Origin of the sequence: Streptomyces sp. NPDC012466, from assembly GCF_042955215.1 — a bacterium.
In the GTDB taxonomy this organism is placed as follows: Bacteria; Actinomycetota; Actinomycetes; order Streptomycetales; family Streptomycetaceae; genus Streptomyces.
Genome location: NZ_JBIBEQ010000003.1, coordinates 34,442 through 261,309 on the forward strand (window position 1 = coordinate 34,442; position 226,868 = coordinate 261,309).

A 226,868-nucleotide genomic window follows, 5' to 3' on the forward strand; every position below is an offset into this window, starting at 1 on the left:
GGTCGTCACGACGCTCGAAGGAACGGCCACCACCACGGTTGTCATCACGACGGTCGTCCCGGCGGAAACCGCCACCACGACTGTCGTCACGACGCTCGTACGAACGCCCACCACGGTCGTCCCGGTCCGCCCGGTCGACGTCCTGCGCCACCGGCTGCTCCGGCACGGACACCTCGGCCGCCGCGGCCACCACCGCCGCCTGCGCCTCGGCCACCGCGGCCTCCGGGTCCTCACCCTGCTCGCGGGCGACCCGGGCGACCAGACGGTCGGCCTCCTCGCGCAGCTCGTTCGCACGCCGCTGCGCCCGCTCCAGCTCCTTGGCGAGCTGGGCGACCTCACGCTCGGCCTGCTGCGCGGCATTGCCCACCGACTCGGCCTGAACCTCGGTCATCGAACGGGCACCGGTGATCTCGGCGACCTCCGGGTCGAACGCGCCGGCACCCTGAATGATGTGACGCGAGGCGTCGACGCCCGCGTCCTCCATCAGCCGGAAGATCTGACGCCGCTGGTGCGGCAGCGACAGGGACACGACCGTGCCCGTACGCCCGGCACGCGCGGTGCGGCCCGCCCGGTGCAGGTAGTCCTTGTGGTCACCGGCCGGGTCCACGTTCAGGACCAGGTCGATGCCGTCGACGTGGATACCGCGCGCGGCGACGTCCGTCGCGACGAGCGCGTTGACGTAACCCTTCTTGAAGTCCTCCAGCACACGGGTACGCGCGCCCTGCGTCATACCGCCGTGCAACGCGTCGGCCTTCACACCGGAGTCGCACAACTGCTCGGCGATACGGTCGGCGCCCAGCTGGGTGCGGACGAAGATGATCGTGCGGCCCTTGCGGGAGGCGATCGCGGCAGTGACCGGCGCCTTGTCCTTGGGCTTCACGATGAGGATGTGGTGCGACATGGTCGTCACGTTGCCCTGGGCGCTGTCGACCTCGTGCGTGACCGGGTCGGTCAGGTAGCGCTTGACCAGCGTGGAGATCTCGTTCTCCATCGTGGCCGAGAACAGCATGCGCTGGCCACCGGCCGGAATCTGGTCGAGCAGCTCGGTGACCTCGGGCAGGAAGCCCAGGTCCGACATCTGGTCGGCCTCGTCCAGAACGGCGATCTGCACGTTCTCCAGCGAACAGGCACCACGGTTGATGATGTCCCGCAGCCGGCCCGGAGTGGCGACCAGCACGTCGACACCACGCTCCAGGGCGTAGATCTGGTTGCCCATCGACGTACCGCCGCAGACGACCTTCATCTTCAGGCCGAGGACGTCGCCGTAGGGCTGCAACGCGTCGGCGACCTGCATGGCCAGCTCACGCGTCGGCGTCAGGATGACGGCACGCGGCTTGTGCTTCTCGGTACGGCCACCGGCCAGCGTGGCCAGAGTCGGCAGACCGAACGACAGGGTCTTGCCGGAGCCCGTGCGGCCACGGCCGAGGATGTCCTTGCCGGCCAGGGCGTCCGGGATGGTGGCGGCCTGGATGGGGAAGGGGGTGGTCACGCCGTTCTGCGCGAGCTTGCGCACAACGCCTTCGGGAAGGCCGAGGTCCGCGAACGTGGCCTCGGGGGCGTCCTCGATTGCCTCGTTCTCGGGCACGACGACGTGATCAGTACTGGCGATGGACATGCGAATGCGAAACCTTCCGGAGTCTCAAGTCGGCACGCGCCCGTCAACTCCGTGATTCGCGATTCGCAATACGACCGCCTCAATGCGGTCCACCACGGCAAGGGAGAGTACGCGCCACACGGCGCGCTCTGCAGTGGCGCCGGGCAAGATGGGATCAAACGATCTGCCACCATACGCACTCCGGGCCCCGTAAGGCAAACCGGACCGCGCAGGAGACAGCGGGCCACCCTCCGTCGACCGAACGGCCACCCGAAAGCTCCAACCACCCCCCAGCCGGAAATGTTCCCGCCCCGGCCCACCGACTTCCCGCCCCCTCAGCACACCCCCGCCTCACGCCGGTGACCCCGCCTCCGGCGCCGGCTCCCGCTGCGCCAGCTGCGGCCCCGGCGGCTCATGCGCCGACGAGGACGGCTCCGGCGTCGGCTCCGGCGAAACCGTCGGCTCCGGCGGCGTCGGCGTCGGCTCCGGCTCGACCGTCCGCGTGGGCGTCGGCGGCACCGGCGGCCTCGGCGTCGGCCGCGACGGCTTCCCCGGCCTGTCGCGCCCCGGCACGGACGGACTCGCATCAGCGCTCGGCGACGCCCCGGGGGACGCCGACCCCCGCACCCCGCCCCCCTTGCCCTTCCCGTCCTTCTTCCCCTTGCCACGCCCCCGCTCGCCCTCGGCACCCGCCGCGCCGAACCCACCGCCACCCGAAACCGCCGGCCCACCGTCGGGCGCCTCACCACCCCGCCGACCGGCGGAATGCGACGGCTTCACGCTCCCGCCCGCGTCATCGTCGCCGACACTCATACAGCCGGCGGCAGCGGCGACCGCCACGACCGTGACGGCCAGTCGGACGGGTACGTACAAGGGGCGCACGGGGCCACCTCCGGAAGGGGCGATGGAGTCAACACCTCCAACTCCCCCCGCCCACAAGAGGACACGCGCCCCGCATTCACAACCCGGTCAGCCGTAGCCCAGAGCGTGAAGACGCGCGTCGTCGATCCCGAAGTGATGCGCGATCTCATGCACCACGGTGATCTCCGTCTCCGCGACGACGTCCTCCCGCGACTCACACATCCGCAACGTCGGATTCCGGTAGATCGTGATCCGGTCCGGCAACACACCGGCGTACCACTCCCCCCGATCAGTCAACGGAGTCCCCTCGTACAACCCGAGCAGCTCGGGATCATCCGCCGGCGGCTCGTCCTCGACGAACACCGCGACGTTGTCCATCAACCGCATCAACTCCGGCGGAATCCGGTCCAGCGCCTCGGCGACCAGCTCCTCGAACTCCTCACGCGTCATCTCCAGCACACGCCCATTGTCGGCCACCACCCCGCCACACGAGAGCCCTCCGGCCCCGCATATCCACCCGCACACTTGGGCATACGCGACCAATGGCCCGCGTCCCCGCCGCAGTCCGGAGCGTCCTGAACCCGATCCTCAAGGGCCCGCGCGCCCTGACCCGCCACTACCGCTCACGCCAGGCACCCGCCACCATCGAGCTCGTGGCACAGCCACACCCCTGGACCCGCGCAGCAGGACTCGTGACCGTCGTCCTCCTCGGCGCCTGGCTGGGACTCCTCGCCGTCGGCAACGTCCGCGTCCCGGTCGGCCCCATGAACACCACCATGACCCTCCGCCCCTCCTTCACCGGCGGCACCAAAATCAACATTTCGCCCCTCGGCGCCCTCGAGCTCGACAGCCACATCGCCCCCGTCCGCCTCGACGTCAACGTCGACCAGCTCGACCCCGACCGCTCCCAAGCCCTCGTCGACCACCCCGAACGCCTCTCCGGCCTCCAGAACGAGGTCACCCAGGACGTCGGCCACGGCACCCTCGACCTCGCCCTCCGCTCCAGCGTCGCCGTCGTCGCCGGAGCCACCGCCCTCGGCCTCGCCGTCTACCGCCGCCCCCGCCGCGCCCTCGCCGCCGGCGGCCTCGCCCTCACCCTCCTCGCCGCCTCGGGCGCCACCGCCTACGCCACCTGGCGCCCCGACTCCGTCCTGGAACCCAAGTTCTCCGGCCTGCTCACCTCCGCCCCCTCCCTGGTCGGCAACGCCCGCAACATCGTCACCGAATTCGACGTCTACCAGAAGGAATTGGCCCGCCTGGTCACCAACGTGACCAAGCTCTACGACGCCACCTCGACACTCCCCGCCTACGCGCCCGACCCCTCCACCATCCGGGTCCTGCACGTCTCCGACATCCACCTCAACCCGGCGAGCTGGAAGATCATCGCCTCGCTCGTGGAGCAGTACAAGGTCGACGTCATCGTCGACTCCGGCGACACGATGGACCACGGCACAGCCGCCGAGAACGGCTTCCTGGACCCCATCGAAGACCTCGGCGCCCCCTACGTCTGGGTCCGCGGCAACCACGACTCGATGACCACCCAGCGCTACATGCAGAAGCTGAAGAACGTCCACGTCCTGGACGACGCCAAAGCCAAGACGATCAAGGGCCTGCGCTTCGCGGGCATCGGCGACCCCCAGTTCACCCCCGACCGCACGCAGCAGACAGGCGCCGAACAATCCCAGGAACTCGCCGGCGCCCGCCTGGCCACAGCCCTCCGTGACCAGAGCGCAGCCGGCACCCCGGTCGACATCGCCATCGCCCACGAACCCTCCGCCGCCCGCGAGGTCGACGGCGAGGTCCCCCTGGTCCTGGCAGGCCACCTCCACCACGACGAGATGGAGGTCCTGCCCTACGGCACCCGCCTCCGCATCGAAGGCTCCACAGGCGGCAGCGGCCTGCGCGCCATCGAGGGCAAACACCCCGACCCCATCGAGGCGTCGATCCTCTATTTCGACCGGGGCACCCGCCATCTCCAGGCCTGGGACGAGATCGAACTGGGCGGCCTCGGCCTCACGACAGCCGAGGTCAGCCGCCACCTCCCGAAGGAGAACCAGCCCGGCGCGAGCCAGTCCCCCAGCACCCCGCCGGAGGGCACGCCGTCGGCCTCCCCCTAAACCGTTTTGGCGATAGCTCCCGCCATCCCATATGCTTCTCACGTCCCCGACGCGCTGAGAAGCGCCCAGGCGGGCCGATAGCCCTCATCGTCTAGCGGCCTAGGACGCCGCCCTTTCAAGGCGGTAGCACGGGTTCGAATCCCGTTGGGGGCACGCACCACCCTGTGCGACACTGTCGTACGAAGCTTGGTCCTGTGGAGCAGTTTGGAGTGCTCGCCACCCTGTCAAGGTGGAGGCCGCGGGTTCAAATCCCGTCAGGACCGCTGAGGTTTCACGTGAAACCTCGTGGCTGGGTAGCTCAGTTGGTACGAGCGATCGCCTGAAAAGCGATAGGTCGCCGGTTCGACCCCGGCCCCAGCCACAGCTAAGGCCCCGATCCCCGGATCGGGGCCTTGTTGTATGTGGACCCAGGCCCACCAGCCGCGGCCGGCGATGACGTGGGAGGCGTTCAGGTCCGCGTGCTCAACGAAGCCGCAGTTCCCGCACGACACGGCCTGTGTCGGCCGGTTCCGCGAAAGTGTTTGGGCCGGGCCTGCCGAGGTTTCCGGCTTGACGTTGCCGACGTGGGCTTCGCAGGCGTCGCTGGTCTGGTGACCGATCTCCGATCACTCGATCGAATGACTGCTCGGTCGTGCGCGCGAAGATCGTCTTCCTGCCGGTCGAAATCCGTTCGCCTCTGTTTTGCGGGGGATGAGATCCTGGATCGCGTATGTCTACGCACCCTGCCCCCGCCCTCGGCGCCCTCGCCCCCCGCCTGACCGAGCTGTCCCTGCGCGACGCGCACCGGCTCGGGCGCAGGCTCGAAGGTGCGCGCAAGATCCGTAAGCCGGAGGCGCGGGCCGCCGTGCTCGCCGAGATCGAGGCGGAGGTGGGCAGGGCCGAGGAGCGGATGGCCGGGCGGCGTGCCCTCGTGCCGGAGGTCACGTATCCCGAGCAGCTGCCGGTCAGCCAGAAGAAGGACGACATCGCGGCGGCGATTCGCGACCATCAGGTCGTGATCGTCGCCGGTGAGACCGGCTCGGGCAAGACCACGCAGATCCCCAAGATCTGCATGGAGCTCGGCCGGGGCGTACGCGGCATGATCGGCCACACGCAGCCGCGAAGGATCGCCGCCCGCACCGTCGCCGAGCGTGTGGCCGAGGAGCTGGACACTCCGCTCGGCGGGGCCGTCGGCTGGAAGGTCCGTTTCACCGACCAGGTCGATCCGGACGCCACGTTCGTCAAGCTGATGACGGACGGCATCCTGCTTGCCGAGATCCAGACCGACCGCGAGCTGCGCGCGTACGACACGATCATCATCGACGAGGCCCACGAGCGGTCTCTCAACATCGACTTCCTGTTGGGCTATCTCGCTCAGCTGTTGCCGAAGCGGCCTGACCTCAAGGTCGTCATCACCTCGGCGACGATCGATCCCGAGCGCTTCTCGCGGCATTTCGGTGACGCGCCGATCATCGAGGTCAGTGGCCGTACGTACCCCGTGGAGGTTCGTTACCGGCCGCTTCTGGAGGAGGACGGTGACGACGCCGACCGGGACCAGATCACCGCGATCACCGATGCCGTGGAGGAGCTCCAGAGGGAGGGGAAGGGCGACATCCTGGTCTTCCTCTCGGGTGAGCGGGAGATCAGGGACACGGCGGACGCGCTGACCAAGAAGAACTACCGGTTCACGGAGATCCTGCCGCTGTATGCCCGGCTGTCCCATGCGGAGCAGCATCGTGTCTTCCAGCCGCACACGGGCCGCAGGATCGTTCTGGCCACGAACGTGGCGGAGACGTCGCTGACGGTTCCGGGCATCAAGTACGTCATCGATCCGGGTTTCGCCCGGATCTCCCGTTACAGTCACCGCACGAAGGTGCAGCGGCTGCCCATCGAGCCGGTCTCGCAGGCCAGTGCCAACCAGCGAAAGGGCCGTTGCGGCCGTACATCGGACGGTATCTGCATCCGGCTGTACAGCGAGGACGATTTCAACGCCCGTCCGGAGTTCACGGATGCGGAGATCCTCCGGACGAATCTCGCCTCCGTGATTCTGCAGATGACGGCGGCCGGCCTGGGTGACATCGAGAAGTTTCCCTTCATCGATCCGCCGGACCATCGCAACATCCGTGATGGTGTTCAGCTGCTTCAGGAGCTGAACGCTCTCGATCCGGCGCAGAAGGACCCGCGCAAGCGGCTCACGGAGACCGGTCGCAAGCTGGCTCAGCTGCCCGTCGACCCGCGGTTGGCCCGGATGGTGCTGGAGGCGGACAGGAACGGCTGTGCGCGTGAGGTGATGGTCATAGCGGCCGCGCTGTCGATTCAGGATCCGCGTGAGCGGCCCGCCGACAAGCAGACCCAGGCCGATCAGCAGCATGCCCGCTTCAGGGACGAGACCAGTGATTTCCTGGCCTATCTGAACCTGTGGCGTTACATCCGTGAGCAGCAGAAGGAGCGGGGTTCGTCGTCCTTCCGCCGGATGTGCAAGCAGGAGTACCTGAATTTCCTTCGCATCCGCGAATGGCAGGACATCTATACGCAGTTGCGCACGGTCGCGAAGCAGATGGGCATCCACCTCAACGAGGACGACGCCCCGGCCGACCGCATCCATCTCTCCCTTCTGGCCGGCCTGTTGTCGCACATCGGCATGAAGGACGTGAAGGACGCCGGGGGAGAGGGTGGGAGAAGCACCGGGAAGAACGAGTATCTGGGTGCGCGGAACGCCAAGTTCGCGATCTTCCCCGGCTCGGCCCTCTTCAAGAAGCCGCCGCGTTTCGTGATGTCCGCCGAGCTGGTCGAGACCTCCCGTCTGTGGGCGCGCGTCAACGCCAGGATCGAGCCCGAGTGGGTCGAGCCGCTCGCCGCCCACCTCGTCAAGCGCACCTACAGTGAGCCGCACTGGGAGAAGGACCAGGCCGCGGTGATGGCGTACGAGAAGGTGACGCTGTACGGCGTGCCGATCGTGGCGCAGCGGAAGGTCAACTACGGGCGGATCGATGCGGAGATCAGCCGTGAGCTGTTCATCCGGAACGCGCTGGTCGAGGGTGACTGGCGCACGCACCACAAGTTCTTCTCGGACAACCGGCGTCTTCTGACGGAGGTCGAGGAGCTGGAGCACCGGGCCCGGCGCCGGGACATCCTGGTCGATGACGAGACGCTGTTCGACTTCTACGACCAGCGGATCCCCGAACATGTCGTCTCGGGTGCGCATTTCGACTCCTGGTGGAAGCACAAGCGGCATGAGCGGCCCGACTTCCTCGATTTCGAGCGCGAGATGCTCATCAACGAGAAGGCGGGTGAGGTCACCAAGGCCGACTATCCGGACTCGTGGCGTCAGGGGAACTTGAAGTTCCGGGTGACGTACCAGTTCGAGCCGGGTGCGGATGCCGACGGTGTGACGGTGCACATCCCGTTGCAGGTGCTCAACCAGGTGACGGACGAGGGTTTCGACTGGCAGATCCCGGGTCTCAGGGAGGAGCTGGTCACGGAGTTGATCCGGTCCCTGCCCAAGCCGATCCGCCGGAACTACGTCCCGGCGCCCAACTTCGCGAGGGCGTTCCTGGACAGGTCCGTTCCGCTTCAGGAGCCTCTGACCACGACCATGACCCGCGAGCTGAGGCTCATGGTGGGTGTGCCCTTCGAGGCGGACGATTTCGATCTGTCCAAGGTCCCCGACCATCTGAAGGTCACGTTCCGGATCGTTGACGAGCGGCGTCGCAAGCTGGCCGAGGACAAGGATCTGGAGGCGCTGAAGCTGAGGTTGCGCCCGAAGGCCCGTAAGGCTCTCTCGCAGGCGGCCGCGGCGACGGCCGAGCGCTCCGGGGGCGAGTCCTTGGAGCGTTCGGGTCTGACGGACTGGACGATCGGTGCTCTGACCCGTGTCTTCGAGACGCGCCGGGCCGGTCAGCCGGTGAAGGCGTTTCCGGCGCTGGTCGACGACGGTGACACGGTGTCCGTGCGGCTGTTCGACACGGAGGCGGAGCAGGCGCTGGCCATGTGGAAGGGCACGCGGCGGCTCATCCTGCGCAACATTCCGGTGAATCCGGCGAAGTTCGCCTCGCAGAAGCTGACGAACGCGCAGAAGCTGGCGCTGTCCGCGAATCCGCACGGTTCCATCCAGGGTCTGTTCGACGACTGTGCGATGGCCGCCGCGGACAAGCTGATCGGGGACTTCGGGGGGCCGGCGTGGGACGAGGAGTCGTACCGGAAGCTGTATGACAAGGTGCGTGCCGAGATCGTCGACACGACCGTGCGTACGGTGGGGCAGGTGCAGCAGGTGCTGGCCGCTTGGCAGGCGTGTGAGCGGCGTCTGAAGGCCGTGCGCAGCCCCGCGCTGCTGCCGAATCTCCAGGACGTGCGGGGGCAGCTGGACGCCCTCGTGAAGCCGGGTTTCGTGACGGAGGCGGGGGTGCGGCGCATGCCGGATCTGATGCGCTATCTGGTGGCGGCCGACCGGCGTCTGCAGCAGATGCCGACGAACGTCCAGCGGGACACGACGCGGATGCAGAAGGTCCACGAGATGCAGGACGAGTACGCCTGGCTCCTGGAGCAGATGCCGCAGGGCCGGCCGGTGCCGTCGTCGGTCCGGGACATCCGCTGGATGATCGAGGAGCTCCGGGTCAGCTATTTCGCCCACGCGCTGGGCACGGCGTACCCGGTCTCCGACAAGCGGATCGTGAAGGCGATCGACGCGGCGGCGCCGTAACGGCACGGGCACGCAGGGTGAGTTCGCGCCCGGGGCTCACCCTCCTGTAGAGTCTCTTCTCGCAGCGCAACGCACGAATGGCGCCGCGAAACCTGGTCCTGTGGAGCAGTTTGGAGTGCTCGCCACCCTGTCAAGGTGGAGGCCGCGGGTTCAAATCCCGTCAGGACCGCGTGACAAGAGCCCGGATCTTCGGATCCGGGCTCTTTTGCATGCCCTGACCCTCGGGTCAGCCCTCTGGGCCGCCAACGCCGTCTTGACGCCCCCTCATTCCGTCGGTACCCCAGAACCAGGGCCGTTCCCTGTGCGGCCTTCTGGAGGTGGCGTATGGCGGCAGCGGTCAGGCACGAGACGCGGGCTCTGCTTCGCGCGCACCTGTCGGCCGCGTCGTCGTACCGGCACCTCACGCGGCACTGCCCGATCTGCCACCATCTGCTGCGGCTGGCGATGGAGTCCGCGCCGCGCGCCGTTCAGGCCCCGGCTCCGGCCCGGGAGGACGAGAGCCCGGCTCCCGCTTGATCGACGTGCTGTCCCAACACCCGCTGGGGCAGGGGCCGCTGAGGCGGGAGGCTTCTCTACCGCACCTGCGGCAGGGCTAACAAGCCGCTTGGTATGTGACGGGTGTCACTGCATGAGTTTTGGAAAGTGCGGTACTTACGCCCCGCCTACAAAGGGTCAATTTAATATGTGCAATTGCACCCTGACCGGGGCGTCCCGCACAGGGGATCCGACACCCCTCCCCAGGCCCCTACAAGGCCGCTCACAGCAGCGCCGGCGGACCGACCGGGGGCGCACAAAAAAGATCGCGCTGGACCCGGCGGAGTCCAGCGCGATCGACGACGCACCCTGTTATATGCCTGGAAAGCTCTGACTGGCTTGGGCGTGGGGCCTGTTGGGGCAGGTCCCGCGTCGTGTGGAGCTGTGGTTCCGGACGTCGCGGCCAGTTGGGGGAACCAGCCGGTTTGCCCGGTTATTCAGTTGTTCAGGCCTCGCTGCGCTGCTGCGGGATGCCCGCGAGCAGAGCGCGGACCTCGGCCTCGCGGTAGCGCCGATGCCCGCCGAGCGTGCGGATCGACGTGAGCTTGCCGGCCTTCGCCCACCGCGTGACCGTCTTGGGGTCGACGCGGAACATCGTGGCGACCTCAGCCGGGGTCAGCAGCGGCTCGGCATCAGGGGTGCGAGCGGTCATGAGCGGCCTCCTCGGGAGAACCGAACCTTCTCGGTTCTTTCCTCTAAATTCTGCACCTTGACCCGCGTTGCCCGAAATGGCGGACGCGAGTCGAGTCGGTTATAGGACGAACGGCTTGTCCTCGGCACTACAACTACACCATCTGTCCAGCCGCGTCGGCCAAACCGATGGAATTGCCCCTCCAGGTGTTCATCAGCGACGGAAGCCGATGGACCATGCCATAGCGGACAGTCACACCGCTGTGACGATCAGTCACAGGGTGATCAGGAAGTCACCAGACCCCCCAAAGCGTGCAATGCTGAGATTCCGCCCATAGTGCAGCACCACGGGACGGAAGGAGCCCTCCCCGGACTCCTTGTCCTATTTTGGCATGAGGAGGGGCAAGGGACGCAAGAGCCTCGTACGTGTAGTCCGTCACGCTTGGCCTGCTTGAGAGGTCTGCCCGGATCGGTCCCTACGTCCCTTGTTTGACGACGCCTCAGAAGACGCACAGCCCGCTTCAGGAACTCGGTGCGAGGACGAAACCCCAAATCGGGCGGTTCGTCAAACGTCAGTTCGTTACCGACGGCGAGCGGTCCGCACGGACATCAAGGTCAGGGGTCAGTTGGCCGACCGCAGATCCCGTACGGAACGCCAGCGCTCCACGAGCCGGGCGTACGCCTCCCCCGCGGCGGCCCCGTCGCCCCGGCGCAGCGCGGCGATGCCCTCGGCCACATCCGCGGCGGAGTGGTCGTCCTCCAGCGCCCCGGCCGGCACCGCGTGCACCAGGCCGCCGTAGTCCAGCTCCACCAGCGAGCGCGGGTGGAACTCCTCCAGCCAGCGCCCGACGTCCATCAGCCCGTCGATCAGCGGCCCCTCGTCCATGGCCTCCCGCAGGGCGCGCAGGCCCCGGGCCACCCGCCGCCGGGCCTGCACCATGGGGGTGCGGTAGCGCAGCACGGGCGGGCTGTCGGCCGAGGCGCCCTTGTCGTACTCGCGCTCCTCGTCGGAGACCAGCACGAACCAGTTGATCGGCACCTGCCAGGTGGCGGTACGGATCCACGGCCGGGCGTCCGGGTTGATCGACAGCCAGCGCTCGTAGTCCTGAGCCGCCTGGCGCCGCAGGACGGGCGGCAGGACCGCGTCCGTGACCGGCGGCGGGAGCTCCTCGGAGAGCTCGTCCAGGGCGAGCCAGCCACGCAGCCGGGTGCGCCAGGGGCAGACGCAGACGACACCGTCGACCTCGAGCACGAAGGCGTCCTCGCTCTCGTGCACCGGCACCGGGACCGGCGGGGTGGGGGCCAAGTCGGCCAGGGCCCGGCGCAGTTCGTCCTGGTACGAGGGGCGGTCCGTACGGCGGGCGTAGCGGGCCCACTGGCTGCGCTCCGGCTCGGGGAAGGCGGCCAGCGGTTCGTACACGCGCAGGTAGGTCGCGTAGGGGACGATCAGCGAGGTCACCTTGGGCACGCCTGCTCCCTCCCCCGCGCACCGCCGCGAAAACCTGCGGAACCCACTCACGATCGCGCGGGAAATCTATGCAAATCGTCGCACGGGTGTACTCCGGTCGGAGGTGATCCTGTGCACTGTGCGGTCAGGGGGCCCACCAGGCTCTAATCTCGTGCCCAACAGCCCCGCCACCCGCACGGGAGCTGGTCTCCGCCCGCCGCAACTACACAGGAGTCACCACAGTGACCGACGTAACCGGCGCACCTGCTGATGTACTGCACACCCTGTTCCACTCGGACCAGGGCGGACATGAGCAAGTCGTGCTCTGCCAGGACCGCGCGAGCGGCCTCAAGGCCGTCATCGCCCTCCACTCCACCGCCCTGGGCCCCGCGCTCGGCGGTACGCGCTTCTACCCGTACGCGAACGAGGCCGAGGCCGTCGCCGACGCGCTGAACCTCGCCCGCGGGATGTCGTACAAGAACGCCATGGCCGGTCTCGACCACGGCGGCGGCAAGGCCGTGATCATCGGCGACCCGGAGCGCGTCAAGACCGAGGAGCTGCTCCTCGCCTACGGCCGTTTCGTCGCCTCGCTCGGCGGCCGGTACGTCACCGCCTGCGATGTCGGCACGTACGTCGCCGACATGGACGTCGTGGCGCGCGAGTGCCGCTGGACGACCGGTCGCTCCCCCGAGAACGGCGGCGCGGGGGACTCCTCGGTCCTCACCGCCTACGGCGTCTACCAGGGCATGCGTGCCTCCGCGCAGCATCTGTGGGGCGACCCCTCGCTGCGCGGGAAGCGGGTCGGCATCGCCGGTGTCGGCAAGGTCGGCCACCACCTGGTGGAGCACCTGCGGGCGGAGGGCGCCGAGGTCGTCATCACCGACGTGCGCGAGGACGCCGTGGGGCGGATCCTCGCGGCGCACCCGACGGGCGTGACGGCCGTCGCCGACACCGCCACGCTGATCCGCGCCGAGGGCCTCGACATCTACGCCCCGTGCGCGCTCGGCGGGGCCCTGAACGACGACACCGTGCCCGCGCTCACCGCCAAGGTGGTCTGCGGTGCCGCCAACAACCAGCTCGCCCACCCGGGCGTGGAGAAGGACCTCGCCGACCGCGGGATCCTCTACGCGCCGGACTACGTGGTGAACGCCGGCGGTGTCATCCAGGTCGCCGACGAGCTGCACGGCTTCGACTTCGACCGGTGCAAGGCGAAGGCGTCGAAGATCTTCGACACCACGCTGGCCATATTCGCACGTGCGAAGGAGGACGGCATTCCGCCGGCCGCCGCGGCCGACCGGATCGCCGAGCAGCGGATGCACGACGCGGCCCTGGCCCGGCGGGCGCGCTGACCCGGTCCGGTGCGGGACCGATCACGTGTGTCTCGCACGTTTGGCCGGTACCCGCCGGTGGGCAGTTAGAGAGAACTCTCACTTCTACCGGCGGGTCGACCGCCGATAAGTGGTTAAAATCGCGGTTGACCAGCGAGGACGGGGCGCCTCGAAGGTCCTGGGCGCGGGCACGTCATGCGGGCGACGTACCGTATGGGCGCGGGCTCAGGTACCGTGGAAGCCCTACGGACCGGTCTCTCCGCGGAGAGTCCGTGCCGGACCATGAACGCGTGTCAAGACTCTGGGGCCGTCGAGCCCCGTCGTTGAGGGGGTCGAGCCATGGGGCGCGGCCGGGCCAAGGCCAAGCAGACGAAGGTCGCCCGCCAGCTGAAGTACAACAGCGGTGGGACTGACCTCTCACGCCTGGCCGAGGAGCTGGGTGCATCGCCTTCGAATCCGCAGCCGCCTAACGGCGAGCCGTTCGAAGACGATGAGGACGACGACCTGTACGCACGGTACGCCGACCTCTACGAGGACGACGACGACGAGGACGGCCAGTCCTCGCAGCATCGTCGCGGCGCTTGACCTTGCACTGAGCACGTACCCGGTCGGTGACTTCGGTCACCGACCGGGTTCTGTGCTGCTTGCAGGGTCACGAACCCCGTGCCTCAGCTCGCGTAGTCACCGATCAGGGCGGCACCAGTGGTGTGCTCGCCCCGGTTCGTGATCTCTCCGGCCACCCAGGCGTCCACGCCACGGTCGGCGAGGGCCGTCAGGGCCACGTCCACGGATTCCTGCGGCACGATCGCGATCATGCCGACGCCCATGTTCAGGGTCTTCTCGAGCTCCAGGCGCTCGACGCTGCCTGTACGGCCGACGAGGTCGAAGATCGGGGCCGGCGTCCACGTGGAGCGGTCCACGACGGCGTGCAGCTCGTCCGGGACGACCCGGGCGAGGTTGGCCGCGAGTCCGCCGCCGGTGACGTGGCTGAAGGCGTGCACCTCGGTGGTGCGCATCAGGGCCAGGCAGTCCAGCGAGTAGATCTTCGTGGGCTCCAGCAGCTCCTCGCCGAGGGTGCGGCCGAGCTCCTCGATGTGCGCGTCCAGGGCCAGGCCGGCCTGGTTCAGCAGCACGTGCCGGACGAGGGAGTACCCGTTCGAGTGAAGACCGGAGGACGCCATGGCGATCACCGCGTCACCCGTACGGATGCGATCCGCGCCGAGCAGCCGGTCGGCCTCCACGACGCCCGTGCCCGCGCCGGCGACGTCGAAGTCGTCCTCGCCGAGCAGGCCCGGGTGCTCGGCCGTCTCGCCGCCGACCAGGGCGCAGCCGGCCAGCACACAGCCCTCGGCGATGCCCTTGACGATGGCGGCGACCCGCTCGGGGTGGACCTTGCCGACGCAGATGTAGTCGGTCATGAACAGGGGCTCGGCGCCGCACACCACGATGTCGTCCATGACCATGGCGACCAGGTCGTGGCCGATGGTGTCGTAGACGCCCAGCTGGCGGGCGATGTCGACCTTGGTGCCGACGCCGTCAGTGGCGGAGGCGAGCAGGGGCCGCTCGTAGTTCTTCAGGGCGGAGGCGTCGAAGAGGCCGGCGAAGCCGCCGAGGCCGCCGAGGACCTCGGGGCGCTGGGCCTTCTTCACCCACTCCTTCATCAGTTCGACGGCGCGGTCGCCCGCTTCGATGTCGACGCCCGCGGCTGCGTAGCTGGCGCCGCCCTCGGCATGGGGTTTCTCGGACATGGCTAAAGAGAACCTTCGTGTCGTACGGCAGGTGTTACGGGCCGTCTACGGGCGGCGGATCGCGTCGGCTGCGGCCGTGGCGGCCGGGCCGGCGGCCAGCTCCGTCTCCAGCAGCTGCTTGCCGAGCAGCTCCGGGTCGGGGAGCTCCATCGGGTACTCGCCGTCGAAGCAGGCACGGCACAGGTTCGGCTTGGCGATGGTGGTCGCCTCGATCATGCCGTCGATGGAGATGTAGGCCAGGGAGTCGGCGCCCAGGGAGGTGCCGATCTCGTCGATCGTCATGCCGTTGGCGATGAGCTCGGCGCGGGTGGCGAAGTCGATGCCGAAGAAGCAGGGCCACTTCACGGGCGGCGAGGAGATCCGGATGTGGACCTCGGCGGCGCCCGCCTCGCGGAGCATGCGGACCAGGGCCCGCTGGGTGTTGCCGCGCACGATCGAGTCGTCGACGACGACCAGGCGCTTGCCCTTGATGACTTCCTTCAGCGGGTTCAGCTTCAGGCGGATGCCCAGCTGGCGGATGGTCTGCGAGGGCTGGATGAACGTCCGGCCGACGTAGGCGTTCTTGACGAGGCCGGCGCCGAACGGGATGCCGGAGGCCTCCGCGTAGCCGATCGCCGCGGGCGTGCCGGACTCCGGGGTCGCTATGACGAGGTCGGCCTCGACCGGGGCCTCCTTCGCCAGCTTGCGGCCCATCTCCACGCGGGAGAGGTACACGTTCCGGCCGGCGATGTCGGTGTCCGGGCGGGCCAGGTACACGTACTCGAAGACACAGCCCTTGGGCTTCGCGTCCGCGAATCGGGAGGTGCGCAGGCCGTTCTCGTCGATGGCGACGAACTCGCCCGGCTCGATCTCGCGGACGTAACTGGCGCCGCAGATGTCGAGGGCGGCGGACTCGGAGGCGACGACCCAGCCGCGCTCCAGGCGGCCGAGGACCAGCGGGCGGATGCCCTGCGGGTCGCGGGCCGCGTACAGGGTGTGCTCGTTCATGAAGACGAGCGAGAACGCGCCCTTGACCTGAGGGAGGACCACAGGGGCGGCCTCCTCGATGGTCAGCGGCTTGCCGTCCTCGTCGACCTGGGCCGCGAGGAGCGCGGTGAGCAGGTCGGTGTCGTTGGTCGCCGCGACGCGCGGGGTGCGGCCGCCTTCCTGCTTGGGCAGGTCGGCCACCATCTCGGCGAGCTGGGCGGTGTTGACGAGGTTGCCGTTGTGGCCGAGCGCGATGGATCCGTGCCCGGTGGCACGGAACGTCGGCTGGGCGTTCTCCCAGACGGAGGCACCGGTGGTCGAGTAGCGGGCGTGTCCGACCGCGATGTGACCCTGGAGCGAACCGAGGGAGGTTTCGTCGAAGACCTGGGAAACCAGGCCCATGTCCTTGAAGACGAGGATCTGTGAGCCGTTGCTGACCGCGATTCCCGCGGATTCCTGGCCTCGATGCTGGAGGGCGTAGAGCCCGAAGTACGTGAGCTTGGCGACCTCTTCACCCGGAGCCCAGACACCGAAGACGCCACAAGCGTCCTGGGGGCCCTTCTCACCGGGGAGCAGGTCGTGGTTGAGTCGTCCGTCACCACGTGGCACGCCTCCGAGTGTAGGCGAGGTCGACCACTGGTCCGAATTGGGGATACCGGACTTTCCGGTGGATCACCGCTCGGCGACCGCCTGCACACGCGTACCGTTTTCGCTGGTCAGCGTGAGGGTTTGGTGATCCACTCGGTACTCGGGCTTCCCGTCGAAAAGACGCAGCAGGGTCTTCTCGTCGGCCATGAGTGAGTCTTCGCACATCATTCGGGTCGTGGCAGGGGGGCCGAGGGTGATATGGCCGTCGCGGACCGTGGCCTTGGCGTTCACCTCGTTGCAGCCGAGGCTGCCGGAGACGGTGCCCTTCTTCAGGTCGAAGGTGAGGTGGGCCCGGCCGTCCGCCCTCGGGGTCGTGAAGGTCCACTCGGTGCCGGCCAGCGGGGCGTCCTTCGCCTCGGTCAGGCGGACGGTGGCGCCCCGGGCGGTGGTGAGGGTGAGGCGGTCGCCGTCCACCTTCGCCTTCAGCTCCTGGCCGGACAGGGCGCGCGCGAGGCGCGTCTCGAAGGCCATGGGCTTGTTCTCGCAGGCCATCTGGGTGGACCTGGTCTTGCCCAGCCGGACGCGGTCGCCGTCGACGGTGGCCTCGGCGCTGAAGTCGTTGCAGCCGAAGCTGCCCTCCGCCCGGCCCTTGTCGATGGTCACATGGGCGCCGGTGGGGGCCTTCTGCGTCCTGCCGTCCGTGGTGACGCTGTCCACGCTCCACCGCACACCGGTGACCGGCTTCCCGGCACCGACCGAGCCGCTGCCGCCGTCCGCCTTCTCACTGCCGCAGGCCGCCATGAGCGGGACGAGCATGGCGGCGGCCGTCAGGGTCATGCGCTGCTTCTGCCTGTCCATGCCACTTCGACGGGCGACCCGGGGGGATCGGTTCCCCTTATTTCATCAGGGGCAGGTAGACCGACAGGTCCGCCCGCTCCCCGCTGGCGCTGACCTCGGCGTCCTTCAGCGCCTGGGCCCAGGCGAGCCGGCCGGTCGCCAGCCGGATCCAGGTCAGCGGGTCCGTCTCGACGACGTTGGGCGGGGTGCCCCGGGTGTGCCTCGGCCCCTCCACGCACTGCACGACGGCGTACGGCGGCACCCTCACTTCCGTCGACCCGCCGGGCGCCTTCGCGGCGAGCGCGTCGGCCAGCAGCCGGGTGCAGGCGGCCAGGGCCTGACGGTCGTAGGGGATGTCCAGGCCGGGGACGGCGGCGTTGAGGTCGTCGGTGTGGACGACGAGTTCGACGGTGCGGGTGACCAGGTAGTCGGCGAGGGTCATGGCACCCGTGCGCGTGGCGAGGACACGGCTGCCCGGGGCGTCCGCGAGTTTCCCGGCCAGGCGCTCGGCGGTCGCCGCGTACAGGGTGTCGAGGTCGGGGTTGGCCTCGGCGAGCCGCCGGGTGCCGTCGTCGATGTCGGCGGCCCGGGCGGCGGTGGCGAAGGGCCAGTCGAGGAGGGTGAGCTCCGCTTCGGCGGGCTCCTCGCGGTCGAGGTTGCGGCTGACGGTCTCCACGGCCATGGTCATGTGGGCCGCGAGTTCCCGGACCGTCCAGTCGCCGAGCCGGGTCGGCAGCGCCAGCTGCTCGGGGGCGAGGGTGTGGACGGCCTGCCGTACGTTCCCGAACTGGGCGAGCACCGCCGTGCGGATCTTGGCGGGGTCGTAGCTGCGGGTGCGCTTCTTGGCCGGTGGCATGGGGGTCAGCCTAGGGCGGGCGTCGCGGCGGGCGCTTCGAAGGTCTCCCCGTTGCGGGGGAGGCCGATCCCGCGCCAGGTGAAGGGGACGCCCCGGGCCGCGTCCGGGTCGGGGGCGTCCATCAGCTGGAAGTGCAGGTGCGGCTCGGAGGAGTTGCCGGAGTTGCCGCAGCGGGCGATCGGCTGCCCGGCGTGGACCCGGTCGCCCTCGCGGACGGTGAGGCTGCCGCGCCGCAGGTGGGCGTAGGCGGCGTAGGTGCCGTCGCCGAGATCGAGGACGACGTGGTTGCCGAGGATGTGCCGGGTGCCGCACAGCTCGCGCACGGAGCCCTCGACCAGCATCAGATACAGCAGCCCGGGCAGGGAGGTGCGGCTGAGGTGGTCGCGCTGTCCGTCACGGGCCCGTACGACCGTGGCGTCGGCGACCGCGAGGATCGGGGCGCCATAGGCGGGGAAGTCCTGGGGGCGGCGGGCGAGCGGCCACAGCCAGTGGAAGGCGGGGCGGGCACCCGGCGCGGGTTCGGCCAGGACGTCGATGGCGTAGGTCTGGCCGTGGGCGTGGATGCCGTGGCTCGGGGTGCGGTCCGCCGGGCTGTTCAGCGCGGACCAGCGGCCGGTGACGGGCGGGGCGACCTCGACGGGCGCGCGGGCCACCCGAGGGCTGTCCGGGGCGCCGCCCCACCGGTTGGCGACGGTGACGACGGCGTACGCGAGCACCAGCGGCAGCAGATTCCACAGGACGGGGTGGTCCCAGTCCAGGCAGACGTGGGCGATCACCAGGCCGATGAAGAGCAGCTGGAGAACCCGGGAGGTGACCATCCCGAGCTTGCGTACGGACATCCTGTCCCCCTGTTCGTCTGCCTGTTCGTTTATGGGCGGGCCGTCGCCAGTGCCACCAGCAGCGGGACGACCCGGGCCGGCGGCACCTCGTAGCGGCCGCGGCCTGTCGTGTGCAGCCAGCCCGTGCCGGTGAGCCGGCTCAGGTGGTGGTAGATCTGGCCGGTCGTGCCGACCTCGTCCAGCTCGGCGAGTTCTGCGGCGGTGCGGCGGCCGCCGATGATCTCGCGCAGCAGCCGGAGCCGGACGGGGTGGCCGAGCGCCGCGAAGGACTCGGCGGCCACCGTCCCGTCGGCGTCCAGGAGGTCCTCCGTGAGGGCCGTCATCTGCCAGGCGTACTCCTCGCCGGTCGGCAGCCGTACGGAGCCGGTGTAGAGGACGCCTCCGTCGGCGATGCCCGCGCCGGAGAGCTGTTCCTTGAGCCCGTTCAGGGCCCAGAAGTCGCCGCCGTCGATACGGGGGCCGGGGCGCCGGTCGCCCTCCAGTTCCGCCAGGCGGCGTTCGAGGTCGGCGACGCGTTGTTCCAGATCCATGCCCCAGAGATTACGGAAGTACGTAATTTCGTGCAACGCCCTGGCGCGGGAAAGCCGTCCGGACACGGCGAGGCCCCCGCCCGGACGGACCGGACGGGGGCTTCGGCGCGGTTGCCTACTTCAGCAGGGCCGGGATCGTGCCCTCGTGCGTCTCGCGCAGCTCGGCCAGGGTGAGCGCGAACTCGCCCTGGACGTCCACGGTGTCGCCGTCGACGACACCGATGCGGGTGGCGGGCAGGCCCCGCGCACCGCACATGTCGTTGAAACGGAGCTCCTCCGAGCGCGGCACGGCCACGACCGCGCGGCCCGCCGACTCGGAGAACAGGAAGGTGAAGGCGTCCAGACCGTCCGGGACGATCAGGCGGGCGCCCTTCTCCCCGAGCAGCGCCGACTCGACGACCGCCTGGATCAGACCGCCGTCGGACAGGTCGTGCGCGGAGTCGATCATGCCGTCGCGGGAGGCGGAGATCAGGATCTCGGCGAGCAGCCGCTCGCGCTCCAGGTCGACCTTCGGGGGCAGACCGCCGAGGTGGTCGTGGATCACCTGCGACCAGGCCGAGCCGCCGAACTCCTCGTGGGTGTCGCCGAGGAGGTAGAGCAGCTGGCCCTCCTCCTGGAAGGCGACGGGCGTGCGGCGGGCCACGTCGTCGATGACGCCGAGCACCGCGACGACCGGCGTCGGGTGGATGGCCGCCTCGCCCGTCTGGTTGTAGAGCGAGACGTTGCCGCCGGTGACCGGGGTGCCCAGCTGCTGGCAGGCGTCCGCCAGACCGCGCACGGCCTCCGCGAACTGCCACATCACCGCCGGGTCCTCGGGCGAGCCGAAGTTCAGGCAGTCGGAGACGGCCAGCGGCTTGGCCCCGGTGGTGGCGACGTTGCGGTACGCCTCCGCCAGCGCGAGCTGGGCGCCGTGGTACGGGTCGAGCTTGGCGTACCGGCCGTTGCCGTCCGTGGCGATGGCCACGCCGAGGCCGGTCTCCTCGTCGATCCGGATCATGCCGGAGTCCTCGGGCTGGGCGAGGACGGTGTTGCCCTGCACGAAGTGGTCGTACTGGCTGGTGATCCAGGACTTGGAGGCCTGGTTCGGGGAGCCGACCAGCTTGAGGACCTGGTCCTTCAGCTCCTCGGAGGTCGCCGGCCGCGGCAGCTTGTTCGCGTCGTCGGCCTGGAGCTCGTCCTGCCAGGAGGGGCGGGCGTAGGGGCGCTCGTAGACCGGGCCCTCGTGCGCGACCGTGCGCGGGTCGACGTCGACGATCTTGCCGCCGTGCCAGTAGATCTCCAGGCGGTCGCCGTCGGTCACCTCACCGATGACGGTGGCGATGACGTCCCACTTGTCGCAGATCTCCAGGAAGCGGTCGACCTTCTCCGGCTCGACGACCGCGCACATGCGCTCCTGCGACTCGCTCATGAGGATCTCCTCGGGCGAGAGCGTGGAGTCGCGCAGCGGGACGTCGTCCAGGGTGACGCGCATGCCGCCGGAGCCGTTGGAGGCGAGCTCGGAGGTGGCGCAGGACAGGCCGGCCGCGCCGAGGTCCTGGATGCCGACGACCAGCTTCTCCGCGAAGGCCTCCAGGGTGCACTCGATGAGGAGCTTCTCCTGGAAGGGGTCGCCGACCTGCACGGCCGGGCGCTTCGACGGCTTGGCGTCGTCGAAGGTCTCGGAGGCCAGGATCGACGCGCCGCCGATACCGTCACCGCCGGTCCGGGCCCCGTAGAGGATGACCTTGTTGCCCGCGCCGGACGCCTTGGCGAGGTGGATGTCCTCGTGCCGCATGACGCCGATGGCACCGGCGTTGACCAGCGGGTTGCCCTGGTAGCAGGCGTCGAAGACGACCTCGCCGCCGATGTTGGGCAGACCCAGGCAGTTGCCGTAGCCGCCGATGCCGGCGACGACGCCGGGCAGGACCCGCTTGGTGTCGGGGTGGTCGGCCGCGCCGAAGCGCAGGGGGTCGACGACCGCGACCGGGCGGGCGCCCATGGCGATGATGTCGCGGACGATGCCGCCGACACCGGTGGCCGCGCCCTGATAGGGCTCGACGTACGACGGGTGGTTGTGCGACTCGACCTTGAAGGTGACCGCGTAGCCCTGGCCGACGTCGACGACACCGGCGTTCTCGCCGATGCCGACGAGCATCGCGTCGGACTCGGGGGCCTTCTCACCGAACTGGCGCAGGTGCACCTTGCTGCTCTTGTACGAGCAGTGCTCCGACCACATCACCGAGTACATGGCGAGCTCGGCCCCGGTGGGCCGGCGGCCGAGGATCTCCACGACCCGCTCGTACTCGTCCTTCTTCAGGCCCAGTTCGGCCCAGGGCAGCTCGACGTCGGGGGTCGCGGCCGCGTGCTCGACCGTGTCCAGAGGCGTCCGGCTCATGCGTTGACCAGCTTCTTGAGGATCGAGGTGAAGAACGGGAGGCCGTCGGTGCGACCGGTGCCGATCAGCGGCTCGACGGCGTGCTCGGGGTGCGGCATGAGGCCGACCACGTTTCCGGCCTCGTTGGTGACGCCGGCGATGTCCCGCTGGGAGCCGTTGGGGTTGAAGTCCAGGTAGCGGAAGGCGACGCGGCCCTCGGCCTCCAGCTCGTCGAGCGTGTACGCGTCGGCGACGTACTGCCCGTCGTTGTTCTTCAGCGGGATGTGGATCTCCTGGCCTGCCGAGTAGTCGGTGGTCCAGGAGGTCTCGGCGTTCTCCACCCGCAGCTTCTGGTCACGGCAGATGAAGTGCAGGTGGTTGTTGCGGAGCATCGTGCCCGGCAGCAGATGGGCCTCGGTGAGGATCTGGAAGCCGTTGCAGATGCCGAGCACCGGAAGACCGGCCTTGGCCTGCTCCAGCAGGGGCTCCATCACCGGCGAGAAACGGGCGATGGCCCCGGCGCGCAGATAGTCGCCGTAGGAGAATCCACCGCACAGCACCACGGCGTCGACCTGCTTGAGGTCTTTGTCCTTGTGCCAGAGGGCGACCGGTTCGGCGCCGGCGACGCGGATCGCGCGCTGGGTGTCGCGGTCGTCCAGACTGCCGGGAAAAGTGACGACGCCAATACGAGCGGTCACTTCGCGGCCTCCGCGACTTCCTCGACCCGGACCGTGAAGTCCTCGATCACGGTGTTCGCGAGGAAGGACTCCGCAAGATCGTGAATGCGGGCGAGGGCGGCCTCGTCGACCGGCCCGTCAACTTCCAGTTCGAAACGCTTTCCCTGGCGGACGTCCGAGATCCCCTCGAATCCCAGCCGCGGCAGTGCGCGCTGCACCGCCTGGCCCTGGGGGTCGAGGATCTCCGGCTTGAGCATGACGTCGACTACGACGCGTGCCACTGGCACTCCCGGTGTGTGGTGCTGAGCAGGTCCCTTCAGACTACCCGCACAAAATTTCTACGCGCGTCGACTTGTAGGAAACTACGTGACCGTCATCACGATCGCGCATCAACGGGACCACACACGAAATTTTCGGGAAAGATCCCGGATCGACACCCAAAACCTATTGCGCCCGCCCGTCTCCCACCACCACGCTTCCAGCGAAGTCACTCCGCTCCCTCTTGATTTTGGACACGCGGAAGGATTTAGTCGGACTTCACAATGTATTGCCAGGCACTGTACAAATGAATTGGCAAAGTGCCGCATGAAGGGACCGATATTCGTGGCGCAGAAGGTCGTGGTCACTCTCTTTGACGACATCGACGGCTCGGAAGCGGCGGAAACGATCGCCTTCGGACTGGACGGCAGGTCGTACGAGATCGACCTGAGTGAAGTCAACGCCGGAGAACTGCGGAAGGCGCTCGCGCCCTACGTGGAGGCCGGACGCAAGCGGTCCCGCTCGGGCAAGGCGTACCGGCAGACGGAGGTGGCCCCCGACCCGTCGGCCGTGCGCGCCTGGGCCCAGGCCAACAAGATGGACGTCCCCGCGCGCGGACGCATCCCCAAGAAGGTCTACGAGGCGTTCAGCGCCGCGCAGTGACGGCCCGTCGGGCCCCGGCCGATGCCCGCCACCCGCCCCTCGCGGCAACCGACTTGCGCAGCACCCCGGCTGATCAGCTAGAGTCTGGAGCACGCCGAGGGGCGAGGCCGAAAGGCCCGGCTCACGGAGACATGCGGGTGTAGTTCAGTAGTAGAACATCCCCCTTCCAGGGGGAAGGCGCAGTGTGCGATTCCTGTCACCCGCTCTGCATCGCCGTACCGGCCACTCTTGTGGATCAGGTAGGCTGGTGCCCGCACCGGTCAGTGAAAGCTGATCGGGAGCATATGCGGACGTAGCTCAGTTGGTAGAGCGCAACCTTGCCAAGGTTGAGGTCGCGAGTTCGAACCTCGTCGTCCGCTCGGGAATGAAGACCCCGGTCCCTCAGGACCGGGGTCTTCTTCGTACCCCCCGGAGCCTCCGCCTGACATTTGTCATGCCGAGTGATGACAGCGCGCACTGCTGCCCGGCCCGCGCCGCCGGGACGCTTGAGGCATGGAATCCAACGGACACGAACACGTGATTGAGGTCACTGACCTGCGGCGTGTGTACGGGGGCGGGTTCGAGGCCGTACGCGGAATCAGCTTTTCCGTTCGGCGCGCGGAGATCTTCGCACTGCTCGGCACCAATGGCGCGGGCAAGACCTCGACCGTCGAACTCCTGGAGGGACTCGCGGAGCCGGCCGGCGGCAGCGTGCGGGTCCTCGGGCACGACCCGTACACCGACCGGGCCGCCGTACGGCCCCGCACCGGCGTGATGCTCCAGGAAGGCGGCTTCCCCTCCGAGCTCACCGTCGCGGAGACCGCGCGGATGTGGGCGGGATGCGTGAGCGGGGCACGGCCCCCGGCGGAGGTTCTGGCGCTGGTCGGCCTGGAGTCGAAGGCCGGCACCCGGGTCAAGCAGCTGTCCGGCGGCCAGCGGCGCCGCCTCGACCTGGCGCTCGCCCTGCTCGGCGATCCCGAGGTGCTCTTCCTCGACGAGCCGTCCACCGGACTGGACGCCGAAGGACGCCGGGCCACCTGGGAGTTGGTGAGCGCGCTGCGCGACCGCGGGACGACGGTGCTGCTGACCACGCACTACCTGGAGGAGGCCGAGCACCTCGCCGACCGGCTGGCGATCATGCACGAGGGCCGCATCGCCACCACCGGGACCCCGGCCGAGGTGACCGCGGCGGAACCGTCGCGGATCTCCTTCGAGCTGCCCGACGGCTATTTCGTCGGCGATCTTCCGCCGCTCGGCGAGCTGGGCGTGTCCGGACACGAGACCGACGGCCGGATCGTCCGGCTCCGTACCACCGAACTGCAGCGGACGGCCACCGGACTGCTGATGTGGGCCGCGCAGGCCCGGGTGGAGCTGCGCCGCCTGGACGTGCGCTCGGCGTCCCTGGAGGAGGCGTTCCTCGGGATCGCCGAGAACGCCTCCGTGCAGCAGGCCATGGGCATGACGAAGGAGTACGCGGCATGAGCGCCACGCACACGACGCCCCGCCCGGCAGCGGCGGCGACCACCCCGCTGAGCCGGATGACCGCTCTGGCCCGCGCCGAACTGACCCTGCTCGGGCGGACCCGGGGTGCGCTCTTCGCCGCGCTGTTCGTGCCGCTGATGCTGCCGGTCAGCGCGGCCCAGGCGTCCGAGGAGATGGACCTCGCCGAGGCGGGGCTGAACACCGGCACCCTGGTGCTGCCCGCCGCCGTCGGCTTCTCCCTGCTGTTCGCCGTCTACTCGGTGCTCGTCGGCACGTTCGTCGTCCGGCGCGAGGAACTCGTCCTCAAGCGGCTGCGCACCGGGGAGCTGCGGGACGTCGAGATCCTGGCCGGCTCCGCGCTGCCGGCCGTCCTCACCGGGCTCGTGCAGTGCCTGCTGCTGGCGGCCGGCTGCGTCGCGCTGCTGGCCCTGTCCGCGCCGTCGGCGCCCCATCTGGTCGTCCTCGGCCTGCTGGCGGGCCTCGTGATGTGCGCCGCCCTCGCCGCGGCCACCGCGAGCTTCACCCGGACCGGCGAGAGCGCCCAGGTCACGCCCATGCCGCTGCTGATGGTCTCGATGATCGGCTCCGGCATGTTCGTGCCGCTGGAACTTCTGCCGGACCGGGTCGCCTCGGTCTGCGAACTGCTGCCGCTGACGCCCGTCGTCACGCTGGTGCGCGGCGGCTGGACCGGGAACCTCTCCGCGTACGAGGCGCTGGGCGCCCTCGCGACCGCCATGGCCTGGATCCTCATCGCAGTGTTTGCTGTACGCCGGTGGTTCCGCTGGGAACCGCGGCGCTGACCGAAGGGGGAGTGACGGGCCGATGCGCACGCCGGGCAGGTGGTGGCGGCACAAGAGCACGCCGGAGAAGGTCGAGACGTACACGCGGTGGTCGTTCCACTTCTTCGCGGTGATGGAGTTCTTCTCAATCGGGCTCACGTCCGTGGCCCCGCTCGGGGCACGCCTGGGCAGTGCCGTCATGCTGGTGGTGGCCGTGCACGCCGCCCTCTGCTTCGTGACCGTGTCACGGGCGATCGACTGGACGCGTGGCCGCAGGCCCCAGCCCACCGGGCTGCTGTGGACGCTGGCCGCCGTCACCGCCGCGATCGCCACCGCCGCCATCGGCCTCGCCGAGCTCGGACCCGACGGCGAGGACGTCGACACCGCCGCCGGTGGCGTCTTCGGAGTGATCCTGATCTTCGGTCCCGGCATCATCGCGCTCGGTGTCCGCGACCGGCGGCGCGCGTTCGCCATCGCGGGCGGCTTCGCGGCAGGTGCCTGGGCCGTGGCGTTCGCGCTCGGCGCCTCCGTGCTCACGGCGCTGTTCACGGCGCTGATCGTGCTGATCGGCGGCGTGTTCATCGCTTTCACGGCCGTCTTCTCCGTGTGGCTGCTCAACGCCGTCTACGAACTCGACGAGGCCCGCGAGACCCGGGCCCGGCTCGCCGTCGCCGAGGAGCGGCTGCGGTTCGGGCGGGATCTGCACGACGTCATGGGGCGCAACCTCGCCGTGATCGCCCTGAAGAGCGAGCTGGCGGTGCAGCTGGCCCAGCGGGGGCGGCCGGAGGCCGTGGCGCAGATGGTCGAGGTGCAGCGGCTCGCGCAGGAGTCGCAGCGGGAGGTGCGCGAGGTCGTGCGCGGCTACCGGGAGGCCGACCTGGCGTCGGAACTCGCCGGTGCGCAAGGGGTGCTGGCGGCGGCCGGCATCGACTGCACGGTGGGCGGGGCGACCGCGGACCAACTGCCGGCCGCCGTTCAGTCCGCCCTGGGGTGGGTGGTGCGGGAGGCCGCGACGAACGTCCTGCGGCATGGGGACGCGCGGCGGTGTGCGGTGCGACTGCGGGTACTGGAGGGGTGCGTGGTGCTGTCCGTGGAGAACGACGGGGTGAGCGGGACGGGGACGGAACCCGCGTCCGGGCTCCCCGGTTCGGGGCTCGCCGGGCTGCGGGAGCGGCTGGCGGAGCTCGACGGGACACTGGACGCCGGGCCCGCGGGGCGAGGGCTGTTCCGGCTGACGGCGGAGATTCCGCTGCCCTCGCCGCCCGCTGCGTCCGGTGCCGTCCCGGCCGCTGTCGCCGTGCGTTCGGTGAGCGAGGTCAGCTCATGACGGTGGTGGAGCCCGTCCGGCTGCTGCTCGCCGACGACGAGCACCTCATCCGGGGAGCGCTCGCCGCGCTGCTGTCGCTGGAGGACGACCTCATGGTCGTCGCCGAGGCGGCCACCGGGCCCGAGGCGATGGCGATGGCCCGGGCGCACAAGCCCGATGTCGCCGTGCTGGATCTCCAGATGCCCGGGGCCGACGGTGTGAAGGTCGCCACATCCCTGCGGGCCGAACTGCCCGGTTGCAGGGTCCTCATCGTCACCAGCCACGGGCGGCCCGGGCACCTGAAGCGGGCGCTGGAGGCCGGGGTGCGGGGGTTCGTGCCGAAGACCGTGAGCGCGCAGCGGCTCGCGGAGATCATCCGGACGGTGCACGCCGGGAACCGTTACGTCGACCCGGAGTTGGCCGCCGACGCGATCGCCGCCGGGGACTCGCCGCTGACCTCGCGGGAGGCGGAGGTCCTGGAACTCGCGGCCGACGGGGCGCCGGTCGCGGAGATCGCCGAGCGGGCCGCGCTGTCCCAGGGGACCGTGCGGAACTATCTGTCGTCGGCCGTGTCGAAGCTCGGTGCGGAGAACCGGCATGCGGCGGTGCGGCTCGCGCGGGAGCGAGGTTGGGTATAGTGGTTCTCGCGCCACGGCGCATGCGAACGTAGCTCAGTTGGTAGAGCGCAACCTTGCCAAGGTTGAGGTCGCGAGTTCGAACCTCGTCGTTCGCTCCATCGAGAAGCCCCCCGGTTCCGGCCGGGGGGCTTCTCCGCGTTCTAGGACCAGCTCGTGCCGGTCAGGCGCTCGTACGCCTCGACGTACTTGGCGCGGGTGGCGTCGACGACCTGCTGGGGCAGGGCCGGCGGCGGCTGCTCGCTCCCCCGGTCCCAGCCGGATTCCGGCGAGGTCAGCCAGTCGCGGACGAACTGCTTGTCGTACGACGGCTGCGCGCGGCCCGGCTGCCACTGGTCGGCCGGCCAGAAGCGGGAGGAGTCCGCGGTGAGGACCTCGTCCGCGAGGACCAGGTCGTCACCGTCGAAGCCGAACTCGAACTTGGTGTCCGCGAGGATGATGCCCCGCTCCCGGGCGATGTCCCGGCCCCGGGAGTAGACGGCGAGGGTCGCCTGGCGCAGCCGGGCCGCGGTGTCGGCGCCGACCTGGCGGGCGACCTCCTCGTAGGAGACGTTCTCGTCGTGCTCGCCGACGGCGGCCTTGGTGGCCGGGGTGAAGATCGGGGCGGGCAGTTCACTGCCGTCGGTCAGGCCCTCCGGCAGGGCAAGGCCGCAGACCGTGCGGGTCTGGTGGTACTCGGCGAGGCCCGAGCCGGTGAGGTAGCCGCGGGCCACGCACTCCACCGGGACCATCTGGAGCGACTTGCAGACGAGCGTGCGGCCCGCCCAGTCGGCCGGGGCGCCCTCGGGCAGTTCCGTGCTCAGGACGTGGTTCGGGACCAGGTCGGCGAGCCGGTCGAACCACCACAGGGACAGCTGGGTGAGGATCCGGCCCTTGTCGGGGATCTCGGTGGGCAGCACCCAGTCGTAGGCGGAGATGCGGTCGCTGGCGACCATCACGAGGTCGCCCGCCTCGTTCCGGTACAGCTCGCGCACCTTGCCGGTGTGCAGATGTACCAGGCCCGGAACCTGGAGCGGCTCGGGCTTTTCGACGAATCCGGACACGGTTCCTCCCCGTGGTTGAAAACAAAGGGGCGCCCGATGGGCCCAAGCAGGGTGGTGGTGGGCGACGGGCGGGCCCAAGTGGCTCGATTCTCCCGTACTCGCGCCGGATCACCGACAGGGGGTCAGTCGCGTTTGCAGATGCGGTCCAGGAGATTGGCGGTGGCGCGCTGGACACGGGCGTCGACGTGGCCGGGGCGGTCCAGGGCCGGTGTCCAGGCGAACGTTCCTGCCGCGAAGACCCAGGCGCCGGAGGGGGCGCGGTACAGGGACGTCTCCTGATGGCGGAGGACGCCCTGCTTGTCGGTGTACGGGGAGTGGGCGAGCAGCATGCGCTCCTCGTGCTCGGGCAGCGGGGTGCGCGGGAAGTAGCGGTCGGCCTCGCCCGCCACCAGGTTCTCGATCTCGTCGCCCTCGTGCGCCCCGGTCGCCTCCCACAGCCAGTGCCCGGCGTTGCGGACGATCAGCGGGTGCGGCTCGGGGACGGGCCCGGCGTACTGGATGCCCAGGAGCTGCTGCTCCGCGCGGTCGATCTCCCGCCACAGCACCGGCTTGCCCGGGCCCCGGCGCTTGCGGCAGGTCAGCAGCCGGTCGGGGACTCCGGACGGGGAGGCGCCCAGCTCCACCTGCCAGTACATGGAGTTCGCGGAGAGGAAGACGAGCGAGGTGCCGGCGTCGCGGGCGAGCTCCACGGTGGCGCGCATGGCGGCCGACCAGTACTCGTCGTGGCCCGGGAAGACCAGTCCCCGGTAGCGGGTGGGGTCGACGCGGCCCGCGTGCAGGTCGCTCGCGTCGGCGTAGGCCACGTCGTAGCCGTAGCGCTCGGCCCAGCGGATGAAGTCGTAGGCGTGGCCGACGTGCAGGGGGAGGCCGGCGCCCGCGTAGGGGCGATCGAAGGAGACCGTCGTGGCGGCCTCGGACTCGCCGAGCAGACGGCCCTGCTCGTCCCAGGCGTGGTAGAGGCTGGCACCGGTGCGGCCGTCCTCCGGGTAGAGGTTGTAGGCCTGCCAGGTGACATCGGGCAGCACGAGCAGCAGGTCGGCGGGCTGGTCGTGGCGGACGGTGAAGGGCACGTGGGAGCGGTAACCGTCGGCGGTGGTCAGGACGGCGACGTACGCGCCGATGTTCCAGTACGACGGGACCTGGAGGCGCCAGGACAGCCACCAGTGGTGGCAGGAGACCGTGCGGTCCGCGGTGAGCGGCGCGGGCTGGACGATGCCGGACAGCCGCGGGCTCGTGGTGATCTTCGCGGCGCCGTCACCGCCGTAGTGACCGATGCGGTAGATGTCGACGGCGAACTGCTGCGGTGGGTCGACGGTGACGTGGAAGTCGATGGCCTCGCTGGGCGCGACCGCGCCGGTGGAGGTGAAGCCCTTGATCTGGCGGTGCACGTCGTCGGCCGCGCGGGGGCCGCCCGTGCCCTTCTTCGACGGGTGGGGCGCGTCCTGGTCGACGTACCAGGGGACGACCTGGCCCGAGTCGTCGAAGTACGTCACGGTGCCGCGCAGCCACGGAACGGGGCCCTGCCCGAAGGGATCCGTCACGGCGTGCGCCAGCGCTCCCGACTCCCAGCGGCGGATCTGCTCCGAACCCATGGTGGCTTCCCCTCCCCTTGACCCCCGTGGTGGCGCGTACCTGTGTGGTGTGTGCGGTGCTCTGCGCTGCGTGCGACGCCTTCGTGCCTATGTGCTTGTCGTATGTCGCAAGCCCTTGCCCTACGCACGAACGGTCCAAGCACATCACATAAAGCGCGCACTTCGTCACTGTTCGTTTTGAATTGGCCAGAACCGGAAGCAGGTGCTCCGGGGCGTCAGGCGAGACGGACCGGCTTCTCCGGGCGTATGCCGAGCTGGGACAGCCAGACCCGCAGGGGCGTGGCGTCGCCGTCCTCGATGAGGGTGAGGACCTTGGGTGCCAGATCGGCCGTGCGTTCGCCGTCGACGAGGAGGGTCGGGCCGTCCAGCCAGTCCAGGCCCGGGGTCGCTCCGGCGGTGTCCATCGCGGCGCAGCAGACCATCGCGGTGAGGTGGTCGGCGAGCAGTTCTCTGGCCGTGCGCGGGGGCTGGAGGGGGAAGAGGGGGAGGGGCCGGTCGTCCCACAGGGCGGCGGGATCGGGGGTGGGGGACGGCGCGGCGGGGGACGGGGCCGCCGGGGAGGGGGCGGCCTCCTCGCGGGCCAGTTCGGCGCTGAGCCGGGCGGCGAGGGTGGCGCTGGGGGCCGTCGTGCCGGAGAGGTCCTCGTCGTCGTGGGGGTCGGGGGTGCCGGTGGATGTCCCGGGGTCCTCGGCCGGGGCGGTCCGCGGTCCGGAGGAAGGGGGCTCCGCTGCGGGGCCGGAGGCGCCCGCCTGCTCAGCCGTCCACGCGGGAGCCGTGTCCGTGAGGTGGTCCAGGACGCGGGACAGGGTCGGGGCGCCGGTCGCCGGGGCCGTGGGGCCGGTGGCGGGACGGACGCCCATCGCGTCCAGGACACGATGGAGGCGGGCCGCGTCGAGGCGCCACTTGCGGTCCACGACCTCTTCCGGATAGTCGCTCCAGTCCACCGGCGCCCAGTCGGGTCCGGGCCCGGCGGGACCGCCGTGGAAGAGGCGGGCGGCGAGGAGGGAGGCGGCCTCGTCGACCGCGCCCGGCTCCTCCAGCAGGTCACAGGCGGGCCGCTCGCCCAGCCGGGACGCGAAGCCCTCGGCCAGGCGGTCGCGCCGGGACAGCTCCGTGAGCGCCGCGACGACACCGGCGTCCAGCCGGGACGGCCAGCGGCCCATCCGCCAGGCCGGCAGCGCGACCCGGGTCAGCAGCCGGTCCCAGCCCGCGTAGGCCAGGCCCACCTGCTCCTGGGCGACGATCCGCAGCCCGTAATCCACAGCCTGTGCACGCTCCGCGGCGGCGGCCGCCACACCCCGCTCCATCTCGGCGGCATGGCCGCGGCAACTGCGCAGCAGCAGCCGGGCGACCCGGCCGACCCCGGCGAGCACCGCCCGCGACACCGGATCGCGGCGGTGCACCGACGTGACGGCCACCGCCGCGTCCAGGCCCCGGACGAAGCGCCGGGCGGCGGCTATGTCCGGGTGGGCCGAGGGGCCCGTACCGGCGATGACCGGAGCGAGGACGGCGCGCAGCTCGCCGACCCGCATCCACCACAGGAACGGGGAGCCGATGACGAGGACCGGCGCGACGGGCTGACGGCGGTGCGCCTGCCTGCCCGCACCCGCTATGTCGTGGTGCTCCTCGGCCGGGGGCGGTCCGTGGGCCGGGTGGGTGCGGTCCTCCAGCCAGCTGTCGCAGTCCGGGGTGAGCGCTATCGCGGAGGGCGCGGGGACGTCGAGGCGGTCGGCGAGGTCGCGCACCATCCGGTACAGGTCGGGAGCCGCCTCCTCGGTGACCGGGACGGTCGGGCTCATCGCGGGCCGGGCCCGGGCGACGACCAGGGCGATCCCGGCGGCGGCGAGCAGCACGAGGGCCGCCACCGGCGTCAGGACCCAGCGGGCCTGGTCCCAGACGGGCCCCTCCAGGCGGTCGCCCGCCACGCCCGCGAGCAGGATCACGGCGACGGCGGCGGGCAGCAGGGCGACGGCCAGCGCCCGGCTGCGGATGCGCAGCACGGCCAGTGCCCGTGCCCGCGCGACCTGCGCGCCTGCTTCCACACCCATTCCGGTCACGACCGACCTCACCCCCTCCCCGTTGACCCGACGCTTTCCTTGCTCACTCCCCCACTGTGGCACCCGCCCCTGACATCGCAATGCCGGTGGGCCAAGTGCCGGAACGCTTGCGCCGCACCCTAGTTGGGGCTCCGCCCCCCGTCAGCCGGATAGGGCAGCGGTCACTCGATGGAATGGCTTTGGGGAGAGGTGGATGACGAAAAGCGCGCATCGGCCCCCACCTCCCGCATACGTCAGGCCCCGGATCCTGAGACGGATCCGGGGCCTGTGGGGTTCATCGGCGGCCGGGTGGTTTCCCTGTCCGCGAGGGGGACGGTTACGCCTCCGCGGCCTTCGCGGCGATGTCCGTGCGGTGCTGGGAGCCGTCGAGGCGGATGCGTCCCACAGCCGTGTAGGCGCGGTCGCGGGCCTCGGTGAGGTCCTTCCCGATGGCCGTGACGGACAGCACGCGACCGCCGGCGCTGACGACCGCGTCGCCGTCCTGCTTGGTGCCGGCGTGCAGCACGTACGCGTGCGGGGCGTCCTGGGCGGCGACCTCGTCGAGACCGGTGATCGGGTCGCCGGTTCGCGGGGTGCCGGGGTAGTTGTGCGAGGCGACGACCACGGTCACGGCCGCGTCGTCGCTCCAGCGCAGCGGCTCCAGATGGGCGAGGTTGCCGGTGGCGGCGGCCATCAGGAGACCGGCCAGCGGCGTCTTCAGCCGGGCCAGGACGACCTGGGTCTCGGGGTCGCCGAACCGGGCGTTGAACTCGATCACCCGGACCCCGCGGGAGGTGATGGCGAGACCGGCGTAGAGCAGGCCGGAGAACGGCGTGCCGCGCCGCTGCATCTCGTCGACGGTCGGCTGCAGCACGGTCTGCATCACCTCGTCGACCAGCTTCGGGTCGGCCCACGGCAGCGGGGAGTAGGCGCCCATGCCGCCGGTGTTCGGGCCCTCGTCGCCGTCCAGGGCACGCTTGAAGTCCTGGGCGGGCTGGAGCGGTACGACCGTCTCGCCGTCGGTGACGGCGAAGAGGGAGACCTCGGGGCCGTCGAGGTACTCCTCGATGACCACGCGCTCGCAGGCCGCCGCGTGGGCCCGGGCCGCTTCGAGGTCGTCGGTGACGACGACGCCCTTGCCGGCGGCGAGCCCGTCGTCCTTCACGACGTACGGAGCGCCGAAGGCGTCGAGGGCCGTGTCGACCTCCTCCGCAGTCGTGCAGACGTACGACCGGGCGGTGGGCACCTCGGCCGCCGCCATGACGTCCTTCGCAAAGGCCTTGGAGCCCTCGAGCTGCGCTGCCGGGCCGGACGGGCCGAAGACCGGGATGCCCGCCTCGCGCACGGCGTCGGCGACACCGGCGACCAGCGGGGCCTCGGGGCCGACGACCACGAGCTCCGCGCCGAGCCGTGTGGCCAGCGCGGTGACGGCGGCGCCGTCCAGCGCGTCGACCTGGTGCAGCTCGGCGACCTCGGCGATGCCGGCGTTGCCGGGTGCGCAGTGCAGCGCGGTGACATCGGGGTCGTGGGACAGGGAGTGGCACAGGGCGTGTTCGCGGGCGCCGCTGCCGATGACGAGGACCTTCACGGGGTCAGCCTAACGGGAGACGCCGGATTCCCCTTGTGCGGGCTTCCGAAAGGAGGAGCGATCACGAGCTGGAGGTTCCTCCAAGGGGGGTGCCTCCTCGAGGAACCTCCATTTCTCGGAGAGCGGCTCCGCTTGCGGGGCCGGGCTACTCGTTCGTGAACTCCTCGACCACCGTCGCCCCCAGTTCCCGGACGATCAGCTCCTGGCCGGAGAGGGCCGATTCGTCGAGGTCGGGGTCGTCGTCCTCGGGGATGTCCTCCTCGACGGAGACATGACGCGGCGCCGGGGCGGCGGGCTGGGGGACCGAGGCGGCCGGGGCGGAAGCAGGGGTGCTCGCCCGGGAGGTGGGGGCGGGCGGGGCGGTCGGGGAGGGGGCGGGGCGCTGGGCGGTCGCCGTACCTCCACCGCCCGCGTCGTAACCGCCTCCGCCGCCGCCTGCCGGGTAACCGCCGCCACCGCCGGTGTGGTAGCCGCCCCCGCCGCCGAATCCGGAGGGGCCGCCCGGCGCCGGGGGCGCGGAGCCGCCCGAGGGGTCGACGATCGCCTCGATCTTCCACTGGACGTTGAACTGCTCCCCCAGCGCCTGCCGCAGCACGTCCTCGCTGCCGCTGCTCAGGAAGTTGTCCCGCGCGCCCGCGTTGACGAACCCGAGCTGCAGGGTCGTGCCGTCGAAGCCGGTCACCTGGGCGTTCTGACTGAGCAGGATCCAGGTGAAGCGGCGGCGGTTCTTGACCGCCTCCAGGATGTTCGGCCAGAGCATCCGGGGGTCGACACTCCCGCCGCCCGTGGGAGCGGGGGCGGGAGCCGGGGCGGCCGGGGCCGGAGCCGGAGCCGCGGGCTGGACCGCCGGCGGGGTGGCGGGGGCGGGGGTGCTCGCCGGCGGGGTGTTCGAGGCCGGCGCGCCCGGGGCGGCCGTGGGCCAGCCGCCGGGGCGGCGGCCGCCGCTGCCCGCGGAGGCGGCGGTGGGCCAGGCACCGGGGGCGGGCTGGGCCGGGGAGGGCTTCGCCTGTCCGGCGGGAGCGGCGGAGGCCGCCGGGGCTTCGGCGGGGGCGTCGGGTCCTTCGGAGCGGCCGGGTGCGCCCTGGGCGGCGGGAGCGGGGGCTTGAGCCGGAGGGGTGCCCGGAGCCGACGGCGGCGCGCCCGGGCCCGCCGCCGGAGCGGCGGAGGCGGCCGAAGCCGCCGTAGGGCCGCTGCCGCCGGCCGTGGTGCCGGCGGTGCCCGGTGCTCCGGATCCCCGGACCGCCGCACGGGCCGCGGCCGGGCCACCGCCCGGTGCCACCGGACCGCCGCCGCCCGCCTGGGCCGGAGCGGCCGCCGCTCCCCCGTGACCCTCCGGCCCGGGTACGTACCCCATCGCGGGCATTCCGGCGGGAGCGGCGGAGTAGTTCACGCCGCGCTCGATCCGGTCGAGGCGGGCCATGACGGAGCGCTCGTCACCGTAGGCGGCGGGGAGCAGGACACGCGCGCAGATCAGCTCGAGCTGGAGACGGGGCGAGTGGGCGCCGCGCATCTCGGTCAGGCCCTCGTTGACGAGGTCGGCGGCGCGGCTCAGCTCGGCCGGGCCGAAGGTGCCGGCCTGGGCCTGCATACGCTCGATCACATCGGCGGGGGCGTCGATCAGCCCCTTGTCCGCCGCGTCCGGAACGGCGGCGAGGATCACCAGGTCGCGCAGCCGCTCCAGCAGGTCGGCGACGAAGCGGCGGGGGTCGTTCCCGCCCTCGATCACGCGGTCGACGACCTCGAACGCCGCGGCCCCGTCGCCGGTGGCGAAGGCCTCGACGACGGAGTCGAGGAGCGAGCTCTCGGTGTACCCGAGCAGGGCGGTGGCCATGGCATAGGTCACACCGTCCGCCGCGGCGCCCGCGAGGAGCTGGTCCATGACCGACATGGAGTCACGCACGGACCCGCCGCCGGCCCGCACCACGAGCGGGAGCACGCCGTCCTCGACGGGGATGGTCTCCTTCTGGCAGACCTGCCCGAGGTACTCCCGCAGCGTGCCGGGGGGCACGAGCCGGAAGGGGTAGTGGTGGGTCCGCGACCGGATCGTCCCGATGACCTTCTCGGGCTCGGTGGTCGCGAAGATGAATTTGAGGTGCTCCGGCGGCTCCTCGACGACCTTCAGCAGCGCGTTGAAGCCGGCCGACGTGACCATGTGGGCCTCGTCGATGATGTAGATCTTGTACCGGCTGCGGGCGGGCCCGAAGAAGGCCTTCTCACGCAGGTCACGGGCGTCGTCCACGCCACCGTGGGAAGCGGCGTCGATCTCGATGACGTCGATGGAACCGGGGCCGTTGCGCGCGAGGTCCTGACAGGACTGGCACTCGCCGCAGGGCGTCGGTGTGGGGCCCTGCTCGCAGTTCAGGCAGCGCGCGAGGATGCGGGCACTGGTCGTCTTGCCACAGCCGCGCGGCCCGCTGAACAGGTACGCGTGGTTGACCCGGTTGTTGCGCAGCGCCTGCTGCAACGGGTCGGTGACATGCTCCTGCCCGATGACCTCGGCGAAGGTCTCCGGGCGGTAGCGGCGGTACAGAGCGAGAGACGACACGCATACGAGGTTATAGGCGCCCACCGACAACGGGCCCCGCCCGGGAGATCCGGCCCGGGAACGCAGACGCCCCCCACGCACCCGCCAGAGCCGACCTACCCTTGCTGCCTTCCGGCCCTGGGGGAGTTCAGTCAGATAGCGCCGCGTGAGGGGCTGCGCCAAGGCTACCTGATGTCGGGGGCCGGGAACGAGTTCGCGAGCACTCCTCTCGGTCATGTAATGTTCCTGGCGGAGGATTCGCCTAGAGGCCTAGGGCGCACGCTTGGAAAGCGTGTTGGGGGCAACCCCTCACGAGTTCGAATCTCGTATCCTCCGCCAGTGCCTCACCGGGCACGATGTTGAAGGGCCCCACCGCTTGCGGTGGGGCCCTTCAACGTTTTTCTCGGCCCCAACCCCTTTGTGTCCGCTCACGGCTTCTTGGAGGCGGACCGTTTCGCGCCCCTGTTTCGACCCGCCGGGGTGGGCGCCTTCTTGCGCTGGGGTTTCTCCGCGCGGGCGTCCGTGCGGGGCGCTGACGCCCGCGCCGGGGCGGTCGACCACTTCAGCTCGATCTCCAGCTCGATCTCCCCGTCGCCGATCTCGACCTCCATCTCGCTGTGGAGGTCGTCCGCGATCCGCAGGCCCAGCGTGCCGGGGCCGAGATCCAGCTCGGCGTCCCCGCCCTCTCTCAGGGCGTCCGCGAGTGCCGAGAGCTGGTCAGCGGCCTCCTGGCGGGACAGCGAGCGCTTGCGCTCGTACTTGAGGTCCTTCATGGGGCCCTCCGATGTGACGCAGAAGAGTGGTTGAACCCGGTGTGGCGTGATGTGCGGACCCGCGGGTCAGTCGCCCGTCTCCGGGCCCCAGCGCTCGGGGCCCACTCCGTGCCAGTCGATCCACGGCGCCTCCGCCACGTCGGCCGGGTCGATCTCCAGGCCGGCGCGGCGGAGGAACTCCGCGACGTCGGCCACATTGTGGGCGAGCCCGAGGATCTCGCCGTCCACGCGCACACGCCGGCCGCCCGAGGGCGAGGGCGGATGCACGATCACGCGAATCGATCCGGACATGCCTTCAGGATCGTCCGGGATGTACGGCCCCGCAGGTCGGCGTGTCATCCGTGGAGCCGCTCACTCGTGTTCCCGGCCGCCCGCCCCAGTTCCCCCAGCTCCCACCAGGCCGCGGGGACCGGGCGTCGCCGCTGCCAGGAGGGGTGGAAGAACGTCCGGGCCGACAGCCGGTACAGGCGACGGCGCAGCTCGGTGTGGCCGGGCCGGTCGGCGAGCCGGCGGTAGGTGGCGGTCCACTCCCGCTGCGCCCGGACAAGATCGTCGGGAAACGTTCGCATGGCCGAATTCAAGCATGTGTTCGAATTTCTGGGCCAGTGCGACGTCTCTCGTACGTCTCGGTTCGGGCACTGCACGTGGACAGCAGCAGCGCGAGGGGCATGAGTAGGCGCATACTGAGGTCAATGACTAAGCCTGCTGCTCCCAAGCGTCATTTGCCTACCAGCCCGTTCAAGGCTCCGGTCGCACCCGCTCCCAAGCACTTCGCCGTGGGTGACCAGGTCACGCACGACATGTACGGGCTCGGCCGGGTCATCGGCATGGAGGAAGGAATCGCGGCGCTCGTCGACTTCGGGTCGGCGCAGATGCGGATCCTGAGCCCCTACGCCAAGATGACCAAGCTGTAGGACCTCCGTGCCCGGTCAGGGCACGCCTGGCCCTCCCCTGGGCCAGTAACGGAAAAGAGACCTCTCATCGAATCGACTTCGTTGTTCTCCGCTGTGGAAGGGCGACCCGGCCGTTCCAGCGCGGCGTCGCCGCCTCCGGCGACCAACCCCTTCCAGGCCCCGGACTTCGGGGAAGACGACACCTTCCCGTTCGAGGACGTGACGGAGCAGCCCACCACCTCCGGGCGCCCGGCACGCCGCAGGGCCGCCTAGCTCCGCGAGAACCCGTCAGTTCCCGGAAGTCTCCCCGCCCGTGCGGTCCGAAGCCGGCCAGACGTAGGGCAGGTCGTCCGGGACGTCCGGGAAGAGGTCCGCGTAGGCGGAAGGGTCCTTGCGGACCAGGGCCGAACGGTGACTCTCGTGGAACGAGTCGTCGCCGAGCCAGGGCGGCAGTTCGCCCTCGGCGGCCAGTCGGTGCTGATCGCGGATCGGGGCGGGCGGACGCGTCGCCGCGAGATCGGCCACCAGCGTGGCCGCACAGGTGTCCTGGTGGCCCTGTTCACGCCAGACGCGGCAGATCTCCAGGCCGTAGCGGACCAGCGCCTCCTCGTAGCCGAGCCACATCTTGACGGCCGGGTGGCGCCGCCACCCGTAGCCGGGGACCACCAGACCGCGCAGGACCTGCAGTGCCTCGACGCGTTGTTTGCCGAGGCGGCGGCGGTCCAGGGCCAGGGCCGTGGTGCGGAAGTCGGGGTAGGGCAGGAAGGTCTGCATGCCGTCGGTGATCCTCACCGTGCGCCGGCGCGGGTGGCACGCCGGCTGAGGGCCAGGGCCAGGCCGATCATGGCGATGCCCAGGACGAAGTGGAGCCAGTCGTCCGCGGTGTTCAGCGGGACGAAGTTGGCGTCGCTGTCGTGGCCGACGACCAGGCCGTACACCCACAGCACCAGATAGACGGCGCCGCCGACCAGCAGGTACGAGTACGCCCCGGCGGCCGTGCGGGACAGGGCCAGACCGGCGAGGCCGTAGGCCAGGTGCACCAGGTTGTGCAGGATCGAGACCTGGAACACGCCCAGGAGTTCGGCGCCCGAGTCGTGGGAGGCGAACTCCATCGAGCCGTAGTCGGTGGTGATGCCGGGGATGAAGCCCAGCACGCCGACCAGCAGGAAGACGAGGCCGAACAGCAGGGCGGCCTGCTGGACGGGGGCGCGGGCGGCCCGGTGGGACGTGGGTGTGGTCATGGCCGATGCCTCCTCACGGGCGGGACAGGGTCTGTTCCGCCCAGATGGTCTTGCCGGTGGCGCCCTGGCGGGTGCCCCAGCGCTCGGTCAGCTGGGCGACGAGGAGCAGACCGCGGCCGCCCTCGTCATAGGTGCGGGCGCGCCGCAGGTGGGGAGCGGTGTTGCCGCCGTCGGAGACCTCGCAGATCAAGGTCGTGTCGTGGATCAGGCGCAGCTGGATCGGCGGCTCGGCGTGCCGGATGGCGTTGGTGACGAGTTCGCTGACGACCAGTTCCGTGACGAACACGGCGTCGGAAAGACCCCACCGCTCCAGTCGCGCCACCACGTCCTTGCGGGTCTGCGCGACCGCGGACGGGTCGGACGGCACCGCCCAGGTGGCGACCTGGTTCGCGTCGAGCGCGCGGGTACGGGCGATGAGCAGGGCCACGTCGTCGGCCGGGCGCCGCGGCAGCAGGTCGGTGAGGACCGTGTCGCACAGCGCGTCCAGTGAGCCCGCCGGGCGGGCCAGGGCCTCGCGCAGCCGGTGGAGGCCGGTGTCGAGGTCCCGGTCGGCGGTCTCGATCAGGCCGTTGGTGTAGAGCGCGAGCAGGCTGCCCTCGGGGAGGACGACCTCGGTGGCCTCGTACGGCAGACCGCCCACGCCGAGCGGGGGCGCGGCCGGGAGCCCGACGAGGTCGACGGCGCCGTCGGGGCTCACCACGGCCGGTACGGGATGCCCGGCCCCGGCCAGACAGCAGTGCCGCGTCACCGGGTCGTAGACGGCGTACAGGCAGGTGGCCCCGACATCGCCCGACGACGTCCCGGTGGAGCCCGCCGTGCCCGGCTCGCCGTCGTCCTCCTCGGTGTTCAGGCGGGCGACCAGATCGTCGAGATGGGTCAGCAGCTCGTCGCACGGCAGGTCGATGTCGGCCAGCGTGCGGACCGCCGTGCGCAGCCGCCCCATGGTCGCCGAGGCGTGCAGCCCGTGGCCGACCACGTCGCCGACGACCAGGGCCACCCGCGCCCCGGAGAGGGGGATGACGTCGAACCAGTCCCCGCCGACCCCGGCGTGCCCGCCCGCCGGGAGGTAGCGGGAGGCGACCTCGACGGCCGCCTGCCGGGGCAGCCGTTGCGGCAGCAGGCTGCGCTGGAGCGTGACGGCCGTGGCGCGCTCGCGGGTGAAGCGGCGGGCGTTGTCGATGCTGACCGCGGCCCGGGCGGCCAGTTCCCCGGCCAGGACCAGGTCGTCGTGCCGGAAGGTCTCCTGGTTGCGGTGCCGGACGAAGAAGGCGACGCCCAGCGTGGTGCCGCGGGCGGCCAGCGGCACGGTCATCACGGAGTGGACGCCGAACGCCCGGACCCGGGCGGCGCGGGCCGGATCGCGGGCGAGCCAGGCGGCGAACGCCGGGTCGGTCACCTCGTGCAGGGCGGGCCGTCCGGTGCGCAGGCTCTCGTAGGGCAACGAGCCCGCCGGGTAGGAGTCCACCGCGCCGGCCGCCACGGCCGACTCCGGGGCGCCGGGGGTCACGGAGCGCAGGGCGGCCCGGCGCAGCAGCAGCGGCCCGTCCTCCGGGACCGCCCGCGTAGGCGGCTCCGGCGCGTCGTCCAGCGCGGCCAGCAGATCGACGCTGACGAAGTCGGCCAGGGCCGGGACGGTCACGTCCGCCAGCTCCTGGGCCGTGCGCGTCACGTCGAGCGTGCTGCCGATGCGCCGGCCGGCCTCGGCGATCAGCTGGAGGCGCTTGCGGGCCCAGAACTGCTCCGTCATGTCGTGCGCCGACAGGCAGACGCCCTGGACGGTGCCCTCGTGGTCGCGCAACGCCGACATGAAGACCGACCAGGCGTGCTCATGGCTCTCGCCGGGGGCACGCAGGTAGTTCTCCTCGTACTGCGGCTCGCCGGTCCGCAGCACCCGGGCCATGCCGCGTTCCGCCCGCAGGCCGGCGTCGTCGTCGAGGATCTCGGACACGCGCAGGCCCCGCATCTCCTCCTCGGTGAGCGCCGTGGAGCGCTCCATGTCGGCGTTGGCCCGGCGCAGCCTGAGCCGGGTGTCGTAGATCGCCTGGGCGCAGCACGGGGACTGGGCGAAGCTCCAGCTCACGAGGGATTCGTCGAGGCCGGCCCGCGGCTGCCGGCCGGTCAGCGCCGAGACGATGAGCCAGGCCGGGGCGCCGGTGCCGGGCGGCCTGTGGTGGGCGAGGATCCCGACCGTCAGCTTCCTGCCGTCACGGTGCGTCAGCGCGACGTCGCCGTTCCAGCGCGGCAGCCCGGCGAGGGTGGGCAGACCGCCGCGCACCGGGATCGGCTCGGCCAGCAGATCCGCGGCGCGGTGGCCGGTCACCTCCGCGGCCGAATACCCGAGGAGCCGCTCGGCGCCCGCGTTCCAGCCGGTCACGAGGCCGTGTTCGTCGACGGAGACCCGGGCCGTCAAAGACGCGCCGACGAGGGCATCGAGGGCTTCGAGCGCTTCCCCGAACGGCCGGGTGCCCCGGCCGACGGTGACGGGCTGCTCCATGATCGGTCATCTCGCTCTCGGGAGAATCCAGCCATAGCCCCGGACATCTGCGGATATGACCTGCTTAGACCTGCTTACCCCGATTAGGCCAGGTATCACCGGGGTGCCCCCGCGAGAAGGGGAGCCTGCCGCCGCCCGGCCCGGGTAACCGCTCCCCCATGGGTGAGATCCGCGTGGGCACGTGTTCCTGGACCGACCGGGCACTGGTCGGCAGCGGCTGGTATCCGGCGGGGCGCCGGGACGCCGAGGGGCGGTTACGGCACTACGCCGAGCGGTTCCCGGTCGTCGAGGTCGACGCCTCGTACTACGCGCTGCCGAGCGAGCGGAACAGCCGGCTGTGGGCCGAGCGGACACCGGACGGGTTCGTGTTCGACGTGAAGGCGTTCTCGCTGCTGACCGGGCATCCCACCCGGGAGGCGGTGATGCCGGACGGGCTGCCGGCCGAGCACCGCGACCCGGCGGTGCTCGACGAGGTGTGGGCCCGGTTCACGGCCGGGATCGCGCCGCTGCGGGAGGCCGGGCGGCTCGGGAGCGTGCTGTTCCAGTTCCCGCCCTGGTTCCGGCCCGGACAGCGGGCGGAGGCGTTCCTCCGGGAGTGCGCCGAGCGGGCCGAAGACTGGCCGCTCGCCGTCGAGTTCCGGCACCCCTCCTGGTGGGAGCCGGGGCAGGACGAGGTGACGCACGCCCTGCTGGCCCGGCACGGCATGGCCGCGGTCGCCGTCGACATGACGCAGACCCTGCCCTCGTCCGTCCCGCCCGTCACCCCCGTGACCTCGCCACGGCTGTCCGTCGTCCGGTTCCACGGCCGCAGCGCCGCCTGGGGGACCGGCAGCAAGGAGGACCGGTTCCGGTACGCCTACGACGAGGAAGAACTCGCCGGGTGGCTGCCCCGCGTGCGCCGGCTGGCCGAGCGGACCGAACAGGTCCACGTGCTGTTCAACAACTGCTGCGGCGACGCCGCCGTCAGCGCCGCCGAGACCATGACACGGCTCCTCGGCGACGACCCGTCGGCGGCGGTGCGGCTGCCTAGGGCTCGATCCGCACCCGACGCTCGACCGACACCTGGTCCACGTCCGACACCCGCACCGTCGTCTTCATCGTCCAGTTCCCGGCGAGCGGCAGGTTGACGGAGTTGGTGCTCCAGTAGCCGCCCCGGTCGGTGAGTTCGGCGTCGATCGGTCCGATCTTCCGGGAGGGCAGGGTGAAGGTGATGCGGACCTCGGGGACGACGACCAGGCCCGTGTCGGAGCCGTAGACCACCGCTTGGACGCCGTTCTCGCCGACGCGGGCCGGATCCAGGGTGACGTGCACCGCGCCGCGGCCGGTCAGGGACGCGGCGCCCGTGTCGAAGGGCACGGTCGTCTGGGTGGTGGGCGGGAGCGAACCCGCCGGGGCCTGCTCGGCCGCCTCCGCCTGGGCGCGGCCCGGCAGGGTTCCCGTGAGCACGGTCGTGATCATCAGCACCACGGCGGCGACGGCGACCTCGACGAGCACGGAGCGATGCAGCCGGCGGCGTCGGTCGTCCCGGTCGGCGTCGGACGCGGGGGGCTCCTCCGCCGCTCCACCGGACCCCTCCGGCTCCCCGGGTTCGCCGTGTTCCGCCGGTGCGCCGACGGGCTGCGGGACCCGGGCCGGTGCGGCTGCCCGGACGGCCGTCGCCGGTGCCGCGAGCCGCTGCGTCCAGCGCCGCGAGTACCCGGCCACCAGCAACAGCACGGCCACCCCGGCCAGTTTGGCGAGCAGCAGCCGGCCGTACGACGTGCTCGTCAGCGCGAAGAGGGAGCCGAGGCCGCGCCAGGACTGGTAGAGGCCCGTGACGGCCAGGACGGTCACCGAGGCGAAGGCGATCCGCGAGAAGCGGGGCACGACCTCCACCAGGTCGTCGGAGGCGCGGCGCAGGGTCAGCAGCAGCGCCACCAGGCCGCCGAGCCAGACACCGGTGGCCAGCAGGTGCAGTACGGACGACGTCATCGCCAGCGGCACCTGGATTCCGGCGGAGGCGTGCTCGGCCGCCGCCCAGGTCAGCGCCAGGGCGGCGGCCAGGACGGTGCCGGTGGCCAGCGTGGCCGGCCCTCGTCGTTCACGGCGCCTGGACAGCCGTACCAGGAAGGCGGCGGTCAGCAGGAGGATGACCAGCCGGGCGAGCAGGGCCTCGCCGGGGCGGCCGGTGAGGGTGCGGCCCAGGGCGGAGGCGTCGAAGGCCGAGGCCGGGCCCGTGCCCGCCTCGTAGGGGGCGCGCAGCAGGAGCAGGACGGCCGTCGAACCCAGCAGCGTCCACCAGGCCGCCACCAGCGGCCGGCGCAGCGGGGAGGTGTCCGCGGGCCGGCACAGCAGCGCGAACGCCGCCGTGCCGACGAGCAGCGCGGCGGCGAGGTAGGCGAGGTAGCGGGCGGCGTCGTAGAGGCCGCGGGTGAGCGGGTCCTCGGCCGGGCCCGTGTCGGCCTGGAACGTGGTCGCGGAGCGTTTCCCCACGGAGAAGCTGAAGGCGCCGGAAACCGGGTGGCTGTCGGCGGAGACCACCCGCCAGGCCACCGTGTAGGTGCCCTGGGCGAGCTTGCCGGGCAGGCCGACCCGGGCCGTGTCGGAGCGGCCGTCGGCGTGCGTGGCCTCACCGGTGTGGACCCGGCGCTGGTCGGGCCCGAAGACCCGGAAGGAGTCGTCGAGCAGGCCGACGGACTCGGTGAAGGTCAGGGTGACGTGGCGGGGAGCCTGTCGGAGGACCGAGCCGTCGTCGGGGTCGGTGGCGCGGAGGGCGGCGTGGGCGGATGCGGGGGCCGCTCCGGCGAGGAGCAGTACCAGCACGGCGCCGAGCAGCACCAGGGCCTGGCATCGCCGGGGGTGTCCGGCCTTGCGATCCTCGTTCCGCCGTTGGTCCACGTGGTTCTCCGGGGTCGGGCTGGACGGCTCCGCGTTATGTACGGACGGGACCGGTGCGGCGCTCAACGGGGTGGGGTGCGGCTAGGCGGAAGGCCTGCAGAGTGCGCGGATCCGGTCCGCCGCTGCCGGGAAACGAGCCGTCAGTTCCGCCGCGTCCGCGTGTTCGTAGCCCTCGAACGTGAAGCCCGGGGCCATCGTGCAGCCGAACAGGGTCCATGAGCCGCCCTCGCTCACCCTGCCGCCCATCCAGGTGCCGGCCGGGACCGTGAACTGGACGTGCTGGCCGTGGAGGAGGTCCGGCCCGAGGACCACCGTCCGGATGCCGCCGTCCGGGGCGAGCAGAAGGAGCTCCAGGGGATCACCCCGGTAGAAGTGCCAGATCTCGTCCGTCGGCAGGCGGTGGAGGGCGGAGAAGTCGTCCGCTGTCAGGAGCGCGACGATCGCCGTGCCCTCCGGCCTGCCGTCGGGGCGTTCGGGGCCGGCCCAGGTCTGGCGGAACAGGCCGCCCTCACGCGGGATCGGCTCGAGTCGGTAGTGGGCGATGAGGTCCTCTGGCGTCACCCGGGGAACAGTATCTCCCGGTCCAGGAAGGCGAGCTGGGCCTTCTTCTCCGGCAGGTACACGTCCGGGAGGTCGATCTCCGGCAGGGCCACCACCGGCCCGGGGGTGAAGCCCATGCTGAGGAAACGGGCGATCGCCTTCTCGTTGCGCACGTCCGGGTCGACCACGACCCGCCTGCGGCCCAGGCCGAGCAGGACGTATGCGGCGACGACCGACACGAGACGGGCCGTCCAGCCGGGCTGTCCGCCACCCGGGCCGGCGGGGGCGAGGAGCAGGTGGACACCGATGTCGCCGGGGCGGACGGTGTAGCACTCGCTGACGCGGTCGGCCTCCGGCTCGTAGGTCTGCAGGAGCGCGACCGGCTCGCCGTCCCGGACGACGAGGTGGGCGTGGTGGGTGTCGAGCGTGGCCATGTGGGCGTAGATCCCGGCGACCTGTTGTTCGGTCAGCCCGGTCATGCCCCAGAAGACGGCCCGCTCCTCGCTGACCCAGTGGTGGATCACGGCGGCATCGGCCGCGGGGTCCAGCGGCAGCACGCGGACGGTGCCGAAGCCGTCGATCGGCTGCTCGTGGAGCGGCGTGCGGGAGGCGTACGGGTCAGACATCGGTTTCCTTCTCCAGCCGGGTCCAGTCGGTGACGACCGGGACGAGGTCTCCCGCGAGCCACAGGGGGAGCTGGTCGCGGTGGTGGGGCGAGCCGGGAACGCCCGAGGCGCCGAGCGGAACCACCCAGCGGCTGTCGTCGCGCCGGGCCAGGTCCCAGACGTACCGGGCGGCCGGGCCCCTGGCGGCGCGGTCGGTGAGGCCCGGCACGCCCGAGGTGCACAGCACGCAGTCGTGGTCGCCGGACAGCGCCGGTTCGTCGTAGGGCCGCTCCGGCTCCAGCGCCCGCCAGGGGGCGAGGCAGTGGGTGTCGCCCCAGACCCCGGCCGGGGGCTGTGCGGCGACGTCCTCGATCGCCGCGCGGACGGCCGCCGGGCGGTCGATTCCGTACAGGGCCCCGGTCCGCAGCAGGTGTTCGAGGGCGAAGGCGACCCGGGGGACGAGGGCCAGCCAGGGCTGGAAGACGTCCGGGTACGCCGGGGGTGCGGCGAGCGGGGTGAACACCGGGTCCGCCGCGAGCCGCCGTACGACCGCCGCGCGCACGGCCGCGTAGAGGGCCGCGTCGGCGCTGTCGGCGTCCATGTGGCGGTCCCAGCCGAGGAGCCGGTCCCGGAGGGCGGCGGCCTCGGGTGTGAGGTCGTCGAGGGCGCCGAGGTGGTCCAGGAGGGAGGACGCGGAGGCCAGGTGGGTGTCCGTGTGGATCGCGGGCATGCCGGCGGCGGACCAGCGCTCCTTGCCGGCGAGCAGCGCGGCGATGCGGTCGGCGCGGTGCGGCGGGGCGAACTCGACGCCGAGGGGCCCGGACGGGCCGCGCTGGTTGGCCATGACGGCGACGCCGTCGGTGAGCCCGGCGCGGGGCGTCTCGTGCCAGCCCCGCCACTCGTGACCGGGCTCCCAGGCGGGCACCAGGCGCAGGGAGTTGGTTCCGGCGCGGCGCGGCACCCGTCCGGCCACGCGGTGCAGGACACCGCCCTCGGTGTCGGCGGCCTGGACGACGTTGACCGGTTCGGCCCAGCGGTCGAAGGCCCGGTCCACGTCGGCGACCCGGCGGGCCCGCAGCAGCGGCAGCAGGGCGCCGAAGCCGAGGTCCGCGGTGACGCGGGGCGGGTAGCGCAGGCTGATCGCCACGGGCCCGCCGGAGGGATCGGCCGGGTCGGCCGGGTCGCCGTCGAGGCCCTCGGGTCCGCCGATGATCACCGGGCCCCGGGCGGTTTCGATCACCTCGACCTCGACCGGCTCCTCACCCGCCACCTCGACGGTCTCGGTGTGCCGGGCCGCCCGCCGCCAGACCCCGTCCGGGCCGAGGGCCTCCACACCGGCACCGGTGCGCCGCAGCCGTTCCCGGTAGAGGTCCTGGTAGTCGGCCATGGCGTTGGTGATGGCCCAGGCGACCGTGCCGGTGTGCCCGAAGTGGGCGATGCCGGGCACGCCGGGGACGGCCAGGCCCACGACGTCGAACTCCGGGCAGGACAGGTGGATCTGCTGGTAGACGCCCGGGTCCTCGATCCAGCGGTGGGGGTCGCCGGCGATGACCGCCTGCCCGGTGACCGTCCGCTCGCCGCTGACCAGCCAGCCGTTGCTGCCGGAGGTGCCGGGGCCGTCGGTGGCGAAGAGGCCGATGGCGTCCGTGCCCAGGTGGGCCGCGACCTGCTCACGCCAGAGCTTGGCCGGGAACCCGGCGAAGAGGATGTGCGTGGCGAGCCAGACGCCGAGCGGGGTCCAGGGTTCCCAGCGGCCCGGGGTGAGGCCGGTGCGGGCGAACTCAGGGGCGGTGCCGCCGGCGAGCCCCTCGTTGACCCCGTCGACGTACGCGCGCACCCACCGCGCCGTCTCGGGGTCCTCTTCCCCCAGGGCCGCGAAGCAGCGTCTCGCGGTGTCGTCGACTCTGGCCCGTCTTACGAACCGGTCCCAGGCCAGGGCGCTTCCGCCGAGGAAGGACGCCGAGGTGCCCTGCGCCCGGTGGCGCTCGATCTCCAGCTGCCAGGCCCGGTCCCGGGCGGTGACCACGCCCTGCGCGTGGGCGAGCCCGGCCGCGCTGCCCGCGCGCAGATGCGGGATGCCCCAGGCGTCACGGTAGATCTCGGTGGCCACGCTGTGCCCCTTCTTCCCTTTAGGTTAGGCTTGCCTAAGTCAATCCGTGGCGGAATGGTACGTGAAGGGTGAGGGCGCGATGGGGCAGGGGCGGGGTTGGGAGGGCGCGGTCCTCAAACTGCTGCGCGGCAAGGACTTCGAGTTCACGGTCACGGACGTCGAGGACGTCACCCCGGACTACCGGCGGCTGCGCTTCACCGACGGCGGTCTGCTGGCCGCGACCGGAGTGCACCCCACCATGTGGGTACGGCTGTGGTTCGACAACGCGGGCAAGCCGCACCAGCGGGCCTACACGCTGGTCGACCCGGACACCGAGACCGGCACCTTCGCCCTGGAGTTCGCCCTGCACGAGGGGTGTGCCAGCGACTGGGCCAGGGCGGCGAAACCGGGCGACACCATCGAGGCGACCGTCCAGGGCACCGGCTTCGAGCACCCGGACCCCGCGCCCTCGCACGTCTTCGCCGTCGGCGACCCGGCCTCGCTCCCGGCCCTCAACTCGCTCCTGGACGCCCTGGGTTCCGCCCCGGCGACCGTCTGGTTCGAGGGCGGCGACGACGACCTGCCGCACCGCACCGACCCGGCCCGGCACGAGCTGCGCAAGGTGCCGCGCCAGGACCGCGGCGCCCACCTCGTCGACCGGGTGAAGTCGGACCTGCCCGGCCTGCTCCGGGACACCTCCGACCCGTACGTCTGGATCGCCTGCGACACCGCGACGACCCGGACGCTCGCGGCGTACGTCCGCAAGGAACTGGGCCTGCCCAAGCAGCGGGTGCACGCGCTGGGCTACTGGCGGGCGACCTGAGCAGCGGGAGGGCCCGCCCCGGGGGATGATCGGGGCATGGACGTCACCCTTCACCTCGCCCAGGATCCCGAGGCCGACGCGCTGCTCGGCCGCAGTCCGCTCGCCGCGCTGGTCGGCATGCTGCTGGACCAGCAGGTTCCGATGGAGTGGGCGTTCAAGGGCCCGGCCACGATCGCCCGGCGACTCGGCGGCGACGACCTGGACGCGCACGAGATCGCCGCCCACGAGCCGGAGGCCTTCGCCGCGCTGCTCTCCGGCAAACCGGCGGTGCACCGCTACCCGGGCTCCATGGCCAAGCGGATCCAGCAGCTGTGCCAGTACCTCGTCGAGCACTACGACGGTGACGCCGAGGCCGTCTGGAAGGACGTCGGCACCGGCAAGGAACTGCTGAAGCGACTCGCCGAACTGCCCGGCTTCGGCAAACAGAAGGCCCAGATCTTCCTCGCCCTGCTCGGCAAACAGCTCGGCGTGCGGCCGACGGGGTGGCGGGAGGCGGCGGGCTCCTACGGCGACCCGGACTCCTTCCGCTCGGTCGCCGACATCACCGGCCCGGAGTCGCTCGTGAAGGTGAGGGCACACAAGCAGGAGATGAAGGCGGCGGCGAAGGCGGCGAAGGCCTCCGGCACGTAGGGCCTGTCGTCCACCTGGCCCGCCCGGGTGGCGAGCCCCACCGGCCGGACCCGAGCATGAACCATGGCCGAGCCACCGAGCGGCTCCCCCCGGGGCCGGAAGTACGACACCGACCCCGACCGCGCGCCCGAGGGCCCGATATCCCCTGACCGGCAGGGCCGTGAACAGCACGGACGGTCCCCCCGCCCGCCATCCGGGCCGCCCGCCCCCTGGCCGCACGATCCGCAAGCGCCCCGAGGCCCCGGCCCCCGCGAACAACCCGGCCGGGCCGCACCGCCCGGCCCGCAGGACACCTGGCCGCCCGATCCGCACGGCCCGCACCCCTCCGCACCCCGCGAGCCGCACGCCCCCACCCCGCCCCCGGAGAACCACCGGCCGGAGCCACCGGGACCGTCACGGCCGCGCGCCGCGGGGACCGGCATACGCCGAGCGGGCGGATCTCGCGGCCGACGCGATGAACGTCCCGCGCACGGCGGGAATGACCTCCCGTGACCTCCGCCCCGCAGCCGGTCCCCCGCGGCCCGCGCCGGAACACCTGGCTGCGGGTGCTCGTCCTGCTGCTAGCCCTGCTCGTGCCGGGCGCCCACGCCGAGGCCCACGCGGGGCCGACGGCCACCGTCTCCGGGGAGAGCACCACCGTCGAGTGCGACGTCCTCGACTCCGCCCTGCGCCCACCGGCCAGAGGCTCGCGCCGCACCGCCGTCCCGCTGAGCCCCGCGCCGCTCCGGGCCCCCGGGCCCGCGTACACCGCGCACCACTGCGTGGCCGTACCGCCGAGCCCGCCGTACGACCCTCGCCCGCTGCGTTCCGAAGTCCTGCGCTGCTGACCCGGCCGGCAGCCCGCACGGAACAGGAACCACGAGGAACGACGAGGAACAGCCATGCTTCAAGACCCGTACGCGGTCCTGCGCGCCCTGGTGCGCGCGGAGGCCGCCCGCAACGCCCCCCGGCCGCCCCGCCCCGCCCCGTCCCGGCCCGAGCCGGACACGCGGAAACGTCCCACGGGGGAAGGGAAACGCGGCTGACCCGAGGGCGACGGCGGAGGCGGGCCGACTGACGCCTCCGCCGCCCCGAGGGCGTGCCGGACGATGGCCGAGCCGGGCGAGGACCTCGACGGGTACGGCCTTCGCAGTCCGCGTCACGAAGAAGACGCCGACTCCTTTCGAGCGAATCATGCGGGCCGGGCCGCCCGGACGGCCGGGTCGAGGCCCGCGCCGGGGAGGGCGGCCCGAGGCGATCCGCAGGGCCTCCCGCGGAAGGGCGGCGGCGCGGGCGGACACCTCCGGTGCGGGAGCCGACGGCACGGTCTCGCGCTCCGGCATATTCAGTCCCCTGTTCCCGGTTCATACCGCCTTGTGGGGTTTTTTTCAGCGCCGCACTACGGCGCCGAGGCTGCGCCCGGAAGGTCTTGACCGGTAGGCTTTCCGTGTGATCTTCAAGCGCATCGGAAACGGCCGGCCGTACCCCGACCACGGCCGGGAAAGCACCCGGCAGTGGGCGGACGTCGCGCCGCGCCCGGTCCGCCTCGATCAGCTCGTGACGACCAAGGGTCAGCTCGATCTGGAAACGCTGCTCGCCGAGGACTCCACGTTCTACGGCGACCTCTTCGCGCACGTCGTGAAGTGGCAGGGCGACCTGTACCTGGAGGACGGACTGCACCGCGCGGTGCGGGCGGCACTCCAGCAGCGCCAGGTGCTGCACGCGCGCGTGCTCGAACTCGACTGATCCCCGCCGGTCGCGGGTTGGCCCTTTCGGGTTCCGCTGGGCGACGTCGAATGATCATCTAGTAGGCATCGTCGCCCGGGCGCACTACGCTGCGCTCATGAGCATGCTGACTCCCCCCGGCATGGGCGGCAAGTACCGCATCACGGGCAACAAGTACCCCAAGATGCGCCGGCCCCGGCGGCGCGGCAGGCTCGTCGTCCTGACCGTCGCGTCCGTCGTCGTCCTCGGCGTGGGCGGGTGGGGCACGCTGCAGCTCATCGACGTCTTCACCGGCGGCGGCGGAGAGGCTTCGGCGGCCGGTGACGGGACGGACTGCGGCGTCGAGACCAAGGCGAGCGCCTCACCCAGCGCCAAGCCCCTGCCCGAGCCGCGCACGATCACCGTCAACGTGCTCAACGCCACCACCCGCGGCGGCCTGGCGAAGAAGACCGCCGACGAGCTCAAGAAGCGCGGCTTCAAGATCGGCGACGTGGGCAACGCGACCAAGGAGTACGACAAGAAGGTCAAGGGCACCGGGCTGCTGCTCGGCCCGGCCACCGCGCTCGACACCACGCTGCCCGTGCTCGGCGCCCAGCTCCCGGGCGCCGAACGACGGACCGAGGCCGCCCGCAAGGGCGCTGCCGTCGACCTCGTCATCGGCGACGCCTTCAAGGACCTCGCGAAACAGCGCGACGCCGACCGGGCGCTGACCAAGTCGGCCAGGCCCGAGCCGGCGCCGACGTCCCGGAAGGGCTGCTGAGCACGTCCCCGAGGGCGTGGCCGCGGGTCCCGGGGGTCCTACTCGGCAGACCCGTACATCCGGTCCCCCGCGTCTCCGAGGCCCGGCACGATGTAGCCGTGCTCGTTCAGCCGCTCGTCGACCGATGCGGTCACGACCGTCACCGGCGTACCCGCCAGCTCGCGCTCCATGATCTCGACGCCCTCCGGGGCCGCCAGCAGCACCACGGCGGTCACGTCGTCGGCACCGCGCCGGATCAGCTCCTGGATCGCCGCGACCAGCGTGCCCCCGGTGGCGAGCATCGGGTCGAGCACATACACCTGACGCCCGGACAGGTCCTCGGGCATGCGCGTCGCGTACGTGGAGGCCTGGAGCGTCTCCTCGTTGCGGATCATGCCGAGGAAGCCGACCTCGGCGGTCGGCAGCAGCCGGACCATGCCGTCCAGCATGCCGAGCCCGGCCCGCAGGATCGGCACCACCAGGGGCCGCGGGTGGGACAGCTTGACGCCCGTGGTCCGCGCGACCGGCGTCTGGATGTCGACCTGTTCGGTGCGCACGTCACGCGTGGCCTCGTAGGCGAGCAGGGTGACCAGCTCGTCGGCGAGACGGCGGAAGGTCGCGGAGTCGGTGCGCTGGTCGCGCAGCGTGGTGAGTTTGTGGGCGACCAGAGGGTGGTCGACGACGTGGAGACGCATGTCCACAACAGTAACCGGGCGGGATCCACCGGAGCGCACGGCGAGCCCGCCGTACGGCCGCGCGAGATCGCCGGCGTCAAACCGCCCGTCCGGGGGAACGTGGGAAAGACGGACTGGGGATGGTGAACCTGATGCCCGACCGGAAATTCCGAGACGATCCGTCGCCGCGCGCATGGCCGGGGACGAACCCGGAGCCCGGCCACACGGACGGGACCGAGGAGTCCGACGCCGAGCGCCGCCGGCGTCGTGCCCGGTTCCTGCGCGATCTGGCCGAGGCCCGGGAACTGCGCGACCGCGTCCAGCCGCGCCGCGCCAAGACGGCCCGGCTGCGCCACGCGATGCGCATGCGCACGTTCCGCTGGTAGGAAACGGGCGTGGAAACCTCCGGCAAAGATCACGAACCGCGCGGAGATTGTCGCGGCTGACCGTGCGTGCAGCGGGGCAAAGCCGCGTACGATCCGCAGGTGGCGGCAACGGGCGTGCGAGCGGAACTGCCGGACACAGGGGGCCGAAGACGTCCCCTGAACGCCTTGTTTCTGCCACGATTCCGAGTGGGTGGGGCTCGGACGAGCACTCCCCGCCCGTAACCTCCGCCGGGGGGACCTCCAACCGGCACGCCTAGGACCAGTGGGAGAGTCACGGTGTACTTCGCCGCACTGCTCGCGCGCACCGAAGACGGGTGGGAAGCGAGCGACACAGAGCTCGACGATGTGGAAACCCTGTCGGATCTGGCCGACCTCGCCCGTGAAGCCTCCCCCGACGAGGACACGGTGCTCGTGCTCATCGAGCAGGAGGACGCCTGGTTCGGCGTCGTCCGCGTGGACGGCGAGGAAGACCCTCGCATCTACGTCTCGGACGCCGCCGCCGCTGCGCGCAGCAGCTACGGCGAGATCCTGCTCACCGACGAGCTGCTCGGCCGCGATCCGGACGACGGGGACGTCCTCGACGCCCTCGACCTCGACGGCACCGAGGACGGTGATTCCGACGACGACGAGGACGACACCGACGACGACGCCGGGCCCGCCGCCTCCGCCGAGGCCGTGCCGCACGGCCCGGTCGGCGACGCCCTGATCCTGGACGACCTCGGCGTGAGCGAGAAGGCACTGCGCTCGCTGGCGACGGACGCCGTCAACGAGATCGCCGAGTCCCTGGGCGCCTCGGAGACCCTGGAGACCGTCCGCTGACCGGTCCCGCCACCCCGGCACCGCCGGATCCGGTCCGGGACCCCTGGCGGCCCGCGATGCGACTCGCCCTGGACGAGGCCGCCGAGGCCGTCCGGGGCGGGGACGTCCCCGTCGGCGCCCTCGTCCTGGCCCCGGACGGCACGACCGTGCTCGCGGCCGGGCACAACGAACGCGAGGCCGGCGGCGATCCGACGGCCCACGCGGAGGTCCTCGCCCTGCGGCGGGCCGCGGCCGCGCTCGGCGAATGGCGGCTCGCCGGCTGCACCCTCGTGGTGACGCTGGAGCCCTGCACGATGTGCGCGGGCGCGATCCAGCAGTCGCGCGTCGACCGGCTCGTCTACGGCGCCCGTGACGAGAAGGCCGGCGCGGCCGGCTCCCTCTGGGATCTGCTCCGCGACCGGCGGCTCAACCACCGGCCCGAGGTGATCGGTGGAGTGCTCGCCGAGCAGTGCGCCGAACTGCTCACCGAGTTCTTCCGCGGGCGCTGAATACCGATTTCGAAGCACGCGGCACCTTGCTGTAAGGTCTCCCTCGGTAGCGTGTCCGAGCGGCCGAAGGAGCTCGCCTCGAAAGCGAGTGTGGCGCAAGTCACCGAGGGTTCAAATCCCTCCGCTACCGCTTGAGAAGGGCCCCGTCCGACGACGGGGCCCTTCGCGCGTCCGCCCCTTCGTGTGATCGGTCCTTCGTGCGATCATGTGCGCTGCACGGGACACCAGTGACAGGGGAGGCCGCGATGGCGGTGAACGCGAAGAAGGTCGCCGTCTACGCCCTGGTGGTCTTCGCGTTGTACGTGATCATCACGGACCCGGCCAAGGCAGCCGACTACGTCCAGATAGGCTTCCAGGGCATTTCGGACGCCGCCAAGGCCCTCGGCGACTTCGCCACGTGGGTCGCCAACGGAGGAAAGTGATGATCCGCCACCTGGTGCTCTTCAAGCTCAACGAGGGCGTCGAGCGCGACGACCCCCGGGTCGTGAAGGGCGTCGAGGCCTTCCGCGCGCTCGAGGGCGCGATCCCCGAGATCCGCTTCTGGGAGCTCGGCTGGAACGTCAGCGACCGTCCCATCGCGTACGACTTCGCCATCAACTCGGCCTTCGACGACGCGGACGCGCTGCGGAGGTACGTGGAGCACCCGGATCACCAGGCGGGTGTCGCGCTGTGGCGTGAGTTCGCCACGTGGGTGATCGCGGACTACGAGTTCTGAGACCGGCCGCTCCGAGCCCCCTGTCGCCATGACAGGGGGCTCTTCTGTTGCTTGAGTTGATTTGTGCGGCTTTCATTCCTCAACACGTAGTTATGGGGTGCTTGCACACAGTGCACATGTCTTGTGATGCTATGACCGCTTTTGATGGAAGAGTTGACGGATGAGTTGACGATGACGAGGTGGAGTTGACCGTGCTGGCCAGTACCGCACCTCAGGCACCGTCCCCCAAGGCTCCGTCCCCTCAGCCACCACCACCCCAGTCGCCGTCGCCCCAGGCCGCACCCGCGCAGGCCGCACCTCCACAGGCCGCACCTCCACAGGCCGCGCCCGCGCAGGCAGCGCCCGTTCAAGCCGCGGCCACGGAACCCGCTCACACCGCTCCGGCCGCTCCCCAGCGGAGCAGCCGTGGGGCCGACACCCGGGCGCTCACCCAGGTCCTCTTCGCGCAGCTCAAGGACCTCCAGCCGGGCACCCCGGAGCACGACCGCGTGCGCGGGGCGCTCATCGAGGCGAACCTCCCGCTCGTGCGCTACGCGGCCGCCCGGTTCCGCTCCCGCAACGAGCCGATGGAGGACGTCGTCCAGGTCGGCACGATCGGGCTCATCAACGCCATCGACCGCTTCGACCCGGACCGGGGCGTGCAGTTCCCGACCTTCGCGATGCCCACGGTCGTCGGCGAGATCAAGCGGTACTTCCGCGACAACGTCCGCACGGTCCATGTGCCGCGCCGGCTGCACGAGCTGTGGGTGCAGGTCAACAGTGCGACGGAGGACCTGACGACCGCCTTCGGGCGGACCCCGACGACCGCGGAGATCGCCGAGCGGCTGCGCATCACCGAGGACGAGGTGCTGTCCTGCATCGAGGCCGGACGGTCGTACCACGCGACCTCCCTGGAGGCCGCGCAGGAGGGCGACGGGCTGCCGGGGCTGCTGGACCGGCTCGGCTACGAGGACCCCGCGCTGGACGGCGTGGAGCACCGCGACCTCGTACGGCACCTGCTCGTCCAGCTGCCGGAGCGGGAGCAGCGGATCCTGCTGCTGCGGTACTACAGCAACCTCACGCAGTCTCAGATCAGCGCGGAGCTCGGTGTCTCGCAGATGCACGTGTCGCGGCTACTCGCGCGTAGCTTCCAGCGGTTGCGGTCTGCGAACCGCATCGACGCGTAACCGCAAACGTTGGCGAGAGGTCACCGTGGGGAGGGAATCGCTCATCAGGGCGCTTTCCGGTAGTTGAGAGCCGAAAGGCCGTCAGACCCCTTGTTTGCAGGGCGGATTCGCGTCTCAGATGTCGACATGTCACTACAGCGTGTTGCCGACATGTGACATTCTGCGTGAAGCGCGTTTGCCGGAGCTCCGGCTCCGGTATTCAGGTGAAGGCTGCGTTCCTCAGACGGGAGCGTCCGCCGCGACCGTCCCGCGACCCAAAGGGGGTGGCATGTCCGCAGAACAGGGCAGCTCGAAGGTGCTCACGCTCGCGGAGAGCGAGTCAGCTCCCCATGCTCTCGACTCACTCGGCCCCATCGATGAGGCTCCGGCCCTCGTGGCCGAGCCCGTCCCGGTCCTTCCGACCGCGGGCGCCATCGACACCCGCACCCTGTCCCGCTCCCTGTTCCTGCGGCTGGCCGCGCTCGACGAGGACAGCCCCGAGCGTGCGTACGTCCGTGACACGCTCATCGAGCTCAACCTCCCGCTGGTGCGGTACGCCGCCGCGCGGTTCCGGTCCCGGAACGAGCCGATGGAGGACATCGTCCAGGTCGGCACGATCGGGCTGATCAAGGCGATCGACCGGTTCGACTGCGAACGGGGCGTGGAGTTCCCGACGTTCGCGATGCCGACGGTGGTCGGGGAGATCAAGCGGTTCTTCCGTGACACGTCGTGGTCGGTGCGCGTGCCGCGCCGGCTGCAGGAGCTGCGGCTCGCCCTGACCAAGGCCAGCGACGAGCTCTCGCAGAAGCTGGACCGGTCGCCGACGGTGACCGAACTCGCCTCCGTGCTCGGGGTGTCCGAGGAGGACGTCGTCGACGGGCTGGCGGTGGGGAACGCCTACACGGCGTCCTCGCTCGACTCGCCGGCGCCGGAGGACGACGGCGGCGAGGGGTCGCTGGCGGACCGGCTGGGGTACGAGGACACCGCGCTGGAGGGTGTGGAGTACCGCGAGTCGCTGAAGCCGCTGCTGGCGAAGCTGCCGCCTCGCGAGCGGCGGATCATCATGCTCCGCTTCTTCGCGAACATGACGCAGTCGCAGATCGGCGAGGAGGTCGGCATCTCGCAGATGCACGTCTCCCGGCTGCTGACCCGGACGCTGGCACAGCTCCGGGAAGGCCTGATCTCGGACTGACCGAGGGCCGATCGGGGCCGACTGAGGGCTGGGGCGCGGTCGTTGGGGCCGCGCCGTTGGCCTGTATCGGCTTCGGTGGGAGTGCGCGTGCCGGTACCTGACACCAGGTGCGGGTCGGGCCGCGCCGGCGGGTGTGGTCGCGCTGCGGCTTCCCGCCGCAGCGCACGGCTTCGGGCCGCCCGTCCCGCCCGGCTGCGGGCACGCGTGCCGATCAGGGCGGCCCTCCCGGCGTCTGAGGCGACGCCGGGTACCGAGAAGTCCGCGTGGGGTTACGCCAGTGCCAGCCAGGCCACCGCCGCGACGACCGCCACGGCGGCGATGACGCCGAGGATGAGACCGATGCGCGGTCCGCTGCTGGAAGGTGCCGCCGCCTGACGGCCCTGCGGGGCCTCGTCGACGAACGCGCGGAACATCTGGGTGCTGCCGGCGGGGTCGTGATTGCCCTGCGGGGCCTGGTTGTTAGCCATGGCCCGAGACCCTAGCGAAAACAGCGGGGCTCCCCAAGTGGGGGTAGGGGTTCCGTTTCTGTCCGGCCGACTCGTACCGCCGGGCTCGCGACCAGCGCATTTACTCCCGCAATACTTGCCTTTGCCAACTTTTTATACCGTCCACCCCCTCTTTTATTTGCCTGTAGCAACCAACAGCTCCTATGGTTGCCCTAAGCAACGAAAGCGGGAGGTGTCATGGCCGACAGGGCGCAGTACGAAGAACTGGTCCGCCAGTTCAGCGCCTTCGGCGCCGTGAAGCGGGAGCTCGGCAGGATCATGCCCGCCGAGTGCCCCGGCGGGTCGGCGGCCGTTCTGACCCTGCTGGACCGCCACGGCGACATGCGCATGAGCAAGCTCGCCGAGCTGCTGGCGGTGGACATGTCGGTCACCAGCCGCCATGTCGCGCACGTCGTGGCCCGGGGCTGGATCGAACGCTCCCCCGACCCGGCGGACAAACGCTCGCGCATCCTGCGGCTCACCCCCGCGGGCCGCGTGCAGCTCGACGAGCTGTCCCGGCGGACCACCGAGGTCCTCGCCGAGCGCCTGGGCGACTGGACCGACGAGGAGGTCGGCCAGCTCACGACCCTCATGGCGCGGCTGAGGGAGAGCTTCGACTGCCGGCCCGGGAACCGGGTCGCGCCGGCCGCTTTCGACCAGACCACCCGTACACCCGCAAGCACGTAAGAAAAGGAAGCCCATGGCAACGACCACACCAGCCGGTGTGCGGGCTCATGCCAAGCACGGGGGAGGCTCCCACGGCTCCTCCGGCGACGGCGCTCCGATGACGCACCGGCAGATCATGGAGGCCCTCACCGGCCTTCTGCTCGGCATGTTCGTCGCGATCCTGTCGTCGACGATCGTCTCCAACGCCCTGCCCCGGATCATCAGTGACCTCGGCGGCGGCCAGAGCGCCTACACCTGGGTCGTGACCGCGTCCCTGCTGACGATGACCGCGTCCACCCCGCTGTGGGGCAAGCTCGCCGACCTGTTCTCGAAGAAGCTGCTGATCCAGTTCGCGCTGGTCATCTTCGTGCTGGGGTCGGCGGCGGCCGGCATGTCCCAGAACCCGGGCATGCTCATCACCTTCCGTGCGGTCCAGGGCATCGGCATGGGCGGTCTGTCCGCGCTGGCCCAGATCATCATGGCGGCGATGATCTCGCCGCGTGAGCGCGGCCGGTACAACGGCTACCTCGGCGCCACCTTCGCCACCGCCATGGTCGGCGGCCCGCTGGTCGGCGGTGTCATCACCGACACCGACTGGCTCGGCTGGCGCTGGTGCTTCTACGTCGGCGTGCCCTTCGCCGTGATCGCCCTGATCGTGCTGCAGAAGACCCTGCACCTGCCCGTGGTCAAGCGGAAGGTCAAGGTCGACTGGGCCGGCGCCTTCTTCATCACGGCGGCCGTCAGCCTGCTGCTGGTCTGGGTCACCTTCGCCGGTGACAAGTACGACTGGGTGTCCTGGCAGACGTACGCGATGGTCGGCGGTTCCCTGGTGCTGCTGGCGCTGTTCGTCCTCGTCGAGGCGAAGGCGAGCGAGCCGATCATCCCGCTGCGGCTGTTCCGCAACCGCACCATCACGCTGGCCTCGCTGGCCTCGCTGTTCGTCGGTGTCGCGATGTTCGCCGGGACCGTCTTCTTCAGCCAGTACTTCCAGCTGGCCCGGGACAAGTCGCCGACGATGTCCGGCGTCATGACGATCCCGATGATCGCGGGTCTGTTCGTCTCCTCCACCGTCTCCGGCCAGGTCATCACCCGGACCGGGCGCTGGAAGGCGTGGCTGATCGCCGGCGGTGTGCTGGTGACCGCGGGCCTCGGTCTGCTGGGCACGATCCGGTACGACACCGAGTACTGGCATATAGCGATCTTCATGGCGCTGCTGGGTCTCGGCATCGGCATGATGATGCAGAACCTGGTGCTGTGCACGCAGAACCAGGTGGAGCCGGGCGACCTGGGTGCCGCAAGCTCCACGGTGACCTTCTTCCGGTCCCTCGGGGGTGCGGTGGGCGTCTCCGCCCTGGGCGCGGTCCTGGGCAACCGGATCACCGACTACGTCAAGGACGGCCTCGCCGACCTCGGCCCCAAGGGCGCGGCCCTCGGTCACGCCGGCACGGGCGGCGGCGGCATCCCCGACCTGAGCACGATGCCCGCGCCGATCCGCACCGTGGTGGAGAGCGCCTACGGCCACGGCGTCGCGGACGTGTTCCTCTACTCGGCTCCGATGGCGCTGCTCGCGCTGCTGGTGGCGCTGTTCATCAAGGAGGTCCCGTTGAAGACGAAGGGCGGACTGGCGCAGGCCTCCGACTCGCAGGCGCCTGGCGTGGCTCCGGCCGAAGCGGCCACCGAGGCTTCCGCGGCGGAGAAGGCCGCGCCGAGCTGGGCCGTGGCCGAGACCGCGGCCGCCGACGGGACCGGGCCCGAGGGGACGCAGCGGCTCGCCGCCGTCGCCACGGCGGCTCCCGCCGGGGAGTCCGCGTCCGGTGGGGGCGGTGTTCCGGTCCGCGGTTTCGTCCGCGGCGCCGAGTCCGCGCCCGTGCCGCAGGCCGCCGTCACGCTGATCTCGCTGGCCGGGCGCCAGCTGGGCCGGTCCGTGGCGCAGGCCGACGGCTCGTACGCGGTGGACGCCCCGGGCTCCGGTTCGTATGTCCTGATCGCCTCCGCCGACGGCTTCCAGCCTCAGGCGTCCACGGTCGTGGTGAACGGTGAGCCGGTCGCCTACGACATCCTGCTCAGCGGCACCAGCGGGCTGACCGGCCTGGTGCGGGCCGCCGAGAACGGGCAGCCCGTCAAGGACGCCATGGTCATCGTGACCGACGTGCGCGGGGACCTGCTCGCCAACGGGATCACGGGCGAGCAGGGCGAGTTCTCCTTCGCCGAGCTGGTGCCGGGGGCGGTGACCGTCGCGGTGAACGCCGCCGGGTACCGGCCGCGCGCCCTGCCCGTCGAGGTGGGCGGCACCGGGGTCACCCGGGTCGAGATCGACCTGGACTCGGGCGCCCGCGTCCAGGGTGTGGTCCGCGCCCCGCACGGCCCGCTGGCCGACGCCCGGGTGACGCTGGTCGACCAGGCGGGCAACGTCGTCGGCTCGGCCACGACCGGGACGGACGGGGCGTACGCCTTCACCGACCTGGACGGCGGCGAGTACACCGTCATCGCCACGGGTTACCCGCCGGTGGCGACCGCCCTGACGGTCACGGGCGCCGGCACCGACGCCCACGACATCGAACTCGCCCACCCCGGCGAGTAGCAACCGACCCCGGCCCGTGACGGGTGGCGCGCTCCGAGCGGCGGTGCGCCCCCTGTCGCGGGCCGGTTTCTTGTTGAGGAGTTAGTGAGATGGGACTGACCGCGAGGATCCGTACCCGGGACGGATGGGCCGTGTCGCACGCGGTCGTCACGGTGGCGGACATGACCGGCGCGCAGGTGCTGCGGGCCGAGGCCGACGCGGAGGGCGCCGTGCGGGACGCGACGCCGATGGAGCCGGGGGCGTACACCGTCATCGTCACGGCCGTCGGGTACGCGCCCGCGGCCTCCAGCGTGATCGTCACGGCGAGCGGTCGGGCCGAGGTCGGTTCGGTGACGCTGGCCCGGCAGGGCGGCACCGAGCTGCCGCCGCCCGGTCCGTGGACCGTCGACCCGGTGCACTCCAGCGTGGCCGCCGTGGCACAGCACCTGGGCATCTCCAGCGTGCACGGCCGGTTCACCGAGTTCTCCGGCTCGATCGAGATCGCCCCGGACGACGTCACCAAGTCGCGTGTCGAGGCGGTGATCCGGGCCGCGTCCATCGACACCGGGAACGGCATGCGCGACGGGCATCTGAAGTCGCCGGACTTCCTGGACGTCGAGCGGTTCCCGGAGATCACTTTCCGGTCGACGGGACTGACGGCGACCGGCTCCGACCGGTGGACCGTCCACGGCGAGCTGGGCATGCACGGAGTCGTACGGCCCGTGGACCTCGATCTGGCCTACCTCGGCACGGGCCCGGACCCGTGGGGCGGCACCCGCGCCGCGTTCCGCGCCACGACCGAACTGCACCGCGAGGACTTCGCGATGAACTACAACCAGGTCCTGCAGGCCGGCATCGCCGCCATCGGCACGACGCTGAAGGTGGAACTGGACATCCAGGCCGTGCAGGGCGAGTCACTGCCGGCGGCGTGAGTCCGGCGCGGACACCTTCGCCACCAACTGACCGCACAGGTCACGGAGCTTGACGTTGCGGTCCTGCGAGACCCGGCGCAGCCGCTCCAGGGCGATCCGCGCGTCGATCCGCTCCCGGGCCATCAGGATGCCGACCGCCTGGTCGATGACGCTGCGGGAGAGCAGCGCGGTGCGCACGTCGGCCGCGGACTGCCGCCGGTTCTCGATGCGCAGCGCCATGTCGATCGCGTCCCCCGCCCGGGCGGCGAAGGCACGGGCCGCCTCCCGGCCCGTGCCCAGGTCCTGCGCGCCGACGCCGTAGAAGTTGATCGCGGCGCCGCTGCCGCCCTCGACGGCGACCGGCACCGCCAGCACACAGCGGACGCCCGTGGACAGGGCGTACTCCGTGTACGGCGGCCAGCGCGACTCCGCCGCCAGATCCGGGGCGTACTGCTCCTCACCGGTCTCCGCCGCGTCGACGCAGGGCCCCGAGCCGTTCTCGTACTGGCGCAGGTCCAGGCCGCTGGGCATGCCCTCGCTGCCGGCCAGGGTGAGCAGCCGCCCGGCGCGGCGCACGGTGATGCTGCACGCGACGGCACCGGGCACCTCCTGCACCGCGCGGTCGGTCAGATCACGCAGCAGCGTGTCCAGACCGCTGCTGCGCGCCATCGCCTGGTCGAGCGTGTCGGACGTCTCGGAACTCATGACCGTACGTCTATCCCGTCAGCATCCGAACACGCCTTCTCCGTAATTCACCCCACCTCAGGGGGTGTTGTGAGCGCCGACGATCCGGCGGGCGAGATCGCGCAGTTTCACGTTCTCCCGCTGGGAGGCGCGCACCAGGCTCTCGAAGGCCGCCGAGGCGTCGATGCCCTGGCGTTCCATGAGGATGCCGGTGGCCTGGCCGATCAGGTCGCGGGTGTGCATGGCCTCGGTGAGCTGCTCGCGCACGGTCGCGGAGTCCAGGGCGATGCTGACGTGCGCGGTGAACAGCCGGCCGATGCGGGTCGCGTCCTCGTCGAAGACGCCCGGTTTGCTCGCGTAGGCGGTGAGCACGGTGAGCCGGCGGCGGTCGGCGCGCAGCCGCAGGGCCAGCGCCGAGCGCAGCCCCAGGTCGGCCAGTACGTCCCAGCCGTCGTCGGCCTCGCTGTCCGTTATCCGCGCCACCGGGCTGTTCCACAACAGGTCCCACAGGCCGTGCTGTTCGCGACCGGTGTGCCGGTTCTCGGCGGAGCGCACGACCTCGTCGGTCCAGGCGAGCGTGCGCATCTTGCTGCCGCGCTCGATCACGGAGATGCCGGCGTGCTCGGCGCCCGGCATGAGGTGCACGGCCAGCCGGACCGCCGTGCTCAGCGCACTGTGCGGCGTGAGGGTTTCGTGTAGTTGCTGAGAAGCCACCGTGAGAGCTTCGGCCAGCTCGACGCCAGCCGGATAACGGGGCAAATCAGGAAACTCGGACGCAGCCACCACGAACCTCTTCGGCATGCACGGCCATGGCCGTGCGCAGGAGAGCTCCGCAGCACATTCCCGACTGCGAGCACAGGACGGACAGCACTCTAACTGTTCGGTTGCCTCCAAGTGACGTCCGGCCGACGCCGCAGCGGGCGCTTCCTCCGGCCGCCCCCCGCATGGTGGAATGGCCCCACGGGTCAGGAAGCGGCCTTACCGGAATCCGGACGAACGTCTGCCAGGTGAGTGCCGTGACCTTCTTCACGAATCCCACAGAACCGCGCGACCTCCCCGGCCGCGTCCACCTCACCATGCCCGCCGAGATCGACTTCTGTAACGCGGCGCGGCTGCTGCCGCTCGTCATGTCGGCGGCCCGCGCCCGGGGCGACCGGCTGGAGGTCCTCGTCCTCGATCTGAGCGCGACCTCCTTCATGGACTCCCAGGGCATCAGCCTCATCAACGACGTACGGCAGGGGCTGCGACCCGGGGCCCGGGTGCGCCTGGTGGCCCGGCCGGAGGGGATCACGAGCCGTGTCCTGGAGCTGACCGGCCTGCGCCGGGACGTGCCCGTGTACGACAACCTCGCCGAAGCGATGGCGTCGTAGGCTGCCGGACATGGCACCGAACATCGCGACGAACACCCGCGTCTCCCTCGACGAGTTGCTCGACTTCGTCCGGCCCCGGCACCACGCCGTCCTGCTGACCCGGCGCGCCGACGGCGGCCCCCAGAGCTCCCCGCTGACCTGCGGTGTCGACGACTCTGGCCGGATCGTGGTCTCCACCTACCCGGAGCGCGCCAAGACCCGCAACGCCAAGCGGGACCCCCGCGTGAGCCTGCTCGTGCTCAGCGACGACTGGAACGGCCCCTGGGTCCAGGTCGACGGCACGGCCGAGGTGATCGACTCCCCCGACTCCGTCGAACCGCTCGTGGAGTACTACCGGAACATCGCCGGGGAGCACCCCGACTGGGACGAGTACCGCGCGGCCATGCTCAAGCAGAACAAGTCGATCATCCGGATCACGCCGGAGCGGTGGGGGCCCGTGGCGACCGGGGGCTTCCCGGCGCGACTGGTGGAAGGGGAGTAGGTCAACTCTCCCCGGCGGCGTCACGCTCACGGGTGACCATCGCCTCGATGCCCGCGATCAGCAGTTCCAGCGCGAACTCGAAGTCGCGCTCCAGCATCTCGGCGACCGTGTCGCCGCCGCGCGCCGCCATGATCTCCCGGGACTCCTGGAGGACGTCGGCGGCCTGCGGGGCGGCGGTCACGGTGTCCAGGGCCTGCTGGAAGTACTCGTCCACGCTCATGCCGCCGGCTGCTGCCCGGGAGGCGAGATGGCCTTCCAGGGTGCCGTAGCCGTAGACGAACTGGAAGACGGCCGAGATCGTGCTCGTCAGGCGTTTCGCGGGCAGCCCGGTCCTGCGGACGACACGCTGGACCACCCGGGAGAACGCCAGGCTGTTGGGTCCGATGTTGAGGAAGACCCCGACCAGCGCGGACACCCAGGGGTGCCGCACCAGCAGCGTCCGGTACTCCCGGGCCAGCGCCCGCACCTGGTCCCGCCAGTCCTCACCGGCGTCCGGATCGGGCAGCCGCACCTCGCCCATCACCTGGTCGAGGGCGAGTTCGAGCAGGTCGTCCTTGGTGTCGACGTACCAGTAGACGGACATGGCGGTGACGTTCAGCTCGCCGGCCAGCCGCCGCATGGAGAACTTGGCCAGGCCCTCGGCGTCCAGCAGCCGGACCGTCACCCCGGTGATCCGCTCCCGGTCCAGCCCCGACGGCTGGCCCCCGCCCCGACGCCGGTGCGCCTTGCCTTCCAGCCAGACACTGGACCGCGGCTGATCCTGCCGGGCGGCTTTCGCCATGGCGCACCTTCCTCATCTTTCTGACGCCGGCCATGCTAGGCGCCCCCTCAGGGGCGCGGGGAACTGCGCGACCAGCCACAACGACCCGCGGCCGCCCTACTGGCCGGTCGCCCGAGCTCCTAGGCGGACTCTGCCCGCTCGGCACGCCGAAGCAACGCCGCCGCGACCAGCCCGCCCGCCAGCACGGCGACCGCCCCCACCAACTGACTGGTCTCCAGGCCTGAGGCGAACGCGTCGGAGATCCTGGCCTTCTCCTCGGCCGAGTCGGCGGCTGCCAGCGCCGCCGGCAGCGACGCCGCGGACACGGTGACCAGCGACGCGAACCGCGAGTTGAGCACGGCACCGAGCACCGCGACGCCCAGCCCGTTGCCGAACTCCGCGAGCGTCCCGTTGATCCCCGCTCCGACTCCGGCCTTCTCCGGCGGGATCGCCCCCATGATCGCGTTGGCCATCGCCGGCATGGACAGTGCCACTCCCGCCCCCATCACGATCAGCCCGAGCAGCATGCCTCCGTACCCGTGGCCGCCGAGCAGCGCGATCGCCGCCAGCCCCGCGGACACCAGGGTCATGCCGAGCGCGATGGCCGCCGGCGTCCCGGCCTTCAGGACCAGCTTCGCCCCGACTCCCGTGAAGTTGAGCGCGACGACGGTCAGCGCCAGGGGCGCCGTCCGCAGCCCGGCGTCCAGCGGCTCGTACCCGAGGACGAACTGGAGATGCTGTGTGAGCAGGAACAACGACCCCGTCATACCGAACGCCACGAGGATCGCGCCCGCGACCGCGCCCACGAACTTCTGGTTGCGGAAGAAGTGCATGTCGAGCATCGGGTGCTCGGTCCGCAGTTCCCACAGCACGAACAGGCCGAGCACCACCGCGCCGATCAGCGCGGAGACCAGCACCCGCGAGGAGGTCCAGCCATGCTCGGGCCCGGTGATGATGGCGTACACGACGGCCGTCATGCCGATGGTCGACAGCACCGCGCCGAGCAGGTCGGGCCGGTCGCCCGTCTTGTGCTTGGACTCCGGCACCAGCGCGGCGACCGCGACCAGGCCGAGCACGGCGACCGGGATGTTGATCAGGAAGATCGCGCCCCACCAGAAGTGGTTCAGCATCACACCGCCGATCAGCGGCCCGGCCGCGAAGCCGAGCGAACTGACCGTCGACCACAGCGCGATGGCCTTCACGCGCTCCTGGTCGTCGAAGATCTGCACGACGACGGCGAGGGTCGTGGTCATCAGCAGCGCACCGCCGACGCCCATGCCCGCACGGGCCGCGATCAGCTGGGCCGGGCTCTGGGACAGGCCGGCCGCCAGCGAGCCGACGCCGAAGATCGCCAGGCCGGACATCAGCATCAGCTTGCGGCCGTAGCGGTCGGCGGAGTTGCCCGCGGTGAGGAGCAGGCCGGACTGCACCAGGGAGTAGGCGTTCATCATCCACTGGACGTCGGCGGTCGAGGCGTCCATCTCGCGGGTGAGCGAGGGGATCGCCACGTTGAGGATCGTGTTGTCGAGCAGCACGGTGAGCTGCGCGAGGCAGATGACACCGAGGATCAGCCAGCGCTGGGGATGGCCGCCGGACGCGATGTGCGGCGGGGCCTTTTCCTGGGGGGACGTCGTCATGCTGTACACCGTAGAACAGTTCCTATACGGCGTACAACAGAGTTTCGGAGGGCGGTGGCTTGCGGCCACCGCCCTTCGCCCGGTCAGGGACGTGTCAGCTGCTCGCCTTCTGTGTGAGGTCGTAGAAGGTGCTCGAACCGACCGTGACCTTCTTGAAGTTGGCCTCGACCCAGGAGCTGATCCGGGAGGCCGTGCCGTCACCGCTGCCGCCCATGCCGCCGGAGGCGATGAAGTAGTGGATCTCTCCGTCCGCCACGTACTCCTTGAACCGGGCCAGCGTCGGGGACGGGTCCGTGCCGTTGAAGCCGCCTACGGCCATCACCGGATCGCCGGTGGACAGCTGGTAACTCGCCGCGTTCTGGGCGCCGATGGCCGCGGCGGCCCAGGTGTACCGGTCGGCGTCGGTCTCCAGGAGCCTCTTGGCCTCGGAAGTGACGCCGGCGCCGTTGAGCAGGCCACCGACACCGCCACCGCCGCCCATGCGGCCGCCGTCGCCGTTCGGCTGGTTCTGGCCCTGGCCCTGCTGGTTCTGCCCGCCGGGGAACCCGCCTCCGGGGAAGCCGTTGCCGTTCTGCTGGTTCCGGCCCTGCTGGTTCTGCCCGCCGCCCGGGAATCCGCCGCCGCCCGGAGCACCGCCACCGCCCGGACCGCCGCGGCCGCCCGCGACCGCCGGACCCGCCGTGACGATCGAACCGGTGTGCCCCTCGTTCACGGTGGTCAGGGTGTACGCCGCCGGACCGGCCAGCGCGGCGACCAGGCCCAGCCCGGCCGCTCCCAGGGCCAGCCGGCGCCCCAGCCGTCCGGCGAAGATCAGGCCGAGGGCCGCCGTCAGACCGCCGACCAGGACGAACCACTTGAGCCAGGGCAGGTAGTCGGAGGAGCGGTCGAGCAGGACGTATCCCCAGGCGGCGGTGGCCGTCATGGCGGTGGCCAGGCTCAGCGAGGCCCACGCCTCGTCGCGCTTCTCCCAGAGCAGCGACGCGCCCATGCCGACCAGCGGGGCGATGTAGGGGGCGAGGGCGACCGTGTAGTACTCGTGGAAGATGCCCTGCATGTAGCTGAAGACGAGCATGGTGGTGAGCAGCGCGCCGCCCCACACCAGGAACGCGCCCCGGGTCGCGGAGGTCCGGCGGGCCCTGCCCGTGGCGACCAGTCCGGCGACGAGCAGGATCAGCGCGGCCGGGATCAGCCAGGAGATCTGGCCGCCGATGGAGGAGCCGAACAGCCGGTCCCAGCCGGTCACGCCCCAGTTGCCGCCGCCGTTCCCGCCGCCACCGCCTCCTCCGACACTCCCGGTCTCGTCGCCGTTGAGGCGCCCCAGGCCGTTGTAGCCGAAGGTCAGTTCCAGGAAGCTGTTGTTCTGCGAGCCGCCGATGTAGGGGTGGGAGGACGCGGGCCAGAGTTCGACGATCGCGACCCACCAGCCGCCGGAGACGACGATCGCGGCGAGACCCGCGGCGAGCTGCCCGATCCGCTTCTTCACCGTCACCGGGGCGCAGACGCCGTACACGAGGGCGAGCGGCGGCAGGATCAGGAAGGCCTGGAGGGTCTTGGCGAGGAAGGCGAAGCCGATCGCGGCACCGGCCCACAGCAGCCACTTCGTGCGGCCGTCCTCCAGGGCGCGGATGACGAGGGAGCAGGCCACCGCCATCAGCAGCGCCAGCATCGCGTCGGGGTTGTTGAAGCGGAACATCAGCGCCGCGACGGGGGTGAGCGCGAGCACGGCGCCCGCGATCAGTCCGGCCGCGGGGCTGAACCGGCGCCGGACGGCCGCGTACACGACGGCGACCGTGCCGACGCCCATGAGGACCTCGGGCGCGAGGATCGCCCAGGAGCTGAGGCCGAAGAGCCGCACGGAGAGGGCCATGGGCCACAGGGCGGCCGGCGGCTTGTCGACCGTGATGGCGTTCGCCGCGTCGAGCGAGCCGAAGAAGAACGCCTTCCAGGACTGGCTGCCGGCCTGTACCGCCGCCGAGTAGAAGGAGTTGGCGTAACCCGAGGCGCTCAGGTTGTAGAGGTAGAGCACGGCCGTCGCCAGCAGCAGGGCGAGGAAGGCCGGGCGGGCCCAGCGGGGGTCCTCGGGCCGGCCCCGCCGGATCCGTTGCGCGAAGGGCCTCTTGGGGGCGTCGGCGGCATGGGCCGGTGCGGGGGCCGGAGGGTGGGTCCGGCTGCCGGGACTCGTGTCCGCGTGGGTGGCCGGTCGGTCGAAGTGGACGGTCATCGGAAGTCCCTCGCGTCGGTGTCGTGCGGGCGCACCGGCTGCAGGTGCGGGGTGGCCTCCCGCCAGGTGCCGTCCGCGGCTTCACCGGCGCGGAACCGTGCGGTGTCGTAGGGGGTGGTGCCGTAGGAGGTGGAGCCGGCGGGGGCGGTGCCGTACCGGGTGGCGGACGGCGAGTCGTCCTCGCGCCGGTCCGGGAACACCCAGGCCCGGAAGAGCAGGAAGCGCAGGACCGTCGCCGCGAGGTTGGCGGCGATGAGGACGGCCAGTTCGGTGAAGTGCGCGGGCTCGGAGGACGCCGCGTTCAGTGCCGCGAGCGAGCCGCTGGTCAGGGCGAGCCCGATGCCGAAGACGACCAGGCCCTGCGCCTGGTGCCGTACGGCCCCGCCGCGCCCGCGCACCCCGAAGGTGAGCCGCCGGTTGGCCGCGGTGTTGGCGACCGCCGAGACCAGCAGGGCGAGGGCGTTGGCGACCTGGGAGCCGGTGAAGACCCGGAAGCCGCTGTAGAGCAGCAGGTAGAAGAGGGTGGACAGGGCGCCGACCACGCAGAATCCGACGAGCTGGCGGGCGAGTCCCGTCGGCACGTCCTTGATGTCACGGTCGCGCGGGTCGTCGCCGAACGGCCGGGCGAGCCGGTCCAGCGGCAGCGAGCCGGTGGCCAGCGCCCTGCCGATCCGCCACACGCCCTTGAGGTCGTCGGTCGCGGTCTTGACGATGTGCACCGTCGAGTCGGGGTCGTCGACCCAGTCCACCGGCACCTCGTGGATCCTGAGGCCCGCGCGCTCGGCGAGCACCAGCATCTCGGTGTCGAAGAACCAGCCGGTGTCCTCGACGAGGGGCAGCAGCACCTGCGCCACGTCCCGGCGGATCGCCTTGAAGCCGCACTGGGCGTCGGAGAACCGCGCCTGGAGCGAGCCGCGCAGGATGAGGTTGTAGGCCCGGCTGATGAACTCCCGCTTGGGGCCGCGCACCACCCGCGAACTGCGGGCCAGCCGGGAGCCGATGGCGAGGTCGGAGTGGCCGGAGATCAGGGGAGCCACCAGCGGGAGCAGGGCGTTGAGGTCGGTGGACAGGTCCACGTCCATGTAGGCGAGGACCGGGGCGTCCGAGGCCGACCAGACGGCCCGCAGCGCCCGGCCGCGGCCCTTCTGCTCCAGGCGGAAGACGGTGACCTCGGGGATCTCCGCCGCCAGCCGCCCCGCTACCTGCGCGGTGGTGTCCGTGGAGGCGTTGTCCGCGATCGTGATGCGGAACGCGTACGGAAACGTCCGGTCGAGATGCTCGTGCAGTCTGCGGACGCACGGCTGGAGGTCCTTCTCCTCGTTGAAGACGGGGATCACTACGTCCAGGACAGGCGTACCGGCTGGTGCGGCCGGGAGGTGCTCCCGCGCCGGCAGGGTGCCGGGAGAAGAGTCGGTTCGCATGGAACCGACTTTCGTCAGGCGCCCTGTTGGGCCCGTGTGGTGACGCTGTGGCGTGCCTGTGAGTGCCACTGCCGCCTCGGATCCGGCTCCGGCCGGGGCGGCAGGGCGGGCAGACGCACCGTGAACACGGTCCGCCCGGGCACGCTGTCGACCGTCACGGCACCGCCGTGCGCACCGGCCACGGCCTGCACGATGGCGAGGCCCAGACCGGTCGAGCCGGTGGCGCGGGAGCGCGCGGAGTCGCCCCGCGCGAACCGCTCGAAGACGTGCGGCAGCAACTCGGCGGGGATGCCCTGCCCGTTGTCCTCGACCTCCACGTACAGCCATCCCTCGCGCCGCCGCACCCGCGCGGTGACGGTCGTCCCGGGCGGTGTGTGGGTGCGCGCGTTGCCGAGCAGGTTGACGAGCACCTGTTGCAGCCGGGCCGCGTCCGCCGAGACGAGCGCGGGCTCGTCGGGCAGGTCGAGCCGCCAGTTGTGGTCCTGGCCGGCCGCCCGGGCGTCGCTGATGGTGTCCACGACGAGCGGGACGAGGTCGGTCTGCTCGAACTGCAGCGGCCGTCCGGCGTCGAGCCGGGCGAGCAGCAGCAGATCCTCGACGAGGAGGGTCATCCGGCCGGCCTCGGACTCGATGCGGCCCAGGGCGTGCCGGGTGTCGGGGCCGACCTGTTCGCGTCCCCGCCGGGTGAGTTCGGCGTACCCGCGGATCGAGGCGAGCGGAGTGCGCAGCTCATGACTGGCGTCCGCGACGAACTGTCTGACGCGCGTCTCGCTGCGCTGCCGTGCGTGCAGCGCCCCGTGGACGTGGTCCAGCATCCGGTTGAGCGCGGCACCGACCTGACCGACCTCGGTGTACGGGTCGGTCTCGGAGTCGGGGACCCGCTCGCTGAGGTTCACCTCGCCGGTGTGCAGGGGCAGTTCGGAGACCCGGGTGGCGGTGGCGGCGACACGGCGCAGGGGGCGGGTGGCGACGCCGACCAGTACGGAACCGGCGAGACCGGCAGCGGCGAGCCCGGCGCCGGTGACGCTGATCTCGACCAGGACGAGGGTGTTGAGGGTGTTGGTGACGTCCGTGGTCGGGATGGCCACGTAGTAGCTGCCCTTGTCACCGCTCTTGTACTCGACCCGGTACTCACCGAGGCCGGGGATGTCGACGGTTCTCGGCGGTCCCTCGGCCTGTGGCACGGAGGCGAGTGCGGCTCTCTGAGCGGAGTTCAGCGACCGCGGGGTCATCTGGAAGTTGTCCTCGGAAACGCCGTACGCGGACTGCGTGATCCGGCCGCCCTCGATCTTGGCGGCGACCGTACCGCCCGGCTGCGGCCCCCTCGTGACGAAGTCGGTGAGGCTTTCCCCCTTGTTCTTCGCGAGTCCGTCGGCCCCGTTGTCACCGGGCTCCCGGGGTGGGCTGAGCGCGGCCCTGGACGCGGCTGCGTCGAGCTGCCCGTCCAGCTGCTCGTACAGATGGGACCTGAGGGCCAGCGTCGTCACCGTCCCGATCACCGCGCACACCACGGCAACCAGCACCACGGACGCGACGACGAGCCGCGTCCGCAGCGTGCGCGGCTTGCCTGCTCGCCACCCGCCCGCCCGCTGCTGCGTACGCTGCCGTCGTCGTCCGCTCATGACACCGCGGGTTTGATCAGATACCCGGCACCGCGCCGTGTGTGGATCATCGGATCGCGCCCGGCGTCGATCTTGCGCCGCAGGTAGGAGATGTAGAGCTCGACGACGTTGGCCTGGCCGCCGAAGTCGTACGACCACACCCGGTCGAGGATCTGCGCCTTGCTGAGGACGCGCCGCGGATTGCGCATCAGGAACCGCAGCAGCTCGAACTCGGTCGCGGTCAGATGGATGTCGTCCCCGGCCCGGGTCACCTCGTGGCTGTCCTCGTCGAGGGTGAGGTCGCCGACGACCAGCATGGAGTCCGAGCGCCGGTCGGCGGCCCCGGAGCGCCGTATCAGCCCGCGCAGCCGCGCGACGACCTCCTCCAGGCTGAACGGCTTGGTGACGTAGTCGTCGCCGCCCGCCGTGAGCCCCGCGATCCGGTCCTCGACGGCGTCCTTGGCGGTCAGGAACAGCACCGGCACGTCCGGCAGTTCGCGGCGCAGCCGCCCGAGCACGGCCAGCCCGTCCATGTCGGGCAGCATCATGTCGAGGACGACGGCGTCGGGCCGGAAGTCGCGCGCGGTCTGGATCGCGCCGGTGCCGTCACCGGCACTGCGGATCTGCCAGCCCTCGTAGCGCAGGGCCATGGACAGCAGCTCGGTGATCGACGGCTCGTCGTCCACCACGAGCACGCGGACGGGGCTCCCGTCCGGCCTGAGCAGTTCGGTGCGCCCCTGGGGCGAGGTCGTGGTCATGTGAACACGATGTCGAGGGCCTCTGAGAGCACACTTTCGGCAAGCTGTGATTTCCCTGAGAAACACACAGGCGCTTCTCAGGAAACGCCTGGGAACGCCGGGCGGGTCAGAACAGGCCGTCCTGCACGCCCGCCGCCTCCCTGAACGGACGCAGGGGGACGGTCAGCCCGTCCCCCGTGGCGGGCACCAGCCCCCACCCCGTCATCAGCCGGGTGTCGAGCACCACGACGCCGTCCCCGGTGGCCAGGTGCAGATCGGGTCCGGCTGCCGCGACCAGCTCTCCGCCCACCGCACCCCCGGCGACGAGCTCGCTCACGCCCCCGACGGCGACGGGCACCCCCGCGAGCCCGAACACCCCGACATGGTCGACGACTCGCAGCGGCTTCCGCACGAGCGACTCCGGCCAAGCGGGGAGCGCGACCGCCCGCTCGTGCAACTCGGCGACCTCACCCGCCCGGTCGGCGGCGGCCTCAGGCAGCGCGGCCCGCACGGCCCGCTTCTCGGCGTACGGAATCCGGTCGGGCACCCGCAGGGCGGCCCTGAGCAGTTCCTCCGTACGCCGGGCGGCCATGAGCGGACCGACGCCGAGCCAGCTGAAGCAGACGGCTCCCTGCTCGAGCAGCCGCGCGGATCCCCGCTCCCGCGCGGTGATCCCGACCTTGACCATGCCGGGCCCGAACCACGCCAGATACACGTGGTACGGCCGTGGATCGTCGGCGAGGGTGTCCGCCGCCACCGAGTGCGCGCGGTCCAGCCGCGCGCACTCCTCGCACCGCGCCCCCGTACTGCGCCCCGGCACGACCGCACTCACCGGGCACGCATGCCCCCGAGCCCCCACACACGTGCGCCCAGCCCCCTGCGCGACGCTGAAGGCCACGCGTTTGCCCCGGGTCAGCGCACTGCGCCGCCCGCCGTCCCAGAGCAGCTCGGGACCGTCGGGTGACCAGCGCAGCCCCGAGCACTTCCATGCCTGTGCCATCTCTGCCGAGAGTAGGGGGCGCCACTGACAACGGGGAGCGGCCGACGCGGGAGCGGCCTCACCGTGCGGAGTCGGCCCCGACGGCAGCGGCGGTCTCCAGCTCTCCTTCTCTCTGAACGGGCATGCTCGGCACCACCGCGCGACCGGCACGCCCCGCACGCCGGCCCCGCCCGGCCAGCCGGCACCCCAGGCACTCCTCGTGCCCGCCCGGCGCCGCCGAGTCCCGCACGCGCCAGTCCCACTCCGCCCGGGGCCGCACGCCCGGCCCCTTCCCCCACCCGGCGAGATGCAGGGCCCAGGTCACGAGCAGACTCACGACCCCGATCGCCGCCCCGCCCGCGATCAGCACACCGGAGACGGTGCAGACGCCCAGCCCCGCCACGCCCGCCCCGACGGTGGCGATGCCGAATCCGACCCACCCCGCGACCGTGTGCCCGTGGTCATACTGATGTGCACTCACGTGCCACTCCCTCGCACCCGAGGATCCGACTCCGCGAACCCCTCACCTGCTAAGACTTTTATGACCCAAACATCTCACGAACTAAGGGATCTGGGAATGCAAGCGAAGCCGCGTCCGGCCGCCACCCCGGAGCAGGCGCTGTCGGCGATGGACCAGCTCATCGCGACTCACCTGGTCGGACAGCATGAGATCGCCCAACAGGTGGGCCTGAGTGTGACCGACCTCACCTGCTTCGCCTACGTCATCGAGGCCGGCGAGAACCTCCCCACGGCAGGCGATCTGGCGGCCCGCGTCCACGTCACCACCGGCGCGGTCACCGGCATCCTGAACCGGCTGGAGCGCGCCGGCTACATCACGCGCCGCCCCGACCCCGTGGACCGCCGCCGCGTCCGCGTGGCGGCCCAGCCCGACGCGGTCGCCCGCGTCCGCGAGGTCTACGAGCCGTACTACGCCCGCCTCACGCACCTGTTCGCGGACTACACCCCGGACGAAATCGCGGTCCTGCACGACTGGTTCACCCGTGCGAGCACGCTGGCGGCGACCTACCTGGAGGAACACTGCCGCCCCGGCTGAACCAGGGCCCCTGTCGCTACTTGGGCTGACGTGAGTGCCGCTTCGCCCGTCGGCGCACGGTGAAGACGCAGGCGAGCAGGCCGAGCGCCCAGGCGATCAAGAGCGCTCCCCACAGCGGCATGGTCACGATCGGCACGAGAAGGCGGATCTCGACATCCGAGCGGTTCTCGAAGATGAAGACCAGAGCGACCGCGGTGATCAGGACGAACGGTGCGAAGCGGCGGACGCCGGGCCGGGCGAGGAACGGCGGGCGCGCCTTGTGGTCCGGGCTGGGCTGAGCCATGGAGCACCTCTCCATCACATTGCCCCCGACTCCAGCGTCCCCTGCCCCCACGCGTCCCGCTACGGCAACCGTCGCTGCCACGGCAGCCGTCGCCGCGATGGCAGCCGTCGCCGCGATGGCAGCCGTCGCCGCTGCGGTCACCGCATACCGTCGTGCGACCAAGACAGGCGAACGTCGTAAGCGTCGCTGCCCTTACCGCCACTCCAGGACGTCACCCACGCTCAGCGCCCTGTCCGCGCCCCCTGCTGTGATCTTCTTCGGGGTGGCGCCGGGGGTGATGGCGGAGACGAAGTACTCGAGCCGCGTGCCCTGGAGCGAGGCGAAGATCATCTGCTTGCCGTCCGGCGAAATGGCCCGCACCGTGTTCTTCCGATCCGTCGCCGGGATGATCGGATCGCCCAGGGCGCCCTTCGGGGCATCCGCCGTGCCGTCGAGCCGAGAAGCGTCCAGCGTCCAGAAGGAGTTCTTCCGCTTCGGGTCCTCGGCCTTGCCGAGCCGGGGGGCGCACAGCACGGTCTTGTCGTCGACCCAGCCGTTGGGGTGGCAGTCGGCGTCGAAGGGCACGCGATCTGCCTTCACACCGCCGGCCTTGAGCAGCGCACCGCGCTGTGGCACGTCGGCCACGTTGTAACCCTGCCAGGTGATGAAGGCCGTCGCCCTACGCCCGTCGGGACTGATCCGGACTTCCTTGCCGAAGACCCCGCGCACCGGGTCGCCCGCGAGCGCAAGGCCGGCCCCGTCCATGTAACTGCCATCACCGCTCGCCTGTTCGGTCACCGCGTGGTCTCCCGTGACGGAACGGCTGGCGACCCGCACATGATCCGAGGAGTCGGTCTCTGTGAACCAGACAGCACTGCCGTCCTGGGCGAAGACGGCGTTCTCCTCTTTGGGCGTGTCGCCGAAGTCGTCGCCCTGTTCACCGGACAGCTTGGTCAGCTTGCCGCTGGTGTCGACATAGCCCACCCCTGCCGCCTCGGTCTCTCGATCGATGAGGACGACGGCCATCCGGGAGAAGTCCTTGTCGAAGAGTTGCCGCAGCCGGGTGACGGCGACAGCGCGCGGCCCGTCCTCGGACGTGCCGACACCGGGGAAGTTGTCGGCGCACAGCTCCACGAGCGGGGAGGCGACATCATCGGCCTCCGCGACCACGGCCTCGGCCGGGACGGTGAAGGTCCGGGAGACGGTCCGTTTCCACGTCGTCGGATCCCAGCCCGTCACCGTGACGCTGGCCGGATTGCTCGCGGGCACCGTGCACGAGGCGGTGACGATCACGCCTCTGTCCGGGAAGGCCCCGCTCCCCCGGCCCGCGTCCTTGGTCCCACCCTGCTGTCCGGCAGTCGCCTTGGCGCCCTTGGCGTCGGAGCCGGAGCCGTCATGGCCCCCGCCACACCCCGCGACGAGCGGAAGCACCACCGCGGCGACAGCCAACGCAGTCGTGCCCCCGCCCCACCGGCACCCTCCGTGGCCCTCTGTTCTCCTCACGTCCGCGTCCCCTCACGATGTCCTGCCCAGCAGCGGCGACGTGATCGTAATGCGAACTGGCGCGAGTCGCGGTGGAGTTGACGGTCGGGGAGCCGCTGGGCGTGTAGAAGCCCGAACCGCCTGGCGATCTCCGCCACCTCGCCGAGCGGCTGACCGAGGCCCTGCGAGACGCTCTCCGTATCGCCGATAGCCGAGGCCGACGGCTGAACGATCCGGACCAGCCCTAAGCGGCAGCTGCACCTCGCTGCTGCGCGCCCCTGAAACGCAAGAGGCCCCGGATCTCTCCGGGGCCTCTCACCTGTGTGCACTCGGCAGGATTCGAACCTGCAACCTTCTGATCCGTAGTCAGATGCTCTATCCGTTAAGCTACGAGTGCTTGTTCTGTTTTTTCGCCGCTCTCGGGCCTTCCGGCTCGCTCGCGGCGACAGGAAGAACATTACATGACTGCCGCCGCCATGTGAAATCCGTTAGCCGCACCCCTTGTGAGCTGCGGAAACGGCACTTCCGGCCGCCCTTTCGGGGGCAACGACAGCGAAGCCCCGGTCGGCTGACCGGGGCTTCGTGATCGAGTGCGGAGGCGGAGGGATTTGAACCCTCGATGGGCTTTAAGGCCCAAACCGCATTAGCAGTGCGGCGCCATAGACCGGACTAGGCGACGCCTCCAGCATCACTCCCGCGCGAGCGCGAGCGGTGCGTGCCGATGATGACACAGTCGAGCGTGCTGTCACCAATCGACCCCCACGGTACTAGGCGGGAAGGGCGCGGGGCAAAGGCCTTGTCAGGCCCGTGCGGACCTCCGCCCGTGGGGCCGCGCGCAACATCCCGGGCCGTGCCGCGTTAGGCAGGGCATGTTGCGTGCCACTCCCCGGGCCACCGCCCGCCCCGCCCTGCGGCGCCTCCTCGTCACGGCCGCCGCCTCCGTCGCCGCCGCCGGGTCACTGACGGCGGTGTCCCCGGCCGCGTATGCCCAGGCCGGCGGGACCGGCCCGTCGTCCCCGATCCGGCCGGGCGACGGCCCGGACCGCGATCACCTCACCGTCACCGTGCGCAACGCCGGCGCCGGGGCCGACGGAACGTTCGAGCTGTACTGCGGCCCGGACGGCGGCAGCCACCCGGACCCCCGCGGCGCCTGTGCCGCCCTGGAGCGGGACACGCGGTGGGGACAGGACGTCTTCGCACCGGCCCCGGAAGGCGGCTTCTGCACCATGCAGTACGGCGGACCGGCCACCGCGCACGTCACCGGCACCTGGGCCGGACGCCCCGTCGACGCCACGTACGACCGCCGCGACGGCTGCCAGATCTCCCGCTGGGACCGGCTCGTGCCGCTGCTGCCGGATGTGGGGGGCGAGGCGGGCGCCAGGGCCTGAGCCGTCCGCCCGCAGGGGGACGGTGGGGGAGCGAGCGGGGCGCCGGTCCGTCGACCGGCGCCCCCTACTCATATGCGCCACTCTCCGCCCTCATCACGCCGGTCCGCCGAAAGGTACAGAAACACCGTCGCCGTAAAGGTCCCGCGAAGGTCCCGCGACGTCGTCGCAGGAGGGCGGGCGTTTCCGCTTACTCGGTCGTCAGTTCGGTGTCACTTCCTCGTGCGACCTCGCTCTCATCCGGCGTCGCGAGCGCAACCGCAGCCCTTAGACTCCCTCGCGTGACACGCCGCGGGACGGTTGGCAAGATGGCCCGAGCGGTCGGCAAGGTGCGGTAACAGGGAGGAAGCGTCTCGTGAGCAGCAGGCCATCCCGAGGCGCTGCTCGCCTCGCAGCCATACTGGACGCGCTTCCCGACGCGTTGGTGCTGGTCAACGCCAACGGCACGGTCGTCAACGCCAACACCATCGCCTTGGAGGCCTTCGAGACTCCGGGGACCGCTCTGGTGGGACGCGGGCTGCTGGATCTGCTGCCGCAGTTCGACTCCAAGCTCATCCCCGGCTCGATGCGGCGCCCTGAACACCTCGATCCGCAGGCCCGCACCAAGCCCACCCGGATGATCGCGCGCAGGACCGACGGAACAGAGTTCCCCGTCGAGGTCACCAGTGCGAATCTGGAGAACGGCCAGCAGGCCTACGACGGTTACGGCTACACCGGCGACGAGCTGCTCATGCTCGTCGTACGTGACCTCTCCGGGACCGTGGACACCGAGGCCGAGCTCGCCCGGTCCCAGCGGCAGACCGAGATGATCCTGCGGGCCGCTGCCGAGGGCGTCGTCGGCACCGACACCGACGGGCGGATCGTGCTCGTCAATCCGGCCGCCGCCCAGATACTGGGATTCCGGGCCAGCGACCTCGGCGGGCGCGAACTGCACAACCTCGTGCTGCACTCGCGCGCCGACGGCTCGCCCTTCCCCTACGAGGACTCGCCGCTCGCCGACACCCTGCGCTCCGGGCGCAAGCACCGGGTGCGCGGGCAGGTGCTGTACGCCAAGAACGGCGGCAAGGTCCCGGTCGACCTGACGACCGCGCCCGTACGCGACGGGGACCAGCTCGTCGGCGCCGTGATGACCTTCACCGACCGGCGGCCCTACGACGCCGTCGTCGAGGAGAAGGAGGCGGCGGAGAAGCGGCACGCCGAGGAACTGGAGCGGATCGCCGAGGAGCACGCCTCCGAGCTCACCGCGCTGCGCCAGCAGCACGTCACCGAGGTGGAGGAGCTGACCGAGCGCCACGCCGAGGAACTCGCCGCGAACGAGGAGCGGTACGCCGCGCTCGGGGAGCGGGAGAAGGACCGGTTCGAGGCGCTCGCCGCCCGGCACGAGCAGTTGCTGACCCTGCTCGGGCGGTCGCTGCGCGGCCCGCTGGAGGAGCTGCGCCGCGAGCTGGCCGCGCTGGCCGCCGACGACGCCGGGCAGCTGTGGCCCGAGGCCAACCAGGTGCTGCACCACCTGTCGGCCGGCTATGCGCGCATCACGACGCTGATCGACAACGTCCTCGGCTACCAGCGCCTCGACGCGGGCAGCGAGGACGTCTCCCGCACGAAGGTGATGCTGGACGCCGTCGTCGCGGCCGGGGTCGACGGGGCCGTCGAGCTCATCGGGCCCGGCCGGGTGCAGTTCGCCGTGCACGCGCCGCCCATCGAGGCCGAGGTCGACCCCCGGCTGCTCGCGACCGCCCTCGCGCATCTCGTCGCGGACGTGGCGGGCGTCGACGCGACCGGCAACACGCCCGTGTCGGCGGGCGGTTATCTCGACAACACCGTCGTGGTGGCGGCGGCCCAGCGCGGCGAGGTCGTACGCATCGAGGTACGCGGGCCGTACGCCGGTGGCGACACCGTGCACGAGCCCATCGTGCGCGGGATCGTCCGGGCCCACGGCGGGGTGCTGCAGACGCACGACGTGCCGGGCATGAGCGGGAGCGCGTACGTCCTCGAGGTGCCGATCGGGGGCGGGGCCGGGGCCGTCGCCGCCCAGCCGGTGGACGAGTCCGCCGCGCTCGCTCTCGTCGACCCCGCCGACCAGACCTCCGGCGGGGGGCGGCGCCGGGCACGGCGGGCCACCACGGACGCCTTCCTCGACGGAGACGTTCCGGGTGGAGAGGGCGACGGGGCCGGTGCTCCCGGAGCCGACGGGACCGCGCCCACCGGGCGGCGCAGGCGCCGGGCCGCCGGGGAACAGGCCGCCCTTCCGGCACTGGCGTCCGGTGAGGGCGCCGCGTCCGGCGGGACCGGGCGGCGGCGGCGCGCGGCCGAGGACGCCGGTGCGGATGCCGTCGGCAGTGCCGTCCAGGGTGTCGCCGAGGGGGCCGTGGTGACGGCCGCCGAGCATGCGGCGGGGGCCGCCGCCTCGAACACGGGCCTGGGCGGAACCGTACCGCCGCAGGGCGTGCCCACGCCGTCCGGACGGCGGGCCCGGCGGGAACCCGGTGAGCAGGCCGCGCTGCCGCCGGCGCTGCCCGCGGCGTCGTCCGGTGGTGAGTCCGCCGGTTCGGCCGAGGCGGCCCAGGAACAGGCGCAGCAGCCGACCGGACGCCGGCGGCGGGCGCTGGCCGCCGCCAACGAGCGGGCGGCTGCCGCTGCCGCCGCGCAGGAAGCGGCGGGGCCGCGCCCGGTGTTCGCGCTGCCGCCGGCCGAGGCCGATCAGACTCCGGCCCCGGCCCCGGCTCCCCAGGAGGCGCAGGCCGGCCAGGGGCAGCAGGTCGCTGACGTTCCCGTGGGTACGCCGGGTGCCGTGCCCGCTCAGGGGCAGGCGCCGGTCCAGGCGCCGGGCGCCGTGGCGGTCCCCGGTGCGGCCGCCGCCGGTGACAGGGTGGCCGAGGAGGGGCGGCACGACGCCGTTCCTCACGACCAGTCCGCCGATCACACTCCGCCCCAGCCGCATCCGACCAGCGCGCCGACCGGCCGCCGGCGGCGGGCCGTCGCGACACCGCAGCCGGCCGAGGGGGCCGGACCGCAGGTGCCGGGGCAGGCCGACCAGGCAGGTCCGGTGCCCGCCGCTTCCGTACCCGCCGCTTCCGTGCCCGCCGGGCCGGCGCAGGGTGTTCCCGTGCGGCAGGACGCCACCGGTCAGGCCCCGTTGGGGCAGGCCGGGCCGGGGCAGGGCGCACCCGTCCAGGCCGGCGTCGCCGCTTCCCCGGTCCCTCCGGGTGCGGCCGTGCCGCCGCAGGGCGCGCCGGTTCCCGCGCAGGGCAACGCCACTCACCCACAGGGTGACGCCGTCGCACCCCAGGGCGACCTCCCGCAGGGGAACGTCCCACAGGGCACCCAGCCGCAGGGCGCTGCCGTACCTCCGCAGGGCACCCTCCCGCACGGGAACGTCCCACAGGGCACCCAGCCGCAGGGCGCTGCCGTACCTCCGCAGGGCACGGCCGTACCTCCGCAAGGTGTCGCCGTACCTCCGCAAGGTGTCGCCGTACCCCCGCAGGGCGTGTCCGTTCCGGCTCAGGGCGGGCTCGGGCACAGCGTGCAGGCGGCTCTCCCGGGGCAGGCGTTGCAGCCCCCGGCCCCGGCCCCGGCCCAGCCTCTGCCGCAGCAGGGCGTCGCCGCACCGGGTCAGCAGTCCTCCGCCGGTCTGCCGCTCCCCGCTGAGGCCGCTCCCGGGCAGGTCGGACCGGCCCAGGGGGCGCCTCCCCTGAGCACGCCTTCCCAGGGCTCGCCCGCTCCGGGAACGCCTCCCCACGGCACGAACGCCCACGGAACGCCGCCGCAGGCCGGTGCCCCCGCCTCGCGGCCCTGGCCCGCCACCGACGACACGGGCGCGGGTGCCGCGCACCCCGCGCCCCCGAACGGCACGCCGCGGGCCCCGCAGCAGCACACCCCCGCCCCGGGCACCCCGCTGCCGCCGGAGGGCGTGCCGCGGGCGGCTCAGCCGCTGCCCGCCGAGGCCGCCGCGCCCGTCGACCCGAACTCCACGCAGGGGCGGGCGATCAGCGTGCGGACGCTGGGGCAGGGCGTGCCGTTCAACCGGCAGGCGGCCCACGTGCAGCAGCCGTCGGCCATGCCGGTCCCGCAGTCCGTGCCGCAGCAGTCGGCGACGCCTCCCCCGCACCAGCCGGGTGGCTCGGGCCGGCGCCGCAAGCTCGGGACGCCGCCCGACCCGGCGACGCGTACGGACCAGGCGGGCCGCCCGGAGCAGGGGCAGGCGCGTCCGGCGGCCCAGGCACCCCGCCCGGAACAGGCCGCCCGGCCGCATCCGACCGGCGAGCACACCCCGCCGCCGCTCTCCGCGCAGGTCCCCGCCCCGGCCACCGCCCCCGCGCAGCCGTCCCTCGCCGGTCAGTCGCGGCTCGCGCAGATGACCGAGGGCGGCGGACGGTCGTACGCCATAGGCGCACCCGACGTGAACGCCGCCGAGGGCCCCGAACCGCTGGACGGGCCCGGTGGGGCCGTCGAGGTGGCCGATCCTCCGCGGCCGCAGCCGATGGACGACGAGCTGCCGCCCGAGCCGCTGGACAACCCGCGGCGGCTGCTGGTGTGGCCGGCGCCGGACGTGAGCACGCAGCAGGCGCTGAGCGACCGCGGCTACCGGCCGGTGATCGTGCACTCGCGCGAGGAGGTCGACGCGCAGATCGCGGCCTTCCCCGCCGCGCTGTTCGTGGACCCGCTGACCGGACCGATCACGCGTACGGCGCTGCAGTCGCTGCGGCAGGCGGCCGTCGCCGCCGAGGTGCCCGTCCTGGTCACGGCCGGGCTCGGCCAGGCCTCACGGGACGCGGCGTACGGCGCCGATCCGGCCGTGCTGCTGAAGGCGCTGGCGCCGCGCGACAGTGAGCAGCATCCGCCGCGGGTGCTGCTGATCGAGGAGCACGCCGAGATCGCGCTGGCACTGACGGCGACGCTGGAGCGGCGCGGGATGCAGGTCGCGCGGGCCGCGAGCGACGCGGACGCGGTGACGCTGGCGGGGCAGTTCCGGCCGAACCTGGTCGTGATGGACCTGCTGCAGGTGCAGCGGCAGGAGGGCTTCGCCGGGATCATCGACTGGCTGCGGGCGAACGGGCAGCTCAACCGCACCCCGCTGGTCGTCTACACCGCCGCCGTCGATCAGGCCGACCTGCCGCGACTGGCCTCCGGGGAAACGGTGCTGTTCCTCGCGGAGCGGTCCACCAGCTCCGAGGTGCAGTCCAGGATCGTCGAGCTGCTCAGCCGGATCGGCACGAACTAGCCGGTACCGGCGTGCCGGCGGGTCCTAGCGTGCCGTCAGCCGGCGCGCGGCCTCCTTCACCGATGCCCGCAGGCGGTCCCGGTCCGGATCCCCCTCGCCGACCAGGATGCGCCGCATCTGGGGGACGACGGCGGCCCAGTTGGCCAGGGCGGTCAGCAGGAAGAGCAGGTCGGCCGCCGGGATGGCGTCGGTGACGGCTCCCCGGGCCTGGCCGTCCCGCAGGGCGGCGACCTTGCGGGCGTAGTGCTCCTGGCGGTCGGACTCGTGGGGCAGTTCGGTGCTGCCGTACTCCAGGCCCTCCCAGAAGAGCAGGCGCAGCAGCTCCGGGTGGGCGGCGTGGTAGTCCATCAGGCGGTCGACCCAGCCCTCGATGTCGTCCGGGTCGACGGGGACGGCCTCGGCGAGGTGGAGCATCTTCTTCTCCAGGACGATGGCGAACAGCTCCGCCTTGTTGCCGAAGTAGGCGTAGATGAGCTGCTTGTTGGCCTTCGCCTCGGCGGCGATGCGGTCGATGCGGGCGCCGGCGATGCCGTGCCGGGCGAACTCGGCGACCGCCGCTTCGAAGATCCGGGCCTTGGTGGCCTCGGGGTCCCTTGCTGCCATGGGGAGAGGGTAGCGCGCCGGGTAACCAACTGTTTGGTTGACAGGGAATGGCGGGGCGGCACAGACTGTTCACCCATCAGCCAACCAACCAGTTAGTTGCTAGAGTCGACTCCAAGGACTCCCTTCCATGCCGTCAGCGACCACGACCACAGTCCAGGCCGGCGCCCCCGTGCGGCAGGCCCGTACCCCCGCCCCCGGCCTCTTCCTCACCCTGCTCGCCGTGTGCAGCGCGGTCACCGCCGCCAACATCTACCTCGCCGCACCGCTGCTCCCGCTCATGGCCCGCGACTTCGGCTCGGCACCCTCGGCCATCGCCTGGATCGCCTCGGTCGCCCAGCTCGGCTACGCGGTCGGCCTGCTGTTCTTCGCCCCGCTCGGCGACAGCGCGAACCGGCGCCGGCTGGTCGCGGGGCTCACGCTCGTCACCGCTCTCGCGCTGGGTGCCAGTGCGGTCGCCCCGGGCACCGCCGCCCTCGCGGCCGCGATGTTCGTCGCCTCGGCCGCGACCGTCATCCCTCAGCTGCTCGTCCCGCTGGTCGCCGAGCGCGCCCCCGCCGAGCGGCGCGCCCGGCATGTCGCGGCCGTCATCGCGGGCCTGTTCACCGGCATCGTCGCGGCCCGGGTCCTGGGCGGACTGGCCGGGCAGGCCTTCGGCTGGCGGTGGGTGTTCGCGGGCGCGGCCGTGCTCACCCTCGTCCTGGGGCTCGCGACCGCGGTGGTCCTGCCGTCGCGGCGGCGCCGGGAGGGCCCGCTGTTCGCGGGGCTGGTCGCGCTGCCGTCCGTGCTGCGGAGCTCGCCGGACCTGTGGCGGGCGTGTGTGCGGCAGGCCGGGATGTTCGGTGCGTGGAGCGCCCTGTGGACCTCGCTGGCCCTGCTGCTGACCGGGCCGGAGTACGGGCTGTCCACCGCCACCGCCGGGCTGTTCGGGCTGTTCGGGCTGACCGCTAGCGCGGTGGCGCCGCTGGCGGGCGGGCTGGTGGACCGGTTCGGCGCCGGCAAGGTCGTGCGGTCGGCGTATCTGATCGCCGCCGTGTCCGTGCCCCTGTTCTGGCTGGGCGGGCAGGTGCTGTGGGCGCTGTTCGCCGCCGCGATCGCCGTGCACGCGGCGCTGGTCGCCTCCCATGTCGCCAACCAGACCCTCGCCCTGACCGCCACCTCCACCCCGGCCACCGCCAACACCGCCTATGTGGTCGCCGGTTTCGCGGGCGGCGCCGCCGCCTCCGCTCTCGCCGGGGCCGCCTTCAGCCACGTCGGCTGGGGCGGGGTGTGCGGGGTGGCGGGTCTGTGGCTGGTGCTGGGGTGGGGGCTGACCTCCGTGCGGCGGTGATGAGGGGGACCGGCCGCCGTACGCCGGTGACGTGCCGGCGTACGGCGGACCCGCCCGGCGGGCGGGTCAGAGCCGGGTGATGTCCAGCTCCCCCTGCGCGTACTGCCTGCGCAGCACCTTCTTGTCGAACTTGCCGACGCTCGTCTTCGGGACCGACTCGATGATCGTCCAGCGTTCCGGGAGCTGCCACTTGGCGATGTGGCCCTCGTCGGCGAGGAAGGCGCGCAGGGTCTCGAAGGTGGCGGTGGAGCCCTCCTTGAGGACGACCGTGGCCAGGGGGCGCTCGCCCCACTTGTCGTCGGGGACGGCGACGACGGCCGCCTCGGTGACGTCCGGGTGGGACATCAGCGCGTTCTCCAGCTCCACCGACGAGATCCACTCGCCGCCGGACTTGATGACGTCCTTGGCCCGGTCGGTGAGGGTGAGGTAGCCGTCGGCGGAGATGGTGCCGACGTCGCCCGTCTTGAGCCAGCCGTCCTCGCTGAACTTGTCGGCGGGGCGGAGGAGCTCGGCGTCGGGGCCGTTGTAGTAGGCGCCCGCGATCCAGGGGCCGCGCACCTCCAGCTCACCGGCGGACTCGCCGTCCCAGGGAAGGCGTTCGCCGCCGGGGCCGGTCAGGCGGGCCTCGACGCCGGCCGGGAAGCGGCCCTGGGTGAGGCGGTAGGCGAACTCCTCCTCCGTGCCGGCCACGCCGGCCGGCGGACGGGCGACCGTGCCCAGCGGGGACGTCTCCGTCATGCCCCAGGCGTGACAGACCCGCATGCCCAGCTTGTCGAAGGCCTCCATCAGCGACGGCGGGCAGGCCGAGCCGCCGATGGTGACCTGGCCGAGGGAGGAGACGTCGCGAGGGTTCGCGGTCAGCTCGGCGAGCAGGCCCTGCCAGATGGTGGGGACGGCGGCGGCGTGGGTCGGCTTCTCGCTCTCGATCATCGCGGCGAGCGGGGCCGGCTGGAGGAAGCGGTCCGGCATCAGCATGTTCACGCCGGTCATGAACGTGGCGTGCGGCAGGCCCCAGGCGTTCACATGGAACTGGGGCACCACGACCAGTGAGGTGTCCTGGTCGGTCAGCCCCATCGACTGGGCCATGTTGACCTGCATGGAGTGCAGGTAGATGGAGCGGTGGCTGTAGATGACGCCCTTGGGGTCGCCGGTGGTGCCGGAGGTGTAGCACATGGCGGCGGCCTGGCGTTCGTCCAGTTCGGGCCAGTCGTACGACGTCGGCTTCCCGGCGATCAGGTCCTCGTACTCGTGAACGCGGACGGCCGCGTCGGCGAGGAGCGAGCGGTCTCCGGGGCCCGTGACGACCACGTGCTCGACCGGCTTCAGGTGCGGCAGCAGCGGGGCGAGCAGGGGGAGCAGCGAACCGTTGGCGATGATCACGCGGTCGGCGGCGTGGTGGACGATCCAGGCCAGCTGCTCGGGCGGGAGGCGGAGGTTCAGGGTGTGCAGGACCGCGCCCATGGACGGGATCGCGAAGTACGCCTCGACGTGTTCCGCGTTGTTCCAGGCCAGGGTCGCCACGCGCTCGTCGCCGGTGACACCGAGGTCGTCCCTCAGCGCGTGGGCCAGCTGGGCCGCGCGGGCGCCGATCTCCGCGTAGGAGCGGCGGTGCGGCTCGTCCTCACCGGTCCAGGTGGTCACCTGCGATGTCCCGTGGACCGTCGACCCGTGGGTCAGGATCCTCGAGATCAGCAGCGGTACGTCCTGCATCGTGCTCAGCACGGCGTCCTCCCGGGGGCGACATTGCCTACGCGGTGGTAAGGGTTGCGCTGATTCTGCGCACATACCGCGCGGTATGTCACTAGGCCCGGGTGATCGATCAGATCACGCCATGCCGGAGGGGCAGCTCACAAGCGGGCGGGACACCCTCTCACCGGCGGACAAGTCCCAGCTCAGCGTCCTCGCGGAGCTTGCCGAGCGCCCGGGAGACGGCCGACTTCACCGTGCCCACCGAGACGCCGAGCACCTCGGCCGTCTGGACCTCGCTGAGGTCCTCGTAGTACCTGAGGACCACCATCGCCCGCTGCCGGGCGGGCAGCCGCATGATCGCCCGCCACATCGCGTCGCGCAGCGCCTGCTGCTCGGCCGGGTCGTCACCGGCGGCCACCGGGTCGGGCTCGGGCAGCTCGTCGCAGGCGAACTCGTCGACCTTGCGCTTGCGCCACTGCGAGGTCCGGGTGTTCAGCAGCGCCCGTCGCACATAGCCGTCGAGGGCGCGGTGGTCCTCGATGCGCTCCCAGGCGACGTACGTCTTGGTGAGGGCGGTCTGCAGCAGGTCCTCCGCGTCGCTCGGGTTGCCGGTGAGCGAGCGGGCGGTACGCAGCAGCACCGGCTGGCGGGCCCTGACGTACGACGAGAACGACGGGTACGGAAGGGTCTGCGCCGCTGGTCCGGCCGCCTTCGAAGCGCTCGTGCAGACGAGTGTGGTCATGGCTCAACGCTATGAGCGAGCGCATGGTGAGCGGATCGGCCGCAGGTCCCGAAGCGGGGTCCCTCTCAGGTTGTAGGGGTGGGGCCGGCTGCACCTCCTGTAGGTGGAGCGCGGGTCCCGGAGTACTGCGGGTTCACCCCTGGGGGTCGGCGGTCAGGACGAGCCCGGACGTGGGCACGCCCGTCCCCGCCGTCACCAGGACCCGTTCCGCTCCCGGCACCTGGTTCGCCGCCGTGCCCCGGATCTGCCGGACGGCCTCCGCGATGCCGTTCATGCCGTGCAGGTACGCCTCTCCGAGCTGCCCGCCGTGCGTGTTGAGGGGCAGGCGTTCCTCGGCCACGAAGTCCGCCGCCTCGCCCCGCCCGCAGAAGCCGAACTCCTCCAGCTGCGTCAGCACGAACGGCGTGAAGTGGTCGTAGAGGATGCCCACGTCGATGTCGGCGGGCGCGAGCCCCGAGGTCCGCCACAGCTGCCGGGCCACGACCGCGCTCTCGGGCAGGCCGGTCAGGTCGTCGCGGTAGAAGCCGGTCATCTGCTCCTGGGCGCGTCCGGCGCCCTGGGCGGCGGCGGCGATCACGGCGGGCGGGCGGGGCAGGTCGCGGGCCCGTTCGACGGAGGTGACGACGAGGGCCTGGCCGCCGTCGGTCTCCTGGCAGCAGTCCAGCAGCCGCAGCGGTTCGACGATCCAACGCGAGGCGGCGTGGTCGGCGAGGGTGATGGGCCGGCCGTGGAACCAGGCCGCCGGGTTGGTCGCCGCGTGCTTGCGGGCGACGACCGCCACATGCCCGAACGCCTCCGGGGTCAGCCCGTGGGTGTGGAGGTAGCGCCGGGCCGCCATCGCCACCCAGGAGGCCGGGGTGAGCAGGCCGAACGGCAGCGACCAGCCGAGCGCCGCGCCCTCCGCCGACGGCTCCCGGTGCCGCACCCCGGAGCCGAAGCGGCGGCCCGAGCGCTCGTTGAAGGCCCGGTAGCAGACGACCACGTCCGCCACGCCCGCGGTGATCGCCAGGGCGGCCTGCTGGACGGTGGCGCAGGCCGCGCCGCCGCCGTAGTGGATCCGGGAGAAGAAGGAGAGTTCCCCCATGCCCGCGGCCTGGGCGACGGTGATCTCGGGGCTGGTGTCCATGGTGAAGGTGACCATTCCGTCGACGTCGGCGGGGGTCAGCCCCGCGTCCGCGAGGGCGGCGTGCACCGCCTCCACCGCCAGGCGCAGTTCGCTGCGGCCCGAGTCCTTGGTGAACGCGGTGGCCCCCACACCGACGACGGCCGCGCGCCCTCCGAGACCGTCCCGCCCTGTCGGGCTCATGCCGGGACCCGCACCGTCACCGTGCCCGTGACATGCGTGCCGAGGCCGTTCGCGCCGACGACCCGGACCGTCGCGGTGTCGCCGTCGACCTCCTCGACCGTGCCGGTCAGCACCATCGTGTCGCCGGGGTGATTGGGGGCGCCGAGCCGTATGGCCACCCTGCGCAGCACGGCCCGGGGGCCGAAGTGGTCGGTGATGTAGCGGCCGACCAGGCCGTTGGTCGTCAGGATGTTCATGAAGATGTCGGGGGAGCCCTTCTGCCGGGCGAGGTCCGGATCGTGGTGGACGTCCTGGTAGTCGCGGGAGGCGATCGCCCCGGCGACGATCAGGGTCCGGGTGACGGGGATCTCCAGGGGCGGGAGGCGGTCACCGGCCTTCACGGCGCCACCCCCTGGAAGACGGGCAGTACCAGTTCGTCGTCGTAGCGCCGGAACTCCAGCCGCACCGGCATGCCGATCCGCACCTCGTCGTACGGCACCCCGACGACGTTGCTGACGATCCGCACGCCCTCCGCGAGCTCGATCAGGCCGACCGCGTAAGGGGGCTCGAAGGCCGGGAAGGGCGGGTGGTGCAGGACGACATAGGAATAGACCGTGCCCTCGCCGCTCGCCTCGACGGTGTCCCAGTCCGGGGAGCCGCAGCCGTTGCAGCCCGGCAGCCAGGGGAAACGCAGGGTGGCGCAGGCGGTGCAGCGCTGGATGAGGAGCTCGTGGCGGGCCACGCCCTCCCAGAAGCCGGCGTTGTCGCGGTTGACGACGGGGCGGGGGCGGCGTTCCGCCGGCTTCGAAGGCCGGTGTGCGGGTGCGTACTTGAGGATGCGGAAGCGGTGGGTGCCGGCGAGTTCGCCGCCCGCGCGGACGTCGGTGCGGGTCGTGACGAAGTAACCCGCCCCGAGCTTCGTGGTCTTGCGGCCGGACACCGACTCGATCACCGAGTCGAAGGTGATCCGGTCGCCCGGGCGCAGGGGGCACAGGTACTCCTGTTCGCAGTCGGTGGCGACGACCGCGTCATGACCCGACTCATCGAGCAGAGTGAGGAGTTCGTTGTACGCGGCCGTGCGTTCCGGGCGGCGGTGGAGACCGGCCATGGTCCAGGCCTGGAGCATGGTGGGGGGAGCGATGGCGTCCGGTCCCGTGTACGCGGGACTGGTGTCGCCCATGGCCTCGCACCAGTGCCTGATCATCGGCTCGTTGACGGGGTCGCGGCCGATGCCGGTGGCGGCGGCCGGGAGGCCCTCGTAGGCCTTCAGGCGCGCCTCGAACTTCTCGTGGTCCTCCGGCTCACCTCTCACGCTTTCTGACTGTCCGTCAGATCCACTGCCCCGTCAAGACCTCGCAGACGCGGAAAACGCCTGCGCGGCGGTACCGGAGTACCGCCGCTCAGACGCTTGTCCCCCACGAAGCACACCCCCACGGCACCCGGGCCGGCGCCGCCGCACCGGCCCGCTCAGCTCACCACCACAGCGGGGCGAAGCTGATGGCGGTGTTGGCATTGCCCTGGTTGACGGCCGTGAACTCCGAGCCGTTGACCTGGGCGGTGTTGCTCTGGTTCGAGGCGCCGTCACCGACGGCCTGCTGCTGGCTGGTGGCCGCGGTGCCGAAGTTGTCGCCGCCGACGCCGCTGCCGAGGATGCCCTGCTCGGCCTCCGTGACGGACGCGATGGATCCGTTGTCCGCGAAGGCGCCGTTGTCCGCCGTCGCGACACCGGCGAAGAGGGCGGCTGCGAGCGGAAGGGCGGAGACGGCTGCGATGACGCGGGCGGTACGGATGCTTGCCATGTTTCTTGTCCCTTCAGGACTTATCGAACCGAGGACGCACCGGCTCATGGCCGATTCGTGCGTGAACCACTGCTGTCACCAGGGAGGTTGGCCGACCGCCCCGGTGCGGTGCTCGACGTCGCGAATCCAGAATTGCCCACCGAATTCCCGGCGAACCACACCGGAAGCCGCTATTCGCACGCAAGCGTGAGAACGAGTCGATAAACCCCTCTGTGTCACTTCCGTCCCGGACGGTGGCGAAAGGGGGCGTTCGAACCCGGGTACCGCAAGGGACGGAGCGTTCCAGCATTTTTTGGCCGACCCCGGGCCACCCGGCGCGTCGCACCCGCTCCCCCTTTCCTTTTTCGAACATACGTACGAAACTAGAGTCATGGCCACCACCGACCGGCAGGCCACGACGCTGGCCCTCGCACACGCCCTGTCAGCCGCCGAACGCGGACTGGCCGTCCTCCCCCTGTCCCGGACCAAGCTCCCCGCGCTGCGCTCCCCCCACCGCGACGACCCCGCCTCCTCCCCCTGCCACGGCCAGTGCGGCCGCCTCGGGCACGGGGTGTACGACGCCTCCAGCGACCCGGACCGCATCCGCGAGCTGTTCGCCGCCGCGCCCTGGGCGACCGGCTACGGCATCGCCTGCGGACTGCCCCCGCATCACCTCATCGGCCTCGACCTGGACGTGAAGACCGGCACGGACTCCTCCGCCGCCCTGCGTGAGCTGGCCCTGCGGCACCTGTTCACCATCCCGCCGACCGTGGTCGTCGTGACCCCGTCCGGCGGCCGTCATCTGTGGCTGAGCGGGCCGCCCGAGGTGGTCGTCCCGAACTCGGCCGGCCGGCTCGCCCCCGGCATCGACATCCGGGGCGCCGGCGGCTACCTGGTCGGCCCCGGCTCCCGGACGGCCCAGGGTGTCTACGCCGCCGCCCCGGGCACCGCGCACCTGCCCCCCGCCCCCTGCCCGCGCTCCCTCCTGCGGCTGCTGCTCCCACCGCCCCGCGCCCACCACCCGGCGCCGCCGACGGCCGACGGACACGGCCAGGGTCTGGTGCAGTTCGTCCTGGCCGCGCACGAGGGCCAGCGCAACACCCGCCTGTTCTGGGCGGCCTGCCGGGTCTACGAGGACGGCATCGGCCCGGCGCTCGTGACTCCCCTGGTCGACGCGGCTGTCCACACCGGCCTGTCCGAGCGGGAGGCCCGCACGACCATCGCGTCGGCGGCACGGATGACCGGGCACCGGCCGTGAGCACCACCCGCACGGCCCCGTCCATGAACACCGAAAGACCTCCATGCAACAGCACGCCACATCACCGGCCCTGGCGCTCGCCCGCCTCGTCCTGGCCTCCGGCCGCTCGGTGGACCTCGCCGACCTGCGGTTCTCGTCGACGTACGGCGACATGCTGGAGGGCTATCCCTGCAAGCCGCTGAACGATCTGCGGGTCCGGGGCCTCCTGCACGCCGCCGAGCGGTTCCGCCCGGGCACGCCGGTGCACCTCGTCCCGCCGCGGCGCGAGTACCCCGACCAGTACGCGGGCGGCCTCGGGCCGGTCGAGGTGCTGCCCGCCGTGGCCTGCCTCGGCACGTTCCACTCCGCGGCCCTGGACCCGGCCCGCGATCCGGTCGCCTACCGCTCGCGCCTGACCGTCGTCTGGTTCCAGTCCACGCCCCGCCTGCCGTCGGGCTGCGACGCGGAGCCCGCGCTGCGCGACCTCGACTGGGCGGGACTGGCCCGGGACGCCCCGGCGCCCCCGTAGGGTCGACCCGGACCCGGACGCCACGGCCCCGTTCCCCTGGCCGAACGACCCCCGGCACACCGTCGCCCACATGGTGGCCTGGGTGAACGCGGAACTGATGAAGAACGCGACCGAGATCGGCCAACTCCGCCTGCTCCGGGCGGCGTCCGTGCAGGGGGAGGCCGCAGCGTCCCTCCTGCCCCACGACGCGGGCGGGTCCCTGCCGGCGAGCGTACCGGTACGTCTACATCACTAACGGCAGTGCTGTGACCTGCGACGGAGCGGTTCCTTGGAGGGGGCATGCGATCTGGTCTGCTGTCCCGTGCCGCCGCTCTGCTCGTCGCGCTCGTCGTCCTTCAGGGCGGTTCGTCCGCCCTGGCCGCCGAGGGCGGCGGTGGCGGTGGCGGTGGCGGTCGGTCCGGGGCGATCGATCCGATCACCCCGTTCGCGCAGGGCGCCTCGATGCTCGCCGGGATGGCGCAGCCGTTCTACGACGCGTTCAGCCAGGCCGTGTCCCCGGCTTCCGGGGCGGGGCCGTCCGGTGCGTGACATCGTGGGGGCATGAGCATCGACGTTCGCCCGGCCACGGACTTCGAGGACGTCCGTGCCGTGCTCGGGCCCAAGTCGCCCCAGTCGAATGTCTGCTGGTGCCTGAGCTACCGGATCCCCTCCCGGCTCAACAACGAACTGCGCGGCCCGGCACGCGGCGAGTACGTCGCGGAGCTGTGCCGCGCGGACCCTCCCCCGGGCGTGCTCGCCTACGACGGTGACGAACCGGTCGGCTGGGCCGCCGTCGCCCCGCGCGCGGACACTTCCTTCGCCCGCAACCGCAAGATCCCGCACATCGACGACCTGCCCGTCTGGTCGCTGTGGTGCGTCCGGGTCCGCCCCGGCCACCGCAGGCAGGGCATCTCGCACGCCCTCATCGCCGGCGCGGTCGGGTTCGCCCGGGACCGGGGCGCACCGGCGATCGAGGCGTACCCCCTGGACAACGGTGACGCCAAGGTCGATCCGACGATGGCGTACGCGGGTCTGCGGAAGAACTTCGAACGCGCCGGCTTCACCCACGCGGCGGACACGACCTCGGTCCTGGCCGGTCATCCCCGGATTCTGATGCGCCTCGGCCTGCGCTGAAAAAAGACCCGACCGCTGGCGACGGGGGATGCACCAGCGGTCGAGCCATGGCCAAGGGTAACAAGCGCTTGCCCACCACGAGCCGACTGACCGTCAGGAAAGCGCGGTTGTGACTCGTCTCACTCAACTGCCGTGGTGGCCGGGCCTGTTGTGCGAGAGGGCCGGGTCAGCCGTCGCACGGCGGATCGTAGGAGAGCCGGGGCAGGTACTCCCGCCAGGTGTCCGGCGTCAGCACCCCCCGGGTCATCGAGCAGACGCGGCGGGCGGCCGCGTCGACGTCGAGGTTCCACAGCCGGATGGTGTCCGCGCCGCTCGACACCCCGAGCATGGCACTGTTCGGGCTGAACGCCAGGAAGGTGCCGCTCTTGGCGTTGGGGCTCATCGACTGGCCGATCGCGGTGGCGTGCGAGGGGTCGGAGACGTTCCACAGCCGGACCGTGCTGTCGTTGCCGCCACTGGCCAGAGTGCGTCCGTCCCGGCTGAACGTCAGCGACACGACCGCCTCCGTGTGCCCGGTGAGCCGCGCCTCCTCGGAGACCTCGGCGGGGTCCGTGATGTCCCACAGCCGGACCGAGTTGTCGTCGCCCGCGCTGGCCAGCGTGCGGCCGTCGCGGCTGTAGGCGAGGGCGTTGACCGCTCCGAGGTGGCCCCGCAGAGGCGCCCCGACGAGGGTCACCCGGCCGGGGTCGGCCGCGTTCCACAGCCGGATGGTGCCGTCCGCGCTGCCGCTGGCGAGCGTCCGGCCGTCCGGGCTGAACACGAGGTGGTTGACGTAGCCCTTGTGCCCGGTGAGGGGCGTGCCGAGCGGGCGCGGCCGGGACGGGTCGCGGATGTCCCACAGCTGGATGGTGCGGTCGTCGTAGGCCGTGGCCAGGACCCGCCCGTCGGGACTGAACGCCAGCGGGTCCGCGTACCGGATGCGCAGCGGGGCGGGAGAGCCGTACGGGACGGGGTGTTCCGGGTCGGCCAGGTTCCACAGCTCCACGGCCCGGTTGCCGGTCACGACCGCGAGGGTGCGGCCGTCGGGGGAGAACTCCAGGGAGCGCACGTCGCCCTTCCGCGGGCGAAACGGTTCTCCTATCCGCACGGGCCTGCCGGGCTTCCGCACGTCCCACAGCCGGATCCGGCCGTCCCGCGCCGCCGTCGCGAGCACCGGCCCGTCCGGCCGGAATGCTCCGGTCCGGCCGGCCATGTCCGACGTCGGCACCGACCACAGACGGACCTTGTTGTCACCCGCCCCGGTGGCGAGGGTGCGCCCGTCGGGGCTGAAGCCGAGCGCGTACATCTCGCCGCTGCTGCCCGCGAGCGGCCCGCCGACCTGCGAGGGATACCTCGGATCGCCGACGTTCCACAGGCTGGCGGTGCTGTCCGCGCTGGCCGCGGCGAGCATGTTCCCGTCGGGGCTGAAGGCCACGGACCAGACCGGCCCGGTGTGGCCGGCGAGCGGCGCGCCGATCGCGGCCGGGCGGCCCCCGCCTGCCATGTTCCACAACCGCACGGTGCCGTCCGCGCCGCCGCTGGCGAGCGTGCGGCCGTCGGGGCTGAAGGCCACGGAGTGCACCGTGGTGGAGTGGCCGGTCAGCGGGCTTCCGGCCGGCTCCGGGCGGCCGGGCTCGGACACGTCCCAGAGCCGGATCGTGCCGTCGTCACCGCCCGCGGCCAGCGTCCGGCCGTCCGGACTGAACGCCACCGAGCGCACCGCGGCCCTGTGCCCGGTCAGGGGGGCGCCCAGCACCCGCGGCCGCCGCCGGTCGGCGAGGTCCCACAGCCGGACCGCGTGATCGTCGCTCGCGGAGGCCAGCGTGCGTCCGTCCGGGCTGAAGGCGATCAGGTAGATGGTGCCGTCGTGGCCGGTCAGGGGCGCGCCGAGCGACTTCGGGTGCTCGGGGTCGGTCACGTCCCACAGCCGTACGGTGCCGTCGTCGGAAGCGCTGGCGAGCGTCCGGCCGTCCGGGCTGAAGACCGCGCTGCTCACCCAGCTCGTGTGACCGGTGAGGGGCTTGCCCAGGGGTTTCGGGCGCTTGGGGTCGGCGACATTCCACAGCCGTACGGTCCGGTCGTAGCTGGCGGTGGCCAGGACCCGTCCGTTCGGGCTGAACGTCGTGAGGTAGACGGCGCCGGTGTGGCCGGTGAGGGGCGTGGCGAGGGGGGCGTTCACGATGGAGATCAGGCGGCTGTTCGCGCCCTTGTCGTCCGGCCGCAGCCGGTGCGCCACCAGGTCGAGCTGTGCGGACAGCGATGGGTCCGTGTCCTGCACGCGATCGGACTGGGCGAGCACCTGCTCGAAGACGGCCTCGTCCCGCTGCTTCCAGGCGATCACGGCCGATCCGACGGCCAGCACCGCCAGCACGACCAGAGTCGCCACCGCGCCCCGGCTGATCCAGAGGTTCCGCCGGCGCAATCGGACCGAGGCGGCCAGGAACTCCACCGCGCTGCGGGTCAGGAACCTGTCCCCGGCGGACCTCGCCCAGCCGTGGGCCTGTTCCAGCCGGGAGCCCCGGTAGAGCAGCGAGGTGTCGCGGTGCGACTCCTCCCAGGCCCGGCCGTCCTCCTCCAGGCGCTGGCGCAGCAGATTGCCCTGCCGGTCCTCGTCGATCCAGTCGCGCAGCCGCGGCCAGGCGTGCAGCAGCGCCTCGTGGGTGATCTCCACGGTCTCCGCGTCGAGCGTCACCAGCCGGGCGCGGACCAGCGCCTCCAGCGACTCCTCTGTCTTGCAGGGGTCGGTCGATTCCTGTGCCAGCTGCCGCCGGGTCCCGCGCCGGCGGGTGGCCTGGGTGTCCTCGCCCAGCCGGACCAGGCGCAGCAGGAGCAGCCGGGCCGCCGTGCGCGCGGCCGGGTCGAGGCCGGTCCAGGCCCGCTCGGCGGTCGCCGCGACCGCGCCCTGGATGCCACCGGCCGCGCGGTAGCCGGCGAGCGTGAGCCGGCCGGCCTTCCTGCGCTGCCAGGTGGCGAGCAGGGCGTGCGAGAGGAGCGGCAGCACGCCGGCGTCGTGTGCCCCGCGCGGGCCGTCGGCACTGACCTCCCGGACGATCAGCTCCGCCAGCCCCGGCTCCAGCTCCAGGCCGACGGCCTTGGCCGGGCCGGTCACCGCCTCGCGCAGTTCCGCGGTGGTCAGCGGCCCGAGCACCATGTGCCGGTGCTGGAGCGCGTCGGCCAGTTCGGGGTACCGCAGGCACCGGTCGTAGAAGTCGGCGCGGATGCCCAGCACCACGATCGCCGGGGCCGGTTCGCCGGGCCGCGCGGGCGAGCAGGCGGCGTGCAGGGCCTCGATGAAGGTGCGCCGGTCCGCCTCGTCGGGGCAGAGGGTGAACGTCTCCTCGAACTGGTCCACGATGACGACCGGGCGGGCCCCGGAGGGCGCCTCGCGCCGGGCCCAGGCGGCGACGGCGGCGCGGACGGCGCCGGTGAAGGGCGGCGTGCCGGGATCGGGTGCCGGTGGACCGCCGGTCTCCCGAGCCGCGGGCTCCCTGCCGGGGGAGGGACCGGGCTCTTGTCCGGAGGAGGGGCCGGGCTCTTGTGCGGAGGAGGGGCCGGGCTCTTGTCCGGAGGAGGGGCCGGGCTCTTGTCCGGAGGAGGCGCCGGACCGCCCTGCCCCCGGCCGGGACGCGGCTTTCCCGGGCGCGGCGCGAGCCGGGACGACGGCGGCCAGCTCGGGAATGCACCGGCCCAGCTCCGCCAGCGGATCACCGCCCGGCACGAGCTGCACGACCTTCCGCGCCCGGCCGCTGTCGTCGCCGTCGTCACCGTCGTCACCGCCCAGCGCGCCGTCGCGCAGGGCGGGCACCAGACCGGCGTTCAGCAGTGAGGACTTCCCCGCCCCCGACGCGCCCACGAGCATGACCAGGCCGCCCGTCCCCGCGACGGCCCCGAGCTGGGTGACGAGCGCGTCCGTGCTCCGCTCCCGGCCGAAGAACCACCGGGCGTCCTCCCGGCGGTAGGAGGCGAGACCCCGGTACGGGCAGACCCCTCCGGGGGCGGACGCGGTCTCCTCCGCCGGCCGTTCCTCGGCGGCGGACGCCGCGGGGCGCTCGCCGACCGGGTCGGCCACCGCGCGTTCCCACAGCCGCTGCCACTGTCCGAGGTCGTACAGCCCCGGGGAGACAGGCGTGGGCCGCTCGCGCCGCGCCTCGGGGATCAGCACGTGCAGCACCGCCGCGAGCGCGGGGAACTGGGCGGGTACGTTCCGGGCCCGCCGCCAGTCGCTGATGCGCTGGGCGGACACCCGCACGGGCCGCCCGCGTTCGTCGACCCGCTGGAGCCGGACGACCGCTTCGGACACCCGTTTGAGAGGAGGGTTGCCGGCTTCCTTGTACAGCAGTGCGAGGCGTTCGGCGAAGGCGGTGCGTGCCCCCGAGTCGGAACTCAAGGTCTCAGCTCCTTACTTCCGCGCCTGGACGTCCGGACCGGAAAACTCACTCTATATGGCTGACCTGCGGTAATACCGTCCGCCGAACCCCGGAATCTCGTCGTCCGCGGCCGGAAATGGCAGGATCCGGACGCAGCAGCGCACCCATCCGGTCAGCTTCCGTCCGAGCCGGACGACGAGGCTCCACCGTTCGGTACCGGTCCCCACGAGGGGAGGGACCGGTGCCGGACGACGTGGTGATCCTCCCCGGCGGACCACGCCCCACAACCCCCGCGGACCGTCTGTCCCGATCCCGGCGGACCGTGCCGCGCGTCTCCTTCGGACCGTGCCGTGCATCCTCTTCGGACCGTGCCCTCCGACCCTGGATAACTGACGACCCGTCAGCTATGGTCGGCCTGCCGTACCGCTTCCGCAGCGATGTGCAGGGGTGAGCGCAGTGGAGTCACGTCCCGAGAGCCCACGACCGCAGGGTGTCCCGCGCTGGGTCGCGATGTTCTACCGCCCGGACGCCGGCTCCTGGAAGACGGCCGCCGAGTCGCCCCACCGCTCACCGGTGCTGTACGCCCTCGGCGAGATGACCCAGACCCTGCGCGCACGGGGCGATGAGGTGGCCGTCGCCCTGTGGGGGCCGAGGGACGGCGGGTGGCACCGGTTCGACGCCCCGCTGAAACAGACCGTCGCATCTCAGCCGAATCCGGAGCCCTCCCCCGGCGCACCGGCCACACTGGCGGAACGGATGACCGGCCGCCGCCACCAGGTCCTCATCGCCGGGCTGACCAAGGCGGGCCTCTACGACCTCTCCCCCGAGGACGACACAACCGTCCAGGCGCTGGTCGAACGGCTCGACGAGGCCGCCGTACGCCGGGTCGCCCACTGGCTGGCGACCGCCGGGGGCGCGCGGTAACCGGGCCGGTTCGGCCGGGGCCGCGCTGGGCAGTCAACTCCTCGACGGCCACGCCGGCCGATGCCGTCAGGAGGGGGACACGAGGGAATGAAGGTCTCCGTAGACCGCGAACTCTGCTATGGCTCCGCCGAGTGCGTCCACCGGGCCCCGGCGGTCTTCGAGTTCGTCGACGGCTTCGGCGCCGTCCGCCCGGGACGCGAACGGACGGACGGCGGCCCGGAGATCCTGGAGGCGGTCGAGAAGTGCCCGAGCCAGGCGATCAGCATCACCGGGGCGCCACCGTCACCGGACCGGCCGTAGCGAGGGCGGATGCCGCTGCCGAGCCTGCTCGCGGTCTTCGCCCACCCCGATGACGAGTCCCTGTCGGCGGGTGGTGTCCTCGCCCGCCACGCGTCCACGGGGGCGCGCACGGCGGTCGTCACGGCGACCTGGTCGGCGGACACCCCGCGCGCCGCGGAACTGGCCGAGGCGCTCCGCATCCTGGGCGCCGGCAGGCCACGCATGCTGGGCCACGCCGACTCCCGCGTCCCGCACTCGGCCCCGGGCAGACCGCGCTTCTGCGACGTCCCGCTGGACGAGGCGGTCGGGGAACTGGTCGCGCATCTGCGGGACTTCCGCCCGGCGATCGTCCTCACCCACGACGCCTACGGCGGCCTGACCGGCCACGAGGACCATGTGCACACCCACCGCGTGACCACCCTCGCGGTCCACGCCGCCGGATTGGAACGCCTCTACCCGGACGCCGGGGAGCCCTGGCAGCCGAGCGCCCTGTACCTGGCCACCCACCCGCACACGGCGGTCCGGGCCTGGGGTGGGCACCTGGCCCCCGTGGGCAAGGCGCTGCGCACGGTCCCGGACGAACGCGTCAGCGCCGCCGTCGACGTCACCCCCTGGCTGGACCGGAAGGTCGCGGCGGTCCTTGCACACCGTACGGAGGTGGCACGGGGAGCCGCGCCGGGCCTGATCGCGGCGCTGTCCGGGCCCGAGCGGGAACGGCTGCTCGGCACGGAGTGGTACACCCGCCACGACCTGGCGCCGACGGCCCCCGCGCAGACCGGGCTGCTCTCATAGCGCGGCCGGGGCACCCCACCGGAGCCCCGGGCTGCTCTCATGGCGAGGCCGGGGCACCCCACCGGAGCCGGGACAACGCCCTGGCCCTGGCCTCCACGACGGCCATCCGCACTTCCCGCTCGGCCTGGTCCGTATGGGCCGCCTGCCCGGTCACCTGCCCGTCCCACTTCCGGTACAGCAGCCCCACCTCCCCCGAGAACCAGCCCCGGCTCACCGCGTTCAACGCCAGCAGCAGGCCGGTGTCCTCCGAGGCGGGCAGCGCCATCCAGCCGCCCAGGGCGAGCAGCAACTCCCGCCGCACGCACAGCGAGGCGGGATGCACCTGTGCGAGAAAGCCGTTCGCCTTCCAGTGCGCGAGCACGGCCCCGCGCTCTATCGGCCCCTGCTCCGGATCGCCCGGGAACCCGACGGTCGTCCCGTCGGGCAGGAGGTCGAGCACCCGCGACGTGGCCCACCCGAGGCCCGGGTCCCCTTCCAGCGCGGCCAGATCCCGCGCGAGCGCGCCCGGCGTCAACCGGTCGTCGGCGTCCAGGACCTTCACGTACGCCCCGTCGCCGTGCGCCAGCGCCATGGTCCGCGCGACACCGGGCCCCCCGGCCCGCCCCTGCCGGAACGTCACCCGGGCGTCGCTCGGCACATACGGCCGGACGCCCTCGCTCTCCCCGTCCTCCTGCACGACCCAGTGCCACTCCCAGCCGGCGGGAAGCCGCTGCGCGCACAACGACGCGTAAGCCTCCGGCAGGAAGCGGGCGTGGGGCCCGTGCACAGCGGTGACGACGACGATGCGCCGACTCACGGCGGCGTTCACCCACCCTTCTCCGACCAGCACGCCTCGGTGATCGTAGTGCTCACTGCGTTTCCGGCTCGCTGCCCAGCTCCAGGACGAGGTGATAGCCACCGGCCAGATCGACACCGGTCCGCTCGCGGAGCAGCTTGACCGCGGCGATCTGCTGACCGTCGTCGAGCAGAGCGGTCAGTTCCGCGACCAGCGGGGCGTCGATGTGGCGCAGGGCGGCCAGCGCCTGGGCGCTGCTCGTGGGCAGCGTGTGCCCGTCGGCCAGCATCCCCACAGCCTCCCGGGCCGGGCCCCGCTTGAGCCAGGAGCCCTTGCGCACCCGCCGGACGGCCTTGCCCGTACGGCCGTCCCGGGCCAGCGCCCTCGCCTCGTCCTGGGCTTCCTGCGCGACGGGGCTGATCATCGCGGCCGTTCGCGCCTTGGTGTTCGTCATGCCACTCCTGCGTCGTGGGTGTCTCATGGCTGAGGACGGTGGACAGCCGGTGCGCGTCGCCCTGCGCGAAAGGGGCGCCCGATACGACGGGAGACCACGGGGAAGACGGGGCGGCCACCTGTCCGGTGTGACGGCTTCCATGAGGCTTCGTGCGTTGGCGGGGGAGCGCAGCAGGTAGACGATCTCCTGCCAGGAGTCGTAGCGTCGGCGGACATCAGTACCGCTTCGCCGCTCGTGGCACCTCTCTCTCGGCCGTACGGGAAAGCGGTACCGCAGATGGTATGAGTTCTCGTACAGGTCGCGGAGTGAGATGCCTTTGACGGCCCTGACTGGTTTCGCGTGGGCGGAGGCCTGACGGGCGTCGCCGTTGACCGGCCGCCCGGCCTGTGTACTGGTGGGGCGTCAGAGGCGCTTCGCTGAGGCAGGCTGCCGCGCGCCCCGGCCATGCCACCAGCTCCACGCTGTATGGCCCACGAGAAGCACGACGGCCACGACCGAGAGCACGCGAACCGAAGCCCACACCATTTCGACGACTCGGCCCTGCGAGTCGTCCACCTCTGCTGCCAGCCGTTGGGATGCCTCGAAGAAGGCGATCAACGGGACAAGCAGGCGGAACCCGAGACCGCCGATGCCGGGCGTTCTGGCCATACTCCCCAGGAGCCCAATGGGCGCACCGAAGGCGAAAGCCGCTACCCCCCAGAACACGGCCCTGGAGTAGAGGCCGTCACCCGCACCAGAGATGACGTGTCCCCCGGCCGGAACCGCCGGGCTCAGAAACTTGAAAAGGTAATATACGGCTACGCCCACTGCCAATGCCGAGGACGCCAGCAGTGATGCCTCGATTCTTGACCGCCGGGAGTAACCGACCAGGAAGGCGAAGCATGCCCACGACCATCCCACAGAAAATACGACGCCTACGGCCTGGCAGACCGGGTTGTCGAATTTGCTCACGAATGGGCCGACCGCGCCGAGCAGCGCACCTGCCCCGAGAACTGTCGCGATAGGAGCGATGCGAGAAGGCGTAAAGTGTGGGATTTTCATGACCCTACTCTGTGGCAATTTCCCAGGCGGAGAAAATCCGCCCCCGGCGGTGGCCGCCGGGGGCGGACGGAACTAGTACTTAGCGTAGTAGGTCTTGCACGTGTATGCCGCACCCGCGGTCATATTGGCGTAAGACCACTTGCCCTTGGCCGCCACGGCCTTGTTCGACCCCCCGGCCAGCTCCACGGTCGACCCATGCATCACCTTGGGGTGGTAGTAATTCGAGTAGCAGTACTGGCCATCGGTGGTGAGGTCCTTCCCATAGCTCCAAGTTCCGCCACCAATGTCGAGGACGGTCTTCGGCCTGATGCCTCCCGTGGAGCCAGCCGTGAACTCCACTACGCCCCATTCCTTGGGGTCTCCCAGCGCCGCAGGCGGCTGGGTGCCGTCACCCCTGGTGTGGGCCGTGATGGTGACCGCGCCAGCGGCCGGAACCTGGGCGCTGTCCGCAGTGGCCGGGGCGGCAAGGGTGCCCGCAGCCAGGAACCCACCCGCAATAGCAAAAGCTATGGACCTACCGGATGCCTTCATGTGATTCCCCTCCCGTGATGCCCCCCTCGCGGGGGCTGCGGGATGGATCTTCCCCCAACCCTCACATCCTGGTAAAGAGACGCTAAGGCACTTGACCGAAAAGCGCCGACGATGGATGTGTGAGATCTGCATACCTGCTCAATGGTAAGTACCGCTTCCTCGTAATGGTCGTTTGAGTGCGTAATGTCCGGCATGCTGGACTGGTGCCGCGCCGCTCCATCCGTGAGCAGGGCGGGCAGTGAGGTCGGAGGCGTACCGCAGGCCGATTCGCCATCCTGGGCAGGATGATCTACGCCAGCTACGTCAGGGAACTCCTCAAGCGCCTCCGCCAGGCTTCCCAACAAACCCTGTTACATCTCGCCGATCCGTCGCGAACCGGAAGCCGATCACCTGCCGCGAATCAACTCCTCAAGAGAGGCCTCATAACCCCATAGAGCCTCTTGCAACCCTTTCACTTCCTCATCCTGTTTTCCTGTTCCCGCCGAAGACGAGCCCGTTCAATTTTGCCTGCTTGCAGTTTCTGCGTCAAAACATCCAACTTGAGGCCCCGAATTCTTATCTCCTCAGCCGTCATAGGTTTGTCGCCAGTCAGATGCGACCGGCAGCAATTCGACGAGGAGACGGGGCTCCCCGCGGGCGAGTTGGCGTCGCGTACACCCCTTCCTGGTACGAGCACGTCACCAGTCGGGCGAGTACGGTCCCGGTGATCGGCTTCCGGGGGGAGAGCGAGCTGATGGCCGCGCACGGCGTGGCACGCATGACAGCCCGCCAGGCCTTGGGCGTGTTCAAGGACGAGGGCGTCGCCGAGTCCCGCAAGGGTGCTGGCGTGTTCGTGCGATCCTTCCGCCCGCTGCGGCGCCGAGGCATCCAGCGGCTGGCCCAGGAGCAATGGGGAAGTGGGCGCTCTATCGGGTCTGCCGACGTCGAGAACCGAACGCTTGTAGTCGATCAAGTGACGGTGTCGGAGGAGACGGCACCGGAAGGCGTCAGTCAGGTCCTTGATCTGGCTGAGGGGGAGACCGTGTGCGTGCGGCGGCGGTTCGTCCTGGATGGGAAGGCCGTGCTGCTCGCGACGAGTTATCTCCCCACGTCAGTGGTGGCGGGGTCCGCTCTCACTCAGGAGGACACCGGGCCAGGCGGTACCTGTGCGCGCCTTGCCGAACTCGGCTACAAGCCAGTGCACTTCCGCGAGGAGATCCGCTCGCGCATGCCCACGAAGGCTGAGGCGGCGCAGTTGAGCATCTCCGCAGGCACGCCCGTGATCCTCATCTGCCGCACCGCATTCGCGGACGAGGGCCGCCCCGTCGAGATCAACGAGATGACGCTCGACGCCGCCTCGTACATCCTGGAGTACGACTTCGACGCGTGACGCGGCGCGGCTGTTACAGGTTTCTCTACCTCATCAAGTGCCCGCGCGAGGCGCGGGCTGGCCCAAGCTCCGAGATGGAGGGGGCGCCGCTTGCGAGTGCCGGCCGAGTAGTGGCGTGCGCGGGGAGCTCCCATCCCGTCTCCCATCGACCCAGGCAGAGCCGAGCAGACGCCGCCCCTGGCGTCCAGGTCGTTCGTACAGTGGCGCGCTCCACCTGGATACGGCCGGGGGGACATTTGCTGAGGACATGAGAGGCCGTGCCCCTGACGTGCCCGATAGGCCGGGGACGCACGGGGAACACTGGGCAGCCACGGTAGACGGACACCAGAACGGCCCCTGACCAAACACCCAGGTCAGGGGCCGTTCTCACTGCTCAGCCAGCGGAGGCGGTGGGATTTGAACCCACGGTGACATCGCTGCCACGACGGTTTTCAAGACCGTTCCCTTAGGCCGCTCGGGCACACCTCCCCGCGCCGGCCGTGATCGGCGGCGCGGGGACAAGGGTAACGGGTCGGCGCGGGCGGGTGGAGGTCAGTTGTCGCCGACGCGGGAGCCGAGCGTGACGTCGACCGTGTGCTGCTTGCCGCCGCGCTCGTAGGTGATCGTGACCTTGTCACCGGGCTGGTGGGTCCAGATCTCGCCGATCAGGGTGGGGCCGGAGTCGATCACCCGGTCGTCGAGCTTGGTGATGACGTCGCCCGGCTTGAGACCCGCCTTGGCGGCCGGGCCGCCCGGCTCGACCGGTGCCGCGCCGCCCGCGCCCTGGTCGGTGATCTGCGCGCCGTCGGAGCCGTCGTCCAGGGAGACGGACGCGCCGATCTTCGCGTACACCGGCTTGCCGTTCTTGATCAGCTCCTGGGCCACGTACTTGGCCTGGTTGATCGGGATGGCGAAGCCCAGGCCGATCGAGCCCGACTGGCCGGTGCCGAAGCCGCCGTTGCCGGTGGACTGGATCGCGGAGTTGATGCCGATGACATTGCCCTGCGCGTCCAGCAGCGGACCGCCGGAGTTGCCCGGGTTGATCGAGGCGTCGGTCTGCAGGGCGCTCATGTACGACGCCTGGCTGCCGCTGCCGTCGCTGGAGGCGACCGGGCGGTTCTTGGCGCTGATGATGCCCGTCGTCACCGTGTCGGACAGACCGAACGGGGCGCCGATCGCGATGGTCGCGTCGCCGACGGCCACCTTGTCCGAGTCGCCGAGGGTGAGCGGCTTCAGGTCGCCGGGGGCGTTCTTGAGCTTGATGACCGCCACGTCGTAGCCCTGCGCGTGACCGACCACCTCGGCGTCGTACTTCTTGCCGCTCGGGAACGTCGCCGTGAGCTTGCCGCCGTCCACCGCGTCCGCCACCACGTGGTTGTTGGTGACGATGTGACCCTGCTTGTCGAAGACGAAGCCGGTGCCGGTGCCGCCCTCGCCGCTGGTGCTCTCGGCCTCGATCGTGACCGTGCTCGGCAGCGCCTTGGCGGCGACTCCCGCGGTCGTGCCCGGGTCGCGCTTGACGTCGCCGCCGCTCGCGGAAGCCGACACCGTCGTCGAGCCGGTGCTCTCGTCGTTGTCCTTCGCCAGCACATAGCCGAGTCCGCCGCCCAGACCGCCCGCGAACAGCGCGGCCACCAGGACCGCGGCGACCAGACCACCGCGCCCGCGGCCCGACTTCGGCGCCGGCTGCTGGTACGACGAACCCCAGCCGCCCGGGCCGGACCCGGAACCGCCGTCGCCGTACGGGGAGGCCGGCGGCGGGGGCGGGGGCCAGGAGGGGTCGGGGGCGGAAGAGGAGACGCCGGGGTGGCCGGCGTCACCGGAGGCGCCCTGCCCCTGAGGGTGCTGCCCCCGGGCGTCCTGCCCGTACGGCCCGGCCTGTGCCTGGGGCGCCGGAGCAGCGGGAGCGTCCACCGGCACGGGGGGTGCGGACGGGGCGGGGGGTACCGCGGTGCCCTCGTTCTCGGTGCTCACAGCTTCTCTCCTAGATCCACGGCCGTTTTTCCGGGTCGCAACGCGGTCACGCCTTTTCCCGCCGGTCGACGGGCCGACGCGATACAGCTGCGCTTGTCCCTTTGTATGCCGTCAGCTTTTCCCACCGGCCGTCAGAGCACCATAAGCGGTGGCTGTGCGTCCGAGGCTATTCTTTATATAGGTCATTACCGGCTAAAAGGATGCAATCCCAGTGCCTCCGTCCGGACCTGCGCATCCGTCGAGTCCGTCCGACCGGACGCGTACCCGCAGTCGGTGGCACCATGACGCGGTGACCCACGCACGACAGCACGTGATTCAAGTCGTCGCCCACCGCGGAGCCTCCGAGGACGCCCCGGAACACACCCTGGCCGCGTACACCAAGGCCATCGTGGACGGAGCGGACGCCCTCGAATGCGATGTGCGCCTCACCGCCGACGGCCACCTGGTGTGCGTGCACGACCGCCGGATCAACCGTACGTCCAACGGCCGCGGCGCGGTCTCCGCACTGGAGCTCGCCGACCTCGCCGCCCTGGACTTCGGCTCCTGGAAGAGGGGCGAGGCCTGGAAGGGACGCGACGAGGAACCCGACTGGGAGCACCGCCCGGAGGACCGCGAGGCGACCTCCGTCCTCACCCTGGAGCGGCTGCTGGAACTCGTCGCCGACGCCGGGCGCCGCGTGGAACTGGCCATCGAGACCAAGCACCCCACGCGCTGGGCGGGGCAGGTCGAGGACCGGCTGCTCGTCCTGCTGAAGCGGTTCGGCCTCGACGCCCCGGCCTCCGCCGAGGAGTCCCAGGTGCGGGTCATGAGCTTCTCGGCCCGCTCGCTGCACCGCGTGCGCGCCGCCTCGCCGACGCTCCCGACGGTCCATCTGACGCAGTTCCCCTCGCCCCGGCTGCGCGACGGGCGGCTGCCCCCGGGCGTGCGGATCGCGGGCCCCTCCATCCGGATCGTGCGCAATCACCCCACGTACATCGAGCGCCTGAAGCAGGCCGGGCACCAGGTGCACGTGTGGACCGTGAACGAGCCCGCGGACGTGGATCTCTGCGCCGGGCTGGGCGTCGACGCCATCATCACCAACCGCCCGCGCGCGGTGCTGGACCAGCTCGGCCGCTGACGTCCGGACCGGCGCGCAACCACTCAAGTCCCACCAGACCCACGCACACCTCTTGACCCCACGCCCCGGCAAACGGGATCCTCCCTTCTCGGCCACACCGATGGTTTCCAGCCAGGCGATTACAAGGAGTGCTCCGGCGCGTTCGGTCCGTATTCGCCCGTGGTGAATGCGTCACCGGGGGTGGATCGGCCGGTTTCCGGTACAGGCCAATGGGGCATCCACACCGTGGCGTGGGGCGAAGGAGGTCTCGGGGGTGGCGTTGGTGGTGGCACAGGAGGTGCCCACGTCGTCGAGCATGGCCGTACCCCATGGCCCTGCGGGCGTGGGGGAAGCGCGACACCGGATGCGTACGCAGCTGCGCAGAGGCGGAGTCGCGGAGTCGGTCATCGACGACGCCGTACTGATCCTTTCCGAACTCTTGAGCAACGCGTGCAAACACGGCAGACCCCTGGGCGACGCGCTGTCCGGCGACGGGGACGTCCGTGCCGCGTGGCGCGTGGATCCGGCCGGGCGGCTCATCGTCGAGGTCACGGACGGCGGCGGCCCGACCCGCCCCGCCCCCGCGACCCCGTCGGTCACGGCGCACGGCGGTCGCGGGCTGAACATCATCACCGCGCTCGCCGACGACTGGGGCGTGCGGGACGACATCCGCGGCGAGGTCACCGTGTGGGTCGTCGTCCACGACGATGTCCACGACCCCGACGCCGGCCACCGCCGCGACGACTTCGCGACGCGCGTCACCGCCCCCGCGGTCTCCCGGATACCCGGGCTGGGCTTCGCGGACGCCTTCGACGACATGGACTGAGCGCCGCACGCCGCGCTGGACCGGGTGTTGTCCACAGGACCCCGTGGCCCGGGGCACGAACGGCTAGGCTCGCGACCGTACGAGACGAGCCGTAACCGGGAGACCCATCGATGGCCAAGAAGCGACCCCAGACGAAGGCCAAGCGCCCGCAGACCACGGGCGGGGCCCGCACCGCGGGTGCCGGGGGAGACGTTCCGGTCGTCGGCGCCCGCGAGCCCTGCCCCTGCGGCAGCGGCCGCCGCTACAAGGCCTGTCACGGCCGGGCCGCCTCCCACGCCGCGACCGAACTGGTGCACCGCCCCTTCGAGGGTCTGCCCGGCGAGTGCGACTGGGTGGCCCTGCGCGAGCTGGTGCCGGCGGCCACGGTCGAACTGACCTTGAAGGACGGCCTGCCCGAGGGCGTCCCCGCGGTCACCCTGGCCACGGTCCTGCCCATGGCCTGGCCCGCCCTGCGCCGCGACGACGGCTCGGTCCTGCTCGGCCTGCAGAACGACACCTCCTCCGGCGACATCAGCCGCGACCTCGCCGACACCCTCCAGCGCGCCCTGGAGGCCCAGCCCGGCACGCCCGTCCAGGGCCGCCGCGCCCCGGCCGACAGCCCGCGGCTGCAGGACCTGCTCGACCCCGAGGGCGCGTTCGAGCCAGAAGTGCACAGCGGCTTCGAGTTCTGGGTCCCGGACCCGGAGAACGCCACGCCCGACGTGGCCGCCTCCCTGGAGCGGGCCAACGCCGCGGCCATCCCGACCGTCAAGCTCCAGGGCGTGGACGCCGCGTACTGGTGCGAGACGCCGGAGAAGAACCATCTGCGGTGGGTCATGCCGCACGCCGAGGAGCGGCTTCTGGACGCCCTCGCGCGGCTGCACGCGGCGGGCCGCTCCAGCCTCGGCGAGGGCACCCGCCTGGTGGGCTCCTTCCGCGCTCACGGGCTCACGGTGCCGGTGTGGGACCTGCCGAGCGGAGTCAAGGCCGAGGACATCGAGAAGCCGGCGGCCGAGTTCGCCGAGCGCCTCGCCGCCGCCCTGGCGACGGACGCGCCGCTCACCGCGGACGAGCGCCGCGCCCGCGGCGGCCTCACCAACCGGCAGGTCACGCTCAGCTGACACCCGCCGGTGGGCCGGCCGGCCGGGTCACCGGCGGGCCGGCCCCGCGCGTCCTGCGCCGATCACAACTCCCGGTGCGGACAAGCCAGTCGGTGACCGGAAAGACGAGATCGAATTTGCGAACCGCCGATCTCTTGTTACCGTTCCTGTAGCCCGGTTGCTGGTGCATCCCCCGTCGCCAGCAACCGGGTCTTTTCGTCTCCGCTTCCGTTCACGGAACGCAGCCGCTCGTCAACTGCCCGTTCTCACGCGCGAGTTGCTCCCCGAGCGCAGCAGCAGCGGCCCCCGCCCGCCCCGCTCGGCGAACTCCACGACGGCTGTGTACGCCGCCGGATTCCCGCGTGCGGGCTCGCGCGGCGTCTCACACGTCCCCGGCTCGTCCCCGGCCCCCAAGGCGCACGTCATCCGCACACTCCGGTCGTCGGGGCCCATGAGGCTCAGCACGGCGTCCAGCGCCTCGCCGGTCGCATTGCGGTAGTAGGTCCGCGCCCAGGTGGCCGCACCCCGCGCGACGACACAGGTCTGCGCCTCGATGCCGTCGGGGGAGGAGAGTTCGGGGCCGCAGCGCACGGCGGTCGACAGGCCCTGGCCGAGCGCGGGGAGGCCGGGGGCGGCGAAGGGCGCCCCCGGCGCCTTGTCGTCGGCGCGCGGGGAGGGGCGTAGGGCGCCGGAACCGGACGTGCGGACGTCGGCACCCGGCGCACCCACGGCGCCCTTCGACCCCGCGGACCCCGCAGACCTCGCCGGCTCCAAGGGCCCCACGGACCCCACAGACCCCGCGGACGCCACCGCCAGCGGCAGTGCGACCACGCACGCCACCACGACGCCCGCGAGGGCGAACAGTCCGGTCTTCCGGGAGTCCCGGGAGCGGTCCCGGGCATGACGCCGCATGGTTCCGGAACCTAACGCGCCGGGGCGGGCGCCGGGCTCGGCGCGCCCGACAGCCCTACAACTCGGGCGCGCTCACACCCGTACGAGTGAGGGCTTCCACCACGGCGTCCACCACGGCCTCGACATCGGGCACCCACGGCGAGGCCGAGCCGGGCAGCGGCGCGCGCTCCCAGCGGATCTCGCCCTGGCCCGTCCCGGACGGGGGCAGGGCCAGATAGCCGCCCTCACCGTGGAAGCGGAGCGAGCCGGGCACGAAGTCCTTGGCGTAGAGCAGCTCGCCGAGCTGCTCCATGGAGTACGGCTTGACGAGGATCGCCCAGCGGGTGGGTGAGGCGACGACCGGGCCGAGCCGCATGCCCGACCGGTCGAGCGCCTTGAGCGCGCGGGCGGCCGGCAGGGCCGGCAGGGAGACCGCGCAGGGGGCGCGGCCGCCGGTGGCCATGACGATCGGCGCCGTCGGCCGGTTGCCCCACCACCAGCGCACCATGCGCCCGTCGGTGGTGGCCGCGAGGAGGCCGGGGTCGAAGGGGTGCGCGCCGGGCACTGTGCACTCGGGGTCGGGGCAGCTGCAGCGGGAGTGCCCCTCAGGGTCCGCCGCCACGCCCGGGAGTACGGGCCACTGCCACTGCGTCGCGTAGGTCAGGGCCGCGCCGATCAGCTCAGGCCTCCCGTCGCTGCGCTGGGACAGGAGCCTGCGTCGCCTTCCGAGGATCTCGCGCATGAGCGCTCGTTCCTTTCCGTTGCACGCCTGGCAACACGGTGGTCCACATCACATCATGTGTCGGTCACTTCACTGTGCGTACCTGTTGGCGCATCACACCCCTGCTCGAGGCAAGGGGAACCCCTATGGGTCGAGCTTCGGGCTGCCTCCGCGGCCGTCCCGCCCATACTGCGTCTACCGAAAGCACGGGCCTGGCGTAGGGGTGGCGAAGTATGGCGTTTGCCGTCGCGCGTATTTCTCTCCGCCTCCGCCACGGGAGGATGGGGCACGGTCGTCGGTGGATAGGACGCCCGGTTCCGTCACCAGGTTCCGGGTGGTTCCCAACCACCCCTGGCCTTTACCGAGTAGGTACCCATCACGACCGTTGTGACGCTCCGTCGAGCAAGCCCAGTCGACCGCAATAAGCCGTCCCCTGAGGCAGTTTTCAGCCAACTTCGCTTTTCCGCAAGAGGAAGGAGAGTTGTTCCCTCGGACCTCCCGGACACCAGTAATCCCGGCAGGACAATGCTGGACATCTCCTCACGAGTGCGTGTACATGTGGAGACACTGCTAGCGACGCAGAATGACATGGGGGTTTGCGATGCTTTTGAGCAGTACGTACCGGTTGCAAGGCCGGACGCCATGAACGCTCCGCACCCTCCGAAAGTGGCTGGAATCGATTCAACGGTTCCTGCGCCCGCCCACACTGTCGCGCCCGTCGCGGCGGGTTCACCCCCGGCCGCCCCCGCACAGGGCCCGGCTCCCGCCGGCGCGGTGCTCCAGGACCGTCTCGCCGGCTGGGTCTCCGACCTCACCACGCTGCACGAACTCACCGAACGCCTGGCCCGCACGGCCACGCTCGACGCGGCGCTCCAGGAACTGCTGGGCGCCGGTGCCGCCCTGGTCGGCGCCCGGCGCGGCCTCGTCGTCCTGGAACCCGGTGACGGACTCGGCCCGGACACCACCACCGGCCTGGGCCTCGCCCGCGCCGACCTCGGCCACATCGAGACCGTCCCGCGCAGCGCCCTGTCCTACGGCCGGATCCTCGAAGGGCTGCCGGGCGGCGAGGACGGCATCGCCGAGCCCGACCTGTTCGCCGCCGAGGGGCTCGACCCCCGCCACCGCGAGGTCGCGTCCCGCCTCGGCTACGCGGCCAGCTACGCCCTCCCCCTGACCACCGACACCGCGGGCCGTCTCGGCGCCGCCGTGTGGCTCTACGACGAACCCGCCGAGCCGGGCGAGCGGCAGCGCCACCTCGCCGGCCTCTACGCGCGCTACGCCGCCGAGCACCTGGCCCGGCTCCTCGAACTGGAACGCACGCGCACGTCCATGGCCACGATGTCGGACGAGCTGCTGCCCGCGCGGCTGCCCCGGGTCGCCGGTGTCCAGCTCGCCGCCCGGCACCGCACCGGCCCGCGGGGCGGCGGCGACTGGTACGACGCGCTGCCGCTGCCCGACGCCGCCCTCGGCCTCGCCGTGGGATCCGTCACCGGGTCGGGCCCGAGCGCGGTCGCCGCGATGGGACGGCTGCGGGCGTCGCTGCGCGCGTACGCCGTGATGGAGGGGGAGGACCCGGTCGCCGTCCTGTCCGACCTGGAACTGCTGCTGCGGCTGACCGAACCGGCCCGCTCGGCCACCGCCCTGTTCGGCTACTGCGAACCGGCCGCGCGCAAGATCACGCTGGCCGGCGCCGGGCACAGCCCGCCCCTGCTGATCGGGCAGCGCCGTACGGAGTTCGTCGAGACGTCCGTCTCCGCCCCGCTGGGCATGCTCGCCTGCTGGGAGGCGCCCAGCGTGGAGATCCTCGCCGAGCCCGGAGAGACGGTTCTGCTCTACACCGACGGGCTGCTGCACCGCACCGGCGAGGCCACGGACCGCGCCTTCGCCCGGCTCCACGCGGCGGCGGCCGGAGTGCCCCGGGCCCTGCGCGGCGATCCCGGCGCGATCGCCGACCACGTCCTGCGCGGTGTGCTGCCGGAGGAACTGGACGCGGCGGACGGTGCGGAGGACGTCGTGCTCCTCGCGGTCCGGTTCGAGTAACGCCGTGCTCCTCGCGGTCCGGTTCGAATAACGCTCCTCGTCATCGCCCTGGGGCCCCTTCAGCGCCGCCGTACAGTGGACGGTGGTCCAGTGGCGTATCGAGGAGGATGACCGTGGCCGAGGAGCTCACACCGGCGATCCCGGACGAGAGCGAAGAGCCGATCAAGCAGCGGAAGAACGGACTGTACCCGGGCGTGTCCGATGAGCTGGCCGAGAACATGAAGAGCGGCTGGGCCGACACCGAGCTGCGTGACCTCGAACCCATCCCCCAGGCCGCCGAGACCGCCGCCCGCCGGGCCGCGCTGTCCGCGCGCTTCCCGGGTGAGCGTCTGGTGATCCCCGCGGGCAACCTGAAGACCCGCTCGAACGACACCGAGTACGCCTTCCGCGCCTCCGTCGAGTACGCCTACCTCACCGGCAACCAGACCGAGGACGGCGTCCTGGTCCTGGAGCCCAAGGACGAGGGCCACGAGGCGACGATCTACCTCCTGCCGCGTTCCGACCGGGAGAACGGCGAGTTCTGGCTGGACGGCCAGGGCGAGCTGTGGGTCGGCCGCCGGCACTCCCTCACCGAAGCCGGACAGCTGTACGGCATCCCCGCCTCCGACGTGCGCGAGCTGGCCGGCGCCCTGCGCGAGGCCACCGGTCCGGTGCGGGTCGTGCGCGGCTACGACGCCGGCATCGAGGCGGCCCTGACCGACAAGGTCACCGCCGAGCGCGACGAGGAGCTGCGGGTCTTCCTCTCCGAGGCGCGCCTGGTCAAGGACGAGTTCGAGATCGGCGAGCTGCAGAAGGCGGTCGACTCGACCGTGCGCGGCTTCGAGGACGTCGTGAAGGTCCTCGACAAGGCCGAGGCGACCTCCGAGCGGTACATCGAGGGCACGTTCTTCCTCCGCGCGCGCGTCGAGGGCAACGACGTCGGCTACGGCACGATCGCCGCGGCCGGCCCGCACGCCTGCACGCTGCACTGGGTGCGCAACGACGGGGCCGTGCGCTCGGGCGAGCTGCTGCTGCTCGACGCGGGGGTCGAGACGCACACGTACTACACGGCCGACGTGACCCGCACGCTGCCGATCAACGGTCGGTTCGACGAGATCCAGCGCAAGATCTACGACGCCGTGTACGAGGCTCAGGAGGCCGGGATCGCGGCGGTCAAGCCCGGAGCGAAGTACCGCGACTTCCACGACGCCGCCCAGCGGGTGCTGGCCGAGAGGCTCGTCGAGTGGGGCCTCGTCGAGGGGCCCGTGGAGCGGGTGCTGGAGCTCGGGCTTCAGCGGCGCTGGACGCTGCACGGCACCGGGCACATGCTCGGCATGGACGTGCACGACTGTGCGGCGGCCCGGGTCGAGGCGTACGTCGACGGTGTTCTCGAGCCGGGGATGTGCCTGACCGTGGAACCGGGGCTGTACTTCCAGGCCGATGACCTGACGGTGCCGGAGGAGTACCGGGGCATCGGGGTGCGGATCGAGGACGACATCCTCGTGACGGAGGACGGCAACCGGAATCTGAGTGCGGCGCTGCCTCGGCGGTCCGACGAGGTCGAGGCGTGGATGGCCTCCGTCAAGGGCTGAGTGTCGTCTGCGGGTGCGCGGGGGCCGGCCGCGCGGTTCCCCGCGCCCGCACAGGCCTGAGGGCGTCCAGGAACAGGGCGCCCGAGAGCAGAGGTGCGCTGCCGCGGGGCGTCCAGCCCCGGTCGGTGAGGGTGGTGTCCAGGGCTGCCAGCGCCGCGCGCCGCGTTCCGTTCCCGTTCCGCCCGCGTCCAGGACACCGCGCGCCCACGCCTGGACCTGCCGCAGGCCGATCGGGCCCGCCCTGTGGAGCAGTTCCGTGTCCTGGAGGGTGGACATCACCACCGTGAGCAGGGCGTCCAGCCGGGCCTGGGGCTCGATGGCGCCCCGGCCACGGGCCGCGGTGAGGGCGGTCAGGGCCCGGCGGACGTGGGGGAAGCCGGCTCTGCCCTCTCCTCTCGCACCGGCCGCGCCGTAGCGAGCCGACATGGTGGAGCCTCGTGAGGGGCGGCGCGGGGCGCGGCGGTCCGGGTGGCCGGCCAGGTGTCCCGCCAGGGCCGTGGTGTCGGCCGGCCCGGCTCCCGGCCGCAGTGCCGCAGCCGCTACGAGCAGGCCCAGCGTCCACAGGGCGCCCCGGTGGCCGCCGCCCGTCAGCGCCACCGTGTGCTCCGTGGAGCGGCCGATCGCGCCCAGGTCCATGCGGCGGCGGGCGTGGGGCTCGCCCCTACGGCGGGCCGTGGCGGCCATCGCCGTGAGGCCGCTGGGCAGCAGGGCCCGGGCCGACCAGCACAGGGCGCTGTGGTCACGGCGGGTGGCCCGGGCCGTCAGGTCGCGCGGGTCGGGCAGGCCCGGCTTGGGCGCCAGGGCCAGCTGGCCGAGCAGGGCGTCGACAGCGGCCCGGGCGAGCGCCTCGTCCTCGCGGTCGTTGCCGTGCTGCGTTCGGGTCATGGCACCGGAATGCAGGGACGCCACCCGTCAGGGGTGTGGGGCCCTGCTGTGGACCGGCTGTGAAGGAGCCGGGAACGTCCGACCGGTCGGTCAAGAAACAGCAGGTCAGCGGTAGTTGCCGTATGAGATCATGGCCGACCTTGCCGGGCCGATTCAGGGAACGGGCGCGATCACCATGAAGAACGTTCAGACGGCGCTGACCATGCAGGACGCCATCCTGACCCTGCAGAAGTACTGGAGCGACAACGGCTGCATGATCACGCAGCCGCTGAACACCGAGGTCGGAGCCGGTACGGCCAACCCGGCCACGGCACTGCGGGTGCTCGGTCCCGAGCCGTGGAGCGTCGCCTACGTGGAGCCGAGCGTGCGGCCGGACGACTCGCGCTACGGCGAGAATCCCAACCGGCTCCAGACCCACACCCAGTTCCAGGTGATCCTCAAGCCCGACCCGGGCAACCCGCAGGAGCTGTACCTGGGCAGCCTGCGCGCCCTGGGCGTCGACCTGAACGCGCACGACGTGCGGTTCGTCGAGGACAACTGGGCCTCGCCGGCGCTCGGCGCCTGGGGGCTGGGCTGGGAGGTCTGGCTGGACGGCATGGAGATCACCCAGTTCACCTACTTCCAGCAGGTCGGCGGCGTCGCCCTGGACCCGGTGTCGGTGGAGATCACGTACGGCCTCGAACGCATCCTGATGAACCTCCAAGGCGTGTCCCACTTCAAGGACATCGCCTATGCGCCGGGCATCACCTACGGCGAGGTGTTCGGGCAGAACGAGTACGAGATGAGCCGCTACTACCTCGACGACGCCGACATCGACACCAACCACCGGCTGTTCGAGTCGTACGCGGCCGAGGCCCGGCGCCTGCTGGACCTGGAGCTGCCGGTCCCGGCGTACACGTACGTGCTGAAGTGCAGCCACACCTTCAACGTGCTCGACGCGCGCGGTGCGATCAGCACGACCGAGCGGGCCAAGGCGTTCTCGCTGATGCGCGGGCTGACGCACGAGACGGCGAAGCTGTGGGAGCGGCGGCGGGCCGCCCTGGAGCATCCGCTCGGGCTGGCCCCGACACCGGCTCCGGCCGAGCGGGGCATGATGCCCAAGGTGCCCGGCGTCGAGACGCTGCTGTTCGAGATCGGCGTGGAGGAACTGCCGTACGCCGAGGTGCCCGCCACCACCGAGGCGGTGCGCGAGTCGGTCACCGCCAAACTCGCCGCGACCCGGCTGGGGCACGGCGCGATCACCGTGCTGGCCACACCGCGCCGGATCGTGATCACGGTCGACGGTGTGCAGCCGCGCGAGCGGGACACCATGCGGACCGTGCGCGGGCCCAAGGTCGCCGCCGCCTACAAGGACGGCGCCCCCACTCCCGCCCTCCTGGGCTTCGCCCGCAGCCAGGGCGCCGAACCGGCCGACGTCCGGGTCGTCGAGGCCAACGGGGTCGAGTACGTGGCGGTCACCCGCCACGAGGAGGGGCGTCCGGCCGTCGAGGTGCTCAGCGAGCTGCTGGCCGAGGTCGTCTCCGGCCTGCGGGCCGGGCGCAACATGCGCTGGAGCGACCCGGGGCTGTCGTTCTCGCGTCCCGTGCGCTGGCTGCTCGCGCTGCTGGGCCGTACCCCCCTGCCCGTGGTGGTCTCCTCGCTCTCCGCGAGCGACACGACACGGGTGCAGCGGCAGGCCCCCTACCCGGAGGTCCGGGTGACCTCCGCCGAGGGCTACCCGCACTTCCTGCACATGCACGGCATCCTGCTCGACCGGGAGGCCCGGCGCGGGGCGGTCGTGCGCGGCGCCCTGGAGGCGGCGGCCGAGGTGGGCGGACGCGTCGACGTGGAGGGCCAGGCCGGGCTGATCGACGAGATCACCGACATCCTTGAGTTCCCGTACGCCGTGCGGGGGTCCTTCGACGAGCGCTACCTCGAACTGCCCGCGAGCGTCCTGACCACCGTGATGCGCAAGCACCAGCGCTATCTGCCGGTGCTGGACGGGGAGCGGCTCATGCCGCACTTCGTGACCTTCGCCAACGCCCTGTGCGACGACGACGTGGTGCGGGCGGGCAACGAGGCGGTTCTGCGGGCCCGTTACGAGGATGCCGCGTTCTTCTGGCGGGCGGACCTGAAGGTGGCGCCGGAGGAGTTCCGGAGGCGGCTGGACAAGCTGACCTTCGAGGACCGGCTCGGTACGGTCGCCGACCGCGCCGTCCGGCTCGCCTCCCTCGCCCTGGATCTGGCCGGGCGGGCCGGGCTCCCGCAGGACACGGTGGAGGTCGTGCGGCGGGCCGGTGCGCTGGCCAAGTTCGACCTGGCCTCGCAGATGGTCATCGAGTTCTCCGGACTGGCCGGGGTCATGGCGGAGGAGTACGCCCGCCGGGCCGGCGAGTCCCCCGAGGTCGCGCGGGCGCTGGCCGAGATGGAGCTGCCGCGCTCCGCCGGTGGCGCCCTGCCGGCCGGGGACGCGGGTGCCGTGCTGTCCCTGGCCGACCGGTTCGACCTGGTGACGGGCATGTTCCTGATCGGCGCGGCACCGACCGGCAGCTCCGACCCGTACGGGGTGCGGCGGGCCGCCATCGGGCTGCTCAACGTGCTGCGAAGCCTGCCCGCCGTGGCCGGGGTGCGGGTGAGCGAGGGTCTGCGCGCGGCGGCCGTGCGGTATGCCGCGCAGGGCGTCGAGGTACCCGCCGAGCGGGTCGCCGAGGCCGCCGAACTCATCACCCGGCGCTACGAGCAGCAGCTCACGGACGCCGGGCACGAGCACCGGCTCGTGCAGGCCGTACTGGTGTGGGCGGACCGTCCCGCCCAGGGTGATCGCACGCTGGCCACCCTGGAGCGGCATGTCGGCAGCGAGGCGTTCGAGGCGCTCGCCGCCGCGTTCCAGCGGGTGGTGCGCATCCTGCCCGAGGGCGGCGTCGAGGGAGCGGACGTGTCCCTGCTGACCGCGCCCGCCGAGCTGCGTCTCGCCGAGAGCGCGCAGGCCGTGCGAGAGGCCTTGCAGGGACGGGAGGACGATCTCGGCGCTCTGATCGAGGTCTCCGCCCCCCTGGTCGACGCCATCGGCACCTTCTTCGACGAGGTGCTGGTGATGGACCCCGACCCGGCGCTCCGGGCGGCGCGGCTGGCGCTGCTGACGGACGTGGCGGGGCTGGCCCGTACGACGGTGGACTGGGGCGCGCTGTAGGACGGTGGTTCACGGGCGGTTCACGGGCGGTGTTTCACGTTGCGGTGTTTCACGTGAAACACCGCGCGGCCGGAGAGGTCAGACCGCCATCAGAGGTGCGTCGCTGCGCCACTTCAGGACCTTGTCGAAGCTCACCACGGCTCCGCCCCGGCCCGGCTTGTTGCCGATGTGGACGTGGTCGGCGAGTTCCTCGATGAGGCCCAGCCCCCTGCCGTTCTCCGCGTCGGTGTGCGCGGGACGGATCGGCGGGCGGGACCGCCCGGCGGACGCCGCGGGGAACCCCGGGCCCGCGTCGGCGACCTCGATCCGGCACTTCTCGCCGTCCAGGTACGCGGTGACCCGGTAGGCCTCCGAGCCGGGTCCCCGGCCCGTGTCCCCGCCGTGCTCCACGGCGTTCGCGCAGGCCTCGCTGAGGGCGACGGAGAGATCATAGGAGATGTCCGGGTCGACGCCCGCGGTCTCCATCGTGCCGATCAGCAGGCGGCGGGCGAGCGGCACGCTCGCAGCTTCGCGCCGCAGATGGAGTGACCACCAGATGCTCATGCTCCAGCCTCCTGGCTGCGGCTCGACATACCGTTACGTATTGCCCTCCGTGCCCGTATGTAAGCGTGAAGTTGACGTGACGCCGCCCATACGGCGGATGCGCGCTGGTCCTGATCGGTGTATGTGGGGGCAGACACCGGCGCATCTGGGGGCGTGCGGGGCCAGAGCATGACGTTCCGGTCGTAGGGCATCTTGTGGACCTGCCGCACGGGGCCTGCGGGGCCAGTGCGATGATGAGCCCGCCATGACTGCCCCCCACGCGCGCGCGACGCGCTCCGGACACACGCTCCGGATCCTGCGGGCCGCGGTGTTCGCCGCGGTCTGTGTCGTGCTGGCCGGGGCAGGTCACGCGCTCGCCTCCTGCGACGGCATTCCCCTGTGGACGCTGGGCGCCGGGTTCCTCGGGGTGGTCGCGGTGGCGGCTCCGCTCGCCGGGCGCGTGCGCTCGCTGGCGGGAATCACCGGGATGCTCGCGGTCGGCCAGACGGTGCTGCACACGCTGTTCGGCCTCGGCCAGCACGGTACGGCCGCCGTCACGTCCTCGGCGCCGGCGGGCGGAAGCGACGCCGCGCTGGTCCAGCAGGCCGCGCGGTTCGTATGCGGAACCACGGCGGCGGCGATCAGCCCGGCGCAGGCCCACAGGATCCTCACCGAAGCCCGGATCCAGCCGTCCCCGGGGACGCACACGCATCTGCCCGCGGACACCCTGTCCGAGTCGGCCTCACTGTGGCCGTCCCTGCCGATGCTGCTCGGTCACGTACTTGCGGCGCTCGCCGCCGGCTGGCTGCTGCGCCACGGCGATCTGGCGCTGCTGCGGCTCACCGAACTGTCGGCGCAGGGTGTCGCCGAGGGGGCGTTCGTACGCTCCCTGCGGGCCGCCCTCGCGCTGGTACACGCCCTGCGCGCCGGGCTTCCCGGAGCCCCGGAGGCCCGTCGGTGCCCGGTGCGCACCGCGCGGTCCGAGCCGCCGATGCCGCGCACCACGGCGCTCCAGCACACGGTGATCCGGCGCGGCCCGCCGGCCGCCACGGCTTCCACAGCCGCACTCGCCCTCGCCGCCTGACGCGACGCGACCACCACCACTTCCGCTACGGGACGTCCCGGGCCTCCTCTCTCGGAGCCTCGGATCCCTGGATCCCGCGGAGGAGGGGCCGCCGTCGTGCGGCACGCGCGTGCGCATCCCTCCTTTCACACCATCCAGACCGACTCACAGCGGAGCGCTCCTTCCATGAAGGCTTCCCGTATCGTCGCGGCCGGTGCCGCCGCCGGTGTCACCGTTCTCGCCCTGTCCGCCCCCGCCTTCGCGCACGTCACCGTGCAGCCCGAGGGCACGGCCGCCAAGGGCGGCTACGCGGTGGTGGACTTCAAGGTCCCCAACGAACGTGACGACGCCTCGACCACCAAGCTCGAGGTCAACTTCCCCACCGACCACCCGCTGGCCTCCGTCATGCCGGAGCCCATGCCCGGCTGGAAGATCGAGGTCACCAAGTCCAAGCTGGACAAGCCGCTGGAGATGCACGGCGAGAAGATCACCGAGGCCGTCAGCAAGGTCACCTGGACCGCCGACGGCAAGGGAATCGAACCCGGCTACTTCGAGAAGTTCCCGCTGTCCGTCGGCCAGCTGCCCGAGGACACCGACCAACTGGTCTTCAAGGCCCTGCAGACGTACTCCAACAAGGAGGTCGTCCGGTGGATCGAGGTGCCGCAGAAGGGCCAGGAGGAGCCCGACAACCCGGCCCCGGTGCTGGAGCTGTCCGCCGCCTCCGAGGGCGGGCACCACGACGCGGCGGCCGGTGAGGACTCCGACGCCAAGTCGGCCGAGAAGGCCTCCGCCCACACCACCGCCTCCGACTCCGCCTCCTCCGACGGCACCGACACCACCGCCCGCGTTCTGGGCATCGTCGGCATCGTGGTCGGCGCGGCGGGCGTCGCCTACGGCGTGCTCGCCGGCCGTCGGCGCGCCGGCGCCTGAGGCCGCATCCGTTGCCGGCGCACACCGGATCCCCGCCCCGTGCGGGGCACCCGGTGCGCGCCGGGTAACCGACATCTGGGACATTTTTCTATGCGCACCAAGACCTTCGCCGCGGCCGCTCTGCTCGCCGCCGCCTCCCTGACCCTGACCGCCTGCGGCAGCGGCGGTGGCGACAGCGAGAAGCCCGTTTCCGTGGTGTCGGAGGAGGCCGGGACCGACAAGGCCGCCACCGTCCTCGACAAGCCGTTCGAGAAGCCGGACCTGGTCCTCACCGACACGCAGGGCAAGAAGTACGACCTCCGCAAGGAGACCGCGGGCAAGCCCACCCTGATCTACTTCGGCTACACCCACTGCCCCGACGTCTGCCCGCTGACGATGAACAACATCGCCGTCGCCAAGAAGCAGCTGCCCAAGGCCGAGCAGGACGAGCTGCGCGTGGTGTTCGTGACCACCGATCCCAAGCGCGACACCTCGGCCGAGCTCGGCAAGTGGCTCAAGGGCATCGACTCCACCTTCGTCGGTCTCACCGGCGACTTCGCGACCATCCAGGCCGGCGCCCGCACCCTCGGCATCTCCATCGAGCCGACGCGGAAGGACAAGAACGGCAAGCTCGTCTCCGAGCACGGCACCCAGGTCATCGCGTTCTCCCCGAAGACCGACGGCGGCTATGTGCTCTACGGCGAGGACGCCACCGTCGACGACTACACCAAGGACCTCCCCAAGATCGTCAAGGGGGAGAACCCGTGAGGCGGCGAATCGGCCCGGCGGCCCTCGCCATAGCCGGGGCACTGGCCCTGGCCGGCTGCGGCGGCTCGGACTCGGGCGGTGACAGCGGCTCCGGCAAGGCGGAACTCTCCGTCGGCTCCGCGTACATGCCGCAGCCGGTGTCCGACGACATGGCGGCCGGCTTCCTCACCGTCACCAACAAGGGCGGTGCCGACGACGAGCTGACCTCGGTCACCAGCGGCATCGCCGGGCAGGTCACCGTGCACGAGACCGTCGACGGGGCGATGCGGGAGGTCAAGAGCCTCAAGATCCCCGCGGGCGGCCGGCTGGAGCTGAGGAGCGGCGGCGACCACCTGATGTTCGAGCAGCTGAAGAGCAAGCCGAAGGAAGGCCAGACGGTCTCCGTCGAGCTGCACTTCGCCCACTCCGCCCCCGTGAAGGTCGAGATGCCGGTGAAGCCGGCGACCTACACGCCCACGACCGGACACTGAGGGAGGGACCCTGTGACGCAGACCATCGCCCCCCGCGTCCGGACACTGGTACTGCTGCTCCTGGCCGCGGCCTGCGCACTTCTCGCCGGAGCCGGCCCGGCCTCCGCGCACGCCGCGGTGACCGGCAGCGACCCCGGACAGGGGGCGGTGGTCGACAAGGCACCGGCCCGGATCTCGCTCACCTTCTCCGAGCAGGTCGCGCTGTCCGACGACTCGCTGCGCGTGCTCGACCCCGAAGGCAAGCGCGTCGACACGGGCAAGCCGGCCAACGTCAGCGGCACGACGTATGCCGTCCCGCTGCACTCGGGGCTGCCCGACGGCACGTACACGGTGGCCTACCAGGTCGTCTCGGCGGACAGCCATCCCGTCGCCGGTGCCTACACCTTCTCCATCGGAGCCCCCTCCAAGACGTCCGTGTCGGTCTCCGGGCAGTCGGCGGACGACGGGGTCGTGGGCTGGCTGTACGGCTTCGGGCGGTACGTGTCGTACGGCGGGTTCATCGTGATGGCCGGCGGCGCCGCCTTCGTGCTCGCCTGCTGGCGGCGCGGTTCCGGGGTGCGGCCGGTTCAGCGGTTCGTCGTCTCCGGATGGGTCGCGCTCACGGCGGCGACCCTCGCCCTGTTGCTTCTGCGCGGCTCCTTCACGGGCTCCGGGAAGGTCTCCGACATCTTCGACCTGTCCCTGCTCGGGCAGGTGCTGCAGACCAAGAGCGGGGCGGCCCTGGTGTCCCGGCTGCTGCTGCTCGCGGCGGCGGCGCTCTTCATCGCCGTGCTGTTCGGGGCGTACGACAAGCGGGAGGACGCGCAGGAGAAGCGGGACCTGACCTTCGGGCTCTCGATCGGCGGCATCGTGGTGGCGGCCGGTCTGGCGGCGAGCTGGGCGATGTCCGAACACGCCTCGGTCGGTCTCCAGGCGGGTATCGCCATGCCGGTCGACGTGCTCCATCTGCTGGCCGTCGCCGCCTGGCTCGGCGGACTGGGCGCGCTCCTGGTCGCCCTGTACCGCGCGCCCGCCGACACGCCCGTCGACACCGCCGCCGTGCACCGCTTCTCCCGGCTCGCCTTCGGCAGCGTCCTCGCCCTGATCGCGACCGGCACGTACCAGTCCTGGCGCCAGCTCGGCTCCTGGTCGGCCTTCACCGACACCCGCTACGGCCAGCTCCTCCTGGCCAAGATCGCCCTCGTGGTCGTCCTGGTCGGGGTCGCGTGGATCTCGCGCCGGTGGACGGGACGGCTGGCGGAGACGGCGCCGGTGGAGGCAGCGGCGGTACGGGAGAAGGAGCGGGTCGGAGCGGGGGCGGACGGCGCCGCGGCCGGCGACGACGTCGACGCCTCTGACCAGAGGGAGGGCGACAGCGGTCTCGACACCGCCACCGGCACCGGCACCGGTGAGCAGCCCGGCTCCGAGCCCGCCGACGCCGAACGCGCCGCGCAGCTCGCCCGGCAGCAGGCCGCCCGGGATGCCGCGCGGCGGAAGCGGATGCGAGACGCGGACCCGAACCGCTTCGGGCTGCGGCGCTCCGTGCTGGCCGAGGCCGGCATCGCGGTGGTGCTGCTCGCCGTCACCACCGTCCTGACGCAGACCGAGCCGGGACGCACCGAGCAGGAGGCCAAGGCGGCCACCTCGTCCTCCGCTTCCTCCACCGCCGACACGGGCGCGTCCGGGGCGCTGACCCTGAACATGCCGTTCGACACCGGCGGCGAGGACGGCAAGGGCATCGTCACCGTCGACGTCGACCCCGCGCGCGTGGGCGACAACGAGATGCACGTCTATGTGGAGCGGCCCAACGGCCGGGCCTTCGACATCCCCGAGGTGAAGGTCGAGTTCACCCTCGAAGCCAAGGACATCGGGCCCCTGCCCGTCGTCCCCGACCACATCGCTACCGGACACTGGTCGGCGAACGGAGTGCAGATCCCCATGGCCGGCGACTGGAAGGTCGACGTGACCGTGCGGACCTCCGACATCGACGAGGTGACCGTCTCCAAGAACGCTCAGATCGGCTGAACGACCATGCCTGACCAGTCCCTTCCGAAGGCCCGCACCCCTGAGGCCACCACCACCGGGGAACGCGAAGCGGCCGCCGCCCACGAGGGCATCTCCCGGCGGCGGCTGCTCGGTACCGCCGGTGCCACCGGGCTCGTCCTCGGCACGGCGGGTGCCGCTGTGGGCTATGCCGCCGCCCCTTCCGAAGCCGCCGCTCCGCTGACCTCGCTCGGCACGGGCCGGGCGATGTTTCACGGGAAACATCAGCCCGGCATCACCGACGGCCTCCAGGCCCGCGGCCACCTCGTGGCCTTCGACCTGGCGGCAGGCGCCGGCCGCAAGGAAGCCGCCGCTCTGCTGCGCCGCTGGTCGGAGACGGCCCGGCGGCTGATGGCGGGCGAGCCGAGCCCCCACGACGACACCGACGTGGCCCGTGACGCCGGCCCCTCGTCGTTGACGATCACCTTCGGCTTCGGCCACAGCTTCTTCGCCCGGACGGGCCTGGAGAAGCAGCGCCCGACCGCCCTCGACCCGCTGCCCGAGTTCTCCTCCGACCAGCTCGACAAGAACCGCAGCAACGGCGACCTGTGGGTGCAGATCGGCGCCCATGACGCCCTGGTCGCCTTCCACGCCCTGCGCGCCGTCCAGAAGGACGCGGGCCGGGCGGCCAAGGTGCGCTGGCAGATGAACGGCTTCAACCGCTCACCCGGCGCCACCTCCCACCCCATGACGGCCCGCAACCTCATGGGCCAGATCGACGGCACCCGCAATCCGAAGCCGAGCGAAGCGGACTTCGACCAGCGCATCTTCGTCCCCGAGAAGGGCGAACCGGCCTGGATGGCGAACGGTTCCTACGCCGTCGTACGCCGGATCCGGATGCTCCTCGACGACTGGGAGCAGCTCTCCGTCAAGGCGCAGGAGGACGTGATCGGGCGCCGCAAGTCCGACGGGGCGGCGCTGTCCGGGGGCACCGAGACGACCGCGATGGACCTGGAGAAGACGGACGCCAAGGGCAATCTGGTCGTCCCGATCAACGCTCACGCCCGCATCACACGGCCCGACCAGAACGGTGGCGCGGCGATGCTCCGCCGCCCGTTCTCCTTCCACGACGGCATCGACGGCGACGGGGTGCCGGACGCGGGTCTGCTCTTCATCTGCTGGCAGGCCGATCCGCTGCGTGGGTTCGTGCCGGTGCAGCGCAAGCTCGACCGCGGCGACGCCCTGTCGCAGTTCATCCGGCACGAGTCGAGCGGGCTGTTCGCCGTGCCGGGCGGGGCCGCGGAGGGCGAGTACGTGGGGCAGAAGCTGCTGGAGGGGTGAGAGTTCACCCCAGTTCGGGCTTGTGAGGGATAGCCCTTCCGCGGGCCCATTAGGGTGAGGTCATGCCAGCGAGCTATGCGTATCTCGGCCCCGAGGGCACCTTCACCGAAGTCGCCCTGCGTACGCTTCCCGAGGCCGCCACCCGGGAGCTCATCCCGTACGTGTCCGTCCAGTCCGCGCTCGACGCGGTACGCGCCGGCGAGGCCGAGGCCGCGTTCGTGCCGATCGAGAACTCCGTCGAGGGCGGTATCACCACCACCCTCGACGAGCTGGTCGCCGGCGCTCCGCTGATGATCTACCGCGAGGTCCTGCTGTCGATCACCTTCGCGCTGCTGGTCCGCCCGGGCACGAGGCTGTCGGACATCAAGACCGTCTCCGCCCATCCGGCCGCACAGCCGCAGGTGCGCAACTGGCTGAAGAAGCATCTCCCGGACGCGCACTGGGAGTCGGCCGCCTCGAACGCGGATGCCGCCCGGCTCGTCCAGGAGGGCCAGTACGACGCCGCCTTCGCCGGTGAGTTCGCTGCCGCCCGCTACGGCCTGGAGGCGCTGGAGACCGGGATCCACGACGCGGAGAACGCCCAGACGCGGTTCGTGCTGGTCGGCCGGCCCGCCCGGCCCGCCGCCCCGACCGGCGCGGACAAGACCTCGATCGTGCTGTGGCAGCGCGACGACCACCCCGGCGGCCTGCGCGACCTGCTCGGCGAGTTCGCCACCCGCGGCATCAACCTGATGCTGCTCCAGTCCCGGCCCACCGGCGCGGGCATCGGCAACTACTGCTTCTGCATCGACGCCGAGGGCCACATCTCCGACCGCCGGGTGGCCGACGCCCTGATGGGTCTGAAGCGGATCTGCCTCCAGGTGCGCTACCTCGGTTCCTACCCGCGCGCGGACATGCAGCCGGGGGATGTGCAGCCACCGCGTCTGGGCACCTCCGACGACGAGTTCGTCGCGGCGGCGGACTGGGTCGCGCGGTGCCAGGACGGCCGCTTCTAGGGCGGTCGTACCTGCCGATTGTCGTTATCCACAGAAGTTATCCACAGGGCGCTTCTCGACCTGGGGACAAGTCGACAACGAAGCATGACCCAGTCGACAAATCGCCCTACAGGCCCCTGATGGGTCCATCCGCACGCAGGTCACCCTTCGTCCACCGTTTTCCTTTGTGTAACTCTTCGGGGTGACTGCTTTCCACTCGAAAGTGAGGATAGAGCGGGTTTACATCTGGAATTCCGAGGGAGTAACGGGTCTTCCGGAGTGATCAATTCCGAAGTCCACAGATCTTCCACACAGCCTGTGGATAACCTTTGGGGGCGTGTGGATCCCTGTGGACAACCGCAGCCCAAGTCCCGCTTCCCGCAAGGGATTCATGTCAATGCCGCGCCCTGGGGATGCCTCGCACCGGGGATGGAGGGCCCCCGCATTGACACTGCACGTAATTCGCTCATAACGGTACGTATGCCACCCCGTCCATAGTGAGTCGTGGGCGGCCACCCCGCACCGGTAGCCTTGGGCGCGTGATTGACCTTCGCCTGCTCCGTGAGGACCCCGACCGTGTGCGCGCGTCGCAGCGCGCCCGTGGAGAGGACGTCGCGCTCGTCGACGCCCTCCTGTCTGCCGACGAGCGGCGCAGGTCGTCCGGCGTCCGCTTCGACGAGCTGCGCGCCGAGCAGAAGGCGCTCGGCAAGCTCATCCCCAAGGCGGCCGGCGACGAGAAGGCCGAGCTGCTGAAGAAGGCGGGCCAGCTCGCCGCCGACGTCAAGGCGGCCGACGCGGACCGCGACGCCGCCGCGACCGAGACCCAGGAACTGCTCCAGAGGCTCGGCAACCTCGTCCACCCGGACGTGCCCGTGGGCGGCGAGGAGGACTTCGTCACGCTCGAGACGCACGGCACGATCCGCGACTTCGCCGCCGAGGGCTTCGAGCCCAAGGACCACCTGGCGCTCGGCCAGATCCTCGGCGCGATCGACGTCGAGCGGGGGGCCAAGGTCTCCGGCTCGCGCTTCTACTTCCTGACGGGCGTGGGCGCGCTCCTGGAGCTCGCCCTGGTGAACGCGGCGATGGCGCAGGCCACCGCGGCCGGCTTCACCCCGATGCTGACCCCGGCGCTGGTACGCCCCCAGTCCATGGCCGGCACGGGCTTCCTCGGCCAGGCCGCGCAGGACGTCTACCACCTCGCCGACGACGACCTCTACCTGGTCGGCACGTCCGAGGTGGCGCTCGCGGCGTACCACATGGACGAGATCCTCGACGCCGACCGCCTCCCCCTGCGCTACGCGGGCTTCTCGCCCTGCTTCCGGCGCGAGGCCGGCTCGCACGGCAAGGACACCCGGGGCATCTTCCGCGTGCACCAGTTCGACAAGGTCGAGATGTTCTCCTACGTCGCTCCCGAGGACTCGCAGGCCGAGCACCAGCGCCTGCTGGACTGGGAGAAGCAGTGGCTGACCTCGCTGGAGCTGCCGTACCGCGTGATCGACGTGGCGAGCGCCGACCTGGGTGCCTCGGCCTCCCGCAAGTTCGACTGCGAGGCGTGGATCCCGACCCAGGGCAAGTACCGCGAGCTGACCTCGACCTCGGACTGCACCGAGTTCCAGTCCCGCCGCCTGTCGATCCGCGTCCGTGACGGCAAGCAGGTCCGCCCGCTGGCCACCCTCAACGGCACGCTGTGCGCCGTCCCGCGCACGATCGTGGCGATCCTGGAGAACCACCAGCAGGCCGACGGTTCGGTGCGCGTGCCCGAGGTGCTGCGTCCGTACCTCGGCGGCCGGGAGGTCCTGGAGCCGGTGGCGAAGTGAGCGAGACGGCTTCCCCGGGCGGCTTCCCGTACCGGCTCGTCGCCACCGACCTCGACGGGACGCTGCTGCGCTCCGACGACACGGTGTCGCAGCGCACCCGTGACGCGCTCGCCGCGGCCACCGCGGCGGGCGCCGCGCACATCGTCGTCACCGGCCGCGCGGTCCCCTGGACCCGGCACATCCTCGACGACCTCGGCTACCAGGGCCTGGCCGTCTGCGGCCAGGGCGCGCAGGTCTACGACGTCGGCGCGCACCGCCTGCTGACATCGGTGACGCTGGACCGGCAGCTGGCCGGGGTGGCGCTGGCCAAGATCGAGGCGGAGGTCGGCCCGCTGTACCTGGCGGCGAGCCGTGACGGCCTGGACGGCGAGGTGCTGGTGGGTCCGGGCTACGCGGTCCAGGGCACCCTGCCCGCCACGCCCTTCACGGACGCGTCGGACCTGTGGACCGCGCCTCTGAACAAGCTGTACATCCAGCACCCGACGCTGACCGACGACGAGCTCTGCGAGGCGGCCACGCGGACCGCCGGCGGTTTCGTCACCGTCACGATGGCGGGCGAGGGCATCGTCGAACTCCTCCCCCTGGGGCTGTCCAAGGCGACGGGGCTGTCCCTGGCGGCCCGCCGGCTCGGGTTGAAGGCGGCCGACACGATCGCCTTCGGCGACATGCCCAACGACATCCCGATGTTCGCCTGGGCCTCCTACGGCGTCGCCATGGCGGACGCCCACGAGGAGTTGAAGGCGGTGGCCGACGAGGTGACGTCCTCCCACGACGAGGACGGCATCGCGGTGGTGCTGGAGCGGTTGCTGGGCTGAACCCCGGGCCCGGTGCTCAGGGCTCGACGGTGCTGGGCGGAGGATGCACGGATCGAACGTGCGCGGGCCCTTCCGGACCCGACCACGGTGTAGCAAACCGGTGCCTTACCACTCGGCCAATCCTCCGGGTGGGCGGCCCACGCGATGTGCGATTCGCGTGCTCGAAGCGGCCGCCCCGGGCAGCTCCCCGTGTGGTGCGGGTTCCACGGAGGAGTGGTGACTACTCCGGATCCCGCCGCGGGCTGCCCTGAAGGGAGCTGAACGTACTGCCGTGCATGGACATCGTCCCGCTCCTCTCCCAGAACGTGGCGCCGGGCTCCTCGCCCGGCCGTGACGACAACCACTCTGCCCGCCGGGTGAATGGGACGCCACTGATTAAACCGGCGGTCTGACCGGCGGCGGTCCGGTCACTTCCTGCGCCACTTGCGCCGCCGGGCCTTGCTGAAGAACCAGCCCGCGGGCGGCTCGTCGGAACGCCAGGGCTGCGGCTCCGGTTCCTCGCGCCGCCACTTCGCGGCGAGCATCCGGGCACGGGCGGACGGCTCGGAGGTCCCGGCGGAGCGTATGAAGTCCTCGTCCAGTACGACACCGTCGAGGTCGTCCCGGGCCTCGCCCCCGGCGTCGTCGTACTGAGCCCTCTCGCCCGCCATACCCGTCCTCCAGCCGTCCAACTCCCGTTGCGATTCCCCTACATCCCGTTCGCCCAGTGTGACCTGGCGAAGGTGAAGCCCCCGTCAAGGCCGGGGTGCGTCACTCCTCGCCGGCGAGCGTCAGGGAGCGCAGCTTCTGTCCGGCGAACCAGGTGGCCAGCACCGTGACCGCCACCAGCAGCACCGTCGCCGTGGTCAGACCCACGTCGGAGGAGACCAGGTCCCCGCCGGACACCTTCTGGGCGACGGCCAGCGACCACTGCTGGACGCTCAGGGTGCGGGCGCCCGGCACCAGGGAGCCGAACAGGGCCTCCCAGACCAGCGCGTAGACGAGCCCGAACACCACCGCGTGCCGGGAGACCGTGCCGAGCAGCAGGAACAGGGCCGCGTACGCGATGGAGGCGACCAGGGCGGCCACCGTGTAGGCGACGGCGACCTGCTGGCCGTTGCCGTTCAGGATGAAGCCGGCGATGAGCGTCGGCACCGCGGAGAACACCATGGTCACCGCGATGGCCACGATCAGCTTGGTGAAGATGATCGTCGGCCGCTTGATCGGCTTGGACAGCAGGTACACCACCGAGCCGTCGTCGATCTCCGGTCCGATCGCGCCCGTTCCGGCGATGACGCCGATGATCGGGACCATCGTCGCGAGGGCGAGTCCGCCCAGCAGGTCGGACGCCGTCTGGTCGTCCGCCCCTGCCAGCGCGCGCACCACCACGGCGATCACGATCAGCAGCATGGGCAGGGCGCCGAGGATGAGGGCCCGGCGCCTGCCGAGCAGGGCCCGGTACGTGAGCCGGGCGACTGTGGGGTCGTACATCAGGGCCTCCTACGCCGCGACGAGGTACGAGAAGACGGACTCGAGGGACTCGTCGGACGGCGAGACCGTGAGCAGCCGGATGCCGTGGTCCCTGGCCACCCGCGGCAGCAGGGCCGTGAAGCGGCCGAAGTCGACGGCCTGGACGCGCAGCGCGCCCTCGGCGAGGTCGACCTCGATGCCGGCCGTCGACGGGTCGGCGATCAGCGCGGCCGCGAGGGCGCGGTCGTCGCTGGAACGCACCAGGTAGCGGTGCGGCCGGTCGGTCATCAGGCGGCGGATCTTGCGGAAGTCACCGCTGGCGGCGTGCCGGCCGGCGACGACGACCTCGATGTGCCAGGCGAGTTGCTCGACCTCTTCGAGGATGTGGGACGAGAACAGCACCGTGCGGCCCTCGTCGCCCATGCGGCGCAGCAGGTCCATCAGCTGCATGCGCTGGCGTGGGTCCATGCCGTTGAACGGCTCGTCCAGCAGGAGCAGGGAGGGATCGTGGACCAGGGCGGAGGCCATCTTCACGCGCTGGCGCATGCCCTTGGAGTACGTCTGGATCTTGCGGTCCTGCGCGTACTCCATCTCGACCGTGGCGAGCGCCTTCTGGGCCGCCTTGGCGCCCAGACCGTGCAGTTCGGCGTTGGCCAGGACGAACTCCTTCCCGGTGAGGAAGTCGTACATGGCCTCACGCTCGGGCACGACGCCGATCTGCTTGTAGATCTGCTCGTTGCGCCACACGGCCTGGCCGTCGAGGGTGACCGTGCCGGTGGAGGGGGCCAGGAAGCCGCCCATCATGTTGATGAGGGTGGACTTGCCGGCGCCGTTCGGGCCGAGCAGGCCCGTGACGCCGGGGCCGATGGTCATGGTGATGTCGTTGACGGCGACCACGTTGCCGAACCAGCGGGAGACGTGGTCGATGGAGAGCGTGGTCACAGTCCCACCTTCTTGTAGCGGCGCATCAGGAGGGCGTAGCTCGCCGCGATCAGGCCCAGGGCGACGACCACGTAGACGACGCCCTCGGCGTTGCTCGGGCCCACCCCGCTGGGAGAGGCGGACGTCGCGCCCAGGAACGCGGACTGCACACCGTCGACGATCGTGATCGGCGAGAACAGCCCGATCCACGGCACGGCGTCGCCGCTGCCCTGGGCGTCGGCGATGGCCTGGAGGGTGGAGACCGCGCCGTAGGTGATGGTCAGCACTGCGATCACGGCCGCGATGCCGAAGCCGCGGCGCGGGGTGAAGGACGCGATGACCAGGCCGATGCCGGCGAAGAGCAGTGAGAGCAGTGCCACGGACACGAGTCCCTGTGCGAATCCCTTGGTCTGGTCGGCGAAGTCGAGCTTGGCCAGCAGGGCGCCGATGTAGAGCACGAGCAGGGGAGCGGCCGTGAGGACGAACAGCGCCGAGGCCAGCGCCGCGAACTTGGCGCGGACGTAGTCGGCGGTCTCGATGGGCCGCGAGAAGTACAGCGGAACGGTCTTGAAGCGCAGGTCCCGCGAGACGGACTGGGGGGCCTGCGAGGCGACGTACAGGCTGATGACCGCCTGCATGACGATCGCGTAGCGCGTGTAGTCCAGGGGCAGGGCGTTGGCCTTGGTGGCGACCGCGACGGCGACCATGATGGCAGCGGGCACGCACATCACCACGAACAGCAGCATCGGCAGCACCTTGGACTTCACCGAGCGGCCGAGGCCGTAGGAGCCGCGCAGGGACTGCGAGTACAGGGAGCGGCGGGCGTAGGCGCGGCCGAGGCGGGGGCCGTCGTAGCTGCGGTAGCCGATGTTGTGGATGCGGGTCTGGTCACCCGGTGCCGGGGCCGGTGTCCCCGTGGAGTGCTCAACCGCCATGGCCGACCGCCTCCTTCCGCTGCTCGTGCCGGTCATCGGTCGTGAAGACCTCGGAGATGTGGTGCCTGCGCTGCTCCATGCGCACCAGGCCGAGTCCGAGGTCGGCGATCACGTCCCGGACCAGGTCGTACGTCTCCTCGCCCTGCGCGGTGAGCAGCAGGACGTGGCCGGCGCCCGGCAGGCCGCTGCCGTCCTCGACGCTCACCCCGCGTGCGTGCAGCGCCTCGCGCACCGCACGGGTACCGTCCGGGTGCTCGTCGGTGTCGGTGACCTCGATCGCGAGGGTCGTGGTGGTCTGCGTGAAGTCCGTGGTGGAGCTGGAGCGCAGGAGCTTGCCGCCGTCGACGACCACGACGTGGTCACAGGTGCGCTCCAGCTCGCCCAGCAGGTGGGAGGTGACCAGGACCGAGATGCCGAAGTCGGTGTGGATGCGGCGGATCAGGCCGAGCATCTCGTCGCGGCCGACCGGGTCGAGGCCGTTGGTCGGCTCGTCCAGGAAGACCAGCTGCGGGTCGTGGACGAGGGCCTGCGCGAGCTTGACGCGCTGCTTCATGCCGGTCGAGTAGCCGCCGATGGGGCGGTAGCGCTCCTCGTACAGGCCGACGTGGCGCAGGGTGTCGGCCGTGCGCTCACGCGCGGCGGTGGGCGGCAGGCCGGACATGCGCGCCATGTGGACGACGAACTCGGTGGCGGAGACGTCCGGCGGCAGGCAGTCGTGCTCGGGCATGTAGCCGACGCGCTCACGGATGTCGGCGCCTTGGGTGGCGACGTCGAGGCCGAGCACTTCGGCGCGGCCCTCGGTGGCGGGGGACAGACCCAGCAGGATCTTGATCAGTGTGGACTTGCCGGCTCCGTTGGCTCCGACGAGTCCGGTCACACCGGGTCCGACGTCCACGGAGAGCCGGTCAAGCGCGGTCACCCGGGGGAACCGCTTGCTCAGGCTTTCGGTCGCGATCACAGTCACCCCTCGAAGGTAGGGGCCGTGCGGGTGGCGGTCGTCACTCCGCAGAGCTGTCTTCGGGTCAGCCCTGAGTATTACGGGCCCCTAGGGGAGCTGGTTCTCGAGAGTTACCACGGTCGGGAAGCCTCTATTGACGAACTCTCTAACAACTGCCAGATTCGCCGGATGACGTTGCTGACGGGTGCGCGGGAGCGCAGGGTGCGGACCGGCGAAGTCGAGCTGTGCGTGGCCGAGCTGGGTGATCCGGGACGGCCGACGGTCGTCCTGGTGCACGGCTACCCCGACAGCAAAGAGGTGTGGTCCGAGGTCGCCGAGCGGCTCGCCGGGCGCTTCCACGTGGTGGCGTACGACGTCCGCGGCCACGGCCGCTCGACGGCGCCGCGGCCCCTGCGGGGCGGGTTCACGCTGGAGAAGCTGACGGACGACTTCCTGGCCGTGGCGGACGCGGTGAGTCCGGACGAGCCGGTGCACCTGGTCGGGCACGACTGGGGTTCGGTGCAGGCCTGGGAGTTCACCACCGTCCGGCGCACCGAGGGCCGCATCGCCTCCTTCACGTCGATGTCCGGGCCGTCGCTGGACCACTTCGGCCACTGGATCGACCGGCGCGTGAAGCGGCCCACCCCGCGGCGGGTCGGCCAGCTCCTCGGGCAGGGTGCCCGGTCCTGGTACGTGTACCTGCTGCACACGCCCGTGCTTCCCGAGCTGGCCTGGCGAGGGCCGCTCGGCAAGCGCTGGCCCCGGATCCTGGAGCGCGTCGAGAAGGTGCCCGGGGGCGACTACCCCACCGCGTCCCTGCCGTCGGACGCGGCCCACGGGGCCTGGCTGTACCGGGACAACGTCCGGCCGCGGATGCGCAACCCGCGTGCGGACGCCCATGCCCACGCACCCGTGCAGATCATCACGCCCCTGGAGGACCGGTTCCTCTCGGAGCGGCTCCACGACGAACTGGATCAATGGGTTCCGCAGCTGACCCGCCGGACCGTCCAGGCGGGGCACTGGATCCCGCGCACCCGCCCGGACCAGCTGGCCTCCTGGATCGACGAGTTCGTGACGTCCGTCGAGAGCGGGCGGCCCCCGGCGGTGGCGAGCGGCGAGCACGCCGAGCGCTTCGGCGGGCAGCTCGTGCTGGTCACCGGTGCGGGCAGCGGCATCGGGCGGGCCACGGCGCTCGCGTTCGCCAAGGCCGGGGCGCGCGTGGTGGCCGTCGACCGGAACGCGGAGGCCGCGGTCCGCACCGCCGAGTCCTCGCGCCTGCTCGGCGCCCCGGACGCCTGGGCGGAGACGGTCGACGTCTCCGACGAGCAGGCCATGGAGAAGCTCGCCGAGAAGGTCACCGCCGAGTACGGGGTGGTGGACGTCCTCGTGAACAACGCCGGGATCGGACTGTCCGGTTCCTTCTTCGACACCACGCCGGAGGACTGGAAGAAGGTCCTCGACGTCAACCTGTGGGGTGTCATCCACGGCTGCCGGCTCTTCGGCCGCCGGATGGCCGAGCGCGGGCAGGGCGGTCACATCGTCAACGTGGCGTCGGCCGCGGCCTACCAGCCCTCCCGGGCGCTGCCCGCCTACAGCACCTCCAAGGCGGCCGTGCTGATGCTCAGCGAGTGCCTGCGGGCGGAGCTCGCCGGGCAGAGGATCGGTGTGACGGCGGTCTGCCCCGGCTTCGTCAACACGGCCATCACATCGACGGCGCACTTCGCCGGGGTCGACGCCCGGGAGGAGCAGAGGCTGCAGAGGCGCACCGCCCGGCTGTACGGGCTGCGCAACTACCCGCCGGAGAAGGTCGCCCGCGCCATCCTGCGCGCGGTGACGCGCAACGAGGCGGTGGTGCCGGTGACGCCCGAGGCGCGGGGTGCGCGGTGGCTCTCGCGGTGGGCGCCGGGGGCACTGCGGAGGATCGCGCGGGTGAAGCCTCCGGTATGAGGCCGAGGACCCCAAATCCCGTGCAGTGTCAGTTAGTTGTCCACAGAACTGGCGATTCTGCTGTGGATAACCACACTTGGTTGTGGATCAAACCTGCGAAGCGAAACTCGATCGCGTGATTCACGTCTCTGCCGCACCCTGAGGGGATGGACGAGAGACGCACCGTGAAGGTGTCGAAGTACCTGTCGAAGCATCTACGCCACCAACCGGAACGCATCGGGCTGACCCTCGACGAGGCCGGCTGGGTGGAGATCGACACGTTGATCGCCGCGGCCGCCGCACACGGCTTCCGGTTCACCCGCGACGAACTGGACCATGTCGTCGCCACCAACGACAAGCGGCGTTTCGCCGTCGAGGGAGCCCGGATCCGGGCGAGTCAGGGCCACAGCGTGGAGGTCGACCTGGGACTGGCACCGGCCACCCCGCCCGCGTATCTCTACCACGGCACCGTCGCCCGCACCCTGGACGCGATCCGGGCCGAGGGGCTCCGCCCGATGACCCGCCATGCCGTGCACCTCTCGCCCGACCGGGAGACGGCGACCCGCGTCGGCGCCCGCCGGGGGCGGCCGGTCGTGCTGGCGGTGGACGCGGGCGCCATGCACCGGGACGGCCATGTCTTCCAGGTCAGTGCGAACGGGGTGTGGCTGACGCAGTCCGTGCCGGCTCGCTATCTGCGCTTCCCCAAGTCGGGCTGACCTTCGCGTCAGCCGATCACTCCCGGCGCTGTGTCCACCCGGACGCGCACGGTGACTGTTTCACGTGAAACACGGGTGTCCGACAAGGCTCCCTTAGGCTCGACGTCATGAGTCTGCGTCTGAGCACTGTGATCCTCCCGTACCGCCGCTGGCACGAAGGCGGGCGCGCGGCCTGGACGCGCGCCGAGCAGCTCGGCTTCCACACCGCCTACACCTACGACCACCTGTCCTGGCGCACCTTCCGGGACGGCCCGTGGTTCGGCGCCCTGCCGACCCTCACGGCCGCCGCGAGCGTCACCGACCGGCTGCGGCTGGGCACCCTGGTGACTTCGCCGAACTTCCGGCACCCGGTGACCCTGGCCAAGGAACTGATCTCTCTCGACGACATCTCCCGCGGGCGGGTCACGCTGGGCATCGGCGCGGGCGGCTCCGGCTTCGACGCCACCGCGCTCGGCCAGGAGCCGTGGACCCCGCGCGAGCGCGCCGACCGCCTCTCCGAGTTCATCCCGCTGCTCGACCGGCTGCTCAGCGAGGACGCCGTGTCGTACGAGGGGGACTTCTACTCGGCCCACGAGGCGCGGAACATCCCCGGCTGTGTGCAGCGCCCCAGGCTGCCGTTCGCGGTGGCCGCGACCGGGCCGCGCGGGATGCGTCTCGCCGCGCGGTTCGGCCAGGCGTGGGTGACCACCGGCGACCCGAAGCTGTACGAGAACGGCACGCCTGAACAGTCGATTCAGGCCATTCGCGGGCAGGCGGAGAGGCTCGACGACATCTGCGCCGAGGTCGGCCGGGACATGACCGATCTCGACCGGGTCCTGCTCACCGGATTCACGCCGGACCGCGGCGGTCCCCTCCAGTCCCTGAACGCGTTCGTGGACTTCGCCGGGCGGCATGTGGAGCTGGGGTTCACGGAGATCGTGATCCACTGGCCGATTCCCGACTCGCAGTTCGCGGCGGACGAGAAGGTCTTCGAGCAGATCGCCATGGAGGCGCCCGCACAGTTGCGCTGAGCGTGCACGGAGGTGCCGAGGGGCCTCCGGCGAAGGCTCCGGCGAAGAAGTCCCAGGTGCCGGCTCCCACCGGACGTCCCCGGCAGGGGCCCTGGCGAGGGCGGTATCCACTCACCTGTGCGGCGCCCCGCACGCACGTGCAGGCATGTGCGGGACAATGGCCGGGTGACCTCAGCGACCCGACAGCCCGAGACCGCGGCCGAGACCCTCCCGCCGCGGCTGATCGCCACCGACCTCGACGGCACCCTGCTGCGCGACGACAAGTCGGTCTCCCCGCGTACGGTCGCCGCGCTCGCCGCAGCCGAGAAGGCGGGCATCGAGGTCTTCTTCGTCACAGGCCGCCCGGCCCGCTGGATGGACGTCGTCAGCGACCACGTGCACGGCCACGGCCTGGCGATCTGCGGCAACGGCGCCGCCGTGGTCGACCTGCACGGCGGCCCCGGCGCCCACCGGTTCGTGAAGGTGCGGGAACTGGCCCGGGAGAACGCCCTGGACGCCGTGCGGCTGTTGCGCGAGGCGGCGCCGGGCACGGTGTACGCGGTGGAGCAGACGTACGGCTTCTACCAGGAGCCGGCGTACCCGAAGCTGCACATGGAGATACCGGACAGCCTCGCCCCGGCCGAGGAGCTGCTGGGCCCGGACCACCGGGCCGCCGCCGAGCCGGTGCTGAAGATCCTCGCCTATCACCCCGAGATCGACCCCGACGCCTTCCTGACGCTGGCCCGCCTCGCCATCGGCGACCGCGCCAACGTCACCCGCTCCAGCCCCAGCGCCCTGCTGGAGATCAGCGGCCCGGGCGTGTCGAAGGCCAGCACCCTCGCCCTGTGCTGCGCGGAGCGCGGCATCTCGCACGAGCAGGTCGTCGCCTTCGGCGACATGCCCAACGACGTGGAGATGCTCACCTGGGCGGGCCGGTCCTACGCGATGGGCAACGCGCACCCGGACGTGATCGCCGCCGCCTCGGGCCGGACGGTCGCGAACAACGAGGACGGGGTGGCGGTCGTGATCGAGGAGTTGCTGGCGGAACTGCCGTAACCGCCGGGGGCCGGGGGTCTCAGAGGGACACCCCGCGCGCCGCCAGCCACGCCACCGGGTTCACCGCCGAGCCCGTCTCCGGTGTGACCCTGGCCTCGAAGTGCAGGTGCGGCCCGGTGGAGTTGCCCGTGGTGCCCGACTGGCCGATCCACTGGCCCGGGCTGACGTGCTCCCCCTGGTCGACCGCGACGGACGCCAGATGGGCGTACTGCGTGTAGTAACCGCCCGCGTGCTTGAGCACGACCTCGATGCCGAAGGCGCCACCGCAGGACACCTTCACGACCCGGCCCGCCCCCACGGCCCGCACCGGTGTGCCGATCGGCACCGCGAAGTCCTGCCCGGTGTGCCGGTTCGACCAGCGCGCGCCACCGCTGCCGTAGGAGGCGGAGAGTTCGTACGTCTCCACCGGCGCGACCCAGTCGCCGTCGCCGAAGCCCGTCTCCGGTTGATCCAACCGGACCGCTCCGCGGCACGCCCCGGCGGCGACCGCGGCGTCCGCCTGCCCCTGGAGCTGGGCACGGGCCGACTCCAGCTTCTGCTCGATGTCCGCCTTGAGACCGGCGAGTTGGGTGTTGCGCTTCTCCAGGGCCTGCCACTGGGCCGCGGCCTTGGCCTCGTCCGCCGCCAGCCGGGCCTCGGCCCGCCGGTTCTTGGAGATCGCGTTGTTCACGGCGAGATCCGCTTGGGCGAAGGCGTGCTGACCTCGCATCAGGCCGTCGGGGCTGCCGGCGAGGATCATGTGCGCCGCCACCGGCAGGCCACCGCTGCTGCGGTACTGGGCCCGGGCGATGCGGCCCAGATCCTCGTGCAGCGCGGCGATGTGCCGCCGCTGCGCGTCCAGGAGCGCCTCCGCCCGCTGGGCCTCGGCCCGCTGCTCCTCGGCCTCCTCGCGGCCGGCCTCGTACTGCTGCGTCGCCGCCGCGGCTTCCTCGTACAGCCGCGCCACCTCGGCGCTGAGGCCCGTGTCCGCGCCGGTCCCGGTGTTGCCGGGTTCCTCGGGCGTCGCCGCCGGCCGGGCAGCGAGCACGGCCAGCGCGCACAGCAGGACCGGAACGACCAGCGGATGACGGCGATATGAGCGCATGTCAGCGATCGTCGCCCAGTCCGGCCGACTCGGTCCTGTTCACGTCGTACGGCTGGGGGAACGGCTGCGCCGAACGGCCCAGTGCGGGCCGTTCCCGGCCGCTACCGCGCCCCCACCAGCGACTCCGCCGCCGCCTCCCGCTGCGCCATCCCCCGCAACGGCCCGTCCACGGCCACCAGCTCGGCGTACGGCCCGCGCTGCACCACCCGTCCCCGGTCGAGCACGATCACCTCGTCGACCGCTTCGAGGCCCGCCAGACGGTGCGTGATGAGCAGCGTCGTACGCCCCTCGGTGGCGGCCAGCAGATCGGCGGTGAGCGCGTCGGCGGTCGGCAGGTCGAGATGCTCGGCGGGCTCGTCGAGCACCAGGACGGGGAAGTCGGCGAGGAGTGCCCGGGCCAGCGCCAGCCGCTGTCGCTGCCCTCCGGACAGCCGTGCTCCGTGCTCGCCGACGAGCGTGTCGAGCCCGTCGGGCAGGCTGTCGGCCCAGTCCAGCAGCCGGGCCCGGCCCAGCGCGGCGCGCAGCCGGTCCTCGGTGGCGTCCTTCCTGGCGAGCAGCAGGTTCTCGCGCAGCGAGCTGTCGAAGAGGTGCGCGTCCTGCGCACACAGCCCGACGAGCCCCCGGACGTCGTCACTGTGCAGCGCGTACGCGTCCACGCCCGCCAGCGTGTACGAGCCCGCGTCCGGGTCGAGGAACCGGAGCAGGACCTGCGCCAGCGTCGTCTTGCCGGAGCCGGAGGGCCCGACCACGGCGATCCGGCGCCCCTTCTCGAGGGTCAGGTCGATCCCGGCGAGCGCGTCCAGCTCCTGCCCGGCGTGCCGGGCGGTCAGCCCCGCGACGACGAGCGGGAACGGTGCCGCGGGCGCCTGCCGCGGCCGCTCCGGCTCCCGCACCGGCTCCGGGGCGTCCAGCACCTCGTACACCCGTTCCGCGCTCCGGCGCACGCGCTGCCGGTACTGCACGGCGAGCGGCAGTCCGAGCACGGCCTCGAAGGCGGCGAGCGGGGTCAGGACGACGACGGCCATGGCCACCCCGTTCAGACGCCCGGCGGCGACCGCCTGCGCTCCGGCCAGGGCGGCGGCCGTGACGGTCAGGCCGGAGATCAGCGCGGTGAGACCGTCACCGAGGGCCGTGGCGGTGGCGGCGCGTGAGGCGATGCGGGTGAGCACCCCGTCGGCCTCGCGGGCCCGGGCGGTCCGCGCGGGCAGGGCACCGGCGACCGTCAGTTCCGCGGTACCGGTGAGCAGATCGGCCACCCGCGTCGCGAGCGCCCCGCGGGCGGCTGCCAGCCGGTGCTCGGCCCGCCGGGCCACCGCGCCGGTGATCAGCGGCACGCCGACCCCCGCCGCCAGGAGCCCGGCCGCGAGCACCGCCCCGGCCTCGGGCAGCAGCCATGCCGTGAAGCCGACGGACGCGGCCGACACGACGACGGCCGCCCCGGCCGGCAGCAGCCACCGCAGCCAGTAGTCCTGCAGCGCGTCCACGTCCGCGACCAGGCGGGAGAGCAGATCGCCGCGGCGGGCCCGGTGCAGTCCGGCCGGCGCCAGCCGCTCCAGCCTGCGGAACACAGCGACCCGGGTGTCCGCCAGCATCCGCAGCACGGCGTCGTGCGACACCAGCCGCTCGGCGTAGCGGAAGACGGCTCGCCCGATCCCGAACGCCCGCGTCGCCGTGACGGCCATCATCAGATACAGCACGGGCGGCTGTTGTGAGGCCCGCGAGATCAACCAGCCGGAGGTGGCCATGAGCCCCACGGCACTCCCCAGCGCGAGACTCCCGAGCAGCAGGGCGAGTCCGAGACGCCCGGGCCGGGCGCCGGACAGGGCGCGCACGCGGGCGAGGACCCCGCCCGAAGCCGGTGTCGCGACGGACCCGGCCGGGGTGGGCTGTTCGGCCTCGACGGACCGCGTTTCGGTTCCCCGGGCCGCGGTGGGCGCCCCGGGCAAGGCAATCGTGGTCTGGGGCTCCGCCAGCCGCACGACCCGGTCCGCGACCTCCAGCAGCGCCGGCCGGTGCACCACCAGCAGCACGGTCCGGCCGGCCGCGAGGCGCCGCACCGCCGCGACGACCTCGGCCTCGGTGGCCCCGTCCAGCGCCGCCGTCGGCTCGTCGAGCAGCAGCACGGGCCGGTCCGCGAGGAACGCCCGAGCCAGTGCGAGCCGCTGCCGCTGCCCCGCGGACAGCCCGGCGCCGTCCTCGCCGAGCACGGTGTCCACGCCCCCGGCCAGTGCGTCGACGAACTCCAGCGCCCCGGCGTCCCGCAGCGCCCGCCGCACGGCGTCGTCGTCGGCGTCGGGCCGCGCCAGGCGTACGTTCTCGGTGATCGTCCCGGCGTACAGATGCGGCCGCTGCGGCACCCACGCGATCCGGGAGCGCCATTGCTCCAGGTCGGCGTCGGTGAGGTCGGCTCCCCCGATCCGCACCCGCCCCTCGGCCGGTCGCACGAACCCCAGCAGGACGCTCAGCAGCGTGGACTTGCCCGCGCCGCTCGGACCGACCAGCGCGACCGTCTCCCCGGGCTCGACACTGAAGGACACGTTCGAGACGGCGTCCACCGACCGCCCCGGGTACCGGACGGTCACGCCCTCGAAGGACAGCGCCCCCTCCGGCACGGCCCCGGAGCCGGACGCCGGGACGGGCGTCTCCAGGACCTCGAAGATCTCCTCGGCCGCGGCGAGCCCCTCCGCCGCCGCGTGATACTGCGCCCCGACCTGCCGCAACGGCAGATACGCCTCGGGGGCGAGGATCAGGATGACCAGGCCGATGTACAGGTCCATCTCCCCGTGCACCAGCCGCATGCCGATCGTCACGGCGACCAGCGCCACCGAGATCGTCGCGAGCAGCTCCAGCGCGAACGAGGAGATGAAGGCGATCCGCAGCGTGCGCATGGTCGCCCGTCGGTACTCGCCGGTGATCCGCCGGATCGACTCGGCCTGCGCCTTGGCCCGCCCGAACACCTTGAGCGTCGGCAGCCCCGCGACCACGTCCAGGAAGTGCCCGGACAGCCGTGACAGCAGCCGCCACTGACGGTCCATCCGGGCCTGGGTGGCCCAGCCGATCAGCACCATGAAGACCGGGATGAGGGGCAGGGTGCCCACGATGATGGCCGCGGAGACCCAGTCCTCGGTGAGGATCCGCGCCAGCACCGCCACCGGCACGACCACCGCGAGACCCAACTGCGGCAGATACCGGGAGAAGTAGCCGTCGAGGGCGTCGACGCCCCGGGTGGCCAGGGCGACCAGCGAACCGGTCCGCTGCCCGCTCAGCCAGCCCGGACCGAGCTCAGCCGCACGCTCCAGCAGCCGGCCCCGCAGCTCGGACTTCACCGCCGCGCTCGCCCGGTGCGCGGCGAGCTCGGTGAGCCAGCCGATCAGCGCCCGGCCGACCGCGACGGCGGCCAACAGCAGCAGGGGAGTGCCGAGTTCGGACACCGGCATGCGGTGCTGGAACGCCCCGACCACCACTTCGGCGATGAGCATCGCCTGCGCGATGACCAGGCCCGCGCCCACCGCCCCCAGGGCGACGACCGCCACCAGGAAGCCCCGGGTGGCACGGGCGTACCGAAGCAGACGCGGATCGATTGGTTTCACGTGAAACACACCTCAGTGCACGGTCTCGGCGATGTGCTGCGTACCGATCCGCTTGCGGAACACCCAGTAGGTCCAGCCCTGGTAGAGCAGGACGATCGGGGTGGCGATCCCGGCACACCAGGTCATGATCTTCAGCGTGTACGGGCTGGACGAGGCGTTGGTGACCGTCAGGCTCCAGTCCGGGTTCAGCGTCGACGGCATGACGTTCGGGAACAGCGTCAGGAAGAGCATCGCCACCGTGGCCACGATGGTGAGCCCCGACAGGGCGAACGCCCAGCCCTCCCGCCCGGCCCGTGCCGCGATCAGGGCCACGAGCAGCGACGCCACGGCCGCGACCATCGCGACGAACGACGCACCGTCGCCCCGGTCGGCCTGCGTCCACAGCAGGAAGGCAAGCGCCAGCAGGGCGGTCACCAGCCCGACGCGCAGCGCCAGCTTCCGCGCCCGCTCCCGGATCTCCCCGACGGTCTTCAGCCCGACGAACACCGTCCCGTGGAACGTGAACAGCGCCAGCGTCACCAGACCGCCCAGCAGCGCGTAGGGGTTGAGCAGATCCAGGACGCCGCCGGCGTAGTTGAAGTCCTGGTCGATCTTCACGCCCCGCACGATGTTGCCGAAGGCCACACCCCACAGGAACGCGGGCAGCAACGAGGTCCAGAAGATGGCCGTCTCCCAGTTGCGCTGCCAGTTCTCCTCGGGCCGCTTCACGCGGTACTCGAAGGCCACACCGCGGACGATCAGGCAGACCAGGATGAGCAGCAGGGGCAGGTAGAAGCCGGAGAAGAGCGTGGCGTACCACTCGGGGAAGGCGGCGAAGGTCGCGCCGCCCGCCGAGAGCAGCCACACCTCGTTGCCGTCCCAGACGGGGCCGATGGTGTTGATCAGCACCCGCTTCTCGGGCCGGTCGCGGGCGAGCAGCTTCGTGAGCACGCCGACCCCGAAGTCGAAGCCCTCCAGGAAGAAGTAGCCGGTCCACAGGACGGCGATCAGGACGAACCAGACGTCGTGCAGTTCCATGACTGTGCAGCTCCCTCGGCCTAGTACGAGAAGGCCATCGGCTTGTCGGCGTCACGGGAGTCGCCGCCGATCTTCGTGGGCGGGTTGAGGTCGGCCTCGGTGAGCTCCGGGGGGCCTGCCTTGACGTACTTGACCAGCAGCTTGACCTCGACGACGGCGAGGATCGCGTACAGCGTGGTGAAGACGACCATCGAGGTGATGACCTCGGCCTGGGAGACACCGGGGGAGACCGCGTCACGCGTCTGGAACAGGCCGTAGACGACCCAGGGCTGACGGCCCATCTCGGTGAAGATCCAGCCCCAGGAGCTGGCGATCAGCGGGAAGCCCAGGGTGAGGATCGCGATGCGCCAGTACCACTTGGTGAGGGTCGGGCCGAGCGCCTTCTTCGGCAGCAGCACGAGATGCGGCACCTCGTCGTCGCCCACCCTCAGGTGCTGTGGCAGCAGGAACTTCTTGCGGGTCAGCCACAGGCCGACCAGGCCGATGGCGAACGACGTCATACCGAAGCCGATCATCCACCGGAAACCCCAGTAGGCGACGGGGATGTTGGGGCGGTAGTCGCCGGGCCCGTACTTCTCCTGCTCGGCCTTGTTGACGTCGTTGATGCCGGGCACGTACGAGGTGAAGTCGTCCTTCGCGAGGAAGGACAGCAGGCCGGGGATCTCGATGGCGACCTTGTTGTGGCCCTTGTCGACGTCGCCGATGGCGAAGACCGAGAAGGGGGCCGGCTTCTCGCCGTCCCACAGCGCCTCGGCCGCGGCCATCTTCATCGGCTGCTGCTGGTACATGATCTTGCCGAGCACGTCACCGCTGATCGCGGTGAGGAGACCTCCGATGACGACGGTGACGAGGCCCAGCCGCAACGACGTCTTCATCACCGGGACGTGCTGCTTGCGCACCAGGTGGAAGGCGGCGATGCCGACCATGAAGGCGCCGCCGGTCAGGAAGGCCGCGGTGAGCGTGTGGAAGACCTGGGCGAGCGCGGTGTTCTGGGTGAGCACCAGCCAGAAGTCGGTGAGCTCGGCCCGGCCCTTCTCCCCGTTGATCCGGTAGCCGACCGGGTGCTGCATCCAGGAGTTGGCCGCGAGGATGAAGTACGCCGAGAGGATGGTGCCGATCGAGACCATCCATATACAGGCCAGGTGGATCTTCTTGGGCAGCTTGTCCCAGCCGAAGATCCACAGGCCGATGAAGGTCGACTCGAAGAAGAAGGCGATCAGGGCCTCGAAGGCCAGCGGCGCACCGAAGACGTCACCGACGAAGCGCGAGTAGTCCGACCAGTTCATGCCGAACTGGAACTCCTGCACGATGCCGGTGACCACCCCCATCGCGATGTTGATCAGGAAAAGCTTGCCCCAGAACTTCGTCGCCTGGAGATACTTCTCCTTCTCCGTCCGCACCCAGGCCGTCTGCAGACCGGCCGTGAGCGCGGCCAGCGAGATCGTCAGGGGGACGAACAGAAAGTGGTAGACGGTGGTGATGCCGAACTGCCATCGCGCCAGGGTCTCCGGCGCCAGAGCCAGGTCCACGTCGCCGCTCCTTACCTACGCTTGTGAAAGCGTTCACATTCACAAGCCATTATGCAGCACGGGCTTTCGAGCGCTGGAGGGGGTCCCCTGTCTCCCCCGTCACAGCCAACCCCTTGGCCGGAACTTCAACATATTGTTGAATCTACGGCATGCAGACACCGACATCGCTACAGATACGGATCTCCTGGCCGGCGGGGCATCTCACCGCCACCCTCGACGACACCCCGACCGCCCAGGCCCTCGCCAAGGCACTGCCTCGCGTCTCCACCGCCCGCACCTGGGGCGAGGAGGTGTACTTCGACACGGGTCTGTCGGTTTCACGTGAAACAGGCGCCCGGGAAGTCGTCGAGCCGGGCACCGTCGCCTTCTGGACCGACGGTGACGCCCTCGCCCTCCCGTACGGCCCCACGCCGATCTCGCAGGGCGACGAGTGCCGCCTCGCAAGCCCGTGCAACGTCCTGGGCCGCCTCGACGGCGATCCCGGGCTGCTCGCGACCGTGCGGGACGGCGACCCCGTGCGTGTGGAAATCCTGGACGCCTGACCTGGCGCCGGGCCTTACAGGTCCTTACGGAACCCTTCCGCCACCTTCAGGAAGATGTCGTTCGCCTCGGCTTCCCCGACCGTCACCCGCACACCCTCGCCCGGGAACGGCCGGATGACCACACCCGCCTGCTCACACACCTCCGCGAACGGGACCGTGCGCTCCCCCAGCCGCAGCCATACGAAGTTGGCCTGGGTCTCGGGCACCGTCCAGCCCTGAGAGCGCAGTCCGTCGACCACGCGCGTGCGCTCACCCACCAGCGATCCGACCCGGCCGAACAGTGCGTCCTCGGCCCGCAGTGAGGCGATCGCCGCCTCCTGCGCGAGCTGGCTCACGCCGAACGGCACCGCCGTCTTGCGCAGCGCCGCAGCCACCGGCTCGTGCGCGATGGCGAACCCGACCCGCAGGCCGGCGAGGCCGTACGCCTTGGAGAAGGTCCGCAGGACACAGACGTTGGGCCGGTCCCGGTAGAGCTCGACGCCGTCCGGCACCTCGGGGTCGCGGATGAACTCGCGGTAGGCCTCGTCGAGAACCACCAGCACGTCACCAGGGACCCGGTCGAGGAAGCGCTCCAGCTCCGCCCGCCGCACCACCGTGCCGGTCGGGTTGTTGGGGTTGCAGACGAAAATCAGCCGCGTCCGGTCGGTGATCGCGGCGGCCATCGCGTCGAGGTCGTGCACATCCCCCGGCGTCAGCGGCACCTGGACCGACGTCGCGCCGCTGATCTGCGTGATGATCGGGTACGCCTCGAAGGACCTCCAGGCGTAGATCACCTCGTCACCCGGGCCGGAGGTGGCCTGGATCAGCTGCTGGGCGACACCGACCGAACCGGTGCCGGTGGCCAGGTGAGTGAGAGGCACACCGAACCGCTCGGACAGCTCGTTCATCAGCCCCGTGCAGGCCATGTCCGGGTAGCGGTTGAAGTTGCAGGCCGCGGCCGTCACGGACTCCATCACGCCGGGCAGCGGCGGATACGGGTTCTCGTTGGAGGACAGCTTGTAGGCCACCGGACCACCTGCCGCGGCGGGCTTGCCCGGCTTGTAGGTGGGGATTCCCTCCAGCTCGGCGCGCAGCTTGGGGCTCGTCTCGCTCACCGCAGTCCTCCTCGTGAAGACCGGCGGCCCATGACCGCCGCCGACATCCAATACTCCTCACCTTATGAGGATTCGGCGCCCCTGCGTATAGCCACGGCTGACTGGACGGTGCCGGCCTCCGCCGTCCCACCGGCATCAGGGGCATCGACGCACCAAGGCGTACGAATCCGGGGGCGCGCCGCACATATATCTACGCGCCGGTGGTGCACGCCGTGGCGCGCATCCCCCATGCAGGTGAGTTGAGACCTCTTCGCAACATCGGCCACTTGGCAGGCCCGTGTGCGCCACCACGTCACGTACTGCCATGGGAGCGCTCAACCCCCTTGGTTTCTAAAGCAATTGAGGTCAAATGATCATGCAGAAACGTGCCTGTCAACGCGTGCATATGCGTCCGCACTACCCCACCGCATGAGCCCTACTATCGGCTCGCCATGACAGCAGCAGGGAAGCACCAGGTGAGCCGCGCGGAAACCTCACGGCGAGGCAGTCGGCCGGGTCGGGCCGGTATCAGAGACGTGGCCGCCGCCGCCGGAGTCTCGATCACGACTGTCTCCGACGCCCTCAACGGCAAGGGGCGGCTCCCGGACGCCACCCGGCGCCATGTCCGGGAAGTCGCCGACCGGCTGGGCTACCGGCCCTCGGCCGCCGCCCGGACCCTCCGTACCGGCAAGTCGGGCCTCATCGGCCTGACCGTGACCACGTACGGGGATGAACCTTTCACCTTCACCGAGTTCGCGTACTTCGCCGAGATGGCACGGGCCGCCACCTCCGCCGCGCTCGCCCGCGGCTACGCCCTCGTCATCCTGCCCGCGACCTCCCGCCACGACGTGTGGTCGAACGTCGCCCTGGACGGCACGGTCGTCATCGACCCCTCCGACCAGGACCCGGTCGTCAGCGAGCTCGTGCGGCAGGGCCTGCCGGTCGTCTCCGACGGCCGCCCGGCCGGTTCGCTGCCGGTGACGGCCTGGGTGGACAACGATCACGAGGCCGCCGTCCTCGGCATCCTCGACCACCTGGCCGACGCCGGCGCCCGCCGCATCGGCCTGCTGACCGGCACGACGACGGACACCTACACCCACCTGTCGACCACCGCGTACCTGCGCTGGTGCGAGCGCGTCGGCCAGGACCCGGTGTACGAGGCCTACCCCGCACACGATCCGTGCGCGGGCGCCGTCGCCGCCGACCGGCTCCTCGCCCGGCCCGACCGGCCCGACGCGGTCTACGGGCTGTTCGACCCGAACGGCACCGACCTGCTCGCCGCCGCCCGCCGTTACGGCCTGCGCGTTCCCGAGGATCTGCTGCTGGTCTGCTGCAGCGAGTCCACGGTGTACGCCAACACGGAACCGCCCATCACCACGCTCTCCCTGAAGCCGCGCCGCATCGGCACGGCGGTGGTGCAGCTCCTCATCGACGCCATCGAGGGAGTGGAATCGGACCATCCGGTGGAGCAGGTGATACCGACGGAGCTGATCGTGCGCACCTCGTCCCAGCGACGCCCGCCGCGCACGACGGTCAGCCCGCCGCGCTCACCCGAGGAGACCTAGGTCTCGCGGGCGGACGCCTCGCAGCAGGCGTCCGGCAGAGGACCTCTCCCCCAACGGGCAAAGGGAAGGTCGTCCTCCTGGGGAGAAACAGGGCCGGTCCCCCGGAGAGAAGGGATCGTTCTCGCGAAGAGAAGAAGAGCGAGGACGGTCACACGGTGGTCAAAGCCCGGCTCAATCGGGGCGAAAGCCGCGGTGAACTGGACTCTTGCTCTGATTCACCACCCCTGGGTCATCACATGGCGCGATCCGCATTCCTATGATGGGCCCACGACATCCGCGGGCCGCTACGACCAGGCAGTCCGATGCGGTGCAATGCGGCGCGATGGTGGAGGGGTCGATGACTCAGGGGGCCGGTCAGGGACCCGAGGTGGAGCGGACGGCGACGTTGCGCGACTTCCGGGTGCCCGCGTACGTCCACGAGACCGGTCCGTACGTCCACGGCGTCCACCCCGGGGAGGTCGCCCCGCCGCCCGAGGAGACCTACCCCGAGGGATACACGCCGACTCAGCGCGACCTTCCCGTCATCAACCGGGGTGACACTGTCCAGGTGACCGTGGACCCCGAGACCGCCGCCGCCCCGCAGGCCCACACCGGGCAGGGCCCGCTGTACGTCGTGGGTGACGTGCACGGCTACCTCGACCAGCTGGTGTCGGCCCTCCAGGAGAAGGGCCTGCTCGACGCCGCCGGCAACTGGTGCGCGGGCACCGCCCGGCTGTGGTTCCTCGGTGACTTCACCGACCGCGGCCCGGACGGCATCGGCGTCATCGACCTGGTCATGCGGCTGTCCGCCGAGGCCGCCGCGGCCGGCGGCTACTGCAAGGCGCTCATGGGCAACCACGAGCTGCTGCTGCTGGGCGCGAAGCGGTTCGGCGACACGCCAGTCAACTCCGGCGCGGGCACCGCCACCTTCCAGGCGGCCTGGCTGCTCAACGGCGGCCAGAAGACCGACATGGACCGCCTCCAGGACCACCACCTGCAGTGGATGTCCCGTCTGGACGCCGTCGAGGAGGTCGACGGCCACCTGCTCGTCCACTCCGACACCACCGCCTACCTCGACTACGGCCGCTCCATCGAAGAGGTCAACGACACCGTCCGCGAGACGATCACCCGCAACGACGCGGACGAGGTCTGGGACCTGTTCCGCAAGTTCACCAAGCGCTTCTCCTTCCGCGACGAGGGCGGCGCGGACGCCGTGCGCCGCCTGCTCGATACGTACGGGGGCACCCGGATCGTTCACGGCCACAGCCCGATCCCGTACCTGCTGGGTGAGGTCGGTGCCGAGGACGACGAGGACAACAGTGACCCGGTCATCGAGGGACCGCACGTCTACGCCGACGGACTCGCCATCGCGATGGACGGCGGCGTGACCATGGCCGGAAAGCTGCTGGTCCAGCAACTGCCGCTGGAGGCGTGAACGTTCACCGGGCAGGCACCCCCGGTCGGAGGACCGGGCCGGTGAGGGGCCAATTTCGGTAAACCCCCTGTCACCGCATACCGTCACCGCTCTACCATCGGCTTATCCGTAGCAGGCTCCCCTCCGTTTCTGCCCGACGGCTCGTCAGCATGCCGAGCCCCAAGCCCTACGGAGCATCGGGGGATGCACATGAACAGCGTTCCGCAGCACCTGCTGAGCGAGGACCGCCAGGAATACGAGCGGATCCTCGATGAGGCGCTGCGCTCCGCACCACACCGTCCCGACCTGGCCGCTGTCGGACAGCGGCTCAACCCCGAACAGCTGCGCACCATGGCGCTGAACGCCACCGCGCTCATCACGGCCGCCGCGTCGGCCGAATACCAGCACTACGTCAAGGTGCGCGACGAACTGCGTCAACCGGCGTCGTCCGCTTCGCCGGCCGTGCACGAGTCCGGTTCCTCCGAGCCGGGCGCGGGCGCCTCGGGGCTCGCCGCCAGCATGGGAGTCGCCGACGCCGCCGGCGCGGGCGCCGTCGCCGTCGTCGCCGTCCTCGCACCCGTCCTGGCCGGTACCGCTGCGGCGATCTTCCTGCTCGTCGGCTACATCCTGCAGATGCTCGACCCCGAGCAGGGGTTCGCCCGGACCATGCTCACCACGGGCTGGGTGTTCGGCGCCGTGACCGCGGTCGCGATCCTCGTCGCCGCGGTGGGACTGCTGCTCACCGCCCTGCGCAACAAGCCCACGGCCGAAAGCGGGCCGTACGGCGCATTGCAGGGGGAGGTGGCCCAGGCCAGGGCGGCCTGGCACGAGGCGCTGCTGGAACGCGGGATCCTGCCCTTCCTGCGCGAAGCACTCGTCGACCCCGGCGCGACCGCCGCACTGCACCCCACGCCCTCGTCCACCCCGGTCAGTCGCATGCCGCACCTCGGCTACGACCGCCCGGGGTTCACCAGCCCGGACGACGGCGACCGCGGTTCGCGCCCCAGCTTCAGCAGTCCGGACTACACCAGCCCGGACTTCGGAGGCCCGGAGCACCAGCCGGAGTAGCCGTCGGATCCCGTCCGAGCAGGCGCCTCCCACAGGCCGGGGGACCATCGGCCCCCGGGCCTGTGCGCGGCCGGTCAGTCCGCGATGGGCAGATACACGCGGTTCCCGCTCGCCGCGAACTCCTTCGACTTGAGGGCCATGCCCTCCTCGATCTCGGTCCGTGTGCCGCCGTGTTCACGGCGGATGTCCTGCGAGATCTTCATGCTGCAGAACTTGGGACCGCACATCGAGCAGAAGTGGGCCGTCTTGGCCGGTTCCGCGGGCAGGGTCTCGTCGTGGAACTCCCGTGCCGTGTCCGGGTCGAGGGCCAGGTTGAACTGGTCCTCCCACCGGAACTCGAAACGGGCGTCGGACAACGCGTCGTCCCACTCCTGCGCACCCGGGTGGCCCTTGGCGAGGTCGGCTGCGTGGGCAGCGATCTTGTAGGTGATGACGCCGGTCTTCACGTCGTCGCGGTTCGGCAGGCCCAGGTGCTCCTTGGGCGTGACGTAACACAGCATCGCCGTGCCCCACCAGGCGATCATCGCGGCACCGATGCCGGAAGTGATGTGGTCGTACGCCGGGGCGACGTCCGTGGTCAGCGGGCCGAGCGTATAGAACGGAGCTTCATCGCAGATCTCCTGCTGAAGGTCGATGTTCTCCTTGATCTTGTGCATCGGGACATGGCCCGGGCCCTCGATCATGGTCTGCACGTTGAAACGCTTCGCGATCCGGTTGAGTTCCCCGAGCGTGCGCAACTCCGCGAACTGGGCCTCGTCGTTGGCGTCCGCGATCGATCCGGGCCTGAGACCGTCGCCGAGCGAGTACGTGACGTCGTACGCGGCGAGGATCTCGCAGAGCTCCTCGAAGTTCTCGTACAGGAACGACTCCTTGTGGTGCGCGAGGCACCAGGCGGCCATGATCGAGCCGCCGCGGGAGACGATGCCGGTCTTGCGGTTCGCCGTCAGCGGCACGTACGCCAAGCGCACGCCCGCGTGGACCGTCATGTAGTCCACGCCCTGCTCGGCCTGTTCGATGACCGTGTCCTTGTAGATCTCCCAGGTCAGCTCCTCGGCCCGGCCGTCGACCTTCTCCAGAGCCTGGTAGAGCGGCACGGTGCCGATCGGGACGGGAGAGTTGCGCAGCACCCACTCGCGCGTGGTGTGGATGTTGCGGCCGGTGGACAGGTCCATCACCGTGTCGGCGCCCCAGCGGGTCGCCCAGGTCATCTTCTCGACCTCCTCCTCGATGGAGGACGTCACGGCCGAGTTGCCGATGTTGGCATTGACCTTCACCAGGAACCGCTTGCCGATGATCATCGGCTCGATCTCCGGGTGGTTCACGTTGGCCGGCAGCACGGCCCGGCCCGCGGCGATCTCGTCCCGCACGACCTCGGGCGCCACGTTCTCCCGGATGGCCACGTACTCCATCTCGGGCGTGATCTCGCCGCGCCGGGCGTACGCGAGCTGCGTGACCGCCTGTCCCTCCCTGCCCCGGCGGGGCTGGCGCGGCCGGCCGGGGAAGACGGCGTCCAGGTTACGAAGGCCGCCGCGGGGCGAGGTGTGCTTGATGCCGTCGTCCTCGGGACGGACGGGGCGGCCCGCGTACTCCTCCGTGTCGCCGCGGGCGATGATCCAGTTCTCGCGCAGCGGCGACAGGCCCCTGCGGACGTCGGTGTCGACGAGTGGATCGGTGTACGGGCCCGACGTGTCGTACAGCGTGACCGACTGGCCGTTGGTGAGGTGCACCTGACGGACCGGCACGCGCAGGTCAGGGCGAGAGCCCTCGACATACGCCTTGTGCCAGCCGATGGACTTCCCGGCCTCCTCGGACTTCTCGTCCTGAACGGAGGCAGGCGTGCGTGCGTCCTTGCTGGTCATGAGACCTACTCCCTACGCCGGCATTACCCGGTAACAGGTTCGGCGGTCGACGCAGCGGCTTCCGTCCGGCGACGTTCCGTGTGAAACATCACTCGACTCCGGCGATGTTTCATGTGAAACATCGCTGGGACGGAGGTCAGCGCCCTCTCAGCCCGGTGCTCCGAGCTCCCGCGTGTACAAAAGGTGCCTCCACGCTAGCGGCAATTCTGGCGCGGTGAACAGAGGGCCCCCCTCGTTCTTGCGATGATCGGTCGGTGACCACGACGCAGCGTCCCCCCTACCCCCCACCCGAGTCGCCCCGCGGATCCGGCGCCGGAAACGGCAACGGCCGTGGTGACGGCCATGACGGCGCCGCCGGGGCCCGGCAGGAGCAGGCTCAGGGACAGGGCCTTGGGCCTGGCTACGGGCGCGGCGGGAGCTTCGGCCCGGGAGGCGGCGGTGAGCGTGGTTCCGGCTCCGGCGGTGGATACGGCTCGGGCTTCGGCGGCGGGTACGGATCGGACTCCGGCGATGAGTACGGCTCGGGCTCCGGCGGCGGGTACGACTCCGGTCCTGGCCGTGAGTACGGTTCTCGTCCCGGCGGAGAGTACGGGCCGGGCTCCGGCGGCGGCCCGGGTGCCGGTTCTTCCGGTGGCGGCCACGGTGGCCCCACCGGCGGGCAGGGCTCCGGCCCCGGCGGCGGGCAGGGCTCCGGCCCCGGCGGCGGGCGCGGTTCCGGGCCTGGCAGAGGTGACAGGAACGGCCACGGTGGGGGCAACGACCACGGTGGGGGCGACGGACACGGCCACGGCCCCGGCTCCGCACCGGGGGGCGGCCATGGTCATTCCCACAGTCACAACCACGGTCCGGCGACGCCCGTTTCCCTGCATCTGCGCAAGGTCATCGCGGCGGTCCTGATCCCGTTCGCCGTGGCAGTGCTGGTCGGTCTCGCCGTGCTGTGGCCGGGCGGCGCCCCGTCGCACGAACGCACCGGCGTCGGCTTCGACCGGCAGACGCAGGAGGCCACGGTCACCAAGGTGGTCGAGGTGAGCTGCAAGGAGGCCGGCGCCTCGGGCGTTCCGCCGACCGGCGACACCTCCACCGCGGAGGGTTCCTCGGCGGTGCAGGAGGAGAAGGGCACCTGTAAGAGGGCCACGATCCGGGTCGACAGCGGCAACGACAAGGGCCGTACGTTCACCGAGATCGTCCAGCCGGACCAGTCCCGCCAGTTGCACGAGGGCCAGGAGGTCGTGGTCGCCTACGAGCCCTCCGCGCCGAAGGACCTCCAGTACTCGGTCACCGACATCAACCGCCGTCTGCCCCTGGGGCTGCTCGCCGGCATCTTCGCACTCGCCGTCGTGGTCGTCGGGCGGTTGCGAGGTGTCATGGCCCTGGTGGCGCTGGCCATGAGCTTCCTGGTGCTGAACTTCTTCATCCTGCCGGCGATCCTGCAGGGCTCGAATCCCCTGATCGTGGCGGTGGTGGGGGCGAGCGCCATCATGCTCATCGCCCTGTACCTGTGTCACGGCCTGTCCGCCCGGACATCCGTGGCGGTGCTCGGCACACTCATCTCCCTGCTGCTCATCGGCATCCTCGGCTCGGTGTTCATCGACTGGGCCGCGCTCACCGGCAACACCGACGACAACACCGGCCTCATCCACGGCCTCTATCCGACGATCGACATGAGTGGTCTGCTGCTGGCCGGCATCATCATCGGCTCGCTGGGCGTACTCGACGACGTGACGGTCACCCAGACCTCGGCGGTCTGGGAACTGCACGAGGCCAACCCGTCGATGGGCTGGCGCGGGCTCTACCGCGCGGGCATCCGGATCGGCCGCGACCACATCGCCTCGGTCGTCAACACACTCGTCCTCGCCTACGCGGGCGCGGCGCTGCCGCTGCTGCTGCTGTTCTCGATCGCGCAGAGCAGTGTGGGGACGGTCGCCAACAGCGAACTGGTGGCCGAGGAGATCGTGCGCACGCTGGTCGGTTCGATCGGCCTGGTCGCCTCGGTGCCGGTCACCACGGCCCTGGCGGCGCTGGTGGTCTCGGCCGACCGCCCGGGAGCGGAGCCCGCCGCGGAGGCCGCCTCAACGGCCCCGGCGCGCGGGGGGAGGGGCCGGCGCCGCAAGCGCTGACTCCTCTGCGCCTGCCGCAGGTGGCCCGGGCCTGGGCGGAACCCCGCGAAGGCCTCGGGCAGCGGGGGAAGAGGCCCTGCGCTCAGACCCCGTTGCGGGCTGCGGCCTCGGGGCGCCTGGGCCCCGGGCGCCTCGGCCTCGGCCGCTTCCCGTGCCGCCGGCGGCTCAGCCGTGTCCCGCGCTTCCGGCGCCTCCACCACACCCGCCTGCACCACCTCCGGCGGCGGAAGCGTCCGCCCTACCGCGAGAAGATCGCCCGGTCATACGACCATCGCAGGAAGAAGCGTTCCTGCATGGCTCGGCGGCATCCGGTGAAGCGTTCCTCCACCGTGCCGCCGGGCCCATGCCTCAACCAGCGCTCTGCTCGGCGAGGATGCGGTCCAGGGCCTCGTCCAGGTGGGCGTCGAAGTCGGCGAGCGAGCCCTCCTGGCCCAGCGGCACCAACTTGTCCGTACGGTCGAGGAAAGCGACGAGCGGTGCCGTCGACGACCGGAACAACGCCTGGTCGCTGCCCACCTGAAGCCTGATCAACACCTCGCCCAGCGCGTCGGGTTCGACGGGCGTGACCCGCACATCGCCCTCCCCGCACGGCCGGCCGACCCCGTCGATCAGCAACTCCCGCCCGAAAGCCCACGTCACGGGGGCATCACCGGGCAAATGGAACGTCAGCCGGACGGCATAGGGATCACTGGACTCATAGCGCAGCTCCACCGGAATGCGGAAGGAGAGCTCCTCGGACACGAGAAAGCTCATCATGACCTCTGCTTGCACGGACTCGCGCATCGATAACCCCGTCATTCGCCGTGACTGGCCGGGAACGAACCTCTGACACTTGGTGGAATCTTGCTGAACGTACACAGCAGATCACAAGGAGTGAGTTTTCACATACTGATAGAGAGCGCGAGCGAGCCGAGCGACCGCCCGATCCCGGCCTGCAACTGCCGGGCCGCCGGCAGCAACCGGTCGACCTGGTGTGCGGGGAGTGAAATGGCCATCGTCGCTGCCGTGGTGCCGAGTGTGAGCGGGATCGCGGCGCAGACCGCACCCAGGGCGTACTCCTGACGCTCGATCACCGGTTCCATGCGCCGGATGCGCTCCAGACGCCGGAGCAGGCTGTGGTTGTCGCGCACGGTGTACGGCGTGAGCGGCTGCACCGGGTAGCGGTCGAGGTGGTCACGCCGTGCGTCCTCGTCCAGCTGGGACAACAGGCACTGCCCGACGGCGTGGGCGTGCCCGGTCTCCCGGAAGTCGGCCCACTCCTCGACGGCGGGGGTGTTCGGGGTGTCGGAGACGCACATGACGTCGATCTCACCCTCGCGGTACACCGCGTAGTACACGGGCACGCCGAGGACGTCCCGCCAGTGCGCGAGTGTGTCGACCACCGTGCTGCGACGTTTCTGCCGCGCTCCGCTGCTGCTCAGCCGCTCCGCCGCCTCACCGAGGAAGAACAGGCCTTTGTCGCGGCGCAGATAACCCTCGTGCACGAGGGTGCGCAGCAGGTGATAGGTCGTGGGCAGCGCCAGCCCGGTCTCACGGGCCAGTTGCTTGGCGGGGGCGCCGTACTCGTGCACGGCGACGGTCTCCAGCAGGCGCATCGCGCGCTGCACGGATCCGATGAGGGTCGGCGGAGGCGCGGGTGCGGAGGGGCCCGGTGGCCCGGGGGGTGCCGCCGAGCGGGGTTGCGCGGGGACGGTGTGGAGGTGGACGGGTGCGGTGTCAGCCGGGACCAAGGGTCTCTCCCGAAGCGGGGGGGGGCAGACCGTGCGGAGGAACACGGGTGGGGGTGTATGCCGCTCGCGGGGAAGTCCCCGCGTCGGGTTCCGGACTCTATTCGCCTGCCACCGCGTGCAGACGGCCCCGCCGGGAAACTTCCCCCGCCCGAGGGAACCGGTGATTCCAGGCGTTGCCCGCTACCCCCACCGGTTTCCCACCGGTCTCACCAGTCGCTGCGCGACGAGGAGCTCGATGTGAACTTCCGTACGACGTAGATCAGTCCCCCGACCAGCGCCACGAAGACCAGCACCTTGAAGAGCAGTCCGATGACGAACCCGACCACACTGGCGATCAGCCCGCCGAACACGACCAGGGCGATGACCGGCACCGCGATCCACTTCACCCACCACGGCAGTCCCGTGAAGATCTCTCGCATCGCCCTCGTCCTTACCTCTCCGCCCGTTCGAGTGCCGGGTCCTGTCGGTCCTTCTGGATCTCTGACGTCCTGCACTCGATGCTAGGTCCGGGGAGGGGTCGAACGGGGGCCTCGCACCCCTTGTCCTCCCCTGACCGATCCCCTAGGGAACCCTGAGGCGGTCCGTCACCTCTCGGGCGGAGAGAAGACCACCAGCACCCTCAGATCCTCGGTGATGTGGTGGAACTTGTGGGCCACGCCCGCCGGCACGTAGATCACGCTGCCGCGCGCCACCTGGGTCGTCTCCAGGCCGACGGTGATCGCGGCCCGGCCGCTCACAACGAAGTAGACCTCGTCCTGGTTGTGCGGCTTCTGTGGATCCTGCACGCCCGCGTCGAGGGCGTACAGGCCGACCGACATGTTCTGCTCCCGCAGAAACTGCAGGTAGGCACCGTCGTTGGCGGCGCGCTCCGCCTCCAGTTCATCCAGCCGAAATGCCTTCATCGCCTTGCCCGCCCCTGCCTCTTGTGCCCATGCTCGATCAGGTCTGCCACGATCAGACACATGATGAATTTCGTAGTCAAGACGATCGCCAACGCGGGTGCCCTGGCGGTCGCCGTGTGGCTGCTCGACAAGATCACCCTGACCGGTGACAGCACGGGCAAGAAGGTCGGCACCCTGATCATCGTGGCGCTGCTCTTCGGCCTGGTGAACTTCCTCGTCAAGCCGGTCGTCAAGCTCCTCAGCCTTCCGCTGCTGATTCTGACGCTCGGGCTGTTCACCCTGGTCGTCAACGCGCTGATGCTGCTGCTCACCTCGTGGCTGGCGGACAAGCTCGACCTGAGCTTCCACGTGGAGGGCTTCTGGACGGCCGTCCTGGGCGGTCTGATCATCTCGGTCGTCTCCTGGGCCCTGCACGTCGTCCTGCCCGACGAGGACTGAGCACCATGACGTACCGCGTCTGTTTCGTCTGCACGGGCAACATCTGCCGTTCCCCGATGGCCGAGATCGTCTTCCGCGCGCGGGTGGCGGAGGCCGGTCTCGACGGGCTGGTGGAGGTCGACAGCGCCGGCACGGGCGGTTGGCACGAGGGCGACGGCGCCGACCCGCGCACGGTGGCCGTCCTGGAGGACAACGGCTACGCCGGCGGCCACACCGCCCGGCAGTTCCAGCCGTCCTGGTTCTCGCGCCTCGATCTGGTGATCGCGCTCGACTCCGGCCACCTCGGAGCCCTGCGCCGCCTCGCCCCCACGGAACAGGACGCGCAGAAGGTACGACTGCTGCGCTCGTACGACCCAGCCGCCGGCGAGGACCTCGACGTACCGGACCCCTACTACGGGGGCATGGACGGCTTCGAGGAGTGCCTTGAGATGGTGGAGGCGGCGAGCACAGGGCTGCTCGCCGCAGTACGCGAGGACGTGGAGGGACGGGCGGCATGAGTGATTCCGCGAGGGGTGACGCGGGCCGGGCGACGGGCGACGCGAACCGGATGAAGGATGCCGCGAGCCGGGTGACGGGTGCGGCGGGCCAAGCGGCGGGTGCCGTCGACGACCTGACGGCCGCCGTGGACAAGGTGACGGGTGCCGCGGGTCTCGTCACCGCGGACGCCGGTGACGGTACGCGCGCGGTGCGGGCCGGGCTGCCCGAGCCGGTCAAGCACGAGCCCACCCTGCCCGGTCCCGTGTTCGCCGCCCACTTCCACCTGCCGGGCGACCCGACCGGCCCCTACACCTACGGCCGCGACGAGAACCCGACCTGGACGCTGCTCGAGCGCGCCGTCGGCGAGCTGGAGGCGCCCGGCCCGGACGGTGCAGAGACGCTCGTCTTCGCCTCCGGCATGGCCGCGATCTCAGCGGTGCTCTTCTCCCAGCTGCGCACCGGTGACGTGTGCGTCCTGCCCGACGACGGCTATCAGGCGCTGCCGCTGGTCCGCGCCCAGCTGGAGGCCTACGGCATCGAGGTGCGCACCGCGCCGACCGGCGGTGACGCCCAGCTCGACGTCCTCGACGGCGCGAAGCTGCTGTGGATCGAGACCCCGTCGAACCCCGGGCTGGACGTGTGCGACATCAGGCGGCTCGCCGAGGCGGCACACGCGCGTGGCGCCCTGGTGGCCGTCGACAACACCCTCGCGACGCCGCTCGGCCAGCGTCCGCTGGAACTCGGCGCCGACTTCGCGGTGGCCAGCGGCACCAAGCAGCTCACCGGCCACGGCGACGTCCTGCTGGGCTACGTCGTCGGCCGGGACGCCGAGGCCATGGCCGCCGTACGCCGCTGGCGCAAGATCGTCGGTGCGATTCCCGGACCCATGGAGGCCTGGCTCGCGCACCGTTCGATCGCGACGCTCCAGATGCGGGTCGACCGGCAGAGCGCAACGGCCCTGACGGTCGCCGAGGCGCTGCGTGAACGGCCCGAGGTGTCGGGCTTGCGCTACCCGGGGCTCCCCGGCGACCCCTCGCACGCTGTCGCCGCGCGGCAGATGCGGCGCTTCGGGTGCGTGGTGTCGTTCACGCTGCCCACGCGCGCGCGGGCCGATCGCTTCCTGGACGCGCTGCGGCTCGTGGACGACGCGACGAGCTTCGGCGGAGTGCGGTCCACGGCCGAACGGCGCGGGCGTTGGGGCGGCGACGCGGTGCCGGAGGGCTTCATCCGCCTGTCGGTCGGCGCCGAGGACCCCGAGGACCTGGTGGCGGACGTGCTGCGTGCGCTGGACGCGTCGGCCGCGTGACATCCCCATGGACGGTCCGAGCCTCCCCCCTCGTGGCTCGGACCGTCCCCCGGTTCCCCGCGCAAGAACCGCGCGACCAAGGCTAGTTGACTCTCTGTCAGTGTCCAATCACAGTAGCGACAGCGACCTATCGACTTATTTATAGTTGAGCGCGGCCGGGGACCGGAGCAGAGCCGAAGAGGGGAGCTTGTGCGGTGGATCTGGCCTTGCTGCGGACCTTCGTGACCGTGCACCGAGCCGGCTCCTTCACCCGCGCCGCCGCCCTGCTCGGCCTCTCCCAGCCGGCCGTCACCTCGCAGATACGGACGCTGGAGCGGCAGCTGGGCCGTCCCTTGTTCCTGCGGCAGGCCCGCGGCGTGACCCCGACGAGCATCGGCGACGAACTCGCCCACAAGGCCGCACCGCATCTCGACGCCCTGGTGGAGATCACCGAGACCGGCCTCGACGACGACTCCTCCTTACGGACGCTGCACCTCGCAGGTCCTCCGGAGTTCACCGCCGAACGAGCCCTGCCCGCCCTCACGGAGCTGACCGGCGAGGACGGTCAGGGCTTCGCCTTGCGCGCCTCGTTCGGGAACGCCGAGGAAACCCTGGAAGGGCTTTCCGCCGGGCATCATGATCTGGCCATCAGCACGGCCCAGCCGCGTGGCGCTCTGCTCACAGCGACTGCGCTCTGCGACGAGGAGCACGTCTTGGTCGCCGCGCCGCGCTGGGCCGGGGACACCGGCGCCGGGCAGCCGGACGGCAAGCCGATACCGGCCCTGGAGCAGGTGCCCGTGGTGGAGGTGCACGAGTCGCTGCCCTTCGTCTCCCGCTACTGGGCCTCCGTCTTCGACTCACCCCCGGCCGCCCCGGGCACCGTCATCGTTCCCGACCTGCGTGCGGTCCTGGCCTGCACGGTCGCGGGGGCGGGCATGGCAGTGCTGCCCCGCTATCTGTGCGCGGCAGCGCTGGAGCGGGGCGATGTCGTGCCCCTGTACGAGCCGGCGGTGCCGCCGTTGCGGACGTATTTCCTCGTGGTCCGCACCGGGACGCTCGCGATGCCTCATGTCGCGCGGGCGCACGACTGGTTGCTGCGGTCCTCGGCCGACTGGTGCTGAGGTGCTCGGGGTCGCCTGCCGGGCCGTACAGACGTGCGCTGCGGGGCGCTCCGACGAGAGGTGCCGGGCGCCATGGCGCGGGTGCCGGGGCGCTCGGGACGGTGTCTCACTCTGAGGGCTCGAGGGGTCACCCTTCGCGATGTTTCACGTGGAACCAGCCGGGCCACATTTCACTCATGACCGTCCGACCCGTGGTCAAGCGCACCGCCCGCGCCGTTCTGCTGGACGGTGACGACCTGATCCTGATCAAGCGCACCAAGCCGGGGATGGATCCCTACTGGCTCACCCCCGGCGGCGGGGTCGAGCCCAGCGACTCGACCGTCGTCGATGCCCTCCACCGCGAGGTGTACGAGGAGCTCGGCGCGAAGGTCACCGACGTGGTGCCCTGCTTCGTGGACACCATGGAGCACATCGGGGAGGACGGTGGTGCGACCGGTGTGAAGGTGCAGCACTTCTTCGTCTGCCGCCTGGAGTCCATGGACCCCTCGCTGCGTCACGGTCCCGAGGTGGACGAGCCCGTCGGCGAGTACGAGATCGTGCGTGTGCCCTTCACCCGGGTCGGGATCGCGTCCGTCCATCTCGTGCCGCTGTCGCTACGGCACTACCTGGACGGCAACATCGAGGGTGTTCTCGCCATGCACGCGCCCGACCTGGGCTGAGACGGCTGTTCAGCTCCCGGCCGCGACCAGTTCCTCGACGGAGTCGTGCCGTATGCGGTCCGACGGGATGCCGACGTCCCTCAGGGCGTCCACACCGCTGCGGATCATCCCGGGCGGACCCGAGAGATAGGCGTCGAACTCGTTCCACGGCCCGTAGGCGCGTATCGCGTCCGGCAACTGCTGGTGCGCCTGCTGGTCGATGATCGCGCGGACCGAGAGCCAGGGGTGGGTCTGCTGGAGGCGGAGCATGGTGTCGATGTCGTACAGGTCATGGTCGGTGCGGGCCCCGTAGAAGACCTCCACCGGTCGGCGGTCCCCGTGCTCGGCGACGTCCTCGACCAAAGCCTTGATGGGCGCGATGCCCGTGCCGCCGCCCAGGCAGAGGAGGCCACTGGCGGTGGTGTGGTCGACGGTCATCGAACCCGCGGGCGGGCCGAGCCGGATGATGTCGCCGGGGCGGGCGCGGTGTACCAGGGCATTGGACACCCAGCCGGCCGGAACGGCCTTCACATGGAACGACAGCAGACCGTCGGAGCGGGGGGCCGAGGCGAAGGAGTAGTGCCGCCAGATCCGCGGCCACCAGGGCGTCTCCAGGCTGGTGTACTGCCCGGCGAGGAAGGGGTACGGCTGGTCGGGGCGGACGGTCACGACGGCGACGTCCGGGGTTCTCAGCTCGTGCATGACGATCTCGGCGTACCACCAGGCCGGGGCGCGCAGTTCGTCCGCGGCCGCCGCATCGATCATGACCTGGGAGATCGTGGTGTAGGCCCGGACCCAGGCCGCCTCCATCTCCGGGTTCCAGACTCCGGCGGCGTACTTGCTCAGCGCGCCGATGAGGCATTCGCCGACGGCCGGGTAGTGCTCGGCCCGCGTCCCGTACTTCCGGTGGCCCCGGCCGAGGTTCTGCAGGTACTCGACGAGGACCTTCTTGTCGTCGATGTGCTCGGCGGCCGTGAGCAGCGCCCTGAGCAGCCGGTCCCGCTGGGTGTCCATCGCGGCCGGGAACAGCGACCGCAGGTCGGGGTGGCGGACGAAGAGCAGGGCGTAGAAGTACGACGTGACCTTGTCGGAAACAGGGGCGACCTCGGCCATGGCGCGGCGGATGAGGAGGGCGTCCGGGGATGCCGCTTCGGCCGGGGCTGTGGCGGCTGGTTCCGAAGGCGACGCCGGTGCGTGCCGCGGGGAGGGAACATGCGGCTCGGCAGCGGCAGTCGGCGGTGCGCCCACGGTGGAGGCGAAGGGCGCCGGGGTGAGCGCTGTGGGTGCGGGACCTGGCGACGAGGCGGCGGCCGGGCTTGAGAACGCGTGAAACGGGTGGTGCGGCGCGGCCGAAAGGGTGGATGTGGGGATCCCCTTCGGGGATTCCTGCCCAGGGTCCTGCCCATCGGCACTCGCGCCACCGGGCGTCGAGGCGGGTGGCTCGGATGTGCCGTCTTCCGGCCCTTCCGTGGCGGGCGTGGGCCTGCCCACGGGGCGTATCACGGCCGGTCGGCGCCCGTCTGCCGTCCCGGGTTCGCTGTCCGGCGCCGTCGGCGGGTTCTTGCGGGGTGTGAACCAGCCGCCCCCGCCGCCAGAAGTGCCGTTGTCGGCCGACGTGGTGGTCGGAGCGTCCATGGTGTGCCTCGCCTCGAGCATCTTTCGGTCGGTCTGCGCACTTCCTCGGTCGGAAGGTGCCTGCTTTCCCCCGTGGACGGTCTGCGTTCCCATCCTTGTCGCGGCCAATGTGGCCACATTCAACCCGTATTCCGGCTCCGTACGGACAAGTAGGGTGAGAGTGTGACATTGACCGCAGCAACTCTCATCGAGCTTCTCACCCGCCCGGACGCTTCCGTCACATAACCCGGAACGCGGGTCTTCAATCTTTCCGTCCCGTTAGGCTGCACAACCCGGCACTCGGCCCACACGGAACGAGCCGGCTCGTCCCGGACGCGAACCGGAGTCGACCCTACCGGCCACCGCTGTGCACACAAGTCCCCCCTTCGCTCGTCACGAATGGGGGCACGACGCGCATCAGCAAGTCGGCCAACTATGTGACCGGAAAACCCCGTTCACGGCCTCGATCGGGCACCAGATGTTCTTACGTGTTTCACGTGAAACATCCAGTCCCGGTCCGCGCGTCGGCCGAGCGGTGACAACTGGCCAAAAGGTCGTACGTCTCCGTCGAAACAGGTGGACGCCGGGGTGCCTTGTCGGACAGCCTGACCTGCGTGCCGACTCCTTCTCTTGCCTCATTGCCCATCCGTCGTCTGACGCTCCGCGATCAAGCCGCCTGCGCCGACTTGTCCGAGGATCGGGGGTGGCCACGGGAGGAGCACAAGTGGGCCTTCCTTCTCACGGCCGGGAAGGGCTACGGCATCGACGACCCCGACGGGGGCCTCGTGAGCGCCTGTGTCGTCACCGAGTACGGACCACAGGATCCCGCCCTCGCCGCGATCGGCATGGTTCTGGTCGCCGGACGGCATGCCCGCAAGGGTGTGGGGCGCCGGCTGATGCGCCATGTCGTCTCCGCGATGGGCACCACGCCTCTCACCCTGCACGCGACGCCGTACGGGCGCCCCCTCTACAAGGAACTGGGCTTCAAGGTCACCGGGCGGGCCGAGATGGTCGCCGGGCGCTTCATTCCCGGCGGGCCGGATCCGAAAGTGGCCACCCGTGCCGCGACCGCCGAGGACCTCACCGCGATCCTCCGGCTCGACGAGCAGGTGTTCGGGGCCGACCGAACCCACATCGTCACCCGACTTCCCGCTTTCGCAGACCAGTTGCGCGTGGCCGAGGAGCACGGGCGGATCATCGGATACGCGGCGGCCTGGCCCAACATGGACACCCACGTCGTCGGCCCGCTCATCGCACGCGATACATCGGTGGCCCAAGCCCTCATCGCCTCCCTCGCCGCGCACACCGACCGTCCCCTGCGCACCGACATCGACGTGCGGCACGAAGAGCTCCTCGCATGGGTGAAGGAGCGCGGTCTGGAGTCCATCGCCTTCAACTCGGTGATGTCCTACGGGATCTCCGAGTCGCCCGGAGACTGGAGCCGGCGGTTCGCGCCGGTCACGGTCGCGGCGGGCTGAAGAGCCTCGATATACGACAACGCCGGCTCCCCTTGCATCGGGAAACCGGCGTTGTCGCGCTGAAGAAGCGGCTCGGTCAGGCGAGGGCCTCCACGGCGGCCGTGGCGAAGCCGTGGTCCTGCTCCGGGGCACCCCCGCCGACGCCGATCGCGCCGATCAGGCGGCCGTCGCGGTGCACCGGCACGCCGCCGGCGATGAACAGCAGCGGCCGGTCGAGCGCGGTCGGCAGCGTGTGGAAGAGACCTCCGGGCTGCACCGCGTCGACGAGGTCGACGGTGGGCGCGTTCAGCTGGAGAGCCGTGTAGGCCTTGCGGGTGCTGGTCTCGCCGGAGATCAGCACGGCACGGTCGTCGCGACGGAAGGCGAGCAGATGGCCGCCCGCGTCCAGAACGGTGACGCTGACGGTGACGCCCGCGGCCTCAGCGGCACGGTGAGCGGCGGTGACGAGGACGTCGGCGTCATGGGTGGTCAGCGGGGCGACAGCGGTGGCGGTGCTCATGAGGGGTTCTCCTGGAAGGCTTGCTGTGGGGCAGGGGCGTGGGGTGGTCGGGACGTTCAGGTTGCTCAGTGGTGGACAGCGGCCCGCTGCTCCGTCGGCGCGGATCCCGTGACGACGGTGCTGGAACCACCGGCACGGCGCTCCAGGGCGGCCGAGACGACGGCCAGAACCAGAGCTCCGACAGCCAGGGCGGCACCGACCCAGTTGGGGGCGGTGTAGCCGAGGCCCGCCGCGATCACGAGGCCGCCTAGCCAGGCGGACAGGGCGTTGCCGAGGTTGAAGGCGCCGATGTTCACTGCGGAGGCCAGGGTGGGAGCGCCGTGCGCCTGGTCGAGGACCCGCTTCTGGAGCGGCGGCACGGTGGCGAAGCCCAGGGCACCGATCAGCGCGATGGTGATCGCCGACAGCAGCTTGTCGTGCGCGGTGAGGGTGAACAGCGCCAGGACGACGGCCAGGGCGCTCAGGGCGATGTAGAGCATCGGCATCAGCGCGCGGTCGGCGAACTTGCCGCCGACGAGGTTGCCGCCGACCATGCCGAGGCCGAAGAGGACCAGCAGCCAGGTGACGGAGCCGTCGGCGAAGCCCGCGACGTGGGTCATCATCGGCGCGATGTAGGTGATGGCCGCGAAGACGCCGCCGAAGCCGAGGACGGTCATGGCCATCGCGAGCAGCACCTGCACGTTCTTGAAGGCGGCCAACTCGTGCCGCAGGCGCACGCCCTCCGCCTTGGGCATGTCGGGGACGAGCCGGGCGATACCGACCAGGCCGATGACACCGAGGGCGGCGACGATGCCGAAGGTCACCCGCCAGCCGACGGACTGTCCGACGAGAGTGCCCAGCGGGACGCCCACGACGTTGGCGACGGTCAGACCGGTGAACATCATCGCGATGGCTCCGGCCTTCTTGTCGGGGGCGACGAGGTCGGCCGCGACCACCGAGCCGATGCCGAAGAAGGCGCCGTGTGCCAGTGAGGCGACGATCCTGCCGATCAGCATGACGGAGAAGGCCGGGGCGAGGGCCGAGAGCAGGTTGCCGGCGATGAACAGGCCCATCAGCAGCATCAGCATCCGCTTGCGGGAGATCTTGGTGCCGAGCACGGTCATCAGCGGGGCGCCGAACATGACACCGAGCGCGTAGCCGGTCACCAGGTAGCCGGCTGTGGGGATGGTGACCCCGAAATCGCCCGCGACCTCGGGCAGCAAGCCCATGATCACGAACTCTGTCGTTCCGATTCCGAAGGCCCCGATCGCGAGGGCCAAAAGCGCGAGAGGCATGGAGGGGTTACCTTCCCAGACGATTGCAGGAGCGCTTTGCGTGCGTCCACAATAGTTGCAGACGCGGGATATCTGCAACCGCCGTCTATTGCGATCCTGCTCTACCCTGGGAGACAGCCGCTCCGGGACGGAGGAAACGCCAATGACAGCGACGGACCCCGCGCTCACCGCTCTCGCCCAGAGCTGGTGCGCCCTCTCCCTGCTCCACGGGAGAATCGAGGCCCACATCGAGCGCGCTCTGCAGGCACAGCACGACCTCAGTGCGCGCGAGTACTCCCTGCTGGACGTGCTCAGCCGACAGCACGACGGGGACGGAGGCCATCTGCAGATGAAGCAGGTCGCCGACGCCGTCGTCCTCAGCCAGAGCGCCACCACGCGTCTGGTCACCCGGCTGGAAGACCGCGGGCTACTGGAGCGCTACCTGTGCCCCACCGACCGCAGGGGCATCTACACGAACGTCACCGCGGCCGGTCTCGAACTGCTGGAAGCGGCGCGGCCCACCAATGACGCCGCCCTGCGTGAGGCTCTCGACGAGGCGGCGAAGAACCCCGAGCTGGCCCCGCTGGTCCGGGTCGTGGAGACGCTGAAGGCCCCGGTGCCCGCCTAGGACACCTCCGCACAGGACCTCGCCGCGTGCGACAGCGCCGCACCGGCCGGCTCTGCGTAGAGTGCGCCCCATGGGAGATCTGGAAATACGTGCCGCCGTCGCCGACGACGTCCAGGCGATCGTCGCCATGCTCGCGGACGATCCGCTGGGTGCACAGCGCGAGTCCCCTGACGACCTCACCCCGTACCTGGCCGCGCTGGAGAGGCTCAGCGCCGACCCGAACCAGCGCTTGGTCGTGGCGGTCCGGGGAGGCCGGGTCGTCGGCACTCTCCAGCTCACGATCATTCCTGGACTGTCACGACGCGGCGCAACCAGGTCGATCGTCGAGGGGGTGCGCATCCACGCGGACGAGCGCGGCAGTGGCTTGGGAACTCAGCTCATCGAGTGGGCGATCGACGAATCCCGGAACCAGGGCTGCCATCTGGTCCAGTTGACCTCCGACAAGACGCGCGCCGACGCCCACCGCTTCTATGAGCGGCTCGGCTTCACGGCCTCCCACACGGGCTTCAAGCTCCAGCTGTGACAGCTGTGATGCTGTGTGCGGGCGCCTTGTTTCACGTGAAACAGGGCGCCCGCACGTATCACCACCTAACCGATGCCGCGCCATCCTTCGGGATCGACACCACCCGGCACAGGAGCACCCTCGTCATACGGTCGGCGCGTGAACATGAACGAGCCGAGGTCCAGGTGGCTCACGGACCCGTCCGGCCGCCGCACGGCCTTCAGGAGCTCGCCGGCGTAGTAGCCCTCCAGCCCTGTCCAGGTGCCGTCACCGTTCGGACGGAACCTTGAGCGACGGCCGCCGCCGGACAACGGCCCCAGGGAGACGAGCCCGTCGGACGTAAGCCGCAGAGCGAAAGCGTGCGTCCCCCAGTACCACGCACCCGTCAACTCCAGCAGCGACGGGTCGACCTCGTTCAGCGGCTGCCACGGTGCGGGGATGCGTGGCTCCGCCTCGGCGACGATACGGACCAGGTCCGCGGCGACGGGGAACAGCATCGGCCCGGACGTGGCATTGGCCAGGGCGATCGCCGCCACGTCGTCCTCGACGCTGATCATGAGGCAGGCGAGGAAGCCGGGCAGCGAACCGGTGTGGCCGACGAGGGACCGTCCGTTCCGCCGCCGGATCTCCATGCCCAGGCAGTAGGCGTAGCCGCTCGCCACGTCCGCCGCCTCGTGGGACGCGGCTGGCGTCCTCATCTCCCGCAGCGACTCGGCGCTCAGGACCCGTTCGTCGCCGTTGACCAGGAAGACCGCGAACCGCGCCAAGTCCGCCGCGGTCGACCAGAGTTGACCGGCCGGCGCCATGCGGCCCAGATCCTCGGTGGGCTCGGGAAGCATCGCGTCGGCCCAGGGATGCACGGCCCAGCCACCCGCATGGGGCGCCTGCGGCCGCACGCTCGTGCGGTGCAGCCCCAGAGGTTCGAGTACTTCACGCCGAAGGACCTCCTCCCATGGCGCCCCGCGGAGCTTCTCGATCAGTGCGCCGAGCAGCGCATAGCCCGGGTTCGAGTAGTGGAACCGGCGGCCTGGCGGGGTCAGCAGGGGCCGCTCACCCAGGACATGGGCGAGTTCGGGACGCAGGGATCCTGGGCTCCGCTCCCACCAAGGGCCCGGTGTCTCGGCCGCCAACCCCCCTGTGTGGGCAAGCAGTTCGGCGACGGTCGCCTCTCCCACTCCGGTGCCCGGCAGGTGTTTCTCCAGCGGATCCCCGAGGTCGATCGCGCCCTCGTCGCGCAGCCGCAACACCAGAACCGCCGTGAAGGTCTTGGTGATCGAACCGATCCGGTACTGCACGTTGTCGTCCGGCGCGTGGCCTTCCACCGAGGTCCGCGCGCCCGTCCACACCGTCGTCCCGTCCCGCACGACGGCCGCGACGAGCGACGGAGCCCGCCCCTCGGCCTGCGCGACGGCGATCCGGTGCAGCAGAGCGCGACGTGTGCCGGGGAGCAGTTCTCCCTGAGATGTCGTCATGGACCCAGTCCACCTGGCCGGGCAGCCCCTCGTCGAGCACATTTGGGGGGGCCTGTGAGGCGGGGGCGGATCAGGTCTGCGCCATGTCCACGAACCGCGAGTAGTGCCCCTGGAAGGCGACCGTGATGGTCGCCGTCGGGCCGTTTCGGTGCTTGGCCACGATCAGGTCGGCCTCGCCGGCACGCGGTGACTCCTTCTCGTAGGCGTCCTCGCGGTGCAGCAGGATGACCATGTCGGCGTCCTGCTCGATGGAACCGGACTCACGCAGGTCGGACACCATCGGCTTCTTGTCCGTGCGCTGCTCGGGACCACGGTTCAGCTGGGAGAGGGCGATGACCGGGATCTCCAACTCCTTGGCCAGCAGCTTGAGGTTACGGGACATGTCCGAGACCTCCTGCTGACGGCTCTCTGCCCGCTTGGAGCCACCCGACTGCATCAGTTGGAGGTAGTCGATGACGACCAGCCTGAGGTCGTTGCGCTGCTTGAGGCGACGGCACTTGGCACGGATCTCCATCATCGACAGGTTCGGCGAGTCGTCGATGTAGAGCGGGGCCGCGGAGACGTCGGGCATCCGTCGGGCCAGGCGCGTCCAGTCCTCGTCCGTCATCGTCCCGGACCGCATGTGGTGGAGGGCGACCCGGGCCTCGGCGGACAGCAGACGCATCGCGATCTCGTTGCGCCCCATCTCGAGCGAGAAGATCACACTCGGCAGGTTGTTCTTGATCGAGCAGGCCCGCGCGAAGTCCAGCGCGAGCGTGGACTTACCCATAGCCGGGCGCGCCGCGATGACGATCATCTGGCCCGGATGCAGGCCGTTGGTGAGCGAGTCGAAGTCCGTGAACCCGGTGGGCACACCGGTCATCTCGCCGCTGCGCGAGCCGATCGCCTCGATCTCGTCGAGCGCGCCTTCCATGATGTCGCCGAGCGGCAGGTAGTCCTCACTGGTCCGCTGCTCGGTGACCGCGTAGATCTCCGCTTGGGCCCGGTTGACGATCTCGTCGACATCGTCGTCGGCCGCGTATCCCATCTGTGTGATGCGGGTACCGGCCTCGACCAGGCGGCGCAGCACGGCCCGTTCGTGGACGATCTCCGCGTAGTACGCGGCGTTGGCCGCCGTGGGCACCGTCTGGACGAGGGTGTGCAGATACGACGCCCCGCCGACCTTGTTGATCTCGCCGCGTTTGGTGAGCTCGGCCGCGATCGTGATGGGGTCCGCCGGCTCGCCCTTGGCGTAGACGTCGAGGACGGCCTGGTAGATCGTCTCGTGGGCCGGCTTGTAGAAGTCGTGGCCCTTGAGGATCTCGACGACGTCGGCGATGGCGTCCTTGGACAGGAGCATGCCGCCGAGGACGGATTGCTCGGCGTCGATGTCCTGCGGCGGTACCCGCTCGAACGACGGGGCCGATCCGCTGTCCCACGACCCGCTGTCCCTGCCGCGCTCGTGCTGTTCGTCGCGGCCCCGGCCTCCGTCTCCGCGCCGGCGGGAGGCGGGCAGACGATCACTGGGACCGCTGTCGGCCCACGGGTCGTCCAAGGGCTCGGAAATGCTCACCGAGCCACCTCCTCCCGTCCGCCGAAGCAGACCTAGCCGTGCCTCTCTGTTCTACGGCACGGCACTGACAAATAAGAGGCCCAACTCCGGTTGGTACGCGCCGGTTTTGTGACGTTTTGAAAACTGGCGGACGGAGCGGGCGCCGGACCACCGTAGGCCTCTCGGCACCGTCAGCCAATCTGGTTATCCACAGGCCATGTGGACGACGGCCCAGATGCTGTGGAGAACTCCTCGAAACCTGTGCACGAGCCGGTGGACAGGCCTGTGAACAAGCAGCGGGACCGCCAAGCCAAACCCGTCTGACCTGCTGCTTTACCGTCCACCGGCTGTGCAGAAGAAAAACTTTCCCAACCGGCGCAAGATCGTCTCGAACAGTGCACAGCAGTGCGCACACCGAGACGGAAAGTAAGGGTCACAAAAGCTTTGCATCACTTACCTGTGGACGATTAGATTGGTGCGCATGACACAGGCCCCCGCGCGCCGCCGACCCGGCCGGAGACAGCACGACCGAGAGATCGTCGCACTGGCTGTGCCGGCCTTCGGCGCCCTCGTCGCCGAGCCCCTCTTCCTCATGGCCGACACCGCGATCGTGGGCCATCTGGGCACAGCCCAACTCGCCGGCCTCGGCGTCGCCTCGGCCCTTCTGATGACCGCCGTCAGCGTCTTCGTCTTCCTCGCCTACGCCACCACAGCGGCGGTTGCCCGCCGAGTCGGCGCGGGCGACCTCCAGGCCGCCATCCGGCAGGGCATGGACGGCATCTGGCTGGCCCTGCTCCTCGGTGCTGCCGTCGTCGCCGTCGCCCTCCCGACGGCGCCGCACCTCGTGGACCTCTTCGGTGCCTCGGATGCGGCAGCTCCCTACGCGACCACGTATCTGCGCATCTCCGTGCTCGGCATACCGGCGATGCTCGTCGTGCTCGCCGCGACCGGCGTGCTGCGTGGCCTGCAGGACACGAAGACCCCGCTCTACGTCGCCATCGCGGGCTTCATCGCCAACGGTGTCCTCAACGTCGGGCTGGTCTACGGCGCCGACCTGGGGATCGCCGGTTCCGCATGGGGAACCGTCATCGCCCAGTGCGGCATGGCGGCGGTCTACCTCGCGGTGGTGCTACGAGGAGCCCGCAAACACGGCGCTTCGCTGCGTCCGGACGCCGCCGGGATCAGGGCCTCCGCGCAAGCCGGTGTCCCCCTCCTGGTCCGGACCCTCTCCCTGCGGGCGATCCTGATGATCGCCACGGCGATCGCCGCCCGCCTCGGAGATGCCGACATCGCCGCCCACCAGATCATCCTCTCCCTGTGGAGCCTGCTGGCCTTCGCCCTTGATGCCATCGCCATCGCGGGGCAGGCCATCATCGGGCGCTACCTCGGAGCCGGTGACGCCCAAGGCGCCCGGGACGCGTGCCGTCGCATGGTGGAGTGGGGCATCACCGTCGGCGTCGTCCTCGGGGCGCTGGTGGTCATCACCCGGCCGGCGTTCCTGCCCCTGTTCACCAGTGACCCAGCGGTCAAGGACGTGGCGCTGCCCGCACTGATCATCGTCGCCCTCTCCCAGCCGATCTCCGGCATCGTCTTCGTTCTGGACGGAGTGCTGATGGGTGCTGGCGACGGACCTTACCTCGCCTGGGCCATGCTGCTCACCCTGGCGATCTTCACGCCGGTCGCTCTACTGGTCCCGGTACTGGGCGGTGGGCTGACCGCCCTCTGGGCCACGATGACGCTGATGATGACCGTACGGATGCTGACGCTATGGCTCCGCGCCCGCTCGGGGCGCTGGATCGTGACGGGCGCGACCCGCTGACCGTTTCACGTGAAACGCTGCCTGTTTCACGTGAAACACGACGAGGTCCACAGAACGCGGTGTTTCACGTGAAACACGGACGCCGTTTCAGCCGACAGACACCCGGCAGACACGAAGGGGGCCGCACCCCGCAGGGTGCGGCCCCCTTCGCTTACTGCTTCAGCAAGGGCGGCACTCAGGCCGCGACGACCTCGATGTTGACCTTGGCGGCAACCTCGGGGTGCAGACGCACGGACGTCTCGTGAGCGCCCAGCGTCTTGATCGGCGAGCCGAGCTCGATGCGGCGCTTGTCGACCTCGGGACCACCGGAGGCCTTGATCGCCGAAGCGATGTCGGCCGGCGTGACGGAACCGAAGAGCCGACCGGCGTCGCCGGAGCGAACGGCCAGACGGACCTTGACGCCCTCGAGCTGGGCCTTCACAGAGTTGGCCTGCTCGATGGTCTGGATCTCGTGGATCTTGCGAGCACGACGGATCTGCTCGACGTCCTTCTCGCCACCCTTGGTCCAGCGGATAGCGAAATTCCGCGGGATCAGGTAGTTGCGAGCGTAACCGTCCTTGACGTCAACGACGTCGCCCGCGGCACCGAGGCCGGAGACCTCGTGGGTGAGGATGATCTTCATGAGTCGGTCACCCTTCCCTTATCGCGCGGTGGAGGTGTAGGGCAGCAGCGCCATCTCACGGCTGTTCTTCACGGCCGTGGCGACGTCACGCTGGTGCTGGGTGCAGTTGCCGGTCACGCGGCGGGCACGGATCTTGCCGCGGTCGGAAATGAACTTCCGCAGCATGTTCGTGTCCTTGTAGTCCACGTACGTGACCTTGTCCTTGCAGAAAGCGCAGACCTTCTTCTTCGGCTTGCGCACAGGCGGCTTAGCCATGGTGTTTCTCCTGTGTGATCAAGAAGTGTGAGTGCGAACCCACCCCTAGAAGGGGGGCTCGTCCGAGTAGCCGCCGCCACCGCCGCCGCCGGAGTTTCCACCCCAGCCGCCGCCACCGCCCTGGTTGCCACCGGCGGGAGCGCCGGTCGCCCACGGGTCGTCGGCGGGAGCGCCGCCGCCCTGCTGGCCGCCACCGGAGCCGCCGCCCCAGCCGCCGCCACCCTGGGCGCCGCCGCCACCACCGCCGCTGAAGCCGCCCTGGCCACCTCGACCACTGGTCTTGGTGACCTTGGCCGTGGCGTTGCGCAGGCTGGCGCCGACTTCCTCGACGTCCAGCTCGTAGACCGTGCGCTTGACGCCCTCACGGTCCTCGTAGGACCGCTGCTTCAGCCGGCCCTGCACGATGACGCGCATGCCTCGCTGGAGCGACTCCGCGACGTTCTCCGCCGCCTGACGCCAGACCGAGCAGGTCAGAAAGAGGCTCTCGCCGTCCTTCCACTCGTTCGTCTGGCGGTCGAAGGTGCGGGGGGTGGACGCGACACGGAACTTCGCGACCGCCGCACCGGAGGGGGTGAAGCGCAGCTCGGGGTCGTCGACAAGATTGCCGACGACCGTGATGACGGTCTCGCCTGCCATGGGGGAACCTCTCGGCGGGTTTGCTCTGGCTGCTTGCTACTCGAATCCCGGGATCAGCTGAGCCGGAGGCTCAGTGCATCTCGGGACGGAGGACCTTGGTCCGGAGGACCGACTCGTTCAGGTTCATCTGGCGGTCGAGCTCCTTGACGACCGCAGGCTCGGCCTGCAGGTCGATGACCGAGTAGATGCCCTCGGGCTTCTTCTTGATCTCGTACGCGAGACGACGACGGCCCCAGGTGTCGACCTTCTCGACCTTTCCGCCGCCGTCACGGACGACAGAGAGGAAGTTCTCGATCAGCGGAGAGACAGCACGCTCCTCGACCTCGGGGTCGAGGATGACCATCACCTCGTAGTGACGCATGTGGAACCCACCTCCTTTGGACTCAGCGGCCACGGTCGTTCCGTGGCAGGAGGGTTGTGATGCGTAGGCAACGGTATCGGCCACCACTGACAGTCGGGGGTTCTGATGAGGAGCCCCTGCCATGACATGGGCAGACACCGGTGCGGACGGTACAGAGTACCCGCACAGCGGCTTGCGGTTGAAATCCGGCCGCCAGGGCAGCCAATCTGTACACATCGGGTGTGTATGGCGCTACGATGCGCCGACTTTCGCAGGAGGTGCCCTATGGCACAGGCATTGCGACCCAACACCGCCGGCGGCCTCTTCGCCACGGACGGCAAGCCCCATCCCCTCCAGGACGCCCTGCTCGCGGTGACCCTGGTCCTGGGCCTCATGTCGTTCCTCACGGCGATCATCGACGAAGACCTGCATCTGCTCAGCTCCTGGGCCGGCCTCGTGGGCATCCTCACGGGCGCGTACGGCCAGTGGATCTCCGAGACGACCCGGGAACGCTTCGGCCTGATCCTGGGCCTGGGCGCCTCGGGTGTCGGGTTCTTCCTGGGCATGGCGCACGGCGGCCTCATCGGCTGACGCCAGGGCACCCCCTCCCGAACATCGCTCACGCCCCGGCCGGCCTCGGGCCGGGGCGAAGGTCCCGTACGCCCAACCGGCGCGCTCCCAAGGCGCAGTAGGCTTCGCGCGAGAGCCGGAGCCCCTGAACCCATGGGGACACACCAGCCCGAGGAGCGCCCCGAATGAGCCTGACCCTGAGGACCATCAGTCGCGAGCAGCATCTGGCATACATCCAGAGCCTGCCGTCGGCGAGCCACATGCAGGTCCCGGCCTGGGCTGATGTCAAGGCGGAGTGGCGCTCCGAGAACCTCGGATGGTTCGACGACCGCACCGGCGAGATGGTCGGTGCCGGCCTGGTCCTCTACCGGCAGCTTCCCAAGATCAAGCGTTACCTCGCCTATCTGCCCGAGGGCCCGGTCATCAACTGGTTCGCGCCGAATCTGCAGGAGTGGCTCGAGCCGATGCTGGCGCACCTGAAGCAGCAGGGCGCCTTCTCCGTGAAGATGGGCCCGCCGGTGATCATCCGGCGCTGGGAGGCCCCCTCCATCAAGCAGGGCATCCAGAACCCCGACGTCAAGCGCCTGCGGGACATCGAGGCAGACCACATCGAGCCGCGTGCCTTCGAGGTCGCCGACAAGCTGCGCCGCATGGGCTGGCAGCAGGGTGAGGACGGCGGCGCCGGCTTCGGCGACGTCCAGCCCCGTTACGTGTACCAGGTGCCGCTGGCGAACCGCTCCCTGGAAGAGGTCCACAAGAACTTCAACCAACTGTGGCGCCGCAACATCAAGAAGGCCGAGAAGGCCGGCGTCGAGGTCGTCCAGGGCGGTTACCAGGACCTCGAGGAATGGCAGCGGCTGTACGAGATCACGGCCGTGCGCGACCACTTCCGACCGCGCCCGCTGTCGTACTTCCAGCGCATGTGGACGGCCCTCAACACCGAGGACCCCAACCGCATGCGGCTGTACTTCGCCCGTCACGACGGCGTGAACCTGTCGGCCGCGACGATGCTGATCGTCGGCGGACACGTCTGGTACTCCTACGGCGCCTCCGACAACATCGGCCGCGAGGTCCGGCCCTCGAACGCGATGCAGTGGCGGATGCTGCGCGACGCCTACGCGCTCGGCGCCACCGTCTACGACCTGCGGGGCATCTCCGACTCGCTGGACGAGACCGACCACCTCTTCGGTCTGATCCAGTTCAAGGTGGGTACCGGCGGCCAGGCGGCCGAGTACCTCGGCGAGTGGGACTTCCCGTTGAACAAGCTGCTGCACAAGGCGCTCGACATCTACATGTCGCGTCGTTGATGTCCCGTTCAGTGCTTCTATACCTCTGACACACGGCAACCGCTGATACACGGCGACCACGAGAAAGGTTCCAGGTCCGGCCATGGCGCTCACGCTCTACGTCGACACCGCGCGCTGGCGTGCGCACCACAAGCACGTGCAGGAGCAGTTCCCGGGCCTCGTGCCGGTCTGCAAGGGCAACGGCTACGGTTTCGGGCACGAGCGGCTGGCGGAGGAGGCCACACGGCTGGGCTCGGACGTCCTCGCCGTCGGCACGACCTATGAGGCCGCCCGGATCAAGGACTGGTTCGGCGGGGACCTGCTGGTGCTGACGCCCTACCGGCGCGGCGAGGAGCCGGTGCCGCTGCCGGACCGGGTCATCCGCTCCGTCTCGTCGATAGACGGTGTGTACGGCCTGGTCGGCGCCCGTGTGGTGATCGAGGTGATGTCCTCGATGAAGCGGCACGGCATCAGCGAGCAGGACCTGGCCCAGCTGCACGCCGCCATCGAGAACGTCCGCCTGGAGGGCTTCGCCATCCACCTGCCGCTGGACCGCACCGACGGCTCGGACGCCGTCGAGGAGGTCATCGGCTGGATGGACCGGCTGCGTGCCGCCCGGCTGCCCCTGCACACCATGTTCGTCAGCCACCTCAAGGCCGACGAACTCGCCCGGCTCCAGCAGCAGTTCCCGCAGACCCGGTTCCGGGCCCGCATCGGCACGCGGCTGTGGCTGGGGGACCACGACGCCACCGAGTACCGCGGCGCGGTCCTGGACGTCACGCGGGTCGCCAAGGGCGACCGCTTCGGTTACCGCCAGCAGAAGGCCGCCTCCGACGGCTTCCTGGTGGTCGTGGCGGGCGGTACGTCGCACGGGGTGGGTCTGGAGGCCCCCAAGGCGCTGCACGGCGTCATGCCGCGCGCCAAGGGCGTCGCCCGGGCCGGCCTCGCGACGGTGAACCGGAACCTCTCCCCGTTCGTCTGGGGTGGCAAGCAGCGCTGGTTCGCGGAGCCGCCGCACATGCAGGTCTCGATCCTGTTCGTGCCGGCGGACGCGCCGGAGCCGAAGGTCGGCGATGAGCTCGTGGCCCATCTGCGCCACACCACCACGCAGTTCGACCGGCTCATGGACCGCTGACCGGCGCGACGCAGCATTCCTCGCAGCGCAGCATCCCTCGTGGCAAGAAGGCCGTACACGGCTTCCCGTGTACGGCCTTCTGCGTCCCGGTTACGGCATCCCGCGCTGTTCGCTCAGAGCGAACCGTCCGGGGCGCCCGGCTTGCCCCACTCGACCGACGGCCCGTCGAACTGGGCGGTCATGTGCCGTCGGCCGCGGGCCGCGGGGCCGAGAACGAAGATGTCTTCGGCGTTGTCGAGTACGCCGCCCGAGGGGTCGTCGTCACCGGACCGCCGCACCGGATCCCGCTCCGGCATGAAGATGTCCCGAACGACCATCACACACAGGTACAGCGTTCCCAGCAGATGCAGGCCGATGGCCCAGTGGTAGCCGTCGGTGGGAAGACCCTTGTGGGCCTCTCCGCTGGTCGTGTACGCGAGGTACAGCCAGATCCCCAGGAAGTACGCCACCTCGCAGGCCTGCCAGATCAGGAAGTCCCGCCACTTCGGCCGGGCGAGAGCGGCCAGCGGCACCAGCCACAGGACGTACTGCGGCGAGTAGACCTTGTTGGTGAGGATGAACGCCGCCACGATCAGGAAGACGAGCTGGGCGAACCGCGGGCGGCGCGGGGCGGTCAGCCCTAGCACCGCGACAGCCGCACAGCACACCAGCATCAGCAGCGTGGCCAGTGTGTTGACGGTGTCGGTGCTGAGCGGGTCGTCCGAGTTCTGCGCCATGATCAGCCAGAACGATCCGAAGTCGACGCCCCGCTCCTGGCTGAATGTGTAGAACTTCGACCAGCCTTCGAAGGCGAAGAGCATCACCGGCCCGTTCACGACGACCCACGCGACGATCGCGCCGCCCAGAGCCGTCCCGAACTCACGCCACCTGCCCGCACGCCAGCACAGCACCATCAGCGGCCCCAGGAGCAGGAAGGGGTAGAGCTTGGCGGCCGTGGCGAGCCCCAGCAGGACGCCGAAAGCGAGGGAACGGCCACGTGACCACATCAGCATCGCCGCGGCCGTCAGAGCGACCGCGAGCAGGTCCCAGTTGATGGTGGCGGTCAGGGCTGCGGCGGGCGCCAGGGCGACCAGCAGGCCGTCCCAGGGACGCCGGGCGTGGGTACGGGTGACGCACACGGCGATGACCGACGCACACACCATGAGCATTCCGGCATTGACCATCCAGTACCACTGCTCCTGGTACTGGATGGTGCCGCTGCCGGGCGTGAGCCAGGAGGCGACCTCCATGAAGACACCGGTGAGAACCGGGTACTCCAGGTACTGCATGTCGCCGGGAAGCCGGTCGAAGTACGGCACGAGCCCGTCGGCGAAGCCGCGCCCCTGGTAGAGGTGGGGGATGTCCGAGTAGCAGGCGTGCGTGTACTGGGAACTCGCGCCGAAGAACCAGGCACCGTTGTAGCAGGGCGCCTTCTGGACCAGGCCGAGGGCGAACATGCCGATCGCCACCAGCGCGATCACCCGCACGGGAGTCCACCAGGACGTCCCGAGCAGGGCACGCCGCCCGAGCGGGCCGCCGATCAGCTCGCTGCCGGCCGCGGCGACCTCGTCCTCCTTGGTCGGCCGCACCGGGTCCGGCTCATGGACGCTCGCTTGCGTCGATTCTGCACTGGGCATGGACCCATCCTGCCGTACGGGTCCGACGGCGACGCCGGGCCGTCCGAACCGCTACCTCGGCCCGCCCGAGACAAAAGACCCGCATTGCACCCAATGGTCAATTTATCGATCTTGAAGGAATTATTATGTGCTGCTAGCTTCATGAGACCAAGTCATTCACGCCACACAAGGGGGATAAGTGAAAAACAGAGCAAAACTCGGTCTGGTCACCACTGCGTCGGCACTGCTCATCGGATTTACGGCCAGTCCGTCCCAGGCTGCCGCACAAGCCTATGCGAGTTGCTTCACGAGCCCGGCCGGCGCCAGCGGATCCGTTTCTACCAGTGGATGGAATTACGGCGACCGGAGCATTCCCAGCCTGACGATGAAGCTGTACGACGAGGCCCCTGACAAGCACCACGTGCGGATTCGACTCGTCGTTCAGTACGCCGACACGCACAAGTACTTCGGGTGGCACCACAACTACGACGGCTACGGAACATACAAAGAATTCCCCAGCTATGTCGCCCAGGGCGGCAACATCTTTGACGTCGGAATTCAGGCAGCCGTGTTCGAGGGGGACAGGAGAATCGACCACTGCACCAAGTGGGTTTCCGGATCGACAAAGGATCCTTCCTGAAGCTCGGCGGTAGCCCGCGTCTATTTGGTGCGGCGTCCTGATTCCGGCACAAGCGAGTGGGCGCGATACGACTTGGTCGTATCGCGCCCACTCATCGTCAAGCACCGTTCCGGCTATCCCTCGGGGCCTCCGAAGATGCCTCCGTTGCCATTGCCTCTGGTGTTGCCGCCATCCAGGTTCGTATCGGTTGGCGTGGGCTCGGTGGACGCCCCTCCGTCTGTGCCCCCGTTGCCGGTGCCGCCGTTCTGCGCGCCACCGTCCTCCTCACACCCGAAAAACCCACAGGTGTCGCTCGGCGAAGGTGAGGGTTCCGTCGGGGACTCGCTGGGAGTGGCACTCGGCGACTCGGTCACCGTCTCACTGGGCTCCGCACTGGGCGTCGGTGTCGGCGACGGGGCACCCGCCTCGTGCTGGATCTCTCCGATCTCCTCGGCCTCGGGGAACCCAGGGTCGGACTGGCCCTTGAGCGCGGCCTTCATGTACTCAGTCCACACCAGCGTCGGGACGTCACCACCGTGGATGGACTTCTCACCGGCCGTGCCGTTCATGGAGAGCAGCTTGGCGCTCTTGGGGTCCTCACGGAACATCGCGACCGAGGTCGACAGCTGCTGGGTGTAGCCGACGAACCAGGCCGACTTGTTCTCGTCGGTGGTACCGGTCTTGCCGGCCGCCGTACGGCCCAGGGACAGCGCATTCTTGCCCGTACCGTTCTGGATGACGTTCTCCAGGACGTTCGTGACGTTGTTGGCCACGTTCTCCGGGATCGCCCGCGTGACCCTCGGCTTTTTGAAGCCCTGTACTTCCTGACCGTTGTACTTGACGCTGGTCACTGAGTACGGGGCGGCCTGCTTGCCCGCTGCTGCGAACGTCGCGTAGGCGTCGGCCATACGGATCGCACTGGGCGTCGACGTACCGAGCGCGAACGACGGGTTGAGCTCCTGCACCATGCTCTGGTCCAGGATTCCGGACCGCTTTGCGACCTCCCGCACCCGCGACATGCCCACGTCGACCCCAAGCTGCACGAACGGCGTGTTGACCGACTGCTCCATCGCCTTGCGCAGGGTGATGTAGCCCCACGGGTAGTCGCTCTCGTTCTGCTGCCGGAAGATCGAGTTGTCCTTGCGCAGGTAATAGGTGCCGTCCGGCTTCCTGACCTTCAAGTCGTCATTACCGTTGTACTTGCTGAGCGGCGAGACACCGACTCCGTCACTCCGGTAGGTGCCGTACTCCATCGCCGCGGCGAGCACGAACGGCTTCCACGTCGAACCGACGGGGACGCCCGAGGTGTCCGCGTTGTTGTTGAAGTGGCCGTTCTCGAAGCCCGCACCGCCGTAGAGCGCGACGATCGCGCCGTCCTTGGGCTTCACCGATGCCGCACCGAACTGGACGTGCTTGTCCAGCTCACGCTTCTCCGGGTCGAGCTTCTGCTTCTCGACCTTCTTGACGGCCTTCGCCAGCGCCTCGACGTTGTCCTTCTTGAAGGTCGTCTTGATCTGGTAACCGCCCAGGTCGAACTGCTTCTCGGAGATGTTGGAGTGGTTCAGGACGTACTTCTTGGCCGTATCCACCAGATACCCGATCTGGCCGCTCATGCCCTTGGACGCCTTGCGGTCCTGGGGCATGGGGTACCTCTTGATCGCTTCCTGGTACTCCGCGTCCGTGATCCTCTTGTCGTTGTGCATCTGCTCGAGGATCCACGCCCAACGGGCTTCGGAGCGCTTGCGGTTGGCATCGGCGGTGGCCGTCTTGTCGATGCCGTCATTCCCGGCAGGGTCGTAGTACGTCGGACCCTTCAGCAGGGCGGCGAGGAAGGCGCACTCACTCGGGTTGAGGTCCTTCGCCTCCTTGCCGTAGTAGGCCTGGGCGGCGGCCTGGATGCCGTAGGCGCCTCGGCCGTAGTACGAGGTGTTCAGGTAGCCCTGGAGGATCACCGGCTTGGAGACCTTCGTGCCCACCTTGATGGAGATGAACATCTCCTTGAACTTACGGGTGACCGTCTGTTCCTGGCTCAGGTAGGTGTTCTTGACGAACTGCTGGGTGATCGTCGAACCGCCCTGCGTGTCACCGCCTCGAGCCATGTTCGCCAGGGCGCGGGCGATGCCCATGGGGTCGACGCCGGAGTCCTGGTAGAAGCTCTTGTTCTCGGCCGAGATCACCGCCCACTGCATGGCCTTGGGGATCCGGTCGATCGTGACGTTCTGCCGGTTCTGCCCGCTGCCCGCCGCGACCATCTGGCTGCCGTCGGCCCAGTAGTAGACGTTGTTCTGCGACAGGGCCGCGGCGTTCTCCTCGTTGGGGACGCCCACCATGGCGTAGCCGATGCCCGCCACGGCCACGAGGCTGCCGAAGAATCCGATGCACAGGCCGGAGACGAGCCTCCAGGACGGCATCCAGCGCTGCCAGCCGTACTTGCCGGCCCGCGGATAGTCGATCAGCCGTTTCTTGTCGGGGACGGCGGCCGCGCGTCCCCTGCCCCGGCCGGGCCCGTTCGGGTCGCCGGGACCGGCACGCCGGCCACCTCGGGTCGGTTCGGCCGCTCTGCGGCGGCTGCCACCCGTGCTTCTCTGCGCCGCACGGCGGGCCTCGGCACGGCCGCCGTACTGACGCTCCTCACCCCCTGAGTCGTAAGCGTCCGACCCATAGGAGTCGGACGGAGACCCGGTGGCGCCTCGCGGTGCCGCACGGCGGCCGGAGGACGAGCCGGACTGGCCGCGTCGGGCCGCGGCACGTCCGCCTCCCTGCGGCTGCGGCGGTTTGCGACGGTGCTCGCTCATCGAACGACTACTCCTCGGGCAGGCGCACCCTTGCGCGCCTGGAAACGGCGGCTGGTTTCCGGTCCCCCCGAAGTACGGATGCGGTCGGCTCCGCATTCATCGGTCCCGTATGCACCCGTACTACACCGGGGACGACGACGCTCTCAGGCGTCACTCGGTTCCCGGTGATGTGCATGGCGCACAGACTACGCACCGTCAAAACCTGCCGAGCCCCGAACTTCACCTCAAATCAGGCAACTCGCGTCCGACGAATCGGTGATGTGATCCCGTTCACCCGACCCCCTCTTGTCGCATCCGGATGGCCGTTCTATCGTGCTGATGTATCGAGTCGATACATCAGCACGACACATCGGGCCGACACATCGGTCCGATGCATGCGCACCGCGGCGAGAGGAGGCGACGATGAGCCGGCGTTCCGGCATCCTCGAGTTCGCCGTACTCGGTCTGCTCCGCGAATCTCCGATGCACGGGTATGAGCTGCGCAAGCGGCTCAACACGTCGCTGGGTGTGTTCCGTGCGTTCAGCTACGGGACGCTCTACCCCTGCCTCAAGACGCTGGTCGCCAACGGCTGGTTGATCGAGGAACCGGGGAGCACCCCCGAGGACGCCCTCGCCGCCCCCCTCGCGGGGCGCCGCGCCAAGATCGTCTACCGGTTGACGGCGGAGGGTAAGGAGCACTTCGAGCAGCTGCTCTCGCAGACCGGGCCCGACGCGTACGAGGACGAGACCTTCGCCGCCCGTTTCGCCTTCTTCGGGCAGACCTCACGCGATGTCCGCATGCGCGTGCTGGAGGGCCGCCGCAGCCGGCTGGAGGAGCGTCTGGAGAAGATGAGCGCTTCCCTGGCCCGGACCCGGGAGCGCCTGGACGACTACACGCTCGAGCTCCAGCGCCACGGGATGGAGTCCGTGGAGCGCGAGGTGCGCTGGCTGAACGAGCTGATCGAGAGCGAGCGGGCGGGGCGGGACCTCAAGGGTCCGGCCTCCGCGGAGACCGACTCGCGTGACACCACATCTGGAGCGTCGGGCGGCCTGCCCCGGCCGGGGGACGACCCCCGTCCGGATACGCCCGACGACACCGCCACGTGAGAGCCCGTTCAGGGCCTCACTCGTACACACAGGGAGCAACCGGAATGGGTTCGGTTCGCGTAGCCATCGTCGGTGTGGGCAACTGTGCCGCATCGCTGGTGCAGGGAGTCGAGTACTACAAGGACGCCGACCCGGCGTCCAAGGTGCCGGGCCTGATGCACGTCCAGTTCGGCGACTACCACGTCCGCGACGTCGAGTTCGTCGCCGCGTTCGACGTGGACGCCAAGAAGGTCGGCCTCGACCTGGCGGACGCCATCGGCGCCTCCGAGAACAACACCATCAAGATCTGCGACGTACCCAGCACCGGTGTGACGGTGCAGCGCGGCCACACCCTCGACGGCCTCGGCAAGTACTACCGGGAGACCATCGAGGAATCCGCCGAGGAGCCGGTCGACATCGTCCAGGTCCTCAAGGACCAGCAGGTCGACGTCCTCGTCTGCTACCTGCCCGTCGGCTCCGAGGACGCGGCGAAGTTCTACGCGCAGTGCGCCATCGACGCCAAGGTCGCCTTCGTCAACGCCCTTCCGGTCTTCATCGCCGGCACCAAGGAGTGGGCCGACAAGTTCACCGAGGCGGGCGTGCCGATCGTCGGTGACGACATCAAGTCCCAGGTGGGCGCCACCATCACGCACCGTGTGATGGCCAAGCTGTTCGAGGACCGGGGCGTCATCCTGGACCGCACGATGCAGCTGAACGTCGGCGGCAACATGGACTTCAAGAACATGCTCGAGCGCGACCGTCTCGAGTCGAAGAAGATCTCCAAGACGCAGGCCGTCACCTCCCAGATCCGCGACCGCGAACTGGGCGAGGGCAACGTCCACATCGGCCCGTCCGACTACGTCGCCTGGCTGGACGACCGCAAGTGGGCCTACGTCCGTCTCGAGGGCCGCGCCTTCGGTGACGTCCCGCTGAACCTGGAGTACAAGCTCGAGGTCTGGGACTCCCCGAACTCCGCCGGCGTCATCATCGACGCCGTGCGCGCCGCGAAGATCGCCAAGGACCGCGGCATCGGCGGTCCCGTGCTCTCCGCGTCGAGCTACTTCATGAAGTCCCCGCCCGTGCAGTACTTCGACGACGAGGCCCGCGAGAACGTCGAGAAGTTCATCAAGGGTGACGTCGAGCGCTGACGCGCCGCAACCAGTCGCTCCTGCCAGGGCTGTGAGGGTCCCCGGGTCGTACGACCCGGGGACCCTCCCCGTATGTGAGGCTGGTCCCCATGGCCGTCGTCCGTGACCTGCGCGTCCTGTTGCGCTTCCAGGGTTTCCGGCGCCTGCTCGCCGTGCGTCTGCTGTCGCAGGGTGCCGACGGCGTCTATCAGGTCGCACTCGCCGCGTACGTGGTCTTCTCGCCGGAGAAGCAGACCTCGGCGGCCGCGGTCGCCTCCGCGATGGCGGTGCTGCTGCTCCCGTACTCCCTCGTCGGCCCCTTCGCCGGTGTCCTGCTGGACCGCTGGCGGCGCCGTCAGGTCCTGCTGTTCGGCAGTCTGTTGCGCGCGCTGCTGGCCTGCGCGACGGCCGTGCTGATCCTCAGTCCGGCTCCGGACTGGCTCTTCTACGTCTCGGCGCTGTGCGTCACCGCCGTCAACCGCTTCGTCCTGTCCGGCCTGTCGGCCGCCCTGCCGCGCGTGGTCGACGCCGATCGCCTGGTCCTCGCCAACTCCCTCTCACCGACAGCCGGAACGCTGGCGGCGACCGCGGGTGGCGGACTCGCCTTCGCCGTGCGCCTGGTGGTGGCGGACTCCGACGCCGCCGTGGTGCTCGTGGGAGCCGGTCTGTATCTGTGCGCGGCCCTGGTGTCACTGAGCATGGCGCGTGAACTCCTCGGCCCGGACCGGCCCTTGGCGCGCGAGCGGATCGGGACAGCCCTCACGGACACCGCTCGCGACCTGGCGGCAGGCGTGCGTCATCTGGCCGCGCCCCAGCGCCGTGAGGCCGCCTGGGCCCTCGCGGCGATGTCGCTGATGCGGTTCTGCTACGGCGCCCTGCTGGTCATGCTGCTGATGCTGTGCCGGTACGCCCTCACCTCGACCACGGACGACGGACTCGCCCTGCTGGGACTGGCGTTGGGCGTCTCCGGCGCCGGGTTCTTTGCGGCGGCGGTGGTGACCCCCTGGGCCGCGGGGTGGCTCGGGCCGGGGCGCTGGATCGTCGTGTGCGCGGGGGCAGCGGCGCTGCTGGAGCCTGCCCTCGGGCTGCCGTTCGCCACCGCCCCGCTGCTGGCCGCGGCCTTCGTCCTGGGGCTGACCACCCAGGGCGCGAAGATCGCCACGGACACCATCGTCCAGTCCTCCGTCGAGGACGGCTTCCGTGGCCGGATCTTCTCGGTTTACGACGTCCTCTTCAACGTTTTCTTCGTCGGCGCGGCCGCTGTGGCGGCCCTGATGCTGCCGCCGGACGGCCGATCCGTGCCGCTGGTGATCACGATCGCCGTTATCTACGCGGCAGTAGCTGTGACTATGGCCCGATTTGACCGCCAGTAAGTGTCACATCAATGACACAGAGCCACTTCTGACTACTGCGTTGTCAGTGGGGACCGCTACCTTACGTGAGTCTTATCTCGCGACATGTTCGCGTCACTCACCATGTTCTAGGGGGACCCCCGAATGACTACTCCGCCGCCCCAGGGCAATCCGTTCGCACAGGGCCAGCCCGCGGCTGCACCCCAGGCTCCGTTCCCGCCGCAGGGCGGTTACCCCCAGCAGCCCGGGCAGCCCGGCCTCCCGCCCCAGGGTGGCGGTCCGTACGCTCCGGTCCCCCCGCAGCCGTCCGGTCGCAAGCTCAGCTTCAAGACGATCAAGAACATCGTCATCGTCATAGCCGTGGCGAGCATCGCCATCGTCGGCTACGTGACCAGCCGGGACGACGCCAACACGGCCGCCGTCGGCGACTGCATGCACCGCGGCAGCAGCAGCGACAACAACCCGGACCTCGAAGTCGTGAAGTGCGACGACGCGAAGGCCCAGTTCAAGGTGCTGGCCAAGATCGAAGGCTCGTACCTCACCGACACGCTGGCTTCCAGCAAGTGCGAGGCCGCGGCCAAGGACTTCCAGTACACGTACACCGAGAGCGGTGACGGCAAGGACTTCCTGCTCTGCCTGAAGGACTACAAGAAGTAGGCAAACGGCACGCGGGGCGGTGTTTCACGTGAAACACCGCCCCTCTGTCAGCTTCAGCGCGCTGCCCCGGGGGTCATGTTTCACGTGAAACATGACCCCGTTCTCGCAGCCTCAGCCCTCCTGCCCGGCCCACCACTCCTTGAGTGCGGCCACCGCGGCGTCCGGCTCCATCGGCCCGTTCTCCAGGCGCAGCTCCAGCATGTGCTGGTAGGCGCGGCCGATGACCGGACCGGGGCCCACCCCGAGGATCTCCATGATCTGGTTGCCGTCGAGGTCCGGACGGATCGAGTCCAGCTCCTCCTGCTCCTGCAGCTTGGCGATCCGCTCCTCCAGCCCGTCATACGCGCGCGACAGAGCCGCCGCCTTGCGCTTGTTCCGGGTTGTGCAGTCCGAGCGGGTCAGCTTGTGGAGGCGGTCGAGGAGCGGGCCGGCATCACGGACGTAGCGCCGAACCGCCGAGTCCGTCCACTCACCGGTGCCGTAGCCGTGGAAACGCAGGTGGAGTTCGACCAGCCGTGAGACGTCCTTCACCAGCTCGTTGGAGTACTTCAGGGCCGTCATGCGCTTCTTGGTCATCTTCGCCCCGACCACCTCGTGGTGGTGGAACGAGACCCGGCCGTCCTTCTCGAACCGGCGGGTGCGCGGCTTGCCGATGTCATGCAGCAGGGCAGCCAGGCGGAGGGTGAGGTCGGGACCGTCCTCCTCCAGTGCCATCGCCTGCTCCAGGACGATCAGCGTGTGGTCGTAGACGTCCTTGTGGCGGTGGTGCTCGTCACGCTCCAGCCGCAGGGCCGGCAACTCGGGCATCACGCGATCGGCGAGGCCCGTCTCGACGAGCAGCGTCAAGCCCTTGCGCGGCTGCGGGGAGAGGACCAGCTTGTTCAGCTCGTCCCGGACCCGCTCGGCCGAGACGATCTCGATACGCCCGGCCATCTCCGACATCGCCGTGACGACCTCGGGGGCGACCTCGAAGTCGAGCTGAGCCGCGAAGCGCGCGGCCCTCATCATGCGCAGCGGGTCGTCCGAGAAGGACTCCTCCGGGGTGCCGGGCGTACGCAGCACACGCGCCGCGAGGTCCTCGAGCCCGCCGTGCGGGTCGACGAACTCCTTCTGCGGCAGCGCCACCGCCATCGCGTTCACCGTGAAGTCGCGGCGGACCAGATCCTCCTCGATGGAGTCTCCGTACGACACCTCGGGCTTGCGTGAGGTGCGGTCGTAGGCCTCCGAGCGGTAGGTGGTCACCTCGATCTGGTAGCCGTCCTTGTGGGCACCGACCGTACCGAAGGCGATCCCGACCTCCCAGACGGCGTCCGCCCAGGGGCGCACGATCTTGAGGACGTCCTGGGGGCGGGCGTCGGTCGTGAAGTCCAGATCATTGCCGAGCCGGCCCAGGAGCGCGTCCCGTACCGAGCCGCCGACCAGGGCGAGTGAGAACCCGGCCTCCTGGAAACGGCGGGCGAGGTCGTCGGCGACAGGAGCGACCCGCAGCAGTTCACTCACCGCGCGGTGCTGCACCTGGCTCAGGGCACTGGACGTTTCTTCGTTGGCGTTCGGCACAACAGAAGAGGGTACGTGGCCCGGGCCACCGCGAGCTCCTCCTATTCCCCGTGCGGAAGCATGGGGACAGGTCCGTTATCCACGCACAAGACCAACCCTTGAGCCGTAAAGAGCCGCTTCCTCCCATAGAGCCACATACCGGACAGCAGGACGCCGGTCGGCGATCTTGTGGAACGGACCGCGGCACTTCCCCTCAGCGCGCATCGTTACCATGCGTGGACGCACATTCCGACGACCACTGACGACGACGAGGGACGGACGAGCGCGTGGCCGAGGCGGCAGACTTCCAGGGGACCAGTGCCTCACCTGCCCGCCGGTGGCTGCGGCGCACCGGGGCACTGCTCGCCGGCGCGCCCCTGCTGGCCGGAATCGTCCAGCTGCCCGCCGCCACGCCGGCGGACGCGGCCGGGCAGGAGTCCCCCCAGGCTGCCTCCAGCGCGGGCTCGGTAGCGGTCGCGGTCGACTCGCTCACCCCCAGCACCCCCTCCGAGAGCGACACGGTCACCGTGTCGGGCACGGTGACCAACAACGGCAAGCAGACGGTCACCCGTGCCCATGTCGACCTTCAGGTCGGCCCCCCGCTCGAGACCCGCTCGTCGATCGACACCCTCGCCAAGAAGAGCGACGACCTCCAGGGGCCCTCCGGGGAAAAGGTCGGCGGCAAGTACACCGAGAAGTTCTCCGCGCTCACCCCCGGCGTGGCGGAACCCTTCAGCATCTCCGTGCCGGCCGAGAAGCTGGATCTCGGCCGTGACGGCGTCTACCAGCTGGCCGTCGCGCTCTCCGGGGAGACCGCCGCACAGCCCTGGGACCAGGTTCTCGGCATCCAGCGCACGTTCCTGCCGTGGCATCCGGAGGAGGCGGACACCAAGACGAAGACCACGTTCCTGTGGCCGCTCGTCTCCAGCGCCCACATGGCCGCCGAGACGGGGTCGAACGAGCAGCAGACGCCGGTCTTCCGCGACGAGGAGCTCGCCGAGGAAATCGCCCCGGGCGGCCGCCTCGACCAGATGGTGTCGCTGGGCAAGGGCCTCGACATCACATGGGTGATCGACCCGGACCTGCTGGCGTCCGTCGACGCGATGACGGGGAGCTACCAGGTCCGCGGTGCGGACGGCACCACCACTCCGGGCAAGAACCAGGAGGTCGCCAAGCACTGGCTGGCCGAGCTCCAGCAGGCGGTCACGGGCGAGGAGGTGGCCGCCCTGCCGTTCGGCGACCCGGACCTGGCCTCCCTCGCCCACAACGGCACGAACGTCACCGGCTCGCTCAGCCACCTCAAGGAGGCCACCGATGTCGCCGCCGAGACGGTGGACACGATCCTCCACGTGAAACCGTCCACGGACTTCGCCTGGCCGGTGGACGGCGCCGTCGATCCGTCGATCGTGAAGGTCGCCACGTCCGCGGGTGCCGACAAGGTGATCGCCCGCGGCGACAGCCTCCAGGACAACCTGTCGTACACGCCCTCCGCGGCCCGCCCCATCGGCGGCGGCACCACGGCGGTGGTCGCGGACTCCCGCATGTCCACGGCGTTCCAGGGCGACCTGACCAGGGCCTCCGCCTCCACACTCGCCGTGCAGCGCTTCCTGGCCCAGAGCCTGACGCTGGGCCTGCAGACCGGCAAGCAGCGCAACGTCGTCATCGCCCCGCAGCGGATGCCGTCCGTGAGCCAGGCGCAGGCCATGGCGGAGGCCTTGGCGGCTCTCCAGGGCGGGAACTGGTCCGAGTCGCAGGACCTCACGGCGGCCGCCAAGGCCAAGCCCGACCCGGCCGCCCATACGAAGGTGCCGCCAGCCTCCGCGTACCCCTCCTCGTTGCGCAAGCAGGAGCTGCCGCGGGCCGCCTTCGCGCAGATCGCCAGGACCCAGGGCAAGCTCGACAAGTTCAAGGTGATCCTCACCCGCCAGTCCCGGGTGGTGACCCCCTTCGGGCGGGCCATGAACCGCGAGATGTCCACGTCGTGGCGCGGCCGGGGCGTCGCAGCGGTGGGGTACCGGGATGGCATCGAGTCGTACCTCAACGACCTGATCGACGGAGTGAAGCTGATCCAGAAGTCGGAGACCAAGCTCTCCGGCCGCAGCGCCACGATCCCCGTGACCGTCCAGAACAATCTGGTCCAGGGCGTCGAGAACCTGGAGCTCCGGCTCACGTCGAAGAACCCCACGCGACTCAAGATCGGCGGCGACGCCTATGAGGAGCAGCATGTCACCGTCAACGGCGGCCACGCCCAGTCGGTGAAGTTCACCACGACGGCCAACGCCAACGGCCGGGCGGAAGTCGAAGCCCAGCTGTACACGGAGGACGGCCAGAAGTACGGCGAACCGGTCGTCTTCGACGTGAGGGTCACCGAGGTCACGCCCACGGTGATGCTGGTCATCGGTGGTGGCGTCCTGCTCCTGGTCCTCGCCGGCTTCCGGATGTACACCCAGCGCAAGCGCGCCGCCGCCCGCGAGGCCGCCGAGGACGACACCGCCGAGGCGGACGCCGAGGCCGACGGCCCGCAGAGCCAGGCCGGCGCTCCGCAGAACCCGGAGGCCTCCGGCGCGCGTCTCGAGGAGGAGACCGAGGCCGGCTCACGGGCCGACGCCCCTGAGCAGCCGAGTGACCCGGCCCCGGACACCGCAGCGGAAAGCGCCGACCCGTCCGGCACGGGTGAGAGAGTGGACCGTTGAGAAGTCGTGGCCGGTGGGCCCGGGACGATGAGGTGGGGTAACCATGAACGCGCCGTACGACGGTGACCGCGGCCGGGCCGCGGGCAGCTCGGGCTACCCCGATGCGGGCGGGCCCGAGGGCTCACCGCCCGAGCACGGCCAGGCGCCGCCGCAGCCGCCCGCGGACATCTACCTCCAGGACGCCTACGGCCAGGACCCCTACCGGGCACAGGACCTCTCCGCCCAGGACCCGGTCGGCGAGGCGCTCTACGACCGCGCCGCGCACCCGCCGCCCCCTCCTGGCTCGTACCAGCCGCATCAGCAGCTCTATGGTCAGCCGCCGCAGTCGCCGTACGCGCCCGACCCGCAGGTGTGGGCTCAGACGCCCCCGCCGGAGCCGGACGGCCCGACGCGGCACCTGCCGTACGGCGACGACGCTCGCACCACCCAGTTCGTGGGTGTGGACGACCTCGTCTCCCAGGCGGGCGAACCGCGCCAGGAGCCGGACGCGTTCGCGCATCTCTTCCGGGACCAGCAGCAGAGCAGCGGCCACCCGTCGTACGAGTCGCCGGCGGTCCCCGGCCCCTCCCCGGCGCCGGGGCAGACGGCACAGGGCCCGTACGCACTGCAGGACCAGTACGCACCGCAGGACCAGTACGCGGCGCCCGGCCGGGCCGCGGCGACCGCGCCCCTCGTGGACGAGACGCCGGCCCCTGAGCCCGCCGCCTCGTCCGCTCCGAAGAAGAGCGGACGCGCCGCGGGCCTGATGAAGTCCAGCGCCGTGATGGCGGCGGGCACGATGGTCTCCCGCCTCACCGGCTTCATCCGCTCCGCGCTGATCGTGTCGGCGCTGGGCGTCGGCCTCCTCGGTGACACCTTCCAGGTCGCCTACCAGCTGCCGACGATGATCTACATCCTCACCGTCGGCGGTGGTCTCAACTCCGTCTTCGTGCCGCAGCTCGTGCGCGCCATGAAGGAGGACGACGACGGCGGCGAGGCGTACGCCAACCGCCTGCTCACCCTGGTCATCGTGACGCTCGGCGCCCTCACCGCGCTCTCGGTCGTCGGTGCGCCGCTCCTCATCCGCGTGCTGTCCGACCCGGTCGCCAGCGACCCGGCGGCGAACCAGGTCGCCGTCACCTTCGCCCAGTACTTCCTGCCCACGATCTTCTTCATGGGCATCCACGTGGTGATGGGCCAGATCCTCAACGCCCGCGGCAAGTTCGGCGCGATGATGTGGACCCCGGTCCTGAACAACATCGTCATCATCGTGACGCTGGGCATGTTCATCTACGTCTACGGCACCGCGGCCGACTCCGGGATGAAGGCCGCGAACATCCCGCCGGAGGGCCAGCGCCTGCTCGGCATCGGCGTCCTGCTCGGCCTCGTGGTCCAGTCGCTCGCGATGATCCCCTATCTGCGCGAGACCGGCTTCCGGCTGCGGCTGCGCTTCGACTGGAAGGGCCAGGGCCTCGGCAAGGCCGTCACGCTCGCCAAGTGGACGGTCCTGTTCGTCCTCGCCAACCAGGCGGGCGCGATGATCGTCATCCAGTTGTCCACTGCGGCGGGCAAGGCCTCACCGGTCGACGGCACCGGCTTCTCCGCCTACGCCAACGCCCAGCTGATCTGGGGCCTGCCCCAGGCCATCATCACGGTCTCCCTCATGGCCGCCCTGCTGCCGCGCCTGTCGCGCTCGGCCGCCGAGGGCGACGGGGGCGCCGTCCGCGACGACATCTCCCAGGGCCTGCGCACCACGGCGGTCGCGATCGTGCCGATCGCGTTCGGTTTCCTCTCCCTCGGCATCCCGATGTGCACGCTGATGTTCGGCTCCTCGGGCACCAGCGAGGCCACCAACATGGGCTTCATGCTGATGGCGTTCGGGCTCGGCCTGATCCCGTACTCGGTGCAGTACGTGGTCCTGCGTGCCTTCTACGCCTATGAGGACACCCGAACTCCCTTCTACAACACGGTCATCGTGGCCGCGGTCAACGCGGGCGCCTCGGCGATCTGCTACTTCGTGATCCCGTCCCGCTGGGCCGTGGTCGGTATGGCCGCCTCCTACGGCCTGGCCTACGCGATCGGTGTCGGTGTCGCCTGGCGCCGGCTGCGCAAGCGGCTCGGCGGAGACCTCGACGGAGCCCGAGTCCTGCGGACTTACGCCCGGCTGTGCATCGCGTCCGTCCCGGCCGCCCTGCTCAGCGGCGCGGCCTGCTACGGCATCGGCCACTCGCTCGGCCAGGGCCCCGCAGGCTCGTTCGCCGCGGTCCTGGCAGGCGGCGCCGTGCTCCTCGGGGTCTTCTTCGTCGCCGCCCGCCGCATGCGCATCGAGGAACTCAACTCGCTGGTCGGCATGGTCCGCGGACGCCTGGGACGCTGAGTCGGGGGGTAGGCGCACAACCATCGTCGGCCACCGCGTGTCGTGCATAGCGGCGGACTGTGGGCACAATTGGTTTCGGCGTCGGACGGCGCGCAACGGAAGTCGGGCGGGCGCGCAATGGATGGGGAGGCAGGAACGACGGTGGCGGAACGGAGTACGGCTGCCGTCGACGTGGCAGACAACAGCGGCGAGACGTCGCTGACCGCGCAGGCGGACCAGTCCACGGCCGACGGGGTGGCCAAGAACCGGGAGCGGGACACGGACAGCGACGAGGTACAGGAGACCGCCGGGACCGACGGTGCCGGAAAGACCTCGCCGCCCGAACTGCACAGTGGTCACAAACTCGCCAGACGCTACCGCCTCGAGGAGTGCGTCACCCGTCTGGACGGTTTCAGCAGTTGGCGTGCCGTGGACGAGAAGCTGCGCCGTGCCGTCGGCGTGCACATCCTGCCCGCCGACCACTCGCGTGCCCGCTCCGTCCTGGCGGCCGCCCGCTCCTCCGCCCTCCTGGGCGACCCGCGTTTCGTCCAGGTGCTGGACGCGGTGGAGGAGAACGACGTCGTCTACGTCGTCCACGAGTGGCTTCCCGACGCGACGGAACTGACCACGCTCCTCGCCTCCGGGCCTCTGGAACCCTACGACGCCTACCAGATGGTCAGCCAGGTCTCCTCGGCCATGGCCGCCGCCCATCGTGAGGGCCTCGCCCATCTGCGGCTGAACCCCAACGCCGTGCTGCGCGCCTCGACCGGCCAGTGGCGCATCCGCGGCCTCGCCGTGAACGCCGCCCTCCGCGGCGTGTCGTCCGACACCCCGCAGCGGACCGACACCGAGGCCATCGGGGCCCTGCTGTACGCGGCGCTCACGCAGCGCTGGCCGTATGAGAGCGACGCCTACGGCCTGTCGGGCCTGCCGAAGGACATCGGCCTGATCGCGCCCGACCAGGTACGCGCCGGTGTGCACCGCGGGCTGTCCGAGCTCGCCATGCGCGCGCTCGCCAACGACGGTGCCACCGCCTCCCGGCACGAGTCGCCGTGCACCACCCCGGAGGAGCTGGTGAAGGCGATCGGCGAGATGCCCCGCATCCGCCCGCCGGAGCCGGCGTTCACCGCCCCGCCCGAATACCAGCGCACGACGTACCAGCAGGGCACGTACGGCCGTCAGGCCCCGCGCCCCGGCGTCACCCAGCAGATCCCGAGCCCGCCGCCCCCGCTCCAGACCCGCACGGGCAAGGCCCTGAAGTGGGCCGTCTCCGCACTCCTGATCGCCGCGCTGGGCCTCGGCAGCTGGCAACTGGCGGACGCGCTGATGGACCAGGGTGGCAAGAACGAGGAACCGACCAAGACGCAGAACAACGAGGGCGGCGACAAGAACGGAAATCGCCCAGGGGCCAAGCCGATCGCCATCAAAAACTCCCAGGAGTACGTCGCCAAGGGCGATGCCCAGCACCCCGCCGACGTGGCCAAGACCTACGACGGCAACACGTCCACGGGCTGGCGCACCAACAGCTACCTCGACGGCCCGAAGATGGTGATAAAGCCCGGTGTCGGCATCGTCTACGACCTCGGGTCCGAGCAGGAAGTGTCGGCCGCGACACTCTCCCTGCGGTACGGCAACGACCACACCACCGCCGAGTTGTACGCGACCGACTCCCTCGGATCGGCCACGCCACTCAGCTCCATGAAGAAACTCGGCACCGCGACGACGAGCAGCACCTCCTTGAAGGTGACCGTCGACAAGCCGGTGAAGAGCCGATACGTCCTGGTCTGGCTGACGGCGCTGCCGTACTCCGGTGACGACCCCGCCAACTACAGCAGGCCGGGTTACAAGCAGGCCATCACCGAAGTGAAGTTCACGGGCTGAGTGCCGACAGAGGGAAGGGGGTTCGATGGCGGGCCGCGCCGAGCACAGCGGTGCAAGTGATCAGGACCTCCTCGCCCGCCACGTCCAAGGCGACCCCGACGCCTTCGGCGAGATCGTGCGGCGGCATCGCGACCGGCTCTGGGCCGTCGCCCTGAGGACGCTGGGCGACCGCGAGGAAGCCGCTGACGCCGTGCAGGACGCCCTCGTGTCCGCCTACCGGGCCGCCCACACCTTCCGGGGCCAGTCGGCCGTCACGACCTGGCTGCACAGGATCACGGTGAACGCCTGCCTGGACCGTGCCCGAAAGGCCGCCTCCCGGAAGACCTCTCCCGTCGACGACACCGAGCGGCTGGAGCAGCTCCTGGAGCCGCACGAATCGGCTTCGGCTCCGGCGGAGCGCCATGATCTCCACCGGCAGCTCATCGAAGCCCTGGGAACCCTGCCGGCCGACCAGCGCGCCGCGCTCGTCCTGGTGGACATGCAGGGCTACCCCGTCGCCGAAGCGGCCCGCATTCTCGACGTGCCGACCGGCACGGTGAAAAGCAGATGCGCGCGCGGACGAGCCAGACTCCTGCCGCTGCTCACCCATCTACGGCCGGACAGCAGCGGTGAGGGCAAGAACCCGGGCGGAGAACGGAACCGGACGCAGGGTCCGGCCGTCCCACCCGCAGCGGGGCCGCGCCGCGCGGAATCCCCGGATACAGGACCGAGCGACCCAGCTGCAGTGAAGGGCGGAGGTGGACGAGCGTGACGTCGACGACAGACATGGCCGGGCACCCGGACGTCGCGGAGATCTCCGACCTCGCCGAGGGCCTGCTTCCAGCCTCCCGGACCACCGACCTCCGTCGGCATCTGGACGAGTGCGAGCTCTGCGCGGACGTGTACGCCTCCCTGGAGGAGATCCGCGGACTGCTCGGTACGCTGCCGGGTCCACCGCGCATGCCCGCCGATGTCGCGGGCCGCATCGATGCGGCTCTTGCCGCCGAGGCTCTGCTGAACGCCAGCGGTCCGGAGTCTGAGGAGAGCGCGGAGCCGGCGGGTGCTCCCCTTCTCGCGCACGACGACGACGGTGCGCGTGTTTCACGTGAAACATCGACTCCCACCGACCGGCCTGTCGGTCGTCCCCGCTCCTCCTCCACCGGCCCCGGCCGCAAGGGCCGCACGCGCATCGGGCGCCGCAGGATCGCCGTCCTCGGGACCGTCTTCACGGTGGCCGCCCTGGGTCTGGGCTCCGTCCTGCTGTCGTCGCTCGGCGACAACAAGCCGCCTCACGACACGGCGGGTGAGCGGCAGAACACCTCTGCGGACACCTTCTCCGAGGGGAAGCTGCGGAAGCAGGTCACCGATCTCCTGGCCGAGGACAAGACCGAGAACAAAACCGAGGGAGGCGGCGGCTCCCGCACCCCCTTCGGCGCGGCGACCGCCCCCGGCAACCAGCACCGGGTCTTCAGGGGAGCCGTGGTGCCCGGCTGCGTCCGCGACGGCATCGGGCGGGACGACGCCGCCCTGGCGACGGAGAGCGGCACGTATCAAGGGAAGAAAGCCATGCTCGTGCTGCTTCCCGATGCTTCCGACGCCACCCGGGTCACCGCCTACATCGTCGACGCGACCTGTGTGGATCACTCGGCGTCCGATGCGGTCGGCGAGGTGCTCCTGAAGCGCACCTACCCGTCCGCCTGAGCAAGCGCTTCGTCTCGTCCTCTGGGGTCACCTCGCGGTGCCCCATCACCGTGTGCCCGGACACAACGGGAATGCGCGCCCCTTAGGATCCGTTGGGTGGGGTGAGAGTTCTCCTGGAGAAGCTCCTACCGCTCGACCGACGCAGTCCAGAGACGAGGAATCAAGCCGTGAGCGACGTCCGTAACGTGATCATCATCGGCTCCGGGCCCGCCGGCTACACGGCGGCGCTCTACACCGCGCGCGCGTCGCTGAAGCCGCTGGTATTCGAGGGCGCCGTCACCGCAGGCGGTGCGCTCATGAACACCACCGACGTCGAGAACTTCCCTGGCTTCCAGGACGGCATCATGGGCCCCGAGCTCATGGACAACATGCGCGCCCAGTCGGAGCGCTTCGGAGCCGAGCTCGTTCCGGACGACATCGTGTCCGTCGATCTGAGCGGTGAGATCAAGACCGTCACGGACACGGCCGGCACCGTGCACCGTGCCAAGGCCGTCATCGTCGCCACCGGCTCGCAGCACCGCAAGCTCGGACTGCCGAACGAGGACGCACTCTCCGGCCGTGGCGTGTCGTGGTGTGCCACCTGTGACGGCTTCTTCTTCAAGGACCAGGACATCGCCGTGATCGGTGGTGGTGACACCGCGATGGAGGAGGCGACCTTCCTCTCCCGGTTCGCCAAGTCGGTGACCATCGTCCACCGGCGTGACACGCTGCGCGCCTCCAAGGCCATGCAGGAGCGTGCCTTCGCCGACCCGAAGATCTCGTTCGTGTGGGACAGCGAGGTCGCCGAGATCCAGGGCGACCCGAAGCTCTCGGGTCTGAAGCTGCGCAACCTCAAGACCGGTGAGATCTCGGACCTGCCGGTGACCGGGCTGTTCATCGCCATCGGCCACGACCCGCGCACCGAGCTCTTCAAGGGCCAGCTCGACCTGGACGAAGAGGGGTACCTGAAGGTGGACGCGCCGTCGACGCGCACGAACCTGACCGGTGTCTTCGGTGCCGGCGACGTCGTCGACCACACCTACCGTCAGGCGATCACCGCCGCCGGTACCGGCTGTTCCGCAGCTCTCGACGCCGAGCGCTACCTCGCCGCCCTGGCGGACGAGGAGCAGCCCGAGCCCGAGAAGACCGCTGTCTGACCCTCCCTACCCGCCCCACGCACCAACCAGTTAAGGAGCCCGCCGTGGCCGGCACCCTGAAGAATGTGACCGACGACTCCTTCGAGCAGGACGTCCTCAAGAGCGACAAGCCTGTTCTGGTGGACTTCTGGGCCGCCTGGTGCGGTCCGTGCCGCCAGATCGCGCCGTCCCTCGAGGCCATCGCGTCCGAGTACGGCGACAAGATCGAGATCGTCAAGCTGAACATCGACGAGAACCCGGGTACGGCCGCCAAGTACGGCGTCATGTCCATCCCGACCCTGAACGTCTACCAGGGTGGCGAGGTCGCCAAGACCATCGTGGGCGCGAAGCCGAAGGCCGCGATCGTTCGCGACCTTGAGGAGTTCATCGCCGAGTGAACCGGCGGAGCCGTCGCACCGACGGTGCGTGTTTCACGTGAAACACGAATGGGCCAACCCGGAAGGGTTGGCCCATTCGTTTGCCTGCACTTACAGGGGTCGCAGCGCCGGCTCCTTCTGCACGGCTCCCAGAAGACGGTCCAGCGCCATCTCGACGTCTTCCTTCCAGGAGAGCGTCGACCTCAGTTCCAACCTCAGCCGGGGGTGAGTGGGGTGCTGTCGAACTGTCTTGAAGCCCACCGCCAGAAGGTGATCGGCGGGCAGCACACAGGCAGGTTCCTTCCAGCGCGCGTCTCCGAAGGCCTCGATCGCCTTGAAGCCGCGCCTCAGCAGATCCTTGGCCACCGTCTGAACCATCACCCGGCCCAGCCCCTGCCCCTGGTAGCCGGGCACGATGAAAGCGGTCATCAACTGCACCGCGTCGGGCGAGACCGGGCTCGTGGGAAACGCCGTGGAGCGGGGGACATAGGCGGGGGGAGCGTAGAGCACGAAGCCCACCGGCACGTCGTCGACGTACACGACCCGCCCGCAGGATCCCCAGTCCAGCAGGACCGCTGAGATCCAGGCTTCCTTCTCCGAATCGGATGTGCCCGCCTTCAGCGCGGCCTCACCGCTGACCGGGTCGAGTTCCCAGAAGACACACGAGCGACAACGCTTGGGAAGGTCTTGGAGGTTGTCCAGCGTGAGCGGTACGAGCCGGCGGCCCATGAAGGGTGATCCTCGCTTCCTTCGCCCGCCGCCGCGTCGCGGGCGGCTGTCAGAGCGCTCCGTTCCTTGAGGAGACTGCCGATGAACCCACCGACCGCCCCCAGCCCCAAACCGGCGCTCACCAGTCCGGTGCGGCTCATGGTGCGCATGGCCCCTGCCCTCCCTCTCAGAGGTGCTGCCGAGTGGTTGCGCCGTGCCCCGATCGCATCGTATCCACGATGCGATTCCATCGATACCGCCAAAAAGGAAAGAGCGAGCCACGTTCCGGCACACACCGGACACGACCCGCTCTCACGCGACACAGCAGAGACTCCTTGCCGGAGGCTCAGGACTCGCTCTCCTCGGAGTCGCCCTCCAGGAGGCTCTTCTGCAGGACCGGGCCCTCGCCAGGGGCGAGTGAACCGAGGATCCGCTCAAGGTCCTCCATCGAGGCGAACTCGACGGTGATCTTGCCCTTCTTCTGCCCCAGGTCGACCTTGACCCGCGTCTCGAAGCGGTCCGAGAGCCGTGTGGCGAGGTCGGACAGCGCGGGAGAGACCCGGGCACCGGCACGCGGGCCCTTGGGCTTCTGAGCCTTCTGAGGCCGCGACCCCATCAGGGTCACGATCTCCTCGACGGCCCGCACCGAGAGCCCCTCGGCCACGATGCGGTGGGCCAGCCGGTCCTGCTCCTCCGAGTCCTCGACGGAGAGCAGTGCCCGCGCGTGGCCGGCGGAGAGCACCCCGGCGGCGACCCGACGCTGCACGGCCGGCGAGAGCTTGAGCAGACGCAGAGTGTTGGAGACCTGCGGGCGCGAGCGGCCGATGCGGTCCGCCAGCTGGTCGTGCGTGCAGTTGAAGTCCCTCAGCAACTGGTCGTAGGCGGCTGCCTCTTCCAGCGGGTTGAGCTGAGCTCGGTGCAGGTTCTCCAGCAGAGCGTCGAGGAGGAGCTTCTCGTCCTCCGTGGCCCGCACGATCGCCGGGATGGCCTCCAGCCCCGCCTCGCGGCACGCCCGCCAACGGCGCTCGCCCATGATGAGCTCGTAGCGGGCGGGACCCGCCTGCCGCACGACGACCGGCTGGAGGAGCCCTACTTCCTTGATGGAGGTGATGAGCTCGGACAGCGCGTCCTCGTCGAAGACCTCACGAGGCTGCCGCGGGTTCGGCGTGATGGAGTCGAGGGGGATCTCGGCGAAGTGCGCACCGATGGGCGCCGCGGGCGCGGCGGGAGCACTCGGCTGCGGAGGCTCCTCTGTTTCACGTGAAACAGTCGGCAACGTGGCTACCTTCGCTGCGGCCACCCCACGCTCGTTCGGCAGTGCAGGCAGCCCTACGGGGGATGGGGAAGCAGTACCCCCGGACGCAGCCTGGGCCACCGACTTCTCCGTCGGCGCAGCAGGGATCAGTGCGCCGAGACCACGACCCAGCCCCCTCCGTCGCTCGCTCACTGGACACCCTCCACCATGCTCGGGTCGTTCTGTTGTGCACCGATGTGGGCGTGCGTCGCGTCATAACTGATGCCGACGCCCTTCAGCGCGATCTCTCGTGCCGCCTCAAGATAGGAGAGGGCACCACTCGATCCTGGATCGTAAGTCAGAACCGTCTGCCCATAACTCGGCGCCTCGGAGATACGGACGGATCGGGGGATGCTCGTCCGCAGAACCTCGTCACCAAAGTGGGTGCGCACCTCTTCCGCGACCTGGGACGCGAGGCGCGTCCGGCCGTCGTACATGGTGAGCAGAATGGTCGACACATGCAGGTCGGGGTTGAGGTGCCCCCGTACCAGGTCGACGTTGCGCAGCAATTGCCCGAGGCCTTCCAGCGCGTAGTACTCGCACTGGATCGGGATCAGTACTTCCTGGCCCGCTACGAGCGCATTGACCGTCAGCAGGCCGAGGGAGGGCGGGCAGTCGATGAGGATGTAGTCCAGCGGCTGCTCGTACGCCTGGATCGCGCGCTGCAGCCTGCTCTCCCGTGCCACCAGGGAAACCAGCTCGATCTCCGCACCGGCGAGATCGATCGTGGCGGGGGCGCAGAAGAGGCCCTCGACATCGGGCACCGGCTGGACAACCTCGGAGAGCGGCTTACTCTCCACCAACACGTCATAGATGGACGGAACTTCGGCGTGATGGTCGATGCCCAGCGCGGTGGACGCATTGCCCTGTGGGTCGAGGTCGACCACCATGACCCGGCCACCGTGGAGCGCCAGCGACGCGGCAAGGTTGACGGTCGTCGTCGTCTTGCCCACACCGCCCTTCTGGTTGGCGACCACGATGATTCGGGTCTGCTCGGGCCGTGGCAGGCCCTCACCGGCACGACCCAGAGCCTCCACCGCCAGTTGGGCAGCACGACCGATGGGAGTGTCGTCCATCGGAGGCGGTGTTTCACGTGAAACATCCGCCCCCATCGACTCGGTACGGGGACCGGGGACCGGATCGGTCATCGGTCCCGCGATGTTGGCGTCGGACCGCAAGGATTCACTCTCCTCGACTTCAGGCTCGCAATGAACAGAGCCTCCCATGTCTTCGGGGTCGTGAACCAGTGAGGCCTGGCGTTCTGTGGAGAAATCCACCTCTGTGGATACCTCAGGTCCCTCATCGAGTGAACCAAGAGGCTTTCGGTCGCGGGGTTCGGCCGCAGCGCGGCCACGACTGATGATGCCGTGCAGCAGTGAGCGACGTTTCACGTGAAACACGATGCAGGGCAGCCGTGGCCGGACTGTCGCGACACTCCGGCATGCATAGGTTTGGCAGCTTGTGTGGAGTACGTCTCGTCCTCAGGACGGATCAGTGCCGCCGAGGCGGATCAGCATCTCCACGACGGATCAGCGTCACCAGGATGGTCCGGCGTCGTCGGAACGCCGAAGCTCAGCGCCGTCGGCGGGTCCGCCCCGTGCGAGCCGCCTTGGCGCGCTTCGCGGCGAAGCGCACACCGCCCGGGCTTTCCCCGACCTCGACCCGAACGACGGTGGACATCGGGTCCACCACACCCTCACCCACATGCAGGATGGATGTCTCCACCGCCCCCAGCTTGCTCAGCGCCGACGACGCGCTCTTCAGCTCCTCCTCGGCGGTGTCGCCCTTGAGCGCGAGCATTTCGCCGTACGGCCGCAGCAGGGGGATCCCCCAGGTGGCGAGCCGGTCGAGCGGCGCGACGGCCCGGGCCGTCACCACATGAACGGGCTGGATCTTCCCCATGACCTCCTCGGCGCGGCCGCGCACCACGGTCACATGATCGAGGCCGAGCAGCTCGACGACCTCGCTGAGGAAGTTGGTGCGCCGCAGCAGTGGCTCCAGCAGCGTGATCTTCAGGTCGGTGCGGACCAGCGCCAGCGGAATACCGGGGAGACCGGCGCCCGAGCCGACATCGCACACCGTCACACCTTCGGGCACGACCTCCGAGAGCACCGCGCAGTTCAGCAGGTGCCGCTCCCACAGGCGGGGCACTTCACGCGGGCCGATGAGACCGCGCTGCACGCCCGCCTCAGCGAGCAGCTCGGCGTACCGCACCGCATCCGCGAAGCGGTCACCGAACACCTCGCGCGCCTGCTCGGGCGCGGGGGGAAGCTCCGCTGCCTCCGTCACGGGGGACCGTCCTTCCGTACCGCGTCAGCGCACCAGGCGCCGACACCAGAACCACCAGAACTATCAGGCTGACAAAGTTCGGCCCCGCCTGCTCAACAGACGGGGCCGGGGAACGTAAAGGCCGTCAGGCGGGCAGCACGACGACGAAGCGCTGCGGCTCCTCGCCCTCGGACTCGCTGCGCAGCCCAGCGGCCTTGACCGCGTCGTGCACGACCTTGCGCTCGAAGGGCGTCATCGGCTCCAGCTTCACGGCCTCGCCGCTGCTCTTGGCCTCCGCGGCGGCCTTGGCGCCCAGCTCGGACAGCTCGGAACGCTTCTGTGCCCGGTATCCCGCGATGTCGAGCATCAGGCGGCTGCGGTCGCCGGTCTCCCGGTGCACGGCCAGACGGGTGAGCTCCTGGAGCGCCTCCAGTACCTCGCCGTCACGGCCGACCAGCTTCTGCAGATCGCGGCCGCCCGTGTCGCTGATGATCGAGACAGAGGCGCGGTCGGCCTCGACGTCCATGTCGATGTCGCCGTCGAGGTCGGCGATGTCGAGCAGACCCTCCAGGTAGTCCGCCGCGATCTCGCCTTCCTGCTCCAGGCGAGTCAGGGTGTCTGCACCCTCGGCAGCGGCGGAGGTGGTGCCTTCCGTCACGGGATGGACTCCTTCTTACTTCTTGGACGGGGACTTGGGCCGCTGCGGACCCTTGCGCTGTCCGGACTGGGCCTTGCTGCGGGTGCCGCCGGCGGGCTTCGCGCCGCCCGTCTTGGCAGCGCCGGCGGGCTTGGCGTCCTCAGGCTCGTCGGCCTTGGTCAGCGACGTCTTCGGTTCGTTCTCACCGGCCGCCTTCGCGCCGGCGGGGCCGCCGTGCTGACGCTGCGACTTGCTCTGCCGCTTGGGCTGCTGGCGCTTCGGGATACCAGCGGCGGTGGTCGGCGACCCGTCCTCGGCCTGGGCGGCGGCCGCGGTGTCGCTCTTGATCACGGTGCCGTCGGCCTGGGCGGCGAGGCCGGCCTTGCTGAGGCCGTTGATGAACTTGCGCTCGAATTCGTTGCGGTCGCGGCCCTTGGCGACGATCGCCTTGACGATCGCCCGGTCGCGACGCTTGCCGACCTTGTCGTGCTGCGTGACGTGCTTGGCCAGGCGCTCCAGGTACGCGGCCTGGGCCTTCGAACCGGGGGTCGGGTTGTTGCGGATGACGTACATCTGCTGGCCCATGGTCCACACGTTGGTGGTCAGCCAGTAGACGAGGACACCGACCGGGAAGTTGATGCCGAAGACGGCGAACATGACCGGGAAGACGTACATCAGCATCTTCTGCTGCTGCATGAACGGTGTCTTCACCGTGGTGTCGACGTTCTTGGTCATCAGCTGGCGCTGGGTGAAGAACTGCGACGCCGACATCAGGACGATCATGATGGCGGTGACCACGCGCACGTCGACCAGGGAGGCACCGAGTGCTTCCACCTTCGACGAGCTGTCGGTGAACTTCGCCGCCAGCGGCGCACCGACGATGTGTGCCTTCTGCGCACTCTCCAGCAGGCTCTTGTTGATCACACCGATGGTGTCGCCCGTCGCGATGCTGTTGAGCACGTGATACAGGGCGAAGAAGAACGGCGACTGCGCCAGGATGGGAAGGCACGAGGAGAGCGGGTTGGTGCCCGTCTCCTTGTACAGCTTCATCATCTCTTCGGACTGACGCTGCTTGTCGTTCTTGTACCGCTCTTGGATCTTCTTCATCTCGGGCTGCAGCGTCTGCATGGCCCTGGTCGACTTGATCTGCTTCACGAAGAGCGGGATCAGGCAGATACGGATCAGGATCACCAGGGACACGATCGACAGGCCCCAGGCCCAGCCGGTGTCAGGGCCGAAGATGGCGCCGTACACCGAGTGGAACTGGACGATGACCCAGGAGACGGGTGTGGTGATAAAGCTGAAGAGGCTGGCAATCGTGTCCACTAATCATGCTCCTTGGGCATGGGACGGTGTCTCTGCGGCCGGGCTCGAAGGACTCGACGGACTTGCGGGAGAAGTCTGTCCCTCGGTGGCCGGTCCGGCGGCGGAGGGCCCGCCCTTGCGTGCACGCCACGCGTTACGCAGCATTTCGTGCCACCGCGGGCGCTTGCGCGGCGGAACATGGTCCACACCGCCCAGCGACCACGGATTGCATCGCAGGATGCGCCAGGCCGTGAGTGCCGTTCCCTTGAGGGCACCATGCCGGTCGATGGCCGTGAAGCCGTAGTGGGAGCACGATGGGTAGTACTTGCAGACCGGCCCGAGCAGCGGACTGATCGTCCACTGGTAGAGCTTGATCAGAGCCAGCAGCGGGTACTTCATCGCGCGCCCCCTCCCAGCAACCGCTGGAGAGCGGCATCCAGGTCTCGGGCCAGCTGTGCATGGTCGGCGTCGCCCGATCCGGGCAGCGCTCGTACGACTACCAGGCTACCGGGGGGCAGCTGGGCGACTCGCTCGCGCATCAGGTGGCGAAGCCTGCGCTTCACTTTGTTGCGCACGACCGCGCCACCCACTGCTTTGCTCACGACGAAACCCGCACGCGTCGGGGGAGCGCTCTCCCCAGGCGCGTGCGGGTCCGTGGAACCGCTACGTAGGTGGACGACGAGGAGCGGGCGTCCGGCCCGGCGTCCTCGTCGTACCGCGGTCGCGAAGTCCTCGCGCCGCCTCAGCCGATGCTCGGTAGGCAGCACGACGTCATGACCTGATCGGGATCAGGCGGACAGGCTGGCGCGACCCTTGCTGCGGCGGTTCGCGAGAATCGCGCGACCGGCACGGGTACGCATCCGCAGGCGGAAGCCGTGGGTCTTCGCGCGGCGACGGTTGTTCGGCTGGAAGGTGCGCTTGCTCACTCGGGGGCTCCAGAAGAAATCGGTGGTTGCGGGGTGCCGTCCTGGCTGTCACCGTGCGCCCACGAGTAGCTCGCAGTTACGCCCGAGTGCACCGCTGACCGATCACCCAAATGATCTGTGCCCATCGGAGGCAGGCGGCAGCAGCCATCGACAACTCGACCTGGTTACGGTACGCGCGGCTACGCCATCCGGTCAAACCAGGAGTCGCCGGGAGACACTTGTCCACAGGCTGGGGACAACAACTTGAACCCTACCGGCCGCCCTGACTACCGTGACGGAACTCCGATTCGTTCCCTTATCCCTGCCCCACCCGATTTACATCCCGAGCCGTCCCAGAACCACACGTTCGTGGGACCTGTGAGAGAGCGTGCCCTGTGGCTGACGTACCTGCCGATCTTGCCGCAGTGTGGCCACGCGTATTGGAGCAGCTCCTCGGGGAGGGCCGCAGCCAAGGGGTCGAGGGGAAGGACGAGCACTGGATCCGCCGCTGCCAGCCGCTGGCGCTGGTCGCGGACACCGCCCTGCTCGCCGTACCGAACGAGTTCGCGAAAGGCGTGCTCGAGGGCCGGCTGGCGCCGATCGTCAGCGAGACGCTGAGCCGTGAGTGCGGCCGCCCGATCCGGATCGCGATCACCGTCGACGACTCCGCGGGCGACCCCCCGGCCCCGCAGGCGCCCCAGTCCCGCCACCAGTCGCGCTACGAGGAGCCCGAGCTTCCGGCCACCCGCCAGGACCGTGACGGGTACGACCGCACGGACCGGGACGGCTACGACCGTCCTGACCGGGACGGGTACGAGCGCAAGGACCGCGACGGTCATGACCGCCGGGACCGAGACGGCTACGAGGGGTACGGCCGCCACCGGGCGGACCAGCTGCCCGGCCAGGCCGGCGACCAGCTTCCGCCTACGCGCGCAGATCAGCTTCCCTCGGCACGTCCCGCCTACCCCTCCGAGTACCAGCGCCCCGAGCCCGGCGCCTGGCCGCGTCCGTCGCAGCAGGACGAATACGGATGGCAGCAGCAGCGCCTCGGCTTCCCCGAGCGCGACCCGTACGCGTCGCCCGGGCAGGACTCGTACGGCTCCCAGGACGCCTACAACCCCCAGGACTCCTACGGCTCCGGGCCCCAGGACGCCTACAAGGACGCGTACGGGTCCAAGGATTCCTACGGTCCGCCCTCCCAGGACTACCGTCCCCAGCCCATGGAGCGCCCCTCCTACGAGCAGCAGCGCTCCGAGTACGAGTCGTCACGCGGGGACTATGAGCAGCGTGACGCGGTCCGCCGGGAGCTGCCCGATCCGCCGGCCGGCTCGGGGCACGTCCACCGGGGAGGCCCGGTCGGCCCGAACCTGCCCACGACCGGTGCGCCCGGCCCCCTGGCAGCGCAGCCCGCGCCGGCGACCGGCCCGGGTGAGCCCACCGCGCGGCTGAACCCGAAGTACCTCTTCGACACGTTCGTCATCGGCGCCTCCAACCGCTTCGCGCACGCGGCCGCGGTCGCCGTGGCCGAGGCACCGGCGAAGGCGTACAACCCCTTGTTCATCTACGGGGAGTCCGGGCTCGGCAAGACGCACCTGCTGCACGCGATCGGGCACTACGCGCGCAGCCTGTACCCGGGCACGCGGGTGCGGTACGTGAGCTCTGAGGAGTTCACCAACGAGTTCATCAACTCCATCCGCGACGGCAAGGGCGACAGCTTCCGCAAGCGGTACCGCGAGATGGACATCCTGCTCGTCGACGACATCCAGTTCCTGGCGGACAAGGAGTCGACGCAGGAGGAGTTCTTCCACACCTTCAACACGCTCCACAACGCCAACAAGCAGATCGTGCTGTCCTCCGACCGGCCGCCGAAGCAGCTGGTCACGCTGGAGGACCGGCTGCGGAACCGTTTCGAGTGGGGTCTGATCACGGACGTCCAGCCGCCCGAGCTGGAGACGCGCATCGCGATCCTCCGCAAGAAGGCGGTGCAGGAGCAGCTGAACGCGCCGCCGGAGGTGCTGGAGTTCATCGCGTCCCGGATCTCGCGGAACATCCGTGAGCTGGAGGGCGCGCTGATCCGGGTCACGGCGTTCGCCTCGCTCAACCGGCAGCCGGTGGATCTGGGTCTGACGGAGATCGTCCTGAAGGACCTCATCCCCGGTGGCGATGACTCGGCGCCCGAGATCACGTCGACGGCCATCATGGGCGCGACGGCGGACTACTTCGGGCTGACGGTCGAGGACCTGTGCGGCACCTCGCGTGGCCGCGCCCTCGTCACCGCCCGCCAGATCGCCATGTACCTGTGCCGTGAGCTGACGGACCTGTCGCTGCCGAAGATCGGCGCGCTGTTCGGCGGCCGCGACCACACCACGGTCATGCACGCGGACCGCAAGATCCGCAATCTGATGGCCGAGCGCCGCTCCATCTACAACCAGGTCACGGAGCTGACCAACCGCATCAAGAACGGCTGACGACGACGGCGGAAAGCCGCTGAGGGCGCTCCCGGATTCCTCCGGGAGCGCCCTTCTCGTGTCCGGCCCGTGGGCGTCAGGGGCACGGATCCGGTCCCTCCCGGGGCCGTGTGGCCCGGTTTCCGAGCCTCCGGGGCGGGTCAGCGGCCCCCGCGTCGCGTACCGAGCCGCAACCCGGTGTTCGATTAGTCGCCGGGTTACGGCCTCCCTCCACAGATTCGGGGACTTTCTGCCGTCCACATCCTGGGGACCGGGGAGTTGTCCAGAGCGTGTCCACAGGCGCCGCTGTTGAAAGACCATCAGACCAGCTCAGGTGCTTGTGGATTGGTGGACGAAGGATCTCCACAGACTGTGGACGACGGAATGATCCACAGGCTGTGCACCGAGTTGTCCACCGGCCGCCCACAGGCTGGGGGCGGTTGTCCCCAGCGATCGGCCCCTTCTCCACATGCCTGTCCACTGTTCGGCAACGCGACGCGCCTCCTCACCGGGTCGAGTGAAAGGCGTCACACGAAGGTGCCGGATTGGGCTGTGGGAAAGGTGGGTAAACCTGGGGACGGCGCTGGGGAGAACTCGCTTCACCCTGTGCACGGCGTGTGCAGAACTTTCTGTTCTCCACAGATACGCCTGGTTGTCCACCGCCTCCACCCACAGGGCCCGTGGACAAAATTCCCGCCCTGAGCTGGGCAAACGAGGTTATCCACGGTATCCACAGGCCCTACTACTACTCCCAACTAGAGAGAGCTGGGAATCCGTTTCGAAGAGGGCCCTGTGCACAACTCGCTCTTCGGTGCCCGGCCGCCCCTCGTCACGACTTGACCCCGAGAGGCACCTACTGTCAGTGCGGTGCGTCAGACTGGTCCCCGGTGTCCTCCCCGTCACAGGGACCGTCGACACCGCGACAGACGACGAGGGCCAGGCAGAGCGAGAAGCGCCGGCAACAGCAGGAGGCGGCAACAGTGAAGATCCGGGTGGAACGCGACGTACTCGCGGAGGCAGTGGCCTGGGCGGCACGCAGCCTCCCGGCCCGTCCGCCGGCGCCTGTCCTCGCCGGCCTGCTGCTGAAGGCCGAGGAAGGCCAGCTGAGCCTGTCCAGCTTCGACTACGAGGTCTCGGCGCGGGTGTCCGTGGAGGCCGAGGTCGACGAGGAGGGCACGGTCCTGGTCTCCGGCCGCCTGCTCGCGGACATCTGCCGCGCGCTCCCCAACCGGCCGGTGGAGATTTCCACAGACGGTGTACGGGCGACCGTGGTCTGCGGCTCCTCCCGGTTCACACTCCACACCCTGCCTGTGGAGGAGTACCCGGCCCTGCCGCAGATGCCGAACGCGACGGGCACGGTCCCCGGCGAGGTCTTCGCCTCCGCCGCCTCCCAGGTCGCCATCGCGGCCGGCCGTGACGACACGCTGCCCGTCCTCACCGGTGTCCGCATCGAGATCGAGGGCGACACCGTCACGCTGGCATCCACCGACCGCTACCGCTTCGCGGTCCGCGAGTTCCTGTGGAAGCCGGAGAACCCGGACGCCTCCGCGGTCGCCCTGGTGCCCGCCAAGACGCTCCTGGACACCGCCAAGGCCCTGACCAGCGGCGACCAGGTGATCCTGGCGCTCTCCGGCTCGGGCTCGGGCGAGGGCCTGATCGGCTTCGAGGGCGCCGGCCGCCGTACGACGACCCGCCTGCTGGAGGGTGACCTCCCGAAGTACCGCACGCTGTTCCCGACGGAGTTCAACAGCATCGCCGTCATCGAGACCGCCCCCTTCGTGGAGGCCGTCAAGCGTGTGGCCCTGGTCGCCGAGCGCAACACCCCGGTGCGGCTCAGCTTCGAGCAGGGCGTGCTCATCCTGGAGGCCGGTTCCAGCGACGACGCACAGGCTGTGGAAAGGGTCGACGCCCAGCTCGAGGGCGACGACATCTCGATCGCCTTCAACCCGACGTTCCTGCTGGACGGCCTGAGCGCCATCGACTCCCCGGTGGCCCAGCTGTCCTTCACGACGTCCACCAAGCCCGCGCTGCTCAGCGGCAAGCCGGCGCTGGACGCCGAGGCGGACGACGCCTACAAGTACCTGATCATGCCGGTGCGCCTCAGCGGCTGAGCCCGCCCGACGGTCGGCGGGACGGCGTGGATCACCGGCTTTGTCCACAGGCTGAGGACAAAGCCGCAGGTGAGGGCGTACGAGTGAGCGCGTATGCCCACAGATGTGCGCGAGCGTCCGGGTTTAGGCTCGGACGCGGGTACGAAAGTGCCTCGCGGTACGCACGTGCCGCCACGCCACGTCGCAGAACCTAAGGAACACAACTGATGGAGCTCGGTCTCGTCGGCCTCGGCAAGATGGGCGGCAACATGCGCGAGCGGATTCGCCGCGCAGGTCACACCGTTCTCGGATACGACCGCAACCCGGACCTCGCCGATGTCCACAGCCTGGAAGAGCTTGTGGGCAAGCTCAGCGGTCCGCGCGTGATCTGGGTGATGGTCCCGGCGGGCGAGCCCACGCAGTCCACCATCGACGACCTCGCCGAGCTGCTGGAGCCCGGCGACGTCGTCGTGGACGGCGGCAACTCCCGCTGGACCGACGACGAGAAGCACGCCGAGGAGCTGGCGGCGAAGGGCATCGGCTTCGTCGACTGCGGTGTCTCCGGCGGCGTCTGGGGCCTGGAGAACGGCTACGCGCTGATGTACGGCGGCGACAAGGAGAACGTCGCCAAGGTGCAGCCGGTCTTCGACGCCCTCAAGCCGGAGGGCGACTTCGGTTCGGTGCACGCCGGCAAGGTGGGCGCGGGTCACTTCGCGAAGATGGTCCACAACGGCATCGAGTACGCGATGATGCAGGCCTACGCCGAGGGCTGGGAGCTCCTGGAGAAGGTCGACTCCGTGACGGACGTCCGGGAGGTCTTCCGCTCCTGGCAGGAGGGCACGGTCATCCGCTCCTGGCTGCTCGACCTCGCGGTCAACGCGCTCGACGAGGACGAGCACCTGGACGAGCTCCGGGGTTATGCACAGGACTCCGGCGAGGGACGCTGGACTGTGGAAGCCGCCATCGACAACGCGGTGCCGCTGCCGGCGATCACCGCGTCGCTGTTCGCGCGGTTCGCCTCCCGCCAGGAGGACTCGCCCCAGATGAAGATGATCGCGGCGCTGCGGAACCAGTTCGGCGGCCACGCGGTCGAGAAGAAGTAACCGAGCACCGAGGGAGGTCGGCGAAACGACCATGCACGTCACGCATCTGTCGCTGGCCGACTTCCGCTCGTACCCCCGGGTCGAGGTCCCGCTCGACCCCGGGGTGACGGCCTTCGTCGGGCCGAACGGGCAGGGCAAGACCAACCTCGTCGAGGCCGTCGGCTATCTCGCCACCCTCGGCAGCCACCGGGTCTCCTCCGACGCCCCCCTGGTCCGCATGGGCGCCGAGCGCGCGATCATCCGCGCCCAGGTCCGGCAGGGCGAACGACAGCAGCTCGTCGAACTGGAGCTCAACCCGGGCCGCGCCAACCGGGCCCGTATCAACAGGTCCTCGCAGGTCAGGCCGCGTGATGTGCTGGGGATCGTCCGGACGGTGCTGTTCGCGCCCGAGGATCTCGCACTGGTCAAGGGCGACCCCGGTGAGCGGCGCCGCTTCCTCGACGAGCTGATCACCGCCCGCTCCCCGCGCATGGCCGGGGTCCGTTCCGACTACGACCGGGTCCTCAAGCAGCGCAACACCCTGCTGAAGTCGGCCGCGCTGGCCCGACGGCACGGCGGCCGCACCATGGACATGTCCACCCTGGACGTGTGGGACCAGCATCTCGCGCGCGCGGGCGCCGAGTTGCTCGCCCAGCGCCTGGACCTGATCGCGACGATCCAGCCGCTGGCCGACAAGGCCTACGAACAACTCGCGCCCGGTGGCGGCCCGATCGCGCTGGAGTACAAGCCGTCCGCGCCGGGCGAGGCGCACACCCGTGAGGACCTCTTCGAACAGCTGATGGCGGCGCTCGCCGAGGCCCGCAAGCAGGAGATCGAGCGTGGCGTCACCCTGATCGGCCCGCACCGGGACGACCTCCAGCTCAAGCTCGGCCAGCTCCCCGCCAAGGGGTACGCCTCTCACGGCGAGTCCTGGTCCTACGCGCTGGCGCTGCGCCTGGCCTCGTACGACCTGCTCAGGGCAGAGGGCAACGAGCCGGTGCTGGTGCTCGACGACGTCTTCGCCGAGCTGGACACCCGCCGCCGCGAGCGCCTCGCCGAGCTCGTCGCGCCCGGCGAGCAGGTCCTGGTGACGGCCGCGGTCGACGACGACGTCCCGCACGTGCTGTCCGGGACGCGGTTCGCCGTGTCCGAGGGCACGGTGGAGCGCGTATGACGCAGAACACACCCGGCGGCGCCCCGAAGCCCCCCGAGCCCTCCGGCGTCGACCTCGCGCGCGTGGCGCTGCGCGCCGCCAAGGAGGCCGCACGCGCGCGGGGGGACGCGGCACAGCAGAAGAAGCAGGCGCGCCGCGGCGGTCTGCGCTCCGGCGCGCGCGCGGACGGACGCGACCCCATGGCGCTCGGCTCCGCGATCAACCGACTGATCACCGAGCGCGGCTGGGAGGCGCCGGCCGCGGTGGGCGGTGTGATGGGCCGCTGGCCGCAGATCGTAGGCGAGGACGTGGCCAAGCACTGCGTCCCTGAGAGGTACGACGAGGACGAGCACGTCCTGACGGTGCGCTGCGACTCGACGGCCTGGGCGACGAACCTCCGGCTGCTCGCGCCCACGCTGGTCGCACGCCTCAACGAGGACCTGGGCCACGGCACGGTGAAGCTGATCAAGGTGCAGGGCCCGAGCGGCCCCGCGCGCCGCTACGGCCCGCTGCGCGCCCCCGGCAGCACCGGTCCGGGCGACACCTACGGCTGAGCGGCACCGGTTTCCCACCCGTCGACAGCACGTGACCGACTTCACATCGCGGGCTTCCGCCCGCCCATCCGGAGCGTCGGCGGCCCTCCCGTCGTGTGCCCGCACACGGTTGCGAATCGCGACCTGACTCCTAAGTAGCCAGGGGTTGACGGCCGGAAGCGCTGAGTGCCTCCGTGAGCCTCTTGGAGCCCCCATCCGTATATCGGGAGTCGGACAAGACCCGTCGAGGGCGGCACATGCGGACTCAGGTACCGGCAAACCCCCATCAGTGTCAGTGCTACCGGTAGACTGGAAGCAATCCCGCCCCAATCGTGGGGACCGTCCGGGAAAAGCTGAGCAACGCTGATCAAGGCTTACCAACGCAACATGCCGCAGCCGCTCCGGCAACCCGCCGACGAGCCTGGCTCGTGCTGTGCCAGAAAGGGCGCTTCGTGGCCGATTCCGGCAACCCCAACGAGAACATCCCGTCCACCGACGCAGGCGTGACCAGCGAGGCGATCACCTCCAACGGCGAGGTCACCGCCTCGTACGACGCCAGTGCCATCACCGTCCTCGAGGGTCTGGACGCGGTCCGCAAGCGACCCGGCATGTACATCGGCTCGACCGGTGAGCGAGGGCTGCACCACCTCGTGTACGAGGTCGTCGACAACTCGGTCGACGAGGCGCTGGCCGGTCACGCGGACACCATCGACGTGACGATCCTCCCCGACGGTGGCGTCCGGGTCGTCGACAACGGCCGTGGCATCCCGGTGGGCATCGTCGCCTCCGAGGGCAAGCCGGCCCTCGAGGTCGTGCTGACCGTGCTGCACGCGGGCGGCAAGTTCGGCGGCGGCGGCTACGCGGTCTCCGGTGGTCTGCACGGCGTGGGTGTCTCCGTCGTGAACGCGCTGTCCTCGAAGGTCGCCGTCGAGGTCAAGACCGACGGCCACCGCTGGACGCAGGACTACAAGATGGGCGTCCCCACGGCGCCGCTCGCCCAGCACGAGGCCACCGAGGAGACCGGCACCTCGGTCACCTTCTGGGCCGACCCGGACATCTTCGAGACCACCGACTACTCCTTCGAGACGCTCTCGCGGCGCTTCCAGGAGATGGCGTTCCTCAACAAGGGCCTCACGCTCAAGCTCACCGACGAGCGCGAGTCCGCGAAGGCCACCTCCGGGGCGGACGAGGCGGGCGCGGACGAGACCGCCGAGGTCAAGACGGTCACGTACCACTACGAGGGCGGCATCGTCGACTTCGTGAAGTACCTCAACTCCCGCAAGGGCGAGGCGGTGCACCCCACCGTCATCGACCTGGAGGCCGAGGACAAGGACAAGCACCTGTCCCTCGAGGTCGCCATGCAGTGGAACGGCGGCTACACCGAGGGCGTGTACTCCTTCGCCAACATCATCCACACGCACGAGGGCGGTACGCACGAAGAGGGCTTCCGCGCCGCGCTGACCTCGCTGATCAACAAGTACGCGCGCGACAAGAGGCTGCTGCGCGAGAAGGACGACAACCTCACGGGTGACGACATCCGCGAGGGTCTGACGGCGATCATCTCGGTCAAGCTGAGCGAGCCCCAGTTCGAAGGCCAGACGAAGACCAAGCTGGGCAACACCGAGGCCAAGACCTTCGTCCAGAAGGTCGTCTACGAGCACCTCGCGGACTGGCTGGACAGGAACCCGAACGAGGCCGCGGACATCATCCGCAAGGGCATCCAGGCGGCCACCGCGCGCGTGGCGGCCCGCAAGGCCCGTGACCTCACCCGCCGCAAGGGTCTGCTGGAGACAGCGTCCCTGCCGGGCAAGCTCTCCGACTGCCAGTCGAACGACCCCACCAAGTGCGAGATCTTCATCGTCGAGGGTGACTCCGCCGGCGGCTCGGCCAAGTCCGGCCGCAACCCGCAGTACCAGGCGATCCTCCCGATCCGCGGCAAGATCCTGAACGTCGAGAAGGCGCGGATCGACAAGATCCTGCAGAACCAGGAGATCCAGGCGCTGATCTCGGCCTTCGGCACCGGAGTCCACGAGGACTTCGACATCGAGAAGCTGCGCTATCACAAGATCATTCTGATGGCGGACGCCGACGTCGACGGCCAGCACATCAACACCCTGCTGCTGACCTTCCTGTTCCGCTTCATGCGGCCCCTGGTCGAGGCCGGGCACGTGTACCTCTCCCGCCCGCCGCTCTACAAGATCAAGTGGGGCAAGGACGACTTCGAGTACGCGTACTCCGACCGCGAGCGCGACGCCCTGATCGAGATGGGCCGCAACGCCGGCAAGCGCATCCGCGAGGACTCGGTCCAGCGCTTCAAGGGTCTCGGCGAGATGAACGCCGAGGAGCTGCGCATCACGACCATGGACCAGGAGCACCGCGTCCTCGGCCAGGTCACCCTCGACGACGCCGCCCAGGCCGACGACCTGTTCTCGGTCCTCATGGGCGAGGACGTCGAGGCCCGCCGCGCGTTCATCCAGCGCAACGCCAAGGACGTCCGCTTCCTCGACATCTGAGTCGGTCTCAGCTGACCGCATCAGGAAGGATCTTCACCAGCAATGACCGACGAGAACACTCCCGTGACGACGCCCGAGGGTGACGCCCTGGCCATGCGCGTCGAGCCCGTCGGGCTCGAGACGGAGATGCAGCGCTCGTACCTCGACTACGCGATGTCCGTCATCGTCTCGCGTGCGCTGCCGGACGTCCGCGACGGCCTCAAGCCCGTCCACCGCCGGGTGCTGTACGCCATGTACGACGGCGGCTACCGGCCCGAGCGCGGCTTCTACAAGTGCGCCCGCGTCGTCGGCGACGTCATGGGCAACTACCACCCGCACGGCGACTCCTCGATCTACGACGCGCTGGTCCGCCTCGCGCAGTCGTGGTCGATGCGCATGCCGCTCGTGGACTCCAACGGCAACTTCGGCTCCCCGGGCAACGACCCGGCCGCGGCCATGCGGTACACCGAGTGCAAGATGGCGCCGCTGTCGATGGAGATGGTCCGCGACATCGACGAGGAGACCGTCGACTTCACGGACAACTACGACGGCCGCTCCCAGGAGCCGACCGTCCTGCCGGCCCGCTTCCCGAACCTGCTGATCAACGGCTCGGCAGGCATCGCGGTCGGTATGGCGACCAACATCCCGCCGCACAACCTGCGCGAGGTCGCCGCCGGCGCCCAGTGGTACCTGGAGAACCCCGAGGCCTCGCACGAGGAGCTGCTGGACGCGCTCATCGAGCGCATCAAGGGCCCGGACTTCCCGACCGGCGCGCTCGTCGTCGGCCGCCGGGGCATCGAGGAGGCGTACCGCACCGGTCGCGGCTCCATCACCATGCGCGCGGTCGTCGAGGTCGAGGAGATCCAGAACCGCCAGTGCCTGGTGGTCACGGAACTCCCGTACCAGGTCAACCCCGACAACCTCGCGCAGAAGATCGCCGACCTGGTCAAGGACGGCAAGATCGGCGGCATCGCGGACGTCCGCGACGAGACCTCCTCGCGCACGGGCCAGCGCCTGGTCATCGTGCTGAAGCGGGACGCGGTCGCCAAGGTCGTGCTGAACAACCTCTACAAGCACACCGACCTGCAGACGAACTTCGGCGCCAACATGCTGGCGCTGGTGGACGGCGTGCCGCGCACGCTCTCGCTCGACGCGTTCATCCGCCACTGGGTGACCCACCAGATCGAGGTCATCGTCCGCCGTACGCGCTTCCGGCTGCGCAAGGCCGAGGAGCGGGCGCACATCCTGCGCGGTCTGCTGAAGGCCCTGGACGCCATCGACGAGGTCATCGCGCTGATCCGGCGCAGTGACACCGTCGACATCGCCCGCGGCGGCCTGATGAGCCTGCTGGAGATCGACGAGATCCAGGCCAACGCCATCCTCGAGATGCAGCTGCGCCGACTGGCCGCCCTGGAGCGCCAGAAGATCGTCCAGGAGCACGACGAACTCCAGGCGAAGATCAACGAGTACAACGAGATCCTCGCCTCCCCGGTCCGCCAGCGCGGCATCGTCAGCGCCGAACTGACCGCGATCGTCGAGAAGTTCGGCGACGACCGCAAGACGACGCTGATCCCCTACGAGGGTGACATGTCCATCGAGGACCTGATCGCCGAGGAGGACATCGTCGTCACGGTCACCCGGGGCGGCTACATCAAGCGCACCAAGACCGACGACTACCGCGCCCAGAAGCGCGGCGGCAAGGGCGTGCGCGGCGCGAAGCTCAAGGAAGACGACATCGTCGACCACTTCTTCGTGTCCACCACGCACCACTGGCTGCTGTTCTTCACCAACAAGGGCCGCGTCTACCGCGTCAAGGGCTACGAGCTGCCCGACGCCGGCCGCGACGCGCGCGGTCAGCACGTGGCGAACCTGCTCGCCTTCCAGCCGGACGAGGCGATCGCCGAGATCCTGGCGATCCGCGACTACGAGGCGGTTCCCTACCTCGTTCTGGCCACCAAGGCCGGACTTGTGAAGAAGACGCCTCTGAAGGATTACGATTCGCCTCGTTCCGGCGGTGTGATCGCCATCAACCTGCGCGAGGGTCAGGACGGTTCGGACGACGAACTGATCGGAGCCGAACTGGTCTCGGCGGAGGACGATCTGCTTCTGATCAGCAAGAAGGCGCAGTCGATCAGGTTCACGGCCTCGGACGACACCCTGCGGCCCATGGGCCGTGCCACCTCGGGTGTCAAGGGCATGAGCTTCCGCGAGGGTGACGAGCTGCTCTCGATGAATGTTGTTCGACCCGGTACGTTCGTGTTCACTGCCACAGACGGCGGGTACGCGAAGCGGACCGCCGTCGACGAGTACCGCGTCCAGGGTCGCGGCGGCCTCGGCATCAAGGCTGCCAAGATCGTCGAGGACCGTGGATCCCTCGTCGGCGCGCTGGTGGTCGAGGAGACCGACGAGATCCTCGCCATCACGCTGTCGGGCGGTGTGATTCGTACGCGAGTCAACGAGATCAGGGAAACCGGCCGTGACACCATGGGCGTCCAACTGATCAATCTGGGCAAGCGCGATGCCGTCGTGGGCATCGCTCGCAACGCCGAGGCGGGGCGCGAGGCGGAAGAGGTCGACGGCGACGTGGTCGTCGACGAGACCGCCGAGGATGCCGCGACCACCGGCACGGACGAGGGTGAGGCGCCCTCGGCCGAGTAGGCACGAGGAGTGAGTCAGCGTGAGCGGAGCCACGGGCGCCGGACCGGCCGGTACCTCAAGGGGTACGGAAGCGGACGACGGTGGTCGTGGCTCCGCCGCGCGTGCGGCGGACCCGCACACGACCAACCTGAAGGCGATCAAGTCCCCGACCAAGGACGCGCCCTCGCCTGACGCGCATGAATCACAGGGGGGAACGGTGACGGACACCCGGGGTCCGCAGACCCAGCAGCACAAGGCCGGCGCGGGCCCGTCCGCCTCCGGCACGCAGCCGCAGCCGGCCGCCCAGGAGCCGGGCACGGCCTCCCCCTTGCCCGGGGAGCGGCAGACGCAGCAGGCTGCCGGGCCCTACCACCCGCCGCAGGCCTACCCTGCGCAGCAGGCGGCCGGGGGTGCCGGTACCGGCACCGCAGCCGCACGGCGTCCCCGCACGGGGGCGCGCACCGCTCCGCGCGTCCGCAAGGCGCGGCTGCGGGTGGCGAAGGCCGACCCGTGGTCGGTGATGAAGGTCAGCTTCCTGCTCTCCATCGCCCTGGGCATCTGCACGATCGTCGCGTCCGCCGTGCTGTGGATGGTCATGGACGCGATGGGCGTCTTCTCGTCGGTCGGCGGCACGATCTCCGAGGCCACCGGCTCGAACGAGTCCAACGGCTTCGACCTGCAGGCCTTCCTGTCGCTGCCGAACGTCCTGATGTTCACGTCGATCATCGCGGTCATCGACGTCGTCCTGGCGACGGCCCTCGCGACCCTCGGCGCGTTCATCTACAACCTGTCCGCGGGCTTCGTGGGCGGTGTCGAGCTGACGCTCGCCGAGGACGAGTGACGTCCTTTGACGTTGTCCCGACAACCGATTTTGGGACTGCGCATGTCGTGCGCTAATCTTCAGGAGTCAGCGCGCGGGACACACACCGCAGAGCGCGGCGGGGCTATAGCTCAGTTGGTTAGAGCGCATCCCTGATAAGGATGAGGCCACAGGTTCAAATCCTGTTAGCCCCACCAGCGAAAAGACCCCCAGTCGGTAGCGGCTGGGGGTCTTTGACATCCATGGCTGACATCAACCGATGAGTGGATCTTCCAGAAGCTCGGCGAGCATGCCGACCGCTTCCCGCTCGCTGTCCCCTACCACGTGCGTGTAGACGTCCATGGTCATGCTGATCTGGCTGTGTCGGAGGATCGCCTGAGCGACCTTGGGGTGCACCTTCAGGAAGGCGAGCAGGGTCCCGCAGGTGTGCCGAGCGAGGCGGACCGTGATCCGGCGGACGCCAGCGCGCTTGACGAGCCGAGCGAAGGTCCGAGAGAAGCCCACGGGGTCGATCATGCCGCCGTGCTCGGCGGAGAAGATCAGGTCATGGTCCGGCTCCTGCGACCAGTGCTCACCGGCGATCTTCCGTTCCAGGGCTTGCAGCTCGCGCCGCTCCTCCAGGACACGGGCGCAGAACTCGGGAAGCGGGAGCACGGCCTGTGAGGACTCCGTCTTGAGGTCCTTGAGGACCAGGCCGACGCCCTTGACCCGCTGGACCTGCTTGACCGGGGTGAAGCGGCCCGCCTCGAAGTCGATGTCCTGCCAGCGCAGGCCGAGCACCTCACTGCGACGGAGCCCGAGGACCAGGACGAGGACGCAGGCCGCGTAGAGCCGGTGAGCGCGGACCGACCGTAGGAACGCGATGGCTTCCCGGGCGTTCCATGCCGTGCCCCTGTCTTTGGTGACCTTGGGCATGTCGACCAGGAGTGCGACGTTGCGCGTGACCAGTTCCTCGCGCATGGCCCGGTTGAGGGCGTTGCGGAGGACGCGGAGGACCTCGAAACGAGCCGAAGCGCCAACCTTCTCGCGGGCCAGGGCCGCCATGAAGGCCCGGATCTGTGCTGGGGTGAGCTTGACCAGCGGCTTTTTGCCGAGGTGAGGCAGCAGGTACAGCCTGACCTTGGACTCGTACTTCACGTACGTGTTGTGCTCGCGTTCCGGCTTGACGATGTGCTCCAACCAGTAAGCCAGCCACTCGCCGAGCGTCCAGGAACGAGAGGGCACCGGGATGCCGTTTCGCTCCTGGTCCTGGAGCTTGCTGAGCTTCTCGTTGGCTTCGTCCCAGGTCCGGCCGTAGACGTACTTGCGGACCCGATTGCCGTCTGTGTCGGTCACGTAGGCGGCGCCGTGATACCGGCCATCGGACCGTTTGGTGATCGTGCCACCGCCGTTAGGGCGACGCTTCGCCATCAGGCAGCCTCCCCAAGCTGGCTGGCGATGAAGTCGCCGACCGCGTGAGCCGGGATGCGTCGGCAGCCGTCGACCTTGATGGACACGAGGCGGTGTGTACGGATCAGGTCGTAGACCTTGGTCCGGCCCACCTTCAACCGCGACATGACCTCCGGAACGGTCAGCAGTTCAGGGGCGGCGGTGGTCATGTTGCAGCTCCTTCGAGGTCGAGCAGGGCGGGTAGTTCCTCGCGTGCGAGTTCGCGGTTGTGCTGGATGTCGCGGCGGATGTTGGCGGCGAGCCAGGATTCGCCGGGGGTGTGGCCGTGACCGGCGTAGGACCAGTGGGCGAGGGTCAGGGTGGTTGCTTCCTCGTCGTCGGGGTCGGGCAGGCCGAGGGCTTCGCGCTGCTGGGCTGCGCGGTAGTCGGCGCGGGTCTGCCGGAGGGCGCCGAGGGTGGTGGAGTAGCGGCGGGATTTGGTGGAGAAGTGGCCGCGGAAGCCGAGCATGTGAGCCCAGTCCCGGAGCTTGCGGTCCGGGTAGAGCGGGTGCAGGTCGAGGCAGGCCTCAATGAGCCGGGCAGGGTGGTCGGGTACGCCGAGGAGGACCAGGGCTTCCTTGTTGCCGATGCGGCGGTCGACGGTGCCGGTGGTCTCGGCGGCTTTGGTGGCGTACTTGGCGACGTAGGAGGCGACGGCTTGTTCGGTGATCTCCTCGCCGTGGCCGAAGGCGCCGATCGGCTGCACGTCGAGCTGCGTGCCCCAGTGCAGCGTCCGGGCGGGCTGGTCCCCTGCGGCGGGCACGTCGACCGCGACGCGGGCGGCGGCGGCATGGATGGAGTCGGTGAGCAGATCGAAGGTGGCCCATGCCGGCGGCGGATCGTCCGGCCCGTCGGGGCCGTCAAAACGGATCACGGCATGGAAGTGGACGGCCCCGCGCTTTTGGTACTCGGCGACCTTGCCGAAGGAGACGCGGGACTGTTCCTTGGCAGCCTTCTGTGTCAGTCCGGCTCGCTTGGCGATCTCGCGGCGCAGGTAGATCGTGAAGTAGCGCCACAGTTCGGAGGCGTGGTTGTTCCACAGCACGGCGCCCGCGTAGTCGTACGTGGCGGCGTCGAGCGGGGTGCCGAGTTGAGGTGCGTCCTCGCCGTGGTGCTGGCCGCAGCGGCAGGGCCGGTTTCCGGGGCGGTTGTGGACTGGCCCGAAGGACGGTGCGGTGAGGGTGGCGAAGACCCGCGGGTGATCGCGGATGGTGTGCGGGGTGCCTTTGTCGGGGTCGCCGACGAGTCCGGCGCGGATGAGGTGGTAGGTGTCGCCTGCGTAGGTCCAGGCGCAGGCCGGGCAGCGGGAGGCGCGGCGGTTGCCGCAAGCGACACGGAGGCGACCGCCGGGCTCGGTGTCGGTCGAGTAGGAGTGCAGCACCTGACCGGTGGCAGCGTCGCGGGTGACGGTGGCGCCTTGCAGGTGGATGGGGTCGGAGCAGCCGCCGGTGCGGCGGATCTGGTCTTGGATGCGGTCGAAGCCGGGGGACCCGGCCACCCTCAGCACGTCAGCGAGGATGGCCGGGTCCAGGCCCGCCGCGGTGGCGGTGTCGGTCACGCGTCGTCCTCCTGGACGCTGTGGCGGTCGATCCACTCCTCTGCGCAGACCTTGTGGACGGGCTTGCCGCGGTCGGAGCGCAGGGGGGTGGGCTTGGTGCAGATCACGCAGGGCTTGTCGCCGCTGTGGTCGAAGTGCTCGGGTGAGCGCCAGTCGAGGAGAGCCACGACGGTCACCTCCCGGTCTGCACGAGGGCGGCGGGGGCGGTGCGGCCGGTGCCCTGGCAGGTGCGGCATTCGACTCGGAGGAGGATCCGAGAGCCGTCGTTGTGGCGTCCGCCGGTGGTGATGGCCACGGTGGGGAAGCCGTCGCAGGCGCGGCAGACGCGCGTGTCCTGGGCGTGCTGGGGCATGATGAGGTCTCCCTTTCGGGTCCGTTGGATCTGGAATGGGTTGCAGGCGCCCGGAGCGGCGGAAGTTTGGCGACCGAGGCCGCTCCGGGGGCCGTTCAGCGGTGGTTGTTGAGGTCCTTGACGAGCAGACGCAGGACGACCGCGACCACCGCGACAGAGACGCCGGTGATGGCGACCGCGAGCATCAGCGAGACCAGGACCGCCCCGACGACGAGAACCACGGCGCCACCACCAGCGGCGAGGGCGAGCGCGCTGCCCGGGGTGAGCTGGACCGTGGGCCGGTTTGAGGCGGTGGGAGCGATCGGTGCCGGGGCCGACGGCTGGACGGCCGTCGGGATGACGGTCGGGGTGGCCGTGGCCGGGGGCGCGGTGTCCGGGGGCGGGTACTTCGGGGTGAACACGAGGCGGTTCCCTTCTCTACTTGAGGACGGTGGCGAGGGCGGGGGCGAGGACGCTGTCAGCGACGAGGTAGCCGCCGACCAGAAGCACGGCGACCAGCCACCACGGCGGGCGGGCGAGCTTGACGCCGAGCCATCCGACGACGAGCAAGGCGAGCCAGAGCGGTACGTCCATGGCGCGATCTCCTCTCAGGCCTTGCAGCGGTGGGTGCGGGCGGCGAGTTCAGCACCGGCGCGGGTGTCGTAGTCGGCGGCGAAGCCGCAGCCGGGGGCGGTGCAGGCGGCGGTGTGCTTGTCGCGGCCACGGCCGTCGTAGGCGGTGGCGACCTGCACGGGACCGATACGGATCACGTCGCGGAAGCGGCGGTAAGCAGGCACGGGCGTTTCTCCCTTCGAGTCAGGCGAGTTCGAGTTCGGCGGCGATGGCGTCGGCCATCGGGGCGGGCAGTTGGAGCCGGGCGGACAGGGCATCGGCGGGCATCGGGGACCCGGTGGAGGCCTGGTGGGCGTCGGCGATCTTCCGGGCGTGGTCGAGCAGCGCGGCCGGAACGGCAGGAGCACTGGGCGCGGGCTTTGGTGGGGTGGGTGCCAGCTCCGGCACGGCCGCGGCGGAGTCCGGGTCGGGGGCGGGTTCGTCAGTGCGGTGCATCTCGACTTCAGGCGCCGCCGGTTCGTCCACAGGCTGTGCAGGAGGAGCGGGTGACTCGGTCGGCGTGTGGACCAGGAGGGTTCCGCCGAGAAAGGCCAGAGCGGGCCAACCGGCGACGAGGATGCGCAGCCAGGCGGGGACGTGGTCCAGGTCGAGTAGGCCCGCGGTGGCGATGTTCGCGCCGAGTGAGGCAGTCAGGGCGATGACGAACCAGGTCCAGGCGGAGCGGTCACGGCGGGCCGTGCGCAGTCGACGCCAAGCGGCGACGAGCAGCAGGTCGACGCTGACCGGGTAGGCCCAGGCCTTCCAGCCGGTCTGTCCGGCGGCTTCGGCCAGGTCGTGCAGGTGGGCGAAGGACAGTGCGCCAGCAATGACAGCCTGGACGAGTACGGCATCGAAGCGGATCGAGCGGGACACGAGGGCACCTCCCTTCAGGGGAGTCGGGCCAGGGGCGGGCGGTGAGCAACGTCCGGCCGCCCGGCCCCGGCGGGGTTCAGTCGGTGTGGGCTTCGCCGGAACCGAGGCAGGCCAGGCACAGGCCGGTCTGCCGGCCGACGGTCCGGCGCTTGCGGCCGACGCGGACAGTGCGGGAGACCTCCCCCGAGCCCTTGCAGGTCGGGCACTTCGCGGGTTCCGGCGTGGTGGTCTTTGTCGTCGCCATGGGGATCACTCCGTTTTCGGCATGGCTCGGGTAGGGACCTGGCGCGAAGCGGTCGCGCCGACCGTGGCGGGTGCGGGTGTTACTCGGTGACCGGGCGGGGCTTGAGCAGCGACGGCCTGGCCGCCGATGCAGGAGCGGGCACGTAGGGGCGGAACGGGTCGAGGAACGGCAGCTCCGGGACCAGGTGGGCGAACTCGCGGCAGACAGCAGCCACTTCGTCCCGCGAGGTGTTCGGGGTGCGGATCTTCGACCAGCCGCCGGAGACGTCCGCCGCGACAGCGGTCCCGGGGCGGTTCATCTGGATCAGGCTCGTGGCCGGGACCGCGTCCGGTGCCACGTCCGCCAGGCCCATTTCGGCGGTCTGCTTGTCGTTGACGCGGTGCACCACACGGCCGGTGAGCTGAGCGCGGAGCATGGTGGCGCCCTTGCCCAGGTCGGAGCCGAAGCGCTGCCCGCAGATCTCCAGGTAGATGCCGATCGCGCGGGCCATCTGTGCCAGCCGGATCAACGCGGTGACGATCCGTTCCCGGCGCTCCTCATCCTTCTTGGAGGAGATCAGGAACAGTTCCGCCACCTCGTCGACCAGGACGACCACCGGCACCGGCCGCACCTTGTCGGGCAGCTCCCACAGGTCCGATACACGGTGACGGCTCAGCAGGTCGAAGCGTTCTTCCATTTCCGAAACCAGCGCGCCGAGCAGTGAGGCAGCGTCGTCGGGAGTGGTGACCAGCGCCGACAGCCGGGGCGCGAAGGCGGACTGTTCCACCCCGCGCTTGCAGTCGATGCCGACCAGGGCCACCGGCAGTTGCGCCAGCCCCTTGATCAGGTTGCGCTGATACATGGACTTGCCGGAGTGGTTCGCGCCCAGGGTGAGCGCCATCGGGGCCTTGCGGTAGTCCCGCTCGAACGCGGTCCCGTCCTCGCGAACCGCGACCGGCACGGTCATGTCGTGCGGGCGGGCCTTGCGCGGCATCCGCACCCGGCGCAGCACGTCATAGCCGGTCATCCGCAGCTCGACGAAACCGGGCTTCGTCTCAACCACGGTCACCGAGTGCACACCCCAGGCGTGCCGGAGCCGCTCCGAGGAAGCCATCACATCCGCGGGTTCCAGACCGGCGGGAAGCCTCAGGGTCACCCGCAGCCCGGTCGAGGTGCCGCGTACCCGGCGGATCTTCGGCGGGACCGGCTGAACCTCACGGCGAGCGACGTTGCGGGTCATGAACGCCCGCAGACCCGACGGATGCACCGTCAGCCCACACACGTCCATCGTGGAGCGGTACGAGAGGAGGAAGCGGCCCCAGGTGACCGGCATCCCGACCAGCGACCAGTACACGCGCGGCGCGCGTACCTTCGCGTAGCCGAGACCACCGGCGCCCGCTAAGGCTCCCGTGGCCTCCAGCCACATCGTCAGGTCGGCCATGGTCAGGCCGCCGGGGTGATCGCGACCGCGCGGAACGAGATGCCGTGCCGCTTCTGGCCGTTGAACTCGTTCTCCCAGTCGCGCGCCTTCAGGCCGATGACCTTGACCGGCATGCCCGGCTGGAGACCCTCCGGGAGGCCCGTCTCCGGGACGGTCACCTGGTAGAGGTTGCCCTCCCCTTCGTCCGAGACCAGCAGACCCACGGTCGAGAGGCTCGCGTTGGTCTCCCGGTCCACGGCCCGCTCACCGGTCTTCTTGTTGACCATCTTCGGTTCCGGCGCAGTCGCGACGAACACCACAGCGGTCGAAGTGTCGATCTTGAACGACGGCATAGCTGTCCCCTTGCTTCCGGGGTCGCCCCCTGTGAGCAACCTCTCTAGAGATATAGAACAGCACATCTCTAGAGAGGTCAATGCATCTCTAGAGATGTTTCAGGTTGGCTACTGAGGTCAGCCGCAGTTGGGCCGGTCGACATAACTCACCTAAGGTGTCTAGAGAGGAAGGGAGGGATCACATGGCCACCCAGGGCAGCGGACGCCAGCCGAAGTACCAGCGCATCGCCGACAAACTGCGGGAAGCGATCCAGGCCGGCGAGTACGGCCCAGGCGATCGGCTACCAGGCGAGAACGACCTCATGGCCACGTACGAAGTGGCCCGTATGACCGCGAGGCAAGCACTCGGCGTGCTCCAGAACGAAGGCCTGGCCGAGTCCCGCAAGGGCGCAGGCGTGTTCGTGCGCACCTTCAAGCCGCTCAGGCGACGCGGCATACAGCGGCTTTCCCGTGACCAGTGGGGTTCGGGGCGTTCGATCTGGTCGGCAGACATCGGGGACCGCGCGCTAGTCGTCGACCAAGTGCAGGTCACTGAGGAAGCTGCACCCGATCGGATCAATCAGGTCCTGAGTATCGAGGCTGGCGCCTCGGCCTGCGTACGGAGCCGACGCTTCGTACTGGACGACAAGCCTGTCCTTCTCTCCACGTCCTATTTGCCTGCTGACCTGGTTGCGGGTTCAGCGATCACCCGAGAAGACACCGGCCCCGGCGGCACCTACGCCCGCTTGGCAGAGCTTGGCTACAAGCCCGTGCACTTCCGCGAGGAGATCCGCTCACGGATGCCGTCGCAGGAGGAAGCAAGCCGACTCCAGCTCTCCATGGGCACCCCTGTGATCATGATCTGCCGCACCGCGTTCGCAGACGAGGGCCGCCCTGTCGAGGTGAACGAAATGATCCTTGACGCTAACGCGTACGTGCTGGAGTACGACTTCGACGCCTGATTAGGCAGCCCAAGTCCGGGCGTCCCTCGCCGCACCGTAGATGTGCGCCACCTGCTCGGGCTTGAGCACCGGCGACAACCCCGACAGGACCCGGTCGAGGTCTTCGACCGCGAGGACGAGCACCGGAGGGTGGGCGTTCTTCACGGTGAGCTTCGCCGCGTGCACCACGGAGATCACGGGGCGGACGGGCACATCGATCCCACAGCGCCGGGACAGGGCACGGGAAACGCGGCGCGCCTCAGACTGACCGATCGCGATGTGGCGCTGCACGGCCCCGTTCACCGTGATCGCAGCGTCGCCGTACCAAACGGACTTGCCCCGGTGTCGCTTGGAGTTGATGGAGAAGACGCCGGCCGGGCCGATGGCGAGGTGGTCGATGTCTGCGCCGGTCGCCCACTGGATGGCATGAAGGGTGAACCAACCTCGGCTCCGCAGGCTGTTCAGTCGTTTGCCGGTGATGCGTTCCCCTGTAAGGCCATCCGACCAACTACGGATTTCCGACCCTGGCCGCCACCGGTCAATCAGTCTCAGCAGTGGGTTCGGCTGCAACTCCTGGATCTTGCGGCGCACCGCGTCGCCCGGCCGGTTCCGTGCCAAGTCCTCTAGTAACGGCTGCACCCATGCCCCCTCGTACGCGGCTCTCTCCCAGATCACCACGGAGGCGTGACAGCGCCAAGTCCCGTATTGGCCACGAGCTGTTACAGGTTTCTCTACCTCATCAAGCCCCGGCTGCGCTCCGCTCCGCCGGGCGCGCTTCCCGGCTCCGCTCCGCCGCCGCTCCTGCCTTCGGCCCGCTCCGGCGGGCTGCGCCGACGCGCGCCCACGCGTGGATAGGGCCGTAGCCATGAGTCGATCACCGCACATAACGCCCGCGGGTCAGAACAGTGCCTCCGGCGGGGGATCGGCCGGCACCGGGATGGAGGGGGCGCCGTTTCCGACTGCGGGCCCGTAGGGGCTTGCGCGGGGGGCTCCCATCCCGTACGCCATCGACCCAGGCAGAGCCGAGCAGGCGCGGCCCATGGCGTCCAGGTCGTTC

Annotated in this window: 206 protein-coding genes, 14 tRNA genes, 1 other RNA gene, 5 pseudogenes and 1 riboswitch; of the genes and pseudogenes, 110 read left to right on the plus strand and 116 right to left on the minus strand. The window is 70.6% G+C overall.

The window, feature by feature from the left end; genetic code table 11:
- From ACFY9E_RS12455 to ACFY9E_RS12465, 3 genes are all read right to left on the minus strand, one after another.
- The coding region (locus tag ACFY9E_RS12455; RefSeq protein WP_390982164.1) for a DEAD/DEAH box helicase at positions 1-1,615 on the minus strand (1,615 nt) is incomplete at its 3' end.
- A 330-nt stretch (positions 1,616-1,945) separates the two neighbouring features.
- Positions 1,946-2,476, minus strand: coding sequence for a hypothetical protein (locus tag ACFY9E_RS12460; RefSeq protein ID WP_390982167.1), 531 nt, complete (start codon positions 2,474-2,476; stop codon positions 1,946-1,948).
- Between the two features lie 87 nt (positions 2,477-2,563).
- Positions 2,564-2,914: a metallopeptidase family protein gene (locus tag ACFY9E_RS12465; RefSeq protein ID WP_283974205.1), complete on the minus strand. Its 351-nt coding sequence runs from the start codon at positions 2,912-2,914 to the stop codon at positions 2,564-2,566.
- Positions 2,915-2,997: 83 nt separating this feature from the next.
- On the opposite strand from ACFY9E_RS12465, the gene ACFY9E_RS12470 reads away from it, so the two are divergent.
- From ACFY9E_RS12470 to ACFY9E_RS12500, 7 genes are all read left to right on the plus strand, one after another.
- The gene (locus ACFY9E_RS12470) at positions 2,998-4,572 is read left to right on the plus strand and encodes a metallophosphoesterase (RefSeq protein WP_390982170.1); all 1,575 of its coding nucleotides are present in this window, start codon (positions 2,998-3,000) and stop codon (positions 4,570-4,572) included.
- An 80-nt stretch (positions 4,573-4,652) separates the two neighbouring features.
- A tRNA-Glu gene (locus tag ACFY9E_RS12475) sits at positions 4,653-4,725 on the plus strand.
- 35 nt (positions 4,726-4,760) lie between these two features.
- A tRNA-Asp gene (locus tag ACFY9E_RS12480) sits at positions 4,761-4,835 on the plus strand.
- 24 nt (positions 4,836-4,859) lie between these two features.
- Positions 4,860-4,933 (plus strand) — tRNA-Phe (locus ACFY9E_RS12485).
- 348 nt (positions 4,934-5,281) lie between these two features.
- Positions 5,282-9,250 (plus strand): ATP-dependent RNA helicase HrpA, encoded by a 3,969-nt coding sequence (hrpA, locus tag ACFY9E_RS12490; protein ID WP_390982172.1) that lies wholly within the window; start codon positions 5,282-5,284, stop codon positions 9,248-9,250.
- A 94-nt stretch (positions 9,251-9,344) separates the two neighbouring features.
- A tRNA-Asp gene (locus ACFY9E_RS12495) sits at positions 9,345-9,419 on the plus strand.
- 155 nt (positions 9,420-9,574) lie between these two features.
- Positions 9,575-9,766 carry a DUF6274 family protein gene (locus tag ACFY9E_RS12500; RefSeq protein ID WP_390982175.1) on the plus strand — a complete coding sequence of 64 codons (192 nt, stop codon included), beginning with the start codon at positions 9,575-9,577 and terminating at the stop codon, positions 9,764-9,766.
- Between the two features lie 463 nt (positions 9,767-10,229).
- On the opposite strand, the gene bldC is transcribed toward ACFY9E_RS12500, so the two are convergent.
- The gene (gene bldC, locus ACFY9E_RS12505; protein ID WP_003949541.1) at positions 10,230-10,436 is read right to left on the minus strand and encodes a developmental transcriptional regulator BldC; all 207 of its coding nucleotides are present in this window, start codon (positions 10,434-10,436) and stop codon (positions 10,230-10,232) included.
- Positions 10,437-11,036: 600 nt separating this feature from the next.
- Complete coding sequence (locus tag ACFY9E_RS12510) at positions 11,037-11,882, minus strand: hypothetical protein (RefSeq protein WP_390982180.1); 846 nt, start codon at positions 11,880-11,882, stop codon at positions 11,037-11,039.
- Positions 11,883-12,103: 221 nt separating this feature from the next.
- Here ACFY9E_RS12510 and ACFY9E_RS12515 point away from each other — a divergent pair, with 221 nt between their 5' ends.
- The gene (locus tag ACFY9E_RS12515) at positions 12,104-13,210 is read left to right on the plus strand and encodes a Glu/Leu/Phe/Val dehydrogenase dimerization domain-containing protein (protein WP_390982183.1); all 1,107 of its coding nucleotides are present in this window, start codon (positions 12,104-12,106) and stop codon (positions 13,208-13,210) included.
- A gap of 318 nt (positions 13,211-13,528) precedes the next feature.
- Positions 13,529-13,774 carry a DUF3073 domain-containing protein gene (locus tag ACFY9E_RS12520; RefSeq protein ID WP_053669978.1) on the plus strand — a complete coding sequence of 82 codons (246 nt, stop codon included), beginning with the start codon at positions 13,529-13,531 and terminating at the stop codon, positions 13,772-13,774.
- 83 nt (positions 13,775-13,857) lie between these two features.
- On the opposite strand, the gene purM is transcribed toward ACFY9E_RS12520, so the two are convergent.
- The 9 genes from purM to purS form a co-directional block, all read right to left on the minus strand.
- Positions 13,858-14,937 (minus strand): phosphoribosylformylglycinamidine cyclo-ligase, encoded by a 1,080-nt coding sequence (gene purM / locus ACFY9E_RS12525; RefSeq protein ID WP_390982185.1) that lies wholly within the window; start codon positions 14,935-14,937, stop codon positions 13,858-13,860.
- Positions 14,938-14,982: 45 nt separating this feature from the next.
- Positions 14,983-16,512, minus strand: coding sequence for an amidophosphoribosyltransferase (purF, locus tag ACFY9E_RS12530; protein ID WP_390982188.1), 1,530 nt, complete (start codon positions 16,510-16,512; stop codon positions 14,983-14,985).
- Between the two features lie 63 nt (positions 16,513-16,575).
- Positions 16,576-17,349, minus strand: a complete 774-nt coding sequence (locus ACFY9E_RS12535; protein ID WP_390982190.1) for an META domain-containing protein — start codon at positions 17,347-17,349, stop codon at positions 16,576-16,578.
- Between the two features lie 37 nt (positions 17,350-17,386).
- Positions 17,387-18,184: a sterol carrier family protein gene (locus tag ACFY9E_RS12540; RefSeq protein WP_390982193.1), complete on the minus strand. Its 798-nt coding sequence runs from the start codon at positions 18,182-18,184 to the stop codon at positions 17,387-17,389.
- Between the two features lie 5 nt (positions 18,185-18,189).
- Positions 18,190-19,023, minus strand: coding sequence for a peptidoglycan DD-metalloendopeptidase family protein (locus ACFY9E_RS12545; protein WP_390982196.1), 834 nt, complete (start codon positions 19,021-19,023; stop codon positions 18,190-18,192).
- A 29-nt stretch (positions 19,024-19,052) separates the two neighbouring features.
- Entirely contained in the window at positions 19,053-19,553 is a 501-nt protein-coding gene (locus ACFY9E_RS12550) for a helix-turn-helix domain-containing protein (protein ID WP_390982199.1), read from the minus strand.
- Positions 19,554-19,668: 115 nt separating this feature from the next.
- The gene (gene purL / locus ACFY9E_RS12555; protein WP_390982202.1) at positions 19,669-21,927 is read right to left on the minus strand and encodes a phosphoribosylformylglycinamidine synthase subunit PurL; all 2,259 of its coding nucleotides are present in this window, start codon (positions 21,925-21,927) and stop codon (positions 19,669-19,671) included.
- The gene (gene purQ, locus ACFY9E_RS12560; protein ID WP_283974191.1) at positions 21,924-22,604 is read right to left on the minus strand and encodes a phosphoribosylformylglycinamidine synthase subunit PurQ; all 681 of its coding nucleotides are present in this window, start codon (positions 22,602-22,604) and stop codon (positions 21,924-21,926) included. The genes purL and purQ overlap by 4 nt, the downstream gene beginning before the upstream one ends.
- A complete protein-coding gene (gene purS / locus ACFY9E_RS12565; RefSeq protein WP_006133353.1) occupies positions 22,601-22,864 on the minus strand; it encodes a phosphoribosylformylglycinamidine synthase subunit PurS in 264 nt (87 codons plus the stop codon). The genes purQ and purS overlap by 4 nt, the downstream gene beginning before the upstream one ends.
- A gap of 322 nt (positions 22,865-23,186) precedes the next feature.
- Between purS and ACFY9E_RS12570 the strand changes: the two genes are divergently transcribed.
- The 8 genes from ACFY9E_RS12570 (at position 23,187) to ACFY9E_RS12605 (ending at position 27,786) form a co-directional block, all read left to right on the plus strand.
- Complete coding sequence (locus tag ACFY9E_RS12570; RefSeq protein ID WP_390983649.1) at positions 23,187-23,504, plus strand: histone-like nucleoid-structuring protein Lsr2; 318 nt, start codon at positions 23,187-23,189, stop codon at positions 23,502-23,504.
- A 133-nt stretch (positions 23,505-23,637) separates the two neighbouring features.
- Positions 23,638-23,709 (plus strand) — tRNA-Gly (locus ACFY9E_RS12575).
- A gap of 81 nt (positions 23,710-23,790) precedes the next feature.
- Positions 23,791-23,863, plus strand: a tRNA-Gly gene (locus tag ACFY9E_RS12580).
- Positions 23,864-23,996: 133 nt separating this feature from the next.
- Positions 23,997-24,965: an ATP-binding cassette domain-containing protein gene (locus ACFY9E_RS12585; RefSeq protein WP_390982206.1), complete on the plus strand. Its 969-nt coding sequence runs from the start codon at positions 23,997-23,999 to the stop codon at positions 24,963-24,965.
- A complete protein-coding gene (locus ACFY9E_RS12590) occupies positions 24,962-25,765 on the plus strand; it encodes an ABC transporter permease (protein ID WP_390982209.1) in 804 nt (267 codons plus the stop codon). The genes ACFY9E_RS12585 and ACFY9E_RS12590 overlap by 4 nt, the downstream gene beginning before the upstream one ends.
- Before the next feature lie 22 nt (positions 25,766-25,787).
- The gene (locus ACFY9E_RS12595; protein ID WP_390982211.1) at positions 25,788-27,071 is read left to right on the plus strand and encodes a histidine kinase; all 1,284 of its coding nucleotides are present in this window, start codon (positions 25,788-25,790) and stop codon (positions 27,069-27,071) included.
- On the plus strand, positions 27,068-27,688 hold the full coding sequence (locus tag ACFY9E_RS12600) for a response regulator (protein ID WP_390982213.1): 621 nt from the start codon (positions 27,068-27,070) through the stop codon (positions 27,686-27,688). Before ACFY9E_RS12595 ends, ACFY9E_RS12600 begins: the two co-directional genes overlap by 4 nt.
- 22 nt (positions 27,689-27,710) lie before the next feature.
- Positions 27,711-27,786: transfer RNA gene (locus ACFY9E_RS12605), tRNA-Gly, on the plus strand.
- 42 nt (positions 27,787-27,828) lie between these two features.
- On the opposite strand, the gene ACFY9E_RS12610 is transcribed toward ACFY9E_RS12605, so the two are convergent.
- The 6 genes from ACFY9E_RS12610 to ffs all read right to left on the minus strand — a co-directional run bounded on the left by ACFY9E_RS12610 (position 27,829) and on the right by ffs (position 36,647).
- Positions 27,829-28,728, minus strand: coding sequence for a phosphoribosylaminoimidazolesuccinocarboxamide synthase (locus ACFY9E_RS12610; RefSeq protein WP_390982216.1), 900 nt, complete (start codon positions 28,726-28,728; stop codon positions 27,829-27,831).
- Positions 28,729-28,850: 122 nt separating this feature from the next.
- On the minus strand, positions 28,851-30,320 hold the full coding sequence (locus ACFY9E_RS12615) for a N,N-dimethylformamidase beta subunit family domain-containing protein (RefSeq protein ID WP_390982217.1): 1,470 nt from the start codon (positions 30,318-30,320) through the stop codon (positions 28,851-28,853).
- Positions 30,321-30,535: 215 nt separating this feature from the next.
- The gene (locus tag ACFY9E_RS12620; RefSeq protein ID WP_390983652.1) at positions 30,536-32,368 is read right to left on the minus strand and encodes a hypothetical protein; all 1,833 of its coding nucleotides are present in this window, start codon (positions 32,366-32,368) and stop codon (positions 30,536-30,538) included.
- Positions 32,369-32,693: 325 nt separating this feature from the next.
- Positions 32,694-33,944, minus strand: coding sequence for a phosphoribosylamine--glycine ligase (gene purD / locus ACFY9E_RS12625; protein WP_390982219.1), 1,251 nt, complete (start codon positions 33,942-33,944; stop codon positions 32,694-32,696).
- 145 nt (positions 33,945-34,089) lie between these two features.
- Positions 34,090-36,489, minus strand: a complete 2,400-nt coding sequence (locus ACFY9E_RS12630) for a DNA polymerase III subunit gamma and tau (protein WP_390982221.1) — start codon at positions 36,487-36,489, stop codon at positions 34,090-34,092.
- Positions 36,490-36,550: 61 nt separating this feature from the next.
- An RNA gene (ffs, locus tag ACFY9E_RS12635) (signal recognition particle sRNA small type) lies at positions 36,551-36,647 on the minus strand.
- A 72-nt stretch (positions 36,648-36,719) separates the two neighbouring features.
- On the opposite strand from ffs, the gene ACFY9E_RS12640 reads away from it, so the two are divergent.
- A tRNA-Ser gene (locus ACFY9E_RS12640) sits at positions 36,720-36,807 on the plus strand.
- Between the two features lie 89 nt (positions 36,808-36,896).
- On the opposite strand, the gene ACFY9E_RS12645 is transcribed toward ACFY9E_RS12640, so the two are convergent.
- The 3 genes from ACFY9E_RS12645 to ACFY9E_RS12655 all read right to left on the minus strand — a co-directional run bounded on the left by ACFY9E_RS12645 (position 36,897) and on the right by ACFY9E_RS12655 (position 37,810).
- On the minus strand, positions 36,897-37,241 hold the full coding sequence (locus ACFY9E_RS12645; RefSeq protein ID WP_390982222.1) for an amphi-Trp domain-containing protein: 345 nt from the start codon (positions 37,239-37,241) through the stop codon (positions 36,897-36,899).
- A 66-nt stretch (positions 37,242-37,307) separates the two neighbouring features.
- On the minus strand, positions 37,308-37,532 hold the full coding sequence (locus tag ACFY9E_RS12650) for a hypothetical protein (RefSeq protein WP_390982225.1): 225 nt from the start codon (positions 37,530-37,532) through the stop codon (positions 37,308-37,310).
- Positions 37,533-37,576: 44 nt separating this feature from the next.
- Positions 37,577-37,810, minus strand: coding sequence for a hypothetical protein (locus tag ACFY9E_RS12655; RefSeq protein ID WP_390982227.1), 234 nt, complete (start codon positions 37,808-37,810; stop codon positions 37,577-37,579).
- A 123-nt stretch (positions 37,811-37,933) separates the two neighbouring features.
- Between ACFY9E_RS12655 and ACFY9E_RS12660 the strand changes: the two genes are divergently transcribed.
- On the plus strand, positions 37,934-38,155 hold the full coding sequence (locus ACFY9E_RS12660) for a hypothetical protein (RefSeq protein ID WP_283974158.1): 222 nt from the start codon (positions 37,934-37,936) through the stop codon (positions 38,153-38,155).
- A 267-nt stretch (positions 38,156-38,422) separates the two neighbouring features.
- On the opposite strand, the gene ACFY9E_RS12665 is transcribed toward ACFY9E_RS12660, so the two are convergent.
- The 3 genes from ACFY9E_RS12665 to ACFY9E_RS12675 are packed head-to-tail and all read right to left on the minus strand — an operon-like array spanning position 38,423 to position 41,869.
- Entirely contained in the window at positions 38,423-38,908 is a 486-nt protein-coding gene (locus tag ACFY9E_RS12665) for an MSMEG_6728 family protein (RefSeq protein ID WP_390982230.1), read from the minus strand.
- Between the two features lie 14 nt (positions 38,909-38,922).
- Positions 38,923-39,375, minus strand: coding sequence for a DUF4383 domain-containing protein (locus ACFY9E_RS12670; RefSeq protein WP_390982233.1), 453 nt, complete (start codon positions 39,373-39,375; stop codon positions 38,923-38,925).
- A gap of 13 nt (positions 39,376-39,388) precedes the next feature.
- Positions 39,389-41,869, minus strand: a complete 2,481-nt coding sequence (locus ACFY9E_RS12675; protein ID WP_390982236.1) for a SpoIIE family protein phosphatase — start codon at positions 41,867-41,869, stop codon at positions 39,389-39,391.
- 158 nt (positions 41,870-42,027) lie between these two features.
- Between ACFY9E_RS12675 and ACFY9E_RS12680 the strand changes: the two genes are divergently transcribed.
- The gene (locus tag ACFY9E_RS12680; RefSeq protein ID WP_390982239.1) at positions 42,028-42,996 is read left to right on the plus strand and encodes a DUF72 domain-containing protein; all 969 of its coding nucleotides are present in this window, start codon (positions 42,028-42,030) and stop codon (positions 42,994-42,996) included.
- Here ACFY9E_RS12680 and ACFY9E_RS12685 read toward each other — a convergent pair.
- The 4 genes from ACFY9E_RS12685 to ACFY9E_RS12700 form a co-directional block, all read right to left on the minus strand.
- Positions 42,896-44,686: a copper resistance protein CopC gene (locus ACFY9E_RS12685; protein WP_390983655.1), complete on the minus strand. Its 1,791-nt coding sequence runs from the start codon at positions 44,684-44,686 to the stop codon at positions 42,896-42,898. The two genes, ACFY9E_RS12680 and ACFY9E_RS12685, sit on opposite strands and share 101 nt — an antisense overlap.
- Before the next feature lie 141 nt (positions 44,687-44,827).
- A complete protein-coding gene (locus ACFY9E_RS12690; protein ID WP_390982242.1) occupies positions 44,828-45,307 on the minus strand; it encodes a cupin domain-containing protein in 480 nt (159 codons plus the stop codon).
- The gene (locus ACFY9E_RS12695; protein WP_390982244.1) at positions 45,304-45,912 is read right to left on the minus strand and encodes a GNAT family N-acetyltransferase; all 609 of its coding nucleotides are present in this window, start codon (positions 45,910-45,912) and stop codon (positions 45,304-45,306) included. Before ACFY9E_RS12695 ends, ACFY9E_RS12690 begins: the two co-directional genes overlap by 4 nt.
- Positions 45,905-48,001 (minus strand): penicillin acylase family protein, encoded by a 2,097-nt coding sequence (locus ACFY9E_RS12700; RefSeq protein ID WP_390982247.1) that lies wholly within the window; start codon positions 47,999-48,001, stop codon positions 45,905-45,907. Before ACFY9E_RS12700 ends, ACFY9E_RS12695 begins: the two co-directional genes overlap by 8 nt.
- Positions 48,002-48,080: 79 nt before the next feature.
- On the opposite strand from ACFY9E_RS12700, the gene ACFY9E_RS12705 reads away from it, so the two are divergent.
- The 4 genes from ACFY9E_RS12705 to ACFY9E_RS12720 all read left to right on the plus strand — a co-directional run bounded on the left by ACFY9E_RS12705 (position 48,081) and on the right by ACFY9E_RS12720 (position 50,458).
- Positions 48,081-48,803, plus strand: a complete 723-nt coding sequence (locus tag ACFY9E_RS12705) for an SIP domain-containing protein (protein ID WP_390983658.1) — start codon at positions 48,081-48,083, stop codon at positions 48,801-48,803.
- Positions 48,804-48,839: 36 nt separating this feature from the next.
- Positions 48,840-49,433, plus strand: coding sequence for an HhH-GPD-type base excision DNA repair protein (locus ACFY9E_RS12710; RefSeq protein ID WP_390982250.1), 594 nt, complete (start codon positions 48,840-48,842; stop codon positions 49,431-49,433).
- A gap of 488 nt (positions 49,434-49,921) precedes the next feature.
- Positions 49,922-50,260, plus strand: a complete 339-nt coding sequence (locus tag ACFY9E_RS12715) for a hypothetical protein (protein WP_390982252.1) — start codon at positions 49,922-49,924, stop codon at positions 50,258-50,260.
- A 54-nt stretch (positions 50,261-50,314) separates the two neighbouring features.
- Positions 50,315-50,458 (plus strand): hypothetical protein, encoded by a 144-nt coding sequence (locus ACFY9E_RS12720; protein ID WP_390982255.1) that lies wholly within the window; start codon positions 50,315-50,317, stop codon positions 50,456-50,458.
- Between the two features lie 72 nt (positions 50,459-50,530).
- Here ACFY9E_RS12720 and ACFY9E_RS12725 read toward each other — a convergent pair.
- Positions 50,531-50,755 (minus strand): annotated as a pseudogene (locus ACFY9E_RS12725) (helicase HerA-like domain-containing protein); the annotation flags it as partial.
- 106 nt (positions 50,756-50,861) lie between these two features.
- On the opposite strand from ACFY9E_RS12725, the gene ACFY9E_RS12730 reads away from it, so the two are divergent.
- Positions 50,862-51,158 (plus strand): type II toxin-antitoxin system VapB family antitoxin, encoded by a 297-nt coding sequence (locus ACFY9E_RS12730; protein WP_003999914.1) that lies wholly within the window; start codon positions 50,862-50,864, stop codon positions 51,156-51,158.
- A gap of 121 nt (positions 51,159-51,279) precedes the next feature.
- The gene (locus tag ACFY9E_RS12735; RefSeq protein ID WP_390983661.1) at positions 51,280-51,897 is read left to right on the plus strand and encodes a LytR C-terminal domain-containing protein; all 618 of its coding nucleotides are present in this window, start codon (positions 51,280-51,282) and stop codon (positions 51,895-51,897) included.
- A 38-nt stretch (positions 51,898-51,935) separates the two neighbouring features.
- Here ACFY9E_RS12735 and upp read toward each other — a convergent pair whose 3' ends face one another.
- The gene (gene upp, locus ACFY9E_RS12740; protein WP_390982259.1) at positions 51,936-52,571 is read right to left on the minus strand and encodes a uracil phosphoribosyltransferase; all 636 of its coding nucleotides are present in this window, start codon (positions 52,569-52,571) and stop codon (positions 51,936-51,938) included.
- A 131-nt stretch (positions 52,572-52,702) separates the two neighbouring features.
- Here upp and ACFY9E_RS12745 point away from each other — a divergent pair, with 131 nt between their 5' ends.
- From ACFY9E_RS12745 to ACFY9E_RS12780, 8 genes are all read left to right on the plus strand, one after another.
- Entirely contained in the window at positions 52,703-52,936 is a 234-nt protein-coding gene (locus ACFY9E_RS12745; protein WP_390982261.1) for a hypothetical protein, read from the plus strand.
- Between the two features lie 276 nt (positions 52,937-53,212).
- Positions 53,213-53,755: a hypothetical protein gene (locus tag ACFY9E_RS12750; protein ID WP_390982264.1), complete on the plus strand. Its 543-nt coding sequence runs from the start codon at positions 53,213-53,215 to the stop codon at positions 53,753-53,755.
- Positions 53,756-53,811: 56 nt separating this feature from the next.
- Positions 53,812-54,243, plus strand: coding sequence for a tRNA adenosine(34) deaminase TadA (tadA, locus tag ACFY9E_RS12755; RefSeq protein WP_390982266.1), 432 nt, complete (start codon positions 53,812-53,814; stop codon positions 54,241-54,243).
- A gap of 45 nt (positions 54,244-54,288) precedes the next feature.
- Positions 54,289-54,373 (plus strand) — tRNA-Ser (locus ACFY9E_RS12760).
- Positions 54,374-54,488: 115 nt separating this feature from the next.
- Positions 54,489-54,665 (plus strand): hypothetical protein, encoded by a 177-nt coding sequence (locus tag ACFY9E_RS12765; protein ID WP_031105388.1) that lies wholly within the window; start codon positions 54,489-54,491, stop codon positions 54,663-54,665.
- On the plus strand, positions 54,665-54,958 hold the full coding sequence (locus ACFY9E_RS12770) for a Dabb family protein (RefSeq protein WP_390982269.1): 294 nt from the start codon (positions 54,665-54,667) through the stop codon (positions 54,956-54,958). The genes ACFY9E_RS12765 and ACFY9E_RS12770 overlap by 1 nt, the downstream gene beginning before the upstream one ends.
- Positions 54,959-55,137: 179 nt before the next feature.
- Positions 55,138-56,124, plus strand: coding sequence for a SigB/SigF/SigG family RNA polymerase sigma factor (locus ACFY9E_RS12775; RefSeq protein ID WP_390982271.1), 987 nt, complete (start codon positions 55,138-55,140; stop codon positions 56,122-56,124).
- Positions 56,125-56,392: 268 nt separating this feature from the next.
- A complete protein-coding gene (locus ACFY9E_RS12780) occupies positions 56,393-57,295 on the plus strand; it encodes an RNA polymerase sigma factor SigF (RefSeq protein WP_352114340.1) in 903 nt (300 codons plus the stop codon).
- 269 nt (positions 57,296-57,564) lie between these two features.
- Here the strand turns inward: ACFY9E_RS12780 and ACFY9E_RS12785 are convergent, their stop codons facing one another.
- Positions 57,565-57,762, minus strand: a complete 198-nt coding sequence (locus ACFY9E_RS12785; protein ID WP_352114339.1) for a hypothetical protein — start codon at positions 57,760-57,762, stop codon at positions 57,565-57,567.
- A gap of 216 nt (positions 57,763-57,978) precedes the next feature.
- On the opposite strand from ACFY9E_RS12785, the gene ACFY9E_RS12790 reads away from it, so the two are divergent.
- The 3 genes from ACFY9E_RS12790 to ACFY9E_RS12800 all read left to right on the plus strand — a co-directional run bounded on the left by ACFY9E_RS12790 (position 57,979) and on the right by ACFY9E_RS12800 (position 61,938).
- A complete protein-coding gene (locus ACFY9E_RS12790; protein WP_390982275.1) occupies positions 57,979-58,467 on the plus strand; it encodes a MarR family transcriptional regulator in 489 nt (162 codons plus the stop codon).
- A gap of 13 nt (positions 58,468-58,480) precedes the next feature.
- Positions 58,481-61,027, plus strand: a complete 2,547-nt coding sequence (locus ACFY9E_RS12795) for an MFS transporter (protein ID WP_390982277.1) — start codon at positions 58,481-58,483, stop codon at positions 61,025-61,027.
- Positions 61,028-61,116: 89 nt separating this feature from the next.
- Entirely contained in the window at positions 61,117-61,938 is an 822-nt protein-coding gene (locus ACFY9E_RS12800) for a YceI family protein (protein ID WP_390982279.1), read from the plus strand.
- Here the strand turns inward: ACFY9E_RS12800 and ACFY9E_RS12805 are convergent.
- Together ACFY9E_RS12805 and ACFY9E_RS12810 are read right to left on the minus strand one after the other, a co-directional pair.
- Entirely contained in the window at positions 61,921-62,622 is a 702-nt protein-coding gene (locus tag ACFY9E_RS12805; RefSeq protein ID WP_390982281.1) for an ANTAR domain-containing protein, read from the minus strand. The two genes, ACFY9E_RS12800 and ACFY9E_RS12805, sit on opposite strands and share 18 nt — an antisense overlap.
- Positions 62,623-62,679: 57 nt before the next feature.
- Complete coding sequence (locus tag ACFY9E_RS12810) at positions 62,680-63,402, minus strand: ANTAR domain-containing protein (protein ID WP_390982284.1); 723 nt, start codon at positions 63,400-63,402, stop codon at positions 62,680-62,682.
- A 275-nt stretch (positions 63,403-63,677) separates the two neighbouring features.
- On the opposite strand from ACFY9E_RS12810, the gene ACFY9E_RS12815 reads away from it, so the two are divergent.
- A complete protein-coding gene (locus tag ACFY9E_RS12815; RefSeq protein WP_390983664.1) occupies positions 63,678-63,971 on the plus strand; it encodes an STAS domain-containing protein in 294 nt (97 codons plus the stop codon).
- A 10-nt stretch (positions 63,972-63,981) separates the two neighbouring features.
- On the plus strand, positions 63,982-64,452 hold the full coding sequence (locus ACFY9E_RS12820; protein ID WP_390982287.1) for a TIGR03618 family F420-dependent PPOX class oxidoreductase: 471 nt from the start codon (positions 63,982-63,984) through the stop codon (positions 64,450-64,452).
- Position 64,453: 1 nt separating this feature from the next.
- Here the strand turns inward: ACFY9E_RS12820 and ACFY9E_RS12825 are convergent, their stop codons facing one another.
- From ACFY9E_RS12825 to ACFY9E_RS12860, 8 genes are all read right to left on the minus strand, one after another.
- Positions 64,454-65,233, minus strand: coding sequence for a TetR/AcrR family transcriptional regulator C-terminal domain-containing protein (locus ACFY9E_RS12825; RefSeq protein WP_390982289.1), 780 nt, complete (start codon positions 65,231-65,233; stop codon positions 64,454-64,456).
- 119 nt (positions 65,234-65,352) lie between these two features.
- The gene (locus ACFY9E_RS12830; RefSeq protein WP_390982292.1) at positions 65,353-66,849 is read right to left on the minus strand and encodes an MFS transporter; all 1,497 of its coding nucleotides are present in this window, start codon (positions 66,847-66,849) and stop codon (positions 65,353-65,355) included.
- Positions 66,850-66,943: 94 nt separating this feature from the next.
- Positions 66,944-69,070 (minus strand): glycosyltransferase family 39 protein, encoded by a 2,127-nt coding sequence (locus ACFY9E_RS12835; RefSeq protein WP_390982294.1) that lies wholly within the window; start codon positions 69,068-69,070, stop codon positions 66,944-66,946.
- A complete protein-coding gene (locus tag ACFY9E_RS12840) occupies positions 69,067-70,491 on the minus strand; it encodes a glycosyltransferase (protein ID WP_390982297.1) in 1,425 nt (474 codons plus the stop codon). The genes ACFY9E_RS12835 and ACFY9E_RS12840 overlap by 4 nt, the downstream gene beginning before the upstream one ends.
- A 14-nt stretch (positions 70,492-70,505) precedes the next feature.
- The gene (locus ACFY9E_RS12845) at positions 70,506-72,113 is read right to left on the minus strand and encodes an ATP-binding protein (RefSeq protein ID WP_390982299.1); all 1,608 of its coding nucleotides are present in this window, start codon (positions 72,111-72,113) and stop codon (positions 70,506-70,508) included.
- Positions 72,110-72,850, minus strand: a complete 741-nt coding sequence (locus ACFY9E_RS12850) for a response regulator (RefSeq protein WP_390982302.1) — start codon at positions 72,848-72,850, stop codon at positions 72,110-72,112. The genes ACFY9E_RS12845 and ACFY9E_RS12850 overlap by 4 nt, the downstream gene beginning before the upstream one ends.
- Positions 72,851-72,956: 106 nt before the next feature.
- Positions 72,957-73,829 carry a DUF2797 domain-containing protein gene (locus tag ACFY9E_RS12855; RefSeq protein ID WP_390982305.1) on the minus strand — a complete coding sequence of 291 codons (873 nt, stop codon included), beginning with the start codon at positions 73,827-73,829 and terminating at the stop codon, positions 72,957-72,959.
- A 58-nt stretch (positions 73,830-73,887) separates the two neighbouring features.
- Positions 73,888-74,289, minus strand: coding sequence for an HGxxPAAW family protein (locus tag ACFY9E_RS12860; RefSeq protein WP_390982308.1), 402 nt, complete (start codon positions 74,287-74,289; stop codon positions 73,888-73,890).
- Positions 74,290-74,385: 96 nt separating this feature from the next.
- Between ACFY9E_RS12860 and ACFY9E_RS12865 the strand changes: the two genes are divergently transcribed.
- Complete coding sequence (locus ACFY9E_RS12865; RefSeq protein WP_390982310.1) at positions 74,386-74,862, plus strand: MarR family transcriptional regulator; 477 nt, start codon at positions 74,386-74,388, stop codon at positions 74,860-74,862.
- A gap of 16 nt (positions 74,863-74,878) precedes the next feature.
- Here the strand turns inward: ACFY9E_RS12865 and ACFY9E_RS12870 are convergent, their stop codons facing one another.
- From ACFY9E_RS12870 to ACFY9E_RS12885, 4 genes are all read right to left on the minus strand, one after another.
- Positions 74,879-75,145 (minus strand): hypothetical protein, encoded by a 267-nt coding sequence (locus ACFY9E_RS12870; protein ID WP_390982312.1) that lies wholly within the window; start codon positions 75,143-75,145, stop codon positions 74,879-74,881.
- 192 nt (positions 75,146-75,337) lie between these two features.
- Positions 75,338-76,573 (minus strand): hypothetical protein, encoded by a 1,236-nt coding sequence (locus ACFY9E_RS12875; RefSeq protein ID WP_390982315.1) that lies wholly within the window; start codon positions 76,571-76,573, stop codon positions 75,338-75,340.
- 357 nt (positions 76,574-76,930) lie between these two features.
- Positions 76,931-77,003 (minus strand) — tRNA-Arg (locus ACFY9E_RS12880).
- A gap of 196 nt (positions 77,004-77,199) precedes the next feature.
- Positions 77,200-77,290 (minus strand) — tRNA-Ser (locus ACFY9E_RS12885).
- Positions 77,291-77,475: 185 nt separating this feature from the next.
- Between ACFY9E_RS12885 and ACFY9E_RS12890 the strand changes: the two genes are divergently transcribed.
- Together ACFY9E_RS12890 and ACFY9E_RS12895 are read left to right on the plus strand one after the other, a co-directional pair.
- Positions 77,476-77,994 (plus strand): SSI family serine proteinase inhibitor, encoded by a 519-nt coding sequence (locus ACFY9E_RS12890; RefSeq protein ID WP_390982317.1) that lies wholly within the window; start codon positions 77,476-77,478, stop codon positions 77,992-77,994.
- Between the two features lie 352 nt (positions 77,995-78,346).
- Positions 78,347-83,212: a PAS domain-containing protein gene (locus ACFY9E_RS12895; protein WP_390982320.1), complete on the plus strand. Its 4,866-nt coding sequence runs from the start codon at positions 78,347-78,349 to the stop codon at positions 83,210-83,212.
- 24 nt (positions 83,213-83,236) lie between these two features.
- Here ACFY9E_RS12895 and ACFY9E_RS12900 read toward each other — a convergent pair whose 3' ends face one another.
- Positions 83,237-83,815 carry a TetR family transcriptional regulator gene (locus tag ACFY9E_RS12900; protein WP_390982323.1) on the minus strand — a complete coding sequence of 193 codons (579 nt, stop codon included), beginning with the start codon at positions 83,813-83,815 and terminating at the stop codon, positions 83,237-83,239.
- A 127-nt stretch (positions 83,816-83,942) separates the two neighbouring features.
- Between ACFY9E_RS12900 and ACFY9E_RS12905 the strand changes: the two genes are divergently transcribed.
- A complete protein-coding gene (locus ACFY9E_RS12905) occupies positions 83,943-85,142 on the plus strand; it encodes an MFS transporter (RefSeq protein ID WP_390982325.1) in 1,200 nt (399 codons plus the stop codon).
- A gap of 66 nt (positions 85,143-85,208) precedes the next feature.
- Here the strand turns inward: ACFY9E_RS12905 and ACFY9E_RS12910 are convergent, their stop codons facing one another.
- From ACFY9E_RS12910 to ACFY9E_RS12935, 6 genes are all read right to left on the minus strand, one after another.
- Positions 85,209-86,852 (minus strand): long-chain-fatty-acid--CoA ligase, encoded by a 1,644-nt coding sequence (locus ACFY9E_RS12910; protein ID WP_390983667.1) that lies wholly within the window; start codon positions 86,850-86,852, stop codon positions 85,209-85,211.
- A gap of 160 nt (positions 86,853-87,012) precedes the next feature.
- Complete coding sequence (locus tag ACFY9E_RS12915; RefSeq protein WP_390982328.1) at positions 87,013-87,573, minus strand: SigE family RNA polymerase sigma factor; 561 nt, start codon at positions 87,571-87,573, stop codon at positions 87,013-87,015.
- Positions 87,574-87,706: 133 nt separating this feature from the next.
- Positions 87,707-88,879: a lipid-transfer protein gene (locus tag ACFY9E_RS12920; RefSeq protein WP_390982330.1), complete on the minus strand. Its 1,173-nt coding sequence runs from the start codon at positions 88,877-88,879 to the stop codon at positions 87,707-87,709.
- A complete protein-coding gene (locus ACFY9E_RS12925; RefSeq protein WP_390982333.1) occupies positions 88,876-89,259 on the minus strand; it encodes a MaoC/PaaZ C-terminal domain-containing protein in 384 nt (127 codons plus the stop codon). The genes ACFY9E_RS12920 and ACFY9E_RS12925 overlap by 4 nt, the downstream gene beginning before the upstream one ends.
- A complete protein-coding gene (locus ACFY9E_RS12930) occupies positions 89,256-90,170 on the minus strand; it encodes an OB-fold domain-containing protein (protein ID WP_390982335.1) in 915 nt (304 codons plus the stop codon). Before ACFY9E_RS12930 ends, ACFY9E_RS12925 begins: the two co-directional genes overlap by 4 nt.
- A gap of 160 nt (positions 90,171-90,330) precedes the next feature.
- The gene (locus ACFY9E_RS12935) at positions 90,331-90,657 is read right to left on the minus strand and encodes a hypothetical protein (RefSeq protein ID WP_390982338.1); all 327 of its coding nucleotides are present in this window, start codon (positions 90,655-90,657) and stop codon (positions 90,331-90,333) included.
- A 370-nt stretch (positions 90,658-91,027) separates the two neighbouring features.
- Here ACFY9E_RS12935 and ACFY9E_RS12940 point away from each other — a divergent pair, with 370 nt between their 5' ends.
- The 5 genes and pseudogenes from ACFY9E_RS12940 (at position 91,028) to ACFY9E_RS12960 (ending at position 93,515) form a co-directional block, all read left to right on the plus strand.
- Positions 91,028-91,894, plus strand: coding sequence for a bifunctional DNA primase/polymerase (locus ACFY9E_RS12940; RefSeq protein WP_390982341.1), 867 nt, complete (start codon positions 91,028-91,030; stop codon positions 91,892-91,894).
- A gap of 43 nt (positions 91,895-91,937) precedes the next feature.
- Positions 91,938-92,402, plus strand: coding sequence for a hypothetical protein (locus ACFY9E_RS12945; protein WP_390982344.1), 465 nt, complete (start codon positions 91,938-91,940; stop codon positions 92,400-92,402).
- A 4-nt stretch (positions 92,403-92,406) separates the two neighbouring features.
- Positions 92,407-92,550, plus strand: a pseudogene (locus ACFY9E_RS12950) (DinB family protein); the annotation flags it as partial.
- A 131-nt stretch (positions 92,551-92,681) separates the two neighbouring features.
- Entirely contained in the window at positions 92,682-92,930 is a 249-nt protein-coding gene (locus ACFY9E_RS12955; protein WP_390982347.1) for a hypothetical protein, read from the plus strand.
- A 12-nt stretch (positions 92,931-92,942) separates the two neighbouring features.
- Positions 92,943-93,515: a GNAT family N-acetyltransferase gene (locus tag ACFY9E_RS12960; protein WP_390982350.1), complete on the plus strand. Its 573-nt coding sequence runs from the start codon at positions 92,943-92,945 to the stop codon at positions 93,513-93,515.
- Positions 93,516-93,681: 166 nt separating this feature from the next.
- Here ACFY9E_RS12960 and ACFY9E_RS12965 read toward each other — a convergent pair whose 3' ends face one another.
- The gene (locus ACFY9E_RS12965) at positions 93,682-97,881 is read right to left on the minus strand and encodes a hypothetical protein (RefSeq protein WP_390982353.1); all 4,200 of its coding nucleotides are present in this window, start codon (positions 97,879-97,881) and stop codon (positions 93,682-93,684) included.
- A 436-nt stretch (positions 97,882-98,317) separates the two neighbouring features.
- Here ACFY9E_RS12965 and ACFY9E_RS12970 point away from each other — a divergent pair, with 436 nt between their 5' ends.
- The 3 genes from ACFY9E_RS12970 to ACFY9E_RS12980 all read left to right on the plus strand — a co-directional run bounded on the left by ACFY9E_RS12970 (position 98,318) and on the right by ACFY9E_RS12980 (position 99,856).
- On the plus strand, positions 98,318-98,785 hold the full coding sequence (locus tag ACFY9E_RS12970; protein WP_390982356.1) for a hypothetical protein: 468 nt from the start codon (positions 98,318-98,320) through the stop codon (positions 98,783-98,785).
- Between the two features lie 87 nt (positions 98,786-98,872).
- The gene (locus ACFY9E_RS12975) at positions 98,873-99,085 is read left to right on the plus strand and encodes a 4Fe-4S domain-containing protein (protein WP_390982359.1); all 213 of its coding nucleotides are present in this window, start codon (positions 98,873-98,875) and stop codon (positions 99,083-99,085) included.
- Positions 99,086-99,094: 9 nt separating this feature from the next.
- On the plus strand, positions 99,095-99,856 hold the full coding sequence (locus ACFY9E_RS12980) for a PIG-L family deacetylase (RefSeq protein ID WP_390982362.1): 762 nt from the start codon (positions 99,095-99,097) through the stop codon (positions 99,854-99,856).
- 37 nt (positions 99,857-99,893) lie between these two features.
- Here ACFY9E_RS12980 and ACFY9E_RS12985 read toward each other — a convergent pair whose 3' ends face one another.
- From ACFY9E_RS12985 to ACFY9E_RS13005, 5 genes and pseudogenes are all read right to left on the minus strand, one after another.
- Positions 99,894-100,664, minus strand: coding sequence for a glycosyltransferase (locus tag ACFY9E_RS12985; RefSeq protein ID WP_390982365.1), 771 nt, complete (start codon positions 100,662-100,664; stop codon positions 99,894-99,896).
- A 40-nt stretch (positions 100,665-100,704) separates the two neighbouring features.
- Positions 100,705-101,085 carry a hypothetical protein gene (locus tag ACFY9E_RS12990; protein WP_390983725.1) on the minus strand — a complete coding sequence of 127 codons (381 nt, stop codon included), beginning with the start codon at positions 101,083-101,085 and terminating at the stop codon, positions 100,705-100,707.
- 117 nt (positions 101,086-101,202) lie between these two features.
- Positions 101,203-101,318 (minus strand): annotated as a pseudogene (locus ACFY9E_RS12995) (type II toxin-antitoxin system Phd/YefM family antitoxin); the annotation flags it as partial.
- A gap of 169 nt (positions 101,319-101,487) precedes the next feature.
- Positions 101,488-102,126, minus strand: coding sequence for a hypothetical protein (locus tag ACFY9E_RS13000; protein ID WP_390982368.1), 639 nt, complete (start codon positions 102,124-102,126; stop codon positions 101,488-101,490).
- Between the two features lie 72 nt (positions 102,127-102,198).
- Positions 102,199-102,657, minus strand: coding sequence for a lactococcin 972 family bacteriocin (locus ACFY9E_RS13005; RefSeq protein WP_390982371.1), 459 nt, complete (start codon positions 102,655-102,657; stop codon positions 102,199-102,201).
- Positions 102,658-103,320: 663 nt separating this feature from the next.
- Between ACFY9E_RS13005 and ACFY9E_RS13010 the strand changes: the two are divergent.
- Positions 103,321-104,026: pseudogene (locus ACFY9E_RS13010) on the plus strand (GntR family transcriptional regulator).
- A 381-nt stretch (positions 104,027-104,407) separates the two neighbouring features.
- Here ACFY9E_RS13010 and ACFY9E_RS13015 read toward each other — a convergent pair.
- Positions 104,408-104,494 (minus strand) — tRNA-Ser (locus ACFY9E_RS13015).
- 63 nt (positions 104,495-104,557) lie between these two features.
- Positions 104,558-105,979, minus strand: coding sequence for a trypsin-like peptidase domain-containing protein (locus tag ACFY9E_RS13020; protein ID WP_390982373.1), 1,422 nt, complete (start codon positions 105,977-105,979; stop codon positions 104,558-104,560).
- A 289-nt stretch (positions 105,980-106,268) separates the two neighbouring features.
- On the opposite strand from ACFY9E_RS13020, the gene ACFY9E_RS13025 reads away from it, so the two are divergent.
- The 3 genes from ACFY9E_RS13025 (at position 106,269) to ACFY9E_RS13035 (ending at position 109,001) form a co-directional block, all read left to right on the plus strand.
- Positions 106,269-107,096 (plus strand): glycerophosphodiester phosphodiesterase family protein, encoded by an 828-nt coding sequence (locus ACFY9E_RS13025; RefSeq protein WP_390982376.1) that lies wholly within the window; start codon positions 106,269-106,271, stop codon positions 107,094-107,096.
- A gap of 166 nt (positions 107,097-107,262) precedes the next feature.
- Positions 107,263-107,901 carry an ATP-binding protein gene (locus ACFY9E_RS13030; RefSeq protein WP_390982378.1) on the plus strand — a complete coding sequence of 213 codons (639 nt, stop codon included), beginning with the start codon at positions 107,263-107,265 and terminating at the stop codon, positions 107,899-107,901.
- Between the two features lie 110 nt (positions 107,902-108,011).
- The gene (locus ACFY9E_RS13035; protein ID WP_390982380.1) at positions 108,012-109,001 is read left to right on the plus strand and encodes a DUF5926 family protein; all 990 of its coding nucleotides are present in this window, start codon (positions 108,012-108,014) and stop codon (positions 108,999-109,001) included.
- 231 nt (positions 109,002-109,232) lie between these two features.
- Here ACFY9E_RS13035 and ACFY9E_RS13040 read toward each other — a convergent pair whose 3' ends face one another.
- Positions 109,233-109,892: a hypothetical protein gene (locus ACFY9E_RS13040; protein WP_390982382.1), complete on the minus strand. Its 660-nt coding sequence runs from the start codon at positions 109,890-109,892 to the stop codon at positions 109,233-109,235.
- 55 nt (positions 109,893-109,947) lie between these two features.
- On the minus strand, positions 109,948-110,613 hold the full coding sequence (locus ACFY9E_RS13045; protein ID WP_390982384.1) for a bifunctional DNA primase/polymerase: 666 nt from the start codon (positions 110,611-110,613) through the stop codon (positions 109,948-109,950).
- A 504-nt stretch (positions 110,614-111,117) separates the two neighbouring features.
- Here ACFY9E_RS13045 and ACFY9E_RS13050 point away from each other — a divergent pair.
- Together ACFY9E_RS13050 and ACFY9E_RS13055 are read left to right on the plus strand one after the other, a co-directional pair.
- A complete protein-coding gene (locus ACFY9E_RS13050) occupies positions 111,118-112,632 on the plus strand; it encodes a SpoIIE family protein phosphatase (protein ID WP_390982386.1) in 1,515 nt (504 codons plus the stop codon).
- Between the two features lie 113 nt (positions 112,633-112,745).
- Positions 112,746-114,203, plus strand: coding sequence for an aminopeptidase P N-terminal domain-containing protein (locus ACFY9E_RS13055; protein WP_390982389.1), 1,458 nt, complete (start codon positions 112,746-112,748; stop codon positions 114,201-114,203).
- Here the strand turns inward: ACFY9E_RS13055 and ACFY9E_RS13060 are convergent.
- Positions 114,193-115,088, minus strand: a pseudogene (locus ACFY9E_RS13060) (triphosphoribosyl-dephospho-CoA synthase). The gene ACFY9E_RS13055 and the pseudogene ACFY9E_RS13060 sit on opposite strands and share 11 nt — an antisense overlap.
- 175 nt (positions 115,089-115,263) lie before the next feature.
- On the opposite strand from ACFY9E_RS13060, the gene ACFY9E_RS13065 reads away from it, so the two are divergent.
- Complete coding sequence (locus ACFY9E_RS13065) at positions 115,264-118,257, plus strand: glycine--tRNA ligase (protein ID WP_390982391.1); 2,994 nt, start codon at positions 115,264-115,266, stop codon at positions 118,255-118,257.
- A 78-nt stretch (positions 118,258-118,335) separates the two neighbouring features.
- Here ACFY9E_RS13065 and ACFY9E_RS13070 read toward each other — a convergent pair whose 3' ends face one another.
- Positions 118,336-118,800, minus strand: coding sequence for an ATP-binding protein (locus ACFY9E_RS13070; RefSeq protein WP_283972274.1), 465 nt, complete (start codon positions 118,798-118,800; stop codon positions 118,336-118,338).
- A gap of 244 nt (positions 118,801-119,044) precedes the next feature.
- Here ACFY9E_RS13070 and ACFY9E_RS13075 point away from each other — a divergent pair, with 244 nt between their 5' ends.
- From ACFY9E_RS13075 to ACFY9E_RS13115, 9 genes are all read left to right on the plus strand, one after another.
- On the plus strand, positions 119,045-119,863 hold the full coding sequence (locus tag ACFY9E_RS13075) for a hypothetical protein (protein WP_390982394.1): 819 nt from the start codon (positions 119,045-119,047) through the stop codon (positions 119,861-119,863).
- A gap of 165 nt (positions 119,864-120,028) precedes the next feature.
- Positions 120,029-120,772 carry a DUF1775 domain-containing protein gene (locus tag ACFY9E_RS13080; protein WP_390982396.1) on the plus strand — a complete coding sequence of 248 codons (744 nt, stop codon included), beginning with the start codon at positions 120,029-120,031 and terminating at the stop codon, positions 120,770-120,772.
- A 90-nt stretch (positions 120,773-120,862) separates the two neighbouring features.
- The gene (locus ACFY9E_RS13085; RefSeq protein WP_390982399.1) at positions 120,863-121,519 is read left to right on the plus strand and encodes an SCO family protein; all 657 of its coding nucleotides are present in this window, start codon (positions 120,863-120,865) and stop codon (positions 121,517-121,519) included.
- Positions 121,516-121,989, plus strand: a complete 474-nt coding sequence (locus ACFY9E_RS13090; RefSeq protein WP_390982402.1) for a copper chaperone PCu(A)C — start codon at positions 121,516-121,518, stop codon at positions 121,987-121,989. Before ACFY9E_RS13085 ends, ACFY9E_RS13090 begins: the two co-directional genes overlap by 4 nt.
- A gap of 12 nt (positions 121,990-122,001) precedes the next feature.
- Positions 122,002-123,993, plus strand: coding sequence for a copper resistance protein CopC (locus ACFY9E_RS13095; RefSeq protein WP_390982405.1), 1,992 nt, complete (start codon positions 122,002-122,004; stop codon positions 123,991-123,993).
- A 6-nt stretch (positions 123,994-123,999) separates the two neighbouring features.
- Positions 124,000-125,292 carry an iron uptake transporter deferrochelatase/peroxidase subunit gene (efeB, locus tag ACFY9E_RS13100; RefSeq protein WP_390982407.1) on the plus strand — a complete coding sequence of 431 codons (1,293 nt, stop codon included), beginning with the start codon at positions 124,000-124,002 and terminating at the stop codon, positions 125,290-125,292.
- Between the two features lie 62 nt (positions 125,293-125,354).
- Entirely contained in the window at positions 125,355-126,287 is a 933-nt protein-coding gene (pheA, locus tag ACFY9E_RS13105; RefSeq protein ID WP_390982409.1) for a prephenate dehydratase, read from the plus strand.
- 518 nt (positions 126,288-126,805) lie between these two features.
- On the plus strand, positions 126,806-128,083 hold the full coding sequence (gene serS, locus ACFY9E_RS13110) for a serine--tRNA ligase (RefSeq protein WP_390982411.1): 1,278 nt from the start codon (positions 126,806-126,808) through the stop codon (positions 128,081-128,083).
- Entirely contained in the window at positions 128,080-128,898 is an 819-nt protein-coding gene (locus tag ACFY9E_RS13115; RefSeq protein WP_390982413.1) for a Cof-type HAD-IIB family hydrolase, read from the plus strand. Before serS ends, ACFY9E_RS13115 begins: the two co-directional genes overlap by 4 nt.
- Before the next feature lie 37 nt (positions 128,899-128,935).
- Here ACFY9E_RS13115 and ACFY9E_RS13120 read toward each other — a convergent pair.
- The 6 genes from ACFY9E_RS13120 to ACFY9E_RS13145 form a co-directional block, all read right to left on the minus strand.
- Positions 128,936-129,024: transfer RNA gene (locus ACFY9E_RS13120), tRNA-Ser, on the minus strand.
- A 281-nt stretch (positions 129,025-129,305) separates the two neighbouring features.
- Positions 129,306-129,548 carry a hypothetical protein gene (locus ACFY9E_RS13125; protein ID WP_390982416.1) on the minus strand — a complete coding sequence of 81 codons (243 nt, stop codon included), beginning with the start codon at positions 129,546-129,548 and terminating at the stop codon, positions 129,306-129,308.
- Positions 129,549-129,648: 100 nt separating this feature from the next.
- Positions 129,649-130,368, minus strand: coding sequence for an ABC transporter permease subunit (locus tag ACFY9E_RS13130; protein WP_390982419.1), 720 nt, complete (start codon positions 130,366-130,368; stop codon positions 129,649-129,651).
- A 9-nt stretch (positions 130,369-130,377) separates the two neighbouring features.
- A complete protein-coding gene (locus ACFY9E_RS13135; RefSeq protein WP_390982422.1) occupies positions 130,378-131,289 on the minus strand; it encodes an ATP-binding cassette domain-containing protein in 912 nt (303 codons plus the stop codon).
- Positions 131,286-132,203 (minus strand): ABC transporter permease, encoded by a 918-nt coding sequence (locus tag ACFY9E_RS13140; protein ID WP_390982425.1) that lies wholly within the window; start codon positions 132,201-132,203, stop codon positions 131,286-131,288. The genes ACFY9E_RS13135 and ACFY9E_RS13140 overlap by 4 nt, the downstream gene beginning before the upstream one ends.
- Entirely contained in the window at positions 132,193-133,161 is a 969-nt protein-coding gene (locus ACFY9E_RS13145; protein WP_390983670.1) for an ATP-binding cassette domain-containing protein, read from the minus strand. The genes ACFY9E_RS13140 and ACFY9E_RS13145 overlap by 11 nt, the downstream gene beginning before the upstream one ends.
- Positions 133,162-133,329: 168 nt before the next feature.
- On the opposite strand from ACFY9E_RS13145, the gene ACFY9E_RS13150 reads away from it, so the two are divergent.
- The 4 genes from ACFY9E_RS13150 to ACFY9E_RS13165 all read left to right on the plus strand — a co-directional run bounded on the left by ACFY9E_RS13150 (position 133,330) and on the right by ACFY9E_RS13165 (position 137,827).
- The gene (locus ACFY9E_RS13150) at positions 133,330-135,087 is read left to right on the plus strand and encodes an SDR family oxidoreductase (RefSeq protein ID WP_390982428.1); all 1,758 of its coding nucleotides are present in this window, start codon (positions 133,330-133,332) and stop codon (positions 135,085-135,087) included.
- A 146-nt stretch (positions 135,088-135,233) separates the two neighbouring features.
- Positions 135,234-135,782, plus strand: a complete 549-nt coding sequence (locus tag ACFY9E_RS13155) for an RNA 2'-phosphotransferase (protein ID WP_390982430.1) — start codon at positions 135,234-135,236, stop codon at positions 135,780-135,782.
- A 107-nt stretch (positions 135,783-135,889) separates the two neighbouring features.
- Positions 135,890-136,792, plus strand: a complete 903-nt coding sequence (locus ACFY9E_RS13160) for an LLM class flavin-dependent oxidoreductase (protein WP_390982433.1) — start codon at positions 135,890-135,892, stop codon at positions 136,790-136,792.
- 165 nt (positions 136,793-136,957) lie between these two features.
- Positions 136,958-137,827: a Cof-type HAD-IIB family hydrolase gene (locus ACFY9E_RS13165; RefSeq protein WP_390982435.1), complete on the plus strand. Its 870-nt coding sequence runs from the start codon at positions 136,958-136,960 to the stop codon at positions 137,825-137,827.
- Positions 137,828-137,846: 19 nt separating this feature from the next.
- Here ACFY9E_RS13165 and ACFY9E_RS13170 read toward each other — a convergent pair whose 3' ends face one another.
- From ACFY9E_RS13170 to ACFY9E_RS13185, 4 genes are all read right to left on the minus strand, one after another.
- Positions 137,847-138,911, minus strand: coding sequence for a peptidoglycan DD-metalloendopeptidase family protein (locus ACFY9E_RS13170; RefSeq protein ID WP_390982438.1), 1,065 nt, complete (start codon positions 138,909-138,911; stop codon positions 137,847-137,849).
- A gap of 101 nt (positions 138,912-139,012) precedes the next feature.
- Complete coding sequence (gene cydD / locus ACFY9E_RS13175) at positions 139,013-142,501, minus strand: thiol reductant ABC exporter subunit CydD (protein WP_390982441.1); 3,489 nt, start codon at positions 142,499-142,501, stop codon at positions 139,013-139,015.
- A gap of 12 nt (positions 142,502-142,513) precedes the next feature.
- Positions 142,514-143,518 (minus strand): cytochrome d ubiquinol oxidase subunit II, encoded by a 1,005-nt coding sequence (cydB, locus tag ACFY9E_RS13180; RefSeq protein WP_390982444.1) that lies wholly within the window; start codon positions 143,516-143,518, stop codon positions 142,514-142,516.
- Between the two features lie 20 nt (positions 143,519-143,538).
- Entirely contained in the window at positions 143,539-145,047 is a 1,509-nt protein-coding gene (locus ACFY9E_RS13185) for a cytochrome ubiquinol oxidase subunit I (protein WP_390982447.1), read from the minus strand.
- 149 nt (positions 145,048-145,196) lie between these two features.
- Between ACFY9E_RS13185 and ACFY9E_RS13190 the strand changes: the two genes are divergently transcribed.
- A complete protein-coding gene (locus ACFY9E_RS13190; protein ID WP_390982450.1) occupies positions 145,197-145,589 on the plus strand; it encodes a cyclophilin-like fold protein in 393 nt (130 codons plus the stop codon).
- Between the two features lie 14 nt (positions 145,590-145,603).
- Here ACFY9E_RS13190 and hisC read toward each other — a convergent pair whose 3' ends face one another.
- The gene (gene hisC, locus ACFY9E_RS13195) at positions 145,604-146,683 is read right to left on the minus strand and encodes a histidinol-phosphate transaminase (protein WP_390982453.1); all 1,080 of its coding nucleotides are present in this window, start codon (positions 146,681-146,683) and stop codon (positions 145,604-145,606) included.
- Between the two features lie 431 nt (positions 146,684-147,114).
- Here hisC and ACFY9E_RS13200 point away from each other — a divergent pair, with 431 nt between their 5' ends.
- The 3 genes from ACFY9E_RS13200 (at position 147,115) to ACFY9E_RS13210 (ending at position 150,688) form a co-directional block, all read left to right on the plus strand.
- A complete protein-coding gene (locus ACFY9E_RS13200) occupies positions 147,115-148,227 on the plus strand; it encodes a substrate-binding domain-containing protein (protein ID WP_390982456.1) in 1,113 nt (370 codons plus the stop codon).
- A gap of 322 nt (positions 148,228-148,549) precedes the next feature.
- Positions 148,550-149,641: a metallophosphoesterase gene (locus ACFY9E_RS13205; RefSeq protein WP_390982459.1), complete on the plus strand. Its 1,092-nt coding sequence runs from the start codon at positions 148,550-148,552 to the stop codon at positions 149,639-149,641.
- A 183-nt stretch (positions 149,642-149,824) separates the two neighbouring features.
- Positions 149,825-150,688 carry a hypothetical protein gene (locus ACFY9E_RS13210; RefSeq protein ID WP_390982461.1) on the plus strand — a complete coding sequence of 288 codons (864 nt, stop codon included), beginning with the start codon at positions 149,825-149,827 and terminating at the stop codon, positions 150,686-150,688.
- 74 nt (positions 150,689-150,762) lie between these two features.
- On the opposite strand, the gene thiC is transcribed toward ACFY9E_RS13210, so the two are convergent.
- The gene (thiC, locus tag ACFY9E_RS13215) at positions 150,763-152,547 is read right to left on the minus strand and encodes a phosphomethylpyrimidine synthase ThiC (protein ID WP_390982463.1); all 1,785 of its coding nucleotides are present in this window, start codon (positions 152,545-152,547) and stop codon (positions 150,763-150,765) included.
- Positions 152,540-152,729: riboswitch (TPP riboswitch) on the minus strand. Its footprint overlaps the gene before it by 8 nt.
- A 726-nt stretch (positions 152,730-153,455) precedes the next feature.
- Between thiC and ACFY9E_RS13220 the strand changes: the two genes are divergently transcribed.
- On the plus strand, positions 153,456-154,664 hold the full coding sequence (locus tag ACFY9E_RS13220; protein ID WP_390982465.1) for a YibE/F family protein: 1,209 nt from the start codon (positions 153,456-153,458) through the stop codon (positions 154,662-154,664).
- 348 nt (positions 154,665-155,012) lie between these two features.
- Here the strand turns inward: ACFY9E_RS13220 and ACFY9E_RS13225 are convergent, their stop codons facing one another.
- The 4 genes from ACFY9E_RS13225 to ACFY9E_RS13240 form a co-directional block, all read right to left on the minus strand.
- Positions 155,013-155,447 carry an SsgA family sporulation/cell division regulator gene (locus ACFY9E_RS13225; protein WP_104779090.1) on the minus strand — a complete coding sequence of 145 codons (435 nt, stop codon included), beginning with the start codon at positions 155,445-155,447 and terminating at the stop codon, positions 155,013-155,015.
- Between the two features lie 98 nt (positions 155,448-155,545).
- On the minus strand, positions 155,546-156,280 hold the full coding sequence (locus ACFY9E_RS13230; protein ID WP_390983672.1) for an IclR family transcriptional regulator C-terminal domain-containing protein: 735 nt from the start codon (positions 156,278-156,280) through the stop codon (positions 155,546-155,548).
- Positions 156,281-156,600: 320 nt separating this feature from the next.
- Positions 156,601-156,813: a DUF5326 family protein gene (locus tag ACFY9E_RS13235; RefSeq protein WP_020271174.1), complete on the minus strand. Its 213-nt coding sequence runs from the start codon at positions 156,811-156,813 to the stop codon at positions 156,601-156,603.
- Positions 156,814-156,978: 165 nt separating this feature from the next.
- Positions 156,979-157,296, minus strand: coding sequence for a cupin domain-containing protein (locus ACFY9E_RS13240; protein WP_390982469.1), 318 nt, complete (start codon positions 157,294-157,296; stop codon positions 156,979-156,981).
- 60 nt (positions 157,297-157,356) lie between these two features.
- On the opposite strand from ACFY9E_RS13240, the gene ACFY9E_RS13245 reads away from it, so the two are divergent.
- The 5 genes from ACFY9E_RS13245 (at position 157,357) to ACFY9E_RS13265 (ending at position 161,276) form a co-directional block, all read left to right on the plus strand.
- Positions 157,357-157,734, plus strand: a complete 378-nt coding sequence (locus ACFY9E_RS13245) for a phage holin family protein (RefSeq protein ID WP_390982472.1) — start codon at positions 157,357-157,359, stop codon at positions 157,732-157,734.
- A gap of 5 nt (positions 157,735-157,739) precedes the next feature.
- Positions 157,740-158,231: a low molecular weight protein-tyrosine-phosphatase gene (locus ACFY9E_RS13250; protein ID WP_390982475.1), complete on the plus strand. Its 492-nt coding sequence runs from the start codon at positions 157,740-157,742 to the stop codon at positions 158,229-158,231.
- 50 nt (positions 158,232-158,281) lie between these two features.
- Positions 158,282-159,517, plus strand: a complete 1,236-nt coding sequence (locus tag ACFY9E_RS13255; RefSeq protein WP_390983675.1) for a cystathionine gamma-lyase — start codon at positions 158,282-158,284, stop codon at positions 159,515-159,517.
- A gap of 194 nt (positions 159,518-159,711) precedes the next feature.
- Complete coding sequence (locus ACFY9E_RS13260; protein WP_390982477.1) at positions 159,712-160,617, plus strand: LysR substrate-binding domain-containing protein; 906 nt, start codon at positions 159,712-159,714, stop codon at positions 160,615-160,617.
- Positions 160,618-160,793: 176 nt separating this feature from the next.
- Entirely contained in the window at positions 160,794-161,276 is a 483-nt protein-coding gene (locus tag ACFY9E_RS13265; RefSeq protein WP_390982480.1) for an NUDIX domain-containing protein, read from the plus strand.
- 9 nt (positions 161,277-161,285) lie between these two features.
- Here the strand turns inward: ACFY9E_RS13265 and ACFY9E_RS13270 are convergent, their stop codons facing one another.
- A complete protein-coding gene (locus tag ACFY9E_RS13270) occupies positions 161,286-162,911 on the minus strand; it encodes a globin domain-containing protein (protein ID WP_390982483.1) in 1,626 nt (541 codons plus the stop codon).
- A gap of 572 nt (positions 162,912-163,483) precedes the next feature.
- Here ACFY9E_RS13270 and ACFY9E_RS13275 point away from each other — a divergent pair.
- The gene (locus ACFY9E_RS13275) at positions 163,484-164,347 is read left to right on the plus strand and encodes a GNAT family N-acetyltransferase (protein WP_390982485.1); all 864 of its coding nucleotides are present in this window, start codon (positions 163,484-163,486) and stop codon (positions 164,345-164,347) included.
- 76 nt (positions 164,348-164,423) lie between these two features.
- Here ACFY9E_RS13275 and ACFY9E_RS13280 read toward each other — a convergent pair whose 3' ends face one another.
- Entirely contained in the window at positions 164,424-164,846 is a 423-nt protein-coding gene (locus tag ACFY9E_RS13280) for a heme-binding protein (protein ID WP_390982488.1), read from the minus strand.
- 65 nt (positions 164,847-164,911) lie between these two features.
- Entirely contained in the window at positions 164,912-166,120 is a 1,209-nt protein-coding gene (locus tag ACFY9E_RS13285) for an MFS transporter (protein WP_390982490.1), read from the minus strand.
- Positions 166,121-166,262: 142 nt separating this feature from the next.
- On the opposite strand from ACFY9E_RS13285, the gene ACFY9E_RS13290 reads away from it, so the two are divergent.
- Together ACFY9E_RS13290 and ACFY9E_RS13295 are read left to right on the plus strand one after the other, a co-directional pair.
- The gene (locus tag ACFY9E_RS13290) at positions 166,263-166,727 is read left to right on the plus strand and encodes a MarR family transcriptional regulator (RefSeq protein ID WP_390982493.1); all 465 of its coding nucleotides are present in this window, start codon (positions 166,263-166,265) and stop codon (positions 166,725-166,727) included.
- A gap of 70 nt (positions 166,728-166,797) precedes the next feature.
- Positions 166,798-167,250 carry a GNAT family N-acetyltransferase gene (locus ACFY9E_RS13295; protein WP_390982496.1) on the plus strand — a complete coding sequence of 151 codons (453 nt, stop codon included), beginning with the start codon at positions 166,798-166,800 and terminating at the stop codon, positions 167,248-167,250.
- A 65-nt stretch (positions 167,251-167,315) separates the two neighbouring features.
- Here ACFY9E_RS13295 and ACFY9E_RS13300 read toward each other — a convergent pair whose 3' ends face one another.
- A complete protein-coding gene (locus ACFY9E_RS13300; protein WP_390982499.1) occupies positions 167,316-168,701 on the minus strand; it encodes a serine hydrolase in 1,386 nt (461 codons plus the stop codon).
- 70 nt (positions 168,702-168,771) lie between these two features.
- A complete protein-coding gene (dnaB, locus tag ACFY9E_RS13305; RefSeq protein ID WP_390982502.1) occupies positions 168,772-170,253 on the minus strand; it encodes a replicative DNA helicase in 1,482 nt (493 codons plus the stop codon).
- A 460-nt stretch (positions 170,254-170,713) separates the two neighbouring features.
- Between dnaB and ACFY9E_RS13310 the strand changes: the two genes are divergently transcribed.
- The gene (locus ACFY9E_RS13310; protein ID WP_390982505.1) at positions 170,714-172,051 is read left to right on the plus strand and encodes an MATE family efflux transporter; all 1,338 of its coding nucleotides are present in this window, start codon (positions 170,714-170,716) and stop codon (positions 172,049-172,051) included.
- 175 nt (positions 172,052-172,226) lie between these two features.
- On the opposite strand, the gene rplI is transcribed toward ACFY9E_RS13310, so the two are convergent.
- From rplI to rpsF, 4 genes are all read right to left on the minus strand, one after another.
- Positions 172,227-172,673: a 50S ribosomal protein L9 gene (gene rplI, locus ACFY9E_RS13315; protein WP_390982508.1), complete on the minus strand. Its 447-nt coding sequence runs from the start codon at positions 172,671-172,673 to the stop codon at positions 172,227-172,229.
- Positions 172,674-172,691: 18 nt separating this feature from the next.
- On the minus strand, positions 172,692-172,928 hold the full coding sequence (gene rpsR, locus ACFY9E_RS13320) for a 30S ribosomal protein S18 (protein ID WP_003949403.1): 237 nt from the start codon (positions 172,926-172,928) through the stop codon (positions 172,692-172,694).
- 45 nt (positions 172,929-172,973) lie between these two features.
- On the minus strand, positions 172,974-173,564 hold the full coding sequence (locus ACFY9E_RS13325; protein WP_390982513.1) for a single-stranded DNA-binding protein: 591 nt from the start codon (positions 173,562-173,564) through the stop codon (positions 172,974-172,976).
- A 70-nt stretch (positions 173,565-173,634) separates the two neighbouring features.
- A complete protein-coding gene (gene rpsF, locus ACFY9E_RS13330) occupies positions 173,635-173,925 on the minus strand; it encodes a 30S ribosomal protein S6 (protein WP_104779105.1) in 291 nt (96 codons plus the stop codon).
- A gap of 264 nt (positions 173,926-174,189) precedes the next feature.
- Between rpsF and ACFY9E_RS13335 the strand changes: the two genes are divergently transcribed.
- The 3 genes from ACFY9E_RS13335 (at position 174,190) to ACFY9E_RS13345 (ending at position 176,895) form a co-directional block, all read left to right on the plus strand.
- Positions 174,190-174,495 (plus strand): hypothetical protein, encoded by a 306-nt coding sequence (locus ACFY9E_RS13335; protein ID WP_389963202.1) that lies wholly within the window; start codon positions 174,190-174,192, stop codon positions 174,493-174,495.
- Between the two features lie 164 nt (positions 174,496-174,659).
- A complete protein-coding gene (gene femX / locus ACFY9E_RS13340) occupies positions 174,660-175,781 on the plus strand; it encodes a peptidoglycan bridge formation glycyltransferase FemX (RefSeq protein ID WP_388318867.1) in 1,122 nt (373 codons plus the stop codon).
- Positions 175,782-175,863: 82 nt separating this feature from the next.
- On the plus strand, positions 175,864-176,895 hold the full coding sequence (locus ACFY9E_RS13345; RefSeq protein WP_390982518.1) for an alanine racemase: 1,032 nt from the start codon (positions 175,864-175,866) through the stop codon (positions 176,893-176,895).
- A gap of 113 nt (positions 176,896-177,008) precedes the next feature.
- Here the strand turns inward: ACFY9E_RS13345 and ACFY9E_RS13350 are convergent, their stop codons facing one another.
- Positions 177,009-178,511 carry a glycosyltransferase 87 family protein gene (locus ACFY9E_RS13350; protein WP_390982521.1) on the minus strand — a complete coding sequence of 501 codons (1,503 nt, stop codon included), beginning with the start codon at positions 178,509-178,511 and terminating at the stop codon, positions 177,009-177,011.
- Between the two features lie 178 nt (positions 178,512-178,689).
- On the opposite strand from ACFY9E_RS13350, the gene ACFY9E_RS13355 reads away from it, so the two are divergent.
- Entirely contained in the window at positions 178,690-179,130 is a 441-nt protein-coding gene (locus ACFY9E_RS13355) for a hypothetical protein (protein ID WP_390982524.1), read from the plus strand.
- A 113-nt stretch (positions 179,131-179,243) separates the two neighbouring features.
- Here ACFY9E_RS13355 and ACFY9E_RS13360 read toward each other — a convergent pair whose 3' ends face one another.
- Positions 179,244-181,904 carry a transglycosylase domain-containing protein gene (locus ACFY9E_RS13360; RefSeq protein WP_390982527.1) on the minus strand — a complete coding sequence of 887 codons (2,661 nt, stop codon included), beginning with the start codon at positions 181,902-181,904 and terminating at the stop codon, positions 179,244-179,246.
- A gap of 402 nt (positions 181,905-182,306) precedes the next feature.
- Between ACFY9E_RS13360 and ACFY9E_RS13365 the strand changes: the two genes are divergently transcribed.
- The 4 genes from ACFY9E_RS13365 to ACFY9E_RS13380 all read left to right on the plus strand — a co-directional run bounded on the left by ACFY9E_RS13365 (position 182,307) and on the right by ACFY9E_RS13380 (position 186,105).
- Positions 182,307-182,990, plus strand: a complete 684-nt coding sequence (locus tag ACFY9E_RS13365) for a helix-turn-helix transcriptional regulator (RefSeq protein ID WP_390982530.1) — start codon at positions 182,307-182,309, stop codon at positions 182,988-182,990.
- Positions 182,991-183,034: 44 nt separating this feature from the next.
- Positions 183,035-184,117, plus strand: a complete 1,083-nt coding sequence (locus ACFY9E_RS13370) for an inositol-3-phosphate synthase (protein WP_390982533.1) — start codon at positions 183,035-183,037, stop codon at positions 184,115-184,117.
- 89 nt (positions 184,118-184,206) lie between these two features.
- Positions 184,207-185,469: an MFS transporter gene (locus ACFY9E_RS13375; RefSeq protein WP_390982536.1), complete on the plus strand. Its 1,263-nt coding sequence runs from the start codon at positions 184,207-184,209 to the stop codon at positions 185,467-185,469.
- A gap of 123 nt (positions 185,470-185,592) precedes the next feature.
- Positions 185,593-186,105, plus strand: a complete 513-nt coding sequence (locus ACFY9E_RS13380) for a hypothetical protein (protein ID WP_390982539.1) — start codon at positions 185,593-185,595, stop codon at positions 186,103-186,105.
- Between the two features lie 111 nt (positions 186,106-186,216).
- Here ACFY9E_RS13380 and ACFY9E_RS13385 read toward each other — a convergent pair whose 3' ends face one another.
- On the minus strand, positions 186,217-187,662 hold the full coding sequence (locus ACFY9E_RS13385) for a CCA tRNA nucleotidyltransferase (RefSeq protein ID WP_390982542.1): 1,446 nt from the start codon (positions 187,660-187,662) through the stop codon (positions 186,217-186,219).
- Between the two features lie 266 nt (positions 187,663-187,928).
- On the opposite strand from ACFY9E_RS13385, the gene ACFY9E_RS13390 reads away from it, so the two are divergent.
- The 7 genes from ACFY9E_RS13390 to trxA all read left to right on the plus strand — a co-directional run bounded on the left by ACFY9E_RS13390 (position 187,929) and on the right by trxA (position 197,743).
- Positions 187,929-190,334: a DUF6049 family protein gene (locus ACFY9E_RS13390; protein WP_390982545.1), complete on the plus strand. Its 2,406-nt coding sequence runs from the start codon at positions 187,929-187,931 to the stop codon at positions 190,332-190,334.
- A gap of 43 nt (positions 190,335-190,377) precedes the next feature.
- Positions 190,378-192,690, plus strand: coding sequence for a murein biosynthesis integral membrane protein MurJ (gene murJ / locus ACFY9E_RS13395; protein WP_390982547.1), 2,313 nt, complete (start codon positions 190,378-190,380; stop codon positions 192,688-192,690).
- Positions 192,691-192,831: 141 nt separating this feature from the next.
- The gene (locus ACFY9E_RS13400; RefSeq protein ID WP_390982550.1) at positions 192,832-194,550 is read left to right on the plus strand and encodes a protein kinase family protein; all 1,719 of its coding nucleotides are present in this window, start codon (positions 192,832-192,834) and stop codon (positions 194,548-194,550) included.
- 25 nt (positions 194,551-194,575) lie between these two features.
- Positions 194,576-195,301 carry an RNA polymerase sigma factor SigM gene (gene sigM / locus ACFY9E_RS13405; protein ID WP_390982553.1) on the plus strand — a complete coding sequence of 242 codons (726 nt, stop codon included), beginning with the start codon at positions 194,576-194,578 and terminating at the stop codon, positions 195,299-195,301.
- Positions 195,298-196,230 (plus strand): anti-sigma factor family protein, encoded by a 933-nt coding sequence (locus ACFY9E_RS13410; protein WP_390982556.1) that lies wholly within the window; start codon positions 195,298-195,300, stop codon positions 196,228-196,230. Before sigM ends, ACFY9E_RS13410 begins: the two co-directional genes overlap by 4 nt.
- Before the next feature lie 167 nt (positions 196,231-196,397).
- Positions 196,398-197,366 (plus strand): thioredoxin-disulfide reductase, encoded by a 969-nt coding sequence (trxB, locus tag ACFY9E_RS13415; protein WP_390982559.1) that lies wholly within the window; start codon positions 196,398-196,400, stop codon positions 197,364-197,366.
- A 44-nt stretch (positions 197,367-197,410) separates the two neighbouring features.
- A complete protein-coding gene (trxA, locus tag ACFY9E_RS13420) occupies positions 197,411-197,743 on the plus strand; it encodes a thioredoxin (protein ID WP_030847066.1) in 333 nt (110 codons plus the stop codon).
- 90 nt (positions 197,744-197,833) lie between these two features.
- Here the strand turns inward: trxA and ACFY9E_RS13425 are convergent, their stop codons facing one another.
- The 9 genes from ACFY9E_RS13425 to rpmH all read right to left on the minus strand — a co-directional run bounded on the left by ACFY9E_RS13425 (position 197,834) and on the right by rpmH (position 204,860).
- Positions 197,834-198,451 (minus strand): GNAT family N-acetyltransferase, encoded by a 618-nt coding sequence (locus ACFY9E_RS13425; RefSeq protein ID WP_352114239.1) that lies wholly within the window; start codon positions 198,449-198,451, stop codon positions 197,834-197,836.
- A gap of 325 nt (positions 198,452-198,776) precedes the next feature.
- Complete coding sequence (locus tag ACFY9E_RS13430) at positions 198,777-199,877, minus strand: ParB/RepB/Spo0J family partition protein (RefSeq protein WP_390982561.1); 1,101 nt, start codon at positions 199,875-199,877, stop codon at positions 198,777-198,779.
- Positions 199,874-200,950, minus strand: a complete 1,077-nt coding sequence (locus tag ACFY9E_RS13435) for an AAA family ATPase (protein ID WP_390983678.1) — start codon at positions 200,948-200,950, stop codon at positions 199,874-199,876. The genes ACFY9E_RS13430 and ACFY9E_RS13435 overlap by 4 nt, the downstream gene beginning before the upstream one ends.
- A gap of 346 nt (positions 200,951-201,296) precedes the next feature.
- Positions 201,297-202,013, minus strand: a complete 717-nt coding sequence (gene rsmG, locus ACFY9E_RS13440; RefSeq protein WP_390982563.1) for a 16S rRNA (guanine(527)-N(7))-methyltransferase RsmG — start codon at positions 202,011-202,013, stop codon at positions 201,297-201,299.
- Positions 202,014-202,137: 124 nt separating this feature from the next.
- A complete protein-coding gene (locus tag ACFY9E_RS13445; RefSeq protein ID WP_283972210.1) occupies positions 202,138-202,650 on the minus strand; it encodes a R3H domain-containing nucleic acid-binding protein in 513 nt (170 codons plus the stop codon).
- A gap of 15 nt (positions 202,651-202,665) precedes the next feature.
- Positions 202,666-203,955, minus strand: coding sequence for a membrane protein insertase YidC (gene yidC, locus ACFY9E_RS13450; RefSeq protein WP_390982566.1), 1,290 nt, complete (start codon positions 203,953-203,955; stop codon positions 202,666-202,668).
- Between the two features lie 3 nt (positions 203,956-203,958).
- Positions 203,959-204,333: a membrane protein insertion efficiency factor YidD gene (gene yidD, locus ACFY9E_RS13455; RefSeq protein WP_390982569.1), complete on the minus strand. Its 375-nt coding sequence runs from the start codon at positions 204,331-204,333 to the stop codon at positions 203,959-203,961.
- On the minus strand, positions 204,330-204,701 hold the full coding sequence (gene rnpA / locus ACFY9E_RS13460) for a ribonuclease P protein component (RefSeq protein ID WP_078615240.1): 372 nt from the start codon (positions 204,699-204,701) through the stop codon (positions 204,330-204,332). The genes yidD and rnpA overlap by 4 nt, the downstream gene beginning before the upstream one ends.
- A gap of 21 nt (positions 204,702-204,722) precedes the next feature.
- Positions 204,723-204,860, minus strand: a complete 138-nt coding sequence (rpmH, locus tag ACFY9E_RS13465) for a 50S ribosomal protein L34 (protein WP_005482975.1) — start codon at positions 204,858-204,860, stop codon at positions 204,723-204,725.
- Positions 204,861-205,234: 374 nt separating this feature from the next.
- On the opposite strand from rpmH, the gene dnaA reads away from it, so the two are divergent.
- From dnaA to ACFY9E_RS13510, 9 genes are all read left to right on the plus strand, one after another.
- Positions 205,235-207,307 (plus strand): chromosomal replication initiator protein DnaA, encoded by a 2,073-nt coding sequence (gene dnaA, locus ACFY9E_RS13470; protein ID WP_390982574.1) that lies wholly within the window; start codon positions 205,235-205,237, stop codon positions 207,305-207,307.
- 959 nt (positions 207,308-208,266) lie between these two features.
- On the plus strand, positions 208,267-209,397 hold the full coding sequence (gene dnaN, locus ACFY9E_RS13475; protein WP_390982576.1) for a DNA polymerase III subunit beta: 1,131 nt from the start codon (positions 208,267-208,269) through the stop codon (positions 209,395-209,397).
- 206 nt (positions 209,398-209,603) lie between these two features.
- Positions 209,604-210,479: a phosphogluconate dehydrogenase (NAD(+)-dependent, decarboxylating) gene (gene gnd / locus ACFY9E_RS13480; protein ID WP_390982579.1), complete on the plus strand. Its 876-nt coding sequence runs from the start codon at positions 209,604-209,606 to the stop codon at positions 210,477-210,479.
- Positions 210,480-210,510: 31 nt separating this feature from the next.
- The gene (gene recF, locus ACFY9E_RS13485) at positions 210,511-211,632 is read left to right on the plus strand and encodes a DNA replication/repair protein RecF (protein ID WP_142161934.1); all 1,122 of its coding nucleotides are present in this window, start codon (positions 210,511-210,513) and stop codon (positions 211,630-211,632) included.
- A complete protein-coding gene (locus tag ACFY9E_RS13490; protein WP_390982582.1) occupies positions 211,629-212,165 on the plus strand; it encodes a DciA family protein in 537 nt (178 codons plus the stop codon). The genes recF and ACFY9E_RS13490 overlap by 4 nt, the downstream gene beginning before the upstream one ends.
- Positions 212,166-212,596: 431 nt before the next feature.
- Positions 212,597-214,657, plus strand: coding sequence for a DNA topoisomerase (ATP-hydrolyzing) subunit B (gyrB, locus tag ACFY9E_RS13495; RefSeq protein WP_390982585.1), 2,061 nt, complete (start codon positions 212,597-212,599; stop codon positions 214,655-214,657).
- Between the two features lie 42 nt (positions 214,658-214,699).
- On the plus strand, positions 214,700-217,294 hold the full coding sequence (gene gyrA / locus ACFY9E_RS13500) for a DNA gyrase subunit A (protein WP_390982588.1): 2,595 nt from the start codon (positions 214,700-214,702) through the stop codon (positions 217,292-217,294).
- Positions 217,295-217,313: 19 nt separating this feature from the next.
- Positions 217,314-218,114 (plus strand): DUF3566 domain-containing protein, encoded by an 801-nt coding sequence (locus ACFY9E_RS13505; RefSeq protein WP_390982591.1) that lies wholly within the window; start codon positions 217,314-217,316, stop codon positions 218,112-218,114.
- 99 nt (positions 218,115-218,213) lie between these two features.
- Positions 218,214-218,290: transfer RNA gene (locus ACFY9E_RS13510), tRNA-Ile, on the plus strand.
- A 55-nt stretch (positions 218,291-218,345) separates the two neighbouring features.
- Here the strand turns inward: ACFY9E_RS13510 and ACFY9E_RS13515 are convergent.
- The 12 genes from ACFY9E_RS13515 to ACFY9E_RS13570 all read right to left on the minus strand — a co-directional run bounded on the left by ACFY9E_RS13515 (position 218,346) and on the right by ACFY9E_RS13570 (position 224,891).
- Entirely contained in the window at positions 218,346-219,428 is a 1,083-nt protein-coding gene (locus ACFY9E_RS13515) for a tyrosine-type recombinase/integrase (protein ID WP_390982594.1), read from the minus strand.
- A gap of 74 nt (positions 219,429-219,502) precedes the next feature.
- Positions 219,503-219,691: a helix-turn-helix domain-containing protein gene (locus ACFY9E_RS13520; RefSeq protein WP_191846584.1), complete on the minus strand. Its 189-nt coding sequence runs from the start codon at positions 219,689-219,691 to the stop codon at positions 219,503-219,505.
- Entirely contained in the window at positions 219,688-221,079 is a 1,392-nt protein-coding gene (gene repSA / locus ACFY9E_RS13525; RefSeq protein WP_390982597.1) for a replication initiator protein RepSA, read from the minus strand. The genes ACFY9E_RS13520 and repSA overlap by 4 nt, the downstream gene beginning before the upstream one ends.
- Entirely contained in the window at positions 221,076-221,246 is a 171-nt protein-coding gene (locus tag ACFY9E_RS13530) for a hypothetical protein (protein WP_167345912.1), read from the minus strand. Before ACFY9E_RS13530 ends, repSA begins: the two co-directional genes overlap by 4 nt.
- A 5-nt stretch (positions 221,247-221,251) precedes the next feature.
- Positions 221,252-221,431, minus strand: coding sequence for a hypothetical protein (locus tag ACFY9E_RS13535; RefSeq protein ID WP_390982599.1), 180 nt, complete (start codon positions 221,429-221,431; stop codon positions 221,252-221,254).
- Between the two features lie 95 nt (positions 221,432-221,526).
- A complete protein-coding gene (locus ACFY9E_RS13540) occupies positions 221,527-221,832 on the minus strand; it encodes a SpdD protein (protein WP_390982602.1) in 306 nt (101 codons plus the stop codon).
- A 16-nt stretch (positions 221,833-221,848) separates the two neighbouring features.
- The gene (locus ACFY9E_RS13545) at positions 221,849-222,004 is read right to left on the minus strand and encodes a hypothetical protein (protein ID WP_390982605.1); all 156 of its coding nucleotides are present in this window, start codon (positions 222,002-222,004) and stop codon (positions 221,849-221,851) included.
- A gap of 14 nt (positions 222,005-222,018) precedes the next feature.
- The gene (locus ACFY9E_RS13550) at positions 222,019-222,207 is read right to left on the minus strand and encodes a mobile element transfer protein (protein ID WP_358310653.1); all 189 of its coding nucleotides are present in this window, start codon (positions 222,205-222,207) and stop codon (positions 222,019-222,021) included.
- A 19-nt stretch (positions 222,208-222,226) separates the two neighbouring features.
- A complete protein-coding gene (locus ACFY9E_RS13555; RefSeq protein ID WP_390982607.1) occupies positions 222,227-222,895 on the minus strand; it encodes a DUF2637 domain-containing protein in 669 nt (222 codons plus the stop codon).
- Positions 222,896-222,971: 76 nt separating this feature from the next.
- A complete protein-coding gene (locus ACFY9E_RS13560; RefSeq protein ID WP_390982610.1) occupies positions 222,972-223,139 on the minus strand; it encodes a hypothetical protein in 168 nt (55 codons plus the stop codon).
- 79 nt (positions 223,140-223,218) lie between these two features.
- Complete coding sequence (locus ACFY9E_RS13565; protein ID WP_390982612.1) at positions 223,219-224,559, minus strand: FtsK/SpoIIIE domain-containing protein; 1,341 nt, start codon at positions 224,557-224,559, stop codon at positions 223,219-223,221.
- A gap of 2 nt (positions 224,560-224,561) precedes the next feature.
- A complete protein-coding gene (locus ACFY9E_RS13570) occupies positions 224,562-224,891 on the minus strand; it encodes a hypothetical protein (protein ID WP_191846593.1) in 330 nt (109 codons plus the stop codon).
- A gap of 182 nt (positions 224,892-225,073) precedes the next feature.
- Between ACFY9E_RS13570 and ACFY9E_RS13575 the strand changes: the two genes are divergently transcribed.
- Positions 225,074-225,832 (plus strand): UTRA domain-containing protein, encoded by a 759-nt coding sequence (locus tag ACFY9E_RS13575; protein ID WP_390982613.1) that lies wholly within the window; start codon positions 225,074-225,076, stop codon positions 225,830-225,832.
- On the opposite strand, the gene ACFY9E_RS13580 is transcribed toward ACFY9E_RS13575, so the two are convergent.
- Positions 225,833-226,489 (minus strand): NERD domain-containing protein, encoded by a 657-nt coding sequence (locus ACFY9E_RS13580; RefSeq protein WP_390982616.1) that lies wholly within the window; start codon positions 226,487-226,489, stop codon positions 225,833-225,835.
- Between the last annotated feature and the right edge of the window lie 379 nt (positions 226,490-226,868).

Excerpts from the sequence above, each read along its gene's own strand:
- murJ (WP_390982547.1), top strand. The coding sequence starts at position 190,378 with ATGAACGCGCCGTACGACGGTGACCGCGGCCGGGCCGCGGGCAGCTCG.
- ACFY9E_RS13335 (WP_389963202.1), top strand. The coding sequence starts at position 174,190 with ATGGCACAGGCATTGCGACCCAACACCGCCGGCGGCCTCTTCGCCACG.
- ACFY9E_RS13205 (WP_390982459.1), top strand. The coding sequence starts at position 148,550 with ATGGTGGAGGGGTCGATGACTCAGGGGGCCGGTCAGGGACCCGAGGTG.
- ACFY9E_RS12790 (WP_390982275.1), top strand. The coding sequence starts at position 57,979 with ATGGCCGACAGGGCGCAGTACGAAGAACTGGTCCGCCAGTTCAGCGCC.
- ACFY9E_RS13125 (WP_390982416.1), bottom strand. The coding sequence starts at position 129,548 with ATGGCGGGCGAGAGGGCTCAGTACGACGACGCCGGGGGCGAGGCCCGG.
- ACFY9E_RS13080 (WP_390982396.1), top strand. The coding sequence starts at position 120,029 with ATGAAGGCTTCCCGTATCGTCGCGGCCGGTGCCGCCGCCGGTGTCACC.
- ACFY9E_RS12845 (WP_390982299.1), bottom strand. The coding sequence starts at position 72,113 with ATGAGCGGACGACGACGGCAGCGTACGCAGCAGCGGGCGGGCGGGTGG.
- ACFY9E_RS12890 (WP_390982317.1), top strand. The coding sequence starts at position 77,476 with ATGTTGCGTGCCACTCCCCGGGCCACCGCCCGCCCCGCCCTGCGGCGC.
- ACFY9E_RS13290 (WP_390982493.1), top strand. The coding sequence starts at position 166,263 with ATGACAGCGACGGACCCCGCGCTCACCGCTCTCGCCCAGAGCTGGTGC.
- ACFY9E_RS12665 (WP_390982230.1), bottom strand. The coding sequence starts at position 38,908 with ATGCAGACCTTCCTGCCCTACCCCGACTTCCGCACCACGGCCCTGGCC.
- ACFY9E_RS13160 (WP_390982433.1), top strand. The coding sequence starts at position 135,890 with ATGAGTCTGCGTCTGAGCACTGTGATCCTCCCGTACCGCCGCTGGCAC.
- ACFY9E_RS13255 (WP_390983675.1), top strand. The coding sequence starts at position 158,282 with ATGAAGGATGCCGCGAGCCGGGTGACGGGTGCGGCGGGCCAAGCGGCG.
- ACFY9E_RS12830 (WP_390982292.1), bottom strand. The coding sequence starts at position 66,849 with ATGACGACGTCCCCCCAGGAAAAGGCCCCGCCGCACATCGCGTCCGGC.
- ACFY9E_RS12795 (WP_390982277.1), top strand. The coding sequence starts at position 58,481 with ATGGCAACGACCACACCAGCCGGTGTGCGGGCTCATGCCAAGCACGGG.
- ACFY9E_RS13040 (WP_390982382.1), bottom strand. The coding sequence starts at position 109,892 with ATGCGGCGTCATGCCCGGGACCGCTCCCGGGACTCCCGGAAGACCGGA.
- ACFY9E_RS12855 (WP_390982305.1), bottom strand. The coding sequence starts at position 73,829 with ATGGCACAGGCATGGAAGTGCTCGGGGCTGCGCTGGTCACCCGACGGT.
- ACFY9E_RS13150 (WP_390982428.1), top strand. The coding sequence starts at position 133,330 with ATGACGTTGCTGACGGGTGCGCGGGAGCGCAGGGTGCGGACCGGCGAA.
- recF (WP_142161934.1), top strand. The coding sequence starts at position 210,511 with ATGCACGTCACGCATCTGTCGCTGGCCGACTTCCGCTCGTACCCCCGG.
- ACFY9E_RS13075 (WP_390982394.1), top strand. The coding sequence starts at position 119,045 with ATGACTGCCCCCCACGCGCGCGCGACGCGCTCCGGACACACGCTCCGG.
- ACFY9E_RS13190 (WP_390982450.1), top strand. The coding sequence starts at position 145,197 with ATGCAGACACCGACATCGCTACAGATACGGATCTCCTGGCCGGCGGGG.
- ACFY9E_RS12900 (WP_390982323.1), bottom strand. The coding sequence starts at position 83,815 with ATGGCAGCAAGGGACCCCGAGGCCACCAAGGCCCGGATCTTCGAAGCG.
- ACFY9E_RS12550 (WP_390982199.1), bottom strand. The coding sequence starts at position 19,553 with ATGGATCTGGAACAACGCGTCGCCGACCTCGAACGCCGCCTGGCGGAA.
- ACFY9E_RS13545 (WP_390982605.1), bottom strand. The coding sequence starts at position 222,004 with ATGGACGTACCGCTCTGGCTCGCCTTGCTCGTCGTCGGATGGCTCGGC.
- ACFY9E_RS13575 (WP_390982613.1), top strand. The coding sequence starts at position 225,074 with ATGGCCACCCAGGGCAGCGGACGCCAGCCGAAGTACCAGCGCATCGCC.
- ACFY9E_RS12805 (WP_390982281.1), bottom strand. The coding sequence starts at position 62,622 with ATGAGTTCCGAGACGTCCGACACGCTCGACCAGGCGATGGCGCGCAGC.
- femX (WP_388318867.1), top strand. The coding sequence starts at position 174,660 with ATGAGCCTGACCCTGAGGACCATCAGTCGCGAGCAGCATCTGGCATAC.
- ACFY9E_RS12990 (WP_390983725.1), bottom strand. The coding sequence starts at position 101,085 with ATGACGAACACCAAGGCGCGAACGGCCGCGATGATCAGCCCCGTCGCG.
- ACFY9E_RS13240 (WP_390982469.1), bottom strand. The coding sequence starts at position 157,296 with ATGAAGGCATTTCGGCTGGATGAACTGGAGGCGGAGCGCGCCGCCAAC.
- ACFY9E_RS13350 (WP_390982521.1), bottom strand. The coding sequence starts at position 178,511 with ATGCCCAGTGCAGAATCGACGCAAGCGAGCGTCCATGAGCCGGACCCG.
- yidD (WP_390982569.1), bottom strand. The coding sequence starts at position 204,333 with ATGAAGTACCCGCTGCTGGCTCTGATCAAGCTCTACCAGTGGACGATC.
- ACFY9E_RS12905 (WP_390982325.1), top strand. The coding sequence starts at position 83,943 with ATGCCGTCAGCGACCACGACCACAGTCCAGGCCGGCGCCCCCGTGCGG.
- ACFY9E_RS12815 (WP_390983664.1), top strand. The coding sequence starts at position 63,678 with ATGCCCGCCGAGATCGACTTCTGTAACGCGGCGCGGCTGCTGCCGCTC.
- ACFY9E_RS13370 (WP_390982533.1), top strand. The coding sequence starts at position 183,035 with ATGGGTTCGGTTCGCGTAGCCATCGTCGGTGTGGGCAACTGTGCCGCA.
- ACFY9E_RS12615 (WP_390982217.1), bottom strand. The coding sequence starts at position 30,320 with ATGGGTTCGGAGCAGATCCGCCGCTGGGAGTCGGGAGCGCTGGCGCAC.
- ACFY9E_RS13065 (WP_390982391.1), top strand. The coding sequence starts at position 115,264 with ATGAAGAACGTTCAGACGGCGCTGACCATGCAGGACGCCATCCTGACC.
- ACFY9E_RS12745 (WP_390982261.1), top strand. The coding sequence starts at position 52,703 with ATGCCCGACCGGAAATTCCGAGACGATCCGTCGCCGCGCGCATGGCCG.
- ACFY9E_RS12590 (WP_390982209.1), top strand. The coding sequence starts at position 24,962 with ATGAGCGCCACGCACACGACGCCCCGCCCGGCAGCGGCGGCGACCACC.
- ACFY9E_RS12670 (WP_390982233.1), bottom strand. The coding sequence starts at position 39,375 with ATGACCACACCCACGTCCCACCGGGCCGCCCGCGCCCCCGTCCAGCAG.
- ACFY9E_RS13000 (WP_390982368.1), bottom strand. The coding sequence starts at position 102,126 with ATGAAAATCCCACACTTTACGCCTTCTCGCATCGCTCCTATCGCGACA.
- thiC (WP_390982463.1), bottom strand. The coding sequence starts at position 152,547 with ATGACCAGCAAGGACGCACGCACGCCTGCCTCCGTTCAGGACGAGAAG.
- ACFY9E_RS13210 (WP_390982461.1), top strand. The coding sequence starts at position 149,825 with ATGCACATGAACAGCGTTCCGCAGCACCTGCTGAGCGAGGACCGCCAG.
- ACFY9E_RS13560 (WP_390982610.1), bottom strand. The coding sequence starts at position 223,139 with ATGGCGACGACAAAGACCACCACGCCGGAACCCGCGAAGTGCCCGACC.
- ACFY9E_RS12960 (WP_390982350.1), top strand. The coding sequence starts at position 92,943 with ATGAGCATCGACGTTCGCCCGGCCACGGACTTCGAGGACGTCCGTGCC.
- pheA (WP_390982409.1), top strand. The coding sequence starts at position 125,355 with ATGCCAGCGAGCTATGCGTATCTCGGCCCCGAGGGCACCTTCACCGAA.
- hrpA (WP_390982172.1), top strand. The coding sequence starts at position 5,282 with ATGTCTACGCACCCTGCCCCCGCCCTCGGCGCCCTCGCCCCCCGCCTG.
- ACFY9E_RS13360 (WP_390982527.1), bottom strand. The coding sequence starts at position 181,904 with ATGAGCGAGCACCGTCGCAAACCGCCGCAGCCGCAGGGAGGCGGACGT.
- ACFY9E_RS12545 (WP_390982196.1), bottom strand. The coding sequence starts at position 19,023 with ATGTCCGTACGCAAGCTCGGGATGGTCACCTCCCGGGTTCTCCAGCTG.
- ACFY9E_RS12840 (WP_390982297.1), bottom strand. The coding sequence starts at position 70,491 with ATGCGAACCGACTCTTCTCCCGGCACCCTGCCGGCGCGGGAGCACCTC.
- ACFY9E_RS12520 (WP_053669978.1), top strand. The coding sequence starts at position 13,529 with ATGGGGCGCGGCCGGGCCAAGGCCAAGCAGACGAAGGTCGCCCGCCAG.
- rpsR (WP_003949403.1), bottom strand. The coding sequence starts at position 172,928 with ATGGCTAAGCCGCCTGTGCGCAAGCCGAAGAAGAAGGTCTGCGCTTTC.
- ACFY9E_RS13250 (WP_390982475.1), top strand. The coding sequence starts at position 157,740 with ATGACGTACCGCGTCTGTTTCGTCTGCACGGGCAACATCTGCCGTTCC.
- ACFY9E_RS12720 (WP_390982255.1), top strand. The coding sequence starts at position 50,315 with ATGCTTCAAGACCCGTACGCGGTCCTGCGCGCCCTGGTGCGCGCGGAG.
- ACFY9E_RS12800 (WP_390982279.1), top strand. The coding sequence starts at position 61,117 with ATGGGACTGACCGCGAGGATCCGTACCCGGGACGGATGGGCCGTGTCG.
- gyrA (WP_390982588.1), top strand. The coding sequence starts at position 214,700 with ATGACCGACGAGAACACTCCCGTGACGACGCCCGAGGGTGACGCCCTG.
- ACFY9E_RS12810 (WP_390982284.1), bottom strand. The coding sequence starts at position 63,402 with ATGCCGAAGAGGTTCGTGGTGGCTGCGTCCGAGTTTCCTGATTTGCCC.
- ACFY9E_RS12695 (WP_390982244.1), bottom strand. The coding sequence starts at position 45,912 with ATGTCTGACCCGTACGCCTCCCGCACGCCGCTCCACGAGCAGCCGATC.
- ACFY9E_RS12470 (WP_390982170.1), top strand. The coding sequence starts at position 2,998 with ATGGCCCGCGTCCCCGCCGCAGTCCGGAGCGTCCTGAACCCGATCCTC.
- purM (WP_390982185.1), bottom strand. The coding sequence starts at position 14,937 with ATGTCCGAGAAACCCCATGCCGAGGGCGGCGCCAGCTACGCAGCCGCG.
- ACFY9E_RS13375 (WP_390982536.1), top strand. The coding sequence starts at position 184,207 with ATGGCCGTCGTCCGTGACCTGCGCGTCCTGTTGCGCTTCCAGGGTTTC.
- ACFY9E_RS13045 (WP_390982384.1), bottom strand. The coding sequence starts at position 110,613 with ATGCGCGAGATCCTCGGAAGGCGACGCAGGCTCCTGTCCCAGCGCAGC.
- ACFY9E_RS12780 (WP_352114340.1), top strand. The coding sequence starts at position 56,393 with ATGTCCGCAGAACAGGGCAGCTCGAAGGTGCTCACGCTCGCGGAGAGC.
- ACFY9E_RS13490 (WP_390982582.1), top strand. The coding sequence starts at position 211,629 with ATGACGCAGAACACACCCGGCGGCGCCCCGAAGCCCCCCGAGCCCTCC.
- ACFY9E_RS13085 (WP_390982399.1), top strand. The coding sequence starts at position 120,863 with ATGCGCACCAAGACCTTCGCCGCGGCCGCTCTGCTCGCCGCCGCCTCC.
- efeB (WP_390982407.1), top strand. The coding sequence starts at position 124,000 with ATGCCTGACCAGTCCCTTCCGAAGGCCCGCACCCCTGAGGCCACCACC.
- ACFY9E_RS12825 (WP_390982289.1), bottom strand. The coding sequence starts at position 65,233 with ATGGCGAAAGCCGCCCGGCAGGATCAGCCGCGGTCCAGTGTCTGGCTG.
- ACFY9E_RS13070 (WP_283972274.1), bottom strand. The coding sequence starts at position 118,800 with ATGAGCATCTGGTGGTCACTCCATCTGCGGCGCGAAGCTGCGAGCGTG.
- ACFY9E_RS12940 (WP_390982341.1), top strand. The coding sequence starts at position 91,028 with ATGGCCACCACCGACCGGCAGGCCACGACGCTGGCCCTCGCACACGCC.
- ACFY9E_RS12500 (WP_390982175.1), top strand. The coding sequence starts at position 9,575 with ATGGCGGCAGCGGTCAGGCACGAGACGCGGGCTCTGCTTCGCGCGCAC.
- ACFY9E_RS12540 (WP_390982193.1), bottom strand. The coding sequence starts at position 18,184 with ATGCCACCGGCCAAGAAGCGCACCCGCAGCTACGACCCCGCCAAGATC.
- sigM (WP_390982553.1), top strand. The coding sequence starts at position 194,576 with ATGGCGGGCCGCGCCGAGCACAGCGGTGCAAGTGATCAGGACCTCCTC.
- rpsF (WP_104779105.1), bottom strand. The coding sequence starts at position 173,925 with ATGCGTCACTACGAGGTGATGGTCATCCTCGACCCCGAGGTCGAGGAG.
- ACFY9E_RS13300 (WP_390982499.1), bottom strand. The coding sequence starts at position 168,701 with ATGACGACATCTCAGGGAGAACTGCTCCCCGGCACACGTCGCGCTCTG.
- ACFY9E_RS13130 (WP_390982419.1), bottom strand. The coding sequence starts at position 130,368 with ATGTACGACCCCACAGTCGCCCGGCTCACGTACCGGGCCCTGCTCGGC.
- cydB (WP_390982444.1), bottom strand. The coding sequence starts at position 143,518 with ATGGAACTGCACGACGTCTGGTTCGTCCTGATCGCCGTCCTGTGGACC.
- ACFY9E_RS13435 (WP_390983678.1), bottom strand. The coding sequence starts at position 200,950 with ATGGGAGGCTCTGTTCATTGCGAGCCTGAAGTCGAGGAGAGTGAATCC.
- ACFY9E_RS12595 (WP_390982211.1), top strand. The coding sequence starts at position 25,788 with ATGCGCACGCCGGGCAGGTGGTGGCGGCACAAGAGCACGCCGGAGAAG.
- ACFY9E_RS12955 (WP_390982347.1), top strand. The coding sequence starts at position 92,682 with ATGCGATCTGGTCTGCTGTCCCGTGCCGCCGCTCTGCTCGTCGCGCTC.
- ACFY9E_RS13035 (WP_390982380.1), top strand. The coding sequence starts at position 108,012 with ATGGCCAAGAAGCGACCCCAGACGAAGGCCAAGCGCCCGCAGACCACG.
- bldC (WP_003949541.1), bottom strand. The coding sequence starts at position 10,436 with ATGACCGCTCGCACCCCTGATGCCGAGCCGCTGCTGACCCCGGCTGAG.
- ACFY9E_RS12870 (WP_390982312.1), bottom strand. The coding sequence starts at position 75,145 with ATGGCTCAGCCCAGCCCGGACCACAAGGCGCGCCCGCCGTTCCTCGCC.
- ACFY9E_RS13345 (WP_390982518.1), top strand. The coding sequence starts at position 175,864 with ATGGCGCTCACGCTCTACGTCGACACCGCGCGCTGGCGTGCGCACCAC.
- ACFY9E_RS12650 (WP_390982225.1), bottom strand. The coding sequence starts at position 37,532 with ATGTCCGGATCGATTCGCGTGATCGTGCATCCGCCCTCGCCCTCGGGC.
- ACFY9E_RS12645 (WP_390982222.1), bottom strand. The coding sequence starts at position 37,241 with ATGAAGGACCTCAAGTACGAGCGCAAGCGCTCGCTGTCCCGCCAGGAG.
- ACFY9E_RS12620 (WP_390983652.1), bottom strand. The coding sequence starts at position 32,368 with ATGGGTGTGGAAGCAGGCGCGCAGGTCGCGCGGGCACGGGCACTGGCC.
- ACFY9E_RS12980 (WP_390982362.1), top strand. The coding sequence starts at position 99,095 with ATGCCGCTGCCGAGCCTGCTCGCGGTCTTCGCCCACCCCGATGACGAG.
- ACFY9E_RS13200 (WP_390982456.1), top strand. The coding sequence starts at position 147,115 with ATGACAGCAGCAGGGAAGCACCAGGTGAGCCGCGCGGAAACCTCACGG.
- ACFY9E_RS12710 (WP_390982250.1), top strand. The coding sequence starts at position 48,840 with ATGGACGTCACCCTTCACCTCGCCCAGGATCCCGAGGCCGACGCGCTG.
- ACFY9E_RS12910 (WP_390983667.1), bottom strand. The coding sequence starts at position 86,852 with ATGCAGGACGTACCGCTGCTGATCTCGAGGATCCTGACCCACGGGTCG.
- ACFY9E_RS12535 (WP_390982190.1), bottom strand. The coding sequence starts at position 17,349 with ATGGACAGGCAGAAGCAGCGCATGACCCTGACGGCCGCCGCCATGCTC.
- ACFY9E_RS12835 (WP_390982294.1), bottom strand. The coding sequence starts at position 69,070 with ATGACCGTCCACTTCGACCGACCGGCCACCCACGCGGACACGAGTCCC.
- ACFY9E_RS13425 (WP_352114239.1), bottom strand. The coding sequence starts at position 198,451 with ATGGGCCGCCGGCTCGTACCGCTCACGCTGGACAACCTCCAAGACCTT.
- ACFY9E_RS13030 (WP_390982378.1), top strand. The coding sequence starts at position 107,263 with ATGCGTCACCGGGGGTGGATCGGCCGGTTTCCGGTACAGGCCAATGGG.
- ACFY9E_RS13295 (WP_390982496.1), top strand. The coding sequence starts at position 166,798 with ATGGGAGATCTGGAAATACGTGCCGCCGTCGCCGACGACGTCCAGGCG.
- ACFY9E_RS13280 (WP_390982488.1), bottom strand. The coding sequence starts at position 164,846 with ATGAGCACCGCCACCGCTGTCGCCCCGCTGACCACCCATGACGCCGAC.
- rplI (WP_390982508.1), bottom strand. The coding sequence starts at position 172,673 with ATGAAGATCATCCTCACCCACGAGGTCTCCGGCCTCGGTGCCGCGGGC.
- ACFY9E_RS13565 (WP_390982612.1), bottom strand. The coding sequence starts at position 224,559 with ATGGCCGACCTGACGATGTGGCTGGAGGCCACGGGAGCCTTAGCGGGC.
- ACFY9E_RS13285 (WP_390982490.1), bottom strand. The coding sequence starts at position 166,120 with ATGCCTCTCGCGCTTTTGGCCCTCGCGATCGGGGCCTTCGGAATCGGA.
- ACFY9E_RS12655 (WP_390982227.1), bottom strand. The coding sequence starts at position 37,810 with ATGCGAACGTTTCCCGACGATCTTGTCCGGGCGCAGCGGGAGTGGACC.
- ACFY9E_RS13170 (WP_390982438.1), bottom strand. The coding sequence starts at position 138,911 with ATGCGCTCATATCGCCGTCATCCGCTGGTCGTTCCGGTCCTGCTGTGC.
- ACFY9E_RS13140 (WP_390982425.1), bottom strand. The coding sequence starts at position 132,203 with ATGGCGGTTGAGCACTCCACGGGGACACCGGCCCCGGCACCGGGTGAC.
- ACFY9E_RS13245 (WP_390982472.1), top strand. The coding sequence starts at position 157,357 with ATGATGAATTTCGTAGTCAAGACGATCGCCAACGCGGGTGCCCTGGCG.
- ACFY9E_RS12770 (WP_390982269.1), top strand. The coding sequence starts at position 54,665 with ATGATCCGCCACCTGGTGCTCTTCAAGCTCAACGAGGGCGTCGAGCGC.
- ACFY9E_RS13270 (WP_390982483.1), bottom strand. The coding sequence starts at position 162,911 with ATGCTCGAGGCGAGGCACACCATGGACGCTCCGACCACCACGTCGGCC.
- upp (WP_390982259.1), bottom strand. The coding sequence starts at position 52,571 with ATGCGTCTCCACGTCGTCGACCACCCTCTGGTCGCCCACAAACTCACC.
- ACFY9E_RS12585 (WP_390982206.1), top strand. The coding sequence starts at position 23,997 with ATGGAATCCAACGGACACGAACACGTGATTGAGGTCACTGACCTGCGG.
- ACFY9E_RS13005 (WP_390982371.1), bottom strand. The coding sequence starts at position 102,657 with ATGAAGGCATCCGGTAGGTCCATAGCTTTTGCTATTGCGGGTGGGTTC.
- ACFY9E_RS12735 (WP_390983661.1), top strand. The coding sequence starts at position 51,280 with ATGGGCGGCAAGTACCGCATCACGGGCAACAAGTACCCCAAGATGCGC.
- ACFY9E_RS13225 (WP_104779090.1), bottom strand. The coding sequence starts at position 155,447 with ATGCGCGAGTCCGTGCAAGCAGAGGTCATGATGAGCTTTCTCGTGTCC.
- ACFY9E_RS12935 (WP_390982338.1), bottom strand. The coding sequence starts at position 90,657 with ATGGCAAGCATCCGTACCGCCCGCGTCATCGCAGCCGTCTCCGCCCTT.
- ACFY9E_RS12675 (WP_390982236.1), bottom strand. The coding sequence starts at position 41,869 with ATGGAGCAGCCCGTCACCGTCGGCCGGGGCACCCGGCCGTTCGGGGAA.
- ACFY9E_RS13235 (WP_020271174.1), bottom strand. The coding sequence starts at position 156,813 with ATGCGAGAGATCTTCACGGGACTGCCGTGGTGGGTGAAGTGGATCGCG.
- ACFY9E_RS12820 (WP_390982287.1), top strand. The coding sequence starts at position 63,982 with ATGGCACCGAACATCGCGACGAACACCCGCGTCTCCCTCGACGAGTTG.
- ACFY9E_RS12975 (WP_390982359.1), top strand. The coding sequence starts at position 98,873 with ATGAAGGTCTCCGTAGACCGCGAACTCTGCTATGGCTCCGCCGAGTGC.
- ACFY9E_RS12945 (WP_390982344.1), top strand. The coding sequence starts at position 91,938 with ATGCAACAGCACGCCACATCACCGGCCCTGGCGCTCGCCCGCCTCGTC.
- purL (WP_390982202.1), bottom strand. The coding sequence starts at position 21,927 with ATGAGCCGGACGCCTCTGGACACGGTCGAGCACGCGGCCGCGACCCCC.
- ACFY9E_RS13570 (WP_191846593.1), bottom strand. The coding sequence starts at position 224,891 with ATGCCGTCGTTCAAGATCGACACTTCGACCGCTGTGGTGTTCGTCGCG.
- ACFY9E_RS12660 (WP_283974158.1), top strand. The coding sequence starts at position 37,934 with ATGACTAAGCCTGCTGCTCCCAAGCGTCATTTGCCTACCAGCCCGTTC.
- ACFY9E_RS12920 (WP_390982330.1), bottom strand. The coding sequence starts at position 88,879 with ATGAGCCCGACAGGGCGGGACGGTCTCGGAGGGCGCGCGGCCGTCGTC.
- ACFY9E_RS12705 (WP_390983658.1), top strand. The coding sequence starts at position 48,081 with ATGGGGCAGGGGCGGGGTTGGGAGGGCGCGGTCCTCAAACTGCTGCGC.
- ACFY9E_RS12765 (WP_031105388.1), top strand. The coding sequence starts at position 54,489 with ATGGCGGTGAACGCGAAGAAGGTCGCCGTCTACGCCCTGGTGGTCTTC.
- ACFY9E_RS13380 (WP_390982539.1), top strand. The coding sequence starts at position 185,593 with ATGACTACTCCGCCGCCCCAGGGCAATCCGTTCGCACAGGGCCAGCCC.
- ACFY9E_RS12600 (WP_390982213.1), top strand. The coding sequence starts at position 27,068 with ATGACGGTGGTGGAGCCCGTCCGGCTGCTGCTCGCCGACGACGAGCAC.
- ACFY9E_RS12915 (WP_390982328.1), bottom strand. The coding sequence starts at position 87,573 with ATGACCACACTCGTCTGCACGAGCGCTTCGAAGGCGGCCGGACCAGCG.
- ACFY9E_RS13155 (WP_390982430.1), top strand. The coding sequence starts at position 135,234 with ATGGACGAGAGACGCACCGTGAAGGTGTCGAAGTACCTGTCGAAGCAT.
- ACFY9E_RS13520 (WP_191846584.1), bottom strand. The coding sequence starts at position 219,691 with ATGACCACCGCCGCCCCTGAACTGCTGACCGTTCCGGAGGTCATGTCG.
- ACFY9E_RS13265 (WP_390982480.1), top strand. The coding sequence starts at position 160,794 with ATGACCGTCCGACCCGTGGTCAAGCGCACCGCCCGCGCCGTTCTGCTG.
- tadA (WP_390982266.1), top strand. The coding sequence starts at position 53,812 with ATGCGACTCGCCCTGGACGAGGCCGCCGAGGCCGTCCGGGGCGGGGAC.
- ACFY9E_RS13050 (WP_390982386.1), top strand. The coding sequence starts at position 111,118 with ATGCTGGACATCTCCTCACGAGTGCGTGTACATGTGGAGACACTGCTA.
- ACFY9E_RS12680 (WP_390982239.1), top strand. The coding sequence starts at position 42,028 with ATGGGTGAGATCCGCGTGGGCACGTGTTCCTGGACCGACCGGGCACTG.
- ACFY9E_RS13325 (WP_390982513.1), bottom strand. The coding sequence starts at position 173,564 with ATGGCAGGCGAGACCGTCATCACGGTCGTCGGCAATCTTGTCGACGAC.
- ACFY9E_RS12785 (WP_352114339.1), bottom strand. The coding sequence starts at position 57,762 with ATGGCTAACAACCAGGCCCCGCAGGGCAATCACGACCCCGCCGGCAGC.
- ACFY9E_RS13535 (WP_390982599.1), bottom strand. The coding sequence starts at position 221,431 with ATGCCCCAGCACGCCCAGGACACGCGCGTCTGCCGCGCCTGCGACGGC.
- ACFY9E_RS13310 (WP_390982505.1), top strand. The coding sequence starts at position 170,714 with ATGACACAGGCCCCCGCGCGCCGCCGACCCGGCCGGAGACAGCACGAC.
- ACFY9E_RS13365 (WP_390982530.1), top strand. The coding sequence starts at position 182,307 with ATGAGCCGGCGTTCCGGCATCCTCGAGTTCGCCGTACTCGGTCTGCTC.
- ACFY9E_RS12850 (WP_390982302.1), bottom strand. The coding sequence starts at position 72,850 with ATGACCACGACCTCGCCCCAGGGGCGCACCGAACTGCTCAGGCCGGAC.
- gnd (WP_390982579.1), top strand. The coding sequence starts at position 209,604 with ATGGAGCTCGGTCTCGTCGGCCTCGGCAAGATGGGCGGCAACATGCGC.
- ACFY9E_RS12865 (WP_390982310.1), top strand. The coding sequence starts at position 74,386 with ATGCAAGCGAAGCCGCGTCCGGCCGCCACCCCGGAGCAGGCGCTGTCG.